This window comes from Bartonella sp. W8122 (genome assembly GCF_016102485.1).
GTDB lineage: Bacteria > Pseudomonadota > Alphaproteobacteria > Rhizobiales > Rhizobiaceae > Bartonella > Bartonella apihabitans.
The window spans coordinates 1-230,686 of the sequence record NZ_JACFOO010000001.1 but is presented as its reverse complement, the minus strand read 5'-3'; the positions used below and the strand labels follow the sequence as shown (position 1 = coordinate 230,686).

Here is a 230,686-nt window from a genome sequence, read left to right as displayed (position 1 = left end):
CGATGTATCAATACCAAGGTTACTGCCTTCAAATGCAAATTGCACAGCAACACGATAAAGCACAGAACCGACAATGCAGCTTATGATAATCAGTAAAATATTTCGGGTTCTAAACAATGTCTCGCCGATAATAACGGCAGCAAGCCCGAAGACAATGGTTCCTGCACCTCCCGTTATATCGGTCGCAATAGCGGTCTGGATATAAAGCGAGCCGCCAAGAGCAACCAGAGCATTGGATAACCCCATACCGGCATAAATGAGAAGCGCGGTTTTGATTCCCTGAGCTTTCGCCATACGCTGATTCGTTCCGGTTGCCCTCATGGCAAGGCCGATTTCACTTTCCAGAAAACGCCAGACAAGAAAAGCAACAATGATGACGAGTATGCCAACAAAAAGCGGGCGGATAATCATATCCGGCAATCCGAACAGATTATAAAACGGTGTGAGTGCGGTATCTGCCAAACCGAGATTGACATTCGATACCCCCATAATTCCCATAATCCGAAGATTGATGGTGTAGAGCGCCGACATTGTCAAAATGGATGCAAGGAGGTTCAAAATGCCGAACTTCAAATTCAAAAGTGCGGTAACAAGTCCTGCAATCATTCCTGCAATCAAAGCCGAAAACATGCTAAACCACGGATTGAAACCGCACAGAATCATAACACCGCAGACGGTCGAGCCTAACAGAAACGAACCGTCCACCGTCAAATCCGGAAAATCGAGAATCCTGAAGGATAAATAGACTCCGATAGCGACAAACGCATAAACAAGCCCGAGTTCGACAGCACCGGTAAAGGCAAACATACTCATGAGGCAATAGCCCCGCTTGCAATTATGTCAGTATCGAAAAATTCCACCGTCAGGATACCTTATTTGTTGATAATTTTTGCCGCCCGATCAAGGACCGGTTGGGGAATCGCAACCCCCATTTTTTCCGCAGCTTGAAGATCAATCGCCACATTTTTTCCTTCCGGTGTGACAACATCAATGTCTCCGGGTTTTTCACCTTTTAAAATACGGACAACGAGTTTACCGGTCTCGAGCCCCGAATCATAATAATCGATTCCCTGGGCTGCAAAGGCACCATGCCCGATCGAACTCGGATCAGCCGTAAAAAGCGGTGTTTTTGATTCGGCTGCTACTTTCGTTGCACCTTCAAGCACCGAGATAATTGTATTGTCTGTCGGTACATAAATCATATCCACCTTGCCGATAAGGGCGCGGGTTGCTGCCTGCACGTCGGATGATTTCGGTGCAGCCGAGGGAATAATCTCGATTCCTTCTTTTTCTGCAAGCTTTTTCAAAACATTCAAGGTCGAAACCGAATTGGCCTCGGCAGCATTATAAAGGTAGCCGAGTTTTTTCAGATCAGGTTTGATTTCTTTCAAGAGCTTTATATGTTCTTCAACCGGCGAACGGTCGCATACACCGGTAATATTTCCACCGGGTTTTTTCATATCCGGTACGAGCTTTGCTTCAACGGGGTCTGAAACAGCCGAAAAAACAATCGGTATGTTTTTGGTCGCTGCAAGCATGGTTTGTGCCGAAGGCGTTGCAATGGAAACAATCACATCCGGCTTGTCGCCAACAAATTGGCGTGCAATCTGTGTTGCTGTGGAAATGTTTCCCTGCGCCGACTGGAAGTTGAGAATGAGATTCTCGCCATTCTTGTAGCCCTCTTGTGCGAGGACGTCCTCTACGCCTTTGCGCACGGCATCCAAAGCCGGATGGGCAACAATCTGCGTAATATCGACTTTCACTTTTTCGGCTGCAAATGAAAAATTTCCCAATGCCAAAATTGCTGCGGCTGCCAGAACCAAACGTCGCATAATCACTTCTCCCTCTAAAACCTCTTAAAAGCTTTATTGGAGCCTTGGCCGGAAATCAACATTTTCAACGATTTTTAAAGCATGAAAAACGAATATTGAAAGAATTTTATTTTTTATGTTGCAATCGTCGCAAGGTTGGGTCATATAGGCACGACCGAAACGAAGCACTTCCGGTTTGTGAGCGGGTGTAGCTCAGGGGTAGAGCACAACCTTGCCAAGGTTGGGGTCGTGGGTTCGAATCCCATCGCCCGCTCCAATTTTCCCCGAAATATGAATATAAAGATATTTTGCGTGCATGAGGCCTTGTGACAAGCTTGAAGAGCCCATTTCAATATGTGAGCTTTCGTGTCTTATCTAAGATAGCGTTTATCGAGATTTTCTGTCTTCCGCATTAAAAGCGTCAGATTGAAGCGGAAACTCGTCAGCAGACGAATCTTCATAGAAATTTTCATGCGAAATCGATCTAATATGCTTTCAGATTCGATAGACATTGAAAAGACATTTCGTGTTCCGGTTAAATAAGAAATTTTTAAAACGAAATCGGGTTCGTAAAAGATGTCAAAGATGTAATTTCTCTGAAAAGCCTGTTTGCGAATTTCACCCCCCCTTCGAATTTTTTTATTAAGTGAAAGACCTTAAAACGACTTGTCAATCGATAATCAAGTCTGACAGTTCGATTTTCCTCATAGTAGATAAACTGTGTCGAACGATTAAAACTGTCGAAGAACACATGTTTTGTCTGACAGATCGCTTCTCTCCTCGAGACATTTTCAACTATCAAAACAACCTATTATTGAACTTTTGAGTGTGATTGCTATGTAGAAAGCAGTTATTTTCAAAGAATGAATTTTGCCGAAATAGCTTTGGCAGGTTGAAAAACAGGAACAATACGTAATGACAAAAAAGATAACCCAATTTTCAGGCGTTAATGCTCTTATGATGGGAGTTTTTGATGGTTTATTTCCGATATCGGAAATTAAAAAACATGGAAATTTCGGTTTGGGATGTTCGGAAGGTTTGACTGGAGAAGTCATTATTGATTGTTGTCATTTTTGGGATGCCAAAGGTAACAGACCGTTACGAATAATGGATGACAAAGAAAGAATGCCATTTGCGCAAATTACGACATTTGCCCCCGAGGCGAGTTTTGCGATTTCACACGTTTCGAAAGCGACACTATATGAGGAACTCTCGAAACATTTGAAATTCGATAATGTGTTTCTTGCGATAAAATTGGAAGGCAAATTCGACTATTTGAAGGTGAGAAGACCGAGGGAGCTTCATCAGCGTTTTAAAAACGCAATGGAAGTGGCTGAACACCAAATTGTTGAAGATATCAAAGACATTGAAGGGGAGCTTATCGGGTTTTGGACGCCGGAATTTTTCCAGAATGTTTCGGTTGCCGGCTTTCATGTTCATCTCGTTGACAAAAACCGGACAACGGGTGGCCATGTGATCGATTTTTCGATTGAACAAGGTACTTTGTCATACGAAACCAAATACGGTTTGGATATCGAATTATCCGATAAAAAGGCCTATCTTGATCATGATTTGAAAGTTGCCGATATGGATAAAATCATCAAGCAGTTTGAAAACTGAGGCTTGTGCTCTTCGTTTTGTCAGAATGGTCGGAGAACGTTAAATTCCTAGAGTTTTTTTGATAGAGGGTGAGTAAGTCGGAAGAATTTTTTTACCCGAATTTCTATCGAAGTTTTCCCCTTCTATACAAAATGGTCTTCTGTTTTTCTATGTTTCCAGTCACGATATACCGATAATGACATTGCCGAAAGACCGGTCAAGATTGCTTGGCAATTATCGGCAATGCGTTCAGGAAACATGGTTGCATACGGCCGGTAATCTGACACTAACAGGATATAATTTCGAATATGGTAACCGGTCATTTGAAGACAAAGGCACTATGCGAAGCAGATTTTTTGAAAGACCGTATCTTAATAAAGGGCTGGTTGAACTTTAAGAATGAACAGAAAAACAATTATAGTACGGGCAGAATACCTCGCCAATCAGGGTGTTTTTACCAAATGGCATTATACGAGAATTGTTCGGGGCCTTCGGAGAAGAGATTTCCAGTTTTGAGAACAATATGCGGAGGTAATTATTGAAGTACTAAATTACCTATAAAGCGGAAACCAAGTTTGTCGATTATATGAACAACGGTGGTAAAAGTATCAATTAAACGAAAATTGCCTATAACGTTATTTCTATCAATATGAGATTTTATCGTTTTTCGTTTCAAATCTGGATAATGTGGCAAGAGAAATCATATTATTGCCAGTTTCATTCAAAGTGATATTAAGATGTGGATGTTTCATGAGACCAAGGCTTCTTTTGACTGGTCTATAAACTGAAATCTTCTATATAAAACCCTTACTGGAGAAGCCTTCATAAAGGATTATATTGATGCAATCCCTAAGCAAATTAAACCAGAAACTATCGGAATATGTACCTTTTCGTATTATTCCCGGTATTATTTGTGTGCTCATTTACTGGGCTTTATATATGTCGCCGAAGCCTGCCGGTTTGACTGCAGAAGCCTGGCATTTTGTAGCCATTTTTGTGGCAGCTATTCTTGGCATCATTCTTAAAGTTATGCCTCTTGGCGTCATGTCGATGATCACGATTGCGGTGGTCATGTTGTCAAAAGTGACATCACCGACATCACCGAAAGCTGTCGCCGATGCGCTGGGCTCAATGGACAATGCGCTAATCTGGCTCATTGTTATTTCGGTCATTGTTTCGCGCGGCCTGATTAAAACAGGTTTGGGTGCACGGATTGGCTATTATTTCATTCGTCTTCTCGGTAAACGAACCATCGGTATCGGATACGGGCTCGCACTTTGCGAATTATTACTTGCTCCTTTTACCCCAAGCAACACAGCGCGCTGCGGTGGTATTATTCACCCGATCATGCGCTCGATTGCCCTTGCCTATGATTCTGTTCCCCAGAAAGGAACGCAAGGCAAAGTTGGTACTTATCTTGCGCTAGTCAATTATCACGCAAATCCGATCAGCTCGGCCATGTTTATTACAGCGACAGCTCCGAATCCGCTGGTTGTCAATTATATTGCCGAAGCAACCCATCAAGGTTTCACGCTTTCGTGGAGCACCTGGGCACTGTGCATGTTGGTACCGGGCATTGTTGCCATGTTGCTCATGCCTTTCGTCATTTATCTGATTTCTCCGCCAGAACTCAAAATCACTCCGAATGCTGTCACTTTTGCCCATGATGAGTTGCAGAAACTGGGTAAGATCAAAGCGCCGGAAATTATTATGCTGCTCACATTCGTCATTATGCTTTTGTTGTGGGCAGGTCTTCCGGCAGCATTGTTCGGCCCGTCTTTTTCGGTTGATCCGACGGCAGTTGCATTCGTTGGTCTGGTCATCCTGTTGTTATGCGGAACACTGACCTGGGATGATGTGCTCAAGGAAAAAAGTGCTTGGGATACTCTCATCTGGTTCGGTGCGCTGGTTATGCTTGCCGGACAGCTTAACAAACTTGGTGTTATTGCCTGGTTCTCTGACGGACTGCGCTTTGCTATTGAATCAAGCGGCATGAGCTGGCCTGCAGCGATGGCTGTATTGATCCTGACATTCATGTATACCCACTATGTATTTGCAAGTACGACAGCTCACATCAGTGCAATGATGCTGGCCTTCCTGATGGTTGGTGTTAACCTCATTCCCGGTGATTATATTAATCTGTTCATGTTGCTGATGGCTGCCGCCTCGGCAATCATGATGTGCTTGACCCACTATGCCACCGGTACATCACCGATTATTTTCGGTTCGGGTTACGTCACTCTTGGCCGCTGGTGGGGCGTGGGCTTTGTGATGAGTGTCGTCAATCTTCTGGTCTTCGCAATTGTTGGCGGTATCTGGTGGAAAATATTGGGCTATTGGTAAGCCTCTGAAACCATCGTTTATCGGTGGTTTCCTCCGATCCGTTAAAAAACAGCGGAGATTCAATTATGCTAGAAATGCCGGTTTATACCGGCATTTTTTTTGAGAAACTTTATCGTATTGAAAATCAAGATGCGCAACGGCTTGTCAGAACCCGTGTTTTTCCTGCCATTTCCGGATAATTTTTTTCCGTTCGTCAGTATTATTTTCCTGTTGAAGTTGCTCCACCAGTGCATTCGGGGCTTTCTCAGGTGCTCCACAATCAAATGGCGGTTCGGGATCATATTGCATGAGCAATTGCGTTTTTTCGGCCGTTTCCTGGCCTAGAAGTTTTGCGATAATGACCAAGCCGAAATCCATACCTGCAGTAATCCCGCCGGCGGTTATGATATGACCATCAACAACGACACGTTCCTGAACAGGAATTGCTCCGAAAAGCGGTAGAAATTCCATGGCGCTCCAGTGGGTTGTGGCTTTGCGACCTTTGAGAAGGCCGCTTGCACCCAATATAAGCGAACCGGTGCAAACCGATGTGACAAAGCGGGTTTCTTTTGCTTCTTTACGGATAAAATCGAGTACCGGTTCATTATTGATAAATTGATTGACGCCATCTCCTCCGGGAATGCACAGAACATCAAGCGGAAGGATTGTGCTGATATCATGATCGGGCGCAAAGGATAAACCGCTCGTCGTTGTAATCGGCTTCAAGGTTTCTCCAATGAGAGAAACCTCTATTTCAGGAGTTGAACAAAATTCATCGTAGGGTGCAGCAAAATCCAAAAGTTGCATTTCATCAAAAATAAAAAATCCGGCTTTTATGGTCATTGATCATCCCTTTTTAAAAATATGTTTTTAAAAACCATAGAGCACGCTAGATTGGCAGTCATGACAAAGACCCCACAATTTAAGCCAAAAAAACAAAATCCGTTTGGTTATCCGGCAACTATTGCACCGGAAACCATTGCGCCAAAAACGATTGCTATTGTCTGCTTTGACGATGCGCAACTGCTTGACATTACTGGCCCAATGCAGGTTTTTTCGAGCGCCAATGACCTTTATGCCAGTGCCAATGACCTTTATGAAGGTAACGTGAAGCCCTACCAACTTTTGACAATTGCTGAGAATGACAAAATCAGAACGACAAGCGGGCTGGAATTGGCAGTTGGACCTTTGTCCTTGGCTCCCGATCACCTTGACACGCTTATTATAAGCGGTGGTCGCGGCATCAACCGCTTTGCCGCAAACACGAAGTTCCTTGAGTGGCTTGATATGATGAACCGGAAAACGCGGCGTACAGCATCGGTCTGTAGCGGTTCTCTAGCATTGGCAAAGCTCGGACTACTTGACGGGAAAAAAGCAGCAACGCATTGGAGCAGGATAGGCGAATTCGAAAAAGATTATCCCGATGTTTTATGGACAAACGAAGCAATCTTTATCCGCAATGGCAAAATCTGGACATCTGCCGGAATCACCTCCGGAATAGATATGGCTTTGGCAATGGTGGAAGAAGATTTGGGGTTTGATCTTGCAAAATCCGTTGCTCGTCAATTGGTTGTTTATCTTCGTCGTCCGGGTGGGCAAAGCCAGTTCAGCGAACTTCTCGATTTTTATTGCGAAGATGAACGATTCAATCTCCTCAATCAATGGGTTATGAAAAATCTCTCCCGTCCCTTGTCAGTTGCAATTCTTGCCGAAAAATGCGGTATGAGCGAACGGAATTTTTCCCGCCTTTATACGCGTAATACCGGATCATCACCGGCCAAAGCCATTGAGCTTTTCCGGCTTGAGGCCGCACGACAATATCTTGAACAGAACTGGTCGATAAAAAAGACAGCCCGCCAATGTGGTTTTGGCAGCGAAGAAACTTTAAGACGGGTTTTTCAACGTCACTTTCACGTTTCGCCGCAAAATTATCGCGACCGGTTTTCAAAACTTCCGGACGAATAACAGTTTAATCGCCGATCATCCCGTCTTGCCATAATTCATAAAAATGGTGAACAGGCCCATGCCCGTGTCCGACTTCGAGTTTATTTGAAGCGGCAAGTGCACCGGTCAGATAACGTTTGGCGAAACGCACCGAATCAACAAGTGGCGTTGTCGGTAATAAAGCGGCAATGGCTGCCGAAATTGTGCACCCTGTGCCATGATCATTTTTCGTTGCAATGCGTGGCGCTTCAAGTTCGATAACACCGTGCCGATCACAAAAAATATCAGGGCTTGTCGGGGTTTTGAGATGCCCGCCTTTTAGCAGCACAGAACGACATTTGAGTTCAAGAATATCGGGTGCGCATTTTCGCATTTCTTCAAGTGACCATTCCGGTTTTGTTTTAAGAAGGACTGCTGCTTCCGGCAGATTGGGAGTGATAATGGCAGCCATTGGTACAAGTACATTACGAATAATTTCTATGGCATCGTTTTCAAGCAATAAATCGCCGCTTTTGGCCACCATGACCGGATCAAGAACAATATTGCTTGCGCCATAATGGATAAGCTTATCGGCAATAACTTCGGCAATTGCGGCATTGGCCACCATGCCGATTTTCACCGCATCGACTTTGATGTCCTCGAAAACAGCATCAATCTGGTCAGCGACGAAATCGGCATCCATGGCTTTGAATGCCCGAACACCTTGCGTATTTTGTGCGACAACGGCTGTGACAACACTCATGGCGTAGGTTTTCATTGCCGAAAAGGTTTTGATATCGGCATGCATTCCCGCACCTCCGGAAGGGTCGGTTCCGGCAATTGAAAGAATGCGGGGAATCACAGTTCCGTTTTTCTTAACTGGTGACGTCATTGCAGCGTTTTCCTGTCCAAGTATATCGGGGAATGTTCATACCTGTTCCCCAAAGGCCTTCAAATTCATCAAATTTTTCATCAAATTTCCAGATAGCAAGTCCGGAACCATATTTATCTTTCCATTCGACCGATCGTTCACGGCCCTGCTTTTTTACAAGTTCTTCGACGGTCCCCTTGGTGACATCATCACCATCACGATAAGTCATGGTACCGATCAGGCGACCGTCTTCCGTTTTGCCGAGCACGACCTCAGAACGGACAATATAACCGGCATTATAGACGAAACCGCAATAGCGACCTTCAGGTTCGAAGGACGGGGTTCTGGCAGAAGAAAAGACGAGCGAGCCTGCTATCCATAAAGGGGCGAGCACGAAAACTATCAAGTGATTCTGTTTCACGAGAATCTCTCCCCCTTTTTCAAACTTTTAACGAAGCATAAACGAAAACAAAAAAATAGAAAATGGATAAAGATATCAACGTTTAAAAATGTGACAATCAACTGAAGGTTTATCACTTTTTCGGAGCTCACGGTCTTGTTGCTTAAATCTTGCCATAATTCGTGTAACGAGGGCACAGTATTTCGCTCGTGGAGGTATTTATGACACGAAAAAATTTGAACGCAACCAACCTGTCCATTACGCGGCGGGGCCTTCTTATTGGGGCAGCAGCATGTGCAGCCGCCGCATTATCGGCCCGTCACGTTATGGCACAGCCACAAGGGCCGGTTCCTTTACAAAACTATCAGCGGTCTTTCTTTAACGCTGAAGAGTGGGCTTTTGTGATGGCCGCTACTGCCCGAATCATCCCTTCAGACGGAAAAGGACCCGGTGCTTTGGAAGCACGTGTTCCGGTTTTCATTGACAAGCAAATGGCTGATCCATGGGGGCAAGGGGACCACTGGTATAGACAGGCACCTTTCAATCGTGATGCACCGCGTTACACAGGTTATCAGGCAGAACCTTCACCTGCCGAAGCCTATCGCATTGCTATTCCGAAGATCAATGAATGGTGCAAAGCCCAATATGGTGCGATTTTTGCCGAGCTTCCCGCTGAAAAACAGGATGAAGCTTTGAAGCGTATCGAAAAGGATGAAGTCGAAATTGCTGAATTGCGTTCTGGCGATTTCTTCTCGTTCCTTTTGCAAAACACCAAGGAAGGTTATTTCGCAGATCCCCAATATGGTGGCAATTATGACATGGCTGCATGGGTTTACATCGGGTTCCCCGGTGCACGTGCAAGCTTCCTCGAATGGGTCGAAAAGGACAATGTTCCTTATAAACTCGGGCCCGTTTCACTCTCAGGTCAAAGGGCTTAAATCATGACGCAAACAATGAAGAAGAAAGACGTTGTCATCATCGGCCTCGGATGGACCGGCGCAATCAGTGGCATCGAACTTGCAAAAGAAGGTTTGGAAATTGTCGCACTCGAACGTGGTGAAGACCGCGATACCGTTCCGAGTTTTGCTTATCCGAAGCCTGCTGACGAATTGAAATACGGTGTTCGTCTCGGTACCGCTGTCCGCCCGCGCGATCATACGTTAACGATTCGTAGAGGCCTTGATCAGGTCGCTCTTCCCTATCGCCAATTGGGTTCTTTTCTTCCCGGCATCGGCGTTGGCGGAGCCGGTATCCACTGGAACGGCATGACATGGCGTGCACAGCCGGAAGAGCTCAGAGCCCGTTCCTATATCGAAGAAACTTTCGGCAATATCATTCCGGAAGATATGACCATTCAGGACTGGGGCGTTACCTATGACGAACTGGAAAAACATTTCGATATGTTTGAAAAGGTCGTAGGCGTTTCGGGTACTGCCGGCAATCTGAACGGTAAAATTCAGGAAGGTGGCGATCCATTCGAAGGCCCGCGCAAGAACCCCTATCCTATGCCGGCTTTGCCTTATACTTATAATGGGCGGCTCTTTGCAGCAGGTGCAAAGAAAATCGGGCTTCATCCGTTTCCGTGCCCGTCGGCTATTGCTTCCGAGGCTTATACAAACCCTTACGGTATGCAGATGGGGCCTTGTAACTATTGCGGTTTCTGCGAACGTTATGGCTGCCTCAATTATTCGAAAGCTTCACCGCAAGTCAGTGTTCTGGCTGCCTTGAAACGTTATAAGAATTTTGAATATCGGGTTAAGTCGGAAGTCTTGCGTATTGAAAAATCTGCAGATGGCAAGACTGTAACCGGTGTTACTTATGTCAATGAAAAGAATGAAGAATTCTTCCAGCCGGCAGATCTCGTTATTCTTGGCGGTTTCATGATCAACAATGTTCACCTGTTGTTGCTTTCCGGTCTTGGTCAACCCTATGACCCGATTACCGGTGAAGGTGTTATCGGCCGTAACTATGCCTACCAGACTGCTATTGGCGGTGGCACATTGTTCTTCAAGGACAAAGTGTTCAATCCATTTGTCGGTACCGGTTGTAACGGTTCTTATCTTGACGATTACAGCTTCAACCAGATCGATATGGCAAAAGAAGGCTTTATCGGTGGCAGCCGTATTTCATCAGGCCAAACCAACGGCCAGCCAATTCGCAATATGCCGTTGCCAGCTGGCACACCGGCATGGGGTGCGGAATGGAAGAAGGCTGTTGGTGATTGGTATGGACATGCGATGTCAATCGGCCAGCACGGTTCGGTTATGTCCTATCGTGATGCCTATCTTGATCTTGACCCGACTTATAAAGATAAATTCGGCCGTCCGTTGATGCGTATGACGTTCAACTGGCACAATAATGAAATCAAAATGTCGCAATTCATCACAGACAAGATCAACAAGATTGCCGAGGCAATCGGTCCTGATGAATATCGTCAGAAACCGGCGATGAAAGAGGGCCAGCAATATGATACCCGTATTTATCAAACAACCCACACTGTGGGTGGTGCGATTATGGGTACAGACCCCAAACGTTCGGCATTGAACCGTTATCTCCAACACTGGGATTACCACAATCTGTTTATTCCGGGTGCCAATGCATTCCCGCAGAACATCCAGCATAATCCTACAGGAACGCTCGGCGCTTTGACCTATTGGATGCTTGAAAATATCAAATCCGATTACCTCAAAAACCCGCGGCCTTTGGCATAGGAGAAACATCCGATGAAACGTTTAGTACAAATTATTATTGGATTGGTAATCCTTGCAATCATTGTCATTCTGGCAATCATGTTTGTGCCAATCAAACGAACCGGCCCGACAGAAGCTCTTTCTCCGGACTTCAAACCGGAACAGGGACGGGGCGAATATCTTGCCAGAATGGCTGATTGTGCAGCCTGCCATACTGCGCCCGGTGGCCAACCTTATGCGGGTGGTCGCGAAGTCAAAAGTCCATTCGGCATTATCTATTCATCCAACATCACACCGGATGAAAACGGTATAAAGAATATGACGCTTGACCAATTCCGTGATGCTTTGCGTGACGGTATCGGCAAGAATGGCGAGCTTCTTTATCCGGCAATGCCTTATGAAAACTATCGCAAGATCAGCGAGCCCGACATTGTTGCGCTTTATGATTATTTCATGCATGGCGTAAAACCGGTTAGTGCCAAGGTCAAAGAAACCAATCTGTCATTTCCATTCAACCAGCGTTGGGGAATCCGTCTTTGGAACTTGTTTGCCATTTCCGGCAAAGGTGGTTTCGAGCCGCGCTTCAACGATGCGAAACTTGATCGCGGTGCCTATCTTATTGAAAGCTTAGGCCACTGTGGTGCTTGCCATACGCCGCGTGATTTCATGTTCCGTCAATCGGGAACGAATAGCGACAGCAACAAATTCCTGACCGGTGAAACAATTGACGGTTTCTATGGGCCGAATTTGCGTAGCCCGAATTCGTCCGTTGCAAATTGGACGGCAGATGATTTGAAGACCTATTTGCAGACAGGTCGCAACAGTCATTCTGCTGTTGTCGGTCCGATGAAGCTCGTTGTTGAAGAATCAATGCAATTTGCAACCGAAGACGATCTTGATTCAATTGTTGCATATCTCAAACATATTGCTCTTCCTGGTGACGCACCAAAACAGGTACGCGATCCGAAAAAGACAACAGATATGTTGACTGAAGCAAAACCGGATATGGCACTTGGTGCCCGCCTTTACATGGACAATTGCAATGCTTGTCACTTTGTAAATGGTAAAGGTGCGAAAGGCGTGTTCCCTGAACTTGACGGTGCAAAAATCGTCAATGCGAAGGATGCAAGCGGGTTGCTACGCGTGATCGTTAACGGTTCGCGTATGCCATCAACCGAAAAACGTCCTGCCGATCTTGCAATGCCGGGCTTCGGCTGGCGCATGAATGACGACGAAGTTGCAGCACTTGCCAATTTCTTGCGTTCGAGCTGGACCAATGATGCTCCGGCAGTCACTGCGGCAGATGTCGCCAAGGTTCGCACGAAATAATAAAGTGTGAAAATTGCAAACAAATTTGAAAACGGCCTACGGGCCGTTTTTTATTGAGGTGTTTTCTCGAAAGATTTTGCTCTATAAGCAAGATTGATTTGAATAGCTTGAAATGGAAACATTATGGTTCTTGCAATCCGGTCAATCCTGTTTACGGCAGCATTCTATGTGACAACTTTTGTCCAGATGATTTTGTATGCGCCGTTCTATTTTTTCCTCCCGCGCAAAAAAGCATGGATTGTTCCCAAAACATGGGCGCGGGTAAATTTATTTCTGCAAAAACATATTGCCGGAACGGATTTTGAAATCGAAGGGCTCGAGAACCTGCCAAAGGGTGCCTATATCATTGCGCCCAAACATCAATCGGCATGGGAAACGTTCGGTCTTGTTCCTTTTCTTGATGACCCCTCGCTTATTATGAAGCGCGAATTGACGTGGATACCGATCTTCGGCTGGTATATGTTGAAAACCGGCATTATTCCTATTGATCGCGGTTCACCTTTGAAAGCCATGAAGGCGGTTCTGACAGGAGCCAAAGAAAAAGCGGCAGAAGGTCGCCAGATTCTGATTTTTCCGGAAGGTACGCGCCGTCAACCGGGAGCAGAACCCGCTTATAAACCTGGCATTGTTGCCATTTATAATGAACTCGGTTTGCTGGTTGTGCCCATTGCCCACAATGCCGGACTTTATTGGCCACGCGGCAATTTCCGCCGTTATCCGGGAAAAATCCGTGTCCGTGTATTGCCACCTATTGAAGCGAACCTTAATAAACGCGAATTTTTACCACGTTTGATAAAAGATACCGAAAGTGCTTGTGACGAACTGCTCGTGAAAGCCGCGCTTGATCCGAATCCTCCGGCTATGCCACCGACAGCAGTCAAAAGACTGAAAGAGTTGGGCATTGACTGGACAGGGCCAACCCGTAACTAGGCTTCGTATCTCCGGTTGTTCCGGTCCAATCAGTCGGGAAAAATCCTTTATAATCGGGAATTCATTTGCAATGATTGAGCTTAGAAATGTTTGTGTCGAGGCGGGCGGCCATAAGATACTCGATAATTTGAATTTGAAACTTTCCGAGAAACGGATTGCTATTATCGGAGCCAATGGTTCAGGCAAAAGTACTTTTGTGCGATTGCTCAACGGTTTGCGATTGCCGACATCGGGTGAAGTGTTGGTAGATTCGCTTGATAGTCGCAAATATGGCAAAGAAATCCGACGCAAAGTGGGGTTTGTCTTTCAAAATCCCGATAACCAGATTGTCATGCCGGTTGTTGAAGAAGACCTTGCTTTCGGTTTGAAAAATATCGGGGTTGAAAAAGCCGAAATCGCGCGACGGATCGACTATGTGCTTGACCGCTTCAACCTTCGAGCTGCGCGGTTACAATCTGTGCAAAGTTTGAGTGGCGGCCAAAGGCAATTGGTTGCACTTTGCGGTGTTATTGTCATGGAGCCGGAAGTCATCGTTTTTGATGAACCCACTACGCAGCTTGATCTATTAAACAAGCGTAAAATGACAGAAACAATTTTCGGACTTTCCCAACAGGTCATTGTCGTCTCTCACGATCTTGAAATGCTCGAAAACTTCGATCGGGCAATTGTCATTGATCATGGTAAAGTCGTCTTTGACGACATACCGCAAAAATCGATCAGCTATTATGTGGAGAAGATGGCATGACCGATCCGAGCTATGGGACGACATTTGTTCATCGGCTTCCGGCAGGGTTGAAGCTTTTTATTGTTTTTTTCGTGAGCATCGGGCTTTTTTATTTTGCGTCGCTTCCATTGGCGATTGTTTCTCTCATTGTCGTCTGGTGTCTTTTTGTTCTTGCCGGATTTCCATTTTTCAAACCCGTTTTAGAACTTAAGAAAATTTCGTGGCTTCTTGTTGCTCTATTCATCGTCCAATATTTTTCGGTGAATTTTGAAAGTGCCGCGCTTATTGTCATAAGGTTATCAAGTCTTCTTCTGCTTGCAACGCTCGTAACCTTGACGACGCCGTTTTCCAAAATGATGGCCTGTTTTGAAAAACTGTTTTCATTTATGCGGGTTTTCGGCGTCAATCCGGCAAAAATATCGCTAGGGCTTTCGCTGACTTTACGATTTATTGCAGTGTTTTCCGATATTTCTCAAGAAGTGCGTGAGGCACAAAAAGCGCGGGGGTTGGAAAAAAGTGTATTTGCAGTCATTATGCCGGTTCTGATAAGAAGTCTTAAAGTTCAGGCCGATGTTGCAGCCGCAATCGAGGCACGTTGTTTTGATGAAGACGTGAACAATAAAAACGGGAAAAATTGAGCGGGGGAGAAAATGTCTGTTCGTGATATTGTAGCAGTGGCACTTTTGGCGGCTTTTATAGCTGTTTTGGGATTATTTCCGGCCATTCCGGTGCCGGTCATACCGGTACCTATAACAGCCCAACTTTTAGGAATTATCCTGTCCGGTGCAATTCTGGGCGCAAAAAGGGGTTTTGCCGCCTGTCTTCTGTTTCTGATACTGGTTGCAGCGGGGCTCCCGCTTTTATCCGGCGGGCGTGGCGGCATATCGGTATTTTTTGCGCCCACAAGCGGGTATCTCATCAGTTTTCCTTTTACAGCAGGCTTTATCGGCTATTTCTATTCGCTCTTTCGCAACAGCCTGACACCCGCAAAAGAAATACTGATCATGATGGTCGGCGTTTTTTGTATTAATCACCTCTTCGGCATTATCGGTCTCGTATTTATTGGCGGAATTGATTTTTCCAAAGCTTTTTTAGGGGATCTTATTTTTATTCCCGGAGATATGGTAAAAATTGTTCTCGCCTATTTGATTGCGAGCAGGCTACGCAAAGCTTTGCCGGACGTGATGGACGGAAATCGTTAAAAAACAAAATTCATCGGGAAAAAATTAATAGGAAAATATATGTTTCATAAAAAAAGCGGACGTAAAGTCCGCTTTTAATAGCACGTTGAATGAAATAATTATTTGATCACCATGACCGGACGTTCACTCATTGCCAGAACTTCCGAAGCCTGACTGCCGAGAATGAGCCGGTTAACACCGCGACGCCCATGCGAAGCAATAATAATAAGATCGGCGTTATGTTCATTTGCCGCGTCGACAATGCCGGCAGCAGCAAGTTGATTTTCTGCATGAACGCCTTTGGCTTTAACCCCTTGCTTTTCTGCTTTGTTGAGCGCTCCCTCAAGAATTTTGCGGGCACCGTCTTCCATTTCTTTACGGAATTCGTCAAAGGCTCCCGGGCTTGAAGCCCATTCGGCACCAACAACAATGCCGTAAGATGGCATTAAACTTGTGACAGTTACAACGAAAAGCTCGCCACCGGTTTTTTTCGCAAGCTCGACGGCTGCATCAACACCACGGTCAGCAAGTTCTGAACCATCCGTTGCTACAAGAATACGTTCATACATATCTGTTTCCTTCCCTCTTCAATTCGGACTTATGCCCTGACACGCAGATAAGAACTAACCCACTCCGCTTCAATATTCTTGGAGCTGTAGTTTAACCAATATATACTATATTTCTATAGAGCATGCATCATGATCGGCAAAAAAACATTTGTTCACAGGCAAATCGTTTTTTAATTCCAATTCGGTTAGGGTTTTTCGTATCAACTTATATGTTATCGGTTATATTTTTATGCGATTTTGAATTTTTTAAGCTATAGAGTGAGGAAGCTTTATCGCTCATTTGGTAAGAGACAGGTTCTAAAGGAACCGCAAACAAAAAGACAAGTCCGATTTGGATCATTTGATATGCATAAGATATTGGGTATATCCACCCTTTTTGTAATGTTTTTTATAAGCCTGACGTCTGCTCAGGCCAACCCTTATATATCCGTTGATGTTGCAACCGGCCGTATCCTTGCTCAAAATGATGCATTCGACCGATGGTATCCTGCTTCACTCACAAAGATGATGACAGCCTATGTCACTTTCCGTGCTCTTCACAATGGTGACGTTACGCCTGACACAAGAGTAACCGTGAGTGCTGCGGCTGCAAAACTTCCGCCCAGCCATTCGGGATATAAGCCCGGTTCCGTTCTTGATCTCGACACAGCCTTGTCGATCACTCTGGTAAAATCCACCAATGATCTTGCAACGGCAATTGCCGAAACAGTGGGTGGTTCGGAACAAGCTTTTGTTGTTCGTATGAATGAAGAGGCACAGCGTCTTGGCATGTTCGGAACACATTTTGCCAATGCCAATGGCCTTCCAAATCCGGACAATTATTCAACAGCCCGTGACCTTGCCGTTCTGGCGGTACAGATCCGTCGGGAGTTTCCCGAATATGCCCATTATTTTTCTATTCCTGCGATCGATTTCGGGGGCGGACGCAAAGTTGAACAAAATTCGAATAATCTGATTGGTCGTTTTTCCGGCGCCGATGGCATGAAAACCGGTTTCATCTGCGCATCCGGATTTAATCTTGTTGCATCGGCAACCCGCAACAAGCGCACTATCATAGCCGTTGTTCTTGGTGCCGATCGGATTGATCAACGTGAAGCGCTCGCCGCCAAACTTTTGAATGACGGTTTTGCCAATCAAGGCTCGTCACAAAAGACACTTGCAACTTTGCAGCCTTATGGAACGAAACTCACACAGGTGAGCGATATCAAAGACAGAATATGCAATGACGACGCATGGAAAGCACGTATGCAACATCGCGATGAAAAAGGAAAAGTCATTTTTGACTCACCTTATATTTCGGCTCAACCGCTTAATGTAACGCCGTTGCAAGTGCGGCTGATTTCGGCACCGGCGCCTGCAAAACCGGGTGAAATACCGGCTTGGAAAATTCCGGTTCCCACACCTCGTCCCCAATCAATGGATGCGCAATGACGAATTCGATGAACCGTATTGCTGTTACAATTTTTACCGGTTTTCTGGGGTCGGGAAAAACCACTTTGCTTAACCGCGTTCTCAAAGACCCGATGCTCGCCGATACAGCCGTTATTGTCAATGAATTTGGCGAGGTAGGAATTGATAACCTTCTCGTTGAACAAGCCGATGACGGCGTTATCGAATTATCCAATGGCTGCCTTTGCTGTACGATGCGCGGCCAGCTTGTCGATAGTCTTGCAAGTCTCGTCGACCGGCTTCAAACAGGTCGTATCAAACGTTTGAAGCATGTGGTTATTGAAACAACCGGTCTTGCCGATCCGGCACCCATTCTGCAAGCTTTGTTAGGCCATCCGGCAATGGTTCAGGCATTTGTCATAGACGGGGTTATTACCACTGTCGATGCGGTCAATGGACTGGAAACTCTGGCACGACATAAAGAGGCACGCAATCAGGTTGCATTTGCCGATCGAATTGTTCTTACCAAAACCGATCTTATAAAAGATAAAAAATCTCTCGAACCATTGATGAGCGAGCTCGGCAAACTTAATCCCACAGCCGAAATTCTCTATTCCGATGCTGCCCATTGCCCACCATCGGCGCTCGTCAATATCGGCGTTTTCGATTTGAGCAACAAGGCGCCAGATATCAGAAACTGGCTTGGCAAAGAAGAAGACCACGAGCATCATCACCACCATAATGATGTCAATCGTCATTCCGATACGATTCATGCTTTTTCTCTCACGCATGACAAACCCATTCCCTATTTTGCGCTGGAAGCTTTTATAGATCTTTTGCGCGCCAATCACGGGGCGAAAATGCTGCGCATGAAAGGCATTGTCGAGCTTGAGGAAGATCCGTCACGTCCGGTTGTTATCCACGGTGTCCAGACCTTATTCCATCCTCCGGTTCGTCTGTCCAAATGGCCGGAAGGCCGTCATGAAACGCGGCTTGTTATGATTACCGACGGGATAGATGAAACGACAGTGCGGGAAATGTTTGATGCTTTTTTGGGAAAACCTGTGCTCGATAAGGCTGACCGGGCAGCAATGACAGATAATCCGCTCGCAATACCGGGATTCAAATTCTAGTCCGACGTTTTTCGCCCCCGAAGATTTTTGCTCCTATTCAACTGGCCGTTCGTTTTTTTTCAGTCTATGTTTTAATTTTTTTTCGTGAAATGGGGCGTCATGAAACGCGGCGCCAAGGCACGCGGTGTTGAATCGTTACCCCTTTTTAAAAGCTGATAATGGAAAATAGTGCGGTTGTTGTTGCTATAGGCGTTGCCAATTTTTGACCGGAAGCTCTCCAAGAAAACGAAACATTGCCCGTGCCGGAAAGGTTTGACGCGAGGTAAAAAGCAGGAAAATCAAATAGACGCTGTCCGCAATTCCGATAAAAGCGCGTAGCGTCATGTGCACATAACCGGAAATATTTTCCTGACGAAACGCAAAAGAAAAATTACCTGCCACGGGATAAAGCCGGACTGTCGTGAGGCTATCGGAATGAGCAGAATGGCTCGCCTTCAAGAAGCGGGCAAAGAAATTACTCTTTTTCTCTTTTGAAGAGGTACCGGTTTTCAGGATTTTCCGTGTGGTATGATGGCAAGGTGATGAATGCCGTTTTTGATGCTTTTTTCAAAGTCGTAATTATTCTGGCGGCAATAATTGGCAATATCCAGCGGTGCCAGAGGATCATCGCTTAATATAACGAGCGTCATATCATCCGGTAATGTGGATTGCTTTTTTCTTGTCTTTAAAAGAACGAGCGGGCATTTAAGCCCGCACAAGTCATAGATAAAACTTTTTTCAGCCACCAAATAATTTCCAGAGGCTTTTCTTTTCTTGTGGTTCATTGGCTGCCGGTGTGACCGGTGCTCCGGAATTTTGCGCCTCTTCTTCGGCAAGCGATTGACCGGCGGCTTCGGGCTTCGGAGTGGGGATAACGGTGCTTGCCGTTTTCTCTGCCGGGTTGGCAGCTTTTGATGCAACCGCATTTTCTTTTACTATATCCGGCGCATCAGGTGTTTCTTTCGATGCCGGTGTCAATGACGGCGGCTCGCGGGAAACCTGAACGCCAGCAGCACGTTTGCGGCTCCAATCGGCAACAAGAGAAGCCTCTTCCACACCTTGAATTGTCGGTGCCGGTGCTTTCATTTTCTTTTCACGGGCAGATGAAAAGGCATCATCATATTTCTTTTGATATGAGGCAAAAGCTGTTTGCAACGATGAATCGGGCGCCGCAGCAGGGCACATGCCAGCCGGTGTCAAAGCTTTCCCGTCGGTATTGCGGTTGAAGACATAGCGTTTTTCACAAACGTCTACCTTCGGCGGGCGTTTTGTTACTTCAAAAATATCATAGCCTTCTTTAAGCATTGTCCAGAATTTATAGTTCGGGTCATTGCGATAACGAGCCATATTTTCGGCGGTCATACGGAACGGAAAGGCTTCAAGCTGGAATTCGCGCTGACCACCTTTGAATGAGTCCCGCCCGAAAGCATAGATCTGCGCAATGTTTTCGTCGCTCATCGAATAGCAGCCGGATGAGGAACAGGCTCCATGCACCATCAAATGTTGACCGGTGCGGCCGTTTACCTGATCATAGGCATTGGGAAAGCCGATATTGAAAGCGAGATAATAGTTCGAATTCGGATTCATCTGGCTTGGACGAATTGTGTAAAAACCTTCCGGTGCCTGCCTGTCACCTTCCATATATTTCGGTCCAAGTTTTCCTGACCATTTGCATATATTATAAGTGGAAATGAGGTCATATTTTCCGGTGCGTGTCTGCTTCCAAATCTCGACGACACTTTCTTCCTTGAAAACTCTAACAAGAATAGGCGAATATTTTTCCATATTCTTGGCGGCCATCTTGTCTTGCAATTTTTTGGGCAATTCCTGTGTTGCTTTGCCGATTTGCGGCAAATTCGATGATTGCTGGCAACCACTTAAAAAAGTTGCTGTAAGGAAAAAAGAAGCAAGAAGTGCGGTTCCAATTTTCATTCACTAAGCTCCGGATGAGCAGGCACTCACCAAATCCCAATTGTTCACTTGGCCGAATTTCATTTTGAGAAAAATTGAACTCGGACCAATCCCATTTACCATATCATAATATTAAAAAAATTAAACTTCCCCTAAAAATCTCGGGTTTTCTTATATCGAACGAAAGTGGGCGTTAAACGAAATTCGGGTCTTTTTTGTATTCATAAGTCCGGATGATATCAGCCCTTGAATGCGTGTTATTTTGTATGAATGCGCGTTATTTTTTATTTCCAGCGATTGTTCTTCTGATTGGGCACCAAAAAGCTAACCGAAGTCGTTTCTCAATTCCTGTCTATGGCCTGTTATAATATTTTAAAGACAGGAACTTTGAAGAACTGCAGGACAAACCGGCGATAGAACATTCAAGCTTTGGCTGTTAGCATTGTTCATCACAACAATAATAACGCCCAATGTAATAGCGAGCGAAAGAACAGCCCGGATAATGCGCATCAACCACATATCTGTTCATACCTCTTCATTTCCGTCTTGCGTTCATTTGCCCATCCCTCTTGTTCTCCCCGACAGGTCATTATCAAAAAGGATGAAATCAAAATTATGACGGATAGCACCTATAATATAGTGATTAGGTGGATGGGTTCTAAGGGGTAAGCGGTAAATGCAGCATTAAATAAATTCAAAAAATTTATTATAAAACCGGTTTTTTGAGCGAAATTCGCAAAAAATAGCGCAAAAACCTGCCAAGAACCGACCAAAAACCGGTAATGATTGCCCGAATGATTATTTGCCGGATTGGCACTTTGTTATTTGCCAGATTGTTACTTGCTTGCAGTTATTATCTTCGATTGCTTTGGAAACACGAAGCTTGAACGTTGCTTTTCTTTCCAGCAATTTTACCGGAAGATAAGCGCGTGCAGGATCACCGACAAGTATAACAGTTTTTGACGGGTCGAAATGTTGAAACCAGTCAATGATAGTTTCACTCATTATTTTGTCATAAAAGACATCACCGGCAAGGATAACATCGAAAGCGTTTTGTAACGCCCCGCCTTTATTGACAAGATTGTCATTCTCGATCGTCACGGACACATTGTTGAGGCGGGCATTAAGCCGGATTGCTTCACATGCAAAAGCATCAATATCATTGGAAAGAACCGATAAAGCGCCCGCCTGTTTTGCAGCAATGCCAACCAGTCCCGAGCCGGAAGCAAAATCGAGCACTTTTTTGCCCTTCACTATTTCAGGGTTTTCCAGAATATAGAGCGCCAATGCCTCGCCACCTGCCCATGGAAAAGCCCAGAAGGGTGGAGGAAGATCTATTTTGCCCATCTCGGCTTCGGTCATGTGCCAGAGTTTGTGGACTTCATCGGCCTGATAAAGTTTTATCAACGGGATGTTGAGACAGGCAAGCGGAGAGGTGTTTTCGAGAATGAATGTTTTTTTATCCATCGCGGTCGCGAATTAAATATTTTGCCAAAATTATCAACCCCTGCCAAAATTTTCAGGGAGCCGGTGAAAGTCCACCCATCTGGCAGACTTCTTGCCATTCATCTTCGCGCACAGGCTGTACCGAAAGGCGCATGGAGGTCACCAAAGACATATTGGCAAGCTTCGGATTGGCTTTGACGGCTTTCAAAGTAACAGGCTTCGGCATATCACAAACAGCGCGGATATCGACACATTCCCAACGCGGGTCATCGGTTGTCGAATCGTGATGCGCAGTTTTGCAAACTTCAACGATTCCAACGATTTCCAGTCCTTCATTGGAGTGGTAAAAGAAACCCTTGTCACCAATTTTCATAGCCCGCATATTGTTGCGAGCCTGATAATTGCGCACACCATCCCACTGTTCGCCTTCGGCACCTTTGTTTTTTTGCATGTCCCACGACCATTTGAATGGCTCGGATTTGAATAACCAATAAGCCATTTCAAGCTTCCTCGGGATTATTGACACTCCAGCGCCACCGACGGATTTTCATATCACTGAAGAGTCCGGCTTTTGCATAAGGGTCGTTTTCGGCAAAACTCTTGGCTTCTTCGAGTGATTTTGCTTCCACAACGATCAAAGTGCCGTTAGGCTTGTCGTTATCATCAAGAAAGGGGCCGGCAAATTTAAGGGTTTTGCCAAGGCTTTTCAGATAGTCGAGATGTTTCGGGCGTATGTCGAGACGAACATGCAAATGGTCTTTTTTATCATTGCAGATAATGGCATAAAGCATTGTCTAATCCTCCGATTTCAAAGGGCGGGTAATAAGCGCAGTGACAGCTTCGTCAATGGTGATACGCCTGTCAAGCAAATCGGCAACGGCATCAATAACCGGTGCAACGATATTTTTTTTGTGGCAAAGGTCGGCAGCACCGGGGGCGGTGGCAACACCTTCCGCCAATTTCAAACCATCGGTCGATTTTTCTTGGCCCAGCGCAAAACCATAAGTGAAATTGCGCGATTTTGCTGATGAACAGGTAAGGATAAGATCTCCCAAAACGGAAAGGCCGGTCATGGTTTCTGCTTTCGCACCCATGGCCTTTCCAATGCGGCGTAATTCGGCAAAACCACGTGTTACAAGAGCGGCTTGTGCACTGGCACCAAGGCCACGTCCTGCTGCAGCACCGGCGGCAATAGCAAGAACATTTTTTAACGAGCCGCCAATTTCTACGCCGACAATATCATCACTCGCATAACAACGAAAAACCGGTCCCGAAAACAGATTGGCAATTTCTTTGGAGAGTTCGATGTTTTTTGCAGCAATTGTTACGGCTGTTGGCAGGCCACGGGCAACATCTTCGGCAAAACTCGGGCCGGAAAGTGTTGCTATATGATGATTTGGTAAAATATCCGAAACAATGTCGGACATGAAGCGTCCGGTTTTCTGCTCTATGCCTTTTGCACAAAGAATAATCGGGGCTTTTTCAGGAATAAAGCGGGCAAAACTATTCAATGCAGAGGAAAAAACCTGAGCCGGAATGACAGCAAGAACAAAATCGGCACCGCCGAGTGCATAAGCTGCATCGGTTGTAGCTAGAAGCCCCGAAGGCAAAACGACATCCGGCAGATAATACGGGTTGATATGATTTTTATTGATTTGTTCGACGGTTTCAGGATTGCGCCCGTAAAGTGCGACATCATGCCCGAGATTATGAGAAAGAACGGCAAGCGCTGTCCCCCACGCACCGCTTCCCATGACAGCAATTTTTTTACCCGTTTTGTTCAAGCTTTGGCTCCCCGTCGTCCGGCACCGATCAATGGTGATGACTGTTCATCAAGTGGCCAGCGCGAACGCGGCGCAATATCGAAGGATGAACGGTCACCATGAATAAAATGTTGAAGTCCGGCATAAGCAATCATGGCGGCATTATCGGTGCAAAGGCCGATTGGCGGCGCGATAAATTTAAAGCCATGTGCGTCGCATAATTTCTGCAATGAATTGCGAATGGCTTTGTTTGATGCAACACCACCCGCAACAACAAGGCATGCCTCTTTATCAGGATATTCGTTTTTGAAAACAGCAAGCGAACGTTCGACGCGGTCGCTCAATGTATCGGTCACGGCAAGTTCGAAAGAGGCTGCAATATCGGCAATATCCTTGTCGCTCAAAGGTGCCATTTCCATAGCGGCTTGCCGAACTGCGGTTTTAAGGCCGGAAAACGAGAAATCGAGCCGTTTTTCACCTTTCAACGGTCTTGGCAGTTCAATTCTTTGATTATCGCCTTGAGCGGCCAGTTTTTCGATAATCGGCCCGCCGGGATAGGGAAGGCCAAGAAGCTTTGCCGTTTTGTCAAAAGCTTCGCCAAGAGCATCGTCAATTGTTGTGCCAAGGCGTTTGTAATCTCCCAATCCTTTGACGAGAATAACTTGTGTGTGACCGCCTGAAACAAGAAGCAGAAGATAGGGATAGTCAAGATTATTGGTGAGTTTTGCCGTCAGCGCATGGCCTTCCAGATGATTGATGGCGATAAATGGCTTGTTTGCGGCAAGCGCCAGTGCTTTTGCCGTCATCAAACCGACAATCAATCCGCCGATCAGACCGGGGCCACCTGTTGCGGCAATGGCATCAATATCCTCGAGTTCCAGTTTTGATTCTTCAAGGGCGCGTTTGACGAGTCCGTCCAGAATTTCAACATGGGCACGTGCGGCAATTTCAGGAACAACACCACCATAAGGAACGTGGTCTTCAATCTGGCTCCAAACGATATTGCTTACGATATGGGCTTTATCACCCTCGTCGCGTTCGACGATAGCGGCAGCCGTTTCATCACAACTCGTTTCAATTCCCAAAACACGCATTTTGCGCCTCAAGTTCCTTTCTATAAGCCATTTCAGGCAAGGTTCGATCTGTCGCCAAGGGGCTTTACCCTCATTGTTGGCAAGGCCTTTTATTGTCAGTTTTATCTTTTTTCGCTATTATTGAAAGCACAACTTTAAAACCGGTTTTACCAAATAGCCAGTTCTATCAAATAGAATCTGTGAAGTCTTGAAGAAAAGCGATAAAGCTTGGATTCCACCGTTCGTTTTAAAGAGAGGGAGTTTTCCTTTATGGTCATTCTGGTGACGCGCCCTGAACCCGGAGCAACGCGAACCGCGGAGCATTTGCGTCATTTGAAGTTATCTCCGTATATTTTGTCTTTGTCGAAAACCGTTCAATTACCAGTTCTCCGGCAGGATTTTTCCTGTGATGCGGTTATTGCAACAAGTGAATCGGCATTTTTATATGGAAATTTAGACCTTATTGAAAAATTGCGCGAGAAACCGCTCTATGTCGTTGGAAAACATACAGCAGAGGCAGCAAAAAAAGCCGGTTTTTCCGATATCGTCCTTGCCGCACCCAATGCGAAAACACTTGCACACAAAATAGAAAGAGCACCAGGCGATCGCATTCTTTATCTTGCCGGTCATGTGCGCCGACCCGATCTTGAAGAACAATTGCACCAGAAATACAAATATTTCGAGACGATTGAACTATATGATACAATACCGATAAAGCTTGACGACGAACAAAAACTGAAGATTCCGCAAAAAATCGATATCGTTATGCTCTATTCAGCTATGGCTGCCGCTGGTCTTGCGCAAATTAGCAGCTATATTAAACACTCGACAGTATTTTTATGTCTTTCGACGCGCATAGCAAATGCTGTTCCAAAAACATTTTTGAATGCAATAGTTATAGCATATGAACCGAATGAAGATGCGATGTTGGATGGGGTGAAGGCAATATTGGCTTAAAACTGTTTTTACCCTTTTCGAATGATATAAACCATTCTTTCATTTCACGCCGGTATTCTGGTCACGGATTAAACAAGGAAAGCGAGGAGCTATGGCAGAGCCTCAAAAACCAAAGGCGAAATCTCAACATTCAGGGAAAGCCCGTAAGCCCCCATTGGTCGATCTTCATGCAGAAAAGACTCTTCACGCAGAAAAGACCGGAATTCCGGAAGCCGAACCTGTGGTTATTGACAACAATCAGAAAAGTTCCGTGACAGAAGCTCAACGGCAGAGTGACAAAACCTCCGGTGCTAAAATCTCGCCCGAGGTAAAGACCGAAAACAAAAAATCTGCCGGTGAAGACGCAGGATTAAAGCCTGCGGATGCGAAAACTGCAGAGGCAGCTGATAGAGAAAAAAGTGGGGTAAAAATGGCAAGTGACCAGACCTCCCATAAAGGTGGAAAGAATAATAATGGCTCACCATCTTCCGGACAAGAAAGCGTGAGTGGAACAAAAGGGGGGAGCAGCCTCAGCCACTTTGTTTCGGGTGTTGCCGGAGGTGTCATCGCTCTTATCATCGGAGCAGGCTTGCAATGGAGCGGTTTGTTGCCAGGTTTTTCAGAACAGGATCGTTCCACGCAAAGTAAACTGGCAAATCTGGAAACCGAAATTGCGAGCCTCAAACAGAATGCGGTGGATGGCGCCACGGTAACAGCAGAGCTTTCTTCTGCCGATCGGCAAGCCCTTGATAACGTTGTGGCTCATGTCAGTGAACTCGACAGTAAAACAAATTCTATGGGCGACCAGTTGTCGGGCGTGATTGATAATGTTGAGACATTGAACAATGTTGTCAATTCTTCCGTCCGCGATAACGCCAATCCGCAGGCAGCAGAAATTCTGACAAACAAATTTACCGACATTCAAAACCGGTTGCAAACTCTTCCCGCGATTTCGGAAAAATCGGTTAAGGCTCTCGATCTCGCTCAAGGAAATGCTCAAAATATAGATCAATTGAAGAAGCAGGTAGAAGAGATAGAAACTGCGCTCAAAACGCCCGTTCAGGGCAAGGATGTTGCTGCAATAACGGCGGCTAATGCGCTTAAAAATGCTATTGATCGCGGTGGTTCCTTTGCAAACGAACTTGGCCTCCTTCAAAATATTGCTCCCGATTTGACAGTCCTAGATGATCTCAAGCAATATGCCGACAAAGGTGTCCCCAATCAGGCCGAGCTTTCAGAAGATTTCGCGCGTGTTGCCGATCGGATTTCGAAAACAGACAATCAACCGGCAGATGATGCAGGTTTTGGTGAAAAATTATGGGCTGGCGCAAAAGGTCTCGTCACCTCCCGCCCTGTCGGCAATGTCGAGGGAAATAGCGCCGGCGCAATTGCTGCGAGAATGGAAGTAGCAATCAAGAAAGGGGACAATGAACGTGCTTTGAGCGAATGGCAAAACCTGCCACAAAGTGCCAAGGATGTTTCATCCGGTTTTATCTCGAAGTTGAAAATAAGGCGTGATGCCGATGCGGTTTTATCGGAGATATTGAACAGCCTTATGTCTCCGTCCACGCCACAAGACTTGAATTAGAGGAGTATGAAGAAAAATGGTTCGCGTCCTCTTTTACGTTCTTGTGATAGCAATTCTTGGAGCCGGTTTTGCCTGGCTTGCCAATAATCCCGGCGATCTGGTTATGGACTTCGGCTCAAGCAGGGTCACTGTTTCTGTTTTGACAGCAGTGATTGCTTTTGTTCTTCTTGTTGTCGTCGTTTTGCTTTTGCTCTTTGTCCTGAAATCGGTTTTTTTAGCGCCGCGCAAACTTTCCCGTCACTTCGAGGAACAACGGCAGAAAAAAGGTCGTGATGCATTGTCAAGCGGACTTTTGGCAGTTCTCTCGGGCGATGTCGATACGGCCAAACGGATGAATAAACGTGTTGCCCGTTATCTTGATAGCGAAAATGAACCTCTCGCCAAATTTCTCGAAGCAAAAACATTGCTTATTGAAAATGATGTTCCCAATGCACTTCGCGTTTATGAAGAGATGAGCAAATCTCCGAAAACACAATTGGCGGGGCTCCACGGGCTTTATCGTGAAGCGATGAGATCGGGTGCTTATGAAGCCGCCGGTCAATATGCTGAAAAAGCAAGTTTGATAGCGCCATCTGTAAATTGGGCCAATCAGGCAATGCTTGACCGGTTATGCGCCGAAGGCTCATGGGACAAGGCGCTCGAGCTTTTTGATCGGGAAGTTAAATCTTTGCCACGCGCCGAACGGTCCAACAAGAAACTCACACATAAGCGGGTGGTTCTTTTGACAGGTCAGGCGAGAGATATGTTCGAATATTACCCTGATGACGCGCGCAAAACCGCACTGAAAGCCCAAAAGCTCGACCCGTCTTTTGTGCCTGCGACACTTGTGGCAGCCGATATTCTCTATCGTCAGCACGAAACCGGTAAAGCTGACAGGCTCATTGAAAATTTATGGAAAAAGTCACCCCATGCTGATCTCGCAAGCCTTTATTTGAATGGCGAAGAGCGTGCCGTCGACCGCTTGAAGAAAGCAAAATTTCTTGCGCAAAAAAATCCGCAAAGCTTTGAATCATGCTTCATTGTTGCGCGCTCGGCTTTCGATGCAGGCGAACTTCAGCTTGCGCGCGATCAGGCAGAAAAAGCGGTGAAGATTGCACCCCGCGAGAGTGCCTATCTTTTGCTTGCCGATATTGAAGAAGCGCAAAGCGGTGATCAGGGGCGGGTACGTCAATGGTTGTCGCTGGCGGTGCGTGCCGATCGTGATCCGGTTTGGATGGCAGATGGCAAAACTTTTGACAAATGGCAACCGGTCTCGCCGATCAGCGGCAAATTGGATGCTGTGCATTGGCAGGCTCCCTCACGCACTCCCGGATTGACTTTAAGTCCTGATGAAGTCATTCCCGCTACGATCGAACAAATGCCGGTAAAAAGCAAAAAAACTGCCGGTACAGATCATGGCAACACAACGAAAACCGACAGCACTTCAACAATGATAAAAGACCGAGAAGACAATAGCAAAGCAACACAAATCTTTCATACCAAACCGGTTGTTGTTGTTGATGCCGTTGACCCTTCAAAGCCGGATATTCCTGTTGATGTCACAAGGATTAATGTTGATGATCCGGGCGTACGCAAAAAATAATGTTTAAAAAACATTGGAAATTGGGCAATAGTTTGCAATTTTAGTGCGAATAATTGGTTTATTGCGAATAATTGGTCGTTAAAGGGTTTATCAGGACTATAGGGGCATGCTTTTTAAAGGCCAATGAAAAGACGGGTCAAACACTTAATATGTGTTCAGGATAGTCTGTGATTTCGAACGTCTAATTTAATCTGAATGGCGAGGACAGAGATTGATATTACAGAAATTTGCAGACTTTTTACAATCACTCGGACAAACCGGTCCCGAGTTTGGCGAAGATGATCCTCGCGTGGCGGCGATCGCCCTGGCTTTTCACATTGTTGATGCTGATGGTCAGGAACAGGGGGTCGAGAAAAAAGTCCTCTATGACATTGTCTCCCACGAATTCGAACTTGCCGGACCGGAGGTGAAAGCTCTGATTGAAGCTGGCAAAGCGGCCAACCGTGACAGTCTTGATATTTTCAAATTTACCTCGACATTAAAACGCCATCTTACAAAAGAAGAATGTATCAACTTTATTGGATTATTGTGGGAAATTGCTTATGCCGATGGTTATATTTACGAATTGGAAGATACGCTGATCTGGCGGATCGCCGAAATGATCGGTGTTGATCGTAAGAATCGTTTGGAATTGAAGGAAATGGCGGCGCAGAGAAAACAGGTTTTGGAAATGCCGAAAAGCTCGCCATTGAATAAGTAGGTCGTTGAAATAAAATGTCATTGGCAGACGAAAAATTTTTCACGGAAGAGAAAAAGCAAAAAATAGCGATTGTCTTGCATCAGGCATCTTCAAGTACCGGACGCATCGGCCAAATCTTGCAAAAAAACGGGTTTGAACTCAGCATTTATCGGCCGGTATTGGGGGATTGTCTTCCGACAACATTGAAAGATTATGCGGGCGCAATCATTTTCGGTGGCCCGATGAGCGCTAATGACAATGAACCCTTTATCAATCGCGAGATGGACTGGATATCGGTTGCGCTTAAAGAAAATAAACCATTTCTCGGAATTTGTCTTGGAGCGCAATTGCTGGCCAGAAACCTTGGTGGGGTGGTCAAACCGCGTAGCGATGGTGAAGTCGAAATCGGCTGGTATCCAATCGAAGCGACCGGATCTGGCAAGCGTGTTATGGATTGGCCGAAAATGGTTTATCATTTCCATAGCGAAGGCATTTACGATTTGCCGCAAGGTGCGGAACTTCTGGCCAAGGGGAACACCTATCCTACTCAAGCCTTCCGTTATGGTGACAATGCGTGGGGTTTGCAATTCCATTCCGAATTGACGCGTGCAATGATGCAGCGTTGGGTGGTGCATGGTGCCGAACGGTTAGAGTTGAAAGGTGCCCAATGTGCAAAATCGCAACTCGAAGGACGTTTTGTCTATGATCCGGCGTTGCGCCGCTGGATTGAACAGGCACTTGTCAAAATGTTTGGCAAGCCGCAAAAAACCATCCGGTCCTGACCGGTAATATCCGATGCAGTTTTAAAACTTGTCGATTATTGGAAGCCATCAGTCTTGAAGAAGTTTTGCAAGCTTTTCCAAAGACTTGTCGGGAATGCCCATTTTTCTTAAACTTGCTGCAGTATTGACCACGTAATCAATGTTGGAGCCGGCAAGCCCATGACTTTGACGGATAATCATCGCCATATTTTCCTGATCCATTTTTTTAGCATATTGTTCGTGTGATTGATCGGCAACAAAAAATAATCCGTTGACGATGCGTCCATTTTTCAGGTGGATAGGTTTCAGTTTTTCGATATAGACACTGTTTACCTGTTCACGTTCAATCAGGTAATCGTAGGTTTTTTTTGTGTCTTCTACCGGAACATGAAATGCCAGCCCGTCACAACACCCACCGCGGTCTAACCCCAGAACAAGGCCAGGATTTTCGACGGTTCCACGATAGTGGTTGGAATAGATACATAAAGACCGATGATAGCCATAAAGTCGGGCGGGCGACATAAAATCATAGTGAAAGCCGGGATTCCACATCAACGAGCCATAGCCGAATACCCAAAAGTCGTGCATTTGTCGCTCATCCTCATTTCATGCACTTTTCCATGGATTTGATTATATGCACTAAAAAAAGCATAAATGTCTATGGAGATATAAAGCTTTATTCTCTATGATCAGTGCACCGGTCTTTGTGGAAAATGCGAGAAAACCGAAAGATGACCTCATCCGACTTTGTGTCCCACTCCAAATCAGGCAATCATAAATGTCTCAAATGGAGTATTTTTATAGTTGTTCTGATCATTATCCTTTATTCGGTCATCTGGTATTATCTGGCGCAAAAAGTCGAAAGACGCGTCTTCGAGCACTTGGCAGCCTATAATGAAAACGGGTTTGTTGTTTCATGTGAAAACATGCATAAAATAGGCTATCCGCTCAGAATTGGTGTTTCCTGTGATAAGGTTAATTTACAACAATTGATGAAAGGCTTTGCGTTTTCGAGTGAAAAAATAATCGCCGGTGCGCCCATTTATGCACCAAACTGGCTTGAACTATCACTCGCTGCGCCCGTTTCTCTCGAATTGCCGGGTTTTGTCCCGATTGGCGCCAATTGGAGCGATATGAAGCTCGAAACGGATATCAGCCGGACTATTCCCGATGCCTTGAGTTTGCGAACGGAAAATATCGAACTCGGTGTCGACCCCCGTGGCATGTTTGACAAAGCGACCGCGAAATTCTTGCGACTTGATGCCCATGGACTGAACAGTAATCTCAATGGACGACTGACTTTCGAAGAACTTAATCTGCCATTGAAAATTCCGCATGAAAATACACCAATGCCGGAAATGAGCGGGGATATCAAATGGTTACTCGAGGAGGCTTTTTCACTTTTCGAGGCGGATGAAAGGGCAAATAATCTTGTCGAACGGTTGCGCGGACATAAAGGCAATTTGAAGCCGTCGACCGTGCAATTTGCATCAGGTGGGGCGATGACCGTCGCGGGACCATTTTCGTTTAACGATGACGGTTATCTCAATGCAAAACTGGATATCACGATCATTGACCAGAACAAGCTGTTACAAACAGCACGCAATGCATTTCCTTCTCAGGCCGACAATCTCAAAACAATCTTTTTTGCGTTAAGCGCCATGCCAAAAAACGACAAAGGAGATCCCGTGCTGCAACTATCAGTGAAAAACGGAGAAGTCCGATTAGGCTTTTTCAAAATCGGTCACGTCAATCCGATTTGAATTTTAAGATTTTTGACAGGTGCATTTAAGCCGCAAAAATTCGTTATCATTGAAGACGAGTTTTCTTCACAGCTTTCGCGCTTTAAACCGGAATTATTCGTTTTAAAATGAGCTTGAAAATTTTATTTGAAATTATTTTTTCAATTAAAAACAATAGTTTGTGAAAAAGAAACGAATAAATCCGACGACACTCGACTAATGCTATTTAAGACGTGTCTTTAACTTGCCCAAGGATTTCACTCCGGTTCTATCGGGCAGAATATTCTTGGCATCAATCATCACTTTCGCACTTGTGAGGAGGGGCGACAGGTTTTACATAATAACTTGTTTTATGGAAAAGGCATTGTTGATGAGCAATTCTGGAAAATCTGTTCTTGTTATTTCAAGCCACGTTATTCGCGGTTCGGTTGGAACACGCGTGAGTGTCAATGCTCTTGAACAAATGGGATATGCTGTATGGGATATGCTGACCGTCAGCATGACATGGCAACCACGCCATGGGCCATCCCATCGTCTCATTGTTCCGGTTGCGGATTTCAAGGCGTGGGCTGATGATATTATCCGCTCGAAGTGGGTGGGAGAGATTGCAGCCGTTATGACCGGTTATTTCGGAAGTGCCGAACAGATCAAAATTACCGCCGATCTCATCAAAACGCTCAAGCAGAAAAACCCGAATCTAATCTATTTTTGCGATCCTGTTCTGGGGGACGAAGGCGGGCTTTATGTCGGGGAAGACATTGCCAAAGAAACAGTCGAACAACTGTTGCCGCTTGCCGATATTTTGAAACCCAATCGCTCGGAACTCGAGTGGATTGTATCGAAAAAACTTGAGACCAATCACGAGATTATTGAAGCCGCACGAAAAACGGGTTGCAAGACAACTCTTGTTACTTCTGCCTGGCCACTTTTAAAAAATGCTACTGGCAATCTGCTTGTAACAGATAAATCCATTCTGCTTGCCGAACACCCTTTGGTGAAAGATCCGGTCAATGGTCTCGGTGATCTGACGGCTGCACTTTTTCTTGCCCGTATTCTTGATGGTGACAATGAAGAAGATGCTCTCCGTTTTGCTACCGCTTCTGTTTACACTATGCTCATGGAAACAACCAGGCACAATAGTTATGAACTGATGCTTGAAAGCGGGCTTCATCGTCTTGGCACGCTCGACGAGCGCGTTACGCTGCGTTATCTCAAAGATATGGCGGAAGTGGCAAAAAACAAATAAAAAGCGTGGAATACGCGAAAGCTGCCCAAGTAATTGTCAAGTGATCATTTTATGTTAGATTTTCCCGAAAAGCTTTTAAAAGGCTATCATGTGTTCATGAACACGCGGCTTGTTCAGGAACGCGAGCGCTATAAGCAATTGGCTTATGAAGGCCAAAAACCTGAGACAATGGTTATAGCCTGCTGCGATTCACGCGCTGCGCCCGAGACAATTTTCGATACGGATCCAGGCGAAATATTTGTTATGCGCAATGTGGCCAATCTTGTTCCGCCATTTCATCCCGATAAAGAATATCATGCAACATCGGCAGCGTTGGAGTTTGCTGTCCAGTCATTAAAAGTCAAAAACATTGTTGTACTCGGTCATGCCCGTTGCGGAGGAATCAGGAGTGCACTTGATCTTAATGGCAAGCCGCTTTCTTCTGTCGATTTTATCGGTAAGTGGATGGGGCTTTTGACGCCGGCTGCCGAAGCTGTTGCAACCAATACATTGATGACGTCAAGTGAACGTCAAACAGCATTGGAGCGCATTTCCATCCGCTATTCCATAAATAATTTGCGCACGTTTCCATGGATAAAACGGCGAGAAGATCAAGGAAAGCTTGCTCTCCATGGAGCGTGGTTCGATATTGCGACAGGCGAATTATGGATTATGGACCGCCGTACCGGCGACTTTATTCGGGCTGACGATTAATCCGTCGACATAGTGTTTATCGTCCAACAAAATTCAGTTAAATAAAAAGCCCGCCAGACTGGCAGGCTTTTCCGGTTTTTTAAAATATTGAAGCAATAACGGGTCAATAACTTCCACTTGTTATCGGCGGAGAAAAATTCCGGCCGCAATTTCACGGCCGGTTGTTTTATCAATTACCGTCTATTTGTTTGCCCATAATGGCAATTGACTGCTGGTAAACGCTTGCATCATTCCAACCTTGGATGGCGGCAAAATTGGGCTCTCCGGGTTGATAGCCCTGTCCCGGTTGCCAACCGTGATTGCGCAGGAAATTGAATGTTGAAGCAAGAGCATCAGCCTTAGAATTGATCATGTCGATATGACCGTTCCCATCACCATCGGCGCCATAAAGCAGAACGTTTTTCGGCAAGAATTGGGTTTGCCCGATTTCGCCATGCATGGCACCAATAGAATTCGGGTCAAAATCTCCGCGGTCAATCAGCTTTAAAGCGGCATAGAGTTGGTCGGTAAAAAATGCGCTACGACGACAATCATAGGCAAGGGTTGCAACCGCCGATAAGGTATGTTGTTTTCCCATATAAGAACCGAAACTTGTTTCCATGCCCCAAATGGCAATCACCGGACCGGATGCAACACCATATTTTTTCTCGAGCCGGTCAAACAGTGCCGCATTCTGCTTTTTCATCACTCTGCCACGGGCAACAATGGTTGAGGAGCCGCGTTTTTTCATGAATTGGTCAAGGCTCAATTTGAAACTCTTCTGACCACGGTCTGCATTGATGGTTGCTTGGGCATAATGCACATTGTTCAAAGCGGCTATGCCACGTTTGCCAATTCCGTTTGCTGCTGCTTCCTGCTTGGTTGCCTCTACCCAGTTTTCAAAACCGGCCGAAGTACTTCCGCATTTTGGAGCTGCAAGGGCAACTCCTGTGGTTGCGGCAAATACCAAGCCGATAAAACCGGCCTTTATCGCGCTTTTACAAAACATTCGAGCTGTTCCTTCTCAAAAACCTGACCTTTTGCGGGTAAAATGTTGTTTATCGCTTATAACAAGTTGCCCCCGAAACCAAGTGGGATTACACATTATTATATATTATAGTTACAGAATATGCTTTGGCCTTGACGCTTCAACCTTGACAAAAGGTTCTTTTTGCTGTTTTAAGACGCTTTAAATCTGCGACAAGCTTATCAGACTTGGAGCCACCGACCGGGACCCGTAACGGTATAAAGAGATCCCGGAGGTCAACATCCGACAGCGCGATGCGCCCTCGGGTGGGTGTTTCGTTTGGTTCGGGTTTGTTGGCTTATTAAAGAGGTAGACAATGTTTGATTCCTTACAGGAACGTCTGGGCACTATTCTGAACAATCTGACAGGGCGGGGAAGCTTGTCGGAGCAGGATGTTGCAACCGCTCTGCGTGAGGTTCGTCGTGCGCTGATCGAAGCCGATGTTGCGCTTGATGTTGTGCGCTCCTTTACCGACCGTGTCCGTGAAAAGGCGGTTGGTGCCAATCTCTTGAAATCAATCAAACCGGGGCAAATGGTTGTCAAACTCGTTCATGACGAGTTGGTGGAAATGCTTGGCACAGAAGGCATTTCAATAGACCTCAATGCACCCTCGCCGGTTGTTATCATGATGGTCGGCCTGCAAGGTTCAGGTAAAACGACAACTTCGGCAAAAATTGCCAAACGTCTCACTGAAAAGCAGAACAAAAAAGTTCTGATGGCTTCTCTTGATACACGTCGTCCGGCAGCTCAGGAACAATTGCGCCAGCTCGGCGAACAGATTCATGTGCCGACATTGCCGATCATCGCCGGCCAGACACCGGTTGAAATAGCTGCCCGTGCTATTCAGGCTGCAAAACTTGGCGGTCAGGATGTTGTTATTCTCGATACTGCCGGTCGTACCCATATTGATGAGCCGCTTATGGTCGAAATGGCCGACATCAAGGCCAAATCCGCACCACATGAAATATTGCTTGTTGCCGATAGTCTGACCGGTCAGGATGCTGTCAACCTTGCCCGTTCATTTGACGAGCGTGTGGGCATTACCGGTATCATATTGACACGTATGGATGGTGACGGGCGCGGTGGTGCTGCCCTTTCAATGCGCGCTGTAACCGGCAAGCCGATCAAGGCCATTGCAACCGGCGAAAAAATGGAAGCGCTGGAAGAATTCCATCCGCGCCGCATTGCCGATCGTATTCTGGGCATGGGCGACATTGTTTCGCTGGTTGAAAAAGCTGCCGAAACGATAGATCAGGAAAAAGCCGCCGCACTTGCCAAAAAAATGCAGAAGGGCAAATTCGACCTGAGCGATTTGGCCGAACAGCTCAAGCAAATGAAAAAATTGGGCGGCATGGGCGGCATTCTCGGCATGATGCCGGGCATCGGAAAAATGAAAGATCAGATTGCTGCTGCCGGTCTTGACGACAATCTTTTTAACCGCCAATTGGCCATTATTTCTTCCATGACCAAAGAAGAACGTGCCAATCCCGATCTTTTGAAACATAGCCGCAAGCAACGCATTGCCAAAGGTTCGGGTACCAATGCGGCCGACATCAACAAACTTCTTAAAATGCATCGCCAGATGGCTGACATGATGAAAATGATGGGCGGCAAAGGCAAAGGCGGTCTGATGCAGAAGATGATGGGCGGCATTGGCGCCAAATTGGGATTTGGCGGCTTGGGCGGCGGACTTCCCGACCTTTCGTCAATGGATCCCAAACAATTGGAAAAAATTCAGAAACAGGCTGAAAGTGCAGGCCTTGGAAACAAGCTTCCCGGTCTTGGTGGCGGGGCATTGCCCGGACTGCCTTCAAGTGGAACCAAATTTCCGGGGCTTCCCGGTCTGCCGAAGAAGCATTGAAAAACGAAGAAACGTTGAAGATTATGAGTGATACGAAAATTCCTGAAGAGCTTTTGCAACTTCGCGAATCAATCGACAATTTTGATGCCGCACTTGTGCATATCCTTGCCGAACGGTTTCGCTGCACCAAAGCTGTGGGAGTATTAAAGGCAAAATATGGCCTTCCGCCCGCCGATCCATCACGCGAAAAACGTCAGGTAGCTCGTCTGCGCAAGCTTGCTGAAGAAAGCCATCTTGATCCCGATTTTGCGGAAAAATTTTTAAATTTCATCGTCAAGGAAGTCATTCGTCACCACGAAGCGACGGCTTTGAAACTGAATTCGAAATAAGGAAACAATTCTGCCGGAACAGGAAAAGGCCGGCGGCAACCCCATTGGTAAAAAGCCAAAACCGACAATAGGAGATAAAATATGTCGTTGAAAATTCGTCTGTCACGCGCAGGTTCAAAAAAGCGTCCTTACTATCATATCGTTATCGCTGATATCCGCAGCCCGCGCGATGGCCGGTTTATCGAACGTGTCGGTTTCTGGAATCCGATGCTTGCCGACGAGAATGATCGCGTAAAGATGGATAACGAGCGCATTCAATATTGGCTCGGACATGGCGCTTTGCCGACAGATCGTGTTGCACGTTTCCTTGATGCTGCCGGTCTTTTCAAACGCAAGCCCCGCAACAATCCGAATAAAGCGCAGCCCGGCAAAAAAGCTCAGGAACGTATTGCTGCTGCCAAACAGGCTGAAGAAGAAGCAAAAGCTGCCGCTGCTGCTCCTGCTGAAGAAGCAGCCCAACCGACAGAATAAGATTTTAAAAACACAAATTTTCGAGACTTTTGATAAGTCAGGAAAAGAAAGCAATAAACGGGCATTTGATGCCCGTTTTTTGTTGGAATTTTTGTGTGACGCATAAACGTAGAATAGGATTTTTTCGTATTCTTCATCTTTATCGTGGGGTATAACTTTATAACTGAAATTCAGTGCAGCAATGATTTTCATCCGGCAGGTGCCCGGTTAATGAACAACCATCTGCGGCAAGCAATGAGAAAAGCGTTTTAGAAAAGTGCCAGAGCCTGTCCGATCAAGACGAAAAAGGCGGCAAAGCTTTTTATATTGTCCATTATAGAATGGAAATAATGACAGGAACATCATTACGGGAAAATGTTTTTCTGATGAATTCAAGCTTGAAAATAAAAATTGGCGAAACGCAAAACAACAGCTTGTAAAAGCCGGTTTTGAAAATTGGTTTAACAAATTATTTGGATACATATTAAAAGAGCAGTCTTGTTAAAAGAGCAATATCGCGCGAGATCAGCCAAGGTCGTGCGAAACAAGCTTAGGAGTTCAATAAAACCAGTTTTATTTGAACGAGCTTTCAAAAATCAGAAGTCGATAGCCCGCCCCTTTATTTCCCAGTCGCCATAGCGTGAAGGATCGTTGCCACCACGGCCACCAATTTCCTTCGGCGCATCGGTTTTTTTGGCTTTTTTACGCCGCTCTTCAGCTTCTTTCAGTGCTCTTTGTGCAGCAGGGGGAAGTTCTTTTTTTACGGAATTTTTATTCTCTATATTTTGTTCTTGTTGTTTGTCAGTCATTTTTCATAGGTCTTCCATTGAAGAAAACGGAAATATTCACCATCATATAAGGACAAATATGCGTTATATCGGAGTTGTTGACAATGAATTTTATGCGTACCGCCATGCTTCTTGCTTTCATGACGGCACTATTAATGGGCGTCGGTTACCTGATTGGCGGCAGTAATGGCGCAATGATCGCATTTCTCGTTTCAGCCGGAATGAATCTGTTTTCCTATTGGAATTCGGATAAAATGGTTTTGAATATGTATGGCGCGCATCAGGTTGATGAGCGCAGTGCCCCCCAATATTACCGGATTGTCAGTGACCTTGCCAAAAAAGCCGGTCTCCCCCAGCCGAAAGTCTTTGTGATTGATGATGCCCAGCCCAATGCTTTTGCAACCGGCCGCAACCCCGAACATGCTTCTGTTGCCGCTACAGCCGGTCTGTTGAACGCTCTTAGTCCGGAAGAACTGGCCGGTGTTATGGCGCACGAGCTGTCACATGTGCAAAACCATGATACGCTGACAATGACGATTACCGCTTCGATTGCCGGTGCCATTTCGATGCTTGGTAATTTCGCGTTGTTTTTCGGCAGCAGTAACCGTGATTCCAATGGCAACTCCAATTCATCGGGTATTATCGGTACAATTATTGCGATGTTCGTGGCGCCTTTTGCTGCAATGCTTGTGCAAATGGCGATCAGCAGAACACGTGAATATGCGGCCGACAAACGCGGTGGGCAAATATGCGGAAATCCGCTATGGCTTGCTTCGGCTTTGAACAAAATTGCCCGAGGTGTTGAAACTATCCCCAATGAGGAAGCAGAGCATAATCCGGCAACGGCACATTTGTTTATCATCAATCCCCTGAATGGCAGCGGGGCGGATAATCTTTTTTCGACCCATCCCTCGACAGAAAATCGTATTGCAGCCTTGCGCAAACAGGCCGAAGAAATGAATATTACGACAACAAGCGGTTCGCCATGGGAAAATCTGCGCCGCACTGTTGAACGTCCGTCATGGATGCGCAATAACACGCCGAAAGGTCCATGGTCATAACGAGTCGATATTGGCAACTAAACGTAAAATAGATCAATCCGGTTTGTCAGAAAAAAAATCCGCAGTGCCTGTTCCGGGACTTCCGGCAAGACAGGCCGCAGCCCGCCTTCTTTCGGCAGTGGTTGACAAAAAGACTTCGCTTGATGGTCTCACTGATAATGAGCACGGGCATCCCCAATATTTGGCACTGGAAATGCGCGATCGTATGCTGGTGCGCGCCATTTTGGGGGCAGCACTTCGCCATCGTGCCGATATTGAAAGAATCTTTAAGTCTTATCTTGATCGGCCTTTGCCGCAAAATGCTCTGTCCTTAAGGCATCTTCTCCATGTTGCGGCAGCACAAGTGCTCTATCTTGATGTTCCCGACCATGCGGCAATTGATCTTGCAGTCACGGCCGCCAAAAGCGATCCGCGCAATCAACGCTTTTCCGGCCTTGTCAATGCGATTTTGCGAAAACTTGCCCGCAATGCCGATAAGGAACGGGCGCAAAGCCCGGCCACGGAAAATATTCCGGCATGGTTTTCGGAAATGCTTGTTGAAAACTATGGTCGCGAAAAGGCGGCAAAAATATTGGCCGCACAGGCAAATGAACCAGCAATTGATATTACCGTCAAAAGCACCCCAGAAATTTGGGCCGAAAAACTCGGTGGTCATGTTCTCTTTAATGGCACAGTCCGGCTTGAACATGTCGATGGGGCGGTAAGCGATCTTGAAGGCTATCAGCAAGGGGACTGGTGGGTGCAAGATGTCGCCGCCTCTCTTCCCGCCCGTTTGCTCGGCAATATTAAAGATAAAGCTGTTGCAGATTTATGTGCGGCACCCGGCGGAAAAACGGCAGAACTTGCCATTCAGGGCGCCCATGTGACAGCAATCGATCTTTCTGAAAACCGCTTGAAACGTTTACAACGCAATATGGAACGGCTTAATTTGAAGGTTGCGACATGGGCAGGCAACCTCAAAGATTTCAAACCGCAAGAGCTTTTCGATGCTGTTTTACTTGATGCGCCCTGTTCGTCGACCGGAACAATCAGAAGACACCCTGATATTTTATGGACAAAAGATATTCGTGACGTTGAAAAACTTGCGAAATTACAGCTTGAACTTCTTGTCGCTTCCATTTCGCTTGTCAAAATTGGCGGTTTGATTGTCTTTGCAAATTGTTCGATTGCAAGACAGGAAGGTGAAGAGCTGGTCAATAACATCCTTTCAAGCCGCAATGACATCAAGCTCGTGCCAATTCGTGACGAGGAAGTGGAGGGAAGAAAAGAGCTTTTATCAAACGGAGTTTTGCGGACAACTCCTGCCGATCTTGAAGGACAAACACCTTCATTATCGGGTATGGACGGCTTTTTTGCTGCGAGATTCAAACGTATTGCTTAAGCTTTTCGCAACCTCGCTATTTTTTCGGCTTCTCCGGTATATTCTGACAAAAGAGAAATGGGGCTATGACACCTTCAATTTTTTGAAAATTTGTTTTGTGAATTTTAAATTGCTGATGGGCAGAATCCGGAATTTTTAATGCCGATATTTCAAGGCTGAACGTTTGAAACGGGGAGAGTAATTCAGCTTTTTTCCAAAAATAGATGATAATAATTTCATTTGATCGCGATGGTCTATTGCGAGTTTTTTACCAAAATTAACCAATCATTCACCTTAATCAAAGAAAATACACTCAAGTTTGTTTTCTTGGAGTTCCGATCGTGTCCACTACAGTTGATCAGCAATATAAAACATCGCCGGCGCTTTATGCTGCGATGCGTGTGTTGCGGCGTGTGTGTGTGGGGCCGTTGTTCCGTTGGCGTTTTTCCGGCTTTCGTCCGCAGCGCATTCTGGCCGAACCGGTTGATCTTCATTTGGCCGATCCGGAAATGGCGCATGAATTCTATCATGGCCGGTTCGCACTTGCCGGACGGATTGTGCAAACAGGGTCAATCTCGCCTTTTGCAATCGAACCGCCAACACCGGCTTGGGAAGCGGCACTTAACGATTTCAGTTGGCTCCGGCATCTTGATGCGGCACGCACTCCTCTTGCCAATGCCCATGCCCGTTCTTTGCTCAATGATTGGCTTGAACAATCCGGAAAACATATCAAAGGGCCTGCTTGGTATCCCGATGTTGCGGCACGAAGACTGATTTCCTGGCTTTGCCATGCACGAATGTTGCTTGATGGAGCAAATGAAAATTTCGAACGTCGCTTCATGCGTGCATTAGGTTTTCATGCACGGTTTTTAAGAACGGCTATCCGCAATATGGACGAGGATGAAAACCGTCTTCAGGCGGCAACGGCGTTATGCTTTGCGTCCATTTGTTTGCCGGTTTCTCCTTCCATGAAGAAGGCAGCACAAGCACAGCTTACCCGCTCTTTGACCCGACAAATATTGCCGGATGGCGGGCATATTTCGCGCAATCCTGCAACATTGCTTTCGCTTTTGACCGATCTTATCGCACTGCGTCACGTTTATGCCCATAGCAAAGAGACTGCACCGAGAATATTGGTTGATTCGGTTGAACGCATGTTACCGGCTTTGCGGTTTTTTGTTCATCAAGATCAGACACTTGCCCATTTTAACGGTGTCGGACCGGTTTTGCCGGAGCGGCTGGCAGTTGTTTTAAAACTCGACGAGACAGCCGGTATGCCTTTTTCACACGCTCCTTATTCCGGCTATCAAAGACTTTATGCCAATAACACAACCATCATTGCCGATACCGGAACTATACCGCCGCGTCAGGTTTCCTATCAGGCGGCCGCAGGCTGTCTTTCATTCGAAATGTCATCCGGTGCTGACCGGTTTATTATCAATGCAGGAATCGACCCTTATGGACCGGCCGATTATGCTTTGATGGCGCGGACAACCGCAGCCCATTCGACTGCAACATTGAATGATACCTCTTCCGGTAAATTCTATAAGCGGAAAGGCAATGACCGCGCAGCCCTCATAAGCGGCCCGACAATTGTCAATATAAAGCGGGTTGAAGAACCGGATCGTATCGGTTTTGTCGCAAGTCATAACGGTTACGTCGGATCATTCAATATGATTCACGAACGTGGATTGCTGCTTACATCCAATGGCAATATTATTGACGGTTACGATTCCTTCTATGCTCCTGCCGGCAAATCCATCAAGAGCGATGGCCGTGATAATGTAGCGGTGCGTTTCCATCTTCATCCGCATGTCGAGGTGAGCCATGATGGGAACAGCTTGCGTCTGGAAGTTTTGAAGGGAGACGTGTGGAATTTTATTTCTCCCGATGCCGATATCCAGCTTGAAGATTCAATCGACTTTGCAGATGCAAGCGGCCCCAAAAGGACACGGCAGATTGTCTTGAATTTTCGGCCGGTTCTCACCGAAAAAGTCCGTTGGCGTTTTACACGTATTACCGGTGCAAGCTAAGTATTTGACCTGAAAATGAAGATAGTTCGAAAAGAGCTTATCTAAAAGTTTCAAGTCAAAACCGTTCACTTTTCTATTCACAGCGTGTTTTTTCCAACTTCCTGTGCTATGGCAGTTAAGGTTATTTCTTCTGCGTAAATTTCAGGAACAATACTATGACTGTGACATCGAAACACATTCCCGCGCCCGATTTGCTTCGGGTGCGTCGGGCTCTTATTTCCGTATCGGATAAAACCGGTCTTATCGACTTTGCGACGCGACTTCATGAATATGGCGTCGAGCTTATTTCGACAGGCGGTACTGCAAAGGCTTTGGCTGAAGCCGGTTTGCCTGTCAAAGATGTCTCCGAAGTTACCGGTTTTCCGGAAATCATGGATGGTCGGGTCAAAACTCTGCATCCGGCAATTCATGGAGGCATACTTGCAATCCGTGATGATCCCGAACATCAGGCCGCAATGAAAAAACACGGAATTGTCGGCATTGATCTTGTTGCTGTCAATCTTTATCCGTTCGAGGAAACAAGACTTTCCGGTGCCGATAATGAAACCATTGTCGAAAATATCGACATTGGCGGACCGGCAATGATTCGTGCGGCTGCAAAAAACCATGCCTATGTTACAGTTGTGACAGATTCGGATGACTATAATCTGGTATTGGCCGAGCTTGATAAAAATGAAGGCAGTTTGAAGCTTTCTTTCCGCCGTATGTTGGCTGCCCGTGCTTTTGCCCGTACAGCTTCATATGATGCAGCAATATCGAACTGGTTTGCCGAGAAGCTTGAAATTGATACGCCGAAATGGCGCGCAATTGGCGGCGAGCTCGAAACAATCATGCGCTATGGTGAAAATCCGCATCAAAAGGCGGGTTTTTATCTGACCGGTGAAAAGCGCTTTGGTGTATCAACCGCGCAGGTTTTACAGGGAAAACAGCTTTCCTATAATAATATCAATGATACGGACGCAGCCTTTGAAACGGTGGCCGAATTCGATCCGGAAAAGACTGCTGCAGTCGCTATCATCAAACATGCCAATCCTTGCGGGGTTGCCAAAGGCAAAACGTTGAAAGAAGCCTATCTCAAAGCCTTGGCTTGTGATTCTGTTTCGGCTTTTGGTGGTATTATCGCGCTTAACCGTCCGCTTGACGAAGATTGCGCTACCGAAATTACCAAAATTTTTACCGAAGTTATTATCGCACCGGACGCTACAGAAACAGCCCGCGAAATTATTGCCAAGAAGAAGAATCTGCGTCTTCTGATTACCGGTGGTCTGCCTGACCCGCGCGCTCCCGGTTTGACAATGAGAACCGTATCTGGTGGCATGTTGGTTCAGACGCGCGACAATGGTGTAATTGACGATCTCGAATTGAAGGTAGTCACAAAACGCCAACCGACCGAAGCGGAAATGCGCGATCTCAAATTTGCGTTTCAGGTTGCCAAACACGTCAAATCAAATGCCATTGTCTATGTGAAGGATAATGCAACAGTCGGCATTGGTGCCGGTCAGATGAGCCGTGTGGATTCAGCCCGTATTGCTGCGCATAAAGCGCTTGATGCAGCTAAAATTGCAGGGATAAGCGAGCCTTTGACCAAAGGTTCGGTTGTTGCCTCCGACGCTTTCTTCCCGTTTGCTGACGGATTATTGTCGGCGGTTGAAGCGGGTGCAACAGCGGTCATCCAGCCCGGCGGTTCTATCCGCGACGACGAGGTGATTGCAGCCGCTGACGAAAACAACATCGCTATGGTCTTTACCGGCATGCGGCATTTCCGTCACTGAATAAGTGGTTAAAAAATAAAAAGTGCAATTTTAATCAAAAGCTGCCGGATGAGTTCCGGCAGCTTTTTTAAAGCTATCATTGTTTCCGATACTTTCCGGAAGTGATCAGAGGCCACGTTGATCAAGCTTCAAAACGGAGGCATCGGAGAAAAATAGCGATTATTTCAGCGAAAATATTTTTAAAACCGGCTAAGCGATGTTTTGATAGATTTACCGGAGATTTCTACAAAACTGTCCACTTTTCTCAAACAACATTATGTCTATGAGGCGTGTTACACAGCAAATTCTTGTTTCACAATTGCAATCGATATGCCGCGATTGATTGAAACAGATCAGAGGTTTCTTGGCCAAGACAGTTTCGAGATCGCAAACGATAGCGGGAATAAACAATAGCGCTCGTCAAAAAATTATTTGCTTACGCCGACAATATATTTCAAGTTCGTGATAGGAATTACTCTAAACGAAAAATTAACCATGATTTATGAAATTTTGTAGAAAATATCGTTAACTTACAAGTTATTTTGCACAGGTAACTAGAATTTCGTTCTTTCAAATTTGTAATTTGGTTTAATTTAAAACAATTCTCATGAAATTTTTGACAGGAATTATGGCAAAAAACGAAGATTTATTTCGTAAATAAGGCGAAATGTCATGGAATGAGGCAAAAGGCGGACAATTCTTAATGAATTGTGACTAAAAAATACGCAAATTGCTTAAACGTTGCACAGCAGCTATGCAATCTTGTCACTCCTCAATCAATAAAGTCAGGCTTATATACGCCTCAACAAATTCAAACATAATAATATAAATCAGGTGAGTGTCATGAATCTTCTTCGTAGTTTTAATAAATGGCGCCGTTATCGTACAACTTATAATGAATTGAGCCGTCTTTCTGCTCATGAGCTAAACGATCTAGGCATTACCCGTTCAGAGATTGCGGCGATTGCTCGCCGTACAGCACGCTAAAAGCTCACAGAGCCTTCCCCCTCGGGCTCTGTGTGGAAAGCCTTTCCTTCCCTTGAGGCTTTCCCTTTGTAACGTCTGCTGCTCCCTCCCGCAGCAGGCGTTTTTTATTTCCTCCCTTTGTAACGTCTGCTGCCTGCTCCCTTAAGCCAAGCGTTTTTTATTTTCTTCCTTTGGGGCTTTTCTTTTGTAATCTCTGCTGCCCACCCCCCGCAAACAAGGCGTTTTATTTCAAAGCTCTATATCTGTCTTTTAGAACAATGCAGCAATCAGGTCTTAATGCATCTCTATATTAAAAGACGTGCCTCGGTACCGGTTCATTGATTGCGGCGATTGCTCGCTGCATAGATGCCAAAAGCTTGCGAGATTTCTTCTCGGGCTTGCCAGCGAAGTTTTCTTCACATTAGGCTTTTTTATTTTTTCAAGGGTTCTTTTTCGATCAATGAAAAATCAATCGGGCAGGGGAAAGGAACTGATTTTATGGATTTAAGTATTTTATGGCGTGGCTTTTTGCGGCGTGGTTTGAGTACTGTGATGTTTTTCACGCAGGAAAGTTAACAGACTCGAAGCCATGATCAGGATAATGCCAATGATCATAGGAAGATCGAGATGATCGTTGAAAATGAAATAGCCGAATAAGATAGCCCAGATCATCTGGCTATATTGCGGGGTAGCAATTGCAATGGCGGGAACGCGACGAGCCGCAGCCATGAGGAAAAGCGCGCCAAGAGCTGCAAATAATCCATAACCGGCAAGATAAAGCCATTCGAAGTTATGCGGTTCGATATAGCCCGGTAAACTCAATAAACCACAGATAACAATCGAACCGATAATTCCGCTGGAATAGAGTGTGATGCGTTTTTCACGTCCTCCCATATGGCGGACAATAATAATGGAAATAGCACCGCTCAAACCGGCAAAAACAGCTCCCACATGGCCGATATTGAGCTCGCGAAAACCTGGTCGCAAAACGACAAGTACACCGATAAAGCCGATAATGATGGCAGACCAACGTCGCCACCCGATGGCTTCTTTTAAAAATATCATGGAAAGAATACTGACAAACAAAGGCTGTAAAAATATGAGTGTAAATGCCTCTGCCATTGATAAATGTGTAAAGGCCGTAACACTGCCAATAACGCCAAATGCACCCGATATTGTGCGCAAAAACCACATTGGCCAGTTCTGCGAGCGGATAATGTCTATCCATTTATTGTCACGGTTTTTCAAAAACGGAATGACAATAATGCTGATTAAAGCTCCGAAAAAAGCCGTTTCATAAGGGGGAAGTGCACCATCAATAAATTTGACACAAGCATCACTGATCGCATATGCGGCATAAGATGCAAAGGAAAGGAAAACTCCATAAACCATGTTTATTCCTTCCGTTCGCTTTTACCTGTGTTATCTGCTTGTTTGTGTTCGCACCACCGCATTCGCTTGATCAAATTCGCCTCACTGAATTCGAATACCCGAAAAAGATTTTCCAGCAAACAATTGAGCACATAAAATTATTAGCACCCGTTTATCAGCTTCGTTCCGGTAATTTCGCGAAGTGGCTGTGTTCCAATTCAAAAATATCAATATGATAAAAGATCAAAAAAAGAAAAGGGGCGAAAAACAGTTTCTTCAAGAAATATATTTAGAAATTTTAAAATAAAATAGCAAAGCCAAAACCGGTTTTTATGGCGTTAAAAATGATGTTTATAATTTTGTGTATGTAAATTTGTAAGAGATTATTAGAAAACGATTTTTACAGGATAGTTCGATTATTTATCGTATGCAGGAATTTTTTCGAGAACTATAAAATTTGATTTCGATAATAGTGAAATGATCTCCCCAAAAAAGGAATGATGATGATTGATGAAGATCGTTTTCTTCTATTCGGAAACCGGTTGCAGTTTCGATTTGAAAATCAGATTTTTCGAAGCAAGGACAGCACCGCCGGTGATGAGTAGACATGCCGCCAACAAACGCCATGACGGCTCTCCAAGCCCCGTTGCCACCATGATAAGCGTGGAAAGCAAAGGTGCACTATAACTTGCAACGCCTAAAAGCTGGATATTGCCCCTTTTGACACCAAAATCCCAACAGTAAAAAGCCAGTCCGACAGGAAAGAGACCTAATAACAGAACGGATAGCCATTGTGTGCCGGTCTCCGGCAAAATGAAGGGTTCTGAAAAAATGAAGTGGCAAAGAAATGCCAAAATAGATGTTACAAGGCAAAAGGCTGCCACGACTGTTGTTGGAACTTTTGACAATCGACGTGAAAGAAGTGAATAGGCCGCCCATGCAAAAGCACTTCCCAATGCAACGAGATAGCCATAGATGTTTTTTTCATCAATAACAAATCCGCCTTTTCCGGCGAAGACCAGCACCATTCCGGAAAAGCCCAATAAAGCACCGAGAACATGGAACCAGCGCAATTTTTCACCGGGCATGAGTGCAGAACCGAGCACAATCAGCAAAGGCCATAAATAATTGATCAATGCTGCATCAACAGGCGGCGCATTTCTCAACGCTGTGAAATAAAGGAAGTGGTAGCCGAACAGGCCACCGATGCCCACCACCCAGACGACGAGGGGTTGTTTTAAATCTTTCAATGTTTGAGGATGTTTGATCCAGATCACCACCCCCGGTATTGTGCCGATGAGAAATGTCATGGATGTCAACAGGAGAGACGGAACTTTTCCGGAAAAAGCGGTCAAGGTCGCAAGAAGCGACCACATGAGGATTGCCAGAAAACCGATTCCTGTTGCTTTATTCATAAACGATACCGCGCCGCCGCCGCTTTTCAGAAATAATTAAAAATATTGATGCTGCAAATACACCGGCGGCCAAAGTAAACCAAGTAATAGCATAGCTCAAGTGATTATTCGGAAAGCTGACTACAGTTAAACCACCAATTGGTAAACCGCCTTTATTGGGTGTTCTGTCGGCATCGATGAAATATGGGGCAACTTCATCAAGCCCGACTTTCTTTGCCATAGCGGGCAATTGCCTCGTATACCACAAATTACTATCCGGATTATTTTTGCGCGGGAAAAAACCGCCACCTTCACTCATGCGTAAAAGACCCGTTACAGTTGTTTCCCCGTCAATTATGCCGGCTTTACGCGATCGTTGATCGCGCTTATCCATGGGGACAAATCCCCGATTGATGAAAGTAATTGCCCCGTCTTCTGTTTCTATGGGGGTCAGCACCCAATAACCGGTGTCTTCATCGGCGACAGCAGTTACCAGAACTTCTTTATCATTCAAAAAACGGCCGGTGAGTGTGACAGGGCGGTATTCGTCATTATCATATGTTACCTTTCCCCATTCACTTTTTGCTGGTGCAGCAATTGGCGCAAGGTGGATGCGTTCATTGGCATTTTTAATCAGATTTTCTTTCCAGCCGAGTCTCTCGACCTGCCAGACGCCCAATGCTGAAAAGGCACAAAAAAAGAATAGACACAGGAAGCCGAAAATGCCCAGAAATATAGGGGAACGGCCACGGGAACGGGGAGTATCGGTTTTTATATCACTCATCATGGTATTGCTTTTAGCATATCCCGATTAAAAAAACAGATTTCTTACGTTTTAACTTTCGTCTGTCACATGAAAACCCTTGACCTTTTCATCCAAGCCCCCTATAGAAACGCAACTTACCAATTTTTGGGAAGCCAATCTATGCGCGTGTTCATTGGAAATTTAACATGCTTGTCGGTTGCTTCTATTAGAATTTAAAGGTGAAACCTATGTCCCGCGCCTGCGAATTGACTGGAAAAACAGTCCAATATGGCAATAATGTCAGCCACGCAAATAACAAATCGCGTCGCCGTTTTTTGCCAAATCTCTGCAATGTTACATTGATCTCGGATGCTCTCGAACAAAGTTATCGTTTGCGCATTTCAGCAAATGCTTTACGTTCGGTTGAACATCGCGGTGGTCTTGATGCTTTTCTTTTGAAGTCCGGTGACAAGGAATTGTCGCAACGGGCCCGCTTGTTGAAGCGTCAGATTGAAAAGAAGCTCGCTGAAACAGCAGCCTGATTTTTTTCAATAAACGATTCGTCTTGAGGGCCGATTTTCGGCCCTTTTTTCTGGTTCCATCACCCAGGGTAAAAAAATGAAACAGACCCAGCATCTTATTTTTGCAGTTTTTGCAATGTGCCTCGCGGTGACGGCATCCAATGTTCTGGTGCAATATCCGTTTCACTGGTTCGGATTAGAACACCTTCTGACCTATGGCGCGTTTACCTATCCATTTGCTTTTCTCATCAACGATCTGACGAATCGTCGTTACGGCCCCCATGCTGCAAGACGTATTGTTTATGCCGGTTTTATTGCCGGTCTTGCTGTTTCGTGGATTCTTGCAAGCCCCCGATTGGCAATTGCCTCGGGAACGGCTTTTCTTTTTGCACAATTGCTGGATATTCTGGTGTTCAATCCATTGCGGCGCAAAACCTGGTGGATTGCGCCGCTTGCGGCTGCAATTACCGGCTCTGCACTTGATACCGTGTGGTTCTTCGCGGTCGCTTTTTCCAGCCATTTTTCGTTTATCGATAAATTGACCGGGTACAGCGATAGCTCGATCCCGACTATGACAAATCTGATGGGGCTTGAGGTACCGGTCTGGCTTTCATTGTCATGTGGCGATTTTTGCGTGAAACTGTTTATGGGCGTGTTTATGCTTTTGCCATATGGTGCCATTCTGGCAATCTTCATGCCGGACATCTATCATGGAAAAGTTCACGAAAAAGGCGATCAAGCCATTTGATTAAGAATGGTTCGGGCGGCTTCGCCAATCATTGCTTTGTCATTGCTCAATGTCATGAACTGGTAACCGAGTGACTGATACCGTTTGGCAAATGTGCTGTTCGGGCAATAAACTCCGGCAATTAGATGCGCATCACGGGCTTTTTCTGCAATCGTTGTCAATGGCTCTATTATTTCAGGACTTGAAGGGTTAGCCTCTTTTCCTCCACTCCAGCCGACCGAAAAATCAAAAGGACCAACGAAAACACCATCCAATCCCTGAACGGTCAAGATCTCGTCGAGATTTGCGAAAGCCTCACGCGTTTCGATCATGGCGAAAATTGTGACATGTTGATTACAGCCGCTGAAATAATTGCTACTGCCAACAGCACCAAAACTGGTATTTGGTCGTAACGCTCCGAACGAACGTTGACCAAGGGGTGGGTATTTTACAAATTCGATCAATTTACGCGCTTGTTCGGCAGAGTTTATCATTGGTGCAATAATTGCATCGGCGCCGAAGTCCAAGGCACGGCTTGCCGTATCGAAACGATTGACGGGAATGCGCACAATTGTCGTTTTATCACGGGATTTTGCGCGATCGATAGCTGTAATGATGCTTGTTTCATCATGTGCGCCATGCTGCATATCAAAAACGATTGCATCAAAATCTGTTTCGGCCAATGCGGATATTGCAACAGGATCGGTAAAATTACTCCATGCCGAAAAAACATGACCCTTTTCTTTAACAATCGTTTTAATGCTTTTTGTCATCTTATTATCCTCCCCATCAATCAGCTATCGCTTCTGTTTGTACTACTGTGATATACGAGTAGAATTGTTTCATAAATAGAATATCCCGGTCAATTTTCCGAAAAATAATATTTCTGTATGAGATTCGATTTCAAATAAGCGAAATCGTTCAAAACCAAATAATTCCGAACCAAAGAAAAGAAAAATTGGAATTATCTGATCAACCGGTCAGTGTTTGCGCCCGATATCTTCCTCCGTCAAAGCGGTTTTTGGCAGGAAGAAAAGGTAGATCATGGCTGACAGAATGCCGATGCATGAACCAACCAAAAGCGCCGGAATAAAACTTCCTGTAAATTGTGCAATATAACCGGTTACAGTAGGTGCCAGTGCACCCCCCACATAACCGAAGGCACTCATTATGCCGCCCAGCGAACCGGTAACACTTCGGGCTGCCAAAACAGAGACCATAGCCCAAGCCATTGCTGTAGCCGAACCCACACCGAACATAACAATGCAAATAAAAATAACGGCTAAAACATTGCTCGCTGTTAATGCACATAAAAAGGTGAAAACCGACATTATGACAAGACTGAATGATACAATATACCGGCGGGCTTCAACCGGAGTTATGCCTTTCGAGGAAGCCCAATCAACAATATAACCTGTTCCAATGCTGCCGATTATGCCGAAAGCATAGGGAATGGCCGCGACCCAACCGGTTTTTTGCAAGCTCATGCCGCGTTCCATTTCGAGATAACTCGGAAGCCATGTCATAAATAGCCACATGAGGTAGATGGTGCCGAAATACCCCAACATCAGTCCCCATGTTACACGAAAGCGGAATAGACCTATCCATTCGGCAAAATCGGTGGTGCTTTCAGGTTCATTTTCTTCGCCCGCTACAAGGTAGTTTCTTTCTTCTTCTATGAGATCCGTGTGGTGAGGATCCCGATAAATGATGAACCAGATTATTGAAACAATAATACCGACAATACCCATGATGATGAACATCCAACGCCAGCCGAAATTCAACATCAATGCTGTTAATAGAGGCGGTGCCACAGTCGGTCCCAATGTTGAAACACAATTATAGATACCTGTCGGTTTTCCCCGCTGACTGAGAGGGAACCAGTCACGTACAGCGCGTGCATTTGAAACAAACATTGGTGATTCACCCATGCCCAGACATACTCTGGCAATGATGAATTGGAAGAAGTTGAAAACCATACCACACAATGCCTGGGCAAGTGACCAGATAAATAAGCCTATTCCTAATACGCGGCGCGCTCCGAATCTATCGACGAGAAGTCCACAAGGTAATTGTGAAATTGCATAAGCCCATAAAAACGCGGAAAGCAGCCATCCCATTTGGGTCAGGGATAAGCCAAGGTCCTGACGGATCAATGTGTTACCTATTGAAAGCGTCGAACGGTCGATATAGTTGATGGTTCCGATCAGAACCAGCATTAGAAGCGTTGTATTTTGTCTTCTGCGGACTTTAGGTGTGGCGCGTGATTCCGTCATGGTTGTTCTCCTCCCCGTTCTTCTTCCCCTCGAAAAACTTCCCCGATAAAAACGGATTGATTGATAAATGAAAGACAGATATTCAAGTTAGAAATTGGTCGATTATTGATATATCTGATGTAAAAATCAATAAAATTATTTAACGGGAGCGGGGCAGATAACAGGTTTTTTAAATTGCAAAAAACCTATCTGTTGAGGCTTTTTGAGCGGTGGCGAAATTTGTGCCGGAAAACCGGTTTTGACAGCCTTTTGACGAACGTCTTTCTATAAAGAAATATATCGCAATATAGAATGAAATTCGGGATAGCGAAGATCACTTCATGAGCAGGATTTTTTGACAAAAGGCTATTTGTTCCGGTAATGATTTGATTGTTATTCAACTTATCCGGATTGAGGTGCGATCAACCTGTTTGACCGCAAAAGCACATGCAGAACTAACGGGATTTTTCTTCGTCAAACAGGCTTGCAAGTTGTTCTGTCATGGCGCCGGCAAGTTCTTCCGCATCGACAATTGTCACAGCACGCTGATAATAGCGGGTGACATCATGTCCAATGCCGATTGCAATCAACTCGACCGGCGAGTGAGCTTCTATTTCTTCAATAACAGCGCGCAAATGCTTTTCCAGATAATTACCCGGATTGACAGAAAGTGTGGAATCATCAACCGGAGCGCCGTCGGAAATCATCATCAGAATGCGCCGGTATTCGCGCCGGCCAAGTAACCGTTGGTGCGCCCATATCAAAGCTTCGCCATCGATATTTTCTTTAAGCAGCCCTTCGCGCATCATCAGGCCAAGATTGCGCTTCGCGCGCCGCCAAGGTGTGTCGGCACTTTTATAAATAATGTGGCGGAGATCGTTCAGGCGACCCGGATTGGCAGGCTTCCCGTTGGCGAGCCATTTTTCGCGGGATTGGCCACCTTTCCATGCTTTTGTCGTAAAGCCCAGAATTTCAACCTTCACGCCGCAGCGTTCAAGTGTTCTTGCCAGAATATCAACACAGGTTGCAGCAACAGTAATGGGGCGCCCTCTCATGGAGCCGGAATTATCGATGACCAGCGAGACAACGGTATCGCGAAAATCGGTATCGCGCTCCTGTTTGAAAGAAAGCGGTTGTGTCGGGTCGATAACGACACGCGGCAGCCGTGCCGAATCGAGATAGCCTTCTTCAAGGTCGAAATTCCATGACCTGTTCTGTTGCGCCATCAAGCGCCGTTGCAAGCGGTTGGCGAGCTTGCCGACAGCACCTTGCAAATTGGTTAGCTGCTTATCAAGAAACGCACGTAATTTTGTGAGTTCTTCAATGTCACAAAGTTCGGATGCTTCGACTTCCTCGTCAAATTCGCGCGTATAGACTTTGTAATCGCCAAGCTCGTCCATATCGGAAAATGGCGGTTGCGGGCGTTTGGTTTGACCAGGGGTCTGTTCGGTGTCTATCTCTTCGGAATCGCTGCCATCATCATCGGCCGAATCGGATGCTTCCATGTCTCCGTCTTCGGCATTTTCATCAACATCATCAGATGGCTCGCTTTCGGTTTTGTCGGAGCCTTCCTGTTCTTTTGAATCGCCGTCCTCGTTTTCCTGAGGCTCGTTGTTTTCATCCTCGTTCTCACCCTCACTATCAGTCTCGTTATCTTCAAGACTGTCAGCAAGTTGCATGGATGCCAACATATTACGCACGATGCGGGCAAATTTGTCCTGATTATTGACATTTTTTGCCAGATGATCGAGGTCTGTTCCGGCTTTTTCCTCAATCCAGTCACGCCATAAATCAACGACGGGACCAGCTTCTTCAGGTGGTTTACGGCCGGTAATCTTCTCGCGCACCATTAGTGCCAAGGCTTCTTCAAGCGGTGCTTCATCCTTTGTGGTGATAGCCTGATAATTTGCCCGCTTGTATTTATCGGCAAGCATCGCATCAAGGTTTTCTGCCATGCCTTCCATGGCAAGTGTGCCGATTGCTTCAACACGGGCCTGTTCGACCGCATCATAGACGGCACGTGCTTCGGGCACTTGCGGAGCAAGATTGGAATGGATTTCACTATCATGCCAAGCCTGACGCAAGGCCATGGAATCGGCAAGTCCACGGGTAACAGCAAAATCATTATATGTCGGGTGACGCGGTATTTCGGGAAGTCTTGCATGTCCTCCCACTATAGAGGGGCGGTCTTCACCGAAGACCACATCCAGCTCATGATCACCCGAGACTGCACGCATGCATACAGTTGTCGCCCGTTTAAACGGTTCACTGTCAATCAGTCCCGAAGGACGTTCGCGTGAATTGTCTCCTGATTGTGCTGCCAAAGCTGTTTTCCTTATGACAAAACCGAGTTGGCAAGGGATTCAGGCAATTCCTTGCCAAAAGCCCGCTGATAGAATTCGGCAACGATCGGGCGTTCCAATTCGTCGCACTTGTTTAAAAATGTAAGGCGGAATGCAAATCCCAAATCCTTGAAAATTTCGGTGTTTTCAGCCCAGGTAATAACGGTACGCGGGCTCATGACTGTCGAAAGATCGCCATTGATGAAGGCTTGCCTCGTCATATCGGCAACATGAACCATTTGTGAAACCGTCTCGCGGCCTTCTTTGGTGCGGAAGGATTTTGCCTTTGCCAGAACAATATTGACTTCATTGTCATGCGGCAAATAGTTCAAAGTTGTCACAATCGACCAGCGGTCCATTTGCGCCTGGTTGATTTGCTGTGTGCCATGGTAAAGGCCGGTTGTGTCACCCAGACCGATTGTGTTTGCTGTAGCAAACAGACGAAAAGCAGGATGCGGTGAAATAACGCGACTCTGATCAAGCAAGGTCAAACGTCCGGACGATTCCAATACGCGCTGGATAACAAACATAACATCAGGACGACCGGCATCATATTCATCAAAAACCAGTGCAACATTTCTTTGATATGCCCATGGCAGAATACCATCCTGAAATTCTGTCACCTGCATACCGTTTTTGATAACAATCGCATCCTTTCCGACAAGGTCGATACGACTGACGTGGCTATCAAGATTGACGCGGATACAAGGCCAGTTCAAACGCGCGGCAATCTGCTCGATATGGGTAGATTTACCGGTACCGTGATAGCCTGAAACCATCACACGACGATTGAAGGCAAAACCGGCAAGGATGGCTAAAGTTGTTTCCCGATCGAATAGATAATCCGGATCAAGCTCGGGCACATTAGGATCTGTTTCGCTGAACGCTGGAACCTGCATATCGGTATCAATACCGAAAAGTTCGCGTGCCGAAACCGTTATATCCGGCACATTATCAATACCCAGATCGTCCTTTGTCATCATGCCTCCATACGGGATAAAACCGCTGTCCGAATTAAATATGAACACACCTTATAGCTATAATGTGTTTTAAATTGAAGAGCTACAAGCTCTCGATCTGTTATCAGACAGTCAGACAAGAATTTCAATGTTCCATTGAAAAGAATTGCCTTTTGGTCTTCAATTTGACGTTAGCAAAAGCCGGCATTTTTCAGCAGGTTATATGCCTGTAATACTTCGCGCAAGCGATCTTCGGAAGACCGGTCACCCCCATTTGCATCAGGGTGATGAAGTTTTACCAGAGCCTTGTATTTCGCCTTTATGTCACGGCTGGTTGCATTGGCGTCAAGGCCCAATGTCATGAAAGCCCGCGCTTCCAGTGTTTTCAATTTTCGTGGTGCGTTGGTTGCCCGGCTTTGTTGATTGAACATATGAAGCGGATCGTTTACCCGGTTCTGATAAGCGGCTGAACCGGAACGGATTCTCGAAAAATCGGCTGCAGGCTTGGCAGCAGCGGCATTGACACCCGATTTCCAGGTCGGGCGATGGCCGGTCAGTGCATCTTTCTGGAATTTCGCGATTTCTTCATCTTTCAAACCGGTGAAATAATTGAAATTCTTGTTATATTCGCGCACATGTTCGAGGCAGAAATGAAGATATTCTCCCTCATGATCGCGCCCTGCTGGAGCCCGATGAGTGCCGGGTTTTGTGCATCCTTCCCACTGACATTGGGGAACCTGAGGTTCCACCTTCTTTTTTCTGTTGGAACTGATGCGGATTGAGTCAAATAATTTCGATGTGGTCGTCATGTTTCCGACTTAAAACACAATATACATGTTTGGCAAGAATTGACTTTCGGGATTTTTGTTCCCACATGTGAGTTGCCGATTTCCTGAATATCAAGAATCGGGTGAAACTTACCGCTCACATATGGGGTTAAAAGAAGAAAATGTCCAGCACAGTTGCAGAAACTATCAAGAAAAAGCTTCAAGCTGCCTTTTCTCCATCTGTTATTGAAATTATTGATGAAAGTCATCTTCACGCCGGTCACCAACACGATGATGGCCGTAGCTTCGATGGTAAAGGTGAAACGCATTTTCGGGTCAAAATTACTGCAAAGGCTTTTAAAGGTATGAAACGGGTGGATATCCATCGTGCAATCAATCATGTTCTCAAGCATGAACTTGAAAGCGGTATCCATGCTTTGGCGATTGAAGCCAAGGCCGAGTAACCGGATGTAAGATCATCCGGTTTCATTTTACAAAACAATAAAGCCTTTTAAATCATACCGGATCAATCTTGTGCTTCAGACTGATTGTCGAACAAAATTCCGGATTTCAAATATTCCACAATTTTAAATGGTAAAGTCAATGACCGTTTATCAACGGTAATTCTGCAAGCATGTTTTTAATCTAGAGGCAATCCTCAACGTGGATGGGCTTTTTTATAAACTTCCATGAGGCGGTCGGTATCAACACCGGTGTAGATTTGTGTGGTCGAAAGACTTGCGTGACCGAGCAATTCCTGAATAGTGCGAAGATCCCCGCCACGCGACAATAAATGTGTTGCAAAAGAATGCCTGAGGGCATGCGGTGTAACACTATCGGGAAGGCCGAGGCTCGAGCGCAATTGTTGAACAGCGCGTTCGACAATTGCCCTTTGCAATTTTCCACCACGCACACCACGGAACAAAGGTTGATCGGGTGGTAAAATGAATGGGCAACAGGAAAGATAATCATCTATTGCCTCATGGACAGCCGGAATAACCGGAACGAGACGGGTTTTTCCTCCTTTGCCGGTTACATAAATGCTGGTAGCATTTTTGTCGCTAAAATCTGCAGGCGTTAGTGATAAAGCTTCCGAAATTCTCAAGCCACATCCATAACAAAGAGTGAGAATGGCGGCGTTTCTCGAAGCAACCCAAGGCTCGTCATCAAGCTGGGTTTTCTTGTCAACAATATGCAGTGCATCGGCGATATTGAGCGGTTTTGGCAAAGATTTCGGTTGTTTCGGTGTGCGCACAACGCGCGCTGCCGGCACATCGGCAAGTCCGGCACGTGTCAAAAAGTTGAAAAACGAGCGTATACCGGCAAGACCGCGGCCAAGTGAACGCGAGCCAACGCCTTCATTGCGCCGATAGGCAAGAAATGATCTTATATCGGCAACGCGAAGTTCGGAAAGATCGGAAATGTCGGGACGATGTCCGAGATGCTCACAAAGAAAACTTAGAAATTGTCGGCTATCCCGTTCATAAGCTTCAACGGTGAGTTTCGCAACGCGGCGCGTTTTTTCAAGCTGCTCGAGCCAGTCTTTGCGCGCGGACAAAAGCTTTGGCGTTGCTTCCAATAATGGAAGATCGGAGGTGGAGATCTCTGTCATGGCATCAATTTACCATGACAGAGTTTAACATCGGGTTTCTCTGTTCGAGCGACCTTAATTGATTTTTGTCGAGACAGGTTTATTTTTTTTAGTGGCTTCGCCGGTTTTATCGGATATGGCCGCTTTCGGTGCAGCTATTGCATTTTTCATATGGGCAATGTGGAGATTCATTAAGCCAGGCAAGTTGTTCATCGACATTAATTGGGCAAAGATCCAGCCAAGAAAGCCTTGTTTGTGGAGTTTTGCCAGTTGGTCGCCGGAAAGCTTGTTGAATTTCTCGGTGTCGATAATCCAGAAATTTTCGAGCCTTGCCGTCTGTCCGCTTTGCGAGCGTATGTCGATCGACTGTTTTTTGAACAGGCCCATTTTGGCAATCGTTTCCAGAAATTTGTTTGTCTGTTCCATGCTGTTTTTGAAAGCGTTCAGGAAATTGATACGATCTTCCATAAAAGGTGAAACACTGCCATCGCTGTTAAAGAGATCAATTCCTTCAACTTCGTTGAACATGCCTGATTCGGAATCGAAACAGACAGTCAATTCTTTCTGGTCAGGTGCACCTGCCAACACAAATGGATAACGGCGGACGAACGCCGGAATATATGTGTCGGGGCGCCACTTTTTATCCTTGTCAAGATAATCGTTTTCATCATTTGCCAAACCGAGCATGGCAACGGCAGTATAGGTAATTTTACCTTCTTTATCTTCGGCACCCATAAACAAAATCGGGTAGTTCAAAGCGGCCTGATAGAATTCTTCACCTGCCAATGGAACCCAGTGGGTATTTGCTGCAAAGTCGAGATTTTTCGGAGCACTGAATTTCAGTTTTTTGTGTGTTTCGCGTGAAATGGGGACGATGTTTTTATAAAAAAGCATAACTGTTGGCATAGAAACTCTCCTGAAGTGTTTTTAAAATGGCTACGTTTTGCAATGTTTTGACCCCAAAGCCGCCATTGTTGCTTTTCAATCGGGATAGAACGGTTTTCTCTCGATCCCTATTGAATATAGTAAATGAACCATATTAAAGCGAACGGCTTGAATTTTGAGCGGGTATTATTAAAAAAGTCTCAAGCTTGAAGTAAATTTTTAACAAAAGCCGATTTTTAAGAGCCGAAAGCCGTAAATTGGAGCAAAAGTAGAACCATATGGGAAAAAGCAAAGATAATTTTGTTCGCCTTGCAACCATCGCGGCAGCCCACGGTATTAAAGGCGATGTAAAACTTGTAGTATTTACCGCCGATCCTATCGGACTTTCGTCTTATGGTAAGCTATTCGACGAAAATGGCCGATCTTTCAAGATTGACCATATCAGAAAAACGGGCAACGCTGTCATTGCGCATTTTTCAGGTATTGATGATCGCAGTCACGCCGAGGCACTCAATGGAATAGCGCTTTATGTCGATCGCCAACAATTGCCGGATGATCTCGAAGAAGACGAGTTTTATCAGACCGATCTTATCGGTTTGCGTGTCAGAGACGAAAATGGTCAAGTGATCGGCAAGGTCAATGCCGTCTTTGATTTCGGTGGTGGTGATATTCTTGAACTGAAGATTGAAGGCGAGGGGCTCAAGCTCATTCCCTTTTCAAAAGCTGCCGTCCCTGAAATCGATATCGGTGAGGGATATATCTCCATTGATCGGGTTGCAGCAGGTCTTGTTGACGATGATCTGGATTTGGGTCACGAGGAGGAACAATGAGTTTCAAGGCTCAAGTACTTACTCTTTATCCGGAAATGTTTCCGGGGTTCCTCGGCCACTCAATGGCGGGGCGTGCATTGGAAAACGGCATCTGGTCCCTTGATAAAGTCCAGATAAGAGATTTCGCGTCTGACCGTCATCATAGTGTGGATGACACACCCTCCGGCGGTGGTGCCGGAATGGTCATGAAGCCCGATGTGCTCGCAAAAGCCATTGACAGTGTTGACAATCATTATCCCCGTTTGTTGATGAGTCCGCGCGGGCGCAGTTTCAACCAGAAAATGGCTCATGAATTGATAGATGGCGGGGGCGTAACGCTCGTCTGCGGCCGTTTTGAAGGTGTGGACGAGAGGGTGATTGAAGCCAGAAATCTTATCGAGGTTTCGATCGGTGATTACGTTCTTTCCGGTGGCGAGGGGGCGGCACTCATTATACTTGATTCGATTGTGCGGCTTTTGCCCGGTGTGATGGGGAACAATCAATCGGGCGAACAGGAAAGTTTTGAGGCCGGACTTCTTGAATATCCGCAATATACAAGGCCACAAATATTTGAAGGCAGATCAATTCCCGAAGTTTTGACCTCGGGAAACCATCAGGAAATTGAAAAATGGCGCAAAAACCGGTCGGAAGAAATAACCAGAGCAAGACGGCCGGATCTTTATTCGATTTACGAGAAAAATAACAGGAAAGCTTGATTCAGTTTGCGCGATAGTGTAATGGGCAAACCACGTTTTCAGATGGTACGTCATCTGCATCCGGAAATTAATGGATGGTGAACCCGCTCCTGCCGCAAGGCATAGCCGAAGGAACAAGGTTTCGAGGGCAAGAGTCGAGCGCTCTGACTGTTCGAGAAGAACATGAAGGATTGATGAGATGAATATTATACAACAGCTCGACGCCGAGCAGCGCGCAAAAATTGAAGAAAAGCGCAAACTCCCTGCCTTTCAGGCCGGTGATACACTTCGCGTTTCGGTTCGTGTGACTGAAGGTACACGTACCCGTGTTCAAGCTTATGAAGGTGTTTGCATTGCCCGTTCGGGTGGTGGTCTTAACGAGACATTTACCGTTCGTAAAATTTCCTATGGCGAGGGTGTAGAACGCGTATTTCCGGTTTATTCACCACTTGTCGAGGGCGTTGAAGTCGTTCGTCGTGGTAATGTGCGTCGTGCCAAACTCTATTATTTGCGTGGCCTTACCGGTAAAGCTGCCCGCATTTCCGAGAAAAGAGACTACCGCAAGAAGGCGGTTGATGTTCCAAGCACCGGTGTGGCTGAAACTGTCACTGTTGAAACAGTGGCTGCACCACTACCGGAAGCTGAACAGAAATCAGAATAAAAGCCGATTGGTTTTATTTGAGATAAAAGCGGCTTTTAAGCCGCTTTTTTATTGCATCGGTTTCTTTATGGAATTTGATGCGGGCTTTGCAAAATCGTCCGATCGTTCTTATCTCATGTCATGTTGATTGACTTTTGGAACAATCGCCGAATAATGGCCGATTTGAAAGTTGAAAACGCTTAATTTTTAATATTCAAGGACAAAAAAATGAGTGCCCCGCGTACACTTTATGACAAGATTTTTGAAGATCATATTGTAGACCGTCAGGAAGACGGTACTTGCCTACTCTATATTGATCGTCATCTTGTTCATGAAGTGACCAGCCCTCAAGCTTTTGAAGGTTTGCGTATCGCTCATCGTCCTGTGCGCCATCCGGAAAAAACATTGGCTGTTGTCGATCATAATATTCCGACATCGCCAGATCGAGCAAAAGGTATCAAGAACGAGCAAAGCCGCACGCAAGTCGAGGCTTTGGCAAAAAATACCTCCGAATTTGGCATAGAATATTTTAACCAGAACGATAAACGTCAGGGTATTGTCCATATTATAGGACCCGAGCAAGGCTTTACTCTGCCCGGCATGACCATTGTGTGTGGCGATAGCCATACCTCGACACATGGCGCTTTCGGTGCCCTAGCTCATGGTATCGGCACCTCCGAGGTCGAGCATGTTCTGGCGACCCAGACACTGATCCAGAAAAAATCGAAAAATATGCTGGTTCAGGTCAATGGTAGTCTACCAAAAGGCGTGACCGCAAAAGATCTTGTTCTGGCCATTATCGGAAAAATCGGTACAGCCGGTGGAACCGGCCATGTGATCGAATTTGCCGGCGAGGCAATTCGTGGCCTTTCTATGGAAGGCCGGATGACCGTTTGCAATATGTCGATTGAAGCAGGTGCACGAGCCGGAATGATTGCACCGGACGAAACCACTTTCGATTATATCCGGAGCCGTCCGCGCGCGCCGAAAGGCGAGATGCTGGAAAAAGCAATTGCCTATTGGAAAACACTGAAATCGGATGAAGGGGCACATTACGATACTGTCGTCACACTTGATGCGAGCGAGCTTGTGCCATCGGTTACGTGGGGATCATCGCCGGAAGATGTCGTGCCGGTTACCGGCGTTGTGCCGGATCCGGAAGAAATTGCCGATGAAACCAAACGTGCTTCCAAAATGCGGGCGCTCGAATATATGGGTTTGAAGGCCGGCACAAAAATGACGGATATCAAGATTGATCGGGTTTTTATCGGTTCTTGCACCAATGGACGCATTGAAGATATGAGAGCCGCGGCTGCAATGGTTAAAGGAAAAAAGGTTTCTCCCACCGTTTCGGCAATGGTTGTTCCAGGCTCGGGTCTCGTTAAAGAACAGGCAGAAAAAGAAGGGCTTGATAAAATCTTCAAGGATGCCGGTTTTGATTGGCGGGAACCCGGATGCTCCATGTGTCTTGCGATGAACGATGACAGGCTGGAGCCGGGAGAACGCTGTGCTTCAACCTCCAATCGTAATTTCGAGAGCAGACAGGGTTATAAGGGCCGTACACACCTTGTTTCGCCCGCTATGGCTGCGGCGGCTGCAATTGCCGGTCATTTTGTCGATATCAGAGACTGGAAATAGAAACTGCGGCAAATTGTATTTCCTGAAGCAAGAACTCTTTACGTTTTGATCTGGTCACTTTAAACATAGATTAAGTGAAAAACCCAACAAAGGGAGTTCGGGTATGATGACGACTAATAAAGAAGACCAGCATGATGTGGCAATCAGCCTTTTACATTTGAAGGATGCACGTTTACTTGCTCCTCTTCTTGCAAGTTATACCCAGGCGTTGAAACGGGGTGCCCCGCGTCGGCCCGACGAGTATTACGCCGAGCAACTGCTAAAGGATCGTACGGCCGAAGTACTTGGCGCTCACGTTAACGGTGAACTCGTCGGATTTGTCATTTTTTATGATCATCCCGAACCGGTTTCCGGATTGCGTGCAGGGCAGGTAGATCATATTCATGTACATCATGAGTATCAGGGTAAGGGCATCGCCAAAGCTATGATCGATCTTCTTTGTGATAAAGCCGAGGAGCGTGGCTGGACAAAGTTGATTTTGAATGCTCCCCGTATTCCCGAGGACGGGCGCAAACTTTATGAGCAAATTGCCGTAAAAGGGGATTGGACCGGCTATATTATACGGTTCGACTAAAATCACTGAAGCTCGTTTGCTCCTATAGCTTAATTATTCAAAATAAAATCAGGAAAACCGTTTTGTTTGAAAACGCAAAACGGTTTTCTGCTATTCGAGCAATATTTGAGTAAATAGGGGCGGTAACCGAGAATCAGTTTATGTGCCTACCGTCGCTTCTAAGGCCTCGCAAAAGGAAAAATATGATTGATTTTATCATGTTTTTAAACGATTAAAACGCGATTTGTAATAAAAACTCTACCCAATCCCAATGATTTGATGACAAGAATATGCTTTACTGCTTTGACGTGGAGCAAAATCCGCATTAGAAGAATAATGTTCTTTAGTTTTGACTATGGAGCATTCGGTTGTTTTTGGGTGTGACCTTTAATCCGCCAACTGAAATGGCCGGCCTGTAGCATTGGATGAAAAATATTGTTCCGGTGCATTGAAAGTTATTTCCAACCTGTTTGCAAAGCAAAACAGACGGGAGGAATGGCGGGGGTGGTTATTCCATAACCGCAGTCAAAACCAGGTCAGGAAAGCCTATGACAGATACGACAACAACAAAACCGCGTCCTATTTCACCGCATGTCAGCATTTATCGCTGGCCGATTACGATGGCGATGTCTATCGCTCACCGTATTACGGGAGGTGCTCTCTATGTCGGAACCTTGTTCCTTGCAGCATGGTTGATGGCAGTAGCTTCCGGTGGTGGGGCATTTGAAGCAGTGAACGGTTTGTTCAATTCATTTATCGGGCGCTGCATTCTGTTTCTATATACATTGGCTCTTGTCCATCACCTTGTTGGCGGTGTGCGGCATTTTTTCTGGGATACAAGAACGTATCTCCTTGAAAAACATTGCGCGACCAAAACGGCTTGGGCAACAGTCTTTATTTCCATTATCGTGACGCTTCTTATCTGGATCGTCGGTTATTGCGTTCGTTAATGGCAGGGAGAAGATATTCATGAAAAAAGATTTCAGAACAGAACTTGGAAAAGTTCGGGGCTGGGGAGCTGCCCATACAGGAACGAGCCATTTTTGGGCGCAACGTATGACAGCACTTGCCAATGTCCCGTTATTTATCTTTTTCATCGTGCTTGTTGTCTCCCTTGTTGGCAAGGATTATGCGACGGTGCATGCAACATTGGCAAATCCGATTGTAGCCGTTGTGATGGCTTTGATGGTTCTTTCCGGTGTCTATCACATGAAACTCGGGATGCAGGTCATTTTGGAAGATTATTTTCCGAATGAAGCAACACGCATCTTGATGTTGGCACTCAATACGTTCTTTTGTTACATTATTGGTGCGGGTCTGCTTCTTGCCCTTCTAAAAATTACATTGGGAGGTTGATCTCTATGGTCACCACTTCTTCAACTAGTTCCACAACAAAAAGTGGAAAAGCCTACCATTTTGTCGATCACAAATTTGACGTCGTTATTATTGGTGCCGGTGGTTCGGGGCTACGTGCAACGTTGGGAATGGCCGAACAGGGGTTAAAAACCGCCTGTATTACCAAGGTTTTCCCGACACGTTCCCATACCGTGGCAGCACAAGGTGGTATTGCAGCATCTCTATCCAATATGGGGCCGGATAATTGGCAGTGGCATATGTATGACACGATCAAAGGGTCCGACTGGCTAGGCGATATGGATGCCATGGAATATCTGGTGCGCAATGCACCGGCGGCCGTCTATGAGCTTGAACATTATGGTGTTCCGTTTTCGCGTACCGAAGACGGTAAAATCTATCAACGCCCGTTTGGCGGACATACAACAGATTTCGGAGCCGGTCCGCCCGTTCAGCGTACATGTGCTGCTGCCGACCGTACAGGTCACGCTATTTTGCACACACTTTATGGTCAAAGTCTGAAGCATAATGCGCAATTCTTTGTCGAATATTATGCACTCGACCTCATTATGACCGATGGCGTTTGCACAGGTGTTGTGGCCTGGAATCTTGATGATGGCAGCATTCACCGCTTTTCGGCAAAAATGGTTGTGCTGGCGACAGGTGGTTATGGCCGTGCCTATTTCTCGGCAACATCTGCCCACACCTGTACAGGTGATGGCGGTGGTATGATTTCCCGTGCCGGTCTACCGTTGCAGGATATGGAATTTGTCCAATTCCATCCGACTGGTATCTATGGTTCGGGATGCCTGATCACCGAAGGTGCACGCGGCGAAGGTGGCTATCTCATCAATTCGGAAGGCGAGCGTTTCATGGAACGCTATGCTCCCTCGTTCAAGGATCTTGCTTCGCGTGACGTTGTTTCGCGTTGTATGACGATTGAAATCAGGGAAGGACGCGGTGTTGGTCCTAAAAAAGATCACATCTATCTGGTCTTGAGCCACATTGATCCGGCCATTTTGCATGAGCGTCTACCGGGTATTTCCGAATCAGCCCGCATTTTTGCCGGTGTTGATGTCACGAAAGATCCGATACCGGTTATTCCGACGGTTCACTATAATATGGGCGGCATACCGACCAATTATTTTGGCGAGGTATTAAACCCGACGGAAGATGAACCCGATCGTGTTCAACCAGGCCTGATGGCCGTCGGTGAAGCAGGGTGCGCATCTGTGCACGGTGCCAACCGTCTCGGTTCGAACTCGTTGATTGATCTTGTGGTGTTTGGTCGCGCGGCGGCTATCCGGGCTGGCGAAGTTATTGATCGCAAGTCGGAAATTCCGCCAATAAACGAACAGGCAGTTGATAAGATTATGGATCGGTTCGATCGTATCCGTTATGCCAATGGAGCCAAACCTACAGCCGAGTTGCGTGAAAAGATGCAGCGCGCCATGCAGGAAGATGCGGCGGTTTTCCGTACGGAAGAAACGCTTCAGCAAGGTTGCAAACGCATTTCGGAAATCTGGAATGAATTGCCGGATGTGAAGGTAACCGATCGCTCACTCATATGGAATTCCGATCTGATGGAAACATTGGAGTTGGAAAACCTGATGGCCAATGCGATTTCGACGGTTTATTCGGCTGAAGCCCGTCATGAAAGCCGTGGTGCTCATGCACGTGAGGACTACCCTGAGCGTGACGACAAAAACTGGCGTAAGCATACGGTTTCGCGCTTGTCTGAAGATGGGAAAGTTTCACTATCCTATCGTGGTGTCCACCTCAACCCGTTAACCAAAGAGGAAGACGGTGGCATTTCGCTCAAGAAAATTGCGCCTAAGAAGCGCGTTTACTAAGGGGAGATACTGATAATGGTTCATATGACGCTTCCCAAGAATTCGCAAATCAAGCCGGGTAAGGTTTGGCCAAAGCCGGCTGATACGTCGAAACTGACCGAGTTCCACATCTACCGCTGGTCGCCGGATGACGACCAGAACCCGCGTCTCGACACTTATTATGTCGATCGTAATTCTTGCGGTCCTATGATTCTTGATGGCCTTTTATATATCAAGAATCACGTTGATCCGACTTTGACATTGCGGCGTTCCTGTCGTGAAGGTATTTGCGGCTCTTGTGCCATGAATATTGACGGGTCCAACACCCTTGCCTGTATTACAGGCATGGATGACGTTAAACATCCGATCAAGATTTATCCTTTGCCATCTATGCCGGTGGTAAAAGATCTGGTTCCTGATCTCAACCGGTTCTATGCTCAACACCGCTCGATCGAGCCCTGGTTGCATACAGTTTCACCTGAACCGCAGAAAGAATGGTTGCAAAGCCATGAAGACCGCCAGAAACTGGATGGGCTTTATGAATGCATTCTTTGTGCATGTTGCCAGACATCCTGCCCGAGCTATTGGTGGAATGGTGATCGCTATCTGGGACCGGCTGTATTGTTGCAGGCCTATCGTTGGATTGCCGATTCGCGAGATGAAGCAAAGGGTGAACGTCTTGATAATCTGGAAGATCCGTTCCGGCTCTATCGTTGCCACACAATCATGAATTGTGCGCAAACATGCCCGAAGGGGTTGAACCCTGCAAAGGCTATTGCCGAAATCAAGAAATTGATGATTGAACGGCGCGTTTAACGACTAGGTTCAAGTCTATTTCATTTAAAAGCCGCGTGAATTTTCACGCGGCTTTTTTAATTAGTCCTCGACATTTTCGAGTGTTCTTGAAACACGACAAGGTCGTAAAATACGCGGGTTCATAAAAATACGAGAGGTGCGGCTTAAAAAACAGTTATGTTTGTAGGTGAAAAGCCGAAACCTGCGAAAGGCAATTATGTGGATTGCCTAACCGTTAAGAGGCTATGTTTTCCGGTATATCAATAATATTGGCTCACCGGTTTAGAGCTTTGTTACATCATGACCAGATGTAAATTACCGCGCTTCCACCAATTTTTTGAGTGCCGACTGAATTGTATTTCTTCAAAAGGAAATGGGCGCGTCGCAATCCATATGATCAAGCATAATTTTCATTCCAATTCCGGAGGCTTCATTTAACTCTTAGGGATAATTTTTATTGAACGATTGAGAATGATTTTTATTGAACGGTTGGAGATGTTTTTTGTTGTTTTGCCGAGCGGGATAAGTGGAACTATCCATGTTGATGAAGTTTCGCTCATTTTTAGCCAACCCGCTTCAAGGCTTTTTTCTTCGGATACAATTTTCCAAGTGGTCAACGGGCTGACTTTATTAAGCCGGATGATGATGGAAGTTTATGTTCCGTTTTCAATGGCTTTCGCAATCGTGATTCGGAAACGGTAAAAATCCTTGATTTTTAAAAAGCTTAAAATCCGGAATGAACATAATCCGGTTTCTTGGCTTAAAAAAACCGGACAGCACTTTATTATGTGCCAAAGGGCATGGGGTTCATAATTGTTGAATTGCAAGATCTAGTCTTTGCCAGTTGCTTGACTGATGTGGTCTTGACGAAATTACAAAAAGCGGGCCGGAAAGGAGAACAAGGGAATGACCGGTGGAATAAAAGCAGGGAAGTCGTCATGCAAAAAACGGGAAAGTCGTCATGCGAAAAGTGCAAAGCGCGGATTGACCGGCCGCCAACGCTCTCCAATCCGGTTTTTGAATTATTGAGAACCCGAATTAATATTAGGGGCACGAATTTTTCATTTTGTTATCAGACCCGATTCGAGGGATACTCGCTTGGTACGGGTCTGATTGTTGGAGTCGTCTTCTCTTTCAGGGAATTTGCTTTTCCTTGATCGAGCTCAATCTTAGAGCGCTTCACCTAAAAGAAGTTTGGGAGAACCGTCAGTAATTCCGGCCGCCTCCTGAATGAAATAATTTTTCATTTTCGGCATTCGTTCAACGAGACCAAGACCGACATCGCGCAACAAACGGATTGGCGAAATGTCATTGGAAAACAGTCTGTTAAGCACATCTGTTGTTATCCCCATACGCACCGTCTCGAATCTGCGCCAAGCCTGATAGCGTTCGAGCCCGACAATGGAGCCAATATCAAGGCCAAGGCGAGCCGTTTCGACGATAATTTGTGCAAGTGCCGCAACATCCCTAAACCCGAGATTCAATCCCTGCCCTGAAATCGGATGAATGCCATGGGCCGCGTCTCCTGCAAGTGCGAAACGCGGTTTGACAAAACTTCTCGCCAAAGTGAGGCCGAAGGGGAAAGCACGTTTTTCTCCCACCACTTTCAACGCACCAAGATGATGTCCGAAGCGGGCTTCAAGTTCGGATTCAAAAACAATATCATCGGCAGCCATCAGGCGTTCGGCGTCTTTATTGCGTTCGTTCCAGACAAGCGATGAACGGTTGCCTTTAAGCGGCAAAATGGCAAAAGGTCCCGCAGGCAGAAAATGTTCTTCGGCACGTCCATTATGCGGGCGCTCATGCTCGACAGTACAAACAATACCCATTTGCCCATAAGGCCAATAAATTGTTTTGATATCGGCAATGTCACGAAGCTTCGAGCGCACACCATCGGCAGCGACAAGAAGTCGGGCCTGCAATGTCTCACCATTGCTCAAATCGATATGCATTTCGTTACCGTTATTAGTAAAATTACTGACGCTCAAAGCTTCTAAAACAGGTATTTCCAATTCTTCCGCACGACGGTGAAGCGAGGCGTTCAGATATTTGTTTTCCACCATATAGGCAAAAGGTTCTCCGGGAGCGACGTCGCCATCAAAGGTGAGGAAAACCGGTCTCACCGGATCACTATTACGTGAGTCGGTAATAATCATGTCATTGATCGGTTGTGAGAGCGGCTCGATTTCATCCCAACATTGAAGTTGTCTCAACATACGAATGGCCGCTGCCGCAATTGCCGATGCACGCGGATCGGTTTTCCAACTATCCTTCGGGGCAGCATCAATTACTGCAATCTTGAGGGACGGCACAGCCTGTTTAATCGCAACGGCGAGTGAAAGACCGACATAGGCACCTCCTGCAATGACGAGATCCAGAACTTTATGGGGGTGGATTGCCGAAGAAGACATAGAGCTTCCTTTCGTAAGTATTGATTGGGCGGGATGGTTGTTGACAATCATCTGCTTTCCTGTTTCACCTAATCGGTTTCGTTCAACTATCCAAGTGAATATGGCTCATGACCGATCGACTTCAACATCTATTATCCATACTGGATTTAGAAAAAATAGACCAGAATTTGTTTCGTGGTCAAAGCGGAAATTCGCATTGGCAGCGTGTTTTTGGCGGTCACGTTATTGCGCAGGCCTTGGTTGCTGCCCATCGCAGTGTTGCACCGGACAGATTTATCCATTCCCTCCATGCTTATTTTATCCGTCCCGGGGATCCTGATCATCCGATTATTTATGAAGTCGAACCACTTCGCGACGGAAGAAGCTTTTCTGTGCGGCGGGTTGTTGCCAAGCAGAATGGCGTTGCTATTCTTTCGTTTTCATCATCCTTTCAGGTTGATGAACCGGGGCTTGATTACCAGCGCCCTATGCCGGAAAATTTGCCTCAGCCCGAGACATTGTCCGGTGAACAGGCAATAGACAAAGCGATTCTTGAATCTGCACCTGATAATATTCGTGATTACTGGAACGAGCAGCGTCCGTTTTTGATTCGCCCTGTCGATCTTGATGATTATCTCAATCGCGACAAACACCGGCCGGTGCAACGCTGCTGGTTCAAACTGAATGGCAAAGTCGCCCCTGCCAGAAGCCTGAATTCAGCTCTTCTTGCCTATCTTTCAGACATGACCTTGCTTGATACATCGCTGATTGTGCATGGCTTATCGGTTTTGACCCCCGGTCTCATTCCCGCGAGCCTCGATCATTCTATGTGGTTTCATCGTCCGTTCAGTCTTGATGACTGGATGCTCTACGACATTGAAAGCCCCAACACCCATGGCGCACGTGGATTTAGTCAGGGATATATCTACACGCGCGACGGAACATTGATTGCAAGTGTGGCTCAGGAAGGCCTCATCAGGCTTGTCAGCCCCAAACCATGACGATTAAGAAGAAAAAGTAAGACATATCTAATTAATCAAACCGGATTTAGCCAGTTTTATTATAATAAAAATTAATCATATTTCTGTATAGAGTTACATTTATAAAAAATTATATTTTAAAATAAACAATTCGATCAATAAAATAATTTATCAAGTAAATAATATTATTCACATAAAATTATTATTATGTGAAACGAAATTGTAAGGACAATGGATAGACCGGAAGCGGTGTCATAACTTTATCAATTTCAACCAATTTATTATCAAGCTAGCGACAGACAAACTTCTTGCAGACTCCTTGTCCGGTTTGTTCCCCTTCCAGAAGCGAAATTTTTTCAATGTTTGGTGCCAATTGGCATGAAGCTTGAATGGCTTTCTGTGTTGTTGAAATTTTTAAATCCTTTTTTGGTCAACATAAATCGAGGAGTTGTAGGAGACATGAAGTTTATTTCCGCAATTATAAAGCCATTCAAATTGGATGATGTGAAAGATGCTCTTCTAAATATTGGCATAGATGGCCTTACCATTACCGAAGTCAAAGGATATGGCCGTCAGAAAGGGCATACCGAAATCTATCGCGGTGCAGAATATGCCATCAGTTTTTTGCCTAAAATAAAAATCGAAGTCGCGGTTCCAACCGATCAACTTGACCGGGTACTGGAAGTCGTGACCGAGGCCGCTCGCACCGGCCAAATTGGCGATGGTAAAATATTCGTCTGGTCTCTTGATAGAACTTTGAGGATTAGAACCGGCGAAACCGACGAAAATGCGCTTTAGAAAATCTTCTGCCAAAGGCAAAATGCCAAAAAAATAGGCAAAATGTGAAAATGGTTATCATATAAGCTTTTTTTATTGAGCTATATCGCGGGGCAGAACGGTTGGCATGAAACTTGTTAGGTAAGTAAATGAGTGAACGTAAAGCGCGTTCTTTTCCAAATGGAGAGGTTTGATGGCGAGTTTGAAAAAATTGATTCCTGTGGCTATCGGGGCGTTTGCATTAATCGGGACGGATGCAGGCTATGCGCAGGAGGTAGAAACAGTCACCGAAGTCGTTAATGAAATTCCGGCTAAAATAGATTCTGGTGATACTGCATGGATGCTGGTTTCAACGGCATTTGTTCTGCTCATGACCATACCGGGGCTTGCCCTTTTTTACGGTGGCATGGTGCGCAAGAAAAATGTTCTGGCAACAATGATGCAAAGCTTTGCAATTTGCTGTCTTATCAGCGTTATCTGGTTTGTTGCGGGCTATTCTTTCGCGTTTTCCGGAAAAAATCCGTATTATGGCGATTTTTCATTGTTGTTTTTAAAAGGCATATCTATTGATGACCTGAATGGAACATTTCCTACCTATCTTTGGGTCACGTTCCAGATGGCCTTTGCCGTTATCACACCGGCACTTATTACCGGTGCATTTGCCGAGCGTATGAAATTTTCCGCAATGTTGTGGTTTATGGGATTGTGGTCGCTTCTTGTTTATGCGCCCATTTGCCATTGGGTCTGGGGCGGCGGTTTTCTCGGACAAGATGGTGTCCTCGACTTTGCTGGCGGGACGGTCATTCACGTCAATGCCGGTGTCGCCGGTTTGATTACTGCGCTTGTTCTTGGGAAACGGCAGGGTTATCGCACCGTTAACATGGCTCCGCATAATCTCACACTGTCGATGATCGGTGCTTCTCTGTTGTGGATCGGCTGGTTCGGTTTCAATGCCGGTTCTGCCGGTGCTGCAAACAAAGTTGCTGCCGTTGCAATGTTGAATACGCAAATTGCCACTGCTGCCGGTGCTTTGTGCTGGATGATTGCCGAATGGGCTGTATCCAAAAAGCCGTCGGTTCTCGGCATTATTTCGGGTGCTGTTGCCGGCCTTGTGGCCATTACTCCGGCAGCAGGTTTTGTCGAGCCATCCGGCGCAATCATAATCGGCATCATCGCCGGACCGGTTTGCTATTTTGCTTCCGTTTTTGTCAAACGTGCATTGGGCTATGACGATTCGCTTGATGCGTTCGGAGTTCATGGCGTAGGCGGTATTATTGGTGCACTTTTGACCGGTTATTTTGCTTCCGATATTTTCTTTTCCGATCCGGAAGCTTACGCAAAAGTTTCTGTACTCAATCAGGGATTCGGTCTCGTCGTCGCCATGATATACACTGCGGTTGTCACAACCATCATTCTTTATGTTGTGAAGGCCGTCATTGGCTTGCGTCCGACAAAACAGCAAGAAATTGAAGGACTCGACATTTCCTTGCACGGAGAAACAGTCCAGTAGATTTTCAGTAGTATAAAAAAAGAAAGCCCGTTTTCCACAAAACGGGCTTTTTATTTTTCAGGCTTTTTTTATTGGTTAATAACCCGTTAACTCTCTCGCTTTATAGTCGATCATAAAAAATCTCTTTCGACTATTATCGGGTTTTCAGGTTAGGTTATGCGTCAGGATTCATCCCCTTATGATTTGACAACAGATGGTGCTTATCAAAGCCCGCATCTGGTGGAGATGTTTTCCCGACAACTTGGCTCGTTTGTCGGTATCGGCATATTGGTATTGATAGGCCTTGCCGCCGCCGCCTTGGCAACATGGAATGTTGCAGATCCGTGCCTGAGTTATGCCAATAATAATCCGGTTACAAATATCATGGGGTGGCCGGGAGCCGTCTTTGCAGATATTGCCATGCAATTTTTCGGGCTTGCCAGTGTCGCGGCCCTTCTTCCTCCTTTCTTTTGGTCGGTTCTTCTGATTGCCCAAAAAGATATAGGAAGACCATTACACCGGCTTTTTTTCTGGCTAATTTCGGCATTCTGTTTTTCAGGTCTTATCGCGCTGGTGCCGCCTTTCGCGCATTGGCCCATGCCAATCGGACTTGGTGGTGTCTTTGGCGATAAAATCCTCAATTTTGCCAATCTTTTTCTCGGATCCGTGCCGGCGGTGGTTTCAACATCAATCATTGCTGCCATTTTAGGACCCTTGGCATTTTGGACCGCCGCCATAGCGGGGGGCGTTGTCGGGCGCCGTAGCCCCAAGAAAAAAGCAAATTCCAGACGGAAAGCGGAAAACCGTATGGGAACAGAGGAAGATGACGGTCCGGCACGCGCATCTTTGATGGTTACTGTTCTTGGCGGAACAATGCATCTTTTCTATCTGTTGAGAGCAGAAATCGGCCGCCTTTTTCATCGCAAGGAACCGATGTTTCCTCCGGTTCCGAATTTTGAAGGGACGAATGCGCTCTATCATGAACGGGTCGAACCCGAATTTTCAACTTCCTCCGACACCGCACCGGATGAAATGCCATGGGCCGAACCGGAACAGGAAACTGTCCTTCCAAGAGAAACAGCAAGCAAAGCGAAGTCGCGGCTTGCCGATGGATTCGAGTTACCCAGTGTCGACTTTCTGGCCGAACCGAAGCCTATCGAAAAAAGTGATCTTCTCACTCCCGAAGCTTTGAAAGAAAGAGCAGGCCAGTTAGAGAGTGTATTGGAAGATTTTGGCGTCAAAGGGCAGATTATCAATGCGCGTTCGGGACCGGTTGTAACGCTTTACGAGTTCGAGCCTGCACCGGGTATAAAATCCTCTCGTGTTATCGGATTGGCAGATGATATTGCCCGTTCGATGAGCGCTATTTCCTCTCGTGTTGCTGTTGTTCCGGGGCGTAATGTTATCGGTATTGAACTGCCCAACCCGAAACGCCAGATTGTCTATCTTCGTGAAATTATCGCGACCCAGGACTTCTATAAGAATAAAGCCAAACTCGGTCTTGCTCTCGGCAAGACAATAGGTGGCGAGGCTGTCATTGCCGATCTTGCGAAAATGCCGCATCTGCTTGTTGCGGGTACAACAGGTTCGGGTAAATCGGTTGCAATCAACACCATGATTCTTTCACTCCTTTACCGGATGACACCGGAACAATGCCGGATGATCATGGTCGATCCGAAAATGCTGGAATTGTCTGTTTATGATGGAATTCCCCATCTTTTAACACCGGTTGTTACCGACCCTAAAAAAGCCGTTGTTGCGTTGAAATGGGCAGTTCGCGAAATGGAAGAACGCTACCGTAAAATGGCGAAAGTCGGCGTCAGGAATATTGACGGTTTTAATGAACGGGTCAAAGAAGCCGAACGTAAAGGTGAACAGCTTTCAAGAACTGTTCAAACCGGTTTTGATCATGAAACCGGCGAGCCGATCTACGAGACCGAAACTCTTGATCTGACAACGATGCCTTATATCGTCGTCATTATTGATGAAATGGCGGATTTGATGATGGTTGCCGGAAAAGATATCGAGGGAGCTGTCCAACGTTTGGCACAAATGGCACGTGCTGCCGGTATCCACGTAATTATGGCAACGCAACGTCCTTCTGTCGATGTGATTACCGGTACAATCAAGGCGAATTTCCCGACTCGTATTTCATTTCAGGTAACCTCCAAAATTGATAGCCGTACGATTCTCGGAGAACAGGGTGCCGAACATTTGTTGGGGCAGGGCGACATGCTTTTCATGATGGGGGGTGGCCGTATCCAGCGTGTTCACGGACCATTTGTCGGAGATGAAGAGGTTGAACAGATTGTCCAGCATCTCAAGAGTCAGGGTGTTCCGGACTATCTTGATGCCGTTACACAAGAAAATGATGATGGCGATAATGACATTTCAGGTGGCTCCAGCCATTTTGAAGATTCGCAAGACCCTTATGATCAGGCGGTTGCCGTTGTCTTGCGGGATCGCCGTGTTTCAACCTCCTACATTCAACGTCGGCTCGGTATCGGCTATAATCGTGCTGCAACGATTGTTGAACGGATGGAAGAAGAAGGTTTGATAAGCCCTGCCAATCACGCCGGAAAGCGTGAAATTCTTGTTCCCGAAGAAGGCGAAAATTTTTAAAGACTGAATTTCATGTCATTGTCGGATCGCTGCTTTCGGGGCGCGTTCTGTCACAGTGATGCCACAGGTTACTGCAAAGATGAATGCAGGAGATTATGAATGACAAAGAAATGTGCACCCGCTTTCAAAATTATGTTTGCCGCTTTTGCTTTTGCAACCTCCGGTGTGACGGCATCGACAATGATACTTCCTCCGGCTTTTGCGCAGAATACCAATTTGGCAGCACACGCACAGGATATTGCCAATCATTTTGCTGCAATACAAACAATGACGGGTGATTTCATCCAGTTTAGCCCGAAAGGCGAAATGACCGAAGGAACGTTTTACCTTGAAAGACCGGGTAAAATCCGTTTCAGTTATAAAAATTCACCGGTACGTGTCATTACCGACGGCAAATCTGTTGCGATCAACAATCGCAAACTTGACACTTGGGATCTATACCAATTGTCGCAGACGCCCATGAAAATGTTGCTGGATACAAAAATTGATCTTTCGGACGGTAAGCTTCTAAACGTCAGTCAGGATCAAGGGTCAACGACAATTGTTCTTGCCGATAAGACATTGGGTAAAGGTCAAATTCGTATGATTTTTGACTCCAAGACTTACGAACTTTTGCAATGGACCATTGTCGACAAACAAAATCTTGAGACCACTGTGCAGATTACCAATGTTCGCACTGGTGTGAGATTTGCAAAAGGAATGTTCGATATTCCCTACCAGCGTATTTCGATGAAACGGAATGGCAATTGATGTTTGCCAAATTATTCCGATACTGAATAGAGCTTCGTTTTTATATATTAAACCGGAAATCTTGTATTTAACGGCTTGTTAAAGTTCTATTTTCTTTTATATACAATTTATCATATCGAATTTTAAATAGATTTATAATATTTGTTCTTATGGTTATACGAATTTATTGATTTTAAAATCGGTTTATATTGATATTTCTCTCATTAAGAACGTATTTTTATATTTTATAAAAGACACGATCGGTTTTGATAAACATTCGCAAACGACAGAACTGTCTTTCGGGATTGATATTGATCGCCGACAGTTCAGAAGGAAAACGGATGCTTTTTCAACAGATCGGGTTTTCAGAAACTTTGCGTTTTATTGATCTCATTCCTGATTGAAATGAGGACATCAGTGTACCGGTGTTGCTAAAACTGGATTTTCTCCGTTTTTGCGCTTAAAGAACCGGTAACCGCATATTTTCAATCAAGGTTAAAGTTTGATGAGTTTTTCAGTTGCAACGTGGAATATCAATTCGGTTCGTTTACGTTTACCTCTTATTCTTAAAGTTATAGAAAAAGAAAAACCGGATATTTTGTGTTTGCAGGAAACCAAATGTCCTGATGATAAATTTCCATATAAAGCTTTGCGTGCGGCAGGCTATGAACATATCGCTATTCACGGACAAAAAGGTTATCACGGTGTGGCAACCTTATCGTTGCGGCCTTTTGAAAATGTTGAAAAAAAGGAATTTTGCAACAAGCATGATTGCAGGCATATTGCAGTAACAATCAAAGCTGGCGATAAACATATCCGTATTCACAATTTCTATATTCCTGCCGGTGGTGATGAGCCGGACCCGGAAATCAATCCGAAATTCCGTCATAAGCTCGATTTTCTGGAAGAAATGAAAGCAATCAAAGCCGATATGGGCGACGGGCTTTCAAGCATTCTCGTAGGCGACCTCAATATTGCTCCTTATGAAAATGATGTCTGGTCGCATAAACAACTTTTGAAAATTGTCAGCCATACGCCGATAGAGACAAAAACATTGATTGATCTTTGTTCGCAAGGTGGTTGGGTTGATCTTATGCGCAAGAAAATTCCCGAACCGGAAAAAATTTTTACATGGTGGAGCTATCGGGCCAAAGATTGGGCCTCGTCCAACCGTGGACGCAGACTCGACCACATCTGGTCATCTCCGGATCTTGTACCACATATGCAGGAAATGGAAATTTTGACCGAGGCAAGAGGAATGGAAAAGCCGTCTGATCATGTTCCCGTCATCATGCATTTCGACCTTGCATAACAAAAAGTGAAATTCGTTGGTATTGATCTATTGCTTTTGACAAAACATGAACAAAATTTCACGAGATTTTCGCTTCTGTTTATGAAATAAGAAGCAAAATTAAAACCTTTGCCGTTTTATAATTTGTGATCGGAGCAGGAAAATAATGCAGAAAGGCTGTTTCAAAACTGTCGGCCGATCAACTTTTTCCTTGATTGCACTGACTTCAGTTTTGATGCTTTCGGGCTGCCTTGTCGGCCCCGATTATCAAAAGCCGATTTTCAAGCTCGATTCCAAATGGAGCGGCTCTTCACATGAAACACCGTCAACACCGCCGGAACTTGCAAACTGGTGGCAAAGACTGAATGATCCCATGCTTGATAAACTGGTGTCTGACGCGATTGCCGGTAACAATGATGTCCAGTCGGCAAAAGCAAGGGTGCGTGAAGCAAGAGCGACTTTGTGGCAAACAACCGGAACATTATTGCCAAGCATTGATGGTTCTGCTTCGGCCAACCGGAATAAATCGGCAGGGGGGCCCGAGCGCAGCCAGTATCGTGGTGGGCTTGATTCAAGTTGGGAGATTGATCTTTTCGGTGCCAACCGGCGCGCTGTTGAAGCGGCAAAATACGGTCTTGATGGTGCCAAAGAAGATATGCGCGCAACAATGCTGACCCTGATTGGAGATGTTGCAACCAATTACGCGGAAATACGCGGGCTACAACAGCAGATAGCACTGGCTCAACGCACCGCAATTGCGCAACGGCGCACCGCACAATTGACCAAAGATAAATTTGCCGCCGGCGCAGTTTCCCAGCTTGATGTATCCAATGCCGAAGGTCAAGCTGCCACCACGGAAGCCGGCATTCCACAAATGCAGGCCAATCTCGCAACAACAATCCACCGTTTGTCTGTTTTAACCGGCCAAAGCCCGACCGCTCTTAATGATATCATGGCAAAAACAGGTAAAATTCCTGAACCGAAATGGCCGATACCGGCGGGCGTTCCTGCCGATATTCTGCTGACACGTCCGGATGTTCGTCTGGCAGAACGCCAATATGCGCAAGCCACCGCCCGCATCGGCCAGAAGGAAGCAGACCGTTATCCGTCTTTGACGTTAACCGGCAATATTTCTACCGCTGCTACCCAGCCGGGTGAACTTGGAAAAAGTTCTTCAATAAGTTGGTCGGCCGGTCCGGGTTTAAGTATACCGATTTTTGAAGGTGGCCAGAGAATGGCTGCTGTCGAGGTAGCCCGTGCCCAGCGTGACCAATCTTTTGTCAATTATCGAAGCAGCGTATTGACCGCATTGGAAGATGTCGAAAATGCAATTGTGTCGATGAGCAAAGAAAGACAGCGTTCGGCAAAACTTGCCATTGCTGCCAATTCTTATGCCAAAGCACTGAGCCTGTCGCGTTCGCTTTATCAAAGCGGTAATACCAGTTTTCTTGAACTGTTGAATGCAGAACGTTCCCATTATTCATCCGAACAATCACTGATTGAAAGTCGGGTTTCGATTACCAAAGACTATATCTTGCTCATGAAAGCTTTAGGTGGCGGTTGGAATGGTGCGGTAGACGACACAAAGCCGGAAATTGTCGACGGCTATACAGGGCCTCACATCAGAAAAGTTGAAACAGAGAGCAAAACGCGATGAAAGCAAAAAAAACAGTCACCATTATCATTGCTGTGATTGCACTGATCGTGCTTTTGATATTTGTCCACTCGGCGTTTTTTTCGACGACTGCGCCAACCTATATGACGTCGAAGGTCAAAAGGGGAGATATTGAAGTCAGCGTTCTTGCCAATGGTACAATCAAGCCGCACCGGCTGGTGGCTGTTGGTGCGCGCGCAACGGGTCGTATCGTTTCGATGAAAGTAAAGCCCGGAAGCATTGTCAAGCAAGGTGATTTACTTGCCGAAATCGATCCGACAACCCAGACAAATGATTTGAAAAGCAAGGAAGCAGCTCTTGCCAATTACCGTGGAAAACTTGCCGAGCAGGAAGCACAACTTGTTCTTGCCAAACAGAATATGACCCGCCAGCAAACGATGATCTCTTCGCATGCGGTTTCCAAAGCCGATTTCGATGATGCCGATGCGCAAGTCAAAATCCGTGCCGCACAGATCGACCAGTTGAAAGCCCAGATTGTGCAGGCGGAAGTTGATGTCGAGACCGCCAAAGTCAATCTCGGTTATACGCGTGTAACGGCGCCGTCCGATGGTACAGTTCTTGCCACGGTTGTTCAGGAAGGTCAGAACGTTAACGCCGTTCAGTCGGCACCGACGATTGTTATTCTCGGCGATTTGTCGGTCATGACTGTTCGTGCCGAAATATCCGAAGCCGATGTCATCAATGTCAAACCCGGTCAGGATCTTTATTTCAATGTTTTAGGCAATCGTACGCGGCGCTATGAAAGCCGCTTGGAAAAAATCGAACCGGCACCTGAATCCATCCGCAATGATATCAGTTTCAATTCATCCTCGACGGCTTCTTCGAGCTCGTCGACTTCACAGGCCATTTATTATAATGGCACATTCAATGTGCCGAATGATGATGGCGTTTTGCGCACTTATATGACTGCCGAAGTTCATATAATTCTGGGACGCGCTGAAAAGGTGCTGCTTATACCGAGTGATGCATTGAACGATGTTTCGGGTAAACAAGCGGTGGTCAATGTTCTTGATCAAAACGGCAGGCTTGAAGCCCGCGATATTGAAACCGGATTGAATAATAAAGTTATGGTCGAAGTTGTTTCCGGACTTAAAGAAGGTGAAACCGTTGTAACCGGTGTCAGCAACGGCACCATGCCTTCGACTTCCGGAAGCCATCATCGCGTGGGGCCGTTCTGATTGATGGAAAACACTCACAAAGACGCGGTCATTGTTCTTGAAGATGTCGTACGTGAATTTCCGGCAGGTGAAAGCAAAGTACGGGTCTTGAAAGGTATCAATCTGACTATCCGACGCGGAGAAATGGTGGCCATTGTCGGCGCATCGGGGTCGGGAAAATCGACATTGATGAATATTCTCGGCTGTCTCGATCGGCCGAGTTCGGGAAGTTACAAAGTTTCCGGTAAAGAAACCTCGCAACTTTCCGCTGATGAACTTTCGTCTCTTCGTCGCGATCATTTCGGTTTCATTTTCCAGCGCTATCACTTGCTTGGCGAGTTGACAGCACTTGATAATGTTGAAATTCCGGCAATTTATGCGGGGCGTTCTCCACACGAAAGAGAAAGGCGTGCAACAGCGCTTTTACAACGTCTCGGTATGGGCGAGCGCATCACCCATCGTCCGGGACAACTTTCCGGTGGTCAACAGCAACGTGTTTCGATTGCGCGTGCATTGATGAATAATGGCGAGGTTATCCTTGCCGACGAGCCGACGGGAGCACTTGATAGTCATAGCGGTGAAGAAGTCTTGCGCATTCTGGAGGAAATCCACGCAGAAGGGCGCACAATCATTATCGTAACGCACGATATGTCGGTCGCAAAAAAAGCCGAACGGATTATCGAAATCAGCGACGGGGAGATTTTGTCGGATAAACCCAACCGCCCGACAGAAGTAGCCACTGGCCATGCCGACGAAGTTGCAACAGAAGTCGTGAGCAACAAAAAAATCGGAATGTTGAGATCATTTCTTGACCGCTTCCATGAAGCTTTCCGCATGGCTTTGTTGTCAATGAATGCGCATCGTATGCGCACATTTTTGACCATGCTGGGGGTGATTATCGGTATTGCTGCCGTGGTTTCCATGGTTGCTTTGGGAAATGGTACGCAAAAACAGATTCTTGAAAACATCAATAGTCTGGGAAGCAATACCTTGAATATCTTTGCCGGAAAGAGCTTTGCCGATATGCGATCGGGCAAGGTTACGACATTGGTCGATTCCGATGCAATAGCACTTTCCGAACAACCTTATGCCGATGCTGTAACACCGACTGTCACGACATCGTCTACTGTCCGCTACGGGTCGATCGAATCGAATGTGACGGTTTATGGTGTAAGCGACCAATATTTCAAAGCACAAGGCGCAAAACTGGTTGAGGGACGATTATTCGATTCCGAAAGTGTGCTTTCACGTGCAACCGATCTCGTGGTTGAAAAACAGGCTGTGCCAACGCTTTTTCCCGATAGTCACGAAAGTCCGATCGGACAGGTGGTTCTGGTTGGAAAAGTTCCCACCCGTATTGTTGGTGTCATAGAGTTGCAACAAATGGGACCGCCTTCCGATACTTTGCAACTTTATTTGCCATATACAACTGTGCAGACACGCTTTCTCGGCAACAAGACCGTACGCTCCATTACATTGAAAGTTGCCGACAATGTCGATTCCCGGTTGGCCGAGGCTGCGGTTAAACGTTTTCTCATTATGCGGCATGGCACAGAAGACTTTTTCATTCGCAATTCCGAAGAATTTCGTGAACAGGTCATTGCAAGCACGCAAGTTCTGACTTTGCTGGTTGCCTCCATTGCGTTGATTTCGCTTCTGGTGGGGGGCATAGGTGTGATGAATATCATGTTAGTTACCGTATCCGAGCGAATCAATGAAATTGGTGTGCGGATGGCTGTGGGCGCACGTCAGAGTGACATTCTCCAGCAATTTCTGATAGAATCTGTCCTTGTTTGTTTGATCGGCGGTGCCTTGGGTATTTTGCTCGGTCTTTCTGTCGGGTGGATTTTTGCCGTGAGCGGCGCACCGTTTAAACTTGTTTACTCGATGGGTTCAATTATTATAGCTTTTGTTTTTTCCACGCTTATCGGCATCGGCTTCGGTTTTCTGCCTGCACGCAATGCCTCTAAACTTGACCCTGTTGCCGCTTTATCGCGCGACTAGCCGCATCGATTTGAATTGACGCGTTGATAAATATTGAATTTGAAGGAAGTCTAAAGTGTCAAAAACCACTCCGGCAACCGCCTTTCTTGATCATAACCATATCGAATACGAGTTTATCACCTATCACTATGACCAGCATGCTGATCGTGTCGGCCTGCAGGCAGCAGAAGCTGTTGGGGCTGATCCGGAAACCGTTTTCAAAACATTGATGGTCAGCGTTGACGGTAAACCCCATGTTGCGGTTTTGCCATCCGATCAGGAAGCCAATATGAAAAAACTCGCCGCCGCTTTTGGTGGAAAACATGCCGAAATGTTAAGCGTCGAAGAAGCCGAAAAACTTACCGGCTACAAGGTGGGTGGTATCTCGCCTTTCGGACAAAGACGGCATTTACCAACAATTTTCGAAAAAACAGCTGAATTGTTCGATAAAATCTATATCAATGGCGGTGGACGCGGTTTTCAGGTCAAGATGCATTCGAAAGATGCCATTGCTGTTCTTTCGGCCAAAGTTGCCGATTTCAAGCGCTGAACACTCAAAACTGATTGTCATTCCGTTATCATTTTGCCAATTGTCGAACATGTGGCTTTGAAAGAACCGGTTTAAAAAATTGCGTCTTTATCAGAAATAGGCTCTAAGCTCCGCACCGATGAATTTGATATATTCGCTTGCAAGCAATCTCAATTCGCCTAATTGACGGAGCAGGCTTTGTTCTCCTGTTCCGTCGCTAATCGGATAGGCGATGAAGTCTATCTCAGGCATCAAGCGGTTCAATTCGCGTAACGAACGCGGCATATGATAATCGTTGGTGACGATATAGACCTTTTGATAGTGATTTTTTCTTATCCAGTCGGTCGCCTCTTCGGCGTTTCCGATTGTATTGACAGCTTCGTGCCCGAGATCCACACAACACTCGAATAATTGCGGGTCACTATGGGTCACACGTATTAAGGCCTGACTATTGGTGGATGGATTGACACCGCTGATCAACAGTCTTTTGCCAAGTCCTTTGCCGAGCAGATCAAGACCGGCTTCCATCCGGCTTTCACCGCCAGTCAGCACAATAATTGCGTCAGCAACCGGAAGCGGATCCGGTGGAGCGAGACGGGATATTTTTTCACTGAAATAGAAAAAACCGCTGCCGAACAGAATAATGCAGACGAGAATAAAAATACTGACCGGTGGCAAATGTTTGAAAAAACGCCTTTTCCAACGCAATAATCTGATCTGGCGAAGCTTTTTCCGCTTCTGCACTGGATCTGCCAATTGCGCATATAAGGTGTATTCGCTCATCGTTAAAATAACTCGCTTTCGCTACGGTCAATAGATTTTAACTGGCTTAAAATGGTGAGGCGGCTCGTCATCATCGTCAGTAAAGAGACGAAGCTCACAAGAATAAATATCTTGATATAACTCGACAGGCCAAGACTGAAATGGCCGAACAAGGCCGATGTCTGGTCGCCGCCAGGTGTACCGGAAACAAAGCCTGACCAGAACGAAAAAGCAATAAAGACGATAATGGCGGAGAGGCCGCCGTAACAAGCTCCTTTGAAACCGGTCTTGAAAAAATGCAAGTCGAACTGACGGGCGATAAAGCTTGATTCCGCACCGATGAAATGCAGCACTTCGACAATGTGCTGATTGGCTGAAAGGGCGCTGCGCGTTGCAAATATAATCGTAAGGGTCAATGCCGAAATGACGAGCGCCAATATGACCAGTCCGATAATAATGGTTGCATGTGCCATTGTGACGAGCCGGCTGATTGCGTTGCGATGATCGTCAAAACTTCCACCGGGTATTTGTGTTGCAATGGCATCGCTTATCATACCGAAATCGACCGGCACAGAATCATCAAGCGTCACGACAATAAGACGCGGAATAGGAAGCTCGTTCAATTCCAGTCCGGTTCCAAGCCACGGTTCGAGAAGACGTTCTGTTTGGGTGCGGTCGACGATTTCGGCAGATTTTACACCCCGAAAGCTTTTGGCGAGTTCTACAGCATATTTTAAAGTTTTTTCTATATCAAGGCCATCAGTCGGACGGATTTGAATAGTGGCTTCTCTTGAAACCTGATTTTCCCAATTATGCGCCGAATGACCGATAAGATCCACGCCGCCAATAGCCAGAGATGCGAGAAACGTCATGATAGCAATCACAACGACCAAGGCTTGTCCCGAAACATCACCCGCCGGAACAATCGATGTTTGAGCGGTTGGGCTTTTCCGGAACCAGAATTTTTTGAGCGGTTCAGTTGAGGAAAGCTTAGTCATAAAGTTCCAGCCTTCCATCGTTAAGAATCATGCGACGCGCATCGACCTGCTCCATCAGATTGACATCGTGGGTTGCAATAATCACAGCAGTTCCCGAACGGTTAAGCTCGATAAAAAGCCGCAATAGTCTGCGGGCAAGGACAGGGTCGACATTACCGGTCGGTTCATCTGCCAATAAAATTTCGGGCTGGTCAATCAAAGCACGGGCAATCGCGGCGCGTTGTTTTTCTCCGCCGGATAGAACAGGAGGCAATACGTCCATGCGTTCACCAAGTCCTACCCATTGCAGAAGCTCTTCTACCTCGGCCCGATAGGTTGCTTCTTCACGCCCCCTCACACGTAAGGGAAGCGAAACATTTTCATATGTTGTCATGTGATCAAGCAGGCGGAAATCCTGAAAAACAATACCAATTCTCTGGCGCAATTTCGGCATATCCTGCCGTTTCAAAAGGGCAGTATCATGGCCGAATATATTGATAAGGCCGCGCGTCGGTTTTAATGCCAGAAACATCAACCGCAACAATGTTGTTTTGCCGGCACCCGAAGGACCAGTCAAAAACTGGAATGATCCGTGCGGAATATAAAAGCTTATATCACGGAGGACTTCCGGCCCCATGCCATAACGCAAGCCTACATTTTCAAAACGAATCACTGTTAATTTACCTATTCTAACCGCAGAAATTTTATTCGGTTTTGCCCTGTGAGCCGCTATTGTCCTTCAGAGGCATTCATTGCCAACTCTTGAAAGGTCCTTGACCGGAGGACCCAATTTTTCCTATCCTTGATGAATATGGTTAAGTCGCGGTTAAAATTTGGCGGTGACAATTGCTTTCTTAACGCGATTGTCTGTGTTAGGCCACGGCCTTAAAAATTTATATGGATAATAATATGCCCTTGATAGATGGAAAGTCGATTGATGTTCTGTTTTCGGAACAAGACATTGCCAAACGCAATCGTATAATAGCAACTGAAATTGCAGCTAAAAAACCCCAAAACTTGCTGGTTTTACCGATTTTGAAAGGGTCATTTATCTTTGCTGCCGATCTTATCAGAGAGCTCCATCGCGCTGGTGTCACCTCGACTGTCGAGTTCATAACAATTTCAAGCTATGGCGCGGGCCAAGAAAGCGGAGAGATCAGACTTCTTCATGATTTTGACAGCGATATTACAGGACGCGACATTCTTTTAATCGACGATATTCTGGAATCGGGAAAGACACTGAAATTTGTTCGCGATCTTTTGAAAACGCGTGGAGCCGGACGCATTTTTATCGCGGCCCTCCTTGATAAGGCGATGCGCCGTCAGGCCGACATTGAAGCGGATTTCGTCGGTTTTCCCTGTCCTGATCAATTTGTTGTGGGCTACGGAATGGATGCGGGCCACGCATTCCGCCAGCTTCCTTTCGTCGGTGTCATTCATAAATAAATGCATAAAATTTCATAACACCGGATAATCTTTCCGGTAACCATCATAATGAAATGTCCGATAGCGCGTCTCACAAATTTTTCTGATAAAACACTGGCGCGAGACCGACATTGCTGCCAAATCCCATTTTGTTTTTTTGTGTTTATCTGATCATTGAAATCACCGGATAGGCAGGAATATCTGATAACCGGTCAGTTTGTCAGCAATGATAAAATGCTTGTCCGGATTTTTTTGAGGTGCACTGCCAAAGTCGGCTGTCCTATGTGCCAAGCTCCGGAAATAGGGAATGTTGGCCGATTTGCGTTTCCCGTCCATTCAACAAAATAATTTGTGCCAGCAAATATTGTTCAAAATCGCTACTCCGAAATGAATCTGTTGCATTTTTTCCAAAGGTCACGTTGATTTATCAACCAGGAAAATTCTCTGCTGTTCGAGGCGCTTTTAGTTCAAAGGAGAAACCTTCCGGCGCATATTTCAATTCGGCATGTCCGTTGAAACGGGCTGGCAAAAGACGCTTTATCAGTTTGCTGCCGAAACTGAGCTTTGTTGGCTGACTAACTGTCGGGCCACCTTTTTCACACCACGAAAAATGGAATTCATCCTTATCGAGAGTCCAGTTAATTTCAACGATTCCGCTTTTTGAGGACAAAGCACCATATTTGACAGCATTGGTGCTCAATTCATGAAGTGCTAAAGCCATGGACAACGCTGTTTGTGGCGAGAGTGATACGGGCGGACCCGATATGATGAACCTTTTTTTGGTTTTGTCATGGATATCAAGACTGCTTTCGACAATTTGTTTGAGGTTGGCACTGTTGGTTGCACCTTGTGTCAAAATATCCTGTGCATGGGCAAGTGCATTCAGCCGTACCGAAAAATCCTGTAATGCTTTTGTCACCGATGTCGATTCGGTGAGAGTTTGATTGGCAATGCTCTGAACAATTGCCAAAATATTTTTGACACGATGGGCAAGTTCACCTGAAAGCAGTGCCTGTTTTTCTTGTGCGTCGCGCCGCTCGGTCACATCCTGTAAAACACCCAGGATTCGATGTTTCATCAACTTGCCAACGTCTTTTGGAGCAGCTTCCGCCCAATAACCGATCCAGCGTAATTGTTTGGTATCAGCCCTTTTGATCTGGAATTCCAAATGTGTAATCAGACTTTCATCTTGTCTCGTTTGCAACATTTGTTTTGCAATCTGTTCCGGATTATCGACGATGACGGAATAAAAGTCATTCAAGGGAAGTTCCTCGCTTTCCTCGAATCCCAGAAGTTTTAAAAATTGCGGTGTCGCTTCAATTATTTTGCGATCACGGTCAATTTCGAAAGCACCGATGCCGGCAGCCTGCTGGGCGAGCCGCAACCGTTCTTCACTCAACCTTAATGTTTCGGAATGACGTTGTTCGTCTGTACGATCGCGGACAATTTTTAAGAATCCCTGCTGCTTCCCATCATCGCTATAGAGGGCTTGAAGATCTCCCGATGCCCAGAATGTGGTACCATCTTTTCTTTGGTGAAACCGCTCGACAACGTCTATCCGGTGCAAACTTGCCATTTGTTGGCGCGTTTCGGGAAGCCTGTTCATCCTGTCTTCTTCTGTGAAAAGAACATCAAGCGGTTGACCGATTATTTCTTCCGGTTTCCAGCCGAACAATTTTTCGGCGCCCGGACTCCAGCTGACAATAAGCCCGTTCATGTCAGCCGTTAATATTGCATAATCCAGGGCATTATCGAGAATAAGCTGGTTACGCCACTCCTGTTTTTCAACACGTTTCATCGTGGTTATACAGACTCCGTTTCAATAACCCATAAATACTTTCATGTACAAACAGGCTTTTAGCGTCATCCCGCATTTCCCACGGAAACTTATATCATTTAATAACCACCTTGTTAACTGTTTATCATATCGGTTTATTGTAAAATTAACGCATAAAATTATATTATTTAACTTATCGAGGATTTTACCGGATGAGTTATGAAAAATCTCAGTCAATCTTTCCCGACAAGACCGCTCAAAATAAAACGCTGTGATTACTCCTATCTTAAGCGCGGACTAATCTATTTTTTATTGTTCAATGTTATTTTTTTAGGGTTCTGTTTTTTCTGGAAGCCACATTTTATTGAAGATTTCAAAATTATGGATAAGCCGGAATATGTCCAGAATTTTACTTTGGAAAATAATCTTTGCCGTGCAACACTACTGGTTTTTCGAGAATGCCGGACAGACGCGAAAATAACGCTCGGAAATCAGAGTTTTATAAAACATTTTTCAGTGCGCTTTTTAGGTTTAACAAGGAATTCTTATCCGGTATATATTGTTTATCAGCGCGACAATCCGGAAAAAATGGTGCTTAACCTTGAAATAGAGCACATATGGCAACGGTTGTTTGTGTTTTTTATTGTTTTGATAATTGCATTTCTAATTGCGATAAAAAGTTTTGCCGATTTTATACAGCAATATAGGCAATGGAGAGTTGTCGGAAGCCAACGTAAGATGATGCCGACAATTGTTGCTTTGACAAAATTATTTTTCGGTTATTGTTTTTACCGAATTCATTTGCCTGATGGCAAAATTCAAAAACGTTTGCTCAAAGTAAAACGCAAAGATCCGTTGGTCTTTGTCGATCAGTCAAGGGGATATGTTCTTGGCGCTATACCTGAAGGATGCAATTTCGCTATTGTATTTGATCAAAAACTCGATCATGTTGATTTAACCGAGGCCGAAAAGAAAGAATTGATGGGTACAATCGCCCGTCTCGCAGAATCAGGCGAAAAAATAATGCGGCCAATGTTCTAGTTAAAATTGTTGTTGGAAGGAAATGACGATGGCAGCAAAAAAACACGGACGTTATGATGCTTATCTCGAACAAGCACGCGATCTTCCTCCCATCAAAACGGCAATTGTCCACCCCTGTTCAAAAGAAGCCATGGTGGCGGCTATTGAAGCCTGGCAAGAAAAATTTTTGCAACCGGTTCTGGTCGGGCCGGAATTAAAAATCAGGAAAGCTGCAAAAGAAGCAGGCGTCAAAATAGATGATCTCGAAATCATACCGACAGAACATAGCCATGCGGCTGCCCGGACAGCGGTCGAAATGGCAGCAAGTGGAAAAGTTCAGGCGTTAATGAAAGGGTCGCTCCATACCGACGAGCTTTTAAGCGCCGTGGTCAACGCACAATCGGGGTTGCGAACAGAACGACGCATCAGCCACGTTTATGCAATGGATATTCCGGCCTATTCAAAGCCGCTTTTCATTACCGATGCGGCAATCAATATCCGTCCGGATCTTGATGACAAGCGCGATATTGTTCAAAACGCGGTTGATCTTATGCGCATTCTGGGGCGTGAAAAACCGCTTGTAGCGGTGCTTGCGGCGGTAGAAACCGTTAATTCGAAAATGCCGGCCACCCTTGATGCAGCAGCTTTGACTGTCATGTCGATGCGCGGGCAAATTACCGGTGCTGTTGTGGATGGACCGTTGGCTTTTGATAATGCGATCAATTTGAAGGCGGCCGAAATAAAGGGTATTGTTTCACCGGTCGCAGGAAAAGCCGATATTCTTCTGGTGCCGGATCTTGAAGCAGGCAATATGCTTGCCAAGCAATTGATGTATTTTGCCGATGCCGGTGCTGCCGGACTGGTTCTCGGTGCGCGTGTGCCGATTATTCTCACCAGCCGATCGGATAAAGTGTCAGTGCGTCTTGCCTCCGCAGCACTCGCAAAAATCATGGTCGAGCGGCGGTTCAAACTGGAGAAGGCGCATCATGCATAACCGGATTGTAACGTTCAATTCCGGCTCTTCATCATTAAAGGTCGGACTTTATGAAATAAAGGGCTCCCGCGCAGAGCGTCTTGGAAAAGGTTCGATTGATCTCAGGCGTAATTGTTTTTCTTTCCGGATTGAACAAACCGGCGAGCAGATAGCGGCTGCACCGCTCCCAGAAAAAGCCGATGATAAAGAAATGCTCAAGCAAGTGTTTGGCTGGCTTGTTGAGCGAATGGATATCGGAGAAATCAAAGCGGTTGGTCATAGAATAGTACACGGCGCAGATATCTTCAGAAATGCGTGTATCGTCAATGATAAAACATTGGATTATATGGAATCGCTTATACCGCTTGCACCACTCCATCAACCGGCCAATCTCCGATTGATTTATCTGGTCAAAAAACTTTATCCGTCGCTCATGCAAACAGCCTCTTTTGACACAGCTTTTCATCAGGGCCAGAGCGATAGAGTGAGACGTTTCGCCATTCCCCGAATTCTGCACAACCGCGGTATCAAAAAATACGGTTTCCATGGGCTTTCCTATCACTATATTTCGGAACAATTACCCAAATTGCCGAAAGATGTCCGTATAAAGAATGTCGTTGTTGCCCACCTTGGCAGTGGCGCCAGTCTCTGCGCATTGAAAGATCAGCAAAGTGCTGAAACAACCATGAGCTTTACCACACTTGACGGTGTGCCTATGGCAACGCGTTGCGGGTCACTTGATGCGGGAGTTCTCATCCATCTGTTGCGAAACAAGCGCCATAGTGTCAGTGACATGGAATATATGCTTTATCATTCGAGCGGCCTCCTTGGTATGTCTGGCATCAGCGCCGATTGTCGTGATCTGGTGGCATCCAAATTGGAACAGGCAAAACAGGCTCTTGATGTTTTTACTCTTCGTATTGCGCAGGAAATCGCGCGTTTGGCAGTCACTCTGGAAGGGCTTGATACCATTATTTTCACTGCCGGTATCGGTGAACACCAACCGGAGATTCGCGAGGCTGTATTGGAACAATTGCGTTGGATGGGGATCGAGATTGACTATGAAGCCAATAATGCCAATCAATCACGGCTGACAACGCTTAATAGTCCTATTGCCGCATTTATTATTCCGACGGACGAAGAACAACGTATTGCTGATGACGCTGCCCTTCTTTTGACCGAAAATGAAAAAACAGCTCATTGAATTTTTAAAATAACAGGTTGCGGGGCATAAATTGCTTAATTGTATCGCGGGGAAAAGCTTATTGTTCAATTATAGCTAACATAGTTGAAATAGCTGAAAAGATAAACAGGAATATGCAATTGCGCTTGTTATATCGCCATGAGGCCCCGAAGAAAACGGAGGCAGCATCGGCGCAGCGCCAACAGGTCTAGACTATAATGCTTTCATCTTGCCTTTAGTCGACAGAACATTGAAACTAAAAATCTAACGCTCGAATCCGTTCTTTAAATCCATTCTTTATTAGAGATTTTTATAGCTCTTTAAGGGATTTTTCATAAGCTTTGTAAGCACAATTTTTAAATCAATGAAGTATGTCTGCCGTTTTACATATTTACCCAAGTGAAGCCTGTCCGATTGTATGTTTCGACTGACGAAGTGAATGGTCAAGTTGTTTTCACTCGTCGCTTCTTCTTGGTGAAGTATGTGCTGGCAAGATTATGTGTTTCCAAGACAGGGCGTAAAGTTTGCGCCAAATATTGGCGGATACCCGTAAATATTGGCAGATGCACCTATAACGAAGACATTCGAATTACTAAAAAATTCAGGCTAACAGGAATTCGACAATAGGTCGCAGCAATATCGGCGGAATATTCCGCCGATATTATTTTGGTGCTTAACGTTTGTTCAAACGGTTAGCAATCAGGTCTTCAACAACCTGCGGTTCTGCAAGTGTTGATATATCGCCCAGATTTTCAAATTCGTCTTCGGCAATTTTACGCAAAATTCGCCGCATGATTTTGCCCGAACGTGTTTTTGGCAGACTCGGAGCAAACTGGATCTTGTCGGGTGTGGCAATCGGTCCAATCTCGTTTCTGACATGTTTGATAAGGTGTTGACGCAATTCTTCTGTCGGTTCGATACCTTCCATCAATGTCACATAACAATAGATACCCTGTCCCTTGATCGGATGCGGGTAACCTACAACCGCTGCTTCGGAAACATTGTGATCGGAGACGAGCGCCGATTCAACTTCTGCCGTGCCAAGACGATGGCCTGAAACATTCAAGACGTCATCGACGCGGCCGGTAATCCAGTAATATCCGTCATGATCACGACGACAGCCATCACCGGTAAAATATTTGCCCTTATAGGTCGAAAAATAGGTTTCTACAAAACGGTTATGATCGCCATAAATTGTGCGCATTTGCCCCGGCCATGAGTCGGTAATGCATAAGTTTCCATCATTTTCACCTTCGAGGACTTCTCCTTCAGTGTCGACAAGCTCGGGCTTGATGCCGAAGAAAGGAAGTGTTGCCGAACCGGGTTTCAGATCGGTTGCACCGGGTAGCGGGGTGATCATATGGCCACCGGTTTCGGTCTGCCACCATGTGTCGACAATCGGGCAGCGATCATCACCGACTTTATGATAAAACCAGTTCCATGCTTCCGGATTGATCGGCTCGCCAACCGAACCAAGAATACGTAATGATGTCCGTTTCGAGCGTTCGACATATTCGTCACCGGCTCCCATTAATGCACGAATAGCTGTTGGTGCGGTATAAAGAATATTGACCTTATGCTTGTCGACAACTTCCCAAAAGCGCGCCTGATCGGGGAAGTTCGGGACACCTTCAAACATAAGCGTTGTCGCGCCATTACATAATGGCCCGTAAACCAGGTAGGAATGTCCGGTCACCCAGCCGACATCGGCGGTACACCAATAAACGTCGCCTACATGATAATCGAATACATATTCATGCGTCATGGAAGCATAAACAAGATAGCCGCCGGTTGTATGAAGAACGCCTTTCGGTTTACCCGTAGAACCTGACGTATAAAGAATAAAAAGCGGGTCTTCGGCTTTCATGCGCGCTGGCGGGCATTCGGTTTTCGCATTGGCCATTTCTTCATGATACCAGAAGTCACGACCGGGGGCCCAGCCGATTTTGCCGCCGGTTCTACGCACAACCATCACCTGATTGACCAGAACATATTGGCGTGCGGCAATGTCAATTGCATGATCGACATTTTCTTTCAAAGGGATGGGCTTGCCGCCACGTACACCTTGGTCGGCTGTAATGATAAAGGTCGATTCGCAGTCGACAATACGCCCTGCAAGGGCTTCCGGTGAAAAGCCTGCAAATACGACTGAATGGACTGCGCCGATACGTGCACAGGCAAGCATTGCATAAGCGGCTTCCAGAATCATGGGAAGATAAATGGTAACCCGATCGCCTTTTTTGACGCCCCGTTTTTTTAGGATATTGGCAAACCGGCAGACGTTTTCGTAAAGTTCCTTATAGGTGACTTTTTTATCAATATAGGGGTTGTCACCTTCCCAGATCATCGCAACCTGGTCACCGCGACTTTTCAAATGTCTGTCGATGCAATTATAGGTTACATTTGTGATGCCGTCTTCATACCATTTTATGGATACACGGCCTCGAAAACTGGTATTTTTAACTTTTGTAAACGGTTTGAACCAGTCAATGCGCCGGCCATGTTTCGACCAGAATGCATCCGGATCCTTGATACTTTCATCATACCATTGAAGATATGTTTCACGATCAATCAAGGCATTTTTCTTGATATTATTAGATACAGGATAGACTTTATCCGTCATCTTCTCCTCCTTTTTGTGTTGCTATTCTCCTCACGCAACACGTTCTTTATAAAATATCCATTTGTGATGGATATTTGATATTTACATTAAATGGTATCATCGGTTTCTTGGAAGTCTTAAAATAATTTTTTTAAAAAACTTATCGTGAATGACTAGAAAAAACCGAAGTAAAATAATTATAAATTGTCAATTTTTGTTTCTTTTTTACTGAAAAAGGCCAGCGAGGCATCGATTTTAAAACAGCGAGCAGTAGTTAAAATAGCGAAGTGATACCACTTCGTGTTGTGTCCGGTATTTGAAAGGAAAATGCTATGTTGGACGGAAAGCTGATAGTCTCGCGTGAAGAAGCGTTGAAAAATGGAGCTGATGTGACGTCAAAGAAGTCAGGTCACCGGATGGCGGCGCAAACAGCTTCGTTGAAAAATCCGGTGGATGCTTATCCGAAGCCTCCCTATTCGACAGAAAAACAACAAGCTCCGGGACTTGCATCAAAGTTGACGCCAAAGGCCGATCACGGAGAAAAAAGTTACAAAGGCTCCGGTAAACTTTTAGGCAGAAAAGCGCTGATTACCGGTGGTGACAGCGGCATCGGGCGAGCCGTCGCGATAGCATTTGCACGTGAAGGTGCCGATGTTGCAATCAACTATCTGAAGGAAGAAGAGTCCGACGCGCAAGAGGTTATCAAGCTCATCGAACAGGCAGGGCGCAAAGGATTTGCTATTCCCGGTGATTTGACCGATCGGCATTTTTGCGAAAAATTGGTCGGGGAAGCAGTCAAAAAACTGGGCGGACTTGATATTCTGGTGAATAATGCCGGCCGTCAACAGGCGGTGGAAGCTCTTGCCGATCTCACAGACGAATCTTTTGACCAGACGATGAAAACCAACATTTATGCACCGTTCCGTGTAACAAAAGCTGCATTGCCACACATTCCTGCGGGTGGTTCCATCATTATCACGTCTTCGGTACAGGCATTTGACCCGTCTGCAACCTTGTTCGACTATTCACAAACCAAAGCTGCCAATGTTGCTTTTGCCAAATCGCTGGCAAAGCAACTCGCTCCGAAAGGCATTCGTGTTAATGCGGTTGCTCCAGGCCCCTTCTGGACACCATTGCAACCCGCCGGTGGCCAGCTCATGAAAGCCATGCCGCAATTCGGTTCCGAAACACCTTTGAAGCGTGCAGGCCAGCCGGTTGAAATTGCCCCCCTTTATGTTTTGCTGGCATCAGAAGAAGCAAGCTATTGTTCAGGCCAGGTCTTTGGTGCGGCCGGCGGAATTGGCATGGATAGCTGATTATTGGTGAGTAACCGGCGGACGATGACCGAATATTGCCGAACCGACGCGCACACTCGTGGCACCGAAGGCAATGGCTGTTTCATAGTCCGCCGACATTCCCATTGACAGTTTTTTCACTTCCGCCTCTTTAGCCAATTTTGCAAGAAGAGCAAAATAGGGGCCGGGATTTTCACCAACCGGCGGAATACACATCAAGCCGATAATATCGAGATGATGGTCGTTTTGGCAGTGTTTGACAAACTCGACTGCCTCATTTGGCGCTATGCCGGCTTTTTGTGGCTCTTCTCCGATATTGACTTGCACATAGCAAGGGAGCTTGCGATTTTGTTTTAACATTTCTTCTTCAAGAAATTTTGCAATTTTTTCTCTGTCAACCGTTTCGATCACGTCAAAAAGCTGGACTGCTTCTTTTGTTTTATTTGATTGCAATGGCCCGATGAGATGGAGCTTGAGATCAGGAAATTCTTCGCGCAATTGCGGCCATTTGCTTTCAGCTTCCTGAACACGGTTTTCACCGAAAACTCGTTGTCCTGCTTCAAGAAGCGGGTGAATATCTTCAACTCCGAAAGTTTTCGACACAGCGATGAGCTGAACGTCATCAGCTCTACGTTTTGCATCATTGCACGCTTTGACGATATTCTCTTTGACTTTTTGCCATTGTGCAATAACCGCATCCATAGTCATTTTCCCTTCTTCATCAATTTTAATGAATAAAAGCGCATAGAAATGGTTGACGCTTTCCTTAATCCGTGGTGAAGCACGTATTGAGTTTTTTGACCACATTTTGCAAGAGTATAATTGTAATGGCAACCGAACGCTACAATCCACGCGCGACTGAACAGAAATGGCAGTCAATCTGGGGTGAAAAAGAAGTTTTCAAAACCGATAATAATGACCCGCGCGAGAAATATTATGTGTTGGAAATGTTTCCCTATCCTTCGGGACGCATTCACATGGGGCATGTGCGCAATTATGCGATGGGGGATGTGGTTGCCCGTTATAAACGCGCCCGCGGATTCAATGTTTTGCACCCGATGGGGTGGGATGCTTTCGGCATGCCGGCAGAAAATGCCGCTATGCAACACAAAGTTCACCCGAAAGACTGGACTTACCAGAATATCGCTTCCATGAAAAAGCAGCTGAAGTCCATGGGGCTTTCTCTTGATTGGTCGCGCGAATTTGCAACCTGCGATGTTGAATATTATCATCGCCAGCAGATGCTTTTTCTTGATATGTATGAAAAAGGGCTTGTTGATCGTAAAACCTCCAAGGTCAACTGGGATCCGGTCGATCATACAGTGCTTGCAAACGAGCAGGTCATTGACGGGCGCGGCTGGCGTTCGGGTGCGCTCGTTGAACAGCGGGAGCTTACGCAATGGTTTTTCAAAATCACCAAATTCAGTCAGGAACTTCTGGATGGTTTGAACGGCCTTGATGAATGGCCGGAAAAAGTGCGCGTTATGCAACGCAACTGGATTGGCAAATCCGAAGGTGCGCTTTTGCGCTGGGAAATTGCCAAGGAAACGCCGATAGACGGTTTCAGTGAAATCGAGTGTTTTTCAACCCGCCCCGATACAATATTCGGTGCTTCCTTTATCGCTATTGCTGCCGATCATCCGGTTGCCCGCAAACTTGCCGAAAAGAATGCAAAACTGAAAGATTTTATCGACGAATGTCACCGCAAGGGAACGTCGACAGCCGAGATTGAAACAGCCGAGAAAAAAGGTTTCGACACCGGCTTGAAAGTCGTCCATCCATTCGATGATAAATGGGAAATACCTGTTTATGTCGCCAATTTCGTTTTGATGGAATATGGAACGGGTGCAGTTTTCGGCTGTCCTGCTCACGATCAACGCGATCTTGATTTTGCCAATAAATATGAATTGCCGGTGCGTCCGGTTGTTTTGCCCGAAGGTGCGGATCGCGACAGTTTTGTTGTGACCGAAGAAGCCCACACCGAAGACGGTATTATGATCAATTCCGGCTTTCTTGACGGCTTGACGCCGAAAGCCGCATTTGAAGAAGTTCTCAAACACTTGTCCGGCCAGATGTTGAACGGTCGCCCGCAAGCCGAGCGCAAAGTTCAATTTCGCCTGCGTGACTGGGGTATTTCGCGGCAACGCTATTGGGGCTGCCCGATTCCGATTATCCATTGTGATGATTGCGGGGATGTACCGGTTCCACGTGCCGATTTGCCGGTAAAATTACCTGATGATGTTACATTCGACAAACCCGGCAATCCGCTTGACCGCCACCCGACATGGAAATTCGTTAAATGTCCGCGTTGTGGCAAACCCGCACGGCGGGAAACCGATACGATGGATACCTTTGTCGATTCCTCGTGGTATTATGCCCGCTTTACTGCCCCTTGGGAAAATGAGCCGACCAACAAGGATGCAATCCGGAAATGGTTGCCGGTCGACCAATATATTGGTGGCATCGAACACGCGATTCTGCATTTGTTGTATTCGCGCTTTTTCATGCGGGCAATGAAATTGACCGGCCACGTCAATGTCGACGAACCGTTCAAGGGGCTTTTCACTCAAGGTATGGTGGTTCACGAAACCTATCATAACAAGGAAGGTTGGGTGGCACCAGCCGATATCCGGATAGAAGAAAAGGATGGTGTGCGTCGTGCGACCCTCCTTTCCGATGGCAGTCCGGTAGAAATCGGTTCGATCGAAAAAATGTCGAAGTCGAAGAAAAATGTCGTCGACCCTGATGATATTATTTCTTCCTATGGCGCTGATACCGCACGGCTTTTCATGCTTTCCGATTCACCGCCCGAACGTGATGTTATCTGGACCGAAGCGGGTGCGGAAGGTGCCCACCGTTTTGTGCAACGCGTCTGGCGGTTGATTTCGTCAAGTGCCGAAATATTGGCACATGTCAAACCGCAAGCCGGAACAAAGGGTGCAGCGCTCGATATTTCCAAAGCGGCTCACCGCACACTTGCGAAAGTGGCAGATGATATTGAAAAGCTTGCTTTCAACCGCGCTGTGGCACGCCTTTATGAACTTGTTAACAAGCTCGCTCCGGAATTGCAAAATCTGGAACAAGCCGACGACGAAATGAAGGCCGCTTTGAGACAGGCACTGGATTTCTTTATCGTCATGATATCGCCAATGACTCCACATCTGGCGGAAGAATGTCATGCAGCTTTGGGAGAGACAAATCTGGTTGCCCAAATGTCTTGGCCACATTATGATCCTGCTTTAATTGTGGATAACGAGATTACTATCCCTATCCAGATTAACGGGAAAAAGCGTGGTGATTTGACAATTGCACGCAATGCGGATCAATCTACTATCGAAAAGGCTGTTCTTGCCCTCGATTTTGTGCAATCAAATCTGGCAGGCAAGAAGCCGAAGAAAATTATCGTAGTTCCACAGAGGATCGTCAATGTTGTTGCCTGACCATATTCTGAATAGCATCAGACCCATAACAACTGCTGTACTATTGGGGACAACGCTCGCCATATCGGCCTGCACCGTTCAACCTCTCTATCATGGAGACTCGAACGGGACGGCGCAACTGAATGTTTCACCGTCCATCCGTTCGAAATTGTCTGGCGTTATTATTGACGAGCCAACCGACCGGTTTAACCAGTTAGTTCGTAACCGATTGATTTTCTTGTTGAATGGTGGTGCAGGAGAGCCTTCTGATCCAACCTATCAACTATCGCTTGGCACAAGCTATAGTATCCGGACTGCAGTCCAGATGGATATAGGCGATTCGACCGATCGTACGGGCCGTGCATCTGCCGGTGCTGTTGATGGTCGTTCGGCTTATGTTTTGAAAGATATGAAAAATAAACCGGTTGCCAAACGCACACGGACTGTCAGCGCTTCGTTTGACCGTCCTCGTCAGGAATATGCAAACTTGCAAGCTGAAGAGGATGCCAAGAAACGTGCCGCAGAAGAATTGGCCGAGCAGATCTTCCTGTCTTTGGCTCAGGATATGTCGAAATTGAAATGATTCGTTTTGGTCAGGCGATTTGACCGCCTGACCGACGTTTAATTTTATGACGGTTCTGCCAATTATTTATTCAAATCCCGTCGTGGCAAGATTTGGTGCGATACTATTTCTCTTGTTCCGATGGGGGCTCATTATCCGGTGAGTGGTTATGCGCTTTATCGAAGAAATATTGTTCGGAATATAGATTTAAACTTGGTTCGCCATATTTGTTTTGGCCTTTTTGGCTTCTCATCGGGCAAAGTATCAGAGCGAAAAGAATATAGATTGCGGCCGGTACACCCAAAAGCAGGTAAAACATCGGCTCTCCGGTTTTCAAATGGAAAAGTTGTATCGGCAATAATCCGACCAAAAATATCCATATAACGAGACCGAACAGGCCGGTTAAATGATAAAAAATTGAAAAAACCAGCCATAAAATTATAAGTGGTAAAAGAAAAATTATCCCTATGAATGGAAAAATCAGCCATAAGCCATGCCATTCTACGTCGTGAAACCGGCGGATGATGAGCGAGACGCTCGGGATATACAAAAAAATACCAAGAGCGGTTATGGGAAAGTTGAGGATTTGACTAAAAATACTGTTAGTGTCAAAAAAAGCGATAAGAAACAAAACAGTAAAAGCGAAAACGTCAAATAACAAAAACAGGCTGAATTCTTTTCGATTTGCCCGTCCGTCGAAAACTGTCATATTTGAAAATGCCGATTTTACAGCTTCCCAAATAACTAGCACTCTTTAACCCCCTCTGTCAGAATGACTTTCTTTCAAGCCTTTGATCGTTTTAAAACAGCAAAGCCATGGCAAAAAATGGCTAATGCTGTTCTTGATATCTTACCCGCTCGTCTTCAAATCATGAACTGCTGCTTTCCAATTAGGGCTGTTATTTTTTTAGCCAATAGTTTGTCCGGTCTTTGCCCAATCTTTCATGAATACATCCAGACCTTTGTCGGTGAGAGGATGTTTTATCAACAATTTCAAAACGGCAGGCGGGATTGTCGCGACATCGGCACCAATAAGTGCAGCTTCCTTGACATGGTTGACTGTGCGGATAGATGCGGCAAGGATTTGGGTTTTAAAGTCGTAATTGTCGAAAATTGTCCGGATTTCACCAATAAGATCCATCCCGTTCAATCCGAGATCATCAAGCCGTCCGATAAAAGGAGAAACGTAGGTTGCACCGGCTTTGGCTGCAAGCAATGCCTGATTGGCCGAGAAACATAAGGTCATATTGGTTTTCAAGCCCTTCGAAGAAAGTGCTTTACAAGCCTTCAATCCGTCAAATGTCATAGGAAGTTTGATACAGATATTATCGGCAATTTTTGCCAAGATCTGGGCTTGCTTCATCATTCCGTCGAAGTCTGCTGCGGTGACTTCTGCTGATACAGGGCCGTCTATCAGGGCGCAAATCTCTTTTGTTACTTCGATGATATCCCGTCCGGATTTCAAGATCAGTGAAGGATTGGTCGTAACACCATCAACAAGTCCTAGATTATTGAGCTCCGAAATTTCTTCAATAATGGCAGTATCAACAAAAAATTTCATATTCCAGCTCCTGAGTGCTTTTGCTTTGTCCAATATCCGGTGATCTTTTACGATTTGCTTGTTATGATCCATTGTTTTATGCAAAAGCAAGACCAACATGACACCGATAATGACAAATATCGAATCAAAACCCCAAAAAACTGTTTCAATTCTGGTGCCTATGCCGGCGGAAACGGCTTATAGCTATTCTGTGCCGGACGATATGAATGTCAAAGTCGGTTCGATTGTGCGCGTGCCTTTGGGGCCAAGAGAAGTGGCCGGTCTCGTTACCAATGAGGCAAACAGCAATAACAAAGTGGCGGCAAAAAAATTGCGGCCAATTTCCGAAGTGTTCGATTGTCCGCCATTGCCGGCCGATATGATGCGTTTTATCCATTTTGTTTCCGACTATACTCTTTCCCCGCCGGGAATGGTTGCACGTATGGCTTTGCGGGTTCCTGCGGCATTTGACCCCGAGCCGGCAATTGCCGGATTGCGCTATTGTGGTGGCAAAGTCGAGAAAATGACAGCTGCACGAAAACGCGTTCTCGAGCTTGCGCAAAATGGCCTCGCCTGGACAAAACCGGGGCTTGCCCATGCCGCCGGAACATCGACAAGCGTTGTCGAAGGATTGAAAAATTCCGGTATATTCGAGGAAATCGAAATGCCGCCCCCTCCGGTTGTGGCGCTCCCTGATCCCGACTATTCAAGCCCGACACTTGAAAAAGCGCAAAAACTTGCCGCCGATAAGCTGATAGAGGCCGTCGACGGGGATTGTTTTAAAGTCTTGCTGCTTGACGGTGTTACGGGGTCAGGCAAAACAGAAGTCTATTTTGAAGCTGTTGCGCAGGCGCTTGAAAAAGGCAAACAGATTTTGATTCTTTTGCCGGAAATAGCATTAACGCAGCAATTTCTCGATCGATTTGAAAGCCGTTTCGGTGCGCCGCCTGCCGAATGGCATTCCGATCTCACCCCCAAACAACGTGAACGGGTCTGGCGGCAAGTCATTGAAGGGCGGATAAGAGTCGTTGCCGGTGCACGTTCCGCACTTTTTCTACCTTTCGAAAATCTCGGACTGATTATCGTCGACGAAGAACATGATACAGCCTATAAACAGGAAGACCGTGTCTTTTATAATGCGCGTGATATGGCTGTGGCGCGTGGCTCTTTCGGCGGTTTTCCGGTCATTTTATCTTCTGCTACCCCATCGGTAGAAAGCAAGGTCAATGCCCTTCAGGGACGCTATCAGGCGGTTCATCTTCCGTCGCGTTTCAGAAAGGCCGCACTGCCGGATTTGCGCGCTATCGACATGCGCAAGAATGCTCCTCCCTCAGGGCGGTTTTTGTCACCGCCACTTGAACTTGCCATGCGCGAGGCGCTTGATCGCAAAGAACAGGCGCTCATATTTCTCAATCGTCGCGGCTATGCACCTCTGACGTTATGCCGCGTATGCGGTCACCGTTTCCAATGCCCGAATTGTTCGAGCTGGCTCGTTGAACACCGCTTTCGCGGGCAACTTATGTGCCACCATTGCGGCTATCACGAACCGATCCCCGAAGCTTGTCCGGAATGCGGAACACTTGATCATCTCGTTGCCTGTGGGCCGGGTGTCGAAAGGATAGCCGAGGAAACATTGAAGCTGTTTCCGGAAGCGCGCATTCTTGTATTGTCGACCGACCTGATAGGGGGTGTCAAAAGATTAAGGCTGGAGCTTGAAGCCATTTCAAAAGGCGAGGTCGATATTGTCATCGGAACACAACTGGTTGCCAAAGGCCACCATTTTCCGGGTATTTCACTCGTCGGTGTAGTTGACGCGGATCTGGGGCTTTCCAATGGGGACCCGCGCGCGGCAGAACGCACATTCCAGTTGTTGTCTCAGGTTACCGGTCGCGCTGGTCGCACGGGGCTAAAAAGTCAGGGGTTGATACAGACTTATCAGCCGGAACATCCGGTCATGCAGGCAATTGTCTCGGGCGACAGCGAAGCATTTTATAAAAGAGAAATTGACGAGCGGGCACGCCACAATCTCCCGCCTTTCGGGCGTCTCGCAGCGCTTATTGTTTCATCTGAAAGCCGCAGTGACGCCGAAGCACATGCGCGCGCTTTGCGTCAGGCAGCGCCATCGGCAAATGAAATATCGGTATTGGGACCGGCCGAAGCGCCATTGGCATTGGTGCGCGGACGATATCGGTTCAGACTGCTTCTACAGGGAAGCCGTCGTGCCGATATGCAATCTTTTATTCGTGCAATGATTGCACGGGGGCCCAAAATTCGTGGTACAATACGGGTGCAGGTTGACATTGATCCGCAAAGTTTCATTTAATGTCCGTGCTTCTCGCTGAATGGGACAAACAGTAACAATGTGGCAGGTGGTCTGTTTGGCATAGATCAATCGTTTCAGAGGTTTGGAATGATGCGTTTTTTATTGATATTGTCGACGTTACTGTTTTCAATAAGTCCGGTTTTTTCCCAATCTGTTTCTGATGTCATCGGGCACGATAGCCAGAATAATAAGAAAAGTGCCGATGTTACCGTTTTTGTCTTTGCTTATAGTATGCTCAAAGAATCGGACAAAGTATTTATGCCAATGATTGACGAACCGGCAAACAGCATGATGAAATCATGTAAAAAACCTTCATCCAAAGCCAGACAATGGGTCTATATGAATATTGTCCAGCAATATGATCATATTCTGAAGGAAATTTATCAACTCGAAAAAGGATTGAGTATTAACGGAAAGGTTGAACCGGGGCCGGTGGCGACACGCATGATAACTACCTTAAGCCAGCGTCGCGATATGATAGAAACGGCACGCGCTCTCGATCTTTCTGCTGAAGTTGTCGAGGTGCGTATGGAAAATAATGATGCTTTGTTGGATAAAGCATTGATCGAGACAGGTGACACGGTAGCCTCATCAGCCTTTGATACATTCAAGGAAACAAATACAGCAAAGATCAAATTGGTACCTCAGGACATTGAAAAAATATTGCAGGACAATTGCCTGAAAGATCCGACCGGAGAAGAAAATTTTCTTTCGGGTCCGGCACAATAATATTGCTACCCGTTTCTTTTTTTAAAAAAGCGTGCATATAGAACTTATTGCTTAAATGGTTAAAAAATTCGGCCTTGAGAGGATCGGCCTTGAGAGGATTTGAAGGTAGGTAACGATGATTGAACTTTACTTTCCCCAAAGTTGCGGAGAGTGGCTTGCATGGTTCGTAGCGTGGGGTTTTGTTCTGGTAGGTCTGTTCTATTTAATCTGGCCGAAAATTGCGATGCGGATGTTCTGGACTTATCCGCAACAAGAATCAGCTTCACTCCTTGCTGCGGTGCGCGGCAATATGGGCGGGCTACCGCTCGGCTTGGGAATTGGCTATTTATTGTTTGCACAACCTTTTTTAGCGGTTGCGCTATTTTTGGCGGTATTTTTCTGCATTGTCGGACGGCTTGTCTCATTTATAATTGACAAAAGCTTTTCTGGCTTTAATGTCATTGCGCTATTGATCGAAATAGTGTTTGCAATAGCGAGTTTTGTTTATGCTTTCGGTTTTGTAGCTTAAATATTAAAAAAAATAAGGCATAGTTTTAAAAAGCAGCCTGTTGCGGTGTTGCGAGTCTCAATTGTGTATGCTAGATGCCTATCAACTTTTAATATTTGAATAGCGGTCACATACCGACAACGGGAAAAGTTATCTGGCATTACCGAGTTGGCAGTTATTAAGGTCAACTCTCTGCTAAGGGGAAAGACAGGATAGAGTGTCAAAGTCGTCTTCGCTAACATCTGCAGTAGCCGAGCGTTATGCTGCATCACTTTTTGATCTCGCACGAGAAGCCAAATGTGTCGATGCTGTAGAAAAAGAACTATCTTCATGCCTTTCATTGATCGAATCAAATAGTGATTTAAAACGTCTGGTCTTCAGTCCGGTTTTTTCATCGGTTGAACAGGAAAAGGCGGTTGCTTCTCTTTGTAAAGAAGCCGGCATGGATAAAAACGCCACCAGTCGTTATGTTGCCAATTTTTTATGTGTCGTCGCATCCAATAGACGGCTTTTTGTGTTGCCGGCCATTGTTTCTGCTTTCCATAATCTGGCTGCCAACTTCCGCGGCGAAATTTCGGCAGAAGTTGTTTCGGCGCAGGAATTGACTTCAGCTCAGGAAAAAGAGTTGAAAGCAACATTAAAAACCGTGGCAGGTAAAGATGTGAACCTGCATAAAACCGTTAATCCGGATATATTGGGTGGTCTTATCGTCCGACTCGGTTCGCGTCAGATTGATACGTCACTGTCATCGAAATTGTTTTCGCTTAAGCTTGCACTGAAAGAGGTCGGCTGATGGATATTAAACCGTCGGAAATATCTAAAATCCTGAAAAGTCAAATCGAAAATTTCGGTAAAGAAGCCGAAGTTTCCGAAGTTGGTCAGGTTCTGTCTGTGGGTGACGGTATCGCCCGTGTTTATGGCTTGGATAATGTTCAGGCCGGTGAAATGGTCGAGTTTCCCGGTGGCATACGTGGTATGGCGCTTAACCTTGAAAGTGATAATGTCGGTGTTGTTATTTTCGGTTCGGATCGTGACATTTGTGAAGGTGATACGGTCAAGCGCACGAAAACTATCGTTGATGTTCCTGTTGGTCCGGAGCTTCTTGGACGCGTTGTGGACGCTTTGGGAAACCCGATTGACGGTAAAGGTCCAATCAATGCCAAAGAACGTCGTCGTGTTGACGTCAAGGCTCCCGGAATCATCCCGCGTAAATCGGTTCATGAGCCGATGTCGACTGGTCTTAAGGCGATTGATGCACTTATTCCGATTGGGCGTGGCCAGCGCGAGTTGGTGATCGGTGACCGTCAAACCGGTAAAACGGCAATTTTACTTGATACATTTCTTAACCAGAAGCCGGCACATGACAAGAATATCGAAAAAGATAAACTTTATTGTGTTTATGTTGCTGTCGGTCAGAAACGTTCGACTGTTGCCCGTTTTGTGAAAGCACTGGAAGAACGTGGCGCACTGGAATATTCGATCATTGTTGCGGCGACTGCTTCCGAGCCGGCTCCGATGCAATTTATTGCGCCATTTGCCGGTTGTGCGATTGGTGAATATTTCCGTGATAACGGCAAGCATGCTTTGATTGGTTACGACGATTTGTCAAAACAGGCTGTGGCTTATCGCCAGATGTCTTTGTTGCTGCGTCGCCCGCCGGGGCGTGAAGCTTATCCTGGCGACGTTTTTTACTTGCACTCCCGTTTGCTTGAACGCGCAGCCAAGATGAATGATGCTCATGGTGCCGGTTCGCTGACAGCGCTTCCTGTTATTGAAACGCAGGCAAATGACGTATCAGCCTATATTCCGACCAATGTGATTTCGATTACCGATGGTCAGATTTTCCTTGAAACGAACTTGTTCTATCAAGGTATCCGTCCGGCAGTGAATGTTGGTCTATCGGTTTCCCGTGTTGGTTCCGCTGCACAAATTAAAGCAATGAAGCAGGTAGCCGGTTCGATCAAGGGTGAACTTGCCCAATATCGTGAAATGGCCGCTTTTGCCCAATTCGGCTCTGATCTTGATGCATCGACCCAGCGTTTGCTTAATCGCGGTGCGCGGTTGACCGAACTGCTGAAACAGCCACAATTTTCGCCGTTGAAGACAGAGGAACAGGTTGTTGTTATCTTTGCCGGTGTAAATGGTTATCTCGACAAGATTGCTGTTAATCAGGTTAGCAAATTCGAACAAGGATTTCTGGCATTGATGCGCACCGACCATACGGATATTCTTGATGGTATCCGCAACGAACAGAAGTTGACTGATGAGCTGAAGAACAAGTTGACCACAGTTCTACAAGCTTATTCCAAGAACTTTTCTTGATCTTATGATGGGACGGTTTAATGGCTTCGCTAAAAGATCTTAGAGATCGTATCGCCTCGGTTAAGGCGACGCAGAAAATAACCCGTGCGATGCAAATGGTCGCTGCGGCAAAGCTGCGTCGTGCAGAAGAGGCAGCAGAAGCAGCGCGTCCGTATGCGCAACGTATGGCCGCGGTGCTTACCGATCTGGCTTCTCATATCGGTGCAGAAGACGCACCGAAATTGATGGTCGGCAACGGGAAAGATGATGTTCATCTTCTCGTGGTCTGTACAGCAGAGCGTGGACTGTGTGGCGGTTTCAATTCGCAAATTGCCCGCCATGCAATCGAGCATATCAAGGCACTGCAAGTTCAGGGCAAAAAGATAAAAATACTCACTGTAGGGAAAAAAGGCTTCGATATTTTGCATCGCGATTTCGGTCAATATATCATCGACCATGTCAGCCTGAGAGAAGCCAAGCACCTCAATTATTCGCATGCTAAAAACATTGCGGATAAAATAATTGAATTGTTCAAAAAAGACGAATTTGATGTCTGCACATTGTTTTATTCCGACTTCGTGTCAGTCATCAATCAGCAACCGACTTCCCTGCAACTTATCCCCGCTCCGAAAGAAGATGAGAACGAAGATATACAGGAGAAAGCAGTTGTTCCTGCCGTTTATTCGTATGAACCTGACGCCGCAACAATCCTGAATACACTTATCCCGCGCAATATTGGCGTACAAGTTTTTCGGGCGCTACTGGAAAATGGTGCCGGAGAAATGGGTGCCAAGATGAGTGCAATGGATAATGCAACGCGTAATGCGGGTGAGATGATCAATAAACTGTCGGTCACTTATAACCGTCAACGTCAGGCTCAGATCACGACAGAACTGATTGAAATTATTGCGGGCGCAGAAGCGCTCTAATATGGAAGGTAAGGATCGATGGCAAAAGCGGCGACCCCAAAGACGGCAACCACAAAGGCTGCGGAAAAGAAAGTAACAGCAAAAGCTGCTGCCAAACCGGCAGCTTCTAAAGCTTCAGTCAAAGCGGAAGCTCAAGAGCAATCTGGCAAGGCCAAGAAAGCATCGGCATCTGTTACCGAAACCAAAGGTAATTACAAGCTTGATAAGACTAAAGGCGTTTTAGGCCATATAACACAGATTATCGGTGCTGTTGTTGATGTGCAATTTGACGGACATCTGCCAAAAATTTTGAATGCTTTGGAAACTGAAAATCTTGGCCATAGGCTGGTTCTTGAAGTTGCACAGCACCTTGGCGAGAATACAGTTCGCACAATTGCGATGGATACGACCGACGGTTTGGTTCGCGGTCAGGAAGTTGTCGATACCGGCGCTCCTATTTCGGTTCCCGTTGGCGAAGCAACGCTTGGTCGTATCATGAATGTTATCGGCGAACCTGTTGATGAAGTCGGGCCAATAAAATCCGACAAGATTCGTGCGATCCACCAGCCTGCTCCGGCCTATGTCGATCAATCGACAGAATCGGAAATTCTGGTTACCGGCATCAAAGTGGTTGACCTGCTTGCGCCATATTCCAAAGGCGGCAAGGTCGGTTTGTTCGGCGGTGCCGGTGTTGGTAAAACAGTTCTGATTATGGAGCTCATCAACAACATCGCCAAGGCGCATGGTGGCTATTCGGTTTTTGCCGGCGTTGGTGAACGTACCCGTGAAGGTAATGACCTTTATCACGAAATGATCGAAAGCCACGTGAATGTTGATCCGAAAGAACATAACGGTTCTGCAAAAGGCTCAAAATGTGCTTTGGTTTATGGACAGATGAACGAATCACCGGGTGCTCGCGCCCGTGTAGCGTTGTCGGGTCTCACGGTTGCCGAAAGCTTCCGTGATGATGGTCAGGACGTTCTATTCTTCGTGGATAATATTTTCCGTTTCACCCAGGCCGGTTCGGAAGTTTCGGCTCTGCTCGGTCGTATTCCTTCGGCTGTGGGCTATCAGCCGACTTTGGCCACCGATATGGGTGCTTTGCAGGAACGTATTACAACCACCAACAAAGGGTCTATCACGTCCGTTCAGGCAATTTACGTTCCTGCCGATGACTTGACCGACCCGGCTCCGGCAACATCGTTTGCCCACCTTGATGCAACGACTGTTTTGTCGCGTTCCATTGCTGAAAAGGGTATTTATCCGGCTGTGGATCCGCTTGATTCTTCCTCGCGTATGCTTGATCCGCTTGTTGTTGGCGAAGAACACTATAGTGTTGCCCGTCAGGTTCAAACAATTCTTCAACGCTATAAGTCGTTGCAGGATATCATCGCCATTCTCGGTATGGACGAGCTTTCGGAAGAAGATAAACTTGTTGTTGCTCGTGCCCGCAAGATCGAACGTTTCTTGTCGCAGCCTTTCCATGTTGCGGAAGTTTTTACGGGTTCTCCGGGAAAATTGGTTGCTCTTGAAGATACGATCAAAGGCTTTAAAGGTCTTTGCGCCGGTGAATACGACTATTTGCCAGAATCTGCCTTCTATATGGTAGGCTCGATCGAGGAAGCTGTTGAAAAAGCACAGCGTCTTGCTGAACAAGTCTCGTAATTAAAAGGGTTCTGTCGCCTTTTATAGTGGCGACAGAGCCATTTGCAGTGGCTTGCCCATTGGGGAAAAATCTATTTTTGCACTGCAAAGAGTTTGAAATCTTCAGGTCTTTTTAGACTTTTGCAGATTTTACTGATTGTCTTTAGGGTAAGGTGACGAAAGATATGGCTAAATCATTTTTATTTGAGCTGGTTTCTCCAGAACAATTGCTACTTTCGGAAAAAGCAACTGAAGTTGTCTTGCCGGGAAGTGAAGGCTATATGACCATTCTTCCTGATCACTCTCCTGTTATGACCGCGGTTACTCCGGGAATTATCACAGTAAAATCGGCAACCGGCCAAATGTCATTTGTTGTTTATGGCGGCTTCGCCGATATTAATCGTCACGGTTGTTCTTTATTAGCTGAATCAGCCGTTTCCGTTGAAAAATTCGATGAAAGCGATCTGGAACGCCGTATTAGTGAAGCACGTGAAGTCTTTGAAGGCGCCGAGAATGATGAAGCACGCAATAAGGCGGAAGATTTTCTTCATCAATTGACATCTATACAAAACGTCATTTCGACAATTTGATCAAACGCCACTATTTGCAAATTGGCGTTTTCCTGTCTTCGGCATTTACTGATCATGCTCCCTTGCGCATAAAAAGCTCACGATTTTGGTGAGCAGATAATATTTCCGGAATCAAATTCTATTTCCAAACCTATCTTGCTTTTTGCGATGTCTCCCCAATGACAGCCGCCTATCTCGCCGGAAAAATTCCGTTTTTGTTTGGCACTACTCCTCGGCTTTCAAGACCTTCTTGGTTCTTTTTAAGGGTGGAAGCGCAATACCCATGGAGACAAAGAAAACCGTCAATCGACAAATTGCGATTGTGACACAAACTGTTATTGGAAAGCCAAAACATCACCGGTTTTTGACTTAAAAACAAGCGCAAATCCAGTTGAGTTCGGCGAGGGGACTTGCCGGAAAAGCAGGAAGTGCCTTGAAAAATCGCAAGCAGCTCGGCTTATCGACAACTGCCTGCTCATTTTGCTTAAATAAAATTCACTTCGAAAATAATTTTGCAGTTTCCAAGCGGAATCCAATCTCGAACCGGAGCAATAAGGTTTTTATCGGAATTTTTCGAATGCCGCTCAAGATTGTTGATTGCCTATTGGAATAAGCAAAAACCGTAAATTGTGCGTTGCCCTCCGATCGATAATTCAAGCCGAACTTCATTAATGAATTGACGAAATGCCATTTCAAAACGCGCTGCCGTCTGAATCGCGAGAACGCGTGATTTATAATTCCAGTTATCGATGCTGTTGACTTCCGCTAACGATTGTTCATTCGCTCCGCCAATATTAGGGAAAGGCAGAGCACCTTAATCCGGATTGTGAAAACAGCAGCTTATTATGTGACAAAAACGGCGTAAGATTATTTATCTTTTCGTTTTCCATTATTGACCGACAAGTGCAACAATCAGTGCTTGAATAAAGAAAGCCGGTTTTCGGCATCGAACGAATAAAAATCCATAGCCGATAAATGAGAACCTCTGCGTTTCATGTGAATTGCGGTTGCAATCCGCTTTTCAAAACCGGTTCAACCCTTTGTGAGCAATAAGGAAGTGAATTGCGAATGGCATTTTAGCCTTATATATGTCGCATCATAATTATTAGCATACTACATAAATCCTCTGGACGAGTTCATGAAAAACGCCACTCAATCAGTGCTGTTTATCGATTTGTTATTCAAAGTCAGCCGTAAACTGAGAAATTTGCTGGACGCGCGCATTCGCCAGCACGGTTTGACCTTGGCCCGCGCACTCACCTTGTCGGCCCTGAAAGATCAGGACGATTTTTTCCAGAAAAATTTGGCTGAAGAATTGGGCATTGAACATGCAACTTTGGTTCGGCTTATTGATGCATTGGAAGAACAGGGTCTGGTTATACGAAATGTTGCGGAAGATGACCGGCGAGCCAAGCGCGTTACTTTAACGTCGGAGGGGAGAAAAACAGTCGAGGAAATAGAAACTTATGCTGCACATCTCAGTCACGAGGTGATGTCCGGCATTGACGGCAAAAATATCACAAATGCTATGGGTGTTCTTGAACATATTGCCGATGCGGTGGAAAGAGAGGGCCGCTCATGAGCGCAGGCGTTCTCCCACTGCCCGATGATGAACGGGAACCACCTTTTCCCAATCCCGGCAAAATATTTGCCGGTCCCATCCATCGCTGTCTGCTTTATATTTTTGCGGCCAGTCTTTTACAATGGGTCTATGGCCTCGGGGCCAATATGGTCCAATCCAATATTACTCAACTCACGGGTTTTTTCCATGCAACTGTCGAGGAAACGACATGGCTTGTCGGTGCTTATATGGCGCCCAATGTCAGCCTGTCTATTTTCCTTATCAAGATAAGAAACCAATATGGTTTGAGACTTTTTGCCGAATTGTCGATTATCGGCTTTTTATTGACATGCATATTGCATTTGTTTGTCACAAGCTTGCAGTCGGCAATTATTATCCGGTTTTTCGCAGGTATTGCGGCTGCTCCCATGTCGTCACTTGCTTTTTTCTATATGATTGAAGCATTCGCACCCGCCAAAAAGCGCACTGTGGGTTTAAGTCTCAACTTGATGAACATTGCTCTTGCTGTTCCTTTATCAAGGCTGGTTTCGCCCGCATTGATTGATCATGCCGGCTTTCACGCATTGTTTGCATTGGAAATGGGGCTTGCACTCATCGGCTTTGCTTGCATTTTCTATTTGCCTTTAACGCCGATCAAACGGGCAAAAGTTATCGAGAAGTTGGACTATGTGAGCTACGGTCTTATCGCTGTTGGTCTTGGAATTAACGCAGCAATTATGCCGGTTGGTCGATTATATTGGTGGCGTGAGGTATCGTGGATGGGGTGGTGGCTCGCTATAGCGGTTTTCTGCCTTATGGCCGCGTCAGTCATAGAACTGAACCGGAAAAATCCGTTGATAGATTTGCGCTGGCTATTCAGCAAAGAAATGCTTCATATCGCAATCGTTCTTATGATGTTCAGAATTTTGCTGTCGGAGCAGGCAACTTTAGCATCCAATTTTTTTAATTTGTTCGGTCTGCTCAACCGTGAAATGGAAGTTATGCATGCAGGCGTGGTTGTTGGCACCGTTCTCGGGGGCCTTTCATGTGCTATATTTTTCAAGCCTGGCCGCGAGGATTTGTTCCACGTCATTGCGCTTATCCTGCTTGCTGGCGGGTCCTTCATAGATAGTCATGCAACCAATCTCACAAGACCCGATCAGATGATATTAAGTCAATCAATGATTGGCGTTGGCTATGCGTTGTTTTTACCGCCTTCCATGTCGAAGGGGCTCGCAACCGCAATTGCCAGAGGGCCGAATTATATTCTGAGCTTTATTGCAGTCTTTCTGTTTACACAAAATACGGGCGGACTGATGAGCTCGGCGTTTTTCGGCAGTTTACAAATTGTATTTGAAAAATATCATTCAAATATCCTCACCCAGCAAATTGTTATGAGTAATCCGATTGTCGCAAATGATGTCAATCAGCTCTCCGAGGTCTACGCCCACGTGATCAGCGATCCGGTATTGCGACATAGCGAGGGTCTTGCAGTATTAGCAAAAAGGTCGACACTCGAGGCCAATGTTCTGGCTTATAATGATGTGTTCCGCCTTTATTCATGTATCGCTCTTATTGTTCTGGTGATCTTGCTCATCAGAATGGCTTTGCGTGGATATAAAAATTTTCGTGACAAACAAGTCCAGTTATCGACACAAACAGCCTGAAAACAGGCGTTAAAATGCGGATGAAAGAGAATGATAAGGTTTTTACGTTCAAAAGCAACGGCTGTTTCCATTATCGCCGGTATTTGCGGGATATTATTGATATTATGGGCGTGGCAACTGCCTCCTTTTATCAGCAGTATCGAAACCACAGACAATGCTTATGTTAAAGGCTTTGTGACGATGATTAGTCCGCAAGTGGCGGGGAATATTTCGAGCGTAAAGGTCAAAGATTACGAGCGCGTCAAAGAAGGTGAGCTTCTGATTGAAATAGAAGATCGCATTTTCAAGCAAAGGGTGGAACAGGCAGTAGCCACACTCGATTCAAAAAAGGCCGCATTGGCGAGTTCCTACCAGCAGGAGGAATCAGCGAAAGCCGATATTCGCTCCGCAGAGGCTGCCTTCACCAAGGCGGAGCTTAACTGGAAACGTGTTGAACCATTGACGCAACGCGGTGTGTCATCGCAAAGCAGTGAAGATTCCGCCCGTGCCGATCGCGATCAAAAAAGTGCAGAACTTGAAGTCAGAATACAGGCGTTAAAGAAAATTCTTGTTGATCGGGAAGGCTTGAAGGCCGATGTCGAAAGTGCCGAAGCAGCGGTTGAACTTGCAAAAATAGATCTTGATCATACCAAAATTTATTCCCCACGCGACGGGCGTGTCGGTGAAGTCGGTGCCAAACTCGGCCAATATGTCACAGCGGGAACGCAACTCCTTGCCGTTGTACCCGATGATGTCTGGATTGTCGCCAATTATAAAGAAACACAATGTGCCAATATGAAAGCCGGACAACCGGTAGTATTTTCTGTCGATGCGTTGGACGGGTATAAGCTCAAAGGGCATGTTGCCCGCTTTTCGCCGGCGGCCGGTTCGGAATTTGCTGTTTTGAAGCCCGATAACGCAACCGGAAATTTCACCAAAGTTGCCCAGCGCATTCCGGTTCGCATCGAGATCGACCCTGACCAGAAATATGTTGATCGATTAATACCCGGTATGTCGGTTATTCCTCATGTTGATACATCGGTAAATCCGGAAAAATTACAAAATTAAATTCCAGGTTGAACTGATTTAAACTGTTTTATCTCAAGGCAGATTTAGAAAATTTAAAAAATACTATGAAACCGCGTTCGATTGCGTTAATCCCTATTCCGGCCATTTGCTTTCGGCTTGACAGTTGGTATTGTAAATTTAGAAAAATAACATAGGGGACATACACTCAATGGATTATTTTTTTCAGCAACTAATAAACGGAGTTGCTTTGGGGGCTATTTATGGGCTTATCGCTATTGGCTACACGATGGTCTATGGCATATTGGGCATGATCAATTTTGCCCATGGTGATGTGTTCATGATCGGTGCCTTCATTGCGATGATCGTTTTTATGATGCTGCTGACATTGCCGGCAGCCGTGCCTATTGCCCTGGCACTGCTTATAATGCTCATCGTTTCAATGGTTTTCACATCTGTCTGGGCTTGGGTTATCGAACGGGTTGCTTATCGGCCATTGCGCGGCTCCTTTCGTCTTGCTCCATTGATCACAGCAATCGGGATGTCGTTTGTTTTGCGCAATTTCGTTCAGGTCGAGCAGGGCCCGCGTAACAAGCCTATTCCGGAAATGATCAGTGGTGGTTTTGTCATTCCGGGAACCGATGTTTTTATTTTGAACAAGCAACTTCTGGTCGTCGTGGTTACGGCCGTTCTGCTTTTTATCTTTTCCCATATTGTCAGCAAAACACCGCTCGGCCGCGCCCAACGCGCCGTCGAACAGGATGGCAAAATGGCAGCTCTTTTGGGAATCAATGTGGACCGGATTATTTCGGTGACCTTCATTATGGGGGCAGCGCTTGCAGCAATAGCCGGAACACTTTACCTGATGAATTATGGACAAATTCATTTTGCCGATGGTTTTATTCCTGGAATCAAAGCTTTTACCGCCGCTGTTCTCGGGGGAATCGGGTCGTTGCCCGGTGCAGTTCTTGGCGGTCTTCTGATCGGCTTGACAGAAGCTTTGTGGCAAACCTATTTTCCGCCGGAATATAAAGACGTTGCAGTCTTTCTTATTCTTGCAATTGTTCTCGTATTTATGCCATCCGGTATCCTTGGACGGCCAGAAGTTGAAAAGGTTTAGACGGCGGCCATGAACCAGATAACATCTTTGCCAAATGCCGGAAGAATCGACTTTAAACGCGCTTGTCGCGAAGGCATTGTGACAGCTTTTATCGCATTATTGCTGTTTGCCTTTATCGTGGGTTTCAGGGCTGATCTCAATTTGCGGAACGAGATGACACTGACACCGCAAATCGGTTATCTTCTCAATTATGTGATTATTGCCGGTGTCGGGCGTTTTACGTGGTGTCTTTTTGGCGGTGGTACAAAGGGAGCAGTTTTTGCACTTGTCCCTTCTGTCATATTGTTCATCGCCTATCGGGCATGGCTTTATTATGAAGATGCCTCTGCCCAATCCACTTATAATTTGTCTGCACAAGCCCATCAGCTTTTCATTGCCGGAATTGTCGTCGTCGCTTTTGTGCTGCTTGCCATTGTTTTTCTCTATGCCAAAGGTATTCAACAGGCAATCAGGATAACGGTCAGGGAAGTCACACCGGGGTTCCAGAAATATGCTCCGGGATGTATTTTGGCGCTGTTGCTTGTATATCCGTTTTTTGTCACGACTTTTCTGGTTGATAATCTCGCCCAATCGCAAAAGTGGATCGACAATTATGCAATCCAGATATTGATTTATATCATGCTTGCCTGGGGGCTCAATATTGTGGTTGGCCTTGCCGGCTTGCTTGATTTGGGATATGTCGCTTTTTATGCCGTGGGAGCCTATACGGTTGCCCTTCTCGGCAATCATTTCGGCTTTTCATTCTGGCTGTGCCTGCCTTTGGCCGGTATTTTTGCAGCCCTTTGGGGAATGATGCTGGGATTTCCGGTATTAAGATTGCGTGGTGATTATCTTGCCATTGTTACTTTGGCTTTCGGCGAGATTATCCGCACAATTTTGCAAAACTGGACGCCGGTTACCGGCGGCGCTGCTGGGCTGTCGGTTCAAAAAGCAACATTCTTCGGTGTTCCCTTCACAAGGGGCGAAGGCGGATTTGCCGAGCTCTTCGGATTAAATTTTCAGGCTGCCCATTATAAGATATTCCTCTATTATGTCATTCTTGTCATGGTGGTGATTACCGCCTGGGTCGTGATGAGGTTGCGTCGACTGCCAATCGGACGGGCATGGGAAGCTTTACGCGAAGATGAAATTGCCTGCCGCTCGCTTGGAATCAACACAGTAACAACAAAATTGACGGCCTTTTCCATCGGCGCAATGTTCGGCGGTTTTGCCGGAGCATTTTTTGCAGCAAGACAGGGGCGCGCCGATTACACGAGTTTCATTTTCGACGAATCGGCAATTATTCTGGCAATTGTTGTTCTGGGGGGTATGGGGTCACTAGGTGGAATTGCTGTGGCTGCTGCAGTCATGATTGGTGGCACAGAGCTATTGCGCGATGTTCCGGCGCTACAGATGATATTCGGTCCCGATTTTGACCCGCCACAATATCGTATGCTTTGGTTTGGTCTGGCGATGGTGTTCGTCATGGTGTGGAAACCGCGCGGCTTTGTCGGTAAACGGGAGCCGAGTGCCTTCCTGAAAGTGAAGAAAGCTGTTTCGGGTGATTTTACAAAAGAAGGAAACGGCTAATGGCTGACGATAATACCCTTCTCCAAATCGAGCACCTCAGGATGCAATTTGGTGGTCTCGTTGCCGTTGACGATTTGAGTTTCAATGTCGAGCGGGGCAAGATTACGGCTTTGATCGGGCCGAATGGTGCAGGTAAAACAACTGTTTTTAACTGTATTACCGGCTTTTATCGGCCGACTGGCGGGATGTTGTCTCTCCACACCAATGAAGGAAAAACTTTTCTATTGGAGCGGCTTGCCGATTATGAAATTACCAAGAAAGCGAAAGTTGCTCGCACCTTCCAGAATATCCGCTTGTTTACCGGCTTGACGGTTCTCGAAAATCTGCTCGTTGCGCAACATAACGAGTTGATGCGTGCTTCCGGCATGACCGTGCTTGGCCTGTTCGGTTTTCCTTCATATAAGCGTGCCGCCAAAGAGGCGATCAAAAAAGCCGAGCTTTGGCTTGAAAAAATAAATCTTGTCCATCGTGCCGATGATCCTGCGGGAGATCTTCCTTATGGTGATCAGCGGCGTCTCGAGATTGCACGTGCGATGTGCACTGAGCCGCAACTTTTATGTCTTGATGAACCGGCGGCAGGTCTTAACCCTAAAGAATCGCTTGAACTGAACGATCTCCTTTTGGATATCAGGGATGTCGAGCATACCTCCGTATTGCTGATCGAACATGATATGTCGGTGGTGATGGAAATATCCGATCATGTTGTTGTTCTCGAATATGGGTCAAAAATTGCTGATGGTACGCCGGAGGTCGTCAAAAATGATCCGAAAGTGATTGCAGCTTATCTTGGCGTTGACGAGGATGAAGAGGCATCTCCTGAAACAGCAGTTGAGGATGTCGCGGCTTCTGTTGAAATATCGGAAACGGAAATCATTACTGCCGACTCGAAAGAACAAGAGGGAAAGCGTTCATGAGTAGCGATGCACCAGCACTTCTTAAAGTCGAAAATATTGAAACCTATTACGGTGCTATTCAAGCTCTACGGGGCGTCAGTGTTGAAGTCCGGCAAGGCGAGATTGTTACACTCATCGGGGCCAATGGTGCCGGTAAGTCAACTTTGATGATGACGATATTCGGCAAGCCGCGTGTACGGTCAGGTCGTATTTGGTTTGATGGTCATGACATTACCTATATGGAAACGCATGAAATTGCGCGATTACGTATTGCGCAGTCGCCGGAAGGGCGGCGCATTTTTCCGCGCATGACCGTGCTCGAAAACCTGCAAATGGGTGCAAGCATCGACAACCTCAAATATTTTGACGAGGATGTCGAGAAAATGTTTGCTTTATTTCCACGCCTGAAAGAACGCTTGCAGCAACGCGGCGGAACATTGTCCGGTGGCGAACAGCAGATGCTGGCAATTGCGCGTGCGCTTATGTCGCGTCCGAGACTATTATTGCTTGATGAACCTTCATTGGGGCTCGCACCGCTCATTGTTAAACAGATATTCGATGCAATCAAAGTACTAAACAAGGAAACCGGTCTCACTGTTTTTCTGGTCGAGCAGAACGCTTTCGGGGCGTTAAAACTCGCCCATCGCGGTTATGTCCTTGTGAATGGTGTTGTTACAATGAGCGGAACCGGTGCAGAACTTTTATCGAACCCGAAAGTCAGGGCAGCCTATCTTGAAGGTGGTCGACATTAATCAGGATATTCAAAATCACCACTGGTGTTTGAATCTTTAGGGAGAAAAAATGCAAGGTATCCTTTATCAAGAGTCTTCACTATTTGTCTTTGTACTGGTGACTATCATTCTTGGTGGCTGGGCCGCGTGGATGACGGGGCGCGCTTGTGCACTGACCTGGCATGGGCTGAAAGTGGCGCTGATTTCGATGGTTCCGCTCGCCGCAGCTATCCGCTTCATCCATTATATACCGCCCTTCAACGGCACTCTGTTATCGCTTCATTATTATCTTGTCGATCTTGTTGTCTTGCTGATTTTTGCAGGTCTCGGTTTTCAATTTACGCGGACAAACCAGATGGTTCGCCAATATAGTTGGCTTTACAAGAAATCGTCGCCTTTTACCTGGCACAAGAAATAAGCTTTTCTTTGATGTTGTCTGGAAAAATTACTTTGGATGTTTTACAACTTATGAAGAAAAAAGAGGAGAACTGAAATGAAGAAAGCATTATTGGCAACCGTTGCAGCAATTGCTTTTGGCACGTTCATGAATAGTGCTTGGGCAGATATCAAAATCGGTGTTGCAATTCCTGCTACGGGACCGAGCGCGGCGATTGGTGCGCAAATTCAGCATGGCGCCGAAATGGCCGTTAAAAATATCAATGACAAGGGGGGCATCAAAGGCGAAAAGCTCGTTATCGAGATTGTCGACGATGCATCGGACCCCAAACAGGCCGTTTCGGGTGCCAACAAGCTTGCCGGCGATGGTGTGCAATTTGTCGTAGCCCATTATAATTCGGGTGCAGCGCTTCCGGCAGCAACTGTTTATGATGAAAATGGCATGCTGGCAATTTCAGCCGGTGTTACCAATCCTAAATTGACGGAATCGGGCTATCCGATGCAGTTTCGTGTTTGCGGACGTGATGACCAGCAAGGGTCATTTGCCGCTGAATTCATAAAAAAGCATGTTCCTGATCCGAAGGTCATGATTATTCACGACAAAACCGCTTATGGAATTGGTATTGCCGAAGAAGTCAAAAAAACACTGAACAAGCTTGGCGTGACCGAATTGAGTTTCGATGGTGTCAATGTCGAGGATAAGGATTTTTCGGCCATTATTGCAAAAATGAAGCAGAGTGGCGCAAATGTTGTCTATTTTGGCGGGCTTTATACGCCGGCCGGATTGATGTTGCGCCAAATGGCGGAACAGAAGGTCAAACCTGTCTATATCGGTGGTGATGCCTTTGCCAGCAATGAGCTTGCCGCAACGGCGCAAGATGCAGTTGTTGGTGTTATGAATACGTTTAACGCCGATCCTCGTGGCAATAAGGACAATGAGGAATTGGTAAAATCTTTCCGGGCGAACGGATTTGAACCGGAAGCATTCACACTTTATTCCTATGCGGTTGTGCAGCTTATGGCCGAAGGTATTACTGCCGAAGGGCAAAACCCGCAAAAAGTGGCGCAATATCTGAAAACAAAAGGGCCTTTCAAAACAGTGCTCGGACCTTTGGATTTCACCGAGAAAGGCGATCCAAAGGAAGGTGGTTTTGTTATGAACCGTTGGTATAAAGCTCCGGACGGAAGCTATAATTATTCCGAGGTCAAGGATTGAAAAATAAAGTCGGAAAAAACTGAAGTAAGCTAAAAGAGCTGAAAACGACTGGAAGATAAAAAAGCGCGTTTAACGCGCTTTTTTATTTGCTTCTCTTTTCCTTATCAGGTCAGATATGACCAAGCGGACCTTTTGGATGTGCTGCTCATTTTAAAAAATTTGTTTCTCAACTCTTAGTGAGACAAACTTTATTCGAACACAAATGCAATCTTGTTTTTATCGTTCCGATTATTTGCGGCGGAGGAGAAAATAAGCTGCAACCCCCAAGACACCGACAACCGCTAGAGCAGTTTTGGGATAATTTTTGGTTTGCTTGGTAATATAGTGGGCTTGTTCACCAACAACATCAAGCGCTTGGCGACCTTTATCCTTTATTGTTTCGGCGATTTCGCCTGTATTGCTCATGAAACCGTCGCCTTTGGTCAGTGAATGGGTGAGCGATTGGAGCTCGGCTTTAAGATCCTGAATACGTTTTTCGACTTTTTCTTTCGTATCACTGCCGTTAAGAACATTAAACATTGTTTTTCCCTTGCGCTGAAGCCCCGTATAAATCGAACACAAGGCTGTAACTACTATCTATTACAATAGATAATGCGTAAAAAAGTTCCTTCCAGTGGAAATGAAAAACCTCGGGCCGTTATTTTTTCTCGAAAACGGTATATTCAAATCGGGAAATTTTCTAAAACCGGAAAGATGCCATGAAAAACATAAAAAGCACGGGACGGTTTTAATTCATCACTGACCTCACGTAATTTCTGAAAAAAGACATTCCGATAATCGGAAAAGTGAAAATCTTTTTCAAAATTCCGATTGGGAAAATGGGTTTAAAACAGTTATAACAAAACGATATGATTATGATGATCAGGCAATAAAAGAGACATCATCCGAAAATGAACACGCACGAATATTTTTCCAAACCTTTTCCGCGTCGCAAATCTGTTGCTGTCAATGTTGGCGGCGTTATGGTGGGAGGCGATAATCCTATTGTCGTGCAATCAATGACCAATACGGACACAGCCGATGTGGATGCAACCGTGGCTCAGGTTGCAGCACTCGCCAAGGCAGGTTCGGAACTTGTACGCATTACTGTCGATAGGGATGAATCGGCAGCCGCTGTACCAAGAATTAGAGAACGGCTGGACAATCTTGGAATTACAGTTCCGCTCATCGGTGACTTTCATTATATCGGTCACAAATTACTCGCCGAATATCCTGATTGCGCAAAGGCCTTGGCAAAATATCGCATCAATCCCGGAAATGTCGGTTTTCGCGAAAAACGTGACAAACAATTCAGTGAAATAATCGAATTTGCGATTCAATATGACAAACCGGTTCGTATCGGCGTGAACTGGGGTTCGCTCGATCAGGAATTGCTGACACGGCTGATGGATGAGAATGCTGCAAAAGGCGGGCCGCTTTCGACCGATGAGGTCATGCATGAAGCGGTGGTGCAGTCTGCACTTATTTCGGCACATCTTGCGGAAGAAATCGGCCTTGGGAAGGATAAAATTATTCTGTCGGCAAAGGTCAGTCAGGTACAGGACCTTGTCGCTGTCTATACCATGTTGGCCAAGCGCTGCGATTATGCTTTGCATCTGGGGCTTACCGAAGCAGGTATGGGAACCAAAGGTGTTGTCGCCTCTTCGGCAGCTCTGGGCATTTTATTGGAACAGGGAATTGGCGATACCATACGTATTTCTTTGACACCTGAACCGGGCGGCGATCGTCGGCGTGAAGTGCAGGTTGCACAAGAGCTTTTGCAGGTTATGGGATTCAGGCAATTTATACCCACTGTTGCCGCTTGCCCCGGCTGTGGACGCACCACCTCGACGGTGTTTCAGGAACTCGCACAGAAAATTCAGGGTGATATCCGCAAAAATATGCCGGTCTGGCGGAAAAAATATCCCGGTGTCGAAACACTCAATGTTGCGGTCATGGGATGCATCGTCAATGGGCCAGGGGAATCGAAACATGCCAATGTCGGTATTTCACTTCCCGGTACCGGAGAAATGCCGGCTGCCCCCGTTTTCATTGATGGTAAAAAGGTCAAGACACTGCGCGGGGCAAATATTGCGGCTGAATTCGAGCAGATGGTAGCCGAATATATCGAAGAGCGTTTCAAATAGAGCTGTGATCGTCAATTTAAAAACCATGAAGTGGACATTTGAAAAGAGTGTCCAACTTTGAATAGCACGTTTTTCTCTGAGGTTTTCAAATGGCAAAAAGGTGCATTTGCTTTTTTCGTCATCAAAAACGATGAAAAGCCCGGTTCACTTATTGCAGAATTAAAAGAGCTTGAACGCGTTTAAAAATCCAAAATGTTAAAAGCTTTGTTGGAAAACTAAAAATGTGCTGCGCCCGATAAAACTTTAAGCATGGCAGATCACGGAAGAGCTGGAACGGTTGACTTTTAAGCGGAAGCAATTGTTTTTGAACGTGTCGCCCATCGGGCGCTCTTCAATCAAGTAGAATCGAGAAAAAATCGCAGCCAAATTGATAGCCATCTTTGTTTGACAAGAGCTGCTATAAATTTGGAGAAAACTTCTATAAAGACATGTCGGAGCGGGGGTTTTCTCTATCAATCAGGATTTTCCCGCTGCTTATGTCTTTTATCCAGTCAATAAAGTTTTCTTGTTCATCTTTTGGCAAACGGAGTGTCACTTCACATCCGGAATCGTCAAAATGCCGGTTATCAATCTGTGCAAGAAAATTTTGAACCTCGTTTTCGACAATTGGTAAGAGATTGAAAGGGCAGTGAAAAGTCAAAATTTGCCAGTCCACAAGTTCGACAAGTTCGGCCTTTTGGAGTGTTCTTGACGCACCGCCCCCATAGGCACGAACCAGCCCACCGGTGCCGAGTTTAACCCCTCCGAACCAACGTGTGACAATGACGAGAACACAATCGCAGTTTTTGCCTTCAATGGCATTGAGGATCGGTTTACCGGCAGTTCCTGTCGGTTCACCATCATCATTGAAGCGGTAATTTGAATGGAATTTCCATGCATAGCAATGATGTGTCGCCTCTTCTTTGCGGATTGTTTCAATAATCTCTTCGGCTTCGGTTACCGAATTGATCGGAAAAGCACGCGTTAAAAAACGGCTTTTTTTAATTTCTTCCATAAGCTCTGTTGCAGAAGCAAGAGTAAAGGCCATGAGTATTTTCCGAAGTCTTCTTTTAAATGTCTTTTGCTTTGTTAATGATAAGTTCTTGAAGGGGCGAAAGAAAGCAATGTTAACCGAAAATGCCAACCATCATTACCGAAGCAATTATCTTGTGAAAAGAGCAAGCGCCCAAAACCAAGAGTGGCTTCTTCATGAACATAAAAAACATTATCCTAAAAAAGCTTTATTTATTTTGCGAAACAAACGCCAAGACATTTTTCTTTATCGCAAAAGACAATCACTTGGCTTTAGCGTAAGTTGAATGCGTCGCTTTTTCTTCTGGTGAACGCATGACATTCACCGCGAATGGCCTATGAATGCATAAAGTTTTTTCGCTGTTTCAGTTTTTGTTGTTCAGTTTTTTCTTTCTATAATAAATCTTGCTGTCGCCTTTAGAATATCGGCCTTGTTGCCAAATGGTTCGAGTAAGTCATCAGCCTGTTTCATCAGCCCTTCCAGTTGGTGCTTGGCCCATGCGACACCATGGAGGGCAACCAAAGTTGCTTTATTGGCGGCTATGTCTTTACCGGCAGTTTTGCCGAGCGCTTTGGTATCGGACGTCACGTCAAGGACATCATCGGCAAGCTGGAAAGCAAGGCCGATCGCCGAGCCGAATTCGGAAAGTCTTTCGCGGTCTTCGCGGGTGGCGTTGGAAAGAATAGCACCGGCTTCACAGGCATAGCGGATAAGTGCACCGGTTTTCATCGCTTCCAATGTGATAATGCCGCTTTCGTCAGGTTTTTTTGTTTCTGCTTCGAGATCCAGCACCTGCCCGCCTACCATGCCGCCAAGACCGGCACTGCGGGCAAGACCATTGATCAGTTTGAGCCGGATTTTTGCATCAAGTTCAAGTTTGTCATCGGAGAGAAAATCAAAAGCAATTGTCAATAATGCGTCACCGGCGAGAATGGCCGTCGCTTCGTCGAACGCTTTATGGACAGTGGGCTTGCCGCGCCGCAAATCATCATTATCCATGGCCGGCAAATCGTCATGTATCAGTGAATAGCAATGGATTGCTTCAAGGGCTGCGCCAACACATTGTGCCGCTTCGATATTGGCATCAAAAAGTCGGGCAGTCTCGATAACAAGAAAAGGCCGTAATCTCTTGCCACCATTCAAAACACCATGGCGCATTGCGGCGAGAAGACGGGACGGGCGGGCAATTTCTCCCGTCTCGATATGGCTAGAGAGTTTTGCATCCAGCATTTCACCAATCTGGCGGGCATTTTTTGCAAGTAAATTGGTAAAATCTTCCATTGAGAATTCCTTTAATCTTTGCAAGATGGACATGAAACATTCCAACCTTGCCGTCAACACTTATGAGTTAGACAATAAAGATATAAAAAAGAGATAAATTGCGAGACGATTATAAACAGGGAATGAAGATTGAACGAGGCTTAATTGTTTGCTGAAGACAGGAAATCTCTAGACCGATCTGGTAAAGGGCATTCGAAAAGACTTCGCTTGGTTCTCTACGCGTTGGCAATTTTGCTGTCTTTCCCGTTTTTGCTGATGCTTCTTTATAATCTGCCATTTATTCATCCGGTTTCGACCTTGATGCTGCGTGACCAGATTACTTTTACTCCTTATGAACGGGAGTGGCGCAGTATTGACGATATTTCTCCTCATCTCGTTTATGCAGTTGTCATGTCGGAAGATGGTCAATTTTGTTTTCATAGCGGTGTTGACTGGAACGCAATGAAAACTGTTATTTCGCGTGATGGAGGCCCTAACAGAGGAGCGTCGACAATTACGATGCAAATGGTGAAAAACCTGTTTTTATGGCATGACCGGTCGTATTTGAGAAAAGGTCTTGAAATTCCTTATGCGACGGTCGCCGATGCTGTTTTGTCCAAACGACGTATTATGGAAATTTATCTCAATATTGCCGAATGGGGGCCCGGAATCTACGGAGCGGAAGCTGCTTCACAACATTTTTTCAAACGTTCGGCAAAAAATCTCAATCCAAGGCAAGCAGCCTATCTCGCAGTCACTTTACCCAATCCGAAATTGCGTAATCCTTCCCGTCCATCCGTGAATTTGACAAGGCTTGAACGTCTGATAGAAAAACGCGTACGTCAATCGTCTGCTTATACCCAATGTTTGCGAGAGACGGGTTCAGAGCAGTAATGAAATTGAGTCGGTTTTGACCGGCTGGACAATTTCGCAAGAGCAGCAAAAACATGCCGGCAGTTTTGGAAGATTTTAAGCAAAAAGGTGATTTTAAAATTTTTCCGCTTATAATAGGCACAATATCGGCCTATTTCATAAAAAATGCTGATTTCAGTCTGGTCAAAGTCCGATAATCGGTGTATAGGCTCGCCAAACCTTCTATAATTTTGTCTGCCGATATAGCTTCGGGTTATGGTGGCAGATACGTTTTAAGCAAATTTGGAGTATAATTCCATGGCTGTACCTAAACGAAAAACGACCCCGTCAAAGCGCGGTATGCGTCGTTCTGCCGATGCCCTCAAGGCTCCGACCTATGTTGAAGACAAAACTTCCGGCGAGCTTCGTCGCCCGCACCATATCGATCTTAAAACCGGTATGTATCGTGGCCGTCAGGTTCTAACACCGAAAGACTGAGGTCTTTTTGAATTTAAAGAAAAACCGGTCTATTGGCCGGTTTTTTTATGTCCAAATTATTCGACGAATTTTTGATGTATTTGGTGCGCCGGTTTGGTGAAAAATTTCTACAACTTGTTTTGTAGAATTTTATTGTCCGGTTGACTTGGCAACACGTTGATAGAATCGGAAAACCATGCCTGTCCGGATTGGCTATAAATGGTTTCTGTCGCTCAAATCCGGTAAGTGATTTCCTGTTTTTGCCCCGTCTTGCTCCAGTTTTGACGAGAAGCCAATCTCGTCGATCGCGAATGTAATTTTTCTCATCAATTTTTCTTCCTTCACGCTTCACAATCAAACCGGTTTATTGATAAAAATTCGGAATCGGTTGGTGCTTGTTTTTACCTTATCAGAAACAGCGGCTTCAAAAACCCTTGCGCAAACTGTGTTGGGAAAACTTTATTATCTATAGCGGAAACACATTGGCAAAAACGGTTTGGTGAAAAATGCCCGTTTATAAGGAAATAGAAGCGGTGGACACTGTGCTTCAAGAACATTGTAAGCTTAAGAATAGTCAAAAGTTATGAATGATCCGGCAGGCAAATTTCCGGTTTGTCGAGGAGCGCTTTTCACAAAAGAATATCTTGTGCCATGCGAGGCTATTTTTAATCACAAAAAATATTTTCCGGCATGAAAGAATTATACCCGTCGAAGCTTCAATATGTGCCCCGATTATGGTTAATCGGGTTTGCTCTGTTTTCCGGATTATTCCTTGACCTTATTGCTATATTTTGGTTTCTCTCCTAGTAAGAACACAGTATCTGGTGAGAACATATCAAGAACATGGTAATGTCAGCGATTCGTCGCTGATTCGTTCCGGTACTGTTCCAAAGGTTAAGAATTATGGTTAACGTTTCGTAAATGACAAAGCTTGCTTGTCGTTTGATAAGGCGTTAAGGCGTATTTTGGCGGCTATGTCCGGCAAAATCTGATTATTTGGAGTAGACGATGGCTAAAGCCCCTCTCATCCTTTCGGGGCGTGATGTAACAGCCGTTCTGGGGCCGACAAATACCGGCAAAACCCATTTGGCAATCGAGCGGATGCTTGCCCATGATAGCGGAATGATCGGACTGCCGTTACGACTTCTTGCACGTGAAGTTTATAACCGTATTAGCGAAAAGATCGGCCCGAACAGGGTTTCTCTCATTACGGGGGAAGAAAAGATTATTCCTCTCGGTGCCCCTTATTCTGTTTGCACGGTGGAAGCTTTACCAAGGGAAACCAAGGCTTCTTTTGTCGCGATAGATGAAGTGCAACTTGCCGGTGATCTCGCTCGCGGCCATATTTTTACCGATCGGATTTTACATTTGCGTGGCACACAGGAAACGATGCTGCTCGGTGCTTCGACGATGCAAGGCATTCTGCAAAAACTTTTGCCCGGTCTTAATGTTGTCAGTCGGCCGCGGTTTTCGCAATTGCTCTATGCAGGCTCGAAAAAGTTGACCCGTTTGCCAAGCCGCACAGCAATTGTCGCCTTTTCTGCCGATGATGTTTATGCAATTGCCGAATTGATCAAGCGCCAGCGCGGTGGGGCAGCCGTGGTCATGGGGGCGCTCTCGCCACGTACGAGAAATGCACAGGTAGCCCTTTATCAATCGGGAGACGTGGATTTTCTCGTGGCAACCGATGCAATCGGTATGGGACTTAATCTTGATGTCGATCATGTGGCTTTTGCCCAGACAAGAAAATTCGATGGCTACCAGTTTCGCGATTTGACCGCAGCGGAGATGGCGCAAATTGCAGGACGTGCCGGCCGTCATATGCGTGATGGCACCTTTGGCGTGACCGGACGGATTGCCGATCTGGATAAAGATCTTGTTGAACGAATCGAATCACATCATTTTGATCCGGTCAAAGTTTTGCAGTGGCGTAGCGAAGATCTCGATTTTACAACGCTTGACAGTTTGAGAAAATCACTGGAAGCGGCAGCCCCCGTAGAAGGACTGGCCCGTGCATTGCCGGCTGTGGATGCGCAAGCTCTTGATAATCTCTCGCATGATTATGATATCGCCCGATTGGCTGACAGGCCCGAGCGCGTGGCATTGCTTTGGGACGCATGTGCACTTCCCGACTATCGCAAAATTGCACCCGCGCAACACGCGGAAATTATTGCCAACATCTATCGTGATCTTGTAAAACGCGGCAGCGTCAATGAAAACTATTTGGCCGAGCAGGTCTCACAAGCTGATCGAGTCGATGGTAATATTGACACTTTATCGCATCGGATTGCCCAGATTAGAACCTGGACATTTGTGTCTCACAGACCCGGATGGCTTACCAATCCGCAACACTGGCAAGAAAAGACGCGGGAAATTGAAGATAGATTGTCAGATGCGTTACATGAGAGGTTGACGAAACGATTTGTAGACCGCAGAACAAGCGTACTTATGAAGCGGCTTAGAGAGAATGTGATGATGGATGCCGAAATAGTTCAAACTGGCGATGTTCTCGTAGAGGGGCATCATGTTGGAAAACTTGATGGGTTTCGTTTTATTGCCGATGTCAATGGCGAAGGTGCCGATGCAAAAGCTCTAAGGGCTGCTGCAGATAAAATATTGGCCGGTGAATTCGAAAAAAAAGCAGATCGTTTGGCCGCTTCGGCCAATGGCGATTTTGCGGTCGGTTCGGATGGTGTGGTTCGCTGGATTGGCCAACCTTTGGCAAGCCTTGCTGCAACCGATGATATTTTGAAGCCGAGAGCGGTACTGCTCGCCGATGAACAATTGACGGGGCAGGCGCGTGAAAAAGTTGCCGAACGGGTCGATCGTTTTGTGAGCTTCCATTTTGAAACAGCATTGAAGCCGCTTTTTGATCTTATCAATGCGGATGCGCTGGTCGGTATGACACGTGGACTGGCATTCCGTCTGGTTGAACATCTGGGCGTTTTGCCGCGCCGTGACGTTGCAGAAGAGGTCAAAAGCCTTGACCAGATTTCACGTGCAGCCTTGAGAAGACTCGGAACACGTTTTGGCGCTTTTCATATTTTTCTGCCAATGATGTTGAAGCCGGCACCGGCGCAAGCCATTACGCTTCTATGGGCATTGAAAAACCATGCGCGCGATTTGCCGGGTTATGGCGATGTTCTGCAAGTACTGGCAGCCGGCCGTACCTCGGTTGTTGTCGACCCGACTTTCGACCCGACCTTTTATCAACTTGCCGGTTATCGGATTTTGGGGCGCCGTGCCGTACGTGTCGATATTCTGGAACGTCTCGCTGATCTCATTCGCAATGCAGTGAACTGGAAGCCCGGTAGCGGGCCGCGTCCGGACGGTGCTTATGACGGGCGTCATTTTCTGGTTACTCCGGCAATGATGTCGATACTTGGTGCAACAGCCGAGGATATGGAAGAAATTCTTAAAAGTCTGGGCTACCGTTTTGATAAAAAAGACAAGGCGGAAATTGCAGCCAAGCTTCAGGAGCTTGATGCAACACCGGAGGAAGCAAAGCCTGCTTCAATTGTCGAACGCCCTGCCGAACCGGTAGGCGATTTTGCGACGACCCCTGCAGTTCAGGAAACTGCAACAACAGAAGAGGTCAACACACCGGAAGCTGAGCCAGTCGGTCCTCATTTCACAAAGAAGACTACGGAAGAAGAGGAAAAACCTGTATTGCTCTGGCATTATCAGGGGCGGCATGATTACCGTCAGTCAAGGCAGAATAGCGACAAAAAGAAACGTTCCGCACAGCGCTTTGAAAAAACAGGTGACAGACCGGAAAAGTCGGGCGAATCACGTCGTGACAAACAACGTCCGCGTAAAAATTCGTCTTTTAACAATCCGAAAGCGGATGCTTCTTACAAACAGCATAAATCAAAGTCGCAATCGAAACCGGTTGACCCTGATTCGCCTTTTGCAAAACTCGCAGCCTTGCGCGACCAATTGAAAAAATGAGCGAAGAGACCGTTTCGAGACAGCGCTTGGACAAGTGGCTGTTTTTCTCACGGACGGTCAAAACGCGTAGCCTTGCTGCCAAACTCGTTGAGGGCAGCAAGGTCAGAGTTAATCGTGTGAAAATTGACAAGCCGGGCTATTCGATAAAAGTCGGAGATGTTTTGACTATCCGGCTCGAACGTTCGGTGGTCGTTTATAAGGTTGCAGGACTTGGCGAACGTCGGGGACCTGCAGTGGAAGCCCGATTGCTTTATGAAGATTTGACACCCATCGAAGTTGTAGCAGACAGACAGAATATCATTTCATCAGGTCCCCGACCGACAAAACGTGACAGAAGGCAATTATTGCGTTTTTTAAAACAGGAAATGTGAACAAATTGGTTCATATGCGGGGTTGAAACGATGAGACAAAAACGTTAACTCAGTGCTGTTATCGTTTCATTTCCGTTTAAAAGTGTGACAGGCTTTTGTCGGAATGCGCTTGACGTGAACACTGGAGATTGAACAATGACCTATGTTGTGACCGACAATTGCATTCGCTGCAAATACACTGATTGTGTCGAGGTTTGCCCCGTTGACTGTTTCTATGAAGGGGAAAACATGCTTGTTATCCACCCTGACGAATGCATCGATTGTGGTGTCTGTGAACCGGAATGTCCGGCTGAAGCAATCAAGCCGGATACCGAGCCGGGGCTGGAAAAATGGCTGGAGCTCAACATGGAATATTCGGCAAAATGGCCGAATATAACGGTTAAGAAAGATCAGTTGCCCGAGGCAACCGAAATGGACGGCGTTACCGGAAAACTTGAAAAATATTTCTCGCCCAAGCCTGGAAGCGGTGATTAGGCATACAAATAGTTGAACTTGACTGCCGGATGATTGATTTCGTTGGATTTTTGTGTTAAGGTTTTGCCGTTAAGCCGATACTGAATGTCTTTGACGTTTCTTTTTCTCATCGAAAGGTGTTTTAATCAGGCATAGTTCGCGTCGTATCGTGGATGTTTTCATCACGTGCAGTTGAATGATGCAAGATTGGGTGGACTTATCGGAACATTTGCTTTGCAAATGTGCAAAAGCTTATTGTGCGGGATAAGTCGGAAGTAATGTTGAAAATTCGGGGATCGGATAAGGCTCTATGTTTTTGGAGCCTTCAACCTGTGTTTGTCGGCAGCAGTGCCGAGCACAAATGGAGTTGGTTAAAAATATGTCATCCCCCAAGAAAAAATCCCCGGCACGGCACGGGTTTAAGGCTCAAGAATACATCGTTTATCCTGCCCACGGTGTTGGCCAGATTGTTGCTATTGAAGAACAGGAAGTTGCAGGTATCAAGCTTGAACTGTTTGTCATCCATTTTGAAAAAGATAAAATGCATGTCAAAGTTCCGGTTGCCAAAGCTTTATCGATTGGCATGCGCAAATTGTCTGAGACCGATTTTGTTGACCGCGCGTTGAAAGTGCTACAGGGGCGGGCACGTATCAAGCGGACAATGTGGTCTCGTCGTGCACAGGAATATGACGCAAAAATCAATTCGGGTGATTTGATTTCGATTGCCGAAGTGGTGCGGGATCTTTTCCGTGCTGAAAATCAGCCTGAACAATCCTATTCGGAGCGTCAGCTTTATGAAGCAGCGCTTGATCGCATGGCGCGTGAAATTGCTGTCGTCAACAAGATTTCGGAAACAGAAGCCGTTCGCGCAATTGAAATCAATCTCGCCAAGAGCCCGAAGCGCAGTGCTAAAAGTGATGCTGACGGTGATGTCGATATTGATGTCGATGGTGAAGACAGCGAGAACGTCGCTGCTTGACCATAATTGGCAAGACAGCCAACAATATAGTCTTCGATATTTTTAAAAGCCCGCTTTTAAAGCGGGCTTTTTAATTTTCAACGATTTAAATTTATCAAGAGAACACGTAAAAATTGTAAAAAAACTATCAAAAATTAAATTATTTTAACTTTTAGTTGTTTTTTTATGGAACCAACTCTTTCGGCAGACGTTAGCAGCCTGAAAGGAAAATAGCTTTTTATTTTCCTGCTAACACTTTTCCTACCGAGGGGGCAATCATGTCCAACATCTCCACGTCAACGCAAGTGACGACAAATTTCAATTCGGGTACCGACAATATGCTTGGTCGGAACATGATGCGTTCGGCTATGAAAGCTCCCTACCTCGAACGAGAAGATGAACACATGCTCGCATTGCGCTGGAGGGATGATCAGGACAGCGTTGCCATGCATAAGATTGCCGTTTCCCATATGAGATTGGTCATTTCAATAGCGGGCAAGTTCAAACATTTCAAATTACCTTTGGGAGATATGGTTCAGGAGGGCTATGTCGGGCTTCTTGAAGCAGCCGCACGTTTTGATCCCGAGCGCGAAGTGCGCTTTTCCACCTATGCAACATGGTGGATAAGAGCCTCCATTCAGGACTACATTTTGCGTAACTGGTCGATTGTTCGTGGTGGTACAAGTTCGGCCCAAAAGGCACTGTTTTTCAATTTACGACGTTTGCGTACCAAGCTTGCAAATGAAGATAGAACCATGACAAAACAGGATATCTATCGCAATATATCGGAAAAGCTCGGCGTTTCCGTTTCCGATGTCGAAACAATGGATTTCCGGTTTTCGACAACTGACAATTCGTTAAGTGCTCCAATGATCGGGGATGATGAAAATTCGGGCAGCAAAATGGATTCGCTCGTTGATAATCACCCGTTGCAAGACGAACTTGTCGAGGACGAAATTGATGGACAACGTCGCTCGAAATGGCTTCATGATGCACTGCAGATTTTGAATGAAAGAGAACTTCAAATTATCCGTTATCGACGTTTGAATGATGAAGGCGCAACTCTTGAAGCCTTGGGTGAAGAAATGGGCATTTCCAAGGAACGTGTCCGTCAGATCGAAGCAAGGGCATTGGAAAAATTGCGTAATTGCCTTCTTTCTGTTAACACTGTCGATGCTTATCAGGTTTAATTGCCAAAAGAACGCGTTTCGTCCCCTCAAGGCGATCCTGCTAAAAGGGTAAATACCTGACAGGATCACAGGGTAGAATTGGCCAGGAGAACCGGTTTGTCACCGTTTGACAAAAACGCGCATATTGAACAAAAATTACTCGCATATTCTATTCTGGCAACAATAGTTCTGGCAATTGCAGCGATCATCACGGGCATTCTTTCGGGTGCCTCCTCTATCATTTTCGACGGGATGTATTCGTCGATTGATTGTCTGTTCAGTATTGCTGCGCTTCTTGTTGTCCGGCTCATCGAGATTGACGTAAACCGGAGGAGCCGCAAAGCACCCAAATTTGTCGAGCGCTTTCAATATGGTTTTTGGCATCTCGAACCAATGCTGCTTGCAATTAATGGCTTATCTTTAATGATCGCCATTATTTATGCTTTGTTTGAAGCCGTTGGTAAAATTTTGAATGGCGGGAAACTTCCGCATTTTGATGCCGCTATTGGGTTTTCGATCTTTGCTGTCATCCTTTGCTTTGCAATGGCGTTTTACGAACAATATTTCAATCGTCGGATAAAGTCGGCTTTCATAACAATTGATGTAAAGAGCTGGATTGTATCGGGTGGCATAGGCTTGGCTCTTCTATGTGCTTTTACCTTTGCCAATCTGATAGAAGGTACCGGCTACGAATGGATTTTACCCTATATTGATCCGGTTATTCTGGCGCTCATCGCGCTCATCATGTTACCAATGCCGGTTAGAACTGTTTTACGCGCCATGCGCGATATCCTGATGATCACGCCGGTTGATCTTGATGAACATGTCAATAATGTTGTCGATGCCATTGTAGAAAAATATGGTTTTGTCGGTTCCCAGAATTATCTCGCCAAGGTAGGGCGGTCGACAATGATCGAGATTCATCTCATCTTGCCACATCATTATAAAATTGCCGAAGTTGAAGAGCTCGATAAAATCCGTACCGAAATCGGCGAAAAGATAGGTCATGCGGGGCCGGATCGGTGGCTGACAGTGTCTTTTACGTCAAGTCCGCAATGGGCTTATTAAGAGAACAGAGCTTATCAAGATACGGATTTTTCGCGACCTCGTCGAAATCTATTCGGAAATAATTTTGATTCGGTCACCCGCTGATAAATTGGCTGTTGCCGGTAATGCGTTGATGATGCGCAGCAGTTTTTCTTTGGCATTGGTCCCCTGCATGCGAGCCGCAACGGATGCAACAGTTTCTCCGCCTTTAATTGTCAGGACATGGATACGCAACGGTTTAAGGGCAGAAACCTCGCGTGACGAAAGCGCTTTAAAGGAAGATGTTGTGGCATTCGCCACCGAATTGAGCCCGGACGAATTTTTCGGAGCAGCCGTCAAGAACCGGAAGACATGATCCTTGACAAAGATCACAACGACATCGAATTGCCAGCGATCATTGGCAGCATGGGCACGTGCCGCTTCTAAACCATTAATAGTAATGGCCTGTATAGTAGATGGATCAAGACCGCTTACCCAACCACTTTTGATATAATCGACCGGCGAGGAGCCGCGCGGGAGTGCAACACCGTCGAAACGCACAGCAATGTCGTTATTTCCGCTGGCAATGACAGCGGCGGAAGAATTATCTATTGTAAATCCTTCAGGCACCGTGAAAGTAATACCCAATTTGGGGTGGATAAACTGGTTTCCGCGAATATATCCTTCATCGGCGGTATCGCCAAAAATCATTCCGTCAATGCCGTTCAGGAAATCGTCCCGGTCGGTTTTACCAACACCGGGCGCTCCTACTTTGCGGGCTTGATCGGTTGCAAGCTGGATACGTTGGGGCGTTGACGGGTGACTTGCCAGAAAGTCGAGTGTTGCATCGGTTGCACCGGAAACATTCCGATAGGCAGCATAGGCTTCCATGGCTTGGAGGAAACGTGGCGAAGCAAACGGATCATAGCCGGCTTGGCCCAACATTTTTATGCCGATTGCATCCGCCTGCAATTCCTGATTGCGCGAAAATTGTGCAAGCCGCAATTTTCCGCGAATGGCTGTTTCACGTTCGGCCGAATGGTCTTCCAGAACTTCACTGACAACCTGATTTGTAAGCTCCACTTCGGCTTCTTTTTGCTGGCGTAAAATACCGTGATTGGCGGTGACATGTGCCATTTCATGGGCAAGAACGGCTGCTACTTCCGATGAATCATTGGCAAGTGCAAGAAGACCGCGTGTGACATAGACATAGCCACCGGGAAGCGCAAAAGCATTGACATTGGGTGAATTCAAAATAGTAATCCGGTAGGTCTGGTCAGGTTTGTCCGAAACTGCAGTGAGCTTACCGACGATTTTTGCAACCATCCGTTCGAGTTTCGGGTCGCTATATTCACCGCCATAAGTTTGTAAGATTCGCGGATGTTGCGAGGCCCCCAATTGTGCAAGAGAATCGCCTTTGCTTACTTTGTCGACTGTAACCGGTGTGCCTGAAGGCATAAGACCGCCATCCGGTTTGTTATAATCAACAAGCTGGCAGGCTGATAATCCCGATAAACCCAAACCGATAAAAATGGCAAAGCCAATTTTCTTTGGCGCAAGCGTAAAAATGCGTGGCAATAAATGCGACTTCATTTTTCCCAATCGTTTGTGTTTATTCATCTTGGCAGGCACTTTCCCTAGTTCACAGGGAGAACAATGATTTCCACTATGTCGAAAAAGTTGAAAATAACATGCTTTTTGGAAATTTCATCTATATTACAACAAGTAGAATTGAATTGTTATGACATATGGAGGACGATCAGACAATTTAAATAGAGGGCGAACTGATAACTGGCATAGAAAATTTGAAAAAAGAAAAATCGGGAAAACTGACAAAACAAAAATAGGCGTTTGAGTGAAAAGCTTTACTGTTCTTCTTGATGGCGATCTTTATGTGACCGAACGGCTTATGAAGCAGATCGGACATGGCCATATTATCGTTGCTGACGGGGCAATCCGCTTTGTCGAAATGCTTCATGTGAAGCCGGAATTGTGGGTAGGAGATTTCGATTCAACGAAAGCCGACTTGAAGGAACGTTATAAAGATATCGAGAAGAAGTCTTTTCCCGTGGCAAAGGATAAGACCGATGGAGAGCTCGCTATCGATTTTGCTTTGGAACGAGGAGCCGAACGCATTATTTTGTGTGGTGCTCTTGGTGGCAAACGTTCCGACCACGCTTTTTTCCACTTCGCCCATGCATTGGCGATGAAAGAAAACGGCATTGATGTTCTTCTAACGAGTGGCAAGGAGGAAGGATATGCTCTTCTTCCGGGAGCTTATTCATTCGATTTGCCCGCCGGCACAATTTTCAGTCTTATCGGCTTTGATGACCTCGATGGTCTCACAATCGAGGGCGCCAGATGGCCGCTTTTGAAAAAAAATGTGCCCTTTGGTTCATCATTGACCCTTTCCAATGAAGTAAACGGCCAATTAAACGTGACCCTGTCGCAAGGTCGTGCAATCTTGTTGGCAACATTGGTTTGAAGAGCATAAATTTTGCGGATAGCTCTTTAGAAAATATCCGTTTTATCCATATGTTATATCAAGATAAGGATAAATTCAGTGCTTTGGCCTTATCTTGGTTTTGCCTTATTATTAAGACACAGTGTCGACAAGATTAAAAAGAGAAAGAGTGAGGACATGTTTAAACGTATTTCTGTAATTGCCATGGTTTCGGCTTTGGGACTTGCAACTGTTGCCTGTTCGCCGAATGAACAGCGTACTGCCGGATATGGCGTTGGTGGTGCGGCTTTGGGCGCACTCGCAGGCGGTGCTATCAAGGGGAATGGCAAGGGTGCTTTGAGAGGCGCTGCAATCGGTGCTGCGGCAGGTACGCTTGTTGGTGTTGCAACAAAGCGTAATGGCGTTCAGTATTGTAACTACCGCGATGCCTATGGGCAAATGTATCAGGCACCTTGCAACCAATACCAATAAGGTTTTAAAGACCTGAAAAATGAAGGGGTCGGTTCTGCTGGCCCTTTTTTATTTTATGTGTTTAAAAAATATATTTTGCTATTAATCGGAAAAAATAACTAAACGGAATCATAATGGCGCCTCCTCTTTTACGTCTCGACCACATTTCACTCACCTTTGGCGGTACACCATTGCTGACCGATGCTGCTTTATCGGTCTCAAGCGGCGACCGTATTGCGCTTGTCGGGCGTAACGGTTCGGGTAAGTCGACACTTCTTAAAATTGCAGCCGGTCTTGTCGAGCCGACGGATGGCGAGATTTTCCGGCATCCCTCGGCAACAATACGCTATTTGCCGCAATCACCCGATCTTGACGGTTTTGAAAATGTGCGTGCCTATGTCGAAGCGGGACTGGGGCCTTTGGATGATGTCCACCGTGTCAGCTATATGCTTGATCATCTGGGATTGAGCGGTGAAGAAAAACCCGACCAGCTTTCGGGCGGCGAGGCGCGCCGCGCCGCATTGGCGCGCGTTATTGCACCGGCTCCCGATATTCTGCTTCTTGATGAACCGACCAACCATCTTGATCTTACCACAATCGAATGGCTCGAAGGGGAACTTAAAACAATAAGGTCAAGCATTGTCCTGATTTCGCATGACCGGCGTTTTCTGGAAAACGTCTCGCAATCGACAATCTGGCTTGATCGGGGGCAAACAAAGCGCCTTGGTAAGGGATTTGCTTTTTTCGAGGAATGGCGTGACAAACTTCTTGAAGAAGAAGAAATGGAGCAACAAAAACTCGGCCGCCAGATTGTGCGTGAAGAGCATTGGCTGCGTTATGGCGTGACAGCGCGGCGCAAACGCAATGTTCGCCGTCTCGACGAATTGCAGAAATTGCGGCAAAAATACAAGAGTTATCGCGGGCCGCAAGGCAATGCTGTCATGGAGTTGAGCGATTCACAGGAATCCGGAAAACTGGTGATTGAAGCCAAAAATATCAGCAAAGCTTATGGCGAACAGGTTCTTGTCGATCATTTTTCCACACGTATCCACCGTGGTGACAGGGTGGGACTGGTGGGTCCCAATGGCATTGGCAAAACAACATTGTTATCCATGCTGAGCGGGGTTTTGACACCTGATAGCGGAACAGTGAAACTTGGCGTCAATCTTGAAATTGCAACGCTTGATCAAAAACGCTCGCTTGATGAAAATGAAACGCTTGCCCATTATTTGACCGACGGGCGCGGCGACAGTGTTATCGTCAATGGTGAACAACGTCATGTTGTCTCCTATATGAAGGACTTTCTGTTTTCGCCTGAACAGGCGAGGACGCCGATCAAAGAATTGTCGGGCGGCGAAAGAGCGCGGTTGATGCTGGCGCGCGTCTTGTCTCGTCCTGCAAATCTCTTGATACTCGACGAACCTACAAATGACCTTGATATGGAAACACTTGATCTTTTGCAGGAACTTGTCAGCAATTTCCCGGGAACTGTTCTGCTTGTTAGCCACGATCGCGATTTTCTTGATCGCACAGTTACCAGTATCATCGCTCCAGAAGGTAATGGTCGTTGGCTCGAATATGCCGGTGGCTATAGCGATATGATAGCGCAACGGAAAGGTCGGGAAATCGAACAGAAAAACGTTGCGAAATCATCTTCGCCACAAACATCAGCTCCAGCCGAACGGGGAAAACGGGAAACAAAACAGAAGCTATCCTATAAACAGAAATATGCTTTGGAAAAATTGCCTTCGGAAATTGATGCGCTTCATGACGAGATTGCAAAGATGGAAAAAGAGTTTTCCGATCCCGACCTTTATTCAAAAAATGCCAAAAGGTTCGAGGAACTTTCGCGCCTTCTCGAACAAAAGCGAAAAGACCTTGAAATAAAGGAAAACGAGTGGCTCGAGCTTGAAATGCTGAAAGAAGAACTCGAAAAATAGTTTCATTTTTTGGAAACTATAGGGTGTCCGCCAACGCGAATTTTTTGGCATTGAAAAATGTTGAACCGGCGGATGTGGATGGCATGGTCACACCCCCGCATAATCACCGGTAATTCGTAAGAGATAACAAAAAGCCTTCCGGAAACGGAAGGCTTTCGAGTTTTCAAAAATTTTAAAAATCAGCTCATTCCGAGTGCGTCTTTATAGAGCTGGATCATGGCTTCCTCTTCCTGACGCTCATGGTCTTCTTTTTTACGCAAACGGATAATTGTGCGTACAGCCTTGCTGTCGAAACCACTTCCCTTAAGCTCGGCATAAACTTCTTTTATGTCGTCGGAAATTGTTTTCTTTTCTTCTTCAAGGCGTTCGATACGCTCGATAAAAGAACGCAACTGGCCAACGGCCACTGCTTGTTTTTCGTCTGTCACTTCACTCATGGAAATGGCCTCCAGATAAATCGTGTTCAAACGAGTCGTTAAGTCGATCGTTCAGTTTCCTGTTGATGTCCGAGTCCTGCCCTCGGAGTCAAGATGGCGGGTTTAATTTTTACCCCCGATATTTTAGCCAAGTGCCCAGTTCTGGAAGTTACCAGTCGGCACGTGACGGGAAAATCTGTTTCATGTGAATCATCGGCATTCCGTTTATTTTATGAAATAGCGGTTGCAGATAATCTGCCCATTTGATCACACCCTCTTCGTTTGCTATCAAATCCTGTCGGACTTCAATAAGGATGTGGGCAATACCCTTTTTTGTACAATGACGGTACATTGTATCGCCTTTCAAGGCACCGTCATAGGGTTCGTTATCGCCAACTTCAAGCCCGGCAATTTCGTTCAAACCGGTAAATAACGGGTCGAAAGCACGTCTGTCATTGTCCCATAAAAGACCAATATGCCAAGGACGTGCTTGACCATGCCAGACGGGTGTAAAAGAATGTACTGAAACCACAAATGGATTTTTGCCACTTGCCTCTTCGACACCGGCGATTAACCGCCCGACAGCCAGATCGTAGGGTTTATAATAGTTTTCGATTCGGCGTTGTCTTTCGGTTTCGCTCATCGGATAATTATCGGGAATAACCGAACCGTCAGACAATTGCATAATCAATGTCGGATCATCTTCTCCACGGTTGGGGTCGATCAAAAGTCTTGAGAAATGGCTGACAACCGCAGGTACTTCAAGGCGTTTTGCAAGCTCTTTTGTAAGCATTTCAGCACCTATATCATAGGCGATGTGACGGAAAAGCTCGGAAGATTGAAGTCCGAGCGAGCCATATTCATCAGGCAAAGCGTTGCTTGCATGGTCACAGATGAGGACGAGCCCCGCTTCCATATTGCCGGGAATTTCTTCAAAGGGATAGAAATTTTCTTTCTGTTTCATTTTTTTATCATCACTTTATAATATGGCTGTTTTGAAAATCTCTGACATTGACAAATTTTAAGAAACTACACAAAACACAAATGAAGTGCAAAAGAATAGCGGTCAGGACAAAATAAAACCGAAGGTGCCAGAAATGTTGTTGAAAAAGACCAGGATTATTCTCTTCGGTGTGGCGATCTTGCTCGCTCTTTCATGTGCGGCTCGTGCGGATTTCCGTGTTTGCAACACAACTCAGGAAGCCATCGGCGTTTCCATTGGCTACCGTGCAAAAGCCGGATGGATGTCCGAAGGTTGGTGGGTCGTCGGTCCAACCCGTTGCAAGACGATTATTGACGGGCCTTTATCCTCGCGTTTTTATTATCTTCATGCGGAAGACGCCAAAAATCACGGGCGTTGGGATGGCCCCATCAATATGTGCGTGAAAGATTCCGAATTTACCATTAATGGTGTCAACGACTGCTTTGCACGAGGCTTTCAGAAAGCCGGTTTTCAAGAAATCGATACGGGTACGCAAACAAGCTGGATGGTTCAGCTTACAGAACCCGTGTCCAATAATCCGGCGTTAAATACGCCGCTTGTTACAGGAGCTCCCACAAAATGAAACGTAACCGTAAAGTAAAGATTGTTGCTACGCTCGGACCTGCTTCGTCCGACGAAAAAATGATCGAAAAGCTTTTTTTAGCGGGGGTTGACGTTTTTCGCATCAATATGAGTCATGCCGATCATGACACAATGCGCTCTTTGGTTAAAATCATACGTCACATCGAGAAAAAACAAGGGCGCCCGATTGGTATACTTGCCGATTTGCAGGGACCGAAATTACGTGTGGGAGAATTTGCAAACGGCAAGGTTGATCTTGTTGCCGGACAAACTTTCACGCTCGACAATAAAGATATTCCGGGTGACAATACCCGTGTCTATTTGCCTCACAAGGAAATTTTCGACGCGGTCAAGCCGGGCGAACGTTTGTTGATTGATGACGGTAAACTCGAGCTTTTGGCTCAGAAATGCACACATACCGCTATTGAATGCAAGGTCGTTGCCGGAACGCACATTTCCGATCGCAAGGGCGTGAGCCTGCCGGATACGCTGCTCGGTGTCGGTGCAATGACGGAAAAAGACCATAAAGATCTTCTTGCTGTTCTTGAACAGCCGATCGACTGGATTGCACTTTCCTTTATCCAGCGCCCTGAAGATATTGCCGAAGCTCGTAAAATTGCCAAAGGCAAAGTCGCCATTCTTTCAAAAATCGAAAAGCCGCAAGCTGTTCGCAGAATTAACGAGATTGTCGATTTATCCGACGCTGTTATGGTGGCGCGTGGCGATCTTGGCGTTGAAATGCCGTTGGAAACGGTGCCCGGTATCCAGATGGATATTATCAAACTCTGTCGGCGCGCTGGTAAGCCGGTTGTGGTTGCAACCCAGATGCTTGAATCGATGATCACCTCACCGGTTCCCACCCGTGCTGAAGTCTCGGATGTTGCAACAGCCGTTTATGAAGGGGCTGATGCTATCATGCTTTCGGCTGAATCGGCTGCCGGTGCCTATCCGGAAGAAGCTGTTCGCACAATGGATAAAATTGCCTGCAAGATCGAACGGGATTCCAATTACGAACCGATGATTGATGCGCAACATCCGGCTCCCGAACCAACCGGTGCCGATGCCATTTCGCTTGCCGCAAGGCAAATTGCTGAAACGCTCAATCTTTCGGCCATTGTCGCTTATACGGCTTCCGGTGCGACAGGTATTCGTGCGTCTCGCGAGCGGCCAATGCCTTCAATCATTGCTCTTTCACCGATTACCGAAACGGCGCGGCGTCTTGCTCTTGTTTGGGGGCTTCATTGTGTTGTCACTGAAGATGCGCACAATCTTGATGATATGGTCGAAAGAGCCGCTGCCATTGCACTGCGGGAAGGCTATAGCGTCCCGGGTGACAGAATTATCGTAACCGCCGGTGTACCGCTTGGAACACCGGGTGCAACCAATATGCTGCGCATTGCCTATGTTGCCAAACAAGATGGCAAACGCAGATAATTATTGGTAAATCCTGATATTCATCGGCAGAACCGGATTCCTTGGGTTCTGCCGAAATCTATTTTCGCTGATGATTTTTCAGGGTCTCTTTCACCTCGCTTACGAGGGGACGAGTTTTCGAGGGGCAGAGTTTCCAACATTGAAAGTAAGCGGTTCAGATTTTTTTTGAACAGGATGTCGGTTAGGCTTACACAAAAAGCCGTCAACTGAAGCTTCGGTTGCATATAAAACTATTCTGGTAAAGGGAGCCCAAAAAAAGCTCCTGATAAAGAACCATCCGGAATAAGTGTAATATCAGACTATAGAAATGACTTACGGAGTGTTGCAAAACACACTATTTAAGTGCTCGTTAATTATTTATGTGCACGTTAATCTATATAACCGTTATTTACGGTTTTTTTTAAACAAAGCGGACTTTTTTAATCCTGATATTTTGATAAACAGTTTTTATTTCCCTTTTATGGAAAATTTTTCAATTTAGAGACAACGGGAAAGACATCAAGATATATCCGGCCGTATCTCTTTTACTGGTTTTTCACAAGCTCACGGGCAAGCGCATCAATATGACTGGCCGCCCGATCAATTGCTTTGGCTGCGACTGTTTCGTAGCGTTCACAGGCATCGGTAAGCTGTGTATTTTCCTGTCGCAACATGTCGTTTTCCTGTTTCAGGCTATTTAGCTGACGACGCGCTTCATCAAGCTCGTCCATAACCATTATGCCTGCCATAACAGAAAGGCGATGATCTCCGATCTCGCCGAAATTCGATTTCAAATGGCTGATATATTGGTCAAGCTGATGGGCAAGACCGGCAAGATGGTCTTCTTCGCCTTCATCGCAAGCCATGCGGTAGGTTTTTCCATCAATCGTGACTGATACAGTTGCCATATTTATTGCCCTTTACCGGTCAACCACTGTTCGTATCGTTTCCATTGCGGTAATAAGACGGCGCGATACTTCCTTATTGGCTTGTTCAAGGCGTTCAGCGCGCGATTCAGATGTATCGAGTGCTTGCGCCAGACGGCTGCGATCTGCATTCATGCGCTGGATTTCTTCCTCGAGCTCACTGGTGTCATATGTATCTTTATTGTCATTGACAACGGCATTTTCAAGCGTCTTAAGAGCGTTTTCCAGACGATTGATCGCTTGATCGAGAATTGATGTATCTTGTGGCATCGAGTTCCAGATCCTTTGTGTAAAAGATAAATCCAAAAACGAATCATTCCGACAAATTTTATCCGAGTTTTACTATTCTTAAATGTCTTCTCGGCTTGTGGCAAGAAATCCACCGTATCAAAGCTGGTGACAGTGGGATTTTATTGACTCACACGGTTTAAGTGATATTTGTCAAAAGAAGCATTAGACCGAATTTACTAGCGATCAAAGAGTAGCCAATTTTCATGAAAAATAATGACAAGCAGAACCAGATGGCCAATGCTATCCGTTTTCTTTCCATCGATGCAATCGAGAAAGCAAATTCGGGGCATCCTGGTCTTCCGATGGGTGCCGCCGACATTGCGACAGTGCTTTATACAAAATTTTTAGCCCACGATCCGAAAAAGCCGAATTGGCCTAATCGGGACCGTTTTGTTCTCTCGGCTGGACACGGTTCCATGTTGCTTTATTCAGTCATGTATCTTTCCGGATATGAAGACGTTACGATAGACGAGATAAAGAATTTCCGTCAGCTTGGCGCAAAAACTGCCGGTCATCCGGAATATCGTCATATCAATGGCATTGAAACGACAACCGGTCCGTTGGGTCAGGGCATAGCCAATGCCGTTGGAATGGCACTTGGCGAGCGCATCATGAATGCACGTTGGGGAGATCTCATCGATCATTATACTTACGTGCTTGCCGGTGATGGCTGTCTGATGGAAGGTATCTCGCAAGAAGCCATTGCTTTTGCCGGACACATGAAGCTCAACAAGCTTATTGTCTTCTGGGACAATAACCAGATATCGATTGATGGTGCGATTACGATTTCGGATAATACCGACCAGTGTGCACGTTTTGAAGCTTGTCAGTGGAATACAATCAAGGTTGACGGGCACGATCAGGATGCAATCGCCAAAGCAATCGAAAAAGCCAAAACCTCTGACAAACCGACATTGATTTCGTGCCGGACAACAATCGGTTTCGGCTCTCCGCACAAAGCGGGAACCAATAAGGCTCATGGGTCGCCGCTCGGCAAGGAAGAAGTTGCCGAGACACGTAAATCGCTGGGCTGGGAAAGCGAGCCTTTCGTTATTCCTGCCGAGATTCTCGACAACTGGCGGCTTGCCGGTCTCAATGCTGCAAAAAAGCGTCAGGAATGGGATAAAAAGCTTGAAGCTCTTGATCCACAAAAACGTGCCGAATTCGAACGTTTAATGCGTGGTGACCTGCCCGGCAATTTCGATAGCGTCATTAATGACTACAAAAAGAAACTTGCTGCTGACCAGCCGAAAGTTGCGACGCGTGTTGCCTCGCAGATGGCACTTGAAGTTATCAATGGGGCAGTTGACGAAACAATCGGTGGATCGGCCGATTTGACAGGCTCCAATAACACCAAAACAAGCCAGACCAATGATATTACACCGGAAGATTTTTCCGGTCGTTATATTCATTATGGTATTCGCGAACATGCCATGGCTGCGATTATGAACGGCTTGTCACTTTATGGTGGTATCATTCCCTATTCGGGAACTTTCTTGTGCTTTTCCGATTATGCCCGTCCGGCAATGCGGCTTTCATCATTGATGGGTATTCGTGTCATCTATGTGATGACACATGATTCCATCGGCCTTGGTGAAGATGGCCCCACCCATCAACCGGTTGAACATCTGGCAAGTTTGCGGGCAATTCCCAATCATCTTGTTTTCCGTCCGGCCGATGTGGTCGAGACCGCCGAATGTTGGCAATTGGCATTGAAATCAAAAACAACGCCTTCGACTTTGGCATTGACCCGTCAAGGTTTGCCCACTTTGCGCAAAAACTATGACGAAGACAATCTTTGTGCCTTGGGTGCTTATGAATTGATGACGGCGAGTGATGAAGCAAAAGTTACGATTTTTGCATCCGGTTCGGAAGTTGAAATAGCGGTGAAGGCACGCAACGAACTTGAAAACAAAGGAATTCCTACAAGAGTTGTGTCGGTCCCTTGTTTTGAACTTTTCGAGCACCAAGTAGAGTCCTATCAAACGGCTTTGATAGGTACAGCGCCTGTGAAAATTGCTATTGAAGCAGCAATTCGCCAAGGATGGGATCGTTTTATTGGTCGAGATGGTGTATTTATAGGAATGCATAGTTTTGGTGCGAGTGGTCCTATCGACGCACTTTACAAACATTTCGGGATAACCCCCGAAGCCGTCGTTGCAGCGGCGGAAGCAAAGCTTTAATATTCAAATATCTCAATTAAAGGGAGAGATAATATGGCAGTACGTGTAGCAATCAACGGATTTGGACGTATTGGACGCAATGTTGTGCGTGCAATCATTGAAAGCGGTCGCAAAGATATTGACATTGTTGCAGTTAACGATTTGGGGCCGGTTGAAACAAATGCCCATCTGTTGCGCTATGATTCGGTCCATGGACGTTTCCCTCATGAAGTAAAGGTATCGGGTGATACCATTGACGCTGGCCGCGGGCCGATCAAGGTTACGGCTGCACGTGATCCGGAACAATTGCCGTGGAAAGAACTCGGCATTGATATTGCTTTGGAATGCACCGGCATTTTTACCGCCCGTGAAAAAGCTGCTGCCCATCTTGATGCAGGAGCCAAGCGCGTTATCGTTTCCGCACCGTCAAAAGGCGCTGACCTGACAGTTGTCTATGGCGTTAATCATGACAAGCTCACAAAAGAGCACAAAGTCATTTCGAACGGATCCTGCACAACCAACTGCCTTGCTCCGGTTGCCCATGTCCTCAACAAAACTGTCGGCATTGAAAAAGGCTTCATGACAACTATTCACTCTTATACAGGCGATCAACCGACTTTGGATAAATTGCATAAAGATCTCTACCGTGCACGCGCTGCAGCTTTGTCGATGATTCCGACATCTACCGGTGCTGCCAAGGCTGTTGGTCTGGTTTTGCCGGAACTTGCAGGCAAGCTTGATGGCGTTGCTATCCGTGTTCCGACTCCGAATGTTTCGGTTGTCGACTTTACCTTTATTGCAAAGCGTTCGGTTACACCGGAAGAAATCAATGAAGAAATCCGTAAAGCTGCAAATGGTCCTTTGAAGGGTATCCTCGGCTATACCGATGAAAAACTCGTCAGCCACGATTTCAACCATGATCCACATTCTTCTATTTTCCATACCGAGCAAACACGCGTTATGGATGGAACATTCGTTCGTATTCTTTCCTGGTACGACAATGAATGGGGCTTCTCCAACCGTATGGCTGATGTTGCTGTCGCATTTGCAAAGACGATCTGACAATAATAATGGGGGCATCAGCCCCCATTTTCTTATTAAAAATGAAGGTCTTGTTGAGTTGTTTGTCCAAAGACTTTCAATAAAACGGACTTGAATGGGCCACATTGAAATAAAAGCCCGTTCCTTGAAAATCTGGAGAAAAATATGGCTTTTCGCACCCTTGATGATGTTGATGTAAAATCGAAGCGCGTGCTTCTGCGCGTTGATCTCAATGTGCCAGTCGCTGACGGAAAAGTAACGGATGCCACTCGCATCGAGCGGGTTAAACCAACCATCACCGAACTGAGCAGAAAAGGTGCAAAAGTTATTTTGCTTGCCCATTTCGGGCGTCCGAAAGGCAAAGTTGTTGCCGAATTTTCATTAAAGCAAATTGTCCCGACAGTCGAAAAAGTTTTAGGGAAAACAGTTGCTTTTGCCGAGGACTGCATTGGCGAAAAAGCAAAAGCCGCTGTCGATGCCCTGCAAGACGGGGATATCGTTCTTTTGGAAAATACACGCTTCCACGAAGGCGAAGAAAAGAACGATCCGGCATTTGCCAAAGCATTGGCTGAAAATGGCGATATTTATGTGAATGATGCGTTTTCCGCCGCTCACCGTGCCCATGCTTCGACGGAAGGGCTTGCCCATGTTTTGCCAGCCTATGCCGGCCGCTCCATGCAGATGGAACTCGAGGCACTGGAAAAAGGGCTCGGTCATCCGGCTCATCCGGTGGTAGCCATCGTTGGTGGTGCCAAAGTTTCGACGAAGATTGATCTTTTGAACAATCTGATTGAAAAGGTCGATGCACTTATTATCGGCGGCGGCATGGCCAATACATTTCTGGCGGCGAGAGGTTTAAGTGTCGGAAAGTCGTTATGCGAGCATGAACTCGGAGAGACTGCCCGTGCTATTTTGACCAAGGCAAAGACCGAAAATTGTTCAATTATTTTGCCGGTTGACGCTATTGTTGCCGAAAGTTTTGAAGCAAATTCGCCTAACCATCGTTATGGTATCGATTCAATTCCCGCCGATGGTATGATTCTCGATATTGGTGAAAATTCTGTCGAACGTATCAACGCGGCCATAGATGACGCTGCAACGCTGGTCTGGAACGGACCGCTTGGCGCTTTTGAATTGCATCCCTTTGATGCAGGTACAGTTGCTGTTGCCAAACGTGTTGCTGCCCGCACAAAACAGAAAAAGCTCACCTCCATTGCTGGTGGTGGTGATACGGTTTCGGCGCTTCATCATGCCGGTGTTGCTGCCGATTTTACCTATATTTCAACAGCGGGCGGAGCATTTCTCGAATGGATGGAAGGCAAACCATTGCCTGGTATTGTCGCCTTGGAGAAATAAAATAATGAAGTGGGGAAAATTCTTTTCAGATTTCCCCGCTTGCATATTGAAATGATTGGAACGGGGGTTTGTCCGTTTCACTTTGGATACAAATTGTTATTGTCTGGCTATTAAAAAAGAGGAGCCACCCCAATGAGTGAACGTCTTGAGGATATTGCAATTGCTATGACGGCAGGAGGAAAAGGTCTGCTTGCTGCTGATGAAAGCACAAGCACCATAAAAAAGCGGTTTGATACGATCCATCTTGAATCGACCGAAGAAAACCGTCGCGACTATCGTGAGATGTTGTTCACGACCAAAGAAGCTATGGAAAAATACATTTCCGGTGTCATTCTTTTTGATGAAACAATTCGTCAAAAAGCCTCGGATGGTCGCATGTTGACCGACATTATCAGACAGGCCGGTTCGATACCCGGTATCAAGGTCGACGAAGGGGCAAAGCCGCTCGCTGGTTTTCCGGATGAAACGATTACAGAAGGGCTTGATGGTTTACGGGGACGCTTGAAAGAATATTACGAACTGGGTGCCCGTTTTGCCAAATGGCGCGGTGTTATTGCTATTGATAGCAATAAATTCCCGACATGGGGTGCTGTAAGGCAAAATGCTCAAGCCTTGGCACGTTACGCTGCACTTTGTCAGGAAGCACAGATTGTTCCGATCGTTGAACCGGAAATTCTCATGGATGGCAAACCCGGAAATCACTCGATTGATCGTTGCTATGAAGTAACCGAACATGTGTTGAGAACCGTTTTTGACGAGCTTTTTTCTGCCCGCGTCAAATTGGAAGGCATGGTTTTAAAGCCGAATATGGTTATTGACGGTAAAAATGCCCGCAAGGCTTCTGTCGAGGAGGTCGCTGAAAAAACCGTTCGTGTTTTGAAATCAACTGTTCCGGCAACTGTTCCCGGTATCGCATTCCTTTCCGGTGGCCAGTCGGACGAAGAAGCAACAGCTCATCTTTCGGCAATCAACGCAATCGGCAACCTGCCGTGGAAGGTAACATTCTCTTACGGACGTGCTCTTCAAGCTGCTGCTATCGCGGCATGGGGCGGTAAAAAGCAGAATGTTGCAGCCGGACAAAAGGCTTTTGCCCACCGTGCAAAGATGAACTATCTTGCAGCACTTGGCAAATGGACCAAAAAGGACGAACAAGCCGCCTGATTTGGAATTGGAATTATAAAATTTTCAAAAAGCCCGAAGCACCTGTTTCGGGCTTTTATTATAAAAGTGTATCATATTTGTTACAGATTATCTCTTAAAAACAACTTAGAAATAAAAAGGCCATTAAAAACTTGAATAAATTCTTCAAGTTTGTATAGATGCTTCAGAGCTTATATGTGCTCGTTTCAATTTGCATGGACATGACGGGCGAGGGAATTCAGATGTCCATGTCAAGCAGTTCACACCTAATGCTGTCGAGATAATCGATCAGTAACTTTTCGGGGCAATGATGAAAAAATTATTTCAAGCATTCATGGTAACTTCCGCGGTTATCGCAATTCAAACAACAGCGGCAAAGGCAGCTGATGTCGCCTTGCCGGAAGCCGAGCCGGTTGAATATGTGCGCGTCTGTGATGCTTATGGCGAGGGATATTTCTATATTCCCGGCACAGATACATGTCTGAAACTGGGTGGTTTTATTTATGCACAGGCGAAGGGTGGTGACGATGTTTATGCCCGTTCGCGTGACGAACGTAATATGAAAACCTGGCGCGATGAAGTCCGTGCCCATTTGCTCGTTGCTACAGCTTCCGAAACCGAACTTGGAACCCTGAAAACACATATCGAGTTACGTTCCGATTTTGATGATGGAACGGATTCCTCTTCGTCCCAATTGCGTTTCGGTTATATCGAACTCGGTGGTTTGCATATCGGTGTTGATGAATCGGCATTGAATACATTTTTCGATTACTATGGAGACTTCATCAATGACGATGTTGTCCTGGGCGGTGCCTATCGTACCAATATGATCCAGTACCAATATGCATTCAGCAATGGTTTGACGGCATTGGTTTCAATCGAACAAGGCGGTAACGAAGATACCGACTTCAACGGAACGATAGAAGATTATACTCCCGATGTTGTTGCCGGTTTGAAATTTGAACAAGGTTGGGGATCAATTACAGGTGCCGGTGCCTATGATGCTGTCAATGAAGCCTGGATTGGCAAGGCAAAAGTCAATCTGAAAATTACCGATGCATTCAATGTCTGGGTCATGGGGGCTTATAAAGACCTCAAAGACAAATATTATGAAGATATTGATGACGAGGACACTCTCATCCGTGATGGTCGTCGCGGTATCCGTGCTGTCGACAGTTTCTACGGTACATGGGGCGGAAAATGGGTTGGCTGGCTCGGCGCCTCTTATAAATTCACACCGAAAACAACTGGTAACTTGCAGTTGACTTATGAAGGCGTAGGCAACACCTACACGGCTGTCAATGTTGCTTATGAAATGCTTCCCGGTCTTACTGTTATGCCGGAAGTCAACTATCGTAAATGGAACGATGTCCATTCCGATTTGTATGATCAGGATGCTATAGGCGGTGCCATTCGTATCCAACGCGATTTCTAAGATATTTGGCGTAACTCATTAAAAGCCCCTTTTGGGGCTTTTTTATTGGGTATCTTTCGCTCCATTCATTCGGAACCAAACTTCCGGACTGGCTAAATTCCGCAAATTGCGAGGGGGAGGAGAGAAAATCCATTTTTATCGTGATAATCAAACCATGAATAAATATGACTGACCCTTTCACTCGAACCAGTTCGGGTTGGATATTTTTTCGAGTTCGCGGAAATAATACGACTGATAGAATTTATAGATGGGAAAACTAGCGAAAAATGGTTCAGCCGAAAATATGCAGCATCATTTGTTCAAAACAATATTGAGTTTAGATTTTTCAATTTCAAAATATATTGCTATCCAAAAATTCTAACGCTCTCTGAAATTTCATAACGCAACCGGTCAGTATCAATAAAATAAAAATTAAACAGTTAAATTTTTAAATAATGTTTATCCGAATTGATTGGCACTATGTGAATTATGTTAAAGCGTGTATTAAAATATATTATAAATAATTATTTTTATTGACAGAATTTTTTGTAAGAAGAGACATTAATATTTCTTATAAGAAAATGAATGCCTTTCAAGCGCTTATGTCTTGAATTTTACAATTCAGAAATTCGTCAATTCTAGTAGAATTCGGATATTATTGATATGAAATCATTCTTTGCAAGTTCTGTTTTGCTGCGATCAACGCAAACTCATATCCAAAATCAGCCGGTCCTTTATATCCATGCTGCCCAACGGATTTTCTACTAAATATGTCTCTTCTGCCGCACTATAATGCTAAGTAAAATGTTTTGTAACGAAGCTTTTAGTCGCGGAGGAACAAATTTCATAGAACCTTGCCCGTTGCGTTCGAAGATTTGAAAGAACGTTGTCTTTCCATGGGCATTAACCCTATATCTACTTGTAACGGGGCTTTCAAATAACCCTTCATTGTCGTCAATATAAAAAATATAGAATATCGACTCTCGCGGGGCCGCTCCAATATAGGCGCATAAAATTTTAAAGAATTGGTTGTCCTAATTGCGATTGTGCAGAGTAAATTTACGAATGTTGAAGCGTTATAAAAAAGACAATAAGAAAGCCAGAAATATTACAGATTCCGGATTCCGAAATACGACTAAGGATATACAATCAATTTTTCTTTTATAGTTTTATGAAAGAGGATTGTCTTGAAACAAAGACAAGACCTTAAGTCTTATGGTGTCGATAAGGAAAATATCAATCATAAATGTACAAACATTCATGAACCAAGTGAAATGAGAGGACCCACCCCTCGGATAGTGGTCATCGAATATAGTTCAATATTTTTCAACCTTGCCCGATTATTGGAGGAAGCGCACTCTCGAACTCGGGCAATTTTGCCGATCAAGCAGCGGTAAAAGGGAAAAGCAAAAGAAATCTCAAAAGCTGTGCTGAATTTCTAATACAAAATCGAAACTTTAGCTCGGGTTGACACCAAACCATTTCTTGTAGATTGCTGCATATGTTCCATTATCTTGCAGATGTTTGAGTGCAAGGTTGTAGCGATTAAGCCACTCGCTACCTTGCGGGAAGGCTGCACCATAGGTCTGTTGCTCCAATACGCCTCCCACGACTTTTACCTTATCTTTGCCTTCAGTTGCTGCATAATGCATAACAACCGGAGCATCAAACAACACAGCATCTACTCCGCCATTAACGAGGTCGTTAAATGCTGCATCGATTTCCGGAAAGAGGCGACGCTGGGTATTCGGTAAGTGTTCAATTGCATAGGGAAAAGCACTTGTACCGTTTTTTATCGCAACTGTTTTGCCTTTGAGATCATCAACGGATTTTATAGTGCTGTCACTGCGAACCAATAATACAAGCCCACCTTCATAATATGGTTTGGAAAAATCGACCACATTGGAGCGTGTGCGGGTAATAATCAGACCGGCCATAGCAACATCGATCTGGCCGATATGCACGTCCGAAATAACCGTCGAAAAATCCATCGGTGTCGTGGTATATTTAACACCCATTTCTTTTGCGATGGCATCCCACAATTCTACATCGAAGCCAACGAGCTTGCCATTTTCCATATAACTGAAAGGAATATTGGAATTATCAGTCGCAAATTTCACTTCTTGTGCATTCGTAACGTGCACAAAACCTAAAGCCACCACCACGATGATGGCTTTACAAATAAATTTAAAAATCATTACCCACCCCCTTTATTAACGAACTTGAAATCACGTCCGATAATCGCATCCTTTCTTGTCAGCCAAACCCCCGCCGTTACAGATATGGCTATTCCAAAATTAATGACCAATAAAAAATTCTCTAAGATAAAAATATTTACATGAGCTTTTATTCATAAATAGTAAAAATTTACCATTTCTTCCTTAAAATTCGTTAAATCAGGCTATTTATTTTTGTGAGAGCGCATTTTCCCAGCTCGTGATGAATTGATCGGGCAGCCTTCTAGGCCGGCCTTCGGAATTGACCAAAGCCAGTTGAACATCTGCCGAGACAAGTAATAAGTCGTTGCAAATAATTTCCTGCGCCATGACAATTCGTGCGCCTGTCACTTTTGTTATCTTCGTTCGTATATCAAGTATATCGTCAAACCGGGCAGATTTATGGTAGTTGACGGTTAATTTATGGACAACCCAACCTAATTTTTCGTTTTCTTCGGTGTCGTGCGGTTGTTGGTGTTGAGCCATGCTCAATCTTATAAATTCCGATCTTCCGCGTTCAAAAAATTCCAGATAACGGGCATGGTAGACGACGCCGGTAAAATCGGTATCAGCATAATAAACTCGGGCGAAAAGATGGTGCACATTACCAATAAATTCGCCGCAAAAAGGAACATTTTCAATCATCTGAACCGCCAAACATATTAAATTGGGCCTGATCAACCGCTTTCGGTGGATTTAACCCCATATGGGTCCAGGCTTTTGCAGTCATAACCCGACCTCTGGGGGTTCTTTGTATAAACCCTTGTTGGATGAGATAAGGCTCTATAATATCTTCAATCGCATCACGCGGCTCTGACAAACCGGCTGCAATCGTCTCGATCCCTACAGGTCCACCGCCGAAATTTTCGGCAATCATACCAAGATAGCGTCGATCAAGCTGGTCAAGTCCAAGTTGGTCAACTTCCAAACGCAACAATGCCTCATTGGCAATATCGCGGTTAATTGTTGTAGCCCCGGAAACGGAGGCAAAATCTCTGACCCGGCGCAAAAGCCGGCCGGCAATACGCGGTGTACCACGTGCACGACGTGCAATTTCCCGCGCGCCGTCTTCGGCAATAGGCATATTGAGAATATGGGCATTGCGTTTGACGATATGCTCAAGCTCGTCAACGGTATAAAAATTCAGTCTTATCGGAATACCGAAACGATCACGCAAAGGGGTGGTCAGCAAGCCAAGTCTTGTTGTTGCTGCAACAAGGGTAAATTTTGAAAGATCGATTTTGACGGAACGTGCAGCAGGACCTTCGCCAATAATCAGGTCAAGCTGGAAATCTTCCATAGCCGGATAGAGGATTTCTTCAACCGCCGGACTTAAACGATGAATTTCATCAATGAAAAGAACATCGCGCTCCTCAAGATTTGTCAAAAGCGCGGCAAGATCACCCGCTTTGGCGATGACAGGTCCGGAAGTGGAATGAAAATTGACACCGAGCTCTTTTGCGAGAATTTGCGCAAGCGTTGTTTTGCCGAGCCCGGGAGGACCGACAAACAAAACGTGATCCAAAGCTTCATTACGATTTTTTGCAGCTTCGATGAAAACCTTCAGATTTGCTCTTTGAGCTTCCTGACCGACAAAATCATCAAGACATTGGGGACGCAGAGAAACGTCACCATCTTCATCACGTTTATTGGCAGAGATCAGGCGTTCATTATTTTCCATGAAAACATTTTACCTTGAAATTTCTTTTAGACCAAGCCGTATCAGCTTTGCCGAATCTGCGTCATTACCCGCTTCACGCAATGCACTGGCAATAGCATTGGCCGCCTGATCGCGCGAATAACCCAAATTTTCCAATGCCGAAACGGCGTCCGATATGGCCTGCGATGTGGCTCCTTCGCCGAGGTCCTGTTTCAGGGCCAAATTGTTGTCATTACCGGCAAACTCGGGAACTTTGTTTTTCAATTCTGTCACAATGCGTTCGGCTACTTTTTTACCAATTCCGGGTGCGCGGCAAACCATCGCAATATCTTTCAAGGCAATGGCATTGCCAATTTCGGAAGGGGACAATGTACCGACCAGTGCAAGAGCCACTTTTGCGCCAACACCTTGCACGGTCTGCAACAGCGCGAACCATTGTTTTTCGGCCTTTGTGGTAAAGCCGAAAAGCTTTATAGCGTCTTCTCGCACTTGTGTTTCAATGAAGAGCGTTACAGCTTCACCAATGCCCGGAAGGCTTCCCAGAACACGCGGGCTTGCAAAGACAATATAGCCAACGCCATGAACATCGACGATTAGGTGATCAACATTGATTTCGTCAATAATGCCTTTCAGTTTTCCTATCATACCAAAGCTCTCAAACGGTTTTCCAGACTATTGCGGTTATGGGCGTGACAAATAGCAATGGCCAAAGCATCAGCCGCATCGCTTGAATCAAAACTGGCCCGTGGCATCAAAACTTTCACCATCATATGAATTTGTTGTTTTTCGCCATGTCCGACGCCAATGACAGCTTTTTTGATGGAATTAGGTGCATATTCGGCAACCGGCAAACCGGCCTGTGCGGGTGCCAATAATGCGATGCCGCGCGCTTGTCCGAGCTTCAATGTGGCTGTTGCGTCCTTATTGACAAAAGTTTGCTCGACAGCTGCTTCCTCCGGCATAAAAGAATGGATGATCTTAGAAAGGCCGTCGTAAAGCGTAGACAGCCTTGAAGCCAGACTTAATTTATCATCCGAACGTATTGTACCGGATGTAACAAATTTCAGATTATTTCCCAGAACGTCTATGATGCCATATCCAGTACGTCTTAAACCGGGATCGATACCTATAATACGAATCGCTTCAGCCATAATCCGGAGCATAAAGCTTTTATGCTCTGTTTTGTAGCAGATTGTGAACAAAAGGGAAACAAAATGAACAGCAAGTTAATTATGCTGAAAGGCTGCTTTGATCATATTGATTTGTTTGTTGACAGGGTTCAACCCGTTTTCATCATGGTTCAAGGCGCTTTCAACATCACGATCCATATGGCGGACGCGTTCTTCTATCCGCAACGAAAGTTCGACAAGATGTTTGAATTCTTCGGGCAGCTCTTTCCAATTCGGATTTTCGTCGATCAATGAAGGAGTGTTAAGACAGACTTTTGCTTTTTCCTGGGCAATTTGGTCTTTCGTCATTTCTTTTTCGCGTGCTGCGCGAAATAACAATAGCCATGAAGCAACTTGCATAAGCCGTGTACTCATACGCATAGCTTCGGCTGCATAAAGTGAAGAAGCTTCTCCCGAAAGGTTTCGCGAAGCAATTTTTCCATCACCATCAATATAGGCGGCGGTTTTTTCGATCAATGACATTCCTTCGTCATAAAGACGCGAAAATGCATTGTCGAATGCACCATGTTCAAACATGACAATCATATTGTCGTTATGAAAACCTTGCGGATGCAACCGTTTTACTCCAACTCTTTTTCCCGATTTCAACAATTCGAAAGACAGAAATCTTTTCGGTAATTGTTCCATCAAGATTTTGCAGAAACAAAAACTGCACTTTTTTGGATCTTTTCGCAATGAAATCCTTAATGCAAGGTTAACGGCTTCAAAGCGTTGAGTCTATAGTGCCTTATATCGGTTTGGCCGGACAATTTTTTGGTTCAACCGGCTTTTGTTTCAACCGGATTTTTATCATTGCGGTTTTTCTATTGAACAAGAGACTTGGAAATCGTTTCTGCAACGAGCTTTGACGAGGTCAATTGGCCCTGATTTCATGCTTTTTGCCAATGTTTATCAGCAAGTTTCGTTGATGAGAGCTTTTCCTGTTGTCCCATCACTTGGGAGCTGCGCGCCACATAGTAGGTTTGCCCCGTGGTTGTGAGTCCTTTCGTTGCAAGTTCTTTTGTAGCGATTTTTATCCATTCGAAATAATAGGCTACGGCAAATTGTATGACGATTCCTGTGGTCAAAAGCAATGTGTCGTAATAAAGCCCACCGGGATTTACTATTTTAAGAACCTGACTTGCCATGGCTAGAATCGTACCGGCGACAAAGACAGCAAGACTGTGTTTACCCAGTATGGCAAGGGGATGATTGCTTCTGACCGTAGCCAATTTGTTTAGCGGTGTGATTGTGGCAATGAGATAGGCCAACGCCAGAATATGGAGAAGACGCGGCAGAGAAAGAAAAGTCTTGTTAAAACCGGCAAGAGTTGCGGGAAGTCCCATTGTCGGATTTATCCACCACCAGCCAAGACGCACCCACAGACACGAGATGACGAGATAGCTTGCTGCGACAATCACCAGAAGAGGATGGCGAGGAAGTTTACCACCCTTTTTGATATAAATTGTTGTTGCACAGCCGATAACAAACAAAAATTGCCATGAAAGCGGATTGAGAAACCATACACCCTTGGTCGGGAAGTTATGCGGTGCAATGCCATAAAACCCTGCTACGAGATATATTATAAAGGACAGGGCGAGCAGAAGCTTGAGCGATTTTATCGCAAGGTAAAGTATAAAAGGTGTCGCCAGAACCAGAACAAGGTAAAGCGACAATATATTGTTGTAGCCGAGCTGGTGACCAAGTGTGACGAGACCAAGCAACGATGATGCAGGGTCCTTTAACAAAGGCTGTATATTGTTGAGATGCAAAAATTCCGGTCGTTGAAAAAATAATGCTGCGGCGACAAAAATTGCCAGACTCATCAATGTTGTCAGTATGTGGGCTGAATAAAGAGTAGCCGAGCGGCGTAAAAGTTTTAAAGAAATGAGCAACCGGTTTTGTCCGAAAAATTTGCTGCCATAGGCCAAGCCGACAGCTATTCCGGAAATAAGAACAAAAGCCTCTGCCGAATCGGAAAAGCCGAAATGCTTGTGGGTAAGCCATTCGTAAATAGTGCCGGGAACATGGTTTATGAAAATGGTCAGCAATGCCAATGCGCGAAACACATCAATTCGGGTGTCCCTTTTAGACATTGTCATTTGCTTCATAGAATTCTAATCCCTGTTGACCAAACGGCCGATCAAATAAAATTTGTTCAATGCGTCATTATCTGATTTGCCGGCAATTTGAAGTCGAAATATGACAATGCATAATCACATTTCTTTCCAAGGTGAAATCATTGTAAGAAATGATTAGTGTGGAAATGATAGATTCGCCCTAATTCGTCCTTTTTATAGACCTAAATGATAATGCCATGAGTAAAGAGATAAATCACCTACGCCAAAGACTTGTGATGACACTTGACATGCGTCGCAACATAAAGGCCGATCTGTTGATGGATGTTCTCGATAAAGGTGATTTTGCTAGCCTCATTGTCTATGATTCGCAAAATGATACGACATTTCTACAGCAACAGGCCGAATTGCTCGTAAATGCAACCGAGGCAAAATCTATAGCTTTTCTTGTTTCCAATGATAGCCGCATTGCCGGTCGTATTCACGCAGATGGAATTCATCTTGAAGGCACGATTGAAGACCTCCACACATTGCTTGAACGCCGTCATGATTCAATGATTATCGGCTTCGGCAATTTGCGCGACAAACACAGCTCTATGTTGAGCGGCGAATGTGAGCCGGACTATTTGATGTTCGGTAAACTTGGAGCCGATAAAAAACCGGCTCCTCACCCGCGCAATATTGCACTTTCATCGTGGTGGGCTGAAGTTATGGAAATTCCGGCAATTGTTCAGGCGGGTTCCGACATTGCGACATTTGGCGACGTGATTGCAACGAAAGCCGAGTTTATTGCTGTTGAAGACATTATTTTTAGTCACGAAAACCCGCAACAATCAGTGCGTCAAATTATGCAGTTGATTGAAGAGTGCGACGTTCTCGACGGGGAGCTTGCTGAATGAAAACATTCACAAGCAAACTATTGGGTGCGTTTTTTGTGATGCTCTTCGCCGGTAGTTCATGGGGCAATGCCGAGGACGCCCGTTCGGATAAAGGTGCAAAGCCTGTAACACCGCAACAAACGGGAGAAAATAATTTAAAAGCCGGTCAATATGACAGTGCCTATGATAATTATATGGCAGGAAATTATAAAACCGCATTTCTGGAAGCCTTGAAAAGAGGCGAAGAAGGGGATGCGACAGCTCAAACGCTGTTGGGGCGTATGTATATGGAAGGCTATGCCGTTGCAATTGACGGGGCACGGGCAGCTCTATGGTTTGGCCGCGCTGCCAAGCAGGGCGACCCGCAAGCGGAATTGCGTTACGGGCTGTTGGTTTTCAATGGAACCTATGTTCCCAAAGACCCGTCATTAGGCGAGGAATATATAAAAAAAGCCGTGGATGCCGGTGTCCCTGAAGCCTATTTTTATTACGGCCAATTATTATTGAGCAAATCCGATAGCGATGACGCTTTGGAGACCAGTCTCAGCTATTTTTTGAAGGGGGCTGCACGGGGCAATCCGGATTCGGCATTTGCCGCAAGCCAGATATTGGCACGTGGTACGCCAAAACGTCCGCGTGATGACAATAATGCACGCAAATTGCTGGAGGCAGCTTCTGCAAAAGACCATGTTCCGGCGCAAATTACTTTGGCCAAATGGATGGTTGAAGGGCGCGGTGGTCCGCGGGATTATGAAGCAGCATTCAATTTGCTGTTAATGGATGCAAGCAAGATGATTGCTCCGGCCCAGATCAATCTTGCGAGGCTTTATCGCGATGGTATCGGAACCGAGGGGGATATTGTAAAAGCCGCCGCTTGGTATATGGTAGCCAAACAGGCTAAAATGGAAGCCCCCGATCTCGAAAATATGTTGGAAGGCATGTCAGATGAGCAATTGGCAACAGCCCGCCAAAAAGCAGAACAGCTTATGCCGACACTTTAAAGTTCAAGCATGTCCTTAAATTTGAAGCCGCGCCCCTTGCTTAAAGACTTTTTTTATGGTCTTGAACAGATTAATCAAGAACATTTTCAAATGTCCTTATTCCACAATAATCTAATGTCGGATAAAAAAGATGAAGATCAATGGTAATGAAATCCGCCCGGGTAATGTGATTGAACATAATGGCAGCCTCTGGGTTGCAGTCAAATGCAATGCAGTCAAACCGGGAAAAGGTGGTGCATTCAATCAGGTCGAATTGAAAAACCTGCTTGATGGAACCAAATTGAATGAACGTTTCCGTGCAGCTGAAACTGTTGAAAAAGTAAGACTTGAACAGAAGGACTATACGTTCCTTTACGAGCAGGGTGACGCACTTGTTTTCATGGATTCGGAAACTTTCGAGCAACTTGAATTGCAGAAAGATTTTGTTGGCGAGCGTGCTGCTTTCCTTCAGGATGGCATGAAGGTCACGGTTGAACTTTATGAAGAAAAGCCGATCGGCATTGATTTGCCAGATCAGGTCACATTGACGATTACCGAAGCCGATCCGGTTGTTAAGGGGCAAACTGCTGCTTCTTCCTATAAGCCGGCGGTTCTCGAAAATGGCATCCGCATTCTTGTGCCGCCGTTTATTTCTTCAGGCGAGAAAGTGGTTGTCGATACAAACGAGCTTATTTATCTGCGTCGTGCAGATTAAGGATTGGTTTGATGGCGCGTTCAGCGATAATGAATGTCATGGTACAAGCGGCAATGAAAGCGGGGCGGTCGCTTGCCCGTGACTATGGCGAGGTACAAAATCTTCAGGTGTCTTTGAAAGGTCCGGCCGATTATGTCAGCCAGGCCGATCGACGCGCAGAAGATATTGTCCGGACAGAGCTTTTAAAAGCGCGTCCGGATTATTGTTTTCTCATGGAAGAATCGGGCGAGATCAACGGTAGCGACACCCAACATCGTTTTATTGTCGACCCGCTCGACGGGACAACCAATTTCCTTCACGGCATACCTTTTTTCGGCGTTTCGATTGCATTGGAGCGTCAGGGCCAGATTGTTGCCGGTGTGATTTATAATCCCGCAATGGATGAACTCTTTACTGCCGAGCGCGGTGGTGGCGTGTTTTTAAATGACAGGCGCATGCGGGTTGCCAATCGTCGCAAGCTTGAAGATTGCGTTATCGGCACAGGTATTCCCCATCTTGGTCGTGGTCATCATGGCGAATATCTTGTTGAACTGCGCAATGTGATGGCCGAAGTGGCAGGCATCCGGCGCATGGGTGCGGCTGCGGTCGATCTTGCCTATGTTGCAGCCGGTCGTCTTGACGGTTTTTGGGAAGATAATCTACAGCCATGGGATATGGCGGCTGGCCTTTTGATGGTTCGGGAAGCTGGCGGTTTTGTCAGTGACAAGGATGGCGGGCAGAATATCTTCGGGAAAAAGAATATTGTTGCCGGAAACGAGCTTATTCATAAAGCATTGATGAAGACGATCAAAAAACCGATTTGATGGCTAAGCTCTGGTCAAAAATTTCTATCAAATTCCATTCCCGCTTTTTTGAAAGCGGGAATTTTTTTGAGTTAAATCCTGCACATACTTGTTTCGCTTGAGATGTTCTCACTTCATAAATCACCGCCAGCCGCAGCCTGTTCCTTTCTTAACCTGTATCGGGCAACAAGCGAACGGATAGGATCGGGAATAATAAAGCTCGGATGGCTGTTCTCGCGAATGAAGCGGATTTCTTCATTATCATCACCTGAAATAAAATCGGCCGCGCAAACACCGAGATATGTGCCTTTTGCTACGCCAACGCCGTTACAGCCATTCAAAACCATGATGTTTTCGGCAGGTTTATGGAAAACATAATTCTGGTTGAGCGTAACGGCAATCATTCCGCCCCAGGTGAATTCGAACGGGATATGGGAAAGCTCGGGAAAACGGTTTTCGAACGAACGCCTGTGATGGGCCAAGGCATAATCGAGATCATCTTTGGAAGTTGTCAATGTCGGGGCAAAACGCAACACATTACGAATAAAGATGCGGTGGTCGGGGGTATAGCGCACTGTTGTGCCTGCCGGATGAGCCGAGGTAATGCCCCAAGGTTTTACATTGGAAAAATACTTTTCCAAATCATCAGCCTCGAGCGGTTTTGTCAGGCTGGCATAAGTGTAAACAGGCGCAAGGCGGTGCTTTTCATAGCCGAATTCACTGTTGAAAATATTGCCTGCCTCGAAGATAAATTTTGCCGTAATACGCCCGCGGACGGTTCTAATCACATGCTTGGAACCATAAGTGATTTCTGTAACAGGTGTTTGTTCAAAAAGGCTGACAGATGGTGGCAAGGCTTTTGCAATACCACGGATAAGTGCGGCAGGGTTAACAAGAACATTGCCCTTTGTATAGATTGCCCGTTGATAATAGGTAGTTCCCAATCGTTTTGCTAAATCGTCTCCGGCAATATCCTGATAATCAAACCCGTCATTTTTCAGTTGTTGGGCAAAATGGTCAAGATTGCCGAGGTTTCTTGTTTCGTGGGCGGCCATATATTTACCGCTCTCCTGCCAATCACAGGAAATAGCATAATGGTCTTTAAAATCACGCAAGCGCTTTATGGCAAATTTATTCAATGCATAAAGGTGCCGGTCATGATCGGGAGTTGTTTTGCCGCCATCCACATTGTGCGGAACATCAATGATAAAGCCGGCATTCCGCCCCGAAGTGCCTTCGCCAACTTTAAGTGCATCAATAACGGCTATCTTGGCATCCGGTTGCCGTTCGGAGAGCCGATGAGCCAATGAAAGGCCGATAAAGCCCGCTCCGATAATCACAAAATCAAAGTCTTTATTTTCTTCAAAGCTTTTGCCAATCGTCTCGTCGTGATCGGGCGATGTGGCAAACCAACCCGAAACGCCATCAATTTTGGGCTCCACGCGAATTTGAACCATAATATGGCCTGTTTTCTAATCCCTGTATTTTCTTTTGCCGTATTGTCGTTAATGCGAGAATTGTAGTTTTGCCAAACGCGCATAAAGGCCGTTTTGAGCAACCAGTTCGTCATGTGTACCTTCTTCGACAATAGCACCTTTATCGAGAACAACAATTCTGTCGGCTTTCAAAACTGTTGCCAAACGGTGGGCGATAACCAGTGTTGTGCGATTTTTCATTAATCCTTCAAGCGCTCTTTGTACAAGCATCTCGTTTTCTGCGTCGAGTGCGGATGTTGCTTCGTCAAGCAAAAGAAGCGGCGCATTGCGCAAAATTGCACGTGCAATGGCTATACGTTGCTTCTGTCCGCCTGAAAGGGTAATGCCGCGCTCGCCAACCTCAGTTTCAAAACCGTCTTTCAAATTATGAATGAAGTCGAGCGCATGGGCAGCCTCGGCCGCTTCTTCAATAGCTTTATTGTCGGCCAAAGGATTACCAAAGGCGATATTTTCCCGCAAAGTTCCATCAAAAATGGCGACATCCTGCGGTACATAGGCAATACGCGAGCGTAAATCCTCAAGCTTGACTCTGGAAATTTCCGTACCATCGAAAGTAAGATTGCCGCTATCGGGATCATAAAAGCGCAAGATCAATGAAAAAATTGTACTTTTGCCGCCGCCGGAGGGGCCGACAAAGGCAACCGTCTCTCCGGCTTTGATCGAAAATGTCAAATTGTGCAAGACAGGTTGTGATTTTCTGGTCGGATAGGCAAAATCGACATGATTGAAGTTGATTGCACCCCGTGCCGGTTCAGGCAGTTTCAACGGAGTGGCGGGAACAGTAATGGTCGTTTTTTCAACAAGCAGTTCGGCAAGTCTTTCGGCCGCGCCTGTTGCCTGTGCAAGCTCGGCGCCAACTTCCGATAATTGGCCGAATGCGCTAGCACCGAAAACCGCATAAAGAACGAATTGCCCCAATGTTCCGGCTGTCATGGTTTTATTCAAGACATCGTTCGAGCCAATCCATAACACCGCTACAACGCTGCCAAAGACAAGGAAAATAGCAAAAGCGGTTAAAAACGCACGCGATAAAATCGATCCACGTGCCGATTGGAAAGCCCGTTCGATCAATTGGGAAAACCGTTTATTGACATTTTGTTCCGCCGTAAAAGCCTGAATGGTGCGGATAGCGCTCACCTGTTCGGAAGCAAGTGCTGTCGCATCGGCAAGACGGTCTTGTGCGAGGCGGGTTCTTTTGCGCACTTTGCGTCCGAAAACAATGAGCGGAATAACAACAATGGGAATTGCCACAAGCACCATTGCCGACAGTTTCGGACTGGTCACAATCATCATGATAATGGCGCCGACGGCCATAATGATGTTACGCAAGAAAACTGAAGCTGTAGCACCGACTGCCGATTTTACTTGTGTTGTATCGGCAGACAAGCGCGAGATAATTTCACCGGAACGGGATTTATCAAAAAATTCCGGTGACAGACTGATAATATGGGAAAAAACATCACGCCGGAGATCCGCCACCACATGTTCTCCCAAAGTAATCACCGAATAATAACGTCCGGCTGAAGCAAGAGCCAGAATTGCAGCAAGCAAAAACAGCACCGCAAAATAGGAATTGATCATGGTGCCGTTGCTTAAACTAAAGCCATGATCGAGCATACGGCGGATTGCAATAGGAAGCGCCAACATAACAAGGGCTGCAACAATCAAAGAAACAGCAGCCGAAAAGGCAAGTTTTTTATAACGGAATACATAAGGTTGCAGTGCTGATAAGGGACGCAAGCTATGTTTTTTCGGGGCAGATAGTCTTTTTTCGCCATTTTCCATGCTGTTCTTCTTATCCATATTCTATTGTGCCCTTGTGCTATCGTTCGTGCTGTTGTATAGGCAACACCAGATTTTTATCAAAGTCCGGCCACACCCGGGCTTTGTTTATCAAATTGATGAACGGATGGCATCATGAAAATACACCATGTAACCGTTCGTTACCGTTAGAAGCAGGAAGTTTGCGTCATGAAAGCTGATATTCATCCCGATTACCACACCATCAAGGTTGTGATGACAGATGGCACCGAGTATTTCACCCGCTCCACATGGGGCAAAGAGGGTGATACTATGAATCTTGATATTGATCCGAGAACACATCCGGCTTGGACTGGTGGTTCACAGACCCTCGTTGATCGTGGTGGTCGTGTTTCCAAGTTCAAAAACCGTTTTGGCAATCTCGGCCTTTAATCAGTTTCTATTTCCCTTTAAAACCCGCCAATCCGGCGGGTTTTTTATTTTTTAAAACATCGCAGTTATCGGGATAGTGACAATTTTCCAACTGCCCGTCTTGAACCTTAGCCGAAAGCTTTTGTTCAAATGGTAGAGAAGAAGATAAAAGCACGAAAAAATAACAGAAAGTCCGATAAAAAGCCCGTTCCTGAAAAACCTACTTTTCAACAAACAAATGGTTTTTGAAGAGGTGAATAAATCCGGAGAACGGAAAATAAATTCGCCGCCTCAATAAAAAACCGGCCTTCGGGAGGTTTAAAAAACACCCGAAAGCCGGAACAATTCAATTGGAAACTTCAAGAATAAACTTATTCGGCGGCAAGCTTTGCCATGACTTCGTCACTGACTTCGAAATTGGCATAGACGTTTTGAACGTCATCATCTTCTTCCAAGGTAGAAATCAGACGAAGAACCGATTCGGCTTTTTCTTCATCAATCGGTGTTGTTGTTGTCGGCTTCCAGACGACTTTGACCGATTCGGCTTCGCCAAGTGCGGCTTCAAGTGCTTTGGAAACTTCGCCGACATTTTCAAAAGCACAGGTAATGACGTGGCCATCTTCATCAGACTGGACATCATCGGCACCGGCTTCAATAGCTGCTTCCATAACTTTGTCTGCGTCACCGGCGTCCGGTTTATAAACAATTTCGCCAACACGATTGAACATGAAGCCGACCGAACCAGTTTCACCCAATGCACCACCTGCTTTGGTGAAAGCGGCACGGACATTGGAGGCTGTACGGTTACGATTATCTGTCAAAGCTTCGACAATAACAGCAACGCCGGCCGGACCGTAACCTTCGTAGCGGACTTCTTCATAATTTTCGCTATCGTTACCGGCAGCCTTTTTAATTGCCCGTTCGATATTGTCTTTCGGCATGGACTGGGCTCTCGCATTTTGCACAGCCAAGCGTAGACGGGCATTCATCGCAGGATCCGGCACACCAAGCTTGGCCGCAACGGTTATTTCGCGGGCGAGTTTGGAAAACATCTTCGAGCGCATCGCATCCTGACGACCTTTGCGATGCATAATATTCTTAAACTGTGAATGGCCTGACATAGATCACCTTTCGGTTTTCACCGACAGCGAGCCTTGGAATGATCGAAGTATCCTGTCGGACAATGTTCTAATAAAAATCTGAATGAGCGCCTTATACGGAAAACGAGTGAAAAGGTAAAGAGTTGCGCATCTTTCACCAAAAATCCGGCAAGCATTCTTCCAATCGCGGTCCAAGCCGCAAGGCGGATACTTTTTCTGCAAGCCCTGTGCGGTCGGAAATTTCAACCGCAAGCCCACAAATGGTTGCAGGCCCACTTGCCGGTTCATAGCGGCCACGCGATATTTTTGTAACAAAACGGTTAAGCGGCTCTTCTATATCCATACCGAGTGACGAATCATAATCGCCACACATACCGGCATCCGACATAAACGCCGTACCGCCACTAAAAATCTGATAATCGGCTGTCGGAACATGGGTATGGGTGCCCACCACCACACTGGCGCGACCATCAAGAAAATGGCCAAAACATTGTTTTTCGCTTGTGGCTTCGGCATGGAAATCAAAAATCACGGCATCGGCCTGCTCGCCGAGCGGACACTCTCCCACAATGCGTTCGGCTGCCTCGAACGGATCGTCAAGATCAGGATGCATGAATACCCGTCCCATAACATTGGCAACAAGCACACGCGCACCGTTTTTTGCTATATAGACACCCGAACCTTTGCCTGCCGTTCCTTTCGGGAAATTTGCAGGTCTTAAAAACCGGTCGGCATGATCGGCATAATTTAAAGTTTCTTTCTGGTCGAAAGCATGGTTACCGGTGGTTACAACATTTGCACCAGCTTCCAGTGTTTCATTATAGATTTTTTCGGTAATGCCGAAGCCCGAAGCTGCATTTTCGCCGTTAACGACAACAAAGTCGAGTTTAAGACTTGATATCAAGCCCGGAAGCTTCTGGAACACTGCTGTGCGGCCGGATTTGCCAACCATGTCACCTAAAAATAAAAATCTCATAATTCTACTCTAAACATCTCTTCAAAACGATCTTAAACCACTTTCGGTGAGTATCATTGCCAATTTTTGATCGTGAGGTTCGGCCGGTATTGATGGAACTTCCTGACAATCAAAAGCAAGTCCTATCAATAAAGGGTTATGCCCGTTTTCTCTCAAGCTTGCAATTGCCCGATCATAGTAACCGGCACCATAACCAATTCTGTTTCCTTTGTTGTCAAAAGCCGAAAGCGGAACGAGGAGTGTTTCCGGCGTAACAATTTTCGCTTCTTCGGATGGCCCTACGGTACCAAAGCCCATATCAACGAGTTTTCCCTCATCTTCAAAAATTCTGAAAACCATTTTTGTTTTATTGATAATGGCAGGTAGAGCCAGTTTAAATCCATGTTCTTTCAGTGCCAACATAATCGGGCGCGGGTCAATTTCGCTTTTGATCGGCCAGAAACCTGCAACAGTTTTGCCTTTTAAAATGGCAAGCAGCTTTTGAAGCTCATCGACGAGTTTTTGCGAAATGATAACGCGCTGTTCTTGCCGCATCCGGTCACGTCTTGCCAGTGCTTCCTGTCGAAGCGTTTTTTTGTTGTTGGTCATCTTGCGAGAAACGTCTTCCACTTCCGTTTATTTCTTCAAAGCTGCTCTGCAATTTATTGTTAAAATCCGGATTAACTTTAACGATAATGGACGATCATCCGGTTTTGTCAAAGCTGTTTTGAAAAATCGTATCAAGAGAACAGTGGAAACCTTTAAATCGTGACGATAACCGCCATGGCTTCTTTAATCATCACAAATCCTCACAAAGATCGGCAAGGGGCAGAAATTACGGTCATTAATCGAAACAATTTGAAGATGATTGTAAGGTCAATGTGAAGAGGATAAATTTGAAGCAGGAAGAGAAGGGCAGCTCGAAATCGAAATGGTTTATGGCTTAAAAGGACGAACTGATTATCGTTTATGCGTCATACAATTTGAGACATGAAAGTGGCGATCCGCAGCAACCGGTGGAATGTATTTGATCCCGGGAAACCTACAACGTAGGTGGGCGCCATATGAAAAGGCCCACGAGCCTAATCAGGGACAGCTCCCTTAGAGATCAATAAGGCCCCGGGGATGCAGTTATTCCTGTCGAGAAGAGCAGAACGCCTCGGCCAATATAGGTGAAGTCCCGACTTGTTACCAGTCCACAATCAGGTTTTTGAAACTTAATTTGCAAGTTTTATTTAAATCCCGAAATCTTTGAAGAAATCAGATAGCCCGTCCGGTTTGTTCTTCAAGAATGTCGCCAACACGTTTTTGCGCGCGTTGCATTTGCGGATAAATTTGCAATGCATCTTCATAGGCGTGTAGCGCAAGCTTATTGCGCCCTGTCATTTCCAGAATCGACCCGACGAGAAACAGGGCATTATAATTTCTGGGTTCCAGCTCAAGGGAACGTTGTAGATCGCTCATTGCAAGTTTCAGGTCATTCAATTGCACATGAACTGCTGCACGACGCGCCCATCCTTCAGCATAATCGGGCTGCAAGGCCACCACATTATCAAGAAAATCAAGCGCCCTGGCATAGTCTTGCTGGTTAATACCATCTTCAGCCCATTGCATAAGAAGATCAATCGTATCACTTCCCGATTGCGACCATAGGCCTTGAATCTGGCGACTGATTTTTGCCGCTTCCTTTTGATTGGCGGTTCTTTTCAAAACAGCAAGCAAGTGGTCAAGTTCAGCCTGCTTTTTTTGTGCTGCATTCTGATTTTTTCCAAGATCGGGCAATGCTTCTTCCCGTGACGGTTTGTCGGGAATCATATCTTCCGGTGATAATGGCGGAGAATCAGGGTCTTCTTGTGGTGGAAGTTCCGGCAAGCCTTGAGAAAACACTAAAGAAGGCGACACAGCCGTTATAATAGACAGAGAAATTATGAAAAAACGAATTTTCCATTTATTCATCATGATTTCCTCTGTCAGGGCCGTTTTTCTTTGTCACATGAAGTGCGCGACAGATGATTTTGTTTTTCAACGCCCGCCACATATTATGGCAGCAATATTATAATGATGAGGGAATTGAAGCAATGGTGGAATATAGTGCAAAATAAAAAAGGCCCCATAATGGAGCCTTTTTAAATCATATATCGAATAATCAACCCTGACGGGCTTTAAAGCGCGGGTTGGTCTTATTGATAATATAAATACGACCTTTGCGGCGAACCATGCGGTTGTCGCGGTGACGACCCTTGAGCGCTCTGAGCGAATTTTTAATTTTCATTTCAATCACCGTTTGTATAACCCGTCGCCGGGTAAAAGGATTGGACCCATAATCGGGCTTGAATTTCGTCGGTCAAATAGCCTGACGATAGAGGGTTTGTCAACTCTAAATCACGCAAAAATAGTGTTTCCATTGTCAAACTCTATCAAGAATCACGCTTTGGAGACGTTCAAGCCTGTCGTTTTGCTGTTATTCGGCACGACCGGTCAGTCTTATAATGTGCCCCATTTTTCTTCCCGCTCTTATGTCCGCTTTCCCGTAAAGGTCGATGAAAGTTTGCGGTTCCGCCAATAGATCGGGCAAGCGTTTCACATCTTCGCCGATCAGATTTTCCATCACACAATTGCTATGCCGCGTTGTTTTCCCCAAAGGAAGACCGGCGACTGCACGTATATGCTGCTCGAATTGCGAGATAAGGCAGGCAGCCTCGGTCCAGTGGCCGGAATTGTGAACGCGTGGTGCCAATTCATTGGCCAAGACCGAGCCATCTTTGAGAACAAAAAATTCCACTCCGATCACACCGATATAATCAAGTTCGTGAAGAACTGTTTTTGCAGCCTTTTGCGCTGCCTCGACGGTTTTTTTGTCGATAGAGGCCGGAACGGTCGATGTCCTTAAAATTCCATCACGGTGAACATTTTCAGGGCAGTCATAAAAGGCAATATTGCCATTAAAGTCACGTGCGGCAATCACCGATATTTCTTTTTTGAACGGAACAAATCCTTCAAGAATGGCAGGCACATTGCCGATATCGGCAAGCGCTTGATCAATTTCTTCTTCGGTCGGATTATCAAGCCGCACCTGTCCTTTGCCATCATAACCGAATCGGCGTGACTTCAGAATGCCTTTGCCGCCAACATTGCCGAGACCGGCAATCAGCATTTGACGATTGTCGACAAGAAACCACGGAGCCGTTTTAATTCCGCTATCATTCAGAAATTTCTTTTCGGTAAAGCGATCCTGAGAAACTTCGAGTGCTGCCGGTTTTGGCAAAACAGTGGCTTTTTTAGCAAGCCGGTCAACGGCACGTGCCGGAACATTCTCGAATTCGTAAGTGATCACATCGGATAAATTGGCGAGTTCATCCAATGCTTTTTCATCATCATAATCTGCAACAATTTGACGATTGGCTGTTTGTGCGGCGGGGCAATCCGGCGTCGGCTCAAGAATAATTGTATGAAATCCAAGCCGTGCAGCGGCACTTGCCATCATACGGGCAAGCTGCCCACCACCGATAATGCCGATTGTATCTCCTGGTTCAAGACTTTTCATTTTTTCACCTCATCGATGGGAAATTCTGAAACATTGGCCGTTTGATTGGCACGCCATTCATCAAGCCGACCGGCAAGGGCTTTGTCAGAAAGGGCAAGAACAGAAGCGGCAAGAAGTGCCGCGTTAATGGCCCCCGATTTTCCGATGGCAAGTGTTCCAACTGGCACACCCGCCGGCATTTGCACAATCGAAAGAAGCGAATCCTGCCCCGATAATGCACGTGATTGAACAGGAACACCAAAGACAGGCAAACTGGTCATTGCGGCAGTCATTCCCGGCAAATGGGCAGCGCCTCCGGCACCGGCAATAATAATCTTGAAACCGGCCTTTTTGGCGCCTTTGGCAAAATTATACAAGCGATCAGGAGTGCGATGAGCCGAAACGATTCTTGCTTCATAGCTTATGGAAAGACTTTCCAGTGTTTCGGCAGCATGACACATTGTTTCCCAATCGGATTGGCTGCCCATAATAATGGCAACATCATGTGTTTTCGTGCCCATATTTTTTCCTGTCATAGTTTTTATGCAATAATGTCGGGAATAATACGATCTTCAAGTTTTTGCAGTTGATCTTTAATCGCCAATTTCTTTTTTTTCATCCGCTGGATTTGTAACTGGTCACAGCCTGTTTTTATCATTGCGTCAATTGCTGCATCATAATCTGCATGTTCCTGCTTCAATTTTGCAACAGCCAATTTGACATCAACCTGTTCCTGTTCAGACATTTAGCGGCCGTCCTATTTTGCATGGGGCTTGTTCATCGGGCATTGTTGTCGCCCATCGTCATTTTTTCGCCTATACCACGAAAGAAAAATTGCGAAAATGTTTAATTGCCAAAATCTGTGGTAATTCATTTTAAAGTCGACAATTCATGTTAAAGATGCAAAGCTATTCTTTGCCGATTGGAAAAGGCTTCGCAAGAATTATGAAGTTAATATCAAAGAAATAAGGAGCATAGTTATGGCAACTGAAGCACATCTGGCATCTTTGGAACGTAAACACCAGGAGCTTGAAACAGAAATCGACAAAGCCATGGCTTCGCCTTCGGCTGATGATCTTGCCATTAATGAACTCAAACGGAAGAAGCTTGCTCTCAAGGACGAGATCGAAAAACTCAAAACGCTTTAGTTTTAATTGATTATTTAAAGTTTTATCGATTGTTTGAAACAGGTTACAAAATTATTTTGTCCTGAATGAAACTTGCATGAAGGAAAGGGGGAGATCTTCCCTTTCCGGACAAGGTGTATTTTCACACCAAACGAGGCGTTTTTTATAACACGGTTTTGTAAATTGTTTACAAAAGTGTCGCTGGCTACTTGTACAATGTGCCGTTAAAAATAATGTATAAGTTTTTTGACAATCACTCTTTTGGCTTAAGCCTTATTTCTTGCTATTACTTCATTGAACATGAATTTCCCGTATCACAGGGGGGCATAAAGTTTTTGTTGCGCAAAAATGGTTCTGGATAAAAGGAAATTGCACGGAAATAGACTTTGCGGGGGCAAAGACCATATGTCATGAAAGACATTTACACATAAAATGCCAGAGCAAGACTGTTATGTCAGGGCAAGATTGGCACGAATGTCGGAAGTTTGAAGAAAGGGTTTACAATGACTGTCTCGAAAAAGACAATGAAGGCTATTGAAATTGCCGGTAAAGGCGGGCCCGAAGTGCTCAAACTCGTTGATGTCAACATTCCGGACATAAAGAACAATGAAGTTCTTGTGCGTGTTCGTGCAGCCGGTGTGAACCGTCCGGATGTTTTCCAGCGGATGGGGAGTTATCCGCCGCCGGAAGGAGCCTCGCCACTACCGGGCTTGGAGGTTGCCGGTGAAATTGTCGAGCTTGGTGTTGCAGTCAAACAATGGAAGGTTGGCGACAAAGTCACGGCGCTGATTGCCGGTGGAGGTTATGCCGAATATGCGGCTGTTGCTGCCGATAATGTTTTGCCTGTTCCACATGGCTATGATTTTATAAAAGCGGCGGCGCTGCCTGAAACTTTCTTTACCGTCTGGAGCAATGTGTTTGATCGCGCACATTTGAAATCGGGTGAAGTTTTTCTTGTTCACGGTGGCACTTCGGGCATTGGCACGACAGCTATCCAATTGGCAAAAGCTTTCGGTGCCAAGGTGCTTGCCACAGCAGGAACAGCGGAAAAATGCGAAGCCTGTTTGAAACTCGGGGCCGATCTTGCAATCAATTACCGGACAGAGGACTTTGTGAGCAAGGCTCAGGAATTTACCAATAAAAAAGGTGTCAATGTCATTCTTGATATGGTCGGGGGAGACTATGTCAACAAGAATTACAAAATTGCTGCTCCTGAAGGGCGCATTGTGCAGATTGCCAATCTTTCCGGCTCTATGGCAACAGTCAATCTCAACTATATTTATGTAAAGCGGCTTATTCATACCGGCTCGACGTTGCGGGCACGTGACACAGCCTTCAAAGCTGCCATTGCCGCGCAATTAAAGGAAAAAGTCTGGCCGCTCCTCGAAACGCAAAAAGTTCATCCGGTTATTGATAAGGTTTTTCCGCTTGCAGAAGCCGCCAAAGCCCATGAACGCATGGAATCAAGCGCCCATATTGGCAAAATTATTCTCGAAATCGATTGAGGGGAATTGCGAGTTTCATCTCATGTCTTGTCGTTTTATAAAATTCGGTTTATAAGGCTTGGCGAATTCCCGGAAAATGTGGTCTATTCCACGTCCCGCCTCACCGGAGCGGGCGAACGAGAGGATAATGTTATGGCAACACAACTATTGATGCCCAAAGCTACAGCCGTTTGGCTGGTTGATAATACGGCGCTTTCTTTTGACCAGATCGCCGCTTTTTGCAAGTTGCATCCATTGGAAGTCAAAGCGATTGCCGATGGAGAATCAGCACAAGGCATCAAAGGGCTTGATCCGATTATTACCGGTCAATTGACGCGTGATGAAATTGAACGCGGCGAAAAGAATAATGATTACCGCCTGAAAATTTCCGAACCAAAAGTTCGCCTTCCGGAAAACAAACGTAAAGGACCGCGCTATACACCGCTCTCAAAGCGTCAGGACCGTCCGAATGCTATTTTGTGGCTGGTGCGCAATCATTCCGAATTGAAAGACGCGCAGATTGCCCGTTTGATCGGCACGACCAAATCGACAATTGAGCAAATCCGCAATCGTACGCACTGGAATTCGGCAAATTTGACGCCGATGGATCCGGTAACACTCGGGCTCTGCTCGCAAATCGAACTTGATATAGAAGTTGAGAAAGCCGCCAAGAACCGTCCGGCAGTGACACCGGAAGACGGCACATTATTGCCGGCTTCGGCTACCGAGAATCTTGAAATCAATGATAACAAGGATGAAGAGCTTGATGCCGATAAGGTTTTCGCAAAGCTTTCATCTCTTAAAAGTGATAATCACGACGATAACTGAGTTTTTTACCAGTCAAGCTGTCAGACTTGATTGGTTGGGAAATTAACTAGTCGTTTCACCCCGCAATTTGAAAAAATTGCGGGTTTTGTTTATCGAAAACTTAGCTCTGTCGGTCAAATAACGACAATTTTTTACGTTTTTGTTATAATATTTTTATTATCTATAACTAATTATAAGAAGTTATAAGTTAAATTTTAAAATGATAAATTCATTAAATTGCTTTTTAACATATGAAATATTGTTTCTTTGTCATCATTGTGCCCGCAAAGGCAGATTTTTTAATCCTCCAAAGTTGAACTCCTAGACCATTAAAAGTTGCCCCGTTCAGGTTTGTTTTTAATTAGCCGACTTATTATTACTAAAAATTAACCATCCTTATCTATTGATATCGTCGAAGCAAACGCGCCGGAATATTCAAGTTTTGGCCTTTGTTTCAACAAATTTAAACGTCATAGAAATAACGTGAAGCAGGGAAATATCGTGAAGCAGGTCTATCGGTAAATCTGATGCTTCAGTTGTTTTGACGGGAAGTAAAGAATTTTGCTTAAGACCGCCCGGTGAAAAGATGCCGGGCGTTTGGATTCAGGGATTAACACATTATGCCGGGAATAGAATTAGCGAGTCCAGCGTCGGTAGGAATCTGGAGCCTGTTCATGCAGGCCAATTGGGTTGTAAAAGCTGTCATGATCGGCTTGCTATTGGCATCTATCTGGAGCTGGGCAATTATTATTGATAAATTGATTGCTTATAGTCGCATTCGTCATGCGATGAACCGTTTCGAGCAGATTTTCTGGTCCGGCCAATCGCTTGAGGACTTGTATAGAAATTTGAGCGAAAGGCGGGTCTTTGGCATGGGAGCCATTTTTATGGCGGCTATGCGCGAGTGGAAAAAGTCACTTGAAAAGGGTGCGCGCTCGCCGATGGGTTTGCAAAGCCGTATTGATAAAGCTATGGATGTTGCACTTGCCCGCGAAAGCGACCGCATGGAATCGCGTTTAGGGTTTCTGGCAACAGTCGGCTCGGCAGGTCCGTTCATTGGCCTCTTCGGAACGGTTGTTGGTATTATGAGTTCTTTCCAGTCCATTGCAGCCTCGAAGAATACATCTCTTGCTGTCGTCGCACCCGGTATTGCGGAAGCCTTGTTGGCAACGGCTATCGGTCTTCTTGCTGCTATTCCGGCGGTTATTGCTTTCAATAAATTGTCGGGAGATGCGGGAAAAATCACCGGTCGTCTTGAAGGCTTTGCCGACGAATTTTCAGCCATTCTTTCCCGCCAAATCGATGAGAAATTGACTTCTCGCCAGTCTTACTAAAAGGAATTCTGAGATGGGTATGGCTGTAGGAAGTTCCGGTGGTTCAAAACGGCGTGGTCGCCGTGGCGGTGCGCCGCGTCGTGGCTTGATGAGTGAAATCAACGTGACACCATTCGTTGATGTGATGCTGGTTCTGTTAATTATTTTTATGGTTTCGGCACCATTGCTTGTTAATGGTGTGCCGCTTGATTTACCGAAAACGCAAGCCGGCCCCGTCAACACCGAAACAAAACCTTTGACGGTTTCCATTAACGATCAGGGGCGCCTTGCCGTCAATGAGGAATATTATGATACGCCGGATGAAGTTGTTGCAAAATTGAATGCTGTTACAGAATCATCAGGCGGTGATGCTTCCAAGCAACGTATTTTTGTTCGCGGAGCAAAAACAGTAGAATACCAGAAGGTTCTTGACCTTCTCGCAATCATTCAGAAAGCGGGCTTTACCAATGTTGCATTGGCAAGTCTGCCACAACAGTAAAATTGGCGATAAACTGATATTATGAAAGCAGGTCTGGCAACATCGGTAGCGGCACATGCCCTGATTCTTACCTGGGGGCTTATCAGCCTTTCCTCGCCGGCCGATTTTAATGCGGAGGTAACCGAAGCTTTGCCGGTTTCTCTGGTGCCGATTGCCGAAACGACTTCGATACAAAAGGGCGAGTTGACAGCATCCAAAGAGAATAAAGCCGCACCGAAACCGACCACAAAACCGGTTGAAAAGCCTGATGCCGAGCATGTCGGTGATGGCAAGGTTGATAATGAAGCGCCATTAAAGCCCAAGGAAAAAGATCGCGATGTCGATGCAACACCGCCGCCTTCGGGCACACCCGACGCGGATCCGAATCCCGTTCCACCTACAAAAACGCCCGAAACAAAGCCGGACAATACTCCGAAACCTGAAGAAAAACCGAAGGTAGAAGAACAAAAGCCGGAAGAAAGTTCCAAGCCGGATAAGGCAGAGCCGAAGCCGGAAGAATCGGCCGATGCGACCGAACCAGCTAGCGAGCCGAAGAAGGATCCTTTCCCGAATTTACCGGAAAAAGCACCTTTGCCGACAGCAAAACCGAAACCGGCGGAGCCTAAGCCTGCTGTAAAAGCCAAAGGTGAAAGTGTCGATGATATTCTGGCAATGAATGAAAAGGCCTTGATTGATAAAACGCGCACATCCGGCGGTGGTGCTGCCCGTTCGCAAGGGCCTGCGGGTTTTGGTGCCAAGAAAAATATCGGCAATGGTCAGGATGTTGGTCAGACACTCGTTAATGCGGCAACAAGCTGTATCACCAAAAACTTGAAATTGGCCGCCCTCGGTGGCGGGGTCGCGGGAGAAAATCCGGTTGCCGAAGCCAAGTTCAATTTGAGCATAGAGGGTAAAGTTGTCGGTGAACCGATCATTACCGGAATGAGTGGCAACCCCAATAAAGTGGACTTGCTGATTAACCAGACACGCGCGGCCATATTTGCCTGTCAGCCGTTCGAGGATTTGCCACGTGACCAATATGACAAATGGGGTCAGGGATTTGATTTGAAAATCGACCCGTTCAATTCGTTCTGATTGTGGCGACGTATTTTTGTGACGGGATTAAACAAAGTAAACAACTATAGGAGAGATAACCGACTTTGCTATTCGCCAATGGTGTTGATGAGATAATTTTTTCATAATGGCGGAAAACAGTTTTCGATGTTCATCTTGTTTTCGATTGCATATCCGGTTTCCGGCTTGGCAAAATTATCTCATCGCAATGATGATAGCGGCAGAAAACAAGACGTTGCTCGAAAATAGTTAGAAGGTATTGGATAGGTCGGCAAGGATCTGATGTGAAAGGGCTTGGAAACGGTTTTTCAAAACAGTTTAGTCATGATTGAAAAGCTGTTCATGCAATTGGAATAAACATCCGGAATTTTTACGATTCCGATACAAAAAAGACGTAAAGTGGAATGCTTTAAGGCAACGGAAAGAAAATGGTTTCTTCGATGATTAAGAAAAATAAGCGCCTTTATATTTTTGTTTTTTTGTCAATGGTTTTGCCATTTCTAGGGTGGCAAGCCTCTTTTGCGCAATTGAAAGGAACTGTCTCGTCGGCCGATTTTAACCCGATTCCCATCGCAGTGACCGATTTTATTGCCGGTGACCAGATGGGTGTACAGATTTCTTCGGTGGTGACCGCCGATCTTGAACGCTCGGGGCTTTTCAAGCCGATTGACAAATCGTCATTTCTGGAACGTATTTCCAATCCGGATGTACAACCGCGGTTCCCCGATTGGCAACAAATCAACGCACAAGGTTTGGTAACCGGCCGTGTTACAAAAGAAGCAGACGGGCGTTTACGGGTCGAATTCCGTCTCTGGGATGTTTATGGTGGCAAACAGCTTGAAGGCCGCCAGTTCTATGCAACACCGCAAACCTGGCGTCGCGTTGCCCATATTATAGCCGATGCCATTTACACGAAAATGACCGGTGAAAAAGGTTATTTTGATACGCGCATTGTATTCGTTGATGAAACAGGTGCAGCAAATGCACGTGTCAAACGTCTTGCTATTATGGATCAGGACGGGGCAAATCTTACCTATATCTCGAACGGTCGCGAGCTCGTTCTAACGCCACGTTTTTCACCAAGCCGTCAGGAAATTACCTATATGGCTTATGCCGGTAACAATGTCCCGAAGGTTTATTTGCAACAAATCGAAACCGGTCAGCGTGAACTTGTCGGTACTTTTCCGAACATGACCATTGCACCGCGTTTTTCACCGGATGGTCAAAAGGTGATTATGAGTTTGTTGCAAGATAATGGCAGTGCCAATCTTTACACAATGGATTTGCGTTCGCGTTCGACAACACGGCTTACGACAACGCCGGCGATCGATACATCGGCTTCCTATTCACCCGATGGAACCCAGATCGTTTTTGAGTCCGACCGTGGAGGAAAACCGCAAATCTATGTCATGAATACCGATGGCAGCAACCAGCACCGCATCTCGTTCGGCGATGGCAGCTATTCAACGCCGGTCTGGTCACCTCGTGGCGATTATATTGCCTTCACCAAACAGTCACAGGGGCAGTTTTCAATCGGTGTCATGAAGCCTGACGGGCAGGGTGAACGCTTGTTGACTTCCGGTTTCCATAATGAAGGTCCGACATGGGCACCGAACGGTCGCGTTATCATGTTCTTCCGGCAAAATCAGGGGCAGCAGCCAAAGCTCTATACGATTGATATAACCGGACGCAATGAACGTGTGTTGCCAACCCCGAATGGTGCATCCGATCCGGCCTGGTCGCCATTGCTCGATTAGGAATTTTATATCAACCTTATCAAGCTGAAAGGCCATAAGCTTTCAATTTCTTGATGGCATCAATTGACTTTTCCGGCTTGCTACAAGAAGGTTTTTTCAAAATACCGAACACCGTTTCAAAGAATTGAAACGGTGTTTTTATTTACCGGCTTTCTTGAACAACTTGCTATTGGACTTTTTACTCATTTCGCGCTAAGGAAAATCACATCTGCCGTCTTTCCGCCTCAATCAGCGAGCAACCGGTGGATTTGTATTTTTTATAAAAAAGTGATGCGTAAGTATTCATTAACCATGCGTGTTGAGAGCTTTTTAAGCAAATCAAGCTAAAAGCCTTGAAAATCAACCGCTAACTTTTAAGGAGTCTCGGCACATGGGCCGTTTCCAAAAACTTGCTCGCAATCCGCTTGCTATAGCATTTGTCCTATCGCTAACTCTCGCTGGCTGCGCCAAACACGGCCTGAATGACCCGAATGCGCTGGGACTGAACAACGCAAAACCGGGATCAGCGCAGGACTTTACAGTCAACGTTGGTGACCGCGTATTCTTTGATCTTGATTCATCCAGTATTCGTGCCGATGCCCAGCAGACATTGACACGTCAGGCACAATGGTTGCAGCGTTATCCGCAATACACCATTACCGTTGAAGGTCATGCCGATGAACGTGGTACACGCGAATACAATATCGCTCTTGGTCAGCGTCGTGCTGTTGCCGCCCGCGATTATTTGATTTCACAAGGTGTTGCCGCGAACCGCATGCGGACCATTTCCTATGGTAAGGAACGTCCGGTTGCAGTTTGCGATGCTCCGCAGTGCTGGAACCAGAACCGTCGCGCTGTTACAGTCTTGAACAACGCACGCTAATTTACATTTTTATTCCAATGTCAAAAACGGCCCTGTCAAGGGCCGTTTTTTTTGTCAAACTTCCGCCGAAGTTGGTTGATAACCAAAATTGATACGAACATAAAAGGACAAAGCTATGGGTTTTCTTTCTTCCCCGCATTTATTGGCATGTTCGGTAAAACGTTTGGCTACAACGGTTATACTCGCTCAGGCTTTATCGTGGTCGGTGCTGGTGCCTTGTTATAGCGCGTCGTCAGAGCAAGGCGGATCGTCATTTGCAAACGGGCTTTTTCCTTTTGGCAAGAAAAAAACAGTTGAAAGCCAAACCGTACAAATGTCTCCGCAACCCGATAGCCGCGTTACCGATCTTCAACAACAGGTGCGTGAACTTACAGGAAAAGTAGAAGAGCTCAACTTTATGGTTCTGCAAATGCAGGAACAATTGCGTCAATTGCAGGGAGGCTCGGCGAGCTCTTCTGGTTCGACCCAACAGCCGTCATCGCCGCAACAAGCCCAGTCACTGCCATCGTCATCGCAGTCATCTGCAGCAAAAGAAACTACTGGCAAGTCTATTGCCGGAAGCTCCGTTGAAGGGGCTACAGGAAACAGTGTTCCTCAAAACAGCGAAAATGGACAAAAAATAAATCCGCAAGAAGCGCCTAAAGATCTCGGCTCGATTGAATTTGACAAGAATGGCAATGTTCTTAATGGAAGTATCAATAAGGATGCAGTAGACACCGGTGCTCAAGGTCAGTCGGGCACACAAACCGCAACAGCATTGCCCACGGTTCCACAAACAACCAGTGCAAAAGAGCTTTATGACATCGGTTATAAAAATATCCTTGCCGGTGATTACCGTTCAGCCGAAGCCGATTTCCGTGCTTTTCAGGAGCGCTATTCCACCGACCCGCAAATTGCGGACGCAAGTTTCTGGCTTGGCGAATCTCTTTTCGGCCAGAAGCGCTATCGTGAAGCGGCACAAGCCTATATTGATGTGCAGCGTAATTACAAAGATTCACCGCGTGGACCGGAAAATCTGTTGAAACTTGGTATGAGCATGGCTCATCTTGATGAACAGAAAGTGGCTTGCGCAACCTTTGCCGAAGTGACAAAACGTTACAAAACTGTAGATCCGGCAGTTTTGAAACGTGTCAAGGACGAGCAAAGTCGCAACAAGTGTCAATAATAGATTTCAAAAAACTCTTTCAGCCTTCAGATTTCGAAAACTGTAAAATAGTCATTGCTGCGGTTTCCGGGGGCGGGGACTCAACGTCTCTTCTGTTTCTTCTGCGTGACTATTTGAAAGGTCTTGGAAATCCCCCCGAACTTCTCGCTGTCACAGTTGACCACCGTTTACGGCCTGAATCAGCCGCTGAGGCCGAAGAAGTCGGAAAATTATGTGAGCGTCTTAACGTGAGACACGAAACGGTTTGCTGGGCAGATGCGAAACCTCAGACAGCTTTGTCCCATGAAGCGAGAATAGCACGTTATGGTTTGCTCTTTTCTGTTGCGGAAAAAGTCGGGGCGAGCGTCATTATGACCGGTCATACCCTGAATGATCAGGCAGAAACTTATGAAATGCGGTTGCATCGCGGTAGCCATCGCGGCCTTGCCTGTATGCCGCGTGAATCACTTCTTATGCGCAAAATACGCTTGATCCGGCCTCTCCTCGGAGTGAAACGGCAAGAGTTGCGTGAATATTTACGCTCCATTAAACAGGATTGGATTGACGACCCGACAAATGAAAATCCGCATTATGAACGGGTACGCATTCGCAAACGCCTCAAAGACGAGGATGTTGATGCCATTGCAAAAAAAGTTGACGAAGCGGCAATTTTCAGGCGCACACAAAGTAAAGCCGCAGCCGATCTCATCGATAAACTCGACATAACAATGCAACATGCCTTATGTACGATAAGCGCGGTCACGGACGAGCAGTTGAATGACCCGGAGTTTCCTTTTGTCATGGGGGCTCTCGCTTCCATTATTGGGGGAGCGCAGGTTCTCGCGAGCGATTCGCAGGTTGAATTTCTGAAAACCCAGCTCATGAAGAAACGGACGGCTCTTTATCATTTTACGTTGCTTGGAACGGTGATCGAGCTTAACGGTAAAAATATCAGATTGTGGCGCGAGGCGAGAAACCAGACAGCAAGTGTCGCCGCTGCCCAATCTTCGATCATTTGGGATGGCCGTTATCGTATTGATAACCGGTCGGACAATGCTGTGCGGGTAAATGTTCCCTCTCTTTGCGATATAAAGTCTGTAGCGCGGGAAGAAGATATTAACCCCCGTTCGATCCATTTTTTGTCACTACAGACAGCATTGGCAATTTTCAGCCGTTCGGGAATTGATATTCCGGCTCTTACGGGAAAACTTGTTCATGCCGAAAATCTCACCTGCAAGAGATTCATGCGCCCGTTCGGTTGGCTGATCTCTTCTGATGATTACCCGCTTTTTAAAATATTAAGCCGTTTTTTTGAAATGACATTGTCGACATCGCAAGAAAATGACCAAAAAGCTGGATGAAACATTATGAAAAGCTCATGTTCAGCCTTGGCAAGGCAACTTCAAGCACATATGTTACAATAAAATTTATCCGATAGAGCGTAATAGCCAATAGAGCGAAATAGATTGAGTGGACCTAATATGAATCCAAATTATCGTTCCTTCCTGATATGGGGGATCATCGCACTCTTATTGATTACTTTATTTTCGTTTTTTAACGGAAATAGTCAGCAGGGTGGCACAGGAGAGATAACGTATTCAGATTTTCTGAAACGGGTCGATAATAAAGAAATCAAAACTGTTACCATTCAAGGTCAACGTTTGACCGGCATCACAAACGATAACAGAACGGTTCTTTCCTTTGCACCCAATGATCCCGGTCTTGTCACTCGTCTTGAAAGCAAAAATGTCAATGTCAGAGCCCAACCGGAAAGCACGGGCAATAGCACCTTCATGAATTTGCTCATCACGCTTCTGCCGGTTGTCATTCTTATCGGCGTGTGGATTTTCTTTATGCGTCAGATGCAAGGGGGTGCACGCGGAGCGATGGGCTTTGGTAAATCCAAGGCAAAATTGCTCACCGAAGCGCATGGTCGTGTGACATTCAAGGATGTCGCTGGCGTCGACGAAGCCAAACAGGACTTACAGGAAATTGTCGAATTTTTGCGTGAACCGCAAAAGTTCCAGCGTCTTGGCGGTCGTATTCCGCGTGGTGTTTTGCTTGTTGGTCCTCCCGGAACCGGTAAAACATTGCTCGCCCGTTCCGTTGCCGGTGAAGCCAATGTGCCGTTCTTCACAATTTCCGGTTCTGATTTTGTCGAAATGTTTGTCGGTGTTGGTGCAAGCCGTGTTCGCGACATGTTCGAGCAGGCGAAAAAGAATGCGCCATGTATCATTTTCATTGATGAAATCGATGCCGTCGGTCGTCATCGTGGAGCCGGTTTCGGCGGTGGCAATGATGAACGTGAACAGACATTGAACCAGCTTCTTGTCGAAATGGACGGGTTCGAGCCGAATGAAAGCATTATTCTGATTGCCGCAACCAACCGCCCCGATGTTCTTGATCCGGCATTGTTGCGTCCGGGTCGTTTTGACCGGCAGGTGGTTGTTCCCAATCCCGACGTTGCAGGACGTGAGGAAATTCTTAAAGTCCATGTTCGCAATGTGCCTTTGGCTCCGAATGTCGACTTGAAGATTGTAGCGCGCGGTACACCCGGATTTTCCGGTGCCGATTTGATGAACCTTGTCAATGAAGCAGCACTTATGGCAGCCCGGCGCGACAAACGCCTGGTCACCATGCAGGAATTCGAGGATGCCAAAGATAAGGTCATGATGGGGGCCGAACGCCATTCCGCCATGACACCGGCAGAAAAAGAGCTGACAGCTTTTCATGAAGCCGGACACGCCATTATCGCTATCAATATGCCGGCAGCCGATCCGGTGCACAAAGCAACAATTGTCCCGCGTGGTCGTGCACTCGGTATGGTTATGCAATTGCCGGAAGGTGACAAATATTCGATGAGTTACCGCTACATGATTTCGCGGCTGGCAATCATGATGGGTGGCCGTGTTGCCGAAGAATTGAAGTTCGGCAGGGATAACATCACTTCCGGTGCTTCCTCCGACATCGAACAGGCAACAAAACTTGCCCGTGCGATGGTCACACGCTGGGGCTTTTCCGACGAACTCGGCAAGGTTACTTATGGAGAAAGTCAGGAAGATATGTATCAGGGAGGCGGGCGTAACCAGCAGGTTTCGGAAGAGACAGCAAGGGTTATTGATGCCGAAATTCGTCGTCTTATCGACGAAGCCTATCAGACAGCAAAACAAACCTTGACGTCGAAGAAGAAACAATGGGTTGCTCTTGCCGAAGGTTTGCTTGAATACGAGACTCTTACGGGAGCCGAAATTCAGGAAGTCATCAACGGCAAACCGCCATCACGCGATATGGGCAAGGATTCGCCGACCCCGCACGTTTCAAGTGTTCCGAAAGCCGGAAAAACGCCTGAAAAATCCAAATCCGATCATGCGAAGTCGGTTGTCGTAAGGGCAAAAGCGGTTTTTCACTCGACCGATAAAGTCGATGAAAAGACAGAGGCTTCCGACAAGTCCGAAACAGCAAAAGCTGCGGCTGAGAAAAAGCCGACAAGGACCAGAAAGACGACCAAGGCAACAAAGACGGCAAAGACGACGGGGACAACAAAAACGTCAAAGTCGGAAAAGTCCGAAAAGCCGGTAAAAAAAATTGATAAGCCGACTAAAAAATCGGCAGAAACAGAAACCGGTACTGATAATCCGGATAATAAAAAGGACTGAACTTTATTTTAAAAAACGTCAAAGCGGCTTGATAAACTCAAGTCGCTTTTATTTTATTCAAGTGCCGCTATGTTAACCTTGTCTTGATAATTCCGGCCTTTACCAGCTTTGTTGATAGAGGAAATCATTGGTTTTTGGCTTAAAAATTGGTAATCGAAACAAAAGACACAGGTGTATGGGTAGCGGGCAGAATTTTATCGATTTTCAATTTTGTCGAAAAAGGAAAATATAATGGCGTTTAAATATTTCGGTACCGATGGAATAAGAGGAAAAGCCAATACATTTCCGATGACCGCAGATGTGGCTATGAAAGTCGGTATGGCGGTTGGGATTCTTTTTCGCAGCCAAGGTCGGCCGGGACGCGTTGTTATCGGTAAAGATACACGCCTGTCAGGTTATATGCTGGAAAATGCAATGGTTGCAGGCTTTACGGCAAGTGGCATGGAAGTGTTTCTTTTAGGGCCAATTCCGACACCTGCCGTGGCAATGCTTTGCCGTTCGCTGCGTGCCGATGTCGGCGTTATGATTTCGGCTTCACACAATCCTTTTTTCGATAATGGTATAAAATTGTTCGGTCCGGACGGTTTCAAACTTTCCGACGAAATCGAGTTGAAAATCGAAAAGCTCATTGAAACCGATATGACAAACCAGCTTGCCGGCCAATCGCAAATCGGTCGGGCAAAGCGTGTCGAAGGTGACATTTATCGTTATATCGAGTTTGCCAAACGTACATTGCCGCGCGATGTCCGGCTCGACGGTATGCGGATTGTTGTCGATTGTGCCAATGGTGCAGCCTATAAAGCCGCGCCACTTGCTCTGTGGGAGCTTGGTGCGGAAGTTGTGACACTAAGTGACAAGCCGACAGGCACAAATATCAATGAAGAATGCGGTTCGACCCACCCGATTGCTTTGATGCGGAAGGTTCATGAAGTAAGGGCAGATGCGGGAATTGCACTTGATGGCGATGGTGACCGCGTGGTGATGGTTGATGAAACCGGTGCCATTATCGATGGTGACCAGTTGATGGCGGTTGTCGCCGAACGTTGGCTGGAAAATGGTCTTTTACGGGGTGGCGGTATTGTCGCGACAGTCATGTCCAATCTCGGGCTTGAACGGTTTCTTGCCCAAAAAGGACTGACTATGGCAAGAACCAAGGTTGGCGACCGGTATGTTGTCGAATATATGCGCCAACACGGGTTCAATGTTGGTGGTGAACAATCGGGTCACATTGTTCTTTCCGACTATGGCACAACAGGAGATGGTCTGGTGACATCGCTGCAAATATTGGGTTGCGCAAAAGAATCACAAAAACCGATGAGCGAATTGTGTCATCGCTTCGAACCGGTGCCGCAAGTTTTGAAGAATGTCCGCTTTTCCGAAGGCAAACCGCTTGAAGACGCTCACGTTAAAGATGTTATCAAAAACGCTGAAAAACGTCTGGGGAAAAACGGTCGACTGGTTATACGTCCGTCGGGAACCGAACCACTTATCCGCGTTATGGCGGAAGGGGATGATGAACGTTTGATCGGAAATGTGGTTGACGAGATTGTCGAGGCGCTTAAAAAAGTAAGAGACGCTGTTTGACCGGTAGTTTTTGCTTTCCCATATTAAATTTATGAGTTTTTTTAAAAGCAGTCTTTGTCGGGCTGCTTTTTTATTTATGACGTGATGACGTTTCAAATTATAGAAAATAGGAGGTTAAGAATTATGGTTAAGAACGTCTTAACCAATCATGTTTAAAAAGCTTCTTGAAATGAGAGAGGCTTCAATGCCTTGTTTAGAGGCTTTACATGAAATTTTGCGTTGCACTTGTTGGCGGGGCGATATCGGTTCTTGGTTCAATGCCTGCACTCGCCGGGAATATTGATCTGGACAAGGTGCCGGAAGTTGCTATTGCGTCCGAAACAGTTCCTTTTTATCTGAAAGGCTATGTCGGGGTCAGTATGGCAGATGCTGATCACCTCGATAAATTTCCGACTTTTGGTGTGGATAGCGATTATCACTGGAAAAATAAAAGTGACATGGACGACGCATTCCTTGGCGGAGTGGGTTTGGGCTATCGTATGAATGATATTGTCCGTCTTGATGGAACAGTCGAATATCGTGCAAAAAATAAAATGAGCGCACGTGATCAAAATTTTTCAAACATACGAAAATATGAAGGCAATGCCTCGTCAATTGTACTGATGGCCAATGCTTATGCGGACCTTGTAACCTATCACAATGTCACGCCCTATATCGGGGCAGGAATTGGCGCGAGTGCCAATCGCATTGACGATTTTGAAGTTGATGCTGGCAGTGATCACTATGAGGCCTCATCAAAAACGAATTGGGATATCGCTTGGGCCATTCATGCGGGCGTTGGTGTTAAACTATCGCGAAATGTTATTCTTGATATCGGATATAGCTACAGCGACCTCGGAGATGCAAACACCGGCGATTTTTCAAAAGAAGCTACGCTCAAGCTTGATCATTTGACATCGCACGATGTCAAAGTCGGAATAAGATACGCGTTCAAATAGAATTTGCCAAAAATAGCGCCATAAAAAAACCGGCTGTTTTACAACCGGTTTTTTAATGAGATCATTCCTTCATGCCCCTCAGGACTTGGAGTTCTTGTCTTTGTTCCAGAACATCAAAGCCGCAAGTCCGATGAGAGGAACAGCAAGCACAAGCGTTTTTTTATTTTTCAAAATGGCCGGAACAGCGGCAACAAGAGAAGCAGCGACCAGATTGAAACGTTCATCGTCCATCTGTTGCTGATAGATTTTACGTCTCTTTGCCGAAATGATGCGGCCGATAAAAAACACCACGAGCGCGACGATAAGCCAAAAGGCAAAAATAATTGTTGCCGATAAGATGGGCGAGACAATCCAGCTCAACGCAATAAATGCAATAACGCATAAGAATATCATCGCGAAAAACAGCGATAATCCAATCAGAAAATAACAAATTGCCTGATTGCGCGTTGATTTGACTGCCGTCTTTACGCTGCCATTTGCCAAACCGCTCATGAGCGGCGCGATAAGCCGCCACATATCTTAACGCCGCATCAACAGAGCAAGAACAAAGCCGACACCTGCTGCCGCAACAAGGCTTGCAACCGGCTTTTCGCGGATGCAATTGCATAACTGGCTCTGCACATCATCAATTTTTTCTTTTGCCTGGGAAATGGCCTCTTCACCATTTTCTTTGGCAGAAGCATAAAGTTTTTCGGCTTTGCCTTTGGCGGCCGTCAGTTTTTCGGAGCCAAGATCATTGAGCGTCGAATGGATATTGGACACTTCTTTCTTCAACTGTTCGAATTGTTCTTGAAGATTTTTTTCGGTTGGCGTTGCATTTTCTTTTGGCATAACGGTTTCTCCTGCTTTTGCGAATGAATGATCGTACGAATAATTTTCGTCGATGTACTTTAATTACATAGTTATCGCATTCAGTTTTTCCACTTTTTTCTAAAAACTCTGTCAGTAATAAACTATAATCGAAAATCCGAAGCAACAAAACGAACGATAGTTTTTCGGGAGGAGAACAATTGATAAATTCCACAGATCGCAGTTTTCTAAAAGAACTCTTTGATTGTGCGGTTATGGCTGCCAATCCGGAACATTTGATGGAACAGTTTTTACCGAAAAAGCCGAAGGGCAGGACAATTGTTGTGGGAGCCGGAAAAGGCTCTGCCCACATGGCTTTGGCACTTGAAAAACTTTGGGCCAAGGCCGGTTATGGCAAGCTCGAAGGTGCTGTCGTCACTTGCTACGGTTGTGGCGTGGAGCTTCATTCAATTGAAGTTATGGAAGCTTCCCACCCTTTGCCGGACGAAAACGGGCTGAGGGCTGCAAAAAAGCTTGTCAAACTTGTTCAAGGATTATCGCCCGACGATCTTGTCATTGCTCTTATTTGTGGTGGCGGCTCGGCCTTGTTGCCATTGCCGCTTGAGCCTTTGTCACTTGAAGACGAAATCGCGATCAATGAAGCATTGTTAAAAAGCGGTGCACCCATCGGTGCGATGAATACGATCAGAAAGCATTTGTCACAAATCAAAGGGGGGCGGCTTGCCTATTATGCAGCGCCCGCCCGCGTCGTCAGTTTTATTGTGTCGGATATTCCAGGAGACATTGCCTCGCAAGTTGCGTCGGGCCCTACAATTGCGGATTGGTCAACACGAGAGGATGCGTTAAAATTTGTAAGCCAATACCATATTGCTTTACCTCAAAAAGCCGTTGAAGTTTTAAATAGCGAGCTTGCCAAGGCTCCGACTCCTGATAATCCCGCTTTTGACAAAAACGCTGCCTATATTGTTGCATCGGCGGCAACATCATTGGAAGCCGCCGCCGCTCATGCACGGAAACGAGGATGGAACGCTGTTATCCTTTCGGATTCAATTGAGGGTGAAGCCAGAGATATCGCCTTGATGCATGCCGCCATTGCTCGTGAAGTTGCCTTGAAAAACCGCCCCTTTGGAAAGCCTGTCGTCCTGCTTTCGGGCGGCGAAACAAGTGTGACAATAAAAGGCGATTACAGCAAGGGTGAGATTGGAAAAGGCGGAAGAAACAGCGAATTTTTGCTGTCATTTTCAATAGCCATCGAGGGGGAAAGTTCTATCATTGCACTTGCAGCGGATACGGATGGTCGCGACGGTAGCGAAGATAATGCCGGTGCATTTTGTGACGGAAATAGTTGTTCGCATCTCAAACAGCAGGGCCTCGACCCCGCAACTTTTCTTGTCCGCCACGATGCATGGACTGCATTCGATATACTTGATGACCTGCTTGTAACCGGCCCGACGGGAACCAATGTCAATGATTTCCGCGCTATCCTTATCCGTTAAAACAGCGTTGGCGGTAGAATTTCTTTACTCCCGGAAAATAAGTTCGATATTTGTTTAAACATGACTTGATTTATCATATTAAATTTTGTTAATTAATCGCCATCGAATTGAAGTTCAGGAACGAGAGCGATGACGAGATATTTTACAAGGCTTGTAGCTGCTACAGCATTTCTATGCTTGGCTGGTGGCTATGCATCGGCACAGACCGAGACACCGCAACCGATCGGGAATGAGGTGTTGCAAGCTGGCGAACAAGCTGGCGAGAAAGCCTTACAAACCGGCGAAAATGCTGTTCAGGCCGGTGAAAACGCTGTTCAGGCTGGTGAAAATACTTTGAAAGCAGGCAAACAGGCTTTGGAATCGGCCGCCTCGGAGACTGCAAACACAGCCAAAGCTGCTGCCGACACGGCTAATCAGGCTGCTGACCATTTTATGGCCTCTATCCCGCATGATTTATCGCCGGTAGGAATGTTCCTGAACGCGGACTGGGTGGTCAAAGTTGTTATGGTCGGCCTTGCGCTTGCATCGGTTTTGACATGGGTTATCTTTATTGTGAAGCTCACGGAAGTTTCTATTGTAAAACGTCGTGCGAAAGCAACGCTGCTCGAAGTTTACCGTGCCCAGAATCTTTCCGAACTCGCTTTGACTGTTAAAAAACAAAAGGGTGTTTGTCCTGTTCTGGTTCAGGCAGCACAAGATGAAGTGCAAGCTTCCATTGCAGCGGTCGATAGTGTCGGTACAGAAGGCTTGAAAGAAAGATTGAGCTCTGTCCTTTCACGCCTTATTTCTGCTTCCGGTCGCCATGTAGCCTTCGGAACAGGTATTCTGGCAACAATTGGTGCCATTGGTCCGTTTGTCGGGCTTTTTGGAACTGTATGGGGCATTATGAACTCGTTCATCGGCATTTCTCAAGCGCAAACAACCAATCTTGCCGTTGTTGCTCCTGGTATTGCCGAAGCACTTCTTGCAACAGCTATCGGACTTGTTGCAGCCGTACCGGCCGTCATCATCTACAATGTCTTTGCCCGTTTGATTACCGGCTATCGTCAACAACTCATCGATGTCTCTGCCGGAATTGAACGTCTTGTCAGTCGTGATCTCGATTTTCGTAAAGTCAAGGTCGAAGCAGCAAAGCGGCCTAATTTGTCGATCGCAGCGGAGTAGGACAGAATGGCTACCAAGCTTGCAGATCTTGACAATGAAGAACTTGATGTCAGCCATGAAATCAATGTAACACCGTTCATTGATGTTATTCTGGTTTTGCTCATCATTTTTATGGTTGCCGCACCTTTGGCAACAAGCGATATTCCGGTGCAACTGCCGACATCTTCGACACCCGCGCAACCAAAGCCCGATAAACCTGTCTATGTAACATTACAGCAGGATAAATCACTTTATGTGGGAGAAGAGAAAGCGTCACTGGAAGATCTCAAGACAACTCTTGATCGGCTCACGTCAAACAATCATGAAGAAAAAATCTTTATTCGTGGTGATGCAGGCGTGGAATATAGCGGAATTATTGCGCTACTTAATGAATTGCGCGCGGCAGGCTACACAAAAATAGGCCTTGTCGGTTTGGAAAAAGCTCCGGCTGCCAAATAGTGTCATTGCTGGCCAGATAGTGTGACTGCTTGACGTAATTAAAAAATGATTTGGTTGTTTAAGCAGTCAAAAAGCTTGGGCTCATTCGACAAGTGCGTCTCCATAAAATAGCATCCATCGAAATAGAAGAAAAACTACAGAGAAATAAAACGCCCAATAGAAAGATTTTTTAAATACGTGGAGCGACTTTTAAGCAGAGTTGGTTGGACAAGTTCCCTTTTCCGGTTATAAAATTGACCGAGTTTAAAATGGAGTTCAATCAAATATGCCGCGTAATAAAAAATTCGAAGGAGATATGACCGAAGTTGGTCATATGCGCACGCCTCCTTTCGTCCGGCTTCCCGATATCAATACGTTATTCGAGGAACGGAGCAAACGTTTTGAAGAACTTGCTCCCACAAGTCCGGTTAAAGACTATATAGATTTTTTGGTGGAATTTACCGGAGCCCAGCAATTCGTCTGTAACGAATTTGCGGCAAGCGATATTCCGACAGCCGATCAGGATCAGGCGCAAAAATTCATTATGCCGCCGATCGACCGGCAGGCTATTATATCCGCCCCTGTTTTTGAAGAAATTGCCAATAGTTTTTTCAAGGTTCTCGGCAACAGAAAGCTGAAGAGTTCAAGTCTTGTTGCTCTGGAGGATACAAGAGCCAACAAGGCAAAATGGCAAAACTGGGCTTCCGATATTATTGCGCATAAATTGCCGCAGGAAAATCTGGCTCAGCATATTTATGTAACAGGCGCCTTGCAAATTGTGTTGACATTGGCTGCTGCAAAACTTGACCCCAAAAAATTGCAGCCTATCGAAGGCAATCTTTGCCCCTGTTGCGGTGGTACCCATTCGGCTTCGATGATTGTCGGTTGGCCATCTTCGGAAGGTATCCGGTTCTGTTCATGCCTTTATTGTGGTTCCATGTGGCGTTATGTCCGCATCAAATGTACATTTTGCGAAGAGACCAAGGGAATCAGTTTCCGCGAGATCGATGGCGGGCCGGGTACCATCCTTGCCGAGACATGTGATACCTGCAAACGCTATTGCAAACAGATGAATCATCAAAAAGATAGCCATTTTGATGTGTTTGCCGATGATATAGGCTCGCTGGCACTTGATCTTTTGATGAAAGAGGATGGTACATTTAAAAGAGGTGCATTCAATCCATTTCTGGCGGGTTATTGATGGTCGCAGATTTTTCTCTCCTACCTCCGGTCAACGCAATTCTTGCCGAACAAGCGGCAAAAGAAGCGGCGGCCAAATTCGGGCATAGTGCAACGGTTGATGCTATCAGGGCAGCCCTTGCTGACGAGCGCATTCTCATCAAAGCAGGACGCACACCGCGAACGAGCGATGTGCTGGCAATGATGGCGCTTGAACGGCTGGAGGTGGATGCCCAATCGACCATGCGTGCCGTGTTCAACCTGACCGGTACAATTTTGCACACCAATTTCGGACGTGCACAACTGCCGGAAGTTGCAATTGAGAATGCCGTTAATGCTATGCGCAACGCGGTTTCGCTGGAATATGATCTTGAAAGTGGCGAGCGAGGAGAGCGCGACGACCATTTGCGCGAATTGATTTGCGAGCTTACCGGTGCGGAAGATGCAACCCTTGTCAATAATAATGCGGCAGCCGTTCTTCTGGTGTTGAATACGCTTGCGGGAAAACAGGGTGAAAGCATTATTTCGCGTGGCGAACTTATCGAAATCGGCGGTGCTTTCCGTATGCCCGATATTATGGAAAGTGCCGGTTGCAAACTGGTGGAAGTCGGAACAACCAATCGCACCCACCTTGCCGATTATGAAAAAGCAATCAATGAAGAGACCGCGCTTTTATTGAAAGTGCACACATCGAACTATCGTATTGAAGGATTTTCTTCGTCAGTCACCACAAAAGAACTCGCGGCATTGGCTGCAACGAAAAGAGTACCTTTTATGGAAGATCTTGGTTCGGGAACGCTCGTCAATCTCGTTAGTTTCGGGCTTCCTTATGAGCCGACTGTTCAGGATGTCATCAAAGCGGGAGCGGATATTGTCACTTTTTCCGGCGATAAATTATTGGGCGGTGTCCAAGCCGGTTTTATTATCGGCAAGCAGGAATTGATTGCGCGGGTCAATAAAAACCCCATGAAACGTTCGCTTCGTGTCGACAAGGTACGCCTTGCCGCTCTGGAAGCGGTTTTGCGCGCCTATCGGAATGAAGAAAAGAGGAACTCAACAATTCCGACCTTGCGTTATCTTTCGCGCAGCCAAAGTGATATTGCCCATCAGGCCGCCGATTTATGCGCAAAAATAAGCGAATTTTTTCAACCGGCTTTTCATGTTGAAATTTGTGCCTGTAATAGTCAGGTCGGCTCGGGCGCAATGCCGATGGAAACTTTGCCAAGCTATGGCGTATCGATAAGCCCTGTTGATCCGGCCGTTTCATTGACAGAATTGGCTTATCGTTTGCGCCAATTGCCAAAGCCCGTTATCGGACGCATGCATGCCAACCGGCTGGTTTTTGATTTGCGTTGTCTGGATGATACAAACGGTTTTGTTAACAATCTCGAAAAACTATCATGATTATTGGTACTGCCGGTCATATTGACCATGGAAAAACGGCTCTCGTCAGAGCACTGACAGGCATTGATACAGATCGTCTGCCACAGGAAAAACAACGTGGTATCACGATTGAGCTGGGTTTTGCCTATAAGACTTTGAAAAATGGCGAGCGTATCGGTTTTGTGGATGTTCCGGGACACGAAAAACTCATTCATACCATGCTGACAGGTGCCAGTAGCATTGACTATGTCATGCTGGTCGTGGCAGCCGATGACGGCATTATGCCGCAAACGCGCGAACATTTCGAAATATTGAAGCTTATGGGGTTAAAGCAAGGGGTTGTTGTCATTACCCGCATCGACCTAGTCGATAAAGAGCGTGTTAATGCATTGCAAGCGGAATTACACCAATTTCTGAAAGGTTCGTTTCTGGAAAATGCGCCGATTTTTCCTGTGTCGTCATTAACCGGCGAGGGGATTCCTGCTCTTAGAAAAGAAATAGAAAACGCTGCCCTGCATTTGAAAAAACGTGTTTCCCATGGGCGTTTCCGCCATGCCATCGACCGCTGTTTTGTGCTTTCCGGAGCCGGCACAGTGGTGACCGGAACCGTGCTTTCCGGTGAAGCATCGGCCAATGATCTTATGGTGATTGCGCCCAATCATCTGCAAGCGCGATTACGGTCTATCCATGTGCAGGATGAGGTTTCGAATAAAGCAAGAACGGGCGACAGGGCGGCACTCAATATTGTGGGTGAAGCAATCAACAAGGATACAGTCAAACGGGGTATGATGGTCATTGACCCGTTTCTTGATAAGCCAAGTCAAAGGTTCGATGTCCGTCTCACAATTCTCACCTCCGAACCAAAGCCTTTGAAACAATGGTTTCCTGTTCACTTGCACCATGGCTCTTTGGAAACCAATGCCCGTCTTGTATTTTTGTCGCAAGACACCATGAAAGCCGGTGAAACCGCTTATGTTCAGATTATTTCCGATAAAGCTGTGATTGCTGCAAGCGGCGACCGCTTTGTCATTCGTGATACATCGGCAAGCCGTACAATTGGTGGCGGCATTATTCTTGATCCGCTGGCACCAGAGCGGCACCGCCGCGCGCCGGAGCGGTTCAAATTTCTTGCCGCAATGGAAAAAGAAGATAACCTTCAGGCTTTGTCGGCAATTCTGGCATTACCACCTTATGGCATTGACTGGCTCTATTTTTGTCGTGCGCGTAACTTGTCTGAAGTCGAGGCGGGCAAACTTCTTTCGAGCGGTCATTTTGTTGTTCTCGAACATGGTCAAGACCGGTTTGTTATGGAACAACAGCAGGAACAACGCCTGCAAAAGGCGATTGTCGATTATCTTGTCGAATTTCATAAAAACGAGCCTGATCTTTTCGGCGTTGGTCTTGAAAAATTGCGTCGTGACGTTGCCCGCGAAATTCGCGCTCCTTATTTTCGTGATCTGTTACAAAACGAAATTGATAAAGGCCGGTTGAAGATTCGTGGCGCCTGGGTTGGCCTTGCCGGTCATGAAGCCAAATTATCGCCCGAAGATGAAGCGATCTGGCAAGGTGTCTATAAAGTTTTGAAGGGTGAAGAACGTTTCCGCCCCCCACGCACGCGTGATTTTGCGCAAGAACTTGGAATTGACGAAAATCATATGCGGCAAATCCTCAAATCATGTGCACGGATGGGGCGTGTCTATGAAGTGGCACAAGACTATTTTTTCCCGCGTGAAGTGCTGGCTGAAATTATTATGATTATGCGGGACATTGCTGAAAAAAAAGAAAAGCACGAATTTGTCGCGGCTGATTTGCGTGACCGGTTAAATAATGGTCGCAAGGTTTCAATTTTTCTGCTGGAATTTTTTGACCGCCATGGCGTGACAATCAGAAAAGGCGATATCAGGAGACTAAATCCGCATCGGCTTGACCTGTTTGCCGATAGTTAGACTTGCAGTTTTTGCCTAAAAGCCGCATAAGACATTCGGAAGGGCTTTTCATCCGGTGATGGATGCGGCCTTCAAAGCCGTAAGGGGCCGTGAGACGGTCTTTTATGGGTTCGACTCCCATGCTCTTCCGCCAATTATTTTCAATTAAATTATGTTCGGTTGAAGCACATTGCTTATCACTTTTCCCGAACTGTTTTTTATTGCCATGATACATCACGTGCCGGAAAACGCATAAACTAGGGCATAAACTAGTGAGTGTTGGAACAATATTACCAGCGTCAGAAACGTGTTCGGCCAAGTTTGTCTTCTTCAAGGTAGAATTCATCACGACAGTTTTTTGAAATCAGCAGGATGGACGTGTGCAAAGTTCTGGAAAGTTTTAACCAGGAAAATTGCTTCACTATCGATGGACAAAAACAGATAACAACCACAAAAGCACGCAATAAACAAAGAGGCGGGAAAACAAAAAAGACGGGTCATAACCCGTCTTTTTTGATGACTATCAAGCAGAAAATCAGGCTTCTTCTTCAGCCTTGACCACTTTCGGTTTTGTTGTACGTCTACGACGCGGTTTCTTTTCAACCACTTCTTCAGTTTCAGCCGGCTTTTCTGCCTTCTCAACTGCTTCTTCAGGAGCTTCTGCTTTCTTTTTGGGTTGTTCTTCAGCTTCGTTTTCACCGGCATCAGAACGACTTGCCGGAGTGTTCCGACGGCGTGGTGCACGACGGGGTTTCTTGAGTTCAACAACTTTACCGACTTCGCCCGTATCCTCGGCAAGAGCGACTTCGGCCGGTACCCCTTGAATTTCCGGTTGCGGGCCGCTTCCAGCCGCTTCATGCTCTTCATTCAATTCCAAAGAAACGACCGGTGTGTTCTCATCCTCTTCATCGTCATCAATCAGTTCTTCACGCTGGATCGGTTGCGGCATTTGTGCCTGTGCTGCCAGAATGATGCGGACATAGTGTTCGGCATGTTGGAGGTAATTTTCTGCCATCACCCTGTCACCGGCAGCTTGGGCATCCCGTGCCAAAGCTGTGTATTTATCTGCTATATGTTGTGCATTACCACGAATTTTTACATCCGGACCGTTACTTTCATAATTGCGTGAAAGAGGATTTGGACCGCGTCTGTTGTTATTATTATTGTTGCGTCCACGGATGCGCCTATTTTGTTGTGGCCTCATAATGATCTCTTTAAGAATATGTTTTATCTATTTGTATTCAGTCGATTTTCAGACAAGAATATAATGGCTTTAGCGCCAATACCCGTTTTTGATTATGCTTGTTGACAAGCCATCAAGCTCAAATCAATTTTTTGAAAATCTCAAAAAGCCTATGGAAACGACTCCAACAGCTATGTTCCATGACGATTTATCTGATATAGTGGAAACTAGCGTTGTTCATCCCAATTGCCAAGCACTTTTTTCAAAATTCGACATCTTATTGGAACGAAAAGCCATAATATCTCGTAAAAATTGGCTATATGGTTATGTACGTGTTTATTCGGGCAGGTAAGATTTGATTTCTTGCCCACCCGAAACAACTAGAAATTGTTCGAATCACTCTTCTATAATAACTTTCGGAGTACCAGAACGTACTTCACCGACAATAGTCGAAAGCGGATAACCCTGGCTTTTCGCGTAAGCGACGACAGAGTCGGCTTTTTCAGGTGAGACGGAAGCGAACAATCCGCCGGATGTTTGCGGATCGGTCAGTAGAAATCGTTTATAATCGGGATAATTTTGCGGCAATACAATATGTTCGCCATAGCTGTCCCAATTACGGCGCGAAGCACCGGTAAAGCATCCATCTTTGGCAAGTGCTTCCGCTTGCTTGAGAAATGGAATTTTCGAATAATTTATAGCAATCTCGACATTGGAACCTTGTGCCATTTCGAGACTGTGTCCCAAAATTCCAAAACCGGTCACATCGGTTAAGGCGTGAACATCGGGATTCCTTCCAAGTTCGGTGCCAATTTTATTGAGAAGCGTCATTGACGCTATCATTTCCTGATAGGCTTCATCGGAGAGTTTTCCGGTTTTGAATGCATGCGAATAAACGCCAACGCCGATACCTTTCATGAGTACCAGTTTGTCGCCTACATGGGCACGGGCATTCAATTTGATCTCGTCTTTTTTGCAAATGCCGATAACGGCCAAACCATAGACCGGTTCGGGATTGTCGATCGAATGACCACCGGCGACAGCAATGCCGGCTTCTGCGGCTTTTTGCCGTCCACCTTTTAAAATCTCTCCGACAATTGCCGGATCAATTTTGTCAACCGGCATTCCGAGAATTGCCAGCGACATAATCGGCTTTCCGCCCATAGCATAAACGTCGGAAATAGCATTTGTCGCAGCAATTTGGCCAAATGTGACAGGGTCATCCACCATCGGCATGAAAAAGTCTGTCGTAGCGATGACACAAGTGCCATCGTCAAGTTCGTAAATGGCAGCGTCATCACTTGTTTCGGTTCCCACCAATAGATGTTCAAATGGTCCATATTCCGGCTGGTTTTTCAGCATTTTCTGCAAAACGGAGGGTGCCAGTTTACAACCGCAACCCCCACCGTGAGCAAGACTTGTCAAACGGAAGGGTGTCATCGAAGTTTCCTTTTTAAATATTCAATTTTGTGTGGGTATCAAAGATATCCGACAGTTTGACAATATTAGCATTTGTCAAACATGCGTGCAATGTAGCTCATCTTCATCACGATCAATCGCCTGTGTTCACAAAAACGTCAACGCCATCGGGAAAGCGATTGCATTATTGTCTTTCAGGATCCATATGAAAAAACTGCGAATGATCTTCCCCGATCAATAGAATCCGCTTTTGTAACAACAGGGCATCAAGCAGACTTGTTTGAAGCTTGATTGGTTGCTTTGAAACAATTGTTGATTTACAATTGTGAGCTTGTGGGATGATCAAAAAATACAAGAGGAATGCCCGTATGAATATAGAGATTTCGCGTCGCGCCTTTTTAAAGGGTGCTGGTGCGGGTGTCGGCGCAACAGCATTGGGTGCGCTTGGTTTTAGCGAGGCTGAAGCAACAGTTGTTTCAGCAATAAAACCTTTCAGGTTAGCTTCAACAACCCAGACCCGACAGACCTGTACTTATTGTTCGGTTGCTTGTGGTATTATCCTTTATTCAAAAGGATCAATGAAAGACGGCACAGCGAAAGTTGTCCACGTCGAGGGGGATGTCGATCATCCGACCAATCATGGTACACTGTGCCCGAAAGGTGCAGCCCTTCTTGATACAATCCATTCAAAGAACCGTTTGACAAAACCGAAGGTTCGTCGCCCCGGTTCCGATCATTTTGAAGAAATCACATGGGACGAGGCACTTGATAAAATCGCCCGCTACATGAAAGATGATCGCGACGCCAATTTTGTTCAGAAAAATGAAAAAGGCCAGACAGTCAATCGGTGGTTAACAACAGGATTTCTTGCTGCTTCTGCAGCCACAAACGAAACCGCATTTGCGACTTATAAGGTCGTACGTTCATGCGGTATGCTGGCATTCGATAACCAAGCACGCGTTTGACACGGCCCCACGGTGTCCAGTCTGGGCCCAACATTTGGTCGTGGCGCGATGACAAATCCATGGACGGATATCCGGTCGACGGATCTCGTCATCATTATGGGTGGTAATGCTGCCGAAGCACATCCTTGTGGCTTCAAGTGGGTTACTTATGCAAAAGAGCATCGCGGTGCAAAGCTGATCGTTGTTGATCCACGCTTTACCCGTTCGGCTTCGGTTGCCGATTTTTATGCACCGATCCGTCAGGGAACCGATATTGCCTTTTTGTCCGGTGTCATCAACTACTGCATAACGCATGACAAAGTTCAGTATGAATATGTCAAACATTTCACCAATGCCGGTTTGATCGTCAATAAAGGTTTCGGTTTCAAAGATGGTCTGTTTACCGGATATGACGAAGCCAAACGTGATTATGACCGCTCGACCTGGTCCTATGAAATGGACGAGAACGGTTATGCCAAGAATGACGAGACTTTGACGCATCCGCGTTCGGTCTGGCAGCTTCTTAAAAAACATGTTTCGGTTTACACACCTGAAATGGTTGAAAGAATTTGCGGAACACCGAAGGATAAGTTCCTTAAAATCTGCGAGATGATTGCAGAATGTTCAAGCCCGACAAAGGCGATGACATCCATGTATGCTCTCGGTTGGACGCAACACTCCAAGGGTGCGCAGAACATTCGCACAATGTGTATGTTGCAGCTTATTCTTGGTGATATTGGTGTACGTGGTGGCGGTGTGAATGCCCTTCGTGGCCACTCCAATATTCAAGGCCTTACAGATGTCGGACTGATGTCCAACCTCATTCCGGGCTATATGAATATTCCGATGGAAAACGAGACAGATCTCAAGACCTATCTCGGAAAACGCAAGTTCACACCTACGCGGCCGAATCAGGTCAGCTACTGGCAGAATTATGACAAGTTCTTCATTTCGTTCATGAAGGCAATGTGGGGCAAAGCCGCAACAAAAGAAAACGACTTCGCCTATGATTATCTGCCGAAGCTTGATATCGCCAATTACGATATTCTTAAAGCTGTCGACATGATGGATCATAACCAGATGAACGGCTATTTCTGCCAAGGGTTCAATCCTGTTCTTGCTTTCCCGAACCGTAAAAAGGTCGAGCGCGGCTTGAGCAAATTGAAATTCCTTGTCGTGATGGATCCGTTGGAAACAGAGACTGCACGTTTCTGGGAAAACCATGGCGATTTCAATGATGTCAATACATCCGAAATCAAAACGGAAGTTTTCCAGTTGCCAACAAGTTGCTTTGCCGAAGACGAGGGAGCTGTTGTGAACTCCGGCCGCTGGTTGCAGTGGCACTGGGCAGGGCAAAACCCGCCGGGGGATGCAAAGCACGACACTTGGATCATGGCGCAACTTTGGTTAAGGCTGAAGAAGCTTTATGAAAAAGAAGGTGGCGTGTTCCCCGATCCTATCGTCAATTTGCATTGGCCATATAAGGACGCAAGCGAACCTCAACCGGCAGAACTTGCCAAGGAAATGAACGGTTATGCTGTTGAAGATCTTTATGATCCGAAAGACCCGACCAAGAAAATCCTTGAAAAAGGCAAACAGGTTCCAGGCTTTGCTTCGTTGAAGGCCGATGGAAGTACCGCTTCGGGCTGCTGGATTTATTCAGGTAGCTTTACCGAAGACGGAAACATGATGGCACGGCGTGATAACACCGACTATGATGGTGCCGGACTTTATCCGAAGTGGACATTCGCATGGCCTGCAAACCGTCGTATTCTCTATAATCGTGCATCTGCCGATTTTGACGGTAAGGCTTGGGATCCGGAGCGTAAAGTTATCGAATGGAATGGCGAGAAATGGACGGGATTTGATGTTCCGGATATTCCGCCTGCATCCGATCCGCACGCTGTCGGTCCGTTTATCATGAATGCGGAAGGCACAGGTCGGCTCTTTACACTTGCCGGTCTTCGTGATGGACCGTTCCCGGTTCACTACGAACCGTTCGAATCGCCGATCGTCAACCCGATTGCTCCGAATGTCCGTGGTAATCCGGCTGCTCGTATCTTTGATGAAGATCTTGCACAATTGGGAACAAGTGATGAATTCCCATATGCGGCAACCTCTTATCGGTTGACCGAGCACTTCCACTACTGGACGAAAAACAACCGGATTAACGCTGCTTTGCAGCCGCAATTCTTTGTTGAAATTTCGGAAGAACTGGCAGCAGAGAAAGGTGTTGTGAAAGGTGATTGGGTAAGAGTTTGGAACAAACGCGGGCAGGTTTTTGCCAAAGCACTGGTTACCAAACGTATCCGTCCGATCATTTGTGACGGCAAGCCGGTTCATGTTATCGGCATTCCACTGCATTGGGGCTTTATCGGTGAGGCGAAGAAAGGCTTCGGTCCAAATTCGCTCACACCATTTGTTGGCGATGCCAATTCCCAGACGCCTGAATTCAAGGCATTTCTGGTGAATATGGAAAAATCGAAAGCGCCAGTCGATGAGAATGGAAAGGCGGAACAATGATTAATATTAATCCTCCAACACAGGATAAAATCGAACCGCAGATCGGTCCGGATGACTACATCCGGATTTCCGCTTCGCCAGCGCCGAAACCAAAGCGAAAATTGGAAGAAATAGCCAAGCTGATTGATGTTTCACGCTGCATTGGTTGCAAAGCGTGCCAGTCGGCCTGCTCTGAATGGAATGAGTTAAATCCCGAAATTGGTGACAATGTTGGTGTTTATGATAATCCGAGGGATCTTTCTCCGGACGCTTTTACAATTATGCGTTTCACAGAATGGGTTAATCCGGAAACCGATGCACTGGAATGGCTCATCCGCAAGGATGGTTGTATGCATTGTTCGGAACCGGGATGTCTTGCTGCTTGTCCGTCACCGGGCGCTATTGTGCAATATTCAAACGGTATTGTGGATTTTATTCACGATAAATGCATCGGTTGCGGTTATTGCATAAAAGGCTGTCCGTTCAATATTCCGCGTGTCTCGCAAGTAACCCACAGAGCCTATAAATGTACTTTGTGCTCCGACCGTGTTGCCGTCGGGCAAAAGCCTGCCTGTGCGAAGACCTGCCCGACTGAAGCGATTATGTTCGGGACAAAAGCCGAGCTTAAAGAACACGCCAAGGAACGCATTGCCGATCTTAAATCCCGTGGTTACAAGAACGCCGGTCTCTATGACCCACAAGGCGTTGGCGGAACGCACGTCATGTATGTTCTTCACCATGCCGATCAACCAAGCATTTATGCAAACCTGCCGGAAGACCCGCATATTTCACCGATTGTGAAAACGTGGAAGGGTATTTCCAAATATTTCGGACTTGGTGCTATTGCTGCAGCTATCCTTGGGGCGGCTGCACATGGTATCTTCATCGGGCGTACGAGAGTAACCAAGCACGACGAAGAACGTGCCGAGAAAACCTTGAAGGATGTCGAACATGACGCATAAGCTTTATGAAAAATACGATTATGTCCATGAAGGTCATCCGGTTATGGTCGACCGCTATACAAAAGGCGCACGCATCAATCACTGGATTGGCGCTGTTTCGATGATTCTTTTGGCATTGACCGGTCTGATGATGTATTGGCCACCACTTTTCCCGCTATCAAATCTCATTGGAGGCGGGCAAGTGGTGCGTACCATTCACCCCTATATCGGTGTTGTCATGGTTATCAGTTTTGCCGGACTTTTCTTCCGCTTCTGGCGCCTCAATATCTGGGAAAATTCGGATTTGAAATGGATTGTCGATATCAAGGATGTTCTGGAAGGCGATGAAGAAAGACTGCCTATGATCGGAAAATATAATTTTGGTCAAAAATGTATTTTCTGGTCGATGTCTATAGGGCTCATTATCCTCATTGTGAGCGGCTTTATGGTTTGGCAAGCCTATTTCGCACCTTTTGTTCCTATCGAATGGCAGCGTTATGCACTGCTTACCCATTCACTGGTTGCCGCCTGCATTATCGCGGTATGGATTTTCCACGTCTATGCCGGTTATTGGGTTGCCGGTTCAATCGGTGCAATGATAAAGGGCAAAATTTCGGGCGGCTTTGCATGGGCTCACCATCGCAAATGGTATATCGCGCTTTTGCGCGCAAACCGCATTAAAGACCGCTAAGTCTTGGGGTTGAGGTTTCAATCAATTTAACCGCAATGTTTTTCCAAAACATTGCGGTTTTATTTTTATCTGTCGTTTCCCGTTGATAAGACAAAGGCTATACGGGCAGAGGCGAAAATGCCGTTTGAGGCCGCTCATGAGCTAAAGCGAATCAGCCGATTGCACCTTTCTTCACAATTATTATCTTAAAAAATTTCTTTGGGTGTTGATTGTCTAGTTGTGTCCGGTTGAACCGAACCCCTTGGTGCCACGAATTGTATCCGAAGTTGTTGTGGTTTCCACAACGGCAATTTGGGGAGCCGGAGAAATGACAGTTTGCGCGATTCTCATGCCGCGGGTAATTGTAAATGGTTCCTGACCGAGATTGATGAGTAAAACTTTTATTTCCCCACGATAATCGCTGTCGATTGTACCGGGCGTATTCAAACAGGTAACGCCATTTTTGAAGGCCAGACCGGAACGCGGACGAATTTGCGCTTCGTAACCTTCCGGTAATTCGAATATCAAACCGGTAGGGACAAGGACACGTTCACCGGGGGAAAGGATGAGTTCTTTTCCCTCTTCCAATGCCGCTCTCAAGTCCATTCCCGCTGATCCGGCAGTTTCATAAGCAGGCAATTTCAGCCCTTCCGAATGAGGGAGACGACGGATAGCAAGTTTAACGGAAGCATCTCTTTGCGACATGAAAAGCCTTCAGGACGATATAATCACTGCCAATCCTTTTAAAGGGGATGACGAGAAGTTACAAGTTACCTTAGGGCCGGTCTTTTTCAAGCGCTACCGATAAGAATACCGGTTGCAAAAACCAGCGCTCCGCCGACAACAACCTGCAAAGCAGCACGCCAGAAGGGTGTTTCCATAAATTTGTTCTGAATCCATGCAATTGCCCATAATTCAACGAACACAACCGCAAATGCAATGGCAATCGCAATATGGAAATCGGGTATGAGAAACGGAAGCGCGTGGCCGAGACCGCCGAGAGAGGTCATAACACCATTGGCAATGCCGCGTTTGATTGGCGAGCCGCGGCCGGATAGCTTTCCGTCATCATGGGCGGCTTCGGTAAAGCCCATTGATATACCGGCGCCGAGTGACGCCGATAAACCGACCAGAAAAGTCTGTCTTGTGTCACCAGTTGCAAAGGCAGCCGCAAAAATCGGTGCCAAAGTTGAAACAGAACCATCCATCAAACCGGCAAGACCCGGCTGGATCCATGTGAGAAGCGTTTGCTTGCGTTCTTTTGCACGTTCTTCATCGGCAACAGATTTCGGCGCGTATTTTTTTTCAAGCTCGATAGCAACATCTTCATGGTGTTTTTCTTCAAGAGCAAGATCGCCCAAGAGTTTGCGGATTTCCGCATCCTTGGCATGGTCGGCAGCTTGTTCATAAAAGCGCGCCGATTGGTCTTCCATTTGTGCAACCGAATCACGCACTTTATCAATGCCGAGCGGGCGGACCAACCAATCCGGTTTCCGATCATAAAAGCCGCTCACATGTTCGCGCCGGATAAGCGGAATCATTTTGCCAAAGCGTTTTTCAAAAATCTTTATCAGCCTGTCGCGGTGGCTATGTTCCTCATCTGCCATTTTTTCAAAAATTTTGGCAGTTGCCGGAAATTCGTCACGTAAACCATCAGCATAGTTGAGATAAATGCGCTCGTCATCTTCCTCCGAAGAAATGGCAAGAGCGAGAATTTCCTTTTCGCTAAGCGAAGAAAACGGTTTCCGATAGGATGATGCAAAGAGTTTTGAAAACATTGGAGACCTATAAATTAGAATTATTCTAAATTAGTTGAGTTGGACGGAAATTCAACCGGAAAATATTGCATGCACTCGATTGTGAATGGTTAATTTCCGTAAATGTGACTTCTCAGCTCGGTTGCAACGAAAATTTACGACAATGAGATCAGGTAAAGCCTGAACAAACCGGTTATTCGCGACAACCGGCTATGTATAAGCTCCCGTTGATTGCGGATGCCGTATTTTTTATGTGTCACCGGCATAGTAAGCTAAACGCTGTTTCCATTCATTGATTTCCGATTTTTCGACCCAAAATTTCCCCCGTTCGGTTGTTACAAAAATAGCGATGAATGTCATCCTTTGATTTTTGAAAAAAGAAAAATTAAATTTCTGTTTTTCCGGTGTGACCAGAAAGTTCGCACCGTGTTTTTTGGAAAGAACGGTCATCCGGAAAATGCATTTGCCAATCAATCATGTTGAAATATGTTTTTTAAATTGACGACCGGTTTTTTATGTTTGCCTGAACAAAACAGGCTTTATTGAACAGATTGAATTGAACATGGTGATATTGATTTATCAGCTTCTTATTTTTGTGATTTTTCACCACTGGAAACAAATTACCCCGAACGGTTTTACCAATTGCCACAATCGATAGACGACACGAAAGAGCTATAAAATTTATATGAAAATCGTTTTTGTCAAAAGCAGATAAAAACTATAATTTAACCATATTAAAATTGGTGTTTGACAGCGTCGGATATTTGCTCTTCAGGAAAAATCACATGGGCAAGCGCATTCTTGTTTTTTTGCTTTTTGTCTTTGCATTGATTGCGGTTTTCTACTTTTTCTTGGCGCGGTTATCACTTGATAACTATCCGGTTCGCGGGATTGATGTATCGCATCATCAAGGCGAAATCGATTGGCATAAAATAAAAAGCCAGAATATCAGTTTTGCCTATATCAAAGCGACAGAAGGTGGTGATTTCAAGGATCCTCAATTCAAGAAAAATTGGGACCATGCATTAGAGGCCGGTTTGAGAGTTGGTGCTTATCATTTTTTCAGGCCTGAAACAGACGGTGTGTTGCAGGCAGAAAACTTTATCAGTTCGGTGCCCGAATATAAAAACATGTTACCTCCGGCAATAGATGTCGAAATCGATCAAACGAAAAGCCCTGACCGACAAGTCATTTTAGAGAGACTTGGCAATCTTCTTCAACATGTCGAAAGCTATTATGGTTCAAAGCCAATTATTTATACAGATGAAGAAAACTATAAAAATTATATCGCCGGCCGGTTTTCCGGTTATCTGTTGTGGTACCGTTCGATTTTTAGCCGACCGGATTTGCCGGACAAACACCAATGGGCCTTCTGGCAATATAATCCCGTGGGTCGTCTTCAAGGGTATAGGGGCCAAGAATTTTTTATCGATCTTGATATCTTCAATGGTACAAGAGATTTGTTTGAAACGTTCCCGACCGGCTGGTAACGTGTCAAAGAATCCGTTGCATCAATACAAGGTTGAGCCACTGTCCGGCTTTTGTACCAACTTCCGGCATGTGTCCGGTTATTGTGAAGCCGAATGCCTTATGGATGGCGATAGAAGCTTTGTTACCCGCTTCAATACCGGCAATAAGAACATGGATATGGTTTTGTTCGGCATGTGTGATTAAAGCCGCCAGAAGTTTTTTGCCAATTCCTTTTCCGCGTTCGGTCTTTTCAATATAAATGGATATTTCAGCCGAATAGCGGTAGCCTTCGAAAGGTCTGAACGGTCCGTAGCTTGCATAGCCTACTGTTTTGCCATCATCCACAGCAACCAATACCGGATATCCGGCAGCATTTCGTGTTTTCAACCATTCCCGACGATTATCAATATCGACGGTTTTTTCATTCCAGATAGCGAGCGTATTCTCTACCGCATCGTTATAAATATCAGTGATGGCTTTAAGATCACGTTCTTCAGCCGGTCTAATGGTAATCATTTTTAAAACCCATCGAATATTATGATTGGAAACCCTAGTCGCTTTTTAAAAGCGTGGAAAGAGGGCGCATGATAGCAATGGTCAAATTTTCGGCAAAAGGGCAAAAATATCGTTCGCCGTCAATCCTTTCTCTCTGAGCGACCGCAAACTTGTGTCCTTGTTGGATTTTGACAATTTGTGTCCGTCATGACCGAGAACGAGCGGATGGTGGTAATAAAGCGGTGGTTCATAACCGAGAATCGTCTGCAAGAGCCGGTGAACCGAAGTGGCCTGGAACAGATCATTGCCTCTGACAACATGGGTGATGTGCTGAAGAGCATCATCAACAACGACCGATAGATGATAGCTTGTCGGCATGTCTTTACGTGCGATAATGACATCGCCCCAAAGTTCGGGATGAGCAATTACTTTCTTTGTTTCATTGCCATGAAATTCGTGCCAGAAGAGATCTTTGCCTGAAAACCGCAATGCAAGATCCATATTAAGCCGCCATGAATAAGGCACACCTTCGGCAATCATTTCGCGTGCTTTTGACTTTGAAAGCGAACGTTCATCCGTCGGATAAAGCGGTGTGCCATCGGGGTCACGCGGCCAATTTTTGCCCTTTCGCTCGGCTTCGGCAATGATTTCTTTTACGTCTCCACGGGTCAAAAATGCGGGATAGACAAGACCGAGTTTTTCAAGTTCATCAAGTGCTTTTTGATAGTCTGAAAAATGTTCCGATTGTCGCCGGAAAGGTTTTCGGAAATCGACCCCTAGCCATGATAGGTCTTCCACAATCGCATTTTCATAGTGTGTTTTGCAGCGTGTTGTATCAATGTTTTCCATGCGCAAAACAAGTTCGCCCTTTAATATTCGAGCGATATGTTTGTTGACCAGCGCCGAATAGGCGTGCCCGAGATGGAGATAGCCGTTAGGGCTAGGTGCGAAACGTAACCGGACGGGCTTAATGTTCACCATTTTTTTTGTATGCACAAAAAGTGCCGACAAGAGCAAGAAAGGCTAGAAAAAGGCTCGATACAGCATTCCAACCGGCAAATGAAAGCCCTAGAAAATAACCGGCCGCAGTATCACAGGAAGGTGGTCGTTTTTTGTTCAGATTTGCCAGTAGATCATTTGCATCGGAAGTAATGGCTGTAGCGGCCGCCGAACAATCTGTTGGACCTGGCCAGAATTTATATTCCGCACCGGCATGATAGATTGATAGACCGAGATTATAAATCATAAGAAAAGAGGTAATCAAAAACAGCAAACGGATAAGAAATCCCGGTTTTCCTGTGAGCGACAAAGCCAAAGTTATGATCATTAAAGGTATACCGGTATAATAGGGAATACGTTCTTCAAGGCAAAGTTTACAAGGCATATAGCCGCCTATATGTTCGAAACCGAGTGCGGTTCCAATAGCAATCACCATCAAGGCCAGTATCAAACAGGAAAGAATTGTTTGAAGCCGTCCGGACAGATAAATGGGCGAAGCAAAACCAATCAAAACAAATCCCCTTAGACCAGTATTTTATATAAAATATAGCCAATTATCAGAACGGTGCAAGCAATGGCGATAATCCATTTTAATCTTGGCAGGATATAGTCCAGCATGGTTGCACCATATTTTTTAATGAGCCAGGCCAGAAAATAGAATCGTGCGCCGCGTGCGACGATTGCTGAAATTATGAAAACCCAGATGTTCATACCGACAACACCGGCAAGAATCGTAACAACCTTGATGGGCGGAAGATGGGATATGCCTGATGTGATCAGCAATAACAGGATGATTTCCATACTGGTATTGCTGCGCAACGCCTCGAAAGTCTCGAATTTTCCGTAAAATTCCAATACCGGTTTTGCTATCGCTTCATATGCAAAATGGCCGATAAGCCATCCTAATATTCCGCCGAGAACAGAAAAAAGTGATGCAATAAATGCATAGCGATAGGTTTTTTCTTTATTGATAAGTGACATCGGGATGAACAGGACATCTGCCGGAATAAGGAAAACAGAACTCTCTACAAAAGCGATAAAGGCCAGCCAGTATTCGGCTGATCTGCGGCCTGCCAGAGATAAAGTCCACTCTCCGAGCTTTTTGAGCATTTTGTTATTCCTCGTCAATCAAGCTATCTCTAAAGATGGTTAAAGCGTTAATCCAGTAGCTTGAACAAAATTTTTTAAGATAATTGTGTGTAAGGCAGTTGACGAGACCTCGGTTCTTAATATAACCAACAAATCCGTGACACATGGTTTGTGTCCTCACTTCATCGATGCGGGTGTGGTGGAACTGGTAGACGCGCCAGACTCAAAATCTGGTTCCCAAAAGGAGTGTCGGTTCGATTCCGACCACCCGCACCAATCAAGCTCAACCTTTCTTTCTATTTTTGTTTCGAGCTTTGTATTTTTGTTTCCTGTCGCTTGTGTCGGTCAATTGTTTTTATTCGGTGAGCCCATTGCAACAACGAAATTATTTTGTTTGCCCCTTCCTTCATAAAGTAACTCCGGACGGAAAATGTGCATGAATGTTGCGGAAACATTTTTAATTGGCGGCAATGGTGGAGCGCTTTTGGCGAATTTATTTTGATAGTGTGTGAAAATCATCAGTCACGCGTTCTATTGACAAGGACTATAAAACTGTTCGACAAAGTTTATTGCGAACGTCAAAAACAACAAAACGGGAATTCAAAACAGTTTATTGGAAAGAGGGCAGATAGAATATTCTTAACCACTCTCGTCCTCTCGTACCAACCAAGTTTTTCCCGACAATTACGGCAATAAAGGGCCAATTCATGCAAAATACCGATGTTATTATTTATCATAACCCGCGTTGTGCAACTTCGCGAAGCGTGGTCGGTCTTGTGCGGGCTATGGGTTATGAACCCCATATTATCGAATATCTGAAAACACCACCGACACCGGAAATGCTTCTTTGGCTAGCCAACCGTGCCAATGTTTCCATACGGGATTTTTTGCGGACAAAAGAACCGGCCTATAAAAAGTCAGGCCTGGATGATGAATCATTGCCCGACGATGTCATCGCCAAAAAAATGCATGATCATCCGGAACTCATCAATCGGCCGATTGTTGTTTGCCCGAAAGGTGTTCAACTTTGTAGGCCGGCCGAAACAGTGACAAATCTGCTGATTTTACCGGAAGAATGAAGTTTTCGGTCTTTCCATCTTTGTGTTGCGGACAAGAAAGCCGTGAGCGGAGGCTTTTGTTTTTCGTGATGTAATATTGTTTTTTCAAACGGGATTGGATTGAAACCGGGTGATGAATTTCCTTCCATGAGGTTAAAGTTATTCAATTCTGGACTTTACCGATCGGGTAGGCTTGGATTGAAAAACAGGTTTTGCGTGTTTCATGCAAACAGGATGACAGATTGGAAAACTGTCGAATTGAAGACATTTCTTTTGAACAAAACATCCGGATCTCAGAGAAGGGCGGGCAGGTTTCAGCTAATTCAGCTTTCTTCAATCTGTCACTTGACTGTATTTCGCGATGAGATTGTCTACAAAATCCGGAACTGTTTTTGTTGCAGGTCCGGAAATAACGTCGTCGAATAATTCATAAGTGGCCGGATTGGTAGCAAGGTTAATTTCGAAACATTCTGCACCGGCTTGTCGTGCAAGGCCAACAAAACCGGCTGCCGGATAGACGAGGCCGGATGTTCCGATAGCCGCAAAAATATCGGCTTGAGACAATGCTTTTTCGATTTTTTCCATATAAAAAGGAATTTCACCGAACCAGACGATATCGGGTCTGAGACTCGCTTTCGCATAACAATGCGGACAGATGCTTTCCGCCGTTACATCGCCTTTCCATTCGGCTCTTTTGTGACATGTAAGACATAGAACATGGTTGAGGGTGCCATGCATATGAAGAACATTTTTTGATCCCGCCCGTTCATGCAAATCGTCGACATTCTGTGTCACGAGGAGAAAAGAGTGCTGAAAATTCTTTTCCAGTTTTGCAAGAGCAAGGTGAGCCTTGTTGGGGCGTGCATTTGCAGCATCATGACGGCGCTTGTTATAGAAATTATTGACGAGATCCGGCGAGCGTGCAAAACCTTCGGGTGTTGCTACGTCTTCAACTTTATATTTATTCCATGTACCATCGCTACCACGAAAGGTTTCGAGCCCCGATTCAGCCGATATGCCTGCACCTGTTAAAATGACAATATTTGGAGTTATATTCATTTGTTACTCACTCGTGACAAGGTTATTTCTCTTTTACCAGAAACGCGTATGTTACAAAGATTAAATTTATAAAAGGAATCGTTCACTTGGCCTTGGATAGTGACAGCAAAAAAACACTTCGCCAGAAGGTTGAGGATGCAGATTTGGCATTGTCTCTTAAAAAGCGTGCCGATAACAATACCGCATGGGCAGAAGCGCATATAGAACTTTCCGAAGCCTTGTTGGCACTTGCAGATGCCGAAGACAGTGATGATGATGCGCTTTCCCACTATAACGAGGCAGCATCGGGCTTCGAAAAAGCTTTACAGGTTTTCACCCGCAAACGTAATTTTAGTCGTTGGGGCGGGATTATTGTTTCTTATGTGCGGTGTTTACGCAATTATGCGCTGCGCGAAGAGGGGGAAATTGCTATTTTACGGCTTAAACGCGGACTTTCTTTACTTGATGAAGTCTGTAGAGCGCTGCCAAAAAAGAAGGGTGCGTTTGATCGGGCGCTTATCTTAACGGAGAAAGGCCATGTCTATCGCGCACTTTCGGATATTGATTTTTCAAGACCGCGTGAAGAAAGACTGAAATTGGCATTGGATGCATTTGATGAAGCCATTGCTATTTTACGCGCAAAAGAAAATTTCCATTACTGGTCGCTTGCCGTTTCGGCAAGTGCGCTGGTTGCGGCCCAATTGGCACGAATCGAACCGGTCGAAAAAGCAAGGGATGATCTCGACCTTGCTATTGAACGTTTTGAAACGGCGCTGAACTACTTTGATGAGGATGACCAACCGCAAGATATTTCCTATGTTTATTTCGAGATGGGTCGTGCCTTGATGCAAAGGGCAACAATGGACACGCCAGCCAATCTCGGGCTTATGGAAAAAGCATTGAAAGCTTTCGAAAATTCCAGTGCGACATTTAAAGACGACGGGAGTGTACACGCATTGAGTCGTCTTCAAAACGAGACGGCATTGGCTCTTGCGCTTTTCGCCCAGCAGAAAGATCGGGACAGTGCTATTGAACTTCTCGAAAAATCGGTCGCACTTTATCGTTCCAATATTGATCTTCTCAAAGATAAGAGTGAAACGCTGGGACTGGCAATGACCTATGGCAATTTGGGAAAAGATCTGACCCAGCTTGCCAATTTTGCATCCGTTCCCTCTCGGGAACTAGAAAAAAGATATGAAGCAATTGCTGCCTTGCGTAACGCTATTGGCAAAGAAATAAAATTGGCTCGCCCACTTGATTGGCTTTCCTATTTTATCGAATTGGGCGCGGCCCTTCAGGCGGCGTCCAATATAGAAGTACCGGAAAGGCGCGGTGAACTGTTACGGGAAGCTGTAAAACTTTATAATGAAGTTCTGGAAACGATAAAAGGCCAGCAAAACGCCAAACTCTTTAACCGGATTTTGCAATGGCGTGCTCTTGCCCGTGCCCGTCTTGGTGAAGACGAAAAAGGTCATCAAGGTTTGATATGGCTCAAACAGTCCGAACTGGACTTCCGCTTGGCAATTGCCAAGCTTGATCCCGATAGGGATAAAAACGAGCTTTTTCGGCTTTATAGCAATTTGGCTCATGTTCTCTATTCCATGGCAAGGCGCAAAGATTCGACAACTCCTGTCGATTTGCTCAAAGCGGCCAATAGCGCCATTGAAACAGCATTTATCAGCATAGGGAATGAACCTTTCGATAATGTGGATGAACAATTGGAAGCCCATTCCCATCACGCACTTGTTTTGTGGCGTTTGGGGTCATTCGGCAATGTGGTTGAAGCTTTTGCCAAATCACGAGCAATTTATGAAAAGCTGCTCCTCTCGCCAGTGTTGAAAAACAAGCCGAACAAGCTCTCGAATATCAAGCGCAGCTATGCGTTGATGCTCAAAGACTGGGCACAAAAAGTGCCAAAAAAGGCGGCAAAACCATTACTGGAAAAAGCAGCCGGACTGGTCAACGAACTCCGTGTCGTGGCGCTTGCCGATGATGATAAAAAAGCACTTAAACGATGCGATGATGCTTTGGCAGATATTCAATCAGGAATTCATGCTTTGGCAAAAAAGCGGTTTTTCAATTTCTGGCCGTTTAACCGGATATAAAACCGCTCTTTATTTTTTTCAAATTTCCGATCAACTGATCAATGATCAAAACATTAATCGGTAAAGTGGACAACCACACCGGGCTTTACCAATTTTGCCAATTCTTCGGCATCCCAATTTGTCAGACGGATACAACCATGGCTTGACGTTTTTCCGATTCGTGAAGGATCGGGTGTGCCGTGAATACCATAGGTCGGTTTTGAAAGAGCTATCCAGACCGTTCCGACAGGTCCGTTGGGGCCGGGGGGAATAGTCAATATTTCATTATTGCTTCCCTGTTTGAAATTGACCTTCGGGTTATAAGTATAGTTCGGATTAAATGCGATGCGCTCGACTTGTACCGTGCCCGATGGCGAGGGGTTGTCAGACGAGCCGATTGTTGCCGGATAAGCAACAACAAGCCTGCCTTCCGCATTATAGCCGCGCACCTGTTTGCGGGCCTTGTCGGCAACAATCCGGTCGATACTTTCGCGTTTGGGCAAAACCAGATTGGGAACCTTGATTGTTTCGCCGGCACGGGAGAAATGGGCTTGCGGATTGAGTTCCTGCAAGAATGTCTCATCAATATGAAAACGCTCTGCCAACATTTCTCTAACCGATGTATAGGCCATGGCAGGCATCTGTGCTTTCATAGCATAATCGGCAGGAATAGAAGAGACATATTGGCGGTTCAAATCGCTTTCGGTAATAGTATATTGCGTAAAGGCAGGACCGCCGGTTGATTGTAGAGCCGAATCCAGACGTTGTTTGTCATTGGGATCAATAAAACGGCCACTGATTTCACTTGCGGCAGCGGCAGCCTTATCGAAATTGCTACCGGCCAAACCATCTATTGCTCCTGGTGAGGAGCCCAGTCGGTCCATCAAAATCTGAACAGCAGCAACTGTTTCACGACCTTTCGGAACATTGATCGCGGGGGTATGTTCGCTCGGCATTTCGCCAGCCTGATAACGGGGAGTGGTTTTTCTATAAGAAGGTTGATTAGCCTCGCCACCACCACGATAAGGCTTGGCATCGGGTGCTTCAGGTACATCCTGATCATAAGGCACGCCACCTTCTATCGGCCCCTGATTGTTCGTTCCATAGGGTGGCGGCGTCACACCTTGGGGATAGTTTTCCGGCTCTTCCACACGAACAACCTGTCCATTTTCATCGACATAGATGCGCCGACCATATTGATCGCGATAAACGCGCAATTGCTGGCGATGACGCGGCAAATCGGAGGGGTCATAAAGTTGTGCCAGTTCGATTGGTTCGTCACTTTGTGTTGTGCTCGTTCCGTTTGCATAAACAGAAGGGAGCGATGCCATGACAAGGGCAATTGTCAAATTGGAAACTGAAGAAATATGAAACATTACGAACCGTACGAACTTATATTGGCAAAATTCGGTTGAATAGAGAAAGTGCCATCTCTAGACCAATTTGACGGCAGGAAAAAGGCATGTTCCATTCTCTCTTCCGTTAAATTATTTTAACAAAAGCCGTTTCTGACAAGACCAAGCTTTTGGGCGATAATCAGGTGATCAAAAAAGTCCGGTGATCAAAAACTTATAAAATCACAAATGTCTTGCAATTCGTCAGAATTGGAGAGTGACCCCGCTTCGAGGTTCCATTGCTTGTCTTCTTCATCTTTATTGTCTTTTATGATCATTAATTGTGGCGATTATTGGCAATGAATGGGGAACAACAGAACGAGAATAGAGAACAACAGAACGAGCCGGTTTTCGCGTAAGTTCCGGTTGCCGTATTGATTTTTGAAAGTACTGATGCAATCGGCCTACCGTTTATTGGGCTGGTTTTGGCAGTGAATATCACGGATTGCAAGTGGAAATGGATTCTGGTGCTGCGAGAGAGGATTGAACTCTCGACCTCTCCCTTACCAAGGGAGTGCTCTACCACTGAGCTACCGCAGCTAAGAAAAATAGTTTTCGGGCGGCGTTCTGCCACATTGTAAAGAAATAGGCAAGCGGACATTCACGTTTCTCATAAGAAAAATCAAGGCAATATTCTTTGGCTGGCAATTTTTTTAACATGGTGTTATGACCGGAACCGTTTTTTTTTAAATATTCAACAGGTTTGAAGGATGGCAGATTCAATCGCTGAGGAACGTCGCCAAAAACGTTTGGCGCAACAATTGCGCGCCAATCTTGTCCGGCGCAAACAACAAGCGCGTGAGCGCGAAGAAATGCGCGAAAAGACAGGCCACGACGAGGCAGAACATCCGCAAGGTGTACCGGCAAAATAATCCGGTTTTTTTTAATTTTTTAATTTTAAGTCCTGTTTGTGCCACCTTTTGTCCTTACAGGGCGAATGGATAAACCGGACGATTGCTACCAATCGCAAAACAAAGAAAGGTCTTAACGGATGGATCGTATAAAAATTATTGGCGGGAATCGTTTGAACGGGGTTATTCCTATTTCAGGTGCAAAAAATGCAGCATTACCGTTGATGATTGCCTCTTTGCTTACCGATGATACATTAACACTTGATAATGTACCCCACTTGGCCGATGTCGAACAACTTATCAGGATTCTCGGCAATCACGGTGTCGACTATTCGGTGAATGGCCGTCGTCAGCATCAGGATGGCGCCTATTCCCGAACGGTGCATTTTACAGCCCGCCAAATTGTTACAACACGTGCACCCTATGAGCTTGTGTCAAAAATGCGGGCGAGTTTCTGGGTTATCGCGCCTTTGGTTGCCCGCATGGGAGAAGCTTGCGTTTCACTTCCCGGTGGCTGCGCAATCGGCACCCGTCCTGTTGATTTTATTCTTCAAGGGCTTGAGGCATTGGGCACAGAAATCAATATCGAAAATGGTTATGTCCATGCCAAAGCTCCAAAAGGGCTGAGAGGCGCCGAATTTACTTTTCCGAAAGTGACGGTCGGTGGTACGCACACCATGTTAATGGCAGCATGTCTGGCAAGAGGTGATACTGTTTTACACAATGCTGCTTGCGAGCCGGAAGTTGTCAATCTTGCCGAATGTCTCAATGCCATGGGGGCAAAAATAAAGGGTGCCGGTACACCCACAATTTATATTGAGGGCGTCGAGGGGCTTTCGGGCGCACGCGTCAAGGTTATTTCCGATCGTATTGAAGCAGGCACCTATGCCATGGCGGTTGCCATGACAGGGGGTGATGTCCTGCTGAAAGACGCACGTCCCGATTACTTGCGTTCTGTTCTCGATACACTTTCCAAAACCGGATTGGAAATAAAAGAAAGTGAAGAGGGTATCCGGGTTGCAAGAAACGGTCTCGATATTGTTCCGACCGATATTGAAACACAACCATTTCCGGGTTTTCCGACAGATTTGCAGGCGCAATTTATGGGGCTGATGACAAGGGCAAAAGGTGTTTCGCACATCACCGAAACAATTTTTGAAAACCGTTTCATGCATGTTCAGGAACTTGCCCGCCTTGGTGCCCATATTTCGCTAGTTGGCCAAACGGCTACAGTTGAAGGTGTCGAGCGGCTATTGGGCGCACAGGTTATGGCAACCGATTTGCGTGCCTCGGTTTCTCTCGTTATAGCGGGGCTTGCGGCAGAAGGAGAAACAACCGTCAATCGTGTTTATCACCTCGACCGCGGTTTCGAGCGGCTTGAAGAGAAGCTTTCAAATTGTGGTGCACAGATTGAACGTATAAGCGGATAATGACAATATCTTTCCTGTCGCAAACAGGATATTATTGAAAGAGAATGGAGTGGTAAGATGCCGCTTTTGAAATTGATGGCCATGGATGACGAGGATCTGGAGATCTTGTCGGCGCATTTACAAGATGCTGTCGTTAAAGTTGCCGATCTCGACTGGCGCAGTACCGAGAAGCGTTTTATAGCGGCACTTAACCGTTTTGCCTGGGAAGAACAGATGAAGGGGGGATTGTTTTCGCGTGCAAAAACCGGTGAACGGCATCGTACGGCTCTCCGCTTCGATCGGGTTCTAAGTGTCAAAACACGTGGTTTCGATCGTGAAAAAAAAGACAATGTCTTGTCTCTTTTGACAATGCAATTCCAGCCGACAGTTCCTCCCGCCGGTATTGTGACGCTGATTTTTTCCGGTGAAGCAGCAATCCGCCTTGAAGTGGAATGTATTGAAGCGCAATTGACCGACCTTGGTCCTGTCTGGCAGGCCAAGGCCAACCCGCATCACAGATAATTTTTTCGACAGGAAAAAGAATGGTTCAAATTCTTCGTCAATCATCGGCAAATTTTGAAAACGAGTTTCGTAAATTTCTCGATTCAAAGCGTGAAGTTTCCCAGAGTGTTGATGACACTGTGCGCGACATTATCAAAACGGTTCGCGATGAGGGTGATCAGGCTTTGATCGACTTATCGGCAAAATTCGATCGTGTGGACCTTAAAGAAAAAGGTTTGAAAATTAGCGAGAGTGAAATTGATGAAGCGATGAAGCACGTTTCGCCAAAAACGCTTGATGCTTTGAAGCTTGCCCATGATCGTATTGTTGTCTACCACCAGAAACAACTGCCAAAGGATGAACGCTTTGTCGATCCGCTGGGTGTCGAACTCGGTTGGCGCTGGACGGCTGTTCAATCAGTCGGGCTTTATGTACCGGGTGGTACGGCAAGTTACCCGAGCTCGGTGCTGATGAATGCTGTTCCAGCCAAAGTTGCGGGCGTCGAGCGTATTGTTATGGTTGTTCCGACACCGGATGGACATCTCAATCCGCTGGTTCTTGCGGCAGCCAAACTTGGCGGTGTCAGCGAGATCTATCGCGTTGGCGGGGCGCAAGCGGTGGCAGCCCTTGCCTATGGTACAAAAACCATAAAGCCGGTGGCAAAAATTGTCGGCCCCGGTAATGCTTTTGTTGCGGCTGCCAAAAGACAGGTTTTCGGCAAAGTCGGCATTGATATGATTGCCGGACCGTCGGAAGTTCTGGTCATTGCCGATAAGCTTAACGATGCCGACTGGATTGCTGCCGATCTTCTCGCTCAAGCCGAACATGATACAGCCGCCCAATCCATTCTCATGACAGATAACGAAGCTTTTGCAAACGACGTTATGAAGGCGGTTCAAACACAATTGACAACATTGAAACGCGGTAAAACCGCTTCTTCGAGCTGGCAGGACTTTGGCGCGGTCATTCTTGTCAATGATCTCGAACAAGCCTTTCCACTTGCCAATCGTGTTGCGCCGGAACACCTCGAACTGGCGGTGGAAGACCCTGAACGCTTTTTACCCTTGATACGCAATGCCGGAGCCATATTTGTCGGGCGTTATACACCGGAAGTGATTGGTGATTATGTTGGTGGTTCCAACCACGTTTTGCCAACTGCCCGTTCGGCAAGATTTTCATCCGGTCTTTCGGTACTTGATTATATGAAACGCAGCTCGATTTTAAAACTTGGTGCAGACGAATTGCGCAAGCTTGGACCATCGGCGATAGAACTTGCCAATGCAGAAGGACTGGAAGCCCATGGAAGGTCTGTTGCCATAAGATTGAATCTCTAGTTTAAAAGGGAGGGGGAGTGTGGAGAAGGCGCGGCTCATTGATGTCGAACTTGATGAAACCATCGGGCGCTCGACGCCCGAGGTCGAGCATGAGCGTGCAGTTGCTATTTTCGATCTCATAGAGGAAAATAGTTTTATGCCCGTGGGAGACACCGGAACCGGTCCCTATAAACTGAAATTGTCGCTTGTTGACAGGCGTCTGGTCTTCGATATTTCCCGTGAAAATGGCGAATGGGTAACCACCCATATACTTTCGCTTGGGCCGTTTCGGCGCATTGTTAAAGATTATTATCTGATTTGTGACAGTTATTACGAGGCTATCCGGTCTGCAACGCCTACAAAAATCGAGGCCATCGATATGGGGCGTCGCGGTCTGCACAATGAAGGTTCGACCACTCTGCAAGATCGCTTACGCGGAAAAATAGACATGGATTTCAAAACGGCGCGGCGGCTTTTCACTCTTCTTTGTGTTCTATACTGGAAAGGGTGACGATGGCTGAAAATCATAAATCAACATCAAGACGCCCTTCATCAGTGCTTTTTGTTTGCGGGCAAAATTCTATACGCTCGCCAATAGCCGAGGCACTGACACGCAAAATGTTTCCGGATATTTATGTTGCATCCGCCGGTGTCGTCAAAGGCAATCGTGACCCCTTTGCGGCGGCGGTTATTGCCGAAGACGGGCTTTCCATGGAAGGGCACAATCCGCGCGGGCTGGAAGAATTGTCGGATGGCTATTTCGATCTTGCCATCACCCTTACGCCGCAAGCTCATCATGCAGTGCTCGAACAGATGCGCGGGTTTTCGGTCGATGTCGAATATTGGCCAACGCCCGATCCGGCACTTGCAACGGGTTCGCGCGAACAAATTCTTGATGCCTATCGGGATATCAGGGAAAACTTGAAAAAGCGGATAATGGCGCGCTTTGCCAATAAATGATGCCCATTCGCTTAAAAACAGCATAAAGTTTCGCTTAAAAACCGCATAAACTATTGCGCTCTTTTGATTCAGATGTTCACAAATGGCCGAGAATAGGGTAGGTTCCCCCCAACTGGACGGGCGGCACCTGCCGTTTGTCAAATTTTGATCAAAATAAACAGTCTAGAAACAGGTAATTTATGGCCAAAGAAGAAGTATTGGAATTTTCCGGCGTGATTACGGAGCTTTTACCCAATGCGATGTTTCGCGTAAAGCTCGACAATGATCACGAAATTATCGCTCATACAGCAGGGCGTATGCGCAAGAACCGCATCAGAGTTCTCGCTGGAGACAAGGTTATGGTGGAAATGACACCTTATGACCTGACCAAGGGTAGGATCACCTACCGTTATAAATAATTATGACGACAAATTCTGTTATGCCGGAAGAAGACCCGCAGGTGAAAACCAAGCTTGTTCTTGCTTCAGCTTCGCCAAGACGCTTGGCATTGCTCCGGCAGATTGGTGTTTATCCCGATCATTTGCATCCTGCCGATATTGACGAAACGCCAAGGCGTCTCGAACATCCGCGTTTTCTCGCAAGACGTTTGGCAAAGGAAAAAGCCCAAAGAGGTGCAGAACTCGTTTGTGTTATGCCGGAATTCGAGCATGCGCTTGTTCTTGCTGCCGATACGGTTGTTGCCGTCGGGCGCAGAATTCTACCGAAACCCGTCGATGAAGATGAAGCACGTGAATGTTTGCGACTTTTGTCTGGCCGGACGCATAAAGTTTATACCGGTGTCTGTCTCATTAACGCCAAGGGAAAGAGTCACCATAAGCTTGTTGAAAGCCGTGTACGTTTTGAACGATTGGGGCGCGAGGTTATCGAAGCCTATCTCTTGTCGGGCGAATGGCAGGGAAAAGCCGGAGGTTACGCCATTCAGGGGCGGGCCGGTTGTTTTGCCTTGCAAATTAGCGGTTCCTATAGCGGGATTGTAGGCTTGCCACTCGCTGAAACTGTCGAATTGTTAACAACACAGAATTACCCCGTATTTGAACATTGGCAGAAAGATGAGGTCTGAAATGGCAGCATCAGTTAAAGACCAATCCCGATCAACCGCTAAAGTTTATCCGCTGCGTTCACCCAGGCCATGTCCGGAATGTGGCAAACCTTCAACTCGCGAAGCTTATCCATTTTGTTCTGACCGTTGTCGTGCAATTGATCTCAATCGTTGGCTAAAAGGTTCATATATTTTGCCAGGTAAACCCTTTAACAATGCGGATGAAGAAGAATGAAACTCGTAAAGCCCGTTGCCATTTTTGATGCCGGTATCGGCTCTTATGCCATTGTTGATCTGTTACATAGGAAACAACCGCAACGCGACATTATCTATTTTGCCGATCGGGCTCATTTCCCATATGGAAAAAAGACGGCTGACGAGCTTGCCGATATTATGAAGCTGACCTTCAAACGGTTGATGCGTTACGACCCCTCGGCCATCATTATCGCTTCCAACGCGCCGTCTATTATGGTGTTTGACCGCGTCAAAGACAGTTCGCCCGCGCCGCTTTATGGCGTATTTCCGCCGCTTGAAGAAGCGGAAAGAAAAAGTCGGAGTGGTCACGTGGCAATTATGGGGGTAGCCTCGATGGTGAAAAGCGAGATGGGGAAGGCATTTGTCAAAAATCACAGCAAAAAGCCGGAAAATGTCGCTCTCGTCAATGCCTCGCCGATGGTTGAACTGGTCGAAAGCGGGACTTTCTTGTTTGATCCGGAAAAAACGCAAGCCGAAGTCAACCGTTTCATGGAAGATTTGCTTACAGAACATCCTTCGGTTGACACATGTACGCTTTCAAGTACCCATCTGCCTTGGCTTAAAAACTTCTTTGAAAAAGCAGCGCCACAATGCTGTTTTCTTGATCCCGCCGAAAGCATTATCGGAAAACTTGAAAAAAATTATTCAGGAAGCGGCCTTATTCAAGGTCTGGTAACCGAAAGTGCCGAATACAGGTTACAAGACTTCAAAAAAATGCTGCGTAAACTCGATATTACAATTCCACTCGACGTGATTGCAGACGAATAGAAATCCGGTCTTTGTTGATTTCCAAGGCTTAACTTCATTGTTTTTTTAAACAATGGATTTTGTTTAATGCCTTGATTATTTTTGATCTTGTGGAATTTCATCGTCAATACCATATCAGGTAACGAGTACGGCTTGCCTTAACGGGAGCCTGTCACTTCAAGCCCATAATGCCATTTATGGATTATGGGAAAAGGAGACGAGAATGAATTTAGAAAAATATACCGAGCGCGTGCAGGGGTTCTTACAGTCTGCACAAAACTTTGCCTTGTCATCGGACAATCAGCAGTTCGTTCCCGAGCATTTGTTAAAAGTGCTATTGGATGACAATGAGGGCCTTTGCTCTTCATTGATCGAGAAGGCTGGCGGCAACGTAAAAGCGGCAAAAGAGGCGTTGGCAACGGCACTTTCGGCATTGCCAAAAGTAAGTGGTGGCAATGGCCAGCTTTATATGTCGGAAGCTATGGCCAAGGTTTTTACCAAAGCAGAAGAATTGGCCGAAAAAGCAGGAGACAGCTTTGTGACTGTCGAGCGCCTTTTGCAAGCTCTGTTGATGGAACCGAAAGCCAAAACAGCAGAAATACTTTCCAAAAGCGGGGTTACGCCAACAGCGTTAAACAAGGCGATCAATGAAATGAGAAAAGGACGCACAGCTGATTCGGCCAATGCCGAAGCACAGTATGACGCATTGAAGAAATATGCGCGTGATTTGACGAAAGATGCGCGCGAGGGGAAACTTGATCCTGTTATCGGCCGTGATGAAGAAATCCGCCGGACAATTCAGGTATTGTCGCGGCGCACCAAAAATAATCCGGTGCTGATCGGTGAACCGGGCGTTGGTAAAACGGCTATTGTTGAAGGGCTGGCTTTGCGTATTGTGAACGGCGATGTTCCCGAAACATTACGGGACAAATCGCTTCTTGCCCTTGATATGGGGGCATTGATTGCCGGTGCAAAATATCGTGGCGAGTTTGAAGAGCGCCTGAAAGCTGTTTTGACCGAAGTTCAGGCAGCAAATGGCGAAATCATCCTGTTTATTGATGAAATGCATACATTGGTCGGTGCCGGTAAATCGGATGGCGCAATGGATGCGTCCAATTTGTTGAAACCGGCTCTTGCCCGTGGTGAACTTCACTGTGTTGGTGCAACGACTCTCGAAGAATATCGCAAATATGTTGAAAAGGACGCGGCCCTTGCCCGTCGTTTCCAACCGGTCTTTGTTGATGAACCGACAGTTGAAGACACCATTTCGATTCTGCGTGGTATTAAAGAAAAATACGAGCAACACCATAAAGTCCGGATTTCCGATTCCGCTCTCGTTGCTGCTGCAACTTTGTCGAATCGTTATATTACTGACCGGTTTTTGCCCGATAAAGCAATTGACCTTATTGATGAAGCAGCTTCACGGTTGCGTATGCAGGTTGATTCGAAGCCGGAAGAACTTGACGAAATTGACCGCCGTGTCATGCAGTTGAAGATTGAGCGGGAAGCTTTGAAAGCCGAAACCGATCCTGCTTCGAAAGATCGTTTGGAAAAACTCGAAGACGAATTGGTCGAGCTTGAAGAACAATCACATGAAATCACTGCAAAATGGCAATCTGAAAAACAGAAATTGGGTCATGCTGCCGAGTTGAAGAAACAATTGGAAGCAGCACGCAACAATTTGGCTATTGCCCAGCGTAACGGTGAATATCAGAAAGCTGGTGAACTTTCCTACAGCATCATTCCGCAATTGGCTAAACAATTGGAAGAGGCTGAAAGTCAGGAAAACCACGGTTCGATTCTGGAAGAAACCGTCACACCTGATCACATTGCGCAAGTGGTATCGCGCTGGACCGGTATTCCAGTTGATAGCATGCTGGAAGGCGAACGCGAGAAACTTCTGAGAATGGAAGACGAGCTTGCCAAACGCGTTGTCGGACAAGGCGAAGCAATTCAGGCTGTTTCCCGCGCGGTACGTCGTGCACGTGCGGGCTTACAAGACCCGAACAGGCCGATCGGTTCGTTCATTTTCCTAGGGCCAACAGGTGTTGGTAAAACCGAGCTCACCAAGGCTCTGGCAAAGTTCCTGTTTCAGGACGAGACCGCAATGGTTCGTATCGACATGTCGGAATATATGGAAAAGCATTCGGTTGCCCGTTTGATCGGCGCTCCTCCGGGATATGTCGGTTATGAAGAAGGCGGTGCTTTGACAGAAGCGGTTCGTCGTCGGCCATATCAGGTCATCTTGTTTGATGAAATTGAAAAAGCCCATCCGGATGTTTTCAATGTTCTCTTGCAGGTTCTTGATGACGGTCGTTTGACCGATGGTCAGGGGCGCACTGTCGACTTCCGCAATACGCTTATCATTATGACATCGAATCTCGGTGCCGAATATTTGACAGCACTTGACGATAATGACGAAGCTGAAAAAGCTCGTGACGACGTTATGGCGGTGGTTAAAGCGGCATTCAGACCGGAATTTCTCAACCGTGTTGACGAAATCATCCTGTTCCACAGGTTGCACCGGAAAGAAATGGGCGCCATTGTCGACATCCAGTTGCAACGTTTGCAATCATTGTTGTCAGACCGGAAGATCAAACTTGTTATTGATGATAGTGCTCGCGAATTTCTTGCCGACAAGGGGTATGACCCTGCTTATGGTGCACGGCCTCTTAAACGGGTTATCCAGAGAGAAGTTCAGGATCCTCTCGCTGAAAGGCTGCTCATCGGTGATATTCTTGATGGTTCGACTGTCAATATTTCACGCGGTTCCGATCGCCTGATCTTTACACCGACGCCTACTCATCCTGTCGATGAATCGAAAGTCGAGGAAAAGGGTACCGAAACTGCCGGGGAAAAGGCTGACGAAAAAAAGTCGGACACAAAGCCGAATAAACCTAAAAAATAATATTTCAAGCTTATCAAAAAGGCCGCTTTCAAGCGGCCTTTTTATTTCAATTTTTTTACTTAAGCTTATTGGGCGGGCGATGCGTTAGCCGGTTCTTCAACAGGCTGTTTTGCAACCGGTGAGGTATCAACTGTAATACCGGCAACCAGATGTCCTTGCCGATAATCGTAAATAACAAGCTCCGTATTGCCTTCCGGCGTCAATGTTTCAAGCGCAATCATGTCGTTCGAAAGACTTTGCGAGAGAATGCGTGTTCCTTGAGGAAGAGCAATGGAACGTTTGATAAATTCCGGAACAGCAGGAGCCGGTGTTTTTGCATTAACCGCTTGATTTGATAGATCGGCGCTATCACCGGGTATCGGGCTTGTTTCGGTTTTCGTAGTGCTTGCCGGTACTTTATCGGACGGCGAAGATGTAACCTTATAGATAACGGCGGCCAGAATAATCAGAATGAGAACGATTGTTATTCCAATAGAAACGATCATCAGCCTCATCAGCTTCCGCCTTACTTTTTCAACTGCGGGATCCAGCGGCGCTTGTGGCTGCATGGGTTGCTGATTATAGGGATCCTGATAATCCATATCTTCATAACCGGATTGATAATCGTCGCGCATCGAACATTCTCCATTGATAGTGCCCCGCATTTACGAGTTTCACAGCAATGTTTCAATGGAAAATAAATATTTTAAGCTTTGGTGAATAATCTTTTAATCAGAAAATCCCGACAAGTGCCAAGATTAATGGCCAAGAATAATGCAAAGAAGATAACTTTATGCTGCGGGTTTTGTATTGATTTGTGTTGCGCCGGCAACCGGCTTTTCAATCTTTTGTAACGGTACAGTCAATTCTTCTTCTTCGCTATCTTCATTGGTAAGTTCGACAATGAAATCGCCATTCTGGTCAACCCGCCAATAAATGCTCAAATCCCCGTTAATGAAGTCGGGATCTGCTTTGATACATTGACCGAACACCATCTCGTTGGACTGTCCGATATGATTGACTGCCGGTATCAAGGCTGCCTCGCAGGCTTCGTGGGTGGGATAATCCTTGACCATATCGTCAGCGGCATTGCATGCAGAAAAACCATCTGTGCAGGAAACAAGCAACATTACAGCGATGACGGAATTCATGATTGACCCCTTCAGGAACATTTTAATATTGAGCGGATGAATTTATTTCTTTTATACTTCAATAACGAGCATAGTGGTTATTTGTTCCAAAATAAAACATACGTCACAAATTTAGTGGAATAGAGAATTTATTTTTTACTTCATTGCTGATCGGGATATGTTTTCTGACGGATGAAAATCTCGAACGCTTATTGTACAAAGAAAATCTTTCAAAATTTTCAGACGTAAAAATCGAAATAAGTATCGGGAAGTGTAAGGTGATAAACCACGCCGTCATTGGTAAATTCGAGACTTGCCGTGCCGTTCACAGAAACCGGAACAATCTTTTCAAGGACTGCACTGCCAAAGCAGGCTCTCCGATCATTGTCGAGTGTGTGTCCGGGTGAAAAGACTTCATACCAGGAAATGCATAATTGTGATGGCTTGCCCTCATCTTTTTCAATTCGGCTCGTTACATGGATCATACCATCCGGTTTGGAAAGCGCTCCATAAGAGAGGGAATTGATGATGAGCTCATGAAATGCCAAACCGATATGCAATGCCGCACCAGGAAAAAGATAGGGGTCATCACCATCAATCGTAAAACGCCGGTGTTCTTTTTCCAGATAATTTGATGTCTGGCTTAAAAACAGCTCACGAAAATGAGCACCACGCCAATCGGAATCAGTCACAAGATCTTGTGAATGGGATAATGATTGTATGCGTCCCTGAAATTTTTTTAAAAAAGTTTGCAAGGAATCGGTATAACGGGCGGTTTGACCGGCCACGCTTTGAATAATGGCAAGAAGATTTTTTGAACGATGACTTACTTCCCTCAGTAAAGCTTTCAGGACCTGTTCACGCCGGCGCAATTCGGTTATATTAACGCCGGTCGTTAATAAACCGACGATTTCTCCCCGCTCGTCACGGTGACAATCAATCGAAAACTTGAACCAGAAAATACGATTGTTACTGTTTTCAAATCGGGCTTCCAACGTGTGCATTTTGCCGGTTTCCAAAACCTGCAATTTGATATCCATCATATTTTTGGAAAGTTTTTCGGATAAAAAATCGCTGTCGCGACATCCGGCAAACCACTTTTCGGCGATAATTTCCGGCAAGTTTTCTGCCCAGCGATAAACCATGTCGGGGGTCTGATAAAGAACAAAAATATCGGCTCCATGGATAGCCTGCGTCAAGGCACTCACATGCAATTTTTCAACAGCAGGTGAAGAATGGGGAGCCGATATCATAAGAAATTAAAAACCTTCTGATTTATTTCTTTCACGAAAACCTTTTATGATTTTCTGGATGCATTTTCCTGAAAGAAAAGCGCTTGGGAAATCAAAGCTTTCACCATATCCGGATTAAACGGCTTGGTTACAAGAAATGTCGGTTCAGGCCGTTCACCTGTCAACAAACGTTCGGGGAATGCGGTAATGAAAATGACCGGAACCTCATCAGTTTCAAGAATATCATTCACAGCATCTATGCCGGAACTGTTATCAGCAAGTTGAATATCAGCAAGAACCATACCCGGTTTTTCTTTTTTGAACAATGAAACAGCTTCGTCGCGCGTCCGTGCGATGCCAACAACCTGATGACCGAGCGATTCGACAAGCTGCTCGATATCCATCGCAATTAACGGCTCGTCCTCGATAATAAGAATACGTGTGGCAACTTGCTCGGAAATATCACGCGAAGCCTCGTTCAGCAATGCTCTGAATTGCTGTTGATCAACATTCATGATTTCCATAACTTCTTTGTCACTGAACCCTTCGACAGCAATGAGAAGAAATGCCTGACGGGCCCTCGGAGTAAGGTAGGAAAGTTTTGCATTGGCTTTTTGTTCCACACCGAATTGAGGTAAAGGCTCCGCAACGTTCGGCGTTGTTTGGTCGAACAATTCGCAGAACAGCCGATAGACGCTGATACGGTCGGACGTCGACTCGGGAAAAATTGATGTGTCGGCAATAAGCGCTTCGAGCATAGCTGCAACATAAGCATCGCCCGACGTCTGAGAACCGGTAACAGCACGTGCAAATCGTCTCAAATAAGGTAAATGTGGTGCAATGCGTGTTGATAAAGTCATATATGAACTCCTTCTGCCCCTGAAAGTGTAACCCTAGACAGGTTATGTGAAATATTAATTCATGAATAATAAAAAAGTTCCAGCCCCTTGGAACTTTTTAGTCAGTTCTATATTCTTAAAGGTAAGTGTAATTATTTACACGATTGTTAATTAACGGATGGCGTCATTTTTAAGGGACTTAAGATGGATGATAGCAAGGAAAAAAACGGTTCCGAGGTTTCCGGACCGGAAGATGATCTGCTTGGATCCAATAGTGAAATAGCGGTGAAGTTACGGCAATTCTATACAGCAATTCAGGAAGAAGAAATACCGGAAAAATTTCTCGATCTTCTTGAAAAGCTCGATAAAGCCGAACAAGAAAGCCAGAGTTGAAATGGGAAAGTCACACCCATGAACGCACATAACCCAGATTTCAAACGTGAACTTTTGTCAAACCTGCCGGCTTTGCGTGCCTTTGCAGTTTCGTTGAGCGGGCAACATGACAGAGCTGATGATCTTGTACAAGATACAATCATGAAAGCATGGGCGAAGCAAGAAAGCTTCGAGATCGGCACAAATATGAAAGCCTGGTTGTTTACGATTCTGAGGAACGAGTTTTTTAGCCAGATGCGCAAAAAAGGGCGTGAAGTGCAGGATAGTGAAGGCGTTTTCACCGAAAATCTGGCTGTACATCCTGCCCAATACGGATCACTCGACTTGCAGGATTTCAGAAAAGCGCTCGATCAACTGCCCGCAGACCAGAAGGAAGCTATCATTCTGGTCGGAGCATCAGGTTTTTCTTATGAAGATACTGCCGAGATTTGTAGTTGTGCTGTTGGTACGATTAAAAGTCGTGTCAGTCGCGCCAGAACCCGTTTGCAAGAACTTTTAGGCGTCAACGGACAATCCGACTATGGTCCGGATGCTGATTCGGCATCGTCGACAATGCGTTCTTTTACCAATTCCTGAAATTTGCAAATGCGGTATTCAAACTTATCAACCGCCAAAGTATGCTAGCTCTTTATCCGGTCATTCAGCATTATGTAACATGTTATCTAACAGCTTCATGACTCAGCAATTTATGACGGTTGGTTTCGAATTATTGCAAATCGCAATATCAAGTTTCTTCCGGTCGTTGTGCGACCATCATTATTGCATTGATAGACCTGAAGCAGGGGCTTCCCGATTCAGCGCCGCATAAGAAAATCTGTAAACAGACCGAACAGATTCGTTTTTTCTATTCGTATCCTCATGCCTTTTTATGTCAGGCTCTCAAAAGGCTATGCGCTTTTTCCATTTGGTCAACCGCAACATTGTTATGTTGATAATGAAGACTGTTTTTAAATAGAATCAATTTTTCAGCGAAATGATTAATCGCATCAGATATCTGAACGGGATGTCCGATTTTTCTCATCTGTACCAGTGGTGGCAGCAAGTTTTTGGTCGTCTTGCCCGTTGATCAATGCTTCAAGTTTGTTGCGGTCGCGCTTGAACGCTTCGAGATCTTTTCCATGCAAGGATTTTGCGTCCGGAAGGCGAATGCGCATCGGGTCGACTTTCGTGTTGTTCACGGAAACTTCAAAGTGGCAATGCGGACCTGTTGCTAGGCCGCTAGAGCCGACATAACCGATAATTTGTCCCTGATGAACTTTCGCTCCCGCTTTAATGCCAGGAGCAAAACTGTTCTGGTGTGCATAAGACGTTACGTAACCGTTGGCATGTCTAATTTCGGTCTGATTCCCATAGCCGCGAACCGGACCTGCTTTTGTGACGACGCCGTCTCCTGCCGCAACAATCGGAGATCCTCTTGGTGCGCTCCAATCAACACCGGTATGCATCCTGACATAGCCCAGAACCGGATGCCTTCTTGGGCCGAACGGTGAACGGAAAATGGCATTGGGCACGGGTTTGCGCAAAAGGAACTGCTTTGAACTACGACCTTCCGAATCATAATAATCAATTGTTCCATCATTGGAGCGGAAACGATAATATTTTCGCGTTACGCCACCAAGTGTGGCGCTGATAAAACGGATTTCCGGTTCGGATGTGTCTTCCGAACTTTTTTCCGGAGCGGCGTAAAAAACTTCAAGTGTATCATTGGGTGAAACGCGATCTTCCAGATCAACATCGTTGGCCATGACGCGAATGAGTTGACGTGCTGTGGTGAGAGGCATGTCGTAACTTAACACCGAACGGTAAATTGCATCATAGATTGTCGGCAGATTCGAAGCATTAATATGCGTAAGCGGCACCCCGCCCTCGAAAGCGGTTTTGAGTAACGGTGTCATTTCCGGTTCGTTACTTCTCACGAATTGCTTCTGATCATTAAGTGAGATTGAAAGGATATGATGCATACCGTGATAAATGCTGGCTCGTACCAGATGGTCATTACCGGACGAGTTGGTTTCTATTCCAATACGTAAAACGTTGCCGGCACGGAGCGTATCGGATCCGTTGAATTTAGAAAGTGCAGCAGCTATCTTATTAGCATCTTCCCCTCCATAATTGGCATCATTCAAAGCATTGATAATGGTTTGGGTTTTTCTGAATGGAATAATATCTTCGGCATATTCTTCAGAATTGTCGTTCGGCGCTATGCGTGGAGAGATGCTGACATTCTCCTGAATAATTTTAACATCCGGCATTTCGGAAAATTTGATCGAACCGAAATGCCCCAATTGCGCAGGGTCAAGATAATGAAGTGCGGCAACGCGCGTAATATTATCACCAAGAACAAAACCGGCTGCTCGAATATTCTGTTCGGCCTGATCAGCAGTCAATTGATCCGAATCATCAAAAGTAGCGGTGTTCACATCAAACTCGATGCTATGGAGTGTAATTTCCGTTTCTACTTTTGTACCGTAGATCTGTAAGTTATTTTCCGGCTTATCGCCTTGTTTGACAGTTTGGTCAGAAAAAATTGTCAATGCGTTGAAGGGCGGATATTTCAAATTATTCGGCCGATCTTCGGCAAGAGCCATACGCACAAGTTCGAAAGGTTGAGTCCGGATGACCTCTTTTTCACCTTGCTTTTGCATGATTGAAAGATCGAAATGCTGCCTGTCGTCGAAATTTTTTCTCGGTACAATCTGGGCTATTCGATCGACTTTTCTTTCGTCGGATTCTTCTGCCTCAAGTGTCGGAAGTTCACTCTGTGTCATCAATTCAGGCGGTGTTGCCAGTTGCTCGCGCCCGTCCAGAGCAACAAATAAAGCCACTCCCATCAATGTACATGAAGTAACGCCGGTCAAAATCGTTCCCGCAAGCCAGCGGATAGAAATCTGACGACGATCCGGCTGCCGACGCCCGTCAGCGACAAGCGCAGGTTCTTCTCCCGGATCATTATTGAAGCGACGATCTTCTATCATAAAATTAGCAAATGGTTTGCACGACCGAAATGGGCAATATCCACCTTTCGAATGAATTGTTATTTTTCGAGATGAGTTCCGAATTCTTTCATAGAGCGAGAGTCTGCCATAGAGGGCATCAAAAGAAAAGTACGCCGATGATGCGCTTCAACCATTATATGCATCTCCATGTTTATCATAAAAACATAATCATTATAAAAAAACGGTGGTGACCTAAACAGGAAGGAATTTTCTTTACCGGCATCGGCAGCTCAAAGGCTGTCATCAAGCTCTGCGAAAAACACATAAAAAATAAATGCGGCCTGTTTGTGTCCTAATTTTGAGCGTCCGACGCACTTATTTCAGCCTCTTAGAATTATTTTTGCGCCAAAACCGCCGGTTTCGGGCGGTTTTTCAAAAAAAAGGAAAAAAAATTGAATTTTTTTAGGATTGGCTGTTGACTCTGGGGGAAAGTGAGGTCTATATGAGCGCCACAACGAGGGCGGTACGCCGCTGGCGACAGTGAGTTGCGCTCTTGGAAAGAACGGATGAATTA

213 protein-coding genes, 4 tRNA genes, 1 other RNA gene and 4 pseudogenes (1 of these 222 cut by a window edge) are annotated in these 230,686 nt (G+C 46.0%); 141 read left to right on the top strand and 81 right to left on the bottom strand.

All coding sequences use genetic code 11. From position 1 onward, the window contains the following. Together H3S83_RS01100 and H3S83_RS01095 are read right to left on the bottom strand one after the other, a co-directional pair. Positions 1-813, bottom strand: partial view of an ABC transporter permease gene (locus H3S83_RS01100; RefSeq protein ID WP_198238672.1) — the 5' portion only. 84 nt of this gene lie to the left of the window's left edge; 813 of the gene's 897 nt are visible here — the first part of the coding sequence; it begins with the start codon at positions 811-813; its stop codon lies beyond the left edge, outside the window. A 59-nt stretch (positions 814-872) separates the two neighbouring features. Beyond that, positions 873-1,832: an ABC transporter substrate-binding protein gene (locus tag H3S83_RS01095; protein WP_198238671.1), complete on the bottom strand. Its 960-nt coding sequence runs from the start codon at positions 1,830-1,832 to the stop codon at positions 873-875. Positions 1,833-2,013: 181 nt separating this feature from the next. On the opposite strand from H3S83_RS01095, the gene H3S83_RS01090 reads away from it, so the two are divergent. The 3 genes from H3S83_RS01090 (at position 2,014) to H3S83_RS01080 (ending at position 5,753) form a co-directional block, all read left to right on the top strand. After that, positions 2,014-2,088, top strand: a tRNA-Gly gene (locus tag H3S83_RS01090). Between the two features lie 638 nt (positions 2,089-2,726). Then, complete coding sequence (locus tag H3S83_RS01085; RefSeq protein ID WP_198238670.1) at positions 2,727-3,431, top strand: acetolactate decarboxylase; 705 nt, start codon at positions 2,727-2,729, stop codon at positions 3,429-3,431. A gap of 819 nt (positions 3,432-4,250) precedes the next feature. Beyond that, positions 4,251-5,753, top strand: coding sequence for a DASS family sodium-coupled anion symporter (locus H3S83_RS01080; protein WP_198238669.1), 1,503 nt, complete (start codon positions 4,251-4,253; stop codon positions 5,751-5,753). Between the two features lie 144 nt (positions 5,754-5,897). On the opposite strand, the gene H3S83_RS01075 is transcribed toward H3S83_RS01080, so the two are convergent. Beyond that, positions 5,898-6,575, bottom strand: a complete 678-nt coding sequence (locus tag H3S83_RS01075; RefSeq protein ID WP_198238668.1) for a DJ-1/PfpI family protein — start codon at positions 6,573-6,575, stop codon at positions 5,898-5,900. Between the two features lie 60 nt (positions 6,576-6,635). Between H3S83_RS01075 and H3S83_RS01070 the strand changes: the two genes are divergently transcribed. Beyond that, positions 6,636-7,697 carry a GlxA family transcriptional regulator gene (locus H3S83_RS01070; RefSeq protein ID WP_198238667.1) on the top strand — a complete coding sequence of 354 codons (1,062 nt, stop codon included), beginning with the start codon at positions 6,636-6,638 and terminating at the stop codon, positions 7,695-7,697. Between the two features lie 4 nt (positions 7,698-7,701). Here H3S83_RS01070 and thiD read toward each other — a convergent pair whose 3' ends face one another. Both thiD and H3S83_RS01060 read right to left on the bottom strand, forming a co-directional pair. After that, a complete protein-coding gene (thiD, locus tag H3S83_RS01065) occupies positions 7,702-8,547 on the bottom strand; it encodes a bifunctional hydroxymethylpyrimidine kinase/phosphomethylpyrimidine kinase (RefSeq protein WP_210327021.1) in 846 nt (281 codons plus the stop codon). Further along, complete coding sequence (locus H3S83_RS01060; protein ID WP_198233074.1) at positions 8,531-8,947, bottom strand: hypothetical protein; 417 nt, start codon at positions 8,945-8,947, stop codon at positions 8,531-8,533. The genes thiD and H3S83_RS01060 overlap by 17 nt, the downstream gene beginning before the upstream one ends. Positions 8,948-9,147: 200 nt before the next feature. On the opposite strand from H3S83_RS01060, the gene H3S83_RS01055 reads away from it, so the two are divergent. From H3S83_RS01055 to H3S83_RS01025, 7 genes are all read left to right on the top strand, one after another. Beyond that, the gene (locus H3S83_RS01055; protein ID WP_077973268.1) at positions 9,148-9,864 is read left to right on the top strand and encodes a gluconate 2-dehydrogenase subunit 3 family protein; all 717 of its coding nucleotides are present in this window, start codon (positions 9,148-9,150) and stop codon (positions 9,862-9,864) included. 3 nt (positions 9,865-9,867) lie between these two features. Continuing rightward, positions 9,868-11,637 carry a GMC family oxidoreductase gene (locus tag H3S83_RS01050; RefSeq protein WP_077973266.1) on the top strand — a complete coding sequence of 590 codons (1,770 nt, stop codon included), beginning with the start codon at positions 9,868-9,870 and terminating at the stop codon, positions 11,635-11,637. A 12-nt stretch (positions 11,638-11,649) separates the two neighbouring features. Further along, on the top strand, positions 11,650-12,945 hold the full coding sequence (locus tag H3S83_RS01045; RefSeq protein ID WP_198238666.1) for a cytochrome c: 1,296 nt from the start codon (positions 11,650-11,652) through the stop codon (positions 12,943-12,945). Between the two features lie 123 nt (positions 12,946-13,068). Next, complete coding sequence (locus H3S83_RS01040; protein ID WP_198238665.1) at positions 13,069-13,875, top strand: 1-acyl-sn-glycerol-3-phosphate acyltransferase; 807 nt, start codon at positions 13,069-13,071, stop codon at positions 13,873-13,875. 70 nt (positions 13,876-13,945) lie between these two features. Then, a complete protein-coding gene (locus tag H3S83_RS01035) occupies positions 13,946-14,620 on the top strand; it encodes an energy-coupling factor ABC transporter ATP-binding protein (protein WP_198238664.1) in 675 nt (224 codons plus the stop codon). Continuing rightward, the gene (locus tag H3S83_RS01030; RefSeq protein ID WP_198238430.1) at positions 14,617-15,237 is read left to right on the top strand and encodes an energy-coupling factor transporter transmembrane protein EcfT; all 621 of its coding nucleotides are present in this window, start codon (positions 14,617-14,619) and stop codon (positions 15,235-15,237) included. The genes H3S83_RS01035 and H3S83_RS01030 overlap by 4 nt, the downstream gene beginning before the upstream one ends. A gap of 12 nt (positions 15,238-15,249) precedes the next feature. Then, positions 15,250-15,801, top strand: coding sequence for a biotin transporter BioY (locus H3S83_RS01025; protein ID WP_198238663.1), 552 nt, complete (start codon positions 15,250-15,252; stop codon positions 15,799-15,801). Between the two features lie 98 nt (positions 15,802-15,899). On the opposite strand, the gene H3S83_RS01020 is transcribed toward H3S83_RS01025, so the two are convergent. Further along, positions 15,900-16,349 (bottom strand): universal stress protein, encoded by a 450-nt coding sequence (locus H3S83_RS01020; RefSeq protein WP_077973253.1) that lies wholly within the window; start codon positions 16,347-16,349, stop codon positions 15,900-15,902. Positions 16,350-16,694: 345 nt separating this feature from the next. On the opposite strand from H3S83_RS01020, the gene H3S83_RS01015 reads away from it, so the two are divergent. Next, entirely contained in the window at positions 16,695-17,780 is a 1,086-nt protein-coding gene (locus tag H3S83_RS01015) for a D-alanyl-D-alanine carboxypeptidase family protein (RefSeq protein WP_198238662.1), read from the top strand. Then, positions 17,777-18,871 (top strand): GTP-binding protein, encoded by a 1,095-nt coding sequence (locus H3S83_RS01010; RefSeq protein ID WP_246741698.1) that lies wholly within the window; start codon positions 17,777-17,779, stop codon positions 18,869-18,871. Before H3S83_RS01015 ends, H3S83_RS01010 begins: the two co-directional genes overlap by 4 nt. Before the next feature lie 183 nt (positions 18,872-19,054). Here H3S83_RS01010 and H3S83_RS01005 read toward each other — a convergent pair whose 3' ends face one another. The 8 genes from H3S83_RS01005 to tsaD all read right to left on the bottom strand — a co-directional run bounded on the left by H3S83_RS01005 (position 19,055) and on the right by tsaD (position 25,064). Then, a complete protein-coding gene (locus tag H3S83_RS01005) occupies positions 19,055-19,252 on the bottom strand; it encodes a hypothetical protein (RefSeq protein ID WP_198238661.1) in 198 nt (65 codons plus the stop codon). Between the two features lie 107 nt (positions 19,253-19,359). Continuing rightward, the gene (locus tag H3S83_RS01000; RefSeq protein ID WP_198238660.1) at positions 19,360-19,596 is read right to left on the bottom strand and encodes a sulfurtransferase TusA family protein; all 237 of its coding nucleotides are present in this window, start codon (positions 19,594-19,596) and stop codon (positions 19,360-19,362) included. Then, positions 19,589-20,782: a murein L,D-transpeptidase family protein gene (locus tag H3S83_RS00995; RefSeq protein WP_198238659.1), complete on the bottom strand. Its 1,194-nt coding sequence runs from the start codon at positions 20,780-20,782 to the stop codon at positions 19,589-19,591. The genes H3S83_RS01000 and H3S83_RS00995 overlap by 8 nt, the downstream gene beginning before the upstream one ends. Positions 20,783-21,559: 777 nt before the next feature. Continuing rightward, entirely contained in the window at positions 21,560-22,228 is a 669-nt protein-coding gene (locus H3S83_RS00990) for a methyltransferase (protein ID WP_198238658.1), read from the bottom strand. Between the two features lie 52 nt (positions 22,229-22,280). Further along, positions 22,281-22,706 (bottom strand): EVE domain-containing protein, encoded by a 426-nt coding sequence (locus H3S83_RS00985; RefSeq protein WP_198238657.1) that lies wholly within the window; start codon positions 22,704-22,706, stop codon positions 22,281-22,283. Between the two features lies 1 nt (position 22,707). Next, on the bottom strand, positions 22,708-22,998 hold the full coding sequence (locus H3S83_RS00980; RefSeq protein WP_198238656.1) for a YciI-like protein: 291 nt from the start codon (positions 22,996-22,998) through the stop codon (positions 22,708-22,710). Positions 22,999-23,001: 3 nt separating this feature from the next. Then, entirely contained in the window at positions 23,002-23,991 is a 990-nt protein-coding gene (locus tag H3S83_RS00975; protein WP_255520562.1) for an NAD(P)H-dependent glycerol-3-phosphate dehydrogenase, read from the bottom strand. After that, positions 23,988-25,064: a tRNA (adenosine(37)-N6)-threonylcarbamoyltransferase complex transferase subunit TsaD gene (tsaD, locus tag H3S83_RS00970; RefSeq protein ID WP_198238655.1), complete on the bottom strand. Its 1,077-nt coding sequence runs from the start codon at positions 25,062-25,064 to the stop codon at positions 23,988-23,990. The genes H3S83_RS00975 and tsaD overlap by 4 nt, the downstream gene beginning before the upstream one ends. A gap of 249 nt (positions 25,065-25,313) precedes the next feature. On the opposite strand from tsaD, the gene H3S83_RS00965 reads away from it, so the two are divergent. The 5 genes from H3S83_RS00965 to H3S83_RS00945 all read left to right on the top strand — a co-directional run bounded on the left by H3S83_RS00965 (position 25,314) and on the right by H3S83_RS00945 (position 30,610). Next, positions 25,314-26,000: a uroporphyrinogen-III synthase gene (locus H3S83_RS00965; protein WP_198238654.1), complete on the top strand. Its 687-nt coding sequence runs from the start codon at positions 25,314-25,316 to the stop codon at positions 25,998-26,000. Between the two features lie 91 nt (positions 26,001-26,091). After that, positions 26,092-27,567 (top strand): COG4223 family protein, encoded by a 1,476-nt coding sequence (locus tag H3S83_RS00960; RefSeq protein WP_198238653.1) that lies wholly within the window; start codon positions 26,092-26,094, stop codon positions 27,565-27,567. A gap of 16 nt (positions 27,568-27,583) precedes the next feature. Further along, positions 27,584-29,149, top strand: coding sequence for a heme biosynthesis protein HemY (locus tag H3S83_RS00955; RefSeq protein WP_198238652.1), 1,566 nt, complete (start codon positions 27,584-27,586; stop codon positions 29,147-29,149). A 211-nt stretch (positions 29,150-29,360) separates the two neighbouring features. After that, the gene (locus H3S83_RS00950) at positions 29,361-29,849 is read left to right on the top strand and encodes a TerB family tellurite resistance protein (protein WP_198238651.1); all 489 of its coding nucleotides are present in this window, start codon (positions 29,361-29,363) and stop codon (positions 29,847-29,849) included. Positions 29,850-29,863: 14 nt separating this feature from the next. Further along, the gene (locus H3S83_RS00945; protein WP_198238650.1) at positions 29,864-30,610 is read left to right on the top strand and encodes a glutamine amidotransferase; all 747 of its coding nucleotides are present in this window, start codon (positions 29,864-29,866) and stop codon (positions 30,608-30,610) included. 48 nt (positions 30,611-30,658) lie between these two features. Here H3S83_RS00945 and H3S83_RS00940 read toward each other — a convergent pair whose 3' ends face one another. Further along, a complete protein-coding gene (locus H3S83_RS00940; protein ID WP_077973221.1) occupies positions 30,659-31,177 on the bottom strand; it encodes a gamma-glutamylcyclotransferase in 519 nt (172 codons plus the stop codon). A gap of 143 nt (positions 31,178-31,320) precedes the next feature. Between H3S83_RS00940 and H3S83_RS00935 the strand changes: the two genes are divergently transcribed. The 3 genes from H3S83_RS00935 to H3S83_RS00925 all read left to right on the top strand — a co-directional run bounded on the left by H3S83_RS00935 (position 31,321) and on the right by H3S83_RS00925 (position 34,270). Next, positions 31,321-32,352: a DUF2125 domain-containing protein gene (locus H3S83_RS00935; RefSeq protein ID WP_198238649.1), complete on the top strand. Its 1,032-nt coding sequence runs from the start codon at positions 31,321-31,323 to the stop codon at positions 32,350-32,352. Positions 32,353-32,701: 349 nt separating this feature from the next. Further along, positions 32,702-33,577 (top strand): pyridoxal kinase, encoded by an 876-nt coding sequence (pdxY, locus tag H3S83_RS00930; RefSeq protein ID WP_198238648.1) that lies wholly within the window; start codon positions 32,702-32,704, stop codon positions 33,575-33,577. A 51-nt stretch (positions 33,578-33,628) separates the two neighbouring features. Then, positions 33,629-34,270 (top strand): carbonic anhydrase, encoded by a 642-nt coding sequence (locus H3S83_RS00925; protein WP_198238647.1) that lies wholly within the window; start codon positions 33,629-33,631, stop codon positions 34,268-34,270. 169 nt (positions 34,271-34,439) lie between these two features. Here the strand turns inward: H3S83_RS00925 and H3S83_RS00920 are convergent, their stop codons facing one another. Then, a complete protein-coding gene (locus H3S83_RS00920) occupies positions 34,440-35,258 on the bottom strand; it encodes a lytic transglycosylase domain-containing protein (RefSeq protein WP_198238646.1) in 819 nt (272 codons plus the stop codon). A 334-nt stretch (positions 35,259-35,592) separates the two neighbouring features. Here H3S83_RS00920 and ffh point away from each other — a divergent pair, with 334 nt between their 5' ends. The 3 genes from ffh to rpsP all read left to right on the top strand — a co-directional run bounded on the left by ffh (position 35,593) and on the right by rpsP (position 37,937). Further along, positions 35,593-37,137: a signal recognition particle protein gene (gene ffh / locus H3S83_RS00915; RefSeq protein ID WP_198238645.1), complete on the top strand. Its 1,545-nt coding sequence runs from the start codon at positions 35,593-35,595 to the stop codon at positions 37,135-37,137. A gap of 23 nt (positions 37,138-37,160) precedes the next feature. Further along, positions 37,161-37,466 carry a chorismate mutase gene (locus H3S83_RS00910; RefSeq protein ID WP_198225607.1) on the top strand — a complete coding sequence of 102 codons (306 nt, stop codon included), beginning with the start codon at positions 37,161-37,163 and terminating at the stop codon, positions 37,464-37,466. Positions 37,467-37,547: 81 nt separating this feature from the next. After that, a complete protein-coding gene (gene rpsP, locus H3S83_RS00905; RefSeq protein ID WP_077973205.1) occupies positions 37,548-37,937 on the top strand; it encodes a 30S ribosomal protein S16 in 390 nt (129 codons plus the stop codon). A 575-nt stretch (positions 37,938-38,512) separates the two neighbouring features. Here rpsP and H3S83_RS00900 read toward each other — a convergent pair. Then, positions 38,513-38,725 carry a DUF1674 domain-containing protein gene (locus tag H3S83_RS00900; RefSeq protein WP_077973200.1) on the bottom strand — a complete coding sequence of 71 codons (213 nt, stop codon included), beginning with the start codon at positions 38,723-38,725 and terminating at the stop codon, positions 38,513-38,515. 83 nt (positions 38,726-38,808) lie between these two features. Between H3S83_RS00900 and htpX the strand changes: the two genes are divergently transcribed. The 5 genes from htpX (at position 38,809) to H3S83_RS00875 (ending at position 45,896) form a co-directional block, all read left to right on the top strand. After that, on the top strand, positions 38,809-39,765 hold the full coding sequence (htpX, locus tag H3S83_RS00895; protein WP_198238644.1) for a zinc metalloprotease HtpX: 957 nt from the start codon (positions 38,809-38,811) through the stop codon (positions 39,763-39,765). A 10-nt stretch (positions 39,766-39,775) separates the two neighbouring features. Next, a complete protein-coding gene (locus H3S83_RS00890; protein ID WP_210327904.1) occupies positions 39,776-41,146 on the top strand; it encodes an RsmB/NOP family class I SAM-dependent RNA methyltransferase in 1,371 nt (456 codons plus the stop codon). A gap of 374 nt (positions 41,147-41,520) precedes the next feature. After that, positions 41,521-43,158, top strand: a complete 1,638-nt coding sequence (locus H3S83_RS00885) for a heparinase II/III family protein (protein WP_198239625.1) — start codon at positions 41,521-41,523, stop codon at positions 43,156-43,158. A gap of 155 nt (positions 43,159-43,313) precedes the next feature. After that, entirely contained in the window at positions 43,314-44,930 is a 1,617-nt protein-coding gene (gene purH / locus H3S83_RS00880; protein ID WP_077973197.1) for a bifunctional phosphoribosylaminoimidazolecarboxamide formyltransferase/IMP cyclohydrolase, read from the top strand. Between the two features lie 822 nt (positions 44,931-45,752). Next, on the top strand, positions 45,753-45,896 hold the full coding sequence (locus H3S83_RS00875; RefSeq protein WP_077973196.1) for a DUF1127 domain-containing protein: 144 nt from the start codon (positions 45,753-45,755) through the stop codon (positions 45,894-45,896). Positions 45,897-46,388: 492 nt separating this feature from the next. Here H3S83_RS00875 and H3S83_RS00870 read toward each other — a convergent pair whose 3' ends face one another. From H3S83_RS00870 to H3S83_RS00860, 3 genes are all read right to left on the bottom strand, one after another. Then, positions 46,389-47,267: a DMT family transporter gene (locus tag H3S83_RS00870; RefSeq protein ID WP_198238643.1), complete on the bottom strand. Its 879-nt coding sequence runs from the start codon at positions 47,265-47,267 to the stop codon at positions 46,389-46,391. Positions 47,268-47,773: 506 nt separating this feature from the next. Then, the gene (locus H3S83_RS00865) at positions 47,774-48,661 is read right to left on the bottom strand and encodes a DMT family transporter (RefSeq protein WP_198238642.1); all 888 of its coding nucleotides are present in this window, start codon (positions 48,659-48,661) and stop codon (positions 47,774-47,776) included. Then, positions 48,654-49,424: an SURF1 family protein gene (locus H3S83_RS00860; RefSeq protein ID WP_198239624.1), complete on the bottom strand. Its 771-nt coding sequence runs from the start codon at positions 49,422-49,424 to the stop codon at positions 48,654-48,656. Before H3S83_RS00860 ends, H3S83_RS00865 begins: the two co-directional genes overlap by 8 nt. Before the next feature lie 209 nt (positions 49,425-49,633). Here H3S83_RS00860 and rpmB point away from each other — a divergent pair, with 209 nt between their 5' ends. Next, on the top strand, positions 49,634-49,927 hold the full coding sequence (gene rpmB / locus H3S83_RS00855) for a 50S ribosomal protein L28 (protein ID WP_077973192.1): 294 nt from the start codon (positions 49,634-49,636) through the stop codon (positions 49,925-49,927). Positions 49,928-50,003: 76 nt separating this feature from the next. Then, a complete protein-coding gene (locus H3S83_RS00850; RefSeq protein WP_198225612.1) occupies positions 50,004-50,654 on the top strand; it encodes a queuosine precursor transporter in 651 nt (216 codons plus the stop codon). Here H3S83_RS00850 and H3S83_RS00845 read toward each other — a convergent pair. The 5 genes from H3S83_RS00845 to H3S83_RS00825 form a co-directional block, all read right to left on the bottom strand. Then, on the bottom strand, positions 50,642-51,406 hold the full coding sequence (locus tag H3S83_RS00845) for an HpcH/HpaI aldolase/citrate lyase family protein (protein WP_198238641.1): 765 nt from the start codon (positions 51,404-51,406) through the stop codon (positions 50,642-50,644). The two genes, H3S83_RS00850 and H3S83_RS00845, sit on opposite strands and share 13 nt — an antisense overlap. A gap of 207 nt (positions 51,407-51,613) precedes the next feature. Further along, the gene (locus H3S83_RS00840; protein WP_198238640.1) at positions 51,614-52,909 is read right to left on the bottom strand and encodes an MFS transporter; all 1,296 of its coding nucleotides are present in this window, start codon (positions 52,907-52,909) and stop codon (positions 51,614-51,616) included. Positions 52,910-53,343: 434 nt separating this feature from the next. Further along, positions 53,344-55,125: a cobaltochelatase subunit CobT gene (gene cobT / locus H3S83_RS00835; RefSeq protein ID WP_370541357.1), complete on the bottom strand. Its 1,782-nt coding sequence runs from the start codon at positions 55,123-55,125 to the stop codon at positions 53,344-53,346. Between the two features lie 98 nt (positions 55,126-55,223). Beyond that, positions 55,224-56,210 carry a cobaltochelatase subunit CobS gene (gene cobS / locus H3S83_RS00830; protein WP_077973181.1) on the bottom strand — a complete coding sequence of 329 codons (987 nt, stop codon included), beginning with the start codon at positions 56,208-56,210 and terminating at the stop codon, positions 55,224-55,226. A gap of 170 nt (positions 56,211-56,380) precedes the next feature. Beyond that, entirely contained in the window at positions 56,381-56,998 is a 618-nt protein-coding gene (locus H3S83_RS00825) for a J domain-containing protein (RefSeq protein ID WP_077973180.1), read from the bottom strand. Positions 56,999-57,138: 140 nt separating this feature from the next. Here H3S83_RS00825 and H3S83_RS00820 point away from each other — a divergent pair, with 140 nt between their 5' ends. Continuing rightward, positions 57,139-57,420: a BolA family transcriptional regulator gene (locus tag H3S83_RS00820; protein ID WP_077973179.1), complete on the top strand. Its 282-nt coding sequence runs from the start codon at positions 57,139-57,141 to the stop codon at positions 57,418-57,420. 194 nt (positions 57,421-57,614) lie between these two features. Here H3S83_RS00820 and H3S83_RS00815 read toward each other — a convergent pair whose 3' ends face one another. Further along, a complete protein-coding gene (locus H3S83_RS00815; protein WP_198238638.1) occupies positions 57,615-58,568 on the bottom strand; it encodes a tyrosine recombinase XerC in 954 nt (317 codons plus the stop codon). A gap of 54 nt (positions 58,569-58,622) precedes the next feature. Then, on the bottom strand, positions 58,623-59,453 hold the full coding sequence (locus tag H3S83_RS00810; RefSeq protein WP_198225616.1) for a SapC family protein: 831 nt from the start codon (positions 59,451-59,453) through the stop codon (positions 58,623-58,625). 257 nt (positions 59,454-59,710) lie between these two features. Between H3S83_RS00810 and rimM the strand changes: the two genes are divergently transcribed. From rimM to H3S83_RS00765, 9 genes are all read left to right on the top strand, one after another. Next, on the top strand, positions 59,711-60,262 hold the full coding sequence (gene rimM / locus H3S83_RS00805) for a ribosome maturation factor RimM (RefSeq protein ID WP_198238637.1): 552 nt from the start codon (positions 59,711-59,713) through the stop codon (positions 60,260-60,262). Continuing rightward, positions 60,259-60,957, top strand: a complete 699-nt coding sequence (gene trmD / locus H3S83_RS00800; protein ID WP_198238636.1) for a tRNA (guanosine(37)-N1)-methyltransferase TrmD — start codon at positions 60,259-60,261, stop codon at positions 60,955-60,957. The genes rimM and trmD overlap by 4 nt, the downstream gene beginning before the upstream one ends. Before the next feature lie 178 nt (positions 60,958-61,135). Next, positions 61,136-61,597 (top strand): 50S ribosomal protein L19, encoded by a 462-nt coding sequence (gene rplS, locus H3S83_RS00795; RefSeq protein ID WP_077973169.1) that lies wholly within the window; start codon positions 61,136-61,138, stop codon positions 61,595-61,597. A 207-nt stretch (positions 61,598-61,804) separates the two neighbouring features. Continuing rightward, on the top strand, positions 61,805-63,214 hold the full coding sequence (gene leuC / locus H3S83_RS00790) for a 3-isopropylmalate dehydratase large subunit (RefSeq protein WP_198238635.1): 1,410 nt from the start codon (positions 61,805-61,807) through the stop codon (positions 63,212-63,214). Positions 63,215-63,320: 106 nt separating this feature from the next. Then, entirely contained in the window at positions 63,321-63,788 is a 468-nt protein-coding gene (locus tag H3S83_RS00785; protein ID WP_198239623.1) for a GNAT family N-acetyltransferase, read from the top strand. 527 nt (positions 63,789-64,315) lie between these two features. Beyond that, positions 64,316-64,717 (top strand): succinate dehydrogenase, cytochrome b556 subunit, encoded by a 402-nt coding sequence (gene sdhC / locus H3S83_RS00780; protein WP_077973165.1) that lies wholly within the window; start codon positions 64,316-64,318, stop codon positions 64,715-64,717. Between the two features lie 19 nt (positions 64,718-64,736). Further along, the gene (gene sdhD, locus H3S83_RS00775) at positions 64,737-65,123 is read left to right on the top strand and encodes a succinate dehydrogenase, hydrophobic membrane anchor protein (protein WP_078040192.1); all 387 of its coding nucleotides are present in this window, start codon (positions 64,737-64,739) and stop codon (positions 65,121-65,123) included. 5 nt (positions 65,124-65,128) lie between these two features. Next, positions 65,129-66,973 (top strand): succinate dehydrogenase flavoprotein subunit, encoded by a 1,845-nt coding sequence (sdhA, locus tag H3S83_RS00770; protein ID WP_198238453.1) that lies wholly within the window; start codon positions 65,129-65,131, stop codon positions 66,971-66,973. 15 nt (positions 66,974-66,988) lie between these two features. Continuing rightward, entirely contained in the window at positions 66,989-67,768 is a 780-nt protein-coding gene (locus H3S83_RS00765; protein ID WP_077973159.1) for a succinate dehydrogenase iron-sulfur subunit, read from the top strand. A gap of 1,148 nt (positions 67,769-68,916) precedes the next feature. Here H3S83_RS00765 and H3S83_RS00760 read toward each other — a convergent pair. Beyond that, positions 68,917-70,158 (bottom strand): ubiquinone biosynthesis hydroxylase, encoded by a 1,242-nt coding sequence (locus H3S83_RS00760; RefSeq protein WP_198238634.1) that lies wholly within the window; start codon positions 70,156-70,158, stop codon positions 68,917-68,919. Positions 70,159-70,265: 107 nt separating this feature from the next. On the opposite strand from H3S83_RS00760, the gene H3S83_RS00755 reads away from it, so the two are divergent. The 10 genes from H3S83_RS00755 (at position 70,266) to ybaK (ending at position 83,390) form a co-directional block, all read left to right on the top strand. Then, the gene (locus tag H3S83_RS00755; protein WP_198238633.1) at positions 70,266-71,138 is read left to right on the top strand and encodes an acyl-CoA thioesterase II; all 873 of its coding nucleotides are present in this window, start codon (positions 70,266-70,268) and stop codon (positions 71,136-71,138) included. Positions 71,139-71,576: 438 nt separating this feature from the next. Continuing rightward, positions 71,577-71,915, top strand: a complete 339-nt coding sequence (locus H3S83_RS00750) for a P-II family nitrogen regulator (RefSeq protein WP_077973154.1) — start codon at positions 71,577-71,579, stop codon at positions 71,913-71,915. 319 nt (positions 71,916-72,234) lie between these two features. After that, a complete protein-coding gene (locus H3S83_RS00745) occupies positions 72,235-73,404 on the top strand; it encodes an ammonium transporter (protein WP_246741753.1) in 1,170 nt (389 codons plus the stop codon). A gap of 156 nt (positions 73,405-73,560) precedes the next feature. Then, positions 73,561-76,005: a DNA translocase FtsK gene (locus H3S83_RS00740; protein WP_198238631.1), complete on the top strand. Its 2,445-nt coding sequence runs from the start codon at positions 73,561-73,563 to the stop codon at positions 76,003-76,005. A 132-nt stretch (positions 76,006-76,137) separates the two neighbouring features. Further along, entirely contained in the window at positions 76,138-76,755 is a 618-nt protein-coding gene (locus H3S83_RS00735; RefSeq protein WP_370541268.1) for an outer-membrane lipoprotein carrier protein LolA, read from the top strand. Between the two features lie 484 nt (positions 76,756-77,239). Further along, the gene (gene xth, locus H3S83_RS00730) at positions 77,240-78,046 is read left to right on the top strand and encodes an exodeoxyribonuclease III (protein WP_198238630.1); all 807 of its coding nucleotides are present in this window, start codon (positions 77,240-77,242) and stop codon (positions 78,044-78,046) included. A 145-nt stretch (positions 78,047-78,191) separates the two neighbouring features. Continuing rightward, a complete protein-coding gene (locus H3S83_RS00725) occupies positions 78,192-79,682 on the top strand; it encodes an efflux transporter outer membrane subunit (RefSeq protein ID WP_198238629.1) in 1,491 nt (496 codons plus the stop codon). Next, on the top strand, positions 79,679-80,878 hold the full coding sequence (locus tag H3S83_RS00720; RefSeq protein ID WP_198238628.1) for an efflux RND transporter periplasmic adaptor subunit: 1,200 nt from the start codon (positions 79,679-79,681) through the stop codon (positions 80,876-80,878). The genes H3S83_RS00725 and H3S83_RS00720 overlap by 4 nt, the downstream gene beginning before the upstream one ends. A 3-nt stretch (positions 80,879-80,881) precedes the next feature. Continuing rightward, positions 80,882-82,861 (top strand): MacB family efflux pump subunit, encoded by a 1,980-nt coding sequence (locus H3S83_RS00715; protein WP_198238627.1) that lies wholly within the window; start codon positions 80,882-80,884, stop codon positions 82,859-82,861. Between the two features lie 55 nt (positions 82,862-82,916). Further along, positions 82,917-83,390 (top strand): Cys-tRNA(Pro) deacylase, encoded by a 474-nt coding sequence (gene ybaK, locus H3S83_RS00710; RefSeq protein ID WP_198238626.1) that lies wholly within the window; start codon positions 82,917-82,919, stop codon positions 83,388-83,390. Between the two features lie 90 nt (positions 83,391-83,480). Here ybaK and H3S83_RS00705 read toward each other — a convergent pair whose 3' ends face one another. From H3S83_RS00705 to ftsE, 3 genes are read right to left on the bottom strand one after another with little or no spacing between them, the layout of a single operon-like run. Continuing rightward, entirely contained in the window at positions 83,481-84,152 is a 672-nt protein-coding gene (locus H3S83_RS00705; RefSeq protein ID WP_077973136.1) for a YdcF family protein, read from the bottom strand. Between the two features lie 2 nt (positions 84,153-84,154). Next, positions 84,155-85,129, bottom strand: a complete 975-nt coding sequence (locus H3S83_RS00700) for an ABC transporter permease (protein WP_210327903.1) — start codon at positions 85,127-85,129, stop codon at positions 84,155-84,157. Then, positions 85,122-85,781: a cell division ATP-binding protein FtsE gene (ftsE, locus tag H3S83_RS00695; RefSeq protein WP_077973134.1), complete on the bottom strand. Its 660-nt coding sequence runs from the start codon at positions 85,779-85,781 to the stop codon at positions 85,122-85,124. The genes H3S83_RS00700 and ftsE overlap by 8 nt, the downstream gene beginning before the upstream one ends. A gap of 236 nt (positions 85,782-86,017) precedes the next feature. Between ftsE and hpt the strand changes: the two genes are divergently transcribed. Beyond that, entirely contained in the window at positions 86,018-86,554 is a 537-nt protein-coding gene (gene hpt / locus H3S83_RS00690; protein WP_198238625.1) for a hypoxanthine phosphoribosyltransferase, read from the top strand. A 406-nt stretch (positions 86,555-86,960) separates the two neighbouring features. On the opposite strand, the gene H3S83_RS00685 is transcribed toward hpt, so the two are convergent. Next, positions 86,961-88,331: a sensor histidine kinase gene (locus tag H3S83_RS00685; protein WP_198238624.1), complete on the bottom strand. Its 1,371-nt coding sequence runs from the start codon at positions 88,329-88,331 to the stop codon at positions 86,961-86,963. Positions 88,332-88,529: 198 nt separating this feature from the next. On the opposite strand from H3S83_RS00685, the gene H3S83_RS00680 reads away from it, so the two are divergent. The 3 genes from H3S83_RS00680 to H3S83_RS00670 are packed head-to-tail and all read left to right on the top strand — an operon-like array spanning position 88,530 to position 91,507. Beyond that, positions 88,530-89,351, top strand: coding sequence for a hypothetical protein (locus H3S83_RS00680; protein ID WP_077973130.1), 822 nt, complete (start codon positions 88,530-88,532; stop codon positions 89,349-89,351). 28 nt (positions 89,352-89,379) lie between these two features. Further along, positions 89,380-90,324, top strand: a complete 945-nt coding sequence (locus H3S83_RS00675) for a bifunctional enoyl-CoA hydratase/phosphate acetyltransferase (RefSeq protein ID WP_246741696.1) — start codon at positions 89,380-89,382, stop codon at positions 90,322-90,324. After that, positions 90,317-91,507 (top strand): acetate/propionate family kinase, encoded by a 1,191-nt coding sequence (locus tag H3S83_RS00670; protein ID WP_077973127.1) that lies wholly within the window; start codon positions 90,317-90,319, stop codon positions 91,505-91,507. The genes H3S83_RS00675 and H3S83_RS00670 overlap by 8 nt, the downstream gene beginning before the upstream one ends. Before the next feature lie 652 nt (positions 91,508-92,159). Here H3S83_RS00670 and acs read toward each other — a convergent pair. Next, positions 92,160-94,109: an acetate--CoA ligase gene (gene acs / locus H3S83_RS00665; RefSeq protein WP_078040180.1), complete on the bottom strand. Its 1,950-nt coding sequence runs from the start codon at positions 94,107-94,109 to the stop codon at positions 92,160-92,162. Positions 94,110-94,504: 395 nt separating this feature from the next. Here acs and H3S83_RS00660 point away from each other — a divergent pair, with 395 nt between their 5' ends. Next, entirely contained in the window at positions 94,505-95,404 is a 900-nt protein-coding gene (locus H3S83_RS00660; RefSeq protein ID WP_198239621.1) for an SDR family oxidoreductase, read from the top strand. Here H3S83_RS00660 and H3S83_RS00655 read toward each other — a convergent pair whose 3' ends face one another. After that, on the bottom strand, positions 95,405-96,085 hold the full coding sequence (locus H3S83_RS00655) for a YggS family pyridoxal phosphate-dependent enzyme (protein WP_198239620.1): 681 nt from the start codon (positions 96,083-96,085) through the stop codon (positions 95,405-95,407). It lies immediately after the preceding gene. A gap of 125 nt (positions 96,086-96,210) precedes the next feature. Here H3S83_RS00655 and leuS point away from each other — a divergent pair, with 125 nt between their 5' ends. Both leuS and lptE read left to right on the top strand, forming a co-directional pair. Continuing rightward, a complete protein-coding gene (gene leuS, locus H3S83_RS00650) occupies positions 96,211-98,823 on the top strand; it encodes a leucine--tRNA ligase (protein ID WP_198238622.1) in 2,613 nt (870 codons plus the stop codon). Continuing rightward, positions 98,810-99,385, top strand: a complete 576-nt coding sequence (lptE, locus tag H3S83_RS00645; RefSeq protein ID WP_077973119.1) for an LPS assembly lipoprotein LptE — start codon at positions 98,810-98,812, stop codon at positions 99,383-99,385. The genes leuS and lptE overlap by 14 nt, the downstream gene beginning before the upstream one ends. A 103-nt stretch (positions 99,386-99,488) precedes the next feature. Here lptE and H3S83_RS11660 read toward each other — a convergent pair whose 3' ends face one another. Next, positions 99,489-100,073 (bottom strand): DUF805 domain-containing protein, encoded by a 585-nt coding sequence (locus H3S83_RS11660; protein WP_077973117.1) that lies wholly within the window; start codon positions 100,071-100,073, stop codon positions 99,489-99,491. Positions 100,074-100,271: 198 nt separating this feature from the next. Then, a complete protein-coding gene (gene fsa / locus H3S83_RS00635; protein ID WP_198232877.1) occupies positions 100,272-100,925 on the bottom strand; it encodes a fructose-6-phosphate aldolase in 654 nt (217 codons plus the stop codon). 109 nt (positions 100,926-101,034) lie between these two features. Between fsa and H3S83_RS00630 the strand changes: the two genes are divergently transcribed. The 17 genes and pseudogenes from H3S83_RS00630 (at position 101,035) to H3S83_RS00550 (ending at position 120,023) form a co-directional block, all read left to right on the top strand. Next, on the top strand, positions 101,035-103,227 hold the full coding sequence (locus tag H3S83_RS00630; RefSeq protein ID WP_198238621.1) for a primosomal protein N': 2,193 nt from the start codon (positions 101,035-101,037) through the stop codon (positions 103,225-103,227). 87 nt (positions 103,228-103,314) lie between these two features. Continuing rightward, positions 103,315-103,956, top strand: a complete 642-nt coding sequence (locus H3S83_RS00625) for a hypothetical protein (protein WP_198238620.1) — start codon at positions 103,315-103,317, stop codon at positions 103,954-103,956. Between the two features lie 115 nt (positions 103,957-104,071). Further along, positions 104,072-104,464 carry a DUF4345 family protein gene (locus H3S83_RS00620; protein ID WP_077973108.1) on the top strand — a complete coding sequence of 131 codons (393 nt, stop codon included), beginning with the start codon at positions 104,072-104,074 and terminating at the stop codon, positions 104,462-104,464. Between the two features lie 196 nt (positions 104,465-104,660). Further along, positions 104,661-105,236: a F0F1 ATP synthase subunit delta gene (locus H3S83_RS00615; RefSeq protein ID WP_078040175.1), complete on the top strand. Its 576-nt coding sequence runs from the start codon at positions 104,661-104,663 to the stop codon at positions 105,234-105,236. Continuing rightward, positions 105,236-106,765, top strand: a complete 1,530-nt coding sequence (atpA, locus tag H3S83_RS00610; RefSeq protein ID WP_077973106.1) for a F0F1 ATP synthase subunit alpha — start codon at positions 105,236-105,238, stop codon at positions 106,763-106,765. Before H3S83_RS00615 ends, atpA begins: the two co-directional genes overlap by 1 nt. A gap of 20 nt (positions 106,766-106,785) precedes the next feature. Then, positions 106,786-107,673, top strand: coding sequence for a F0F1 ATP synthase subunit gamma (locus H3S83_RS00605; RefSeq protein ID WP_077973105.1), 888 nt, complete (start codon positions 106,786-106,788; stop codon positions 107,671-107,673). Between the two features lie 18 nt (positions 107,674-107,691). Continuing rightward, positions 107,692-109,317, top strand: coding sequence for a F0F1 ATP synthase subunit beta (gene atpD, locus H3S83_RS00600; protein WP_077973104.1), 1,626 nt, complete (start codon positions 107,692-107,694; stop codon positions 109,315-109,317). Positions 109,318-109,481: 164 nt separating this feature from the next. Beyond that, complete coding sequence (locus tag H3S83_RS00595) at positions 109,482-109,886, top strand: F0F1 ATP synthase subunit epsilon (RefSeq protein WP_077973103.1); 405 nt, start codon at positions 109,482-109,484, stop codon at positions 109,884-109,886. Positions 109,887-111,003: 1,117 nt separating this feature from the next. After that, entirely contained in the window at positions 111,004-111,447 is a 444-nt protein-coding gene (locus H3S83_RS00590) for a MarR family winged helix-turn-helix transcriptional regulator (protein ID WP_198238342.1), read from the top strand. Then, positions 111,444-113,093 carry an MFS transporter gene (locus tag H3S83_RS00585; protein WP_198238619.1) on the top strand — a complete coding sequence of 550 codons (1,650 nt, stop codon included), beginning with the start codon at positions 111,444-111,446 and terminating at the stop codon, positions 113,091-113,093. Before H3S83_RS00590 ends, H3S83_RS00585 begins: the two co-directional genes overlap by 4 nt. 30 nt (positions 113,094-113,123) lie before the next feature. Next, a complete protein-coding gene (locus H3S83_RS00580) occupies positions 113,124-114,140 on the top strand; it encodes an HlyD family secretion protein (protein ID WP_198238618.1) in 1,017 nt (338 codons plus the stop codon). A 169-nt stretch (positions 114,141-114,309) separates the two neighbouring features. Further along, positions 114,310-115,218 carry a branched-chain amino acid ABC transporter permease gene (locus H3S83_RS00575; protein WP_078040168.1) on the top strand — a complete coding sequence of 303 codons (909 nt, stop codon included), beginning with the start codon at positions 114,310-114,312 and terminating at the stop codon, positions 115,216-115,218. 153 nt (positions 115,219-115,371) lie between these two features. Beyond that, positions 115,372-116,787 carry a high-affinity branched-chain amino acid ABC transporter permease LivM gene (livM, locus tag H3S83_RS00570; RefSeq protein WP_370541267.1) on the top strand — a complete coding sequence of 472 codons (1,416 nt, stop codon included), beginning with the start codon at positions 115,372-115,374 and terminating at the stop codon, positions 116,785-116,787. Then, positions 116,787-117,593, top strand: a pseudogene (locus H3S83_RS00565) (ABC transporter ATP-binding protein); the annotation flags it as partial. The gene livM and the pseudogene H3S83_RS00565, both read left to right, overlap by 1 nt. Before the next feature lie 104 nt (positions 117,594-117,697). After that, entirely contained in the window at positions 117,698-118,432 is a 735-nt protein-coding gene (locus H3S83_RS00560; RefSeq protein ID WP_077973090.1) for an ABC transporter ATP-binding protein, read from the top strand. A gap of 49 nt (positions 118,433-118,481) precedes the next feature. Then, positions 118,482-118,829 (top strand): DUF6867 family protein, encoded by a 348-nt coding sequence (locus tag H3S83_RS00555; RefSeq protein WP_077973081.1) that lies wholly within the window; start codon positions 118,482-118,484, stop codon positions 118,827-118,829. A 75-nt stretch (positions 118,830-118,904) separates the two neighbouring features. Next, a complete protein-coding gene (locus tag H3S83_RS00550; protein WP_078040165.1) occupies positions 118,905-120,023 on the top strand; it encodes a branched-chain amino acid ABC transporter substrate-binding protein in 1,119 nt (372 codons plus the stop codon). Between the two features lie 228 nt (positions 120,024-120,251). On the opposite strand, the gene H3S83_RS00545 is transcribed toward H3S83_RS00550, so the two are convergent. Next, complete coding sequence (locus tag H3S83_RS00545; RefSeq protein WP_077973077.1) at positions 120,252-120,542, bottom strand: hypothetical protein; 291 nt, start codon at positions 120,540-120,542, stop codon at positions 120,252-120,254. A 371-nt stretch (positions 120,543-120,913) separates the two neighbouring features. Between H3S83_RS00545 and ispG the strand changes: the two genes are divergently transcribed. Next, positions 120,914-122,149, top strand: coding sequence for a flavodoxin-dependent (E)-4-hydroxy-3-methylbut-2-enyl-diphosphate synthase (gene ispG / locus H3S83_RS00540; RefSeq protein ID WP_198238616.1), 1,236 nt, complete (start codon positions 120,914-120,916; stop codon positions 122,147-122,149). Positions 122,150-122,567: 418 nt separating this feature from the next. On the opposite strand, the gene H3S83_RS00535 is transcribed toward ispG, so the two are convergent. Then, positions 122,568-123,176, bottom strand: coding sequence for a YigZ family protein (locus H3S83_RS00535; protein ID WP_198238615.1), 609 nt, complete (start codon positions 123,174-123,176; stop codon positions 122,568-122,570). Between H3S83_RS00535 and H3S83_RS00530 the strand changes: the two genes are divergently transcribed. Then, the gene (locus H3S83_RS00530; RefSeq protein ID WP_198238614.1) at positions 123,175-123,447 is read left to right on the top strand and encodes a hypothetical protein; all 273 of its coding nucleotides are present in this window, start codon (positions 123,175-123,177) and stop codon (positions 123,445-123,447) included. The genes H3S83_RS00535 and H3S83_RS00530 overlap by 2 nt on opposite strands. 92 nt (positions 123,448-123,539) lie before the next feature. Here the strand turns inward: H3S83_RS00530 and H3S83_RS00525 are convergent, their stop codons facing one another. Beyond that, on the bottom strand, positions 123,540-124,442 hold the full coding sequence (locus H3S83_RS00525) for a polyprenyl synthetase family protein (protein ID WP_198238613.1): 903 nt from the start codon (positions 124,440-124,442) through the stop codon (positions 123,540-123,542). 144 nt (positions 124,443-124,586) lie between these two features. Between H3S83_RS00525 and mtgA the strand changes: the two genes are divergently transcribed. The 8 genes from mtgA (at position 124,587) to H3S83_RS00485 (ending at position 133,720) form a co-directional block, all read left to right on the top strand. Then, positions 124,587-125,315, top strand: a complete 729-nt coding sequence (gene mtgA, locus H3S83_RS00520) for a monofunctional biosynthetic peptidoglycan transglycosylase (RefSeq protein WP_198238612.1) — start codon at positions 124,587-124,589, stop codon at positions 125,313-125,315. Between the two features lie 276 nt (positions 125,316-125,591). Continuing rightward, positions 125,592-125,771, top strand: coding sequence for a 50S ribosomal protein L32 (gene rpmF, locus H3S83_RS00515; RefSeq protein WP_075869347.1), 180 nt, complete (start codon positions 125,592-125,594; stop codon positions 125,769-125,771). Between the two features lie 987 nt (positions 125,772-126,758). Next, complete coding sequence (locus H3S83_RS00510; protein WP_198238611.1) at positions 126,759-129,701, top strand: DEAD/DEAH box helicase; 2,943 nt, start codon at positions 126,759-126,761, stop codon at positions 129,699-129,701. Continuing rightward, entirely contained in the window at positions 129,698-130,072 is a 375-nt protein-coding gene (locus H3S83_RS00505) for an RNA-binding S4 domain-containing protein (RefSeq protein WP_198238610.1), read from the top strand. The genes H3S83_RS00510 and H3S83_RS00505 overlap by 4 nt, the downstream gene beginning before the upstream one ends. 135 nt (positions 130,073-130,207) lie before the next feature. Then, entirely contained in the window at positions 130,208-130,546 is a 339-nt protein-coding gene (fdxA, locus tag H3S83_RS00500) for a ferredoxin FdxA (protein ID WP_077973053.1), read from the top strand. Positions 130,547-130,904: 358 nt separating this feature from the next. Then, positions 130,905-131,504 (top strand): CarD family transcriptional regulator, encoded by a 600-nt coding sequence (locus H3S83_RS00495; RefSeq protein WP_078040466.1) that lies wholly within the window; start codon positions 130,905-130,907, stop codon positions 131,502-131,504. 257 nt (positions 131,505-131,761) lie between these two features. Continuing rightward, entirely contained in the window at positions 131,762-132,673 is a 912-nt protein-coding gene (locus H3S83_RS00490; protein ID WP_077973049.1) for an RNA polymerase factor sigma-32, read from the top strand. Between the two features lie 96 nt (positions 132,674-132,769). After that, positions 132,770-133,720: a cation diffusion facilitator family transporter gene (locus tag H3S83_RS00485; protein WP_198232881.1), complete on the top strand. Its 951-nt coding sequence runs from the start codon at positions 132,770-132,772 to the stop codon at positions 133,718-133,720. A 48-nt stretch (positions 133,721-133,768) separates the two neighbouring features. Here the strand turns inward: H3S83_RS00485 and H3S83_RS00480 are convergent, their stop codons facing one another. Further along, positions 133,769-135,199 carry a M48 family metalloprotease gene (locus H3S83_RS00480; protein WP_370541356.1) on the bottom strand — a complete coding sequence of 477 codons (1,431 nt, stop codon included), beginning with the start codon at positions 135,197-135,199 and terminating at the stop codon, positions 133,769-133,771. Between the two features lie 334 nt (positions 135,200-135,533). Here H3S83_RS00480 and H3S83_RS00475 point away from each other — a divergent pair, with 334 nt between their 5' ends. The 4 genes and pseudogenes from H3S83_RS00475 to H3S83_RS11655 all read left to right on the top strand — a co-directional run bounded on the left by H3S83_RS00475 (position 135,534) and on the right by H3S83_RS11655 (position 138,532). Beyond that, on the top strand, positions 135,534-136,163 hold the full coding sequence (locus H3S83_RS00475) for a thiamine diphosphokinase (protein WP_198238609.1): 630 nt from the start codon (positions 135,534-135,536) through the stop codon (positions 136,161-136,163). Positions 136,164-136,319: 156 nt separating this feature from the next. Further along, complete coding sequence (locus H3S83_RS00470) at positions 136,320-136,613, top strand: glycine zipper 2TM domain-containing protein (RefSeq protein ID WP_075869339.1); 294 nt, start codon at positions 136,320-136,322, stop codon at positions 136,611-136,613. A 113-nt stretch (positions 136,614-136,726) separates the two neighbouring features. Further along, positions 136,727-138,212: pseudogene (locus H3S83_RS00465) on the top strand (ABC-F family ATP-binding cassette domain-containing protein); the annotation flags it as partial. Beyond that, positions 138,191-138,532, top strand: coding sequence for a hypothetical protein (locus H3S83_RS11655; protein WP_370541355.1), 342 nt, complete (start codon positions 138,191-138,193; stop codon positions 138,530-138,532). The pseudogene H3S83_RS00465 and the gene H3S83_RS11655, both read left to right, overlap by 22 nt. A gap of 179 nt (positions 138,533-138,711) precedes the next feature. Here H3S83_RS11655 and H3S83_RS00460 read toward each other — a convergent pair whose 3' ends face one another. Then, positions 138,712-138,969 carry a DUF2312 domain-containing protein gene (locus H3S83_RS00460; protein ID WP_075869337.1) on the bottom strand — a complete coding sequence of 86 codons (258 nt, stop codon included), beginning with the start codon at positions 138,967-138,969 and terminating at the stop codon, positions 138,712-138,714. Positions 138,970-139,117: 148 nt separating this feature from the next. Then, entirely contained in the window at positions 139,118-139,912 is a 795-nt protein-coding gene (locus tag H3S83_RS00455; protein WP_198238607.1) for an N-formylglutamate amidohydrolase, read from the bottom strand. Positions 139,913-140,045: 133 nt separating this feature from the next. Between H3S83_RS00455 and H3S83_RS00450 the strand changes: the two genes are divergently transcribed. Continuing rightward, a complete protein-coding gene (locus H3S83_RS00450; RefSeq protein WP_198238354.1) occupies positions 140,046-140,513 on the top strand; it encodes a DUF1036 domain-containing protein in 468 nt (155 codons plus the stop codon). After that, positions 140,510-141,946: a pyruvate kinase gene (gene pyk, locus H3S83_RS00445; RefSeq protein ID WP_077973039.1), complete on the top strand. Its 1,437-nt coding sequence runs from the start codon at positions 140,510-140,512 to the stop codon at positions 141,944-141,946. The genes H3S83_RS00450 and pyk overlap by 4 nt, the downstream gene beginning before the upstream one ends. Positions 141,947-142,470: 524 nt before the next feature. Here the strand turns inward: pyk and H3S83_RS00440 are convergent. Together H3S83_RS00440 and H3S83_RS00435 are read right to left on the bottom strand one after the other, a co-directional pair. Continuing rightward, the gene (locus tag H3S83_RS00440; protein WP_078040149.1) at positions 142,471-142,833 is read right to left on the bottom strand and encodes a cell division protein ZapA; all 363 of its coding nucleotides are present in this window, start codon (positions 142,831-142,833) and stop codon (positions 142,471-142,473) included. A 12-nt stretch (positions 142,834-142,845) separates the two neighbouring features. Continuing rightward, positions 142,846-143,121 carry a DUF4164 domain-containing protein gene (locus H3S83_RS00435; protein WP_077973037.1) on the bottom strand — a complete coding sequence of 92 codons (276 nt, stop codon included), beginning with the start codon at positions 143,119-143,121 and terminating at the stop codon, positions 142,846-142,848. Positions 143,122-143,345: 224 nt separating this feature from the next. On the opposite strand from H3S83_RS00435, the gene tkt reads away from it, so the two are divergent. The 5 genes from tkt to H3S83_RS00410 all read left to right on the top strand — a co-directional run bounded on the left by tkt (position 143,346) and on the right by H3S83_RS00410 (position 150,276). Further along, the gene (gene tkt / locus H3S83_RS00430) at positions 143,346-145,325 is read left to right on the top strand and encodes a transketolase (RefSeq protein ID WP_077973036.1); all 1,980 of its coding nucleotides are present in this window, start codon (positions 143,346-143,348) and stop codon (positions 145,323-145,325) included. Positions 145,326-145,358: 33 nt separating this feature from the next. After that, the gene (gene gap / locus H3S83_RS00425; RefSeq protein WP_077973035.1) at positions 145,359-146,366 is read left to right on the top strand and encodes a type I glyceraldehyde-3-phosphate dehydrogenase; all 1,008 of its coding nucleotides are present in this window, start codon (positions 145,359-145,361) and stop codon (positions 146,364-146,366) included. 144 nt (positions 146,367-146,510) lie between these two features. Then, entirely contained in the window at positions 146,511-147,701 is a 1,191-nt protein-coding gene (gene pgk / locus H3S83_RS00420) for a phosphoglycerate kinase (RefSeq protein ID WP_198238606.1), read from the top strand. Positions 147,702-147,833: 132 nt separating this feature from the next. After that, positions 147,834-148,862 carry a class I fructose-bisphosphate aldolase gene (locus H3S83_RS00415; RefSeq protein ID WP_078040147.1) on the top strand — a complete coding sequence of 343 codons (1,029 nt, stop codon included), beginning with the start codon at positions 147,834-147,836 and terminating at the stop codon, positions 148,860-148,862. Positions 148,863-149,175: 313 nt separating this feature from the next. Further along, positions 149,176-150,276: a porin gene (locus H3S83_RS00410; protein WP_246741694.1), complete on the top strand. Its 1,101-nt coding sequence runs from the start codon at positions 149,176-149,178 to the stop codon at positions 150,274-150,276. A gap of 1,436 nt (positions 150,277-151,712) precedes the next feature. Here the strand turns inward: H3S83_RS00410 and H3S83_RS00405 are convergent. The 7 genes from H3S83_RS00405 to H3S83_RS00375 form a co-directional block, all read right to left on the bottom strand. Beyond that, positions 151,713-152,453, bottom strand: a complete 741-nt coding sequence (locus tag H3S83_RS00405) for a transporter substrate-binding domain-containing protein (RefSeq protein ID WP_198238356.1) — start codon at positions 152,451-152,453, stop codon at positions 151,713-151,715. Positions 152,454-152,660: 207 nt separating this feature from the next. Beyond that, positions 152,661-153,116 carry a YbgC/FadM family acyl-CoA thioesterase gene (locus H3S83_RS00400; protein ID WP_198238605.1) on the bottom strand — a complete coding sequence of 152 codons (456 nt, stop codon included), beginning with the start codon at positions 153,114-153,116 and terminating at the stop codon, positions 152,661-152,663. Further along, complete coding sequence (ruvB, locus tag H3S83_RS00395) at positions 153,109-154,152, bottom strand: Holliday junction branch migration DNA helicase RuvB (RefSeq protein WP_077973029.1); 1,044 nt, start codon at positions 154,150-154,152, stop codon at positions 153,109-153,111. The genes H3S83_RS00400 and ruvB overlap by 8 nt, the downstream gene beginning before the upstream one ends. 9 nt (positions 154,153-154,161) lie before the next feature. Beyond that, positions 154,162-154,776, bottom strand: coding sequence for a Holliday junction branch migration protein RuvA (gene ruvA, locus H3S83_RS00390; RefSeq protein ID WP_077973028.1), 615 nt, complete (start codon positions 154,774-154,776; stop codon positions 154,162-154,164). Next, complete coding sequence (gene ruvC / locus H3S83_RS00385) at positions 154,773-155,282, bottom strand: crossover junction endodeoxyribonuclease RuvC (protein WP_198238604.1); 510 nt, start codon at positions 155,280-155,282, stop codon at positions 154,773-154,775. Before ruvC ends, ruvA begins: the two co-directional genes overlap by 4 nt. Positions 155,283-155,357: 75 nt before the next feature. Next, on the bottom strand, positions 155,358-155,846 hold the full coding sequence (locus tag H3S83_RS00380) for a DUF1465 family protein (protein WP_188317792.1): 489 nt from the start codon (positions 155,844-155,846) through the stop codon (positions 155,358-155,360). 344 nt (positions 155,847-156,190) lie between these two features. Further along, positions 156,191-157,402, bottom strand: a complete 1,212-nt coding sequence (locus H3S83_RS00375) for an OpgC family protein (RefSeq protein WP_370541354.1) — start codon at positions 157,400-157,402, stop codon at positions 156,191-156,193. A gap of 215 nt (positions 157,403-157,617) precedes the next feature. Here H3S83_RS00375 and H3S83_RS00370 point away from each other — a divergent pair, with 215 nt between their 5' ends. From H3S83_RS00370 to H3S83_RS00355, 4 genes are all read left to right on the top strand, one after another. Then, positions 157,618-158,277, top strand: a complete 660-nt coding sequence (locus tag H3S83_RS00370; protein ID WP_198238602.1) for a thiamine phosphate synthase — start codon at positions 157,618-157,620, stop codon at positions 158,275-158,277. Beyond that, a complete protein-coding gene (locus H3S83_RS00365; RefSeq protein ID WP_198238601.1) occupies positions 158,274-159,257 on the top strand; it encodes a tetratricopeptide repeat protein in 984 nt (327 codons plus the stop codon). The genes H3S83_RS00370 and H3S83_RS00365 overlap by 4 nt, the downstream gene beginning before the upstream one ends. Before the next feature lie 130 nt (positions 159,258-159,387). Beyond that, positions 159,388-159,951: an elongation factor P gene (gene efp, locus H3S83_RS00360; RefSeq protein WP_077973024.1), complete on the top strand. Its 564-nt coding sequence runs from the start codon at positions 159,388-159,390 to the stop codon at positions 159,949-159,951. Between the two features lie 11 nt (positions 159,952-159,962). Continuing rightward, complete coding sequence (locus tag H3S83_RS00355; RefSeq protein WP_077973022.1) at positions 159,963-160,754, top strand: inositol monophosphatase family protein; 792 nt, start codon at positions 159,963-159,965, stop codon at positions 160,752-160,754. A gap of 113 nt (positions 160,755-160,867) precedes the next feature. On the opposite strand, the gene H3S83_RS00350 is transcribed toward H3S83_RS00355, so the two are convergent. Then, positions 160,868-162,190 (bottom strand): FAD-binding oxidoreductase, encoded by a 1,323-nt coding sequence (locus H3S83_RS00350; protein ID WP_198238600.1) that lies wholly within the window; start codon positions 162,188-162,190, stop codon positions 160,868-160,870. Positions 162,191-162,238: 48 nt separating this feature from the next. Then, positions 162,239-164,032, bottom strand: a complete 1,794-nt coding sequence (locus H3S83_RS00345) for an ABC transporter transmembrane domain-containing protein (protein WP_246741693.1) — start codon at positions 164,030-164,032, stop codon at positions 162,239-162,241. 168 nt (positions 164,033-164,200) lie between these two features. On the opposite strand from H3S83_RS00345, the gene rpmE reads away from it, so the two are divergent. Then, complete coding sequence (gene rpmE / locus H3S83_RS00340) at positions 164,201-164,422, top strand: 50S ribosomal protein L31 (protein ID WP_075869314.1); 222 nt, start codon at positions 164,201-164,203, stop codon at positions 164,420-164,422. Positions 164,423-164,772: 350 nt separating this feature from the next. On the opposite strand, the gene H3S83_RS00335 is transcribed toward rpmE, so the two are convergent. The 9 genes from H3S83_RS00335 to H3S83_RS00295 form a co-directional block, all read right to left on the bottom strand. Further along, positions 164,773-165,522 (bottom strand): YebC/PmpR family DNA-binding transcriptional regulator, encoded by a 750-nt coding sequence (locus H3S83_RS00335; protein ID WP_198238599.1) that lies wholly within the window; start codon positions 165,520-165,522, stop codon positions 164,773-164,775. Between the two features lie 133 nt (positions 165,523-165,655). After that, positions 165,656-166,477 (bottom strand): TIGR00282 family metallophosphoesterase, encoded by an 822-nt coding sequence (locus H3S83_RS00330; protein ID WP_198225656.1) that lies wholly within the window; start codon positions 166,475-166,477, stop codon positions 165,656-165,658. A 21-nt stretch (positions 166,478-166,498) separates the two neighbouring features. Next, on the bottom strand, positions 166,499-167,086 hold the full coding sequence (locus H3S83_RS00325; RefSeq protein WP_370541323.1) for a 5-formyltetrahydrofolate cyclo-ligase: 588 nt from the start codon (positions 167,084-167,086) through the stop codon (positions 166,499-166,501). Positions 167,087-167,453: 367 nt separating this feature from the next. After that, a non-coding RNA gene (gene ssrS / locus H3S83_RS00320) (6S RNA) lies at positions 167,454-167,615 on the bottom strand. Between the two features lie 101 nt (positions 167,616-167,716). Beyond that, positions 167,717-168,415 carry a tetratricopeptide repeat protein gene (locus tag H3S83_RS00315; protein ID WP_198238598.1) on the bottom strand — a complete coding sequence of 233 codons (699 nt, stop codon included), beginning with the start codon at positions 168,413-168,415 and terminating at the stop codon, positions 167,717-167,719. A gap of 187 nt (positions 168,416-168,602) precedes the next feature. Next, complete coding sequence (gene ykgO / locus H3S83_RS00310) at positions 168,603-168,728, bottom strand: type B 50S ribosomal protein L36 (RefSeq protein ID WP_075869311.1); 126 nt, start codon at positions 168,726-168,728, stop codon at positions 168,603-168,605. 189 nt (positions 168,729-168,917) lie between these two features. Next, positions 168,918-170,000 (bottom strand): 5-(carboxyamino)imidazole ribonucleotide synthase, encoded by a 1,083-nt coding sequence (locus H3S83_RS00305; protein WP_198238597.1) that lies wholly within the window; start codon positions 169,998-170,000, stop codon positions 168,918-168,920. Next, complete coding sequence (purE, locus tag H3S83_RS00300; protein ID WP_198238596.1) at positions 169,997-170,500, bottom strand: 5-(carboxyamino)imidazole ribonucleotide mutase; 504 nt, start codon at positions 170,498-170,500, stop codon at positions 169,997-169,999. The genes H3S83_RS00305 and purE overlap by 4 nt, the downstream gene beginning before the upstream one ends. Before the next feature lie 20 nt (positions 170,501-170,520). Next, a complete protein-coding gene (locus H3S83_RS00295; protein WP_077972986.1) occupies positions 170,521-170,724 on the bottom strand; it encodes a YdcH family protein in 204 nt (67 codons plus the stop codon). A 235-nt stretch (positions 170,725-170,959) separates the two neighbouring features. Between H3S83_RS00295 and H3S83_RS00290 the strand changes: the two genes are divergently transcribed. From H3S83_RS00290 to H3S83_RS00230, 13 genes and pseudogenes are all read left to right on the top strand, one after another. Then, a complete protein-coding gene (locus H3S83_RS00290) occupies positions 170,960-171,127 on the top strand; it encodes a YdcH family protein (RefSeq protein WP_198238595.1) in 168 nt (55 codons plus the stop codon). A 482-nt stretch (positions 171,128-171,609) separates the two neighbouring features. Beyond that, the gene (locus tag H3S83_RS00285; RefSeq protein ID WP_198238594.1) at positions 171,610-172,611 is read left to right on the top strand and encodes an NAD(P)H-quinone oxidoreductase; all 1,002 of its coding nucleotides are present in this window, start codon (positions 171,610-171,612) and stop codon (positions 172,609-172,611) included. Between the two features lie 132 nt (positions 172,612-172,743). After that, positions 172,744-173,418, top strand: a complete 675-nt coding sequence (locus H3S83_RS00280) for a DUF1013 domain-containing protein (RefSeq protein WP_077972978.1) — start codon at positions 172,744-172,746, stop codon at positions 173,416-173,418. Between the two features lie 599 nt (positions 173,419-174,017). Further along, on the top strand, positions 174,018-174,731 hold the full coding sequence (gene tolQ, locus H3S83_RS00275; RefSeq protein ID WP_198225660.1) for a protein TolQ: 714 nt from the start codon (positions 174,018-174,020) through the stop codon (positions 174,729-174,731). A gap of 13 nt (positions 174,732-174,744) precedes the next feature. Continuing rightward, positions 174,745-175,209, top strand: a complete 465-nt coding sequence (gene tolR, locus H3S83_RS00270; RefSeq protein ID WP_198225661.1) for a protein TolR — start codon at positions 174,745-174,747, stop codon at positions 175,207-175,209. Positions 175,210-175,230: 21 nt separating this feature from the next. Continuing rightward, positions 175,231-176,283: a hypothetical protein gene (locus H3S83_RS00265; protein WP_077993967.1), complete on the top strand. Its 1,053-nt coding sequence runs from the start codon at positions 175,231-175,233 to the stop codon at positions 176,281-176,283. A 500-nt stretch (positions 176,284-176,783) separates the two neighbouring features. Next, positions 176,784-178,019: pseudogene (tolB, locus tag H3S83_RS00260) on the top strand (Tol-Pal system beta propeller repeat protein TolB); the annotation flags it as partial. 370 nt (positions 178,020-178,389) lie between these two features. Beyond that, on the top strand, positions 178,390-178,881 hold the full coding sequence (pal, locus tag H3S83_RS00255) for a peptidoglycan-associated lipoprotein Pal (RefSeq protein WP_075869304.1): 492 nt from the start codon (positions 178,390-178,392) through the stop codon (positions 178,879-178,881). A 115-nt stretch (positions 178,882-178,996) separates the two neighbouring features. Further along, positions 178,997-180,046, top strand: coding sequence for a tol-pal system protein YbgF (gene ybgF, locus H3S83_RS00250; RefSeq protein WP_198238593.1), 1,050 nt, complete (start codon positions 178,997-178,999; stop codon positions 180,044-180,046). After that, a complete protein-coding gene (tilS, locus tag H3S83_RS00245; protein ID WP_198238592.1) occupies positions 180,037-181,386 on the top strand; it encodes a tRNA lysidine(34) synthetase TilS in 1,350 nt (449 codons plus the stop codon). Before ybgF ends, tilS begins: the two co-directional genes overlap by 10 nt. A 120-nt stretch (positions 181,387-181,506) precedes the next feature. Continuing rightward, complete coding sequence (gene ftsH, locus H3S83_RS00240) at positions 181,507-183,681, top strand: ATP-dependent zinc metalloprotease FtsH (RefSeq protein WP_198238591.1); 2,175 nt, start codon at positions 181,507-181,509, stop codon at positions 183,679-183,681. A gap of 231 nt (positions 183,682-183,912) precedes the next feature. Beyond that, positions 183,913-185,265, top strand: coding sequence for a phosphoglucosamine mutase (gene glmM, locus H3S83_RS00235; protein ID WP_198238590.1), 1,353 nt, complete (start codon positions 183,913-183,915; stop codon positions 185,263-185,265). A gap of 206 nt (positions 185,266-185,471) precedes the next feature. Further along, positions 185,472-186,203, top strand: coding sequence for an outer membrane protein (locus tag H3S83_RS00230; protein WP_198238589.1), 732 nt, complete (start codon positions 185,472-185,474; stop codon positions 186,201-186,203). Between the two features lie 78 nt (positions 186,204-186,281). Here the strand turns inward: H3S83_RS00230 and H3S83_RS00225 are convergent, their stop codons facing one another. Together H3S83_RS00225 and H3S83_RS00220 are read right to left on the bottom strand one after the other, a co-directional pair. Then, positions 186,282-186,719, bottom strand: a complete 438-nt coding sequence (locus H3S83_RS00225; protein WP_198238588.1) for a phage holin family protein — start codon at positions 186,717-186,719, stop codon at positions 186,282-186,284. A gap of 3 nt (positions 186,720-186,722) precedes the next feature. Further along, the gene (locus H3S83_RS00220; RefSeq protein ID WP_198225670.1) at positions 186,723-187,034 is read right to left on the bottom strand and encodes a YqjD family protein; all 312 of its coding nucleotides are present in this window, start codon (positions 187,032-187,034) and stop codon (positions 186,723-186,725) included. A gap of 179 nt (positions 187,035-187,213) precedes the next feature. Here H3S83_RS00220 and H3S83_RS00215 point away from each other — a divergent pair, with 179 nt between their 5' ends. From H3S83_RS00215 to H3S83_RS00185, 7 genes are all read left to right on the top strand, one after another. Continuing rightward, positions 187,214-188,509, top strand: a complete 1,296-nt coding sequence (locus H3S83_RS00215; protein ID WP_198238587.1) for a glycerate kinase — start codon at positions 187,214-187,216, stop codon at positions 188,507-188,509. A gap of 129 nt (positions 188,510-188,638) precedes the next feature. Next, positions 188,639-189,673, top strand: coding sequence for a tonB-system energizer ExbB (gene exbB / locus H3S83_RS00210; RefSeq protein WP_198238586.1), 1,035 nt, complete (start codon positions 188,639-188,641; stop codon positions 189,671-189,673). Positions 189,674-189,679: 6 nt separating this feature from the next. Further along, on the top strand, positions 189,680-190,111 hold the full coding sequence (gene exbD / locus H3S83_RS00205) for a TonB system transport protein ExbD (protein ID WP_077972960.1): 432 nt from the start codon (positions 189,680-189,682) through the stop codon (positions 190,109-190,111). Positions 190,112-190,376: 265 nt separating this feature from the next. Beyond that, positions 190,377-191,291 carry a formate dehydrogenase accessory protein FdhE gene (gene fdhE, locus H3S83_RS00200; protein WP_198238585.1) on the top strand — a complete coding sequence of 305 codons (915 nt, stop codon included), beginning with the start codon at positions 190,377-190,379 and terminating at the stop codon, positions 191,289-191,291. Then, positions 191,291-192,673 (top strand): L-seryl-tRNA(Sec) selenium transferase, encoded by a 1,383-nt coding sequence (gene selA, locus H3S83_RS00195; RefSeq protein ID WP_198238584.1) that lies wholly within the window; start codon positions 191,291-191,293, stop codon positions 192,671-192,673. Before fdhE ends, selA begins: the two co-directional genes overlap by 1 nt. After that, positions 192,670-194,598 carry a selenocysteine-specific translation elongation factor gene (selB, locus tag H3S83_RS00190; protein WP_198238583.1) on the top strand — a complete coding sequence of 643 codons (1,929 nt, stop codon included), beginning with the start codon at positions 192,670-192,672 and terminating at the stop codon, positions 194,596-194,598. Before selA ends, selB begins: the two co-directional genes overlap by 4 nt. Before the next feature lie 37 nt (positions 194,599-194,635). Further along, a tRNA-Sec gene (locus tag H3S83_RS00185) sits at positions 194,636-194,731 on the top strand. A 381-nt stretch (positions 194,732-195,112) separates the two neighbouring features. Here the strand turns inward: H3S83_RS00185 and H3S83_RS00180 are convergent. Both H3S83_RS00180 and selD read right to left on the bottom strand, forming a co-directional pair. After that, complete coding sequence (locus tag H3S83_RS00180; RefSeq protein WP_198225676.1) at positions 195,113-195,781, bottom strand: DUF4167 domain-containing protein; 669 nt, start codon at positions 195,779-195,781, stop codon at positions 195,113-195,115. Between the two features lie 375 nt (positions 195,782-196,156). Next, the gene (gene selD, locus H3S83_RS00175; RefSeq protein ID WP_198225677.1) at positions 196,157-197,200 is read right to left on the bottom strand and encodes a selenide, water dikinase SelD; all 1,044 of its coding nucleotides are present in this window, start codon (positions 197,198-197,200) and stop codon (positions 196,157-196,159) included. 347 nt (positions 197,201-197,547) lie between these two features. On the opposite strand from selD, the gene fdnG reads away from it, so the two are divergent. Genes fdnG through H3S83_RS00160 form a run of 3 tightly spaced genes read left to right on the top strand, consistent with a single transcriptional unit; the run spans position 197,548 to position 202,257 of the window. Beyond that, the gene (fdnG, locus tag H3S83_RS00170; protein ID WP_198238582.1) at positions 197,548-200,646 is read left to right on the top strand and encodes a formate dehydrogenase-N subunit alpha; all 3,099 of its coding nucleotides are present in this window, start codon (positions 197,548-197,550) and stop codon (positions 200,644-200,646) included. After that, positions 200,643-201,587, top strand: coding sequence for a formate dehydrogenase subunit beta (gene fdxH / locus H3S83_RS00165; protein WP_198238581.1), 945 nt, complete (start codon positions 200,643-200,645; stop codon positions 201,585-201,587). Before fdnG ends, fdxH begins: the two co-directional genes overlap by 4 nt. Continuing rightward, positions 201,577-202,257: a formate dehydrogenase subunit gamma gene (locus tag H3S83_RS00160; RefSeq protein ID WP_078040118.1), complete on the top strand. Its 681-nt coding sequence runs from the start codon at positions 201,577-201,579 to the stop codon at positions 202,255-202,257. The genes fdxH and H3S83_RS00160 overlap by 11 nt, the downstream gene beginning before the upstream one ends. Before the next feature lie 213 nt (positions 202,258-202,470). Here the strand turns inward: H3S83_RS00160 and dut are convergent, their stop codons facing one another. Next, positions 202,471-202,941, bottom strand: a complete 471-nt coding sequence (gene dut / locus H3S83_RS00155; protein ID WP_198238580.1) for a dUTP diphosphatase — start codon at positions 202,939-202,941, stop codon at positions 202,471-202,473. 86 nt (positions 202,942-203,027) lie between these two features. Next, positions 203,028-204,014, bottom strand: a complete 987-nt coding sequence (gene mbfA / locus H3S83_RS00150) for an iron exporter MbfA (RefSeq protein ID WP_077972940.1) — start codon at positions 204,012-204,014, stop codon at positions 203,028-203,030. Between the two features lie 764 nt (positions 204,015-204,778). On the opposite strand from mbfA, the gene H3S83_RS00145 reads away from it, so the two are divergent. Beyond that, positions 204,779-205,483, top strand: a complete 705-nt coding sequence (locus tag H3S83_RS00145; protein ID WP_198225682.1) for a GH25 family lysozyme — start codon at positions 204,779-204,781, stop codon at positions 205,481-205,483. Between the two features lie 4 nt (positions 205,484-205,487). On the opposite strand, the gene H3S83_RS00140 is transcribed toward H3S83_RS00145, so the two are convergent. The 4 genes from H3S83_RS00140 to H3S83_RS00125 form a co-directional block, all read right to left on the bottom strand. Further along, on the bottom strand, positions 205,488-205,979 hold the full coding sequence (locus H3S83_RS00140) for a GNAT family N-acetyltransferase (protein WP_077972934.1): 492 nt from the start codon (positions 205,977-205,979) through the stop codon (positions 205,488-205,490). Positions 205,980-206,060: 81 nt separating this feature from the next. Further along, positions 206,061-206,939: a tRNA glutamyl-Q(34) synthetase GluQRS gene (gluQRS, locus tag H3S83_RS00135; protein ID WP_198239617.1), complete on the bottom strand. Its 879-nt coding sequence runs from the start codon at positions 206,937-206,939 to the stop codon at positions 206,061-206,063. Next, complete coding sequence (locus H3S83_RS00130) at positions 206,926-207,465, bottom strand: disulfide bond formation protein B (RefSeq protein WP_343211367.1); 540 nt, start codon at positions 207,463-207,465, stop codon at positions 206,926-206,928. Before H3S83_RS00130 ends, gluQRS begins: the two co-directional genes overlap by 14 nt. Positions 207,466-207,479: 14 nt before the next feature. Beyond that, positions 207,480-208,067: a YqaA family protein gene (locus H3S83_RS00125; protein WP_198225683.1), complete on the bottom strand. Its 588-nt coding sequence runs from the start codon at positions 208,065-208,067 to the stop codon at positions 207,480-207,482. Positions 208,068-208,236: 169 nt separating this feature from the next. Here H3S83_RS00125 and H3S83_RS00120 point away from each other — a divergent pair. Next, positions 208,237-208,322 (top strand) — tRNA-Leu (locus tag H3S83_RS00120). A gap of 431 nt (positions 208,323-208,753) precedes the next feature. Beyond that, a complete protein-coding gene (gene arsC, locus H3S83_RS00115) occupies positions 208,754-209,125 on the top strand; it encodes an arsenate reductase (glutaredoxin) (protein WP_198238579.1) in 372 nt (123 codons plus the stop codon). Between the two features lie 312 nt (positions 209,126-209,437). Here the strand turns inward: arsC and H3S83_RS00110 are convergent, their stop codons facing one another. Beyond that, complete coding sequence (locus H3S83_RS00110; RefSeq protein ID WP_198238578.1) at positions 209,438-210,163, bottom strand: NAD-dependent deacylase; 726 nt, start codon at positions 210,161-210,163, stop codon at positions 209,438-209,440. Positions 210,164-210,249: 86 nt separating this feature from the next. Here H3S83_RS00110 and H3S83_RS00105 point away from each other — a divergent pair, with 86 nt between their 5' ends. Next, on the top strand, positions 210,250-212,247 hold the full coding sequence (locus H3S83_RS00105) for a hypothetical protein (RefSeq protein ID WP_198238577.1): 1,998 nt from the start codon (positions 210,250-210,252) through the stop codon (positions 212,245-212,247). 53 nt (positions 212,248-212,300) lie between these two features. Here the strand turns inward: H3S83_RS00105 and H3S83_RS00100 are convergent, their stop codons facing one another. Together H3S83_RS00100 and H3S83_RS00095 are read right to left on the bottom strand one after the other, a co-directional pair. Then, positions 212,301-213,602, bottom strand: a complete 1,302-nt coding sequence (locus H3S83_RS00100) for a L,D-transpeptidase (RefSeq protein ID WP_198238576.1) — start codon at positions 213,600-213,602, stop codon at positions 212,301-212,303. A gap of 483 nt (positions 213,603-214,085) precedes the next feature. Then, positions 214,086-214,160: transfer RNA gene (locus H3S83_RS00095), tRNA-Thr, on the bottom strand. Between the two features lie 170 nt (positions 214,161-214,330). Between H3S83_RS00095 and H3S83_RS00090 the strand changes: the two genes are divergently transcribed. The 11 genes and pseudogenes from H3S83_RS00090 to clpB form a co-directional block, all read left to right on the top strand. Further along, the gene (locus tag H3S83_RS00090; RefSeq protein ID WP_188317732.1) at positions 214,331-214,492 is read left to right on the top strand and encodes a hypothetical protein; all 162 of its coding nucleotides are present in this window, start codon (positions 214,331-214,333) and stop codon (positions 214,490-214,492) included. A 119-nt stretch (positions 214,493-214,611) separates the two neighbouring features. Beyond that, complete coding sequence (murA, locus tag H3S83_RS00085) at positions 214,612-215,901, top strand: UDP-N-acetylglucosamine 1-carboxyvinyltransferase (RefSeq protein ID WP_078040107.1); 1,290 nt, start codon at positions 214,612-214,614, stop codon at positions 215,899-215,901. Between the two features lie 57 nt (positions 215,902-215,958). Next, positions 215,959-216,402: a DUF2948 family protein gene (locus H3S83_RS00080; protein ID WP_198238575.1), complete on the top strand. Its 444-nt coding sequence runs from the start codon at positions 215,959-215,961 to the stop codon at positions 216,400-216,402. A 20-nt stretch (positions 216,403-216,422) separates the two neighbouring features. Continuing rightward, positions 216,423-217,715, top strand: a complete 1,293-nt coding sequence (hisD, locus tag H3S83_RS00075; RefSeq protein WP_198238574.1) for a histidinol dehydrogenase — start codon at positions 216,423-216,425, stop codon at positions 217,713-217,715. Positions 217,716-217,734: 19 nt separating this feature from the next. Continuing rightward, on the top strand, positions 217,735-218,205 hold the full coding sequence (locus H3S83_RS00070; protein WP_077972906.1) for a UPF0262 family protein: 471 nt from the start codon (positions 217,735-217,737) through the stop codon (positions 218,203-218,205). Positions 218,206-218,207: 2 nt separating this feature from the next. Beyond that, positions 218,208-218,654: a low molecular weight phosphatase family protein gene (locus H3S83_RS00065; protein WP_198225689.1), complete on the top strand. Its 447-nt coding sequence runs from the start codon at positions 218,208-218,210 to the stop codon at positions 218,652-218,654. 179 nt (positions 218,655-218,833) lie between these two features. Then, the gene (infA, locus tag H3S83_RS00060) at positions 218,834-219,052 is read left to right on the top strand and encodes a translation initiation factor IF-1 (protein WP_075869273.1); all 219 of its coding nucleotides are present in this window, start codon (positions 218,834-218,836) and stop codon (positions 219,050-219,052) included. A 2-nt stretch (positions 219,053-219,054) separates the two neighbouring features. Next, on the top strand, positions 219,055-219,714 hold the full coding sequence (locus H3S83_RS00055) for a Maf family nucleotide pyrophosphatase (protein ID WP_246741691.1): 660 nt from the start codon (positions 219,055-219,057) through the stop codon (positions 219,712-219,714). A gap of 1 nt (position 219,715) precedes the next feature. Further along, positions 219,716-219,928, top strand: coding sequence for a DNA gyrase inhibitor YacG (yacG, locus tag H3S83_RS00050; RefSeq protein WP_198238573.1), 213 nt, complete (start codon positions 219,716-219,718; stop codon positions 219,926-219,928). Beyond that, positions 219,925-220,716: a glutamate racemase gene (locus tag H3S83_RS00045; protein WP_198238572.1), complete on the top strand. Its 792-nt coding sequence runs from the start codon at positions 219,925-219,927 to the stop codon at positions 220,714-220,716. The genes yacG and H3S83_RS00045 overlap by 4 nt, the downstream gene beginning before the upstream one ends. A gap of 202 nt (positions 220,717-220,918) precedes the next feature. Continuing rightward, positions 220,919-223,498 (top strand): annotated as a pseudogene (gene clpB, locus H3S83_RS00040) (ATP-dependent chaperone ClpB); the annotation flags it as partial. 170 nt (positions 223,499-223,668) lie between these two features. On the opposite strand, the gene H3S83_RS00035 reads toward clpB, so the two are convergent. From H3S83_RS00035 to H3S83_RS00020, 4 genes are all read right to left on the bottom strand, one after another. Beyond that, complete coding sequence (locus H3S83_RS00035) at positions 223,669-224,217, bottom strand: hypothetical protein (RefSeq protein WP_198238571.1); 549 nt, start codon at positions 224,215-224,217, stop codon at positions 223,669-223,671. 156 nt (positions 224,218-224,373) lie between these two features. Further along, positions 224,374-224,733, bottom strand: a complete 360-nt coding sequence (locus H3S83_RS00030; protein ID WP_198238570.1) for a hypothetical protein — start codon at positions 224,731-224,733, stop codon at positions 224,374-224,376. Positions 224,734-224,951: 218 nt separating this feature from the next. Next, positions 224,952-225,965 (bottom strand): sensor histidine kinase, encoded by a 1,014-nt coding sequence (locus tag H3S83_RS00025; RefSeq protein WP_198238569.1) that lies wholly within the window; start codon positions 225,963-225,965, stop codon positions 224,952-224,954. A gap of 44 nt (positions 225,966-226,009) precedes the next feature. Next, positions 226,010-226,804: a response regulator gene (locus H3S83_RS00020; RefSeq protein WP_077972887.1), complete on the bottom strand. Its 795-nt coding sequence runs from the start codon at positions 226,802-226,804 to the stop codon at positions 226,010-226,012. Positions 226,805-226,987: 183 nt separating this feature from the next. Here H3S83_RS00020 and H3S83_RS00015 point away from each other — a divergent pair, with 183 nt between their 5' ends. Both H3S83_RS00015 and H3S83_RS00010 read left to right on the top strand, forming a co-directional pair. Then, positions 226,988-227,176, top strand: a complete 189-nt coding sequence (locus tag H3S83_RS00015) for a NepR family anti-sigma factor (protein ID WP_198225696.1) — start codon at positions 226,988-226,990, stop codon at positions 227,174-227,176. 18 nt (positions 227,177-227,194) lie between these two features. Then, on the top strand, positions 227,195-227,752 hold the full coding sequence (locus tag H3S83_RS00010; protein WP_198225697.1) for an RNA polymerase sigma factor: 558 nt from the start codon (positions 227,195-227,197) through the stop codon (positions 227,750-227,752). Between the two features lie 410 nt (positions 227,753-228,162). On the opposite strand, the gene H3S83_RS00005 is transcribed toward H3S83_RS00010, so the two are convergent. Beyond that, on the bottom strand, positions 228,163-230,151 hold the full coding sequence (locus H3S83_RS00005) for a M23 family metallopeptidase (RefSeq protein ID WP_198238568.1): 1,989 nt from the start codon (positions 230,149-230,151) through the stop codon (positions 228,163-228,165). Positions 230,152-230,492: 341 nt separating this feature from the next. Next, on the bottom strand, positions 230,493-230,686 hold a 194-nt coding region (locus H3S83_RS11425), incomplete at its 5' end, for a hypothetical protein (protein WP_210327901.1).

Excerpts from the sequence above, each read along its gene's own strand:
- H3S83_RS00305 (WP_198238597.1), bottom strand. The coding sequence starts at position 170,000 with ATGAAAAGTCTTGAACCAGGAGATACAATCGGCATTATCGGTGGTGGG.
- H3S83_RS00020 (WP_077972887.1), bottom strand. The coding sequence starts at position 226,804 with ATGACTTTATCAACACGCATTGCACCACATTTACCTTATTTGAGACGA.
- ruvB (WP_077973029.1), bottom strand. The coding sequence starts at position 154,152 with ATGGAAAATAATGAACGCCTGATCTCTGCCAATAAACGTGATGAAGAT.
- H3S83_RS00455 (WP_198238607.1), bottom strand. The coding sequence starts at position 139,912 with ATGAAACAGAAAGAAAATTTCTATCCCTTTGAAGAAATTCCCGGCAAT.
- murA (WP_078040107.1), top strand. The coding sequence starts at position 214,612 with ATGGATCGTATAAAAATTATTGGCGGGAATCGTTTGAACGGGGTTATT.
- H3S83_RS00510 (WP_198238611.1), top strand. The coding sequence starts at position 126,759 with ATGGCTAAAGCCCCTCTCATCCTTTCGGGGCGTGATGTAACAGCCGTT.
- H3S83_RS00365 (WP_198238601.1), top strand. The coding sequence starts at position 158,274 with ATGAAAACATTCACAAGCAAACTATTGGGTGCGTTTTTTGTGATGCTC.
- H3S83_RS00935 (WP_198238649.1), top strand. The coding sequence starts at position 31,321 with ATGACCTCATCCGACTTTGTGTCCCACTCCAAATCAGGCAATCATAAA.
- H3S83_RS00345 (WP_246741693.1), bottom strand. The coding sequence starts at position 164,032 with ATGGATAAGAAGAACAGCATGGAAAATGGCGAAAAAAGACTATCTGCC.
- sdhA (WP_198238453.1), top strand. The coding sequence starts at position 65,129 with ATGGTCACCACTTCTTCAACTAGTTCCACAACAAAAAGTGGAAAAGCC.
- H3S83_RS01085 (WP_198238670.1), top strand. The coding sequence starts at position 2,727 with ATGACAAAAAAGATAACCCAATTTTCAGGCGTTAATGCTCTTATGATG.
- H3S83_RS00535 (WP_198238615.1), bottom strand. The coding sequence starts at position 123,176 with ATGGCCTTTACTCTTGCTTCTGCAACAGAGCTTATGGAAGAAATTAAA.
- H3S83_RS00045 (WP_198238572.1), top strand. The coding sequence starts at position 219,925 with ATGAAACTCGTAAAGCCCGTTGCCATTTTTGATGCCGGTATCGGCTCT.
- cobS (WP_077973181.1), bottom strand. The coding sequence starts at position 56,210 with ATGACAAAGGACGATCTGGGTATTGATAATGTGCCGGATATAACGGTT.
- livM (WP_370541267.1), top strand. The coding sequence starts at position 115,372 with ATGACACTGACACCGCAAATCGGTTATCTTCTCAATTATGTGATTATT.
- H3S83_RS00940 (WP_077973221.1), bottom strand. The coding sequence starts at position 31,177 with ATGCACGACTTTTGGGTATTCGGCTATGGCTCGTTGATGTGGAATCCC.
- H3S83_RS00815 (WP_198238638.1), bottom strand. The coding sequence starts at position 58,568 with ATGACAGAGATCTCCACCTCCGATCTTCCATTATTGGAAGCAACGCCA.
- rimM (WP_198238637.1), top strand. The coding sequence starts at position 59,711 with ATGGGAAAAAGCAAAGATAATTTTGTTCGCCTTGCAACCATCGCGGCA.
- exbD (WP_077972960.1), top strand. The coding sequence starts at position 189,680 with ATGGCTACCAAGCTTGCAGATCTTGACAATGAAGAACTTGATGTCAGC.
- H3S83_RS00285 (WP_198238594.1), top strand. The coding sequence starts at position 171,610 with ATGACTGTCTCGAAAAAGACAATGAAGGCTATTGAAATTGCCGGTAAA.
- H3S83_RS00900 (WP_077973200.1), bottom strand. The coding sequence starts at position 38,725 with ATGACTGACAAACAACAAGAACAAAATATAGAGAATAAAAATTCCGTA.
- thiD (WP_210327021.1), bottom strand. The coding sequence starts at position 8,547 with ATGACGTCACCAGTTAAGAAAAACGGAACTGTGATTCCCCGCATTCTT.
- ybgF (WP_198238593.1), top strand. The coding sequence starts at position 178,997 with ATGGGTTTTCTTTCTTCCCCGCATTTATTGGCATGTTCGGTAAAACGT.
- H3S83_RS00410 (WP_246741694.1), top strand. The coding sequence starts at position 149,176 with ATGGTAACTTCCGCGGTTATCGCAATTCAAACAACAGCGGCAAAGGCA.
- H3S83_RS00875 (WP_077973196.1), top strand. The coding sequence starts at position 45,753 with ATGAATCTTCTTCGTAGTTTTAATAAATGGCGCCGTTATCGTACAACT.
- pal (WP_075869304.1), top strand. The coding sequence starts at position 178,390 with ATGGGCCGTTTCCAAAAACTTGCTCGCAATCCGCTTGCTATAGCATTT.
- H3S83_RS00415 (WP_078040147.1), top strand. The coding sequence starts at position 147,834 with ATGAGTGAACGTCTTGAGGATATTGCAATTGCTATGACGGCAGGAGGA.
- H3S83_RS00375 (WP_370541354.1), bottom strand. The coding sequence starts at position 157,402 with ATGACAATGTCTAAAAGGGACACCCGAATTGATGTGTTTCGCGCATTG.
- H3S83_RS00715 (WP_198238627.1), top strand. The coding sequence starts at position 80,882 with ATGGAAAACACTCACAAAGACGCGGTCATTGTTCTTGAAGATGTCGTA.
- H3S83_RS00990 (WP_198238658.1), bottom strand. The coding sequence starts at position 22,228 with ATGGATAAAAAAACATTCATTCTCGAAAACACCTCTCCGCTTGCCTGT.
- H3S83_RS01020 (WP_077973253.1), bottom strand. The coding sequence starts at position 16,349 with ATGTATGAACGTATTCTTGTAGCAACGGATGGTTCAGAACTTGCTGAC.
- H3S83_RS00740 (WP_198238631.1), top strand. The coding sequence starts at position 73,561 with ATGCGTCAGGATTCATCCCCTTATGATTTGACAACAGATGGTGCTTAT.
- H3S83_RS01025 (WP_198238663.1), top strand. The coding sequence starts at position 15,250 with ATGTCTGTTCGTGATATTGTAGCAGTGGCACTTTTGGCGGCTTTTATA.
- H3S83_RS00910 (WP_198225607.1), top strand. The coding sequence starts at position 37,161 with ATGAGTGATACGAAAATTCCTGAAGAGCTTTTGCAACTTCGCGAATCA.
- trmD (WP_198238636.1), top strand. The coding sequence starts at position 60,259 with ATGAGTTTCAAGGCTCAAGTACTTACTCTTTATCCGGAAATGTTTCCG.
- H3S83_RS00490 (WP_077973049.1), top strand. The coding sequence starts at position 131,762 with ATGTCCAACATCTCCACGTCAACGCAAGTGACGACAAATTTCAATTCG.
- selD (WP_198225677.1), bottom strand. The coding sequence starts at position 197,200 with ATGACACCCTTCCGTTTGACAAGTCTTGCTCACGGTGGGGGTTGCGGT.
- H3S83_RS00705 (WP_077973136.1), bottom strand. The coding sequence starts at position 84,152 with ATGAGCGAATACACCTTATATGCGCAATTGGCAGATCCAGTGCAGAAG.
- H3S83_RS00885 (WP_198239625.1), top strand. The coding sequence starts at position 41,521 with ATGCGTGTGTTGCGGCGTGTGTGTGTGGGGCCGTTGTTCCGTTGGCGT.
- H3S83_RS00920 (WP_198238646.1), bottom strand. The coding sequence starts at position 35,258 with ATGTTTTGTAAAAGCGCGATAAAGGCCGGTTTTATCGGCTTGGTATTT.
- H3S83_RS00620 (WP_077973108.1), top strand. The coding sequence starts at position 104,072 with ATGATTGAACTTTACTTTCCCCAAAGTTGCGGAGAGTGGCTTGCATGG.
- H3S83_RS00585 (WP_198238619.1), top strand. The coding sequence starts at position 111,444 with ATGAGCGCAGGCGTTCTCCCACTGCCCGATGATGAACGGGAACCACCT.
- ykgO (WP_075869311.1), bottom strand. The coding sequence starts at position 168,728 with ATGAAAATTAAAAATTCGCTCAGAGCGCTCAAGGGTCGTCACCGCGAC.
- H3S83_RS01010 (WP_246741698.1), top strand. The coding sequence starts at position 17,777 with ATGACGAATTCGATGAACCGTATTGCTGTTACAATTTTTACCGGTTTT.
- H3S83_RS00225 (WP_198238588.1), bottom strand. The coding sequence starts at position 186,719 with ATGTGGCGGCTTATCGCGCCGCTCATGAGCGGTTTGGCAAATGGCAGC.
- glmM (WP_198238590.1), top strand. The coding sequence starts at position 183,913 with ATGGCGTTTAAATATTTCGGTACCGATGGAATAAGAGGAAAAGCCAAT.
- H3S83_RS00160 (WP_078040118.1), top strand. The coding sequence starts at position 201,577 with ATGACGCATAAGCTTTATGAAAAATACGATTATGTCCATGAAGGTCAT.
- H3S83_RS01040 (WP_198238665.1), top strand. The coding sequence starts at position 13,069 with ATGGTTCTTGCAATCCGGTCAATCCTGTTTACGGCAGCATTCTATGTG.
- H3S83_RS00840 (WP_198238640.1), bottom strand. The coding sequence starts at position 52,909 with ATGACGGAATCACGCGCCACACCTAAAGTCCGCAGAAGACAAAATACA.
- H3S83_RS00355 (WP_077973022.1), top strand. The coding sequence starts at position 159,963 with ATGGCGCGTTCAGCGATAATGAATGTCATGGTACAAGCGGCAATGAAA.
- cobT (WP_370541357.1), bottom strand. The coding sequence starts at position 55,125 with ATGCGTGCAGTCTCGGGTGATCATGAGCTGGATGTGGTCTTCGGTGAA.
- H3S83_RS00090 (WP_188317732.1), top strand. The coding sequence starts at position 214,331 with ATGGCAGATTCAATCGCTGAGGAACGTCGCCAAAAACGTTTGGCGCAA.
- H3S83_RS00505 (WP_198238610.1), top strand. The coding sequence starts at position 129,698 with ATGAGCGAAGAGACCGTTTCGAGACAGCGCTTGGACAAGTGGCTGTTT.
- H3S83_RS00350 (WP_198238600.1), bottom strand. The coding sequence starts at position 162,190 with ATGGTTCAAATTCGCGTGGAGCCCAAAATTGATGGCGTTTCGGGTTGG.
- fdxA (WP_077973053.1), top strand. The coding sequence starts at position 130,208 with ATGACCTATGTTGTGACCGACAATTGCATTCGCTGCAAATACACTGAT.
- H3S83_RS01030 (WP_198238430.1), top strand. The coding sequence starts at position 14,617 with ATGACCGATCCGAGCTATGGGACGACATTTGTTCATCGGCTTCCGGCA.
- H3S83_RS00655 (WP_198239620.1), bottom strand. The coding sequence starts at position 96,085 with ATGGATGCGGTTATTGCACAATGGCAAAAAGTCAAAGAGAATATCGTC.
- H3S83_RS00230 (WP_198238589.1), top strand. The coding sequence starts at position 185,472 with ATGAAATTTTGCGTTGCACTTGTTGGCGGGGCGATATCGGTTCTTGGT.
- H3S83_RS00220 (WP_198225670.1), bottom strand. The coding sequence starts at position 187,034 with ATGCCAAAAGAAAATGCAACGCCAACCGAAAAAAATCTTCAAGAACAA.
- H3S83_RS00685 (WP_198238624.1), bottom strand. The coding sequence starts at position 88,331 with ATGAAACGTGTTGAAAAACAGGAGTGGCGTAACCAGCTTATTCTCGAT.
- acs (WP_078040180.1), bottom strand. The coding sequence starts at position 94,109 with ATGACGGATAAAGTCTATCCTGTATCTAATAATATCAAGAAAAATGCC.
- H3S83_RS00545 (WP_077973077.1), bottom strand. The coding sequence starts at position 120,542 with ATGTTTAATGTTCTTAACGGCAGTGATACGAAAGAAAAAGTCGAAAAA.
- atpA (WP_077973106.1), top strand. The coding sequence starts at position 105,236 with ATGGATATTAAACCGTCGGAAATATCTAAAATCCTGAAAAGTCAAATC.
- H3S83_RS00995 (WP_198238659.1), bottom strand. The coding sequence starts at position 20,782 with ATGAAAATTGGAACCGCACTTCTTGCTTCTTTTTTCCTTACAGCAACT.
- H3S83_RS00765 (WP_077973159.1), top strand. The coding sequence starts at position 66,989 with ATGGTTCATATGACGCTTCCCAAGAATTCGCAAATCAAGCCGGGTAAG.
- H3S83_RS00265 (WP_077993967.1), top strand. The coding sequence starts at position 175,231 with ATGAAAGCAGGTCTGGCAACATCGGTAGCGGCACATGCCCTGATTCTT.
- H3S83_RS00825 (WP_077973180.1), bottom strand. The coding sequence starts at position 56,998 with ATGACGACCACATCGAAATTATTTGACTCAATCCGCATCAGTTCCAAC.
- H3S83_RS00315 (WP_198238598.1), bottom strand. The coding sequence starts at position 168,415 with ATGATGAATAAATGGAAAATTCGTTTTTTCATAATTTCTCTGTCTATT.
- H3S83_RS00670 (WP_077973127.1), top strand. The coding sequence starts at position 90,317 with ATGCATAACCGGATTGTAACGTTCAATTCCGGCTCTTCATCATTAAAG.
- H3S83_RS11655 (WP_370541355.1), top strand. The coding sequence starts at position 138,191 with ATGATAGCGCAACGGAAAGGTCGGGAAATCGAACAGAAAAACGTTGCG.
- H3S83_RS00865 (WP_198238642.1), bottom strand. The coding sequence starts at position 48,661 with ATGAATAAAGCAACAGGAATCGGTTTTCTGGCAATCCTCATGTGGTCG.
- H3S83_RS00680 (WP_077973130.1), top strand. The coding sequence starts at position 88,530 with ATGAAAAATCTCAGTCAATCTTTCCCGACAAGACCGCTCAAAATAAAA.
- H3S83_RS00845 (WP_198238641.1), bottom strand. The coding sequence starts at position 51,406 with ATGACAAAAAGCATTAAAACGATTGTTAAAGAAAAGGGTCATGTTTTT.
- ftsH (WP_198238591.1), top strand. The coding sequence starts at position 181,507 with ATGAATCCAAATTATCGTTCCTTCCTGATATGGGGGATCATCGCACTC.
- pdxY (WP_198238648.1), top strand. The coding sequence starts at position 32,702 with ATGAGCAATTCTGGAAAATCTGTTCTTGTTATTTCAAGCCACGTTATT.
- H3S83_RS00005 (WP_198238568.1), bottom strand. The coding sequence starts at position 230,151 with ATGATAGAAGATCGTCGCTTCAATAATGATCCGGGAGAAGAACCTGCG.
- H3S83_RS00625 (WP_198238620.1), top strand. The coding sequence starts at position 103,315 with ATGATGCGTTTTTTATTGATATTGTCGACGTTACTGTTTTCAATAAGT.
- H3S83_RS00530 (WP_198238614.1), top strand. The coding sequence starts at position 123,175 with ATGAGTATTTTCCGAAGTCTTCTTTTAAATGTCTTTTGCTTTGTTAAT.
- H3S83_RS00745 (WP_246741753.1), top strand. The coding sequence starts at position 72,235 with ATGCTGGTTTCAACGGCATTTGTTCTGCTCATGACCATACCGGGGCTT.
- pyk (WP_077973039.1), top strand. The coding sequence starts at position 140,510 with ATGAAACGTAACCGTAAAGTAAAGATTGTTGCTACGCTCGGACCTGCT.
- H3S83_RS00955 (WP_198238652.1), top strand. The coding sequence starts at position 27,584 with ATGGTTCGCGTCCTCTTTTACGTTCTTGTGATAGCAATTCTTGGAGCC.
- H3S83_RS00015 (WP_198225696.1), top strand. The coding sequence starts at position 226,988 with ATGGATGATAGCAAGGAAAAAAACGGTTCCGAGGTTTCCGGACCGGAA.
- tkt (WP_077973036.1), top strand. The coding sequence starts at position 143,346 with ATGAAAAATAATGACAAGCAGAACCAGATGGCCAATGCTATCCGTTTT.
- hpt (WP_198238625.1), top strand. The coding sequence starts at position 86,018 with ATGCCCTTGATAGATGGAAAGTCGATTGATGTTCTGTTTTCGGAACAA.
- H3S83_RS01070 (WP_198238667.1), top strand. The coding sequence starts at position 6,636 with ATGACAAAGACCCCACAATTTAAGCCAAAAAAACAAAATCCGTTTGGT.
- gap (WP_077973035.1), top strand. The coding sequence starts at position 145,359 with ATGGCAGTACGTGTAGCAATCAACGGATTTGGACGTATTGGACGCAAT.
- leuS (WP_198238622.1), top strand. The coding sequence starts at position 96,211 with ATGGCAACCGAACGCTACAATCCACGCGCGACTGAACAGAAATGGCAG.
- H3S83_RS00450 (WP_198238354.1), top strand. The coding sequence starts at position 140,046 with ATGTTGTTGAAAAAGACCAGGATTATTCTCTTCGGTGTGGCGATCTTG.
- H3S83_RS00605 (WP_077973105.1), top strand. The coding sequence starts at position 106,786 with ATGGCTTCGCTAAAAGATCTTAGAGATCGTATCGCCTCGGTTAAGGCG.
- H3S83_RS00025 (WP_198238569.1), bottom strand. The coding sequence starts at position 225,965 with ATGATATCGGCTCCCCATTCTTCACCTGCTGTTGAAAAATTGCATGTG.
- H3S83_RS00750 (WP_077973154.1), top strand. The coding sequence starts at position 71,577 with ATGAAGTTTATTTCCGCAATTATAAAGCCATTCAAATTGGATGATGTG.
- dut (WP_198238580.1), bottom strand. The coding sequence starts at position 202,941 with ATGTCGCAAAGAGATGCTTCCGTTAAACTTGCTATCCGTCGTCTCCCT.
- rpsP (WP_077973205.1), top strand. The coding sequence starts at position 37,548 with ATGTCGTTGAAAATTCGTCTGTCACGCGCAGGTTCAAAAAAGCGTCCT.
- H3S83_RS00575 (WP_078040168.1), top strand. The coding sequence starts at position 114,310 with ATGGATTATTTTTTTCAGCAACTAATAAACGGAGTTGCTTTGGGGGCT.
- H3S83_RS00295 (WP_077972986.1), bottom strand. The coding sequence starts at position 170,724 with ATGTCTGAACAGGAACAGGTTGATGTCAAATTGGCTGTTGCAAAATTG.
- H3S83_RS00555 (WP_077973081.1), top strand. The coding sequence starts at position 118,482 with ATGCAAGGTATCCTTTATCAAGAGTCTTCACTATTTGTCTTTGTACTG.
- H3S83_RS00595 (WP_077973103.1), top strand. The coding sequence starts at position 109,482 with ATGGCTAAATCATTTTTATTTGAGCTGGTTTCTCCAGAACAATTGCTA.
- H3S83_RS00985 (WP_198238657.1), bottom strand. The coding sequence starts at position 22,706 with ATGGCTTATTGGTTATTCAAATCCGAGCCATTCAAATGGTCGTGGGAC.
- fsa (WP_198232877.1), bottom strand. The coding sequence starts at position 100,925 with ATGAAATTTTTTGTTGATACTGCCATTATTGAAGAAATTTCGGAGCTC.
- rpmB (WP_077973192.1), top strand. The coding sequence starts at position 49,634 with ATGTCCCGCGCCTGCGAATTGACTGGAAAAACAGTCCAATATGGCAAT.
- H3S83_RS01055 (WP_077973268.1), top strand. The coding sequence starts at position 9,148 with ATGACACGAAAAAATTTGAACGCAACCAACCTGTCCATTACGCGGCGG.
- H3S83_RS00850 (WP_198225612.1), top strand. The coding sequence starts at position 50,004 with ATGAAACAGACCCAGCATCTTATTTTTGCAGTTTTTGCAATGTGCCTC.
- H3S83_RS00870 (WP_198238643.1), bottom strand. The coding sequence starts at position 47,267 with ATGGTTTATGGAGTTTTCCTTTCCTTTGCATCTTATGCCGCATATGCG.
- H3S83_RS00080 (WP_198238575.1), top strand. The coding sequence starts at position 215,959 with ATGCCGCTTTTGAAATTGATGGCCATGGATGACGAGGATCTGGAGATC.
- H3S83_RS00405 (WP_198238356.1), bottom strand. The coding sequence starts at position 152,453 with ATGATTTTTAAATTTATTTGTAAAGCCATCATCGTGGTGGTGGCTTTA.
- atpD (WP_077973104.1), top strand. The coding sequence starts at position 107,692 with ATGGCAAAAGCGGCGACCCCAAAGACGGCAACCACAAAGGCTGCGGAA.
- H3S83_RS00330 (WP_198225656.1), bottom strand. The coding sequence starts at position 166,477 with ATGAGATTTTTATTTTTAGGTGACATGGTTGGCAAATCCGGCCGCACA.
- H3S83_RS01035 (WP_198238664.1), top strand. The coding sequence starts at position 13,946 with ATGATTGAGCTTAGAAATGTTTGTGTCGAGGCGGGCGGCCATAAGATA.
- H3S83_RS00700 (WP_210327903.1), bottom strand. The coding sequence starts at position 85,129 with ATGACTAAGCTTTCCTCAACTGAACCGCTCAAAAAATTCTGGTTCCGG.
- sdhC (WP_077973165.1), top strand. The coding sequence starts at position 64,316 with ATGACAGATACGACAACAACAAAACCGCGTCCTATTTCACCGCATGTC.
- arsC (WP_198238579.1), top strand. The coding sequence starts at position 208,754 with ATGCAAAATACCGATGTTATTATTTATCATAACCCGCGTTGTGCAACT.
- selA (WP_198238584.1), top strand. The coding sequence starts at position 191,291 with ATGGTCGCAGATTTTTCTCTCCTACCTCCGGTCAACGCAATTCTTGCC.
- exbB (WP_198238586.1), top strand. The coding sequence starts at position 188,639 with ATGACGAGATATTTTACAAGGCTTGTAGCTGCTACAGCATTTCTATGC.
- H3S83_RS00435 (WP_077973037.1), bottom strand. The coding sequence starts at position 143,121 with ATGCCACAAGATACATCAATTCTCGATCAAGCGATCAATCGTCTGGAA.
- lptE (WP_077973119.1), top strand. The coding sequence starts at position 98,810 with ATGTTGTTGCCTGACCATATTCTGAATAGCATCAGACCCATAACAACT.
- H3S83_RS00440 (WP_078040149.1), bottom strand. The coding sequence starts at position 142,833 with ATGGCAACTGTATCAGTCACGATTGATGGAAAAACCTACCGCATGGCT.
- H3S83_RS00495 (WP_078040466.1), top strand. The coding sequence starts at position 130,905 with ATGTCATCCCCCAAGAAAAAATCCCCGGCACGGCACGGGTTTAAGGCT.
- purE (WP_198238596.1), bottom strand. The coding sequence starts at position 170,500 with ATGGGCACGAAAACACATGATGTTGCCATTATTATGGGCAGCCAATCC.
- H3S83_RS00550 (WP_078040165.1), top strand. The coding sequence starts at position 118,905 with ATGAAGAAAGCATTATTGGCAACCGTTGCAGCAATTGCTTTTGGCACG.
- H3S83_RS00720 (WP_198238628.1), top strand. The coding sequence starts at position 79,679 with ATGAAAGCAAAAAAAACAGTCACCATTATCATTGCTGTGATTGCACTG.
- H3S83_RS00180 (WP_198225676.1), bottom strand. The coding sequence starts at position 195,781 with ATGAGGCCACAACAAAATAGGCGCATCCGTGGACGCAACAATAATAAT.
- H3S83_RS00560 (WP_077973090.1), top strand. The coding sequence starts at position 117,698 with ATGAGTAGCGATGCACCAGCACTTCTTAAAGTCGAAAATATTGAAACC.
- htpX (WP_198238644.1), top strand. The coding sequence starts at position 38,809 with ATGAATTTTATGCGTACCGCCATGCTTCTTGCTTTCATGACGGCACTA.
- H3S83_RS00785 (WP_198239623.1), top strand. The coding sequence starts at position 63,321 with ATGACGACTAATAAAGAAGACCAGCATGATGTGGCAATCAGCCTTTTA.
- H3S83_RS00735 (WP_370541268.1), top strand. The coding sequence starts at position 76,138 with ATGTTTGCCGCTTTTGCTTTTGCAACCTCCGGTGTGACGGCATCGACA.
- rplS (WP_077973169.1), top strand. The coding sequence starts at position 61,136 with ATGAATATTATACAACAGCTCGACGCCGAGCAGCGCGCAAAAATTGAA.
- rpmF (WP_075869347.1), top strand. The coding sequence starts at position 125,592 with ATGGCTGTACCTAAACGAAAAACGACCCCGTCAAAGCGCGGTATGCGT.
- xth (WP_198238630.1), top strand. The coding sequence starts at position 77,240 with ATGAGTTTTTCAGTTGCAACGTGGAATATCAATTCGGTTCGTTTACGT.
- H3S83_RS01075 (WP_198238668.1), bottom strand. The coding sequence starts at position 6,575 with ATGACCATAAAAGCCGGATTTTTTATTTTTGATGAAATGCAACTTTTG.
- H3S83_RS11660 (WP_077973117.1), bottom strand. The coding sequence starts at position 100,073 with ATGACAGTTTTCGACGGACGGGCAAATCGAAAAGAATTCAGCCTGTTT.
- H3S83_RS00035 (WP_198238571.1), bottom strand. The coding sequence starts at position 224,217 with ATGCGCGACGATTATCAATCCGGTTATGAAGATATGGATTATCAGGAT.
- H3S83_RS00760 (WP_198238634.1), bottom strand. The coding sequence starts at position 70,158 with ATGTCTTCTTCGGCAATCCACCCCCATAAAGTTCTGGATCTCGTCATT.
- H3S83_RS00335 (WP_198238599.1), bottom strand. The coding sequence starts at position 165,522 with ATGTCAGGCCATTCACAGTTTAAGAATATTATGCATCGCAAAGGTCGT.
- H3S83_RS00100 (WP_198238576.1), bottom strand. The coding sequence starts at position 213,602 with ATGTTTCATATTTCTTCAGTTTCCAATTTGACAATTGCCCTTGTCATG.
- leuC (WP_198238635.1), top strand. The coding sequence starts at position 61,805 with ATGAGTGCCCCGCGTACACTTTATGACAAGATTTTTGAAGATCATATT.
- H3S83_RS01045 (WP_198238666.1), top strand. The coding sequence starts at position 11,650 with ATGAAACGTTTAGTACAAATTATTATTGGATTGGTAATCCTTGCAATC.
- H3S83_RS00010 (WP_198225697.1), top strand. The coding sequence starts at position 227,195 with ATGAACGCACATAACCCAGATTTCAAACGTGAACTTTTGTCAAACCTG.
- selB (WP_198238583.1), top strand. The coding sequence starts at position 192,670 with ATGATTATTGGTACTGCCGGTCATATTGACCATGGAAAAACGGCTCTC.
- tolQ (WP_198225660.1), top strand. The coding sequence starts at position 174,018 with ATGCCGGGAATAGAATTAGCGAGTCCAGCGTCGGTAGGAATCTGGAGC.
- H3S83_RS00810 (WP_198225616.1), bottom strand. The coding sequence starts at position 59,453 with ATGCCAACAGTTATGCTTTTTTATAAAAACATCGTCCCCATTTCACGC.
- ffh (WP_198238645.1), top strand. The coding sequence starts at position 35,593 with ATGTTTGATTCCTTACAGGAACGTCTGGGCACTATTCTGAACAATCTG.
- ruvC (WP_198238604.1), bottom strand. The coding sequence starts at position 155,282 with ATGGCTGAAGCGATTCGTATTATAGGTATCGATCCCGGTTTAAGACGT.
- H3S83_RS00380 (WP_188317792.1), bottom strand. The coding sequence starts at position 155,846 with ATGATTGTCATGTTTGAACATGGTGCATTCGACAATGCATTTTCGCGT.
- H3S83_RS00725 (WP_198238629.1), top strand. The coding sequence starts at position 78,192 with ATGCAGAAAGGCTGTTTCAAAACTGTCGGCCGATCAACTTTTTCCTTG.
- H3S83_RS00460 (WP_075869337.1), bottom strand. The coding sequence starts at position 138,969 with ATGAGTGAAGTGACAGACGAAAAACAAGCAGTGGCCGTTGGCCAGTTG.
- H3S83_RS00945 (WP_198238650.1), top strand. The coding sequence starts at position 29,864 with ATGTCATTGGCAGACGAAAAATTTTTCACGGAAGAGAAAAAGCAAAAA.
- H3S83_RS00145 (WP_198225682.1), top strand. The coding sequence starts at position 204,779 with ATGGGCAAGCGCATTCTTGTTTTTTTGCTTTTTGTCTTTGCATTGATT.
- H3S83_RS00110 (WP_198238578.1), bottom strand. The coding sequence starts at position 210,163 with ATGAATATAACTCCAAATATTGTCATTTTAACAGGTGCAGGCATATCG.
- tsaD (WP_198238655.1), bottom strand. The coding sequence starts at position 25,064 with ATGCGTGTTTTGGGAATTGAAACGAGTTGTGATGAAACGGCTGCCGCT.
- H3S83_RS00965 (WP_198238654.1), top strand. The coding sequence starts at position 25,314 with ATGGTCATTCTGGTGACGCGCCCTGAACCCGGAGCAACGCGAACCGCG.
- H3S83_RS01095 (WP_198238671.1), bottom strand. The coding sequence starts at position 1,832 with ATGCGACGTTTGGTTCTGGCAGCCGCAGCAATTTTGGCATTGGGAAAT.
- fdhE (WP_198238585.1), top strand. The coding sequence starts at position 190,377 with ATGCCGCGTAATAAAAAATTCGAAGGAGATATGACCGAAGTTGGTCAT.
- rpmE (WP_075869314.1), top strand. The coding sequence starts at position 164,201 with ATGAAAGCTGATATTCATCCCGATTACCACACCATCAAGGTTGTGATG.
- H3S83_RS00370 (WP_198238602.1), top strand. The coding sequence starts at position 157,618 with ATGAGTAAAGAGATAAATCACCTACGCCAAAGACTTGTGATGACACTT.
- H3S83_RS00470 (WP_075869339.1), top strand. The coding sequence starts at position 136,320 with ATGTTTAAACGTATTTCTGTAATTGCCATGGTTTCGGCTTTGGGACTT.
- H3S83_RS00755 (WP_198238633.1), top strand. The coding sequence starts at position 70,266 with ATGACCGATCGACTTCAACATCTATTATCCATACTGGATTTAGAAAAA.
- sdhD (WP_078040192.1), top strand. The coding sequence starts at position 64,737 with ATGAAAAAAGATTTCAGAACAGAACTTGGAAAAGTTCGGGGCTGGGGA.
- H3S83_RS00140 (WP_077972934.1), bottom strand. The coding sequence starts at position 205,979 with ATGATTACCATTAGACCGGCTGAAGAACGTGATCTTAAAGCCATCACT.
- H3S83_RS00925 (WP_198238647.1), top strand. The coding sequence starts at position 33,629 with ATGTTAGATTTTCCCGAAAAGCTTTTAAAAGGCTATCATGTGTTCATG.
- yacG (WP_198238573.1), top strand. The coding sequence starts at position 219,716 with ATGGCAGCATCAGTTAAAGACCAATCCCGATCAACCGCTAAAGTTTAT.
- H3S83_RS00030 (WP_198238570.1), bottom strand. The coding sequence starts at position 224,733 with ATGAATTCCGTCATCGCTGTAATGTTGCTTGTTTCCTGCACAGATGGT.
- tolR (WP_198225661.1), top strand. The coding sequence starts at position 174,745 with ATGGGTATGGCTGTAGGAAGTTCCGGTGGTTCAAAACGGCGTGGTCGC.
- H3S83_RS01015 (WP_198238662.1), top strand. The coding sequence starts at position 16,695 with ATGCATAAGATATTGGGTATATCCACCCTTTTTGTAATGTTTTTTATA.
- H3S83_RS01080 (WP_198238669.1), top strand. The coding sequence starts at position 4,251 with ATGCAATCCCTAAGCAAATTAAACCAGAAACTATCGGAATATGTACCT.
- H3S83_RS00580 (WP_198238618.1), top strand. The coding sequence starts at position 113,124 with ATGATAAGGTTTTTACGTTCAAAAGCAACGGCTGTTTCCATTATCGCC.
- H3S83_RS00590 (WP_198238342.1), top strand. The coding sequence starts at position 111,004 with ATGAAAAACGCCACTCAATCAGTGCTGTTTATCGATTTGTTATTCAAA.
- ispG (WP_198238616.1), top strand. The coding sequence starts at position 120,914 with ATGAACACGCACGAATATTTTTCCAAACCTTTTCCGCGTCGCAAATCT.
- ruvA (WP_077973028.1), bottom strand. The coding sequence starts at position 154,776 with ATGATAGGAAAACTGAAAGGCATTATTGACGAAATCAATGTTGATCAC.
- efp (WP_077973024.1), top strand. The coding sequence starts at position 159,388 with ATGAAGATCAATGGTAATGAAATCCGCCCGGGTAATGTGATTGAACAT.
- pgk (WP_198238606.1), top strand. The coding sequence starts at position 146,511 with ATGGCTTTTCGCACCCTTGATGATGTTGATGTAAAATCGAAGCGCGTG.
- hisD (WP_198238574.1), top strand. The coding sequence starts at position 216,423 with ATGGTTCAAATTCTTCGTCAATCATCGGCAAATTTTGAAAACGAGTTT.
- gluQRS (WP_198239617.1), bottom strand. The coding sequence starts at position 206,939 with ATGGTGAACATTAAGCCCGTCCGGTTACGTTTCGCACCTAGCCCTAAC.
- H3S83_RS00675 (WP_246741696.1), top strand. The coding sequence starts at position 89,380 with ATGGCAGCAAAAAAACACGGACGTTATGATGCTTATCTCGAACAAGCA.
- purH (WP_077973197.1), top strand. The coding sequence starts at position 43,314 with ATGACTGTGACATCGAAACACATTCCCGCGCCCGATTTGCTTCGGGTG.
- H3S83_RS00820 (WP_077973179.1), top strand. The coding sequence starts at position 57,139 with ATGTCCAGCACAGTTGCAGAAACTATCAAGAAAAAGCTTCAAGCTGCC.
- mbfA (WP_077972940.1), bottom strand. The coding sequence starts at position 204,014 with ATGTTTTCAAAACTCTTTGCATCATCCTATCGGAAACCGTTTTCTTCG.
- H3S83_RS00065 (WP_198225689.1), top strand. The coding sequence starts at position 218,208 with ATGGCTGAAAATCATAAATCAACATCAAGACGCCCTTCATCAGTGCTT.
- H3S83_RS00280 (WP_077972978.1), top strand. The coding sequence starts at position 172,744 with ATGGCAACACAACTATTGATGCCCAAAGCTACAGCCGTTTGGCTGGTT.
- H3S83_RS00055 (WP_246741691.1), top strand. The coding sequence starts at position 219,055 with ATGACGACAAATTCTGTTATGCCGGAAGAAGACCCGCAGGTGAAAACC.
- H3S83_RS00400 (WP_198238605.1), bottom strand. The coding sequence starts at position 153,116 with ATGATTGAAAATGTTCCTTTTTGCGGCGAATTTATTGGTAATGTGCAC.
- H3S83_RS00960 (WP_198238653.1), top strand. The coding sequence starts at position 26,092 with ATGGCAGAGCCTCAAAAACCAAAGGCGAAATCTCAACATTCAGGGAAA.
- H3S83_RS00290 (WP_198238595.1), top strand. The coding sequence starts at position 170,960 with ATGGCAACTGAAGCACATCTGGCATCTTTGGAACGTAAACACCAGGAG.
- H3S83_RS01050 (WP_077973266.1), top strand. The coding sequence starts at position 9,868 with ATGACGCAAACAATGAAGAAGAAAGACGTTGTCATCATCGGCCTCGGA.
- H3S83_RS00660 (WP_198239621.1), top strand. The coding sequence starts at position 94,505 with ATGGCGGCGCAAACAGCTTCGTTGAAAAATCCGGTGGATGCTTATCCG.
- fdxH (WP_198238581.1), top strand. The coding sequence starts at position 200,643 with ATGATTAATATTAATCCTCCAACACAGGATAAAATCGAACCGCAGATC.
- H3S83_RS00630 (WP_198238621.1), top strand. The coding sequence starts at position 101,035 with ATGACAAATATCGAATCAAAACCCCAAAAAACTGTTTCAATTCTGGTG.
- infA (WP_075869273.1), top strand. The coding sequence starts at position 218,834 with ATGGCCAAAGAAGAAGTATTGGAATTTTCCGGCGTGATTACGGAGCTT.
- H3S83_RS00860 (WP_198239624.1), bottom strand. The coding sequence starts at position 49,424 with ATGAGTGATATAAAAACCGATACTCCCCGTTCCCGTGGCCGTTCCCCT.
- H3S83_RS00980 (WP_198238656.1), bottom strand. The coding sequence starts at position 22,998 with ATGCTTTATGCCATTATCTGCAATGATAAAAAAGACCATTTGCATGTT.
- H3S83_RS00125 (WP_198225683.1), bottom strand. The coding sequence starts at position 208,067 with ATGCTCAAAAAGCTCGGAGAGTGGACTTTATCTCTGGCAGGCCGCAGA.
- H3S83_RS00525 (WP_198238613.1), bottom strand. The coding sequence starts at position 124,442 with ATGGAAGATTTTACCAATTTACTTGCAAAAAATGCCCGCCAGATTGGT.